This window comes from Paraburkholderia dinghuensis (genome assembly GCF_003837865.1).
In the GTDB taxonomy this organism is placed as follows: Bacteria; Pseudomonadota; Gammaproteobacteria; order Burkholderiales; family Burkholderiaceae; genus Paraburkholderia; species Paraburkholderia dinghuensis.
In genome coordinates, this window is sequence record NZ_RQIS01000004.1 from 173,015 (window position 1) to 350,380 (window position 177,366).

Here is a 177,366-nt window from a genome sequence, read left to right on the forward strand (position 1 = left end):
TCTGCTCGCGAAGAGCGAGCGTGCGATGCGAGGCCTGCGCGGCAGCGACATCGCGATGATCTTCCAGGAGCCGATGACGGCGCTTAATCCGCTCTACACGATCGGCGAGCAGATCGCAGAGACGATCGTGCTGCATGACGGCGTGTCGAAGAAGGAGGCCTACGAACGCGCCGTGGGGCTCCTCGAGCGCACGGGCATCCCGGAGCCGCGCCGGCGCATTCTGAACTATCCGCATCAACTGTCGGGCGGCCAGCGTCAGCGCGTGATGATCGCGATGGCGCTCGCGTGCCGGCCGCGCCTGTTGCTCGCCGATGAACCCACCACGGCGCTCGACGTGACGATCCGCGGCCAGATCGTCGAATTGCTGCTCGAACTGCAGCGCGACGAAGCCGCACGCGGCGGCATGTCGGTGCTGCTGATTACCCACGACCTCAATCTCGTGCGCCGCTTCGCGCAGCGCGTGGCGGTGATGGAGCAGGGCAAGCTCGTGGAGACGGGGAGCGTCGAGCAGATTTTCGCGTCGCCGCAACATCCGTACACGCAGCGGCTGATCGCGAGCCGCCCGGTGCGCAATGTGCTGCCGGTGCTGCCGCTTGCACCGGTGCTGCTCGAGGCGAAAGACGTCGTCGTCGATTTCCCGACGAAGCTGACCGGCTTCAGGGGTTGGTGGCACAAGGGGCATTTTCGGGCGGTCGATACCGCAAGCTTGTCGGTGCGGCAGGGCGAGACGCTTGGGATCGTCGGCGAATCGGGGTCGGGAAAGACGACGCTCGCGATGGCAATGTTGGGCCTGCAACGAACCGCCGCAGGCCAGGTCGAGTTTCAGGGCAAGCCGGTCAAGAGCTATCAGGGGCGCGAGAAGCTCTCGTTGCGCTCGCATCTGCAGGTGGTCTTTCAGGACCCGTTCAGTTCGCTTTCGCCGCGGCAGACTATCGAACGCATCGTCGGCGAAGGGCTTGCGCTGCATCGGCCGGATCTCGCCAGCGAGGAGCGCAGGAAGCGCATCGTTGCGACGTTGCGCGAAGTCGGACTCGACCGCACGGCATTGCAGCGTTACCCGCACGAGTTCTCGGGCGGGCAGCGCCAGCGTATCGCCATTGCGCGGACGCTCGTGCTGGAGCCGCGGGTGATCGTGCTTGACGAGCCGACCAGCGCGCTCGACGTGTCGATCCAGCAGCAGGTATTGCGTTTGCTCACAGATTTGCAGCGCAGGTACAACCTGGGCTACGTGTTCATCAGCCACGACCTCGAGGTGATCGGCGCGATGGCACACCGCGTGGCGGTGATGCAGAACGGTGCGATCGTCGAGGCGGGTGACGTAGGAAAAATCTTCGACGACCCGACCCATCCTTACACGCGCAAGCTATTGAAAGCGGCCTTGGCGCGATGACAGTAAAAAAACCTTCATCAATGGTGCTCGCATCGTGATTGTATTTTTCTATTTGTTTTGACACACAAATACTTACTGGCTAGTATCGACCAAACTTTTCACTAACCTCCTGATTCGTGGGCATTTTCTACCGAACGATGCGGCACCGATACTTGACCCAGGCATGCACGCGCGTCGTCGCCGGGATGTTCATCGGCGTACTGATGGCCGCTGCTCCCGGCGCGTTCGCCGACGAAGCGAGCAGCTTTAGCCAGAATGCCACCTATTCGCCGAACAACGCGGCGAATTCCCAAGGTTCACAACTCGCCAATGCGCAGTCCACCGACCAGGCGGCTCCGGCCCCGGCGGAAAGCAGCGCTAGATCGTTCCTGTCCGGCATGGCCGGCAAGGCAGGCGACGTGGTTGTGGGCGCTCTCAACATGATCGGCGTCCGTTATCGCTGGGGCGGCAACACCCCGGATTCGGGCCTCGACTGCAGCGGCTTCGTGCGCTACGTGTTCCGTGACACGCTCGGCATGTCGCTGCCGCGCAGTGCGGTGGAAATGAGCCGCGTCGGCGAAAAGGTCAGCATGAGCAACCTCAAGCCGGGCGACCTCGTGTTCTTCAACACGATGCGCCGCACGTTCTCGCACGTCGGCATCTATATCGGTGACAACAAATTCGTGCATTCGCCGTCTACCGGCAGCACGATTCGCGTCGACGATCTCGATGACGGCTACTGGGAAAAACGCTTCACCGGCGCGCGCCGCGTTGAAGCGTCGTTTACGCCGCAACAGCAGCAGGACCTGAGGCAGCGCGTGAGCGTTCAGCTCAACGGTACTTCCGGTAGCAACTGAGCCCCGCCTTCAGGCTTACCCCCCGCCTTCAGGCGATTCCAGGCAGTTTCGGGCCAATAAAATGCCTGCTTGATTCAAGCAGGCATTTTTCATTGGCGGGCCGCAGCGCGCATCACCTCACGCGGTCGCGACGCGGGCCGCAGCCAGCTTGCGCTCCAGCTCCGGCATCATTTTCGCCACGGCTTCTTCGCCCGCGAGAATGGCCGCGTTGCGCTGGCCGAAGTCGCTGCCCGCCATCGCGTTCAGGGCTGGCCGGATCACGACATCGGCATATTTGTCGAGCTCGTAGGTCTTGATCGACTGGCCCATGATCGTGAAAGTCTGCATCAGCACGCCGAACTGGCTATCCGTCGCGGCCGTTTCCGGGCGCGCCGAGATATCCACCGCGATCACGAAGTCGGCCCCCATCTTGCGCGCGAACGCAGCCGGGACCGGGCTCACGAGGCCGCCGTCGACGTATTCGCGTCCGCCGATCTTCACGGGGTCGAATATCGACGGCAGGCTGCACGACGCGCGCACCGCGACGCCAGTGTTGCCGCGCTGGAACAGGATCGGCTGACCGTTATGGAGGTCGGTGGCGACGATGCCGAGAGGTATCGTCATTTTCTCGATCGGACGGTCGCGCAGGGTGGTGTTCAGATAATTCTGCAGCGCGACGCCACGCAGGAAGCCGCGCGTGCTGAAGGGCATGGCCCAGTCGCTGATCGACGCTTCATCCATCGTCAGGGCGAGTTTGTTGATCGCGAAACCATTCATGCCCGAGGCGTAGAGCGCTGCGACCACCGAGCCCGCGCTCGTCCCCGCAACCAGATCGACTTTGATGTTGCGCGCTTCAAGTGCCTTGATCACGCCGATGTGCGCGAAGCCGCGCGCGGCGCCGCCTCCAAGCGCGAGGCCGACACGGATCGGGCGAACCGGTTTCGCGACGGGCGGTGGCGGGGTGGTCGTCGCGGCGACGGGCGGCGTGACCTTTGCGGTTTCAACGCGCGCTGTCGTGCAGGCGGCGAGGGCAGTGGACGCAGCCGCGAGCGTAAAGCTGCGACGGCTCAAAGAGGGCGATGACGACTTCAAACGGGTTCTCCAACCGGCGCGTGGCGGATCGTCGTTGCGACGCGCAATCTCAGGTCACGCGCTGCACACGGTCCGTGCGCCGCAGTCTGGTCGCGCGGGCGGCCTCTGGCGCTCCCGTGCGGCGCCGTGCGACGGATGCGGCGCGCCGACATCATACGGCAAAGCCGGGCGTGTTTTTGAGATGTGCGTGTAACGCGATGTGTCAGCGGGTTTCAGCGCGTTTCGCGGGCAGGTTGGCGGTTTCGATATGCGCACACGGTGCGGAGGCGAGGACGTCGTTGCCGGGCTTGCGAGGCGCCTGCGCGCGGCGAGCCCAAGGGCAATGCCCCTGCGGCGGGTATAATCCGGTCTCGAATTTTCCCGGTTTTTCGTCCGCCCGGGCGTTGTGCCCGGCGCTTTGCGCACGCGCCGCGCCGGCTGCGAACCCCTGCCGTCCGTCGCTGACCGAACTCGCGCGGCGGCACCGTCTTTCGAGTAATCGCCCATGACCACGACTCCCGTCCGTACCCGTTTTGCGCCGAGCCCGACCGGCTTCATCCACCTCGGCAACATCCGCTCCGCGCTTTATCCCTGGGCCTTCGCGCGCCACAACAAGGGCGTTTTCGTGCTGCGGATCGAGGACACCGATGTCGAGCGCTCCACGTCCGAATCGGTCGACGCGATCATCGAGGGCATGGCATGGCTTGGCCTCGATTTCGACGAGGGCCCCTTCTACCAGATGCAGCGCATGGACCGTTACCGCGAAGTGCTCAAGCAGATGACCGAGCAAGGCCTCGTGTACCCGTGCTACATGTCGACGGAAGAACTCGATGCGCTGCGCGAGCGTCAGCGTGCCGCGGGCGAGAAGCCGCGTTACGACGGTACGTGGCGCCCCGAGCCGGGCAAGGTCCTGCCGACGCCGCCCGAAGGCGTGCAGCCCGTGATGCGCTTTCGCAATCCGCTGACGGGCGTGGTGGCGTGGGACGACGCCGTGAAGGGCCGCGTCGAGATTTCGAACGAAGAACTCGATGATCTCGTGATCGCGCGCCCGGACGGCACGCCGACGTACAACTTCTGCGTCGTGGTCGACGACCTCGATATGAAGATCACCCACGTTATCCGCGGCGATGACCACGTGAACAACACGCCGCGCCAGATCAACATCCTGCGCGCGCTCGGTGGCGAGCCGCCCGTCTACGCGCATCTGCCGACCGTGCTAAACGAGCAGGGCGAGAAGATGAGCAAGCGCCACGGCGCGATGAGCGTGATGGGCTATCGCGATTCCGGCTATTTGCCCGAAGCGGTGCTGAACTATCTCGCGCGCCTCGGCTGGTCGCATGGCGATGCCGAAGTGTTCACGTGCGAGCAGTTCGTCGAGTGGTTCGACCTCGATCACCTCGGCAAGTCACCGGCGCAGTACGACCAGAACAAGCTCGACTGGCTCAATAACCACTACCTGAAAGAAGCCGACAGTGCGCGTCTCGCGGAACTCGCGAAGCCTTTCTTCACAGCGCTCGGTATCGATGACGCGACGCTCGCGAACGGGCCGTCGCTCGAAGGCGTGATTGTGCTTCTGAAGGACCGGGCGAACACGATCAAGGAGATCGCAGAGAGCGCACAAATGTTCTACTGCGAGCCGCAGCCCGAAGCCGATGCGCTCGCACAGCACGTCACCGACGCCGTGCGTCCGGCGCTCGTCGAACTCGCTGCTGCATTCAGGAATGTCGAGTGGACGAAGGCGGAAATCTCGGCGACGCTGAAGGCGACGCTTGCCGCGCACAAGCTGAAGATGCCGCAACTGGCGATGCCAGTGCGTCTCTTCGTGGCCGGCACGACGCACACGCCTGCGATTGACGCCGTGCTCGCACTGTTCGGTCGCGACGTGGTGGTGAGTCGCATCGAGCAGGGCCTCGCGAAGTCAGCGTGATTTTTTTAAAGATTTTTTGCCCCGGCCCTAGCGCTGGGGCATGAGTTCTTGTAGTATTCGGGCTCCGTTGAAAACGGAGCGTGAACAGGCAGCAACGTTCACTGCAGAGCGGCTGGAACGGGCAACGAAGTTTCAAATACGTTGCAGAAAACGATCCAAAGGCTCTTTACAAGAGCGAGTTTGCTGTTTATAATCTCGCTTCTGTTCTGCAAGGGGGTATAGCTCAGCTGGGAGAGCGCTTGCATGGCATGCAAGAGGTCAGCGGTTCGATCCCGCTTACCTCCACCAAAAAGTAGAACGGCGCAGAGTAGAAGTTTCTCCGCGAGAGCGGTTGTGAAGATAAAAAATCTTCACAAAATGCAGGAAAATAGTTATAATGTTGTTCTTCGCTGTTGATTGATTTTGATGGCGAGCGTGGCAAAAAGAGCAGTAACTGTAGCAAGGCATTATCTGAAAAGATTATGTCCCCTTCGTCTAGAGGCCTAGGACATCACCCTTTCACGGTGAGTACAGGGGTTCGAATCCCCTAGGGGACGCCAGACATGAGCGTCGTCGATTAGATCGTAATGATGTCGATGAGGCAGCAGGTGGGAATCAACCGACGCCCGGCTGTGTATGTCGAACTGGAGCGGTAGTTCAGTTGGTTAGAATACCGGCCTGTCACGCCGGGGGTCGCGGGTTCGAGTCCCGTCCGCTCCGCCAGATGAAGCCCGTTCAGGCTATAACTTGAGCGGGCTTTTTAGTTAAAGTTGTGTAGGCGTAAGCCTGTGTTGTCCCCTTCGTCTAGAGGCCTAGGACATCACCCTTTCACGGTGAGTACAGGGGTTCGAATCCCCTAGGGGACGCCAAAATTCGAGCGGCGCCATGCAGTACGGCGACGCAGCCAGCGGGAATCGACCGACGCCCGAAGGTAGAAGCAGGACTGGAGCGGTAGTTCAGTCGGTTAGAATACCGGCCTGTCACGCCGGGGGTCGCGGGTTCGAGTCCCGTCCGCTCCGCCAGACGAACGAAGCCCACTGAAATTATTCAGTGGGCTTTTTTCTTTTGTGCCGCCGTTGTCTTGCCGTTGCCCTGCTGTGCCCCTTCGCCCGGCAGTACGGACAAACGGCCATTGTCGGCGCGCGCGCGGTATCGTAGCGTAGTCGAGACTTTCCGATCCTCGCTGGCGCATTCCATGTTTGCTCCGAACGATATCCCTTCGCGTTTCCAGCTGCGCCACGCCACCATGGACGACTTCGAGTTCGCCGAGGCGCTAACGCGCAACAACATGGGGGGCTACTATCGGCGACATCATCTCATCTGGCGGGGCGATCTTTTTCTCGCGAGCTACCGCGAATCGGAGAATTTCATTCTCGAACTCGATCGCGAGGCGATTGGCGTTTTGCGCATCACCGAAGAGGGCGATTCGCTGCACATTCGCGACGTCCAGATTGCCGAGGGCTATCGCGGTCACGGCGCCGGGACTTTCCTGCTCGACATGTCGCATCGCTGGGCGCGTGAGCGCGGGCTGCGCGAATTGCAGTTGCGCGTGTTCGTCGACAATCCGGCTGCGCGACTCTATCTGCGTATGGGCTATCGCGTCGCGGGGCCGAGGCTGGCCAGGCTCGGCTCGATACGGCACATGACGCGGCCGGTCTGAGCGCGTTTCATGCGCACTTTACACGCGTTTTACGTTGCCTCGCCGATCTCGTCGGCTTTGTCGCGCGTGGTGTCCATCGAATCGCGCAGCACCGAATCTTCATTCGTTTCGTCGGCCCGATCGCCCGTGCCCCGCGCAATGAAGGCGCGTGGACTCTCACCCACCGCCCGCCGGAACATCGCCGAAAAAGCGCTCTGGCTTTGATAGCCGAGCTCGTGCGCCACGATCGCCATCGGCTTGCCCTGATTGAGCAGCGGAATCGCACGTGCGAGCAGTGCCTGCTGGCGCCACTGCGAAAAGCTCACACCCAGCTCCTGGCGAAACAGGCGCGCGATCGTACGCGTGCTCGCACCGACGTGCGCAGCCCAGTATTCGAGCGAGCCGGGCCCGGCGGGATCGGCGAGCAGCGCCTCGCACAGCGAGCGCAGGCGCTTTTCCTCCGGCATCGGCACGGAGAGCGGCAGCGGCGCGGAGCGCGTGATTTCGTCGAGCGCGAGCGCACCGAGTAACCGTTCGCGCACCGGAGCGATGTCGCGCTCGTCGAAGGATGCGATCGTCTCGCGCAGCAGGCCGGACACTTCGACCACACGACAAGCGTCGAGTCCAGGAGGCACCACGGTTTCGTCGACGTAGAGCGTGCGCAGGAACGCGTCCTCGACGATCTGCACTTCGTGCGTCACATAAGGCGGAACCCAGATCGCCCGTGAGGGCGGGACCATCCAGGAGGTGCCGGGCGTCGTCATGCGCAGCACGCCGCGCGACGCATACGCGAGCTGCGCCCACGCGTGCGTGTGCTGCGAGATTCGCACACCGGCGGCCATCGGGCGCGAGCGCACACGTACGGGATGCGCAGGCGTGGGCTCGAACTCCGGGGGAATATCGGCGAATTCCGCAGTGGGAACGACGGGCATCAGCGGTTGCAGGGACATGGGGCGGAACGCGAAGCGCGGCGAGTGACGTTGGCGGTTCGCGGACATTTTAGGCGCAATCGCTCGGGCAGCGTTGGCGCGCTGCGTTGACTTGCCGGGGGCGCGCAATGGTTTATCGACAGGCATAATGCATCCGGTTCGTCATATCGCAATGGAGACACCATGAATTTCGCCACCGCCGACCTCTGCGACGCGCACGAAGACCTGCTCGCAACCGGCACGCTGCGCGTGCTCGATCCCGTGTTCCGCTGGTTTGGCCGCTCGCAGGCCTTCAGCGGTCCGGCGCTGACGTTGAAAGTCTTCGAGGACAACTCGCTCGTGCGTGCGACGCTGGAGACACCGGGGGCGGGTCGTGTGCTCGTCGTCGATGGCGGCGGCAGCCTGCGTTGCGCGCTCGTCGGCGGCAAGCTCGGCGAACTGGTACAGAACAATGGCTGGGCGGGCGTCGTCGTCAACGGCTGCGTGCGCGACTCGCTCGAACTGAACGCGCTCGATGTGGGGATCGTGGCGCTCGCGACTCATCCGCAGCGTAGCTTCCGGCGCGGTGCCGGCGAGCGCGACGTGCCGGTGCGCATGCCGGGTGCGACCGTGCGGACGGGCGAATGGATTTACGCCGATACTGACGGCGTACTCGTGTCGCATGAGTCGCTCGGCGCGTCCTGACGTCGCTCCGAGGTCAAGAGGAGCGCAATGATGCGGTACGTGTTCGTCTACGGGACGCTGCGCGCGGGCGAGATCAACGACATCATTGTCGCGGCGGCGCGTAACGAGATCATGCAGCCGCGCCTCCTCGGACGGGCGGCGGTGGCGGGGCGTTTGTTCGATTTCGGATCGTATCCGGGCATGATCGCCGACGCGTACGCGGCGCCCGTACTCGGCGAAGTGTACGAGATTGATGACGCGCTCGTGCCGGTGCTCGACGACATCGAAAAGGTGTATCCGGGTGTGCCGGGGCTCTTCCTGTCGCAGCAGGTCGAAGTCGAGGTAGAGGGGCGGCAGATGGCATGCCTCTTTTATCCGGTCGCGCCGGAGCGGGCAGATGGACGTCCCGAGATTCATGGCGGTGACTGGGTGGCGCATCGGCTGGCTCGCTGAGATCGGCGCCTCGCGTCCATGGACGCCAGATGCACAAAAGCCCGGCGGATCGAAATCCGCCGGGCTTTTTTTGACGTCCGCGTGTTGCGATCAGCCGGTCGTCAGATCTCTTCGTAAAGCGGCAGCGTCAGGAACTCGACGAAGTCCTCCGACGTCGACATCTGTTCGAAGATCTGCGAAGCGCGCACGTAGGGCTTCGTGTCGCCTCCTACCACGGCCTTCACCTTGTCCAGCTCGTGCGCGATCAATTCGCGCACGAGGTCTGCCGTGACCTTGCGGCCGTCTTCGAGCTTGCCCTTCGGCGAGCGGATCCACTGCCACACCTGCGAGCGTGAGATTTCGGCGGTTGCGGCGTCTTCCATGAGGTTGTGGATCGGCACGCAGCCATTGCCCGCGAGCCACGAACCGAGGTAGTGGATCCCGACGTTGATGTTGTTGCGCAGTCCCGCTTCGGTGATCGGTGCCTCCGGGCGGAAGTCGAGCAGATCCTTGCCCGCCACGTTGACGTCCGGGCGCTGCTTGCCGATCTGGTTCGGCTTGTCGCCGAGCACCTTCACAAACTCTTCCATCGCGATCGGCACGAGGCCCGGGTGTGCGACCCAGCCGCCGTCGTAGCCGTCGGTCGCGTCGCGGGCCTTGTCCGAGCGCACACCGCCCATCGCCTTGTCGTTCGCCGCGGCGTCGTTCTTGATCGGGATGAGCGCGCTCATGCCGCCGATCGCCGGTGCGTTGCGGCGGTGGCAGGTCTTGAGCAGCTCCAGCGCGTAGGCGCGCATGAACGGCACGTTCATCGTGATCTGCGAGCGATCCGCGAGGCAGAAGTCCTTGTCGTTCTTGAACTTCTTGATCGCCGAGAAGATGTAGTCCCAGCGGCCCGCGTTCAGGCCCGAGCTGTGCTCGCGCAGTTCATAGAGGATCTCGTCCATCTCGAATGCGGCGAGGATCGTCTCGACGAGCACGGTCGCGCGGATCGTGCCGCGAGGAATGCCCACGGCTACCTGGGCGGCGACGAAGATGTCGTTCCACAGGCGCGCTTCGAGGTGGCTTTCCATCTTCGGCAGATAGAAGTACGGGCCGCTACCGCGCGCGATCAACTCCTTCGCGTTGTGCATCAGATAGAGCGCGAAATCGAAGATGCCGCCCGAGACGCGCTGACCGTCCACCGTGACGTGCTTCTCGTCGAGATGCCAGCCGCGCGGACGCACGATCAGCGTCGCGACCTTGTCGTTGAGCTTGTACGACTTGCCGTTCTGTTCCAGCGAGATCGTGCGGCGAATGGCGTCCTTGAGGTTGATCTGGCCGGTGATCTGGTTGTCCCAGTTCGGCGCGTTCGAATCCTCGAAGTCGGTCATGTAGGAATTGGCACCCGAGTTCAGCGCGTTGATGATCATCTTGCGCTCGACCGGACCCGTGATTTCCACACGGCGGCATTCGAGATCCTTCGGCAGTGCCGCGATTTTCCAGTCGCCTTCGCGGATCGACTTCGTCTCTTCGAGGAAGTTCGGGCGCTCGCCCGCGTCGAGGCGTCGGGTGCGCTCGACGCGCGCCTTGAGCAGTTCCTGACGACGCGGCTCGAATGCGCGATGCAGCTTCGCGACGAGGTCGAGCGCCTCGGGCGTGAGGATCGTTTCGAAGCCGGGCTTGATCTCGGCCGAGATCTGCATGCCCTGCGGCACTTGCAACGTGTTTGACATGATTGCTCCTTTGTCGGTCAGTTTAGGAATGCTTGCGTTAGGCGCGTTGCCTGATGGGGACGGGTTCGTCACGCACCGTGGTGGTGTCCGTTCAGGCAGCGCTGCGGTGTCGGGGAAGGCGGCGAGTTCTGCCATGCCGCCGCCAGTGCCGTGCGCTGCGACGCCGGGTTCTCCGACGGGCAGACGCTGGCGATTGATTCAGAGGTCGTGTAGTCGACCCAACCGGCACCCGTGGCGTCCCAGCCGTTCGACGAGATGGACGCGCTCTCGCTCGGTGGTGCGCCGAGGGCGTAGGCTGCGGCGGCGGGCTTGTAGGTGCGGACCGCGTCGCTCGACAGGAGTGATGTCTCGATGGCGAGGGACTCGCGTGGCGCTCGTTGCGGGAAGTCCGCGAGGAAGTGGCGGCGGGGCGGCTTGTCGCCGTGCTCGACGCATTCGCTGCTCCACTGATCGGCATTCATGCGGTGTTTCCGCAGCGCAAGCACTTGCCGGTTCGCGTGCGCCTCTTTTTCGATTTTTTCAAGCATACATACGGTCATCCGGAGTACTGGGGCCAGGACTGACGCCTTCGTCTTGCGCACACGTATGCGCGTTTCCGATATGCGTGGAGACCCGGATGCGCGCGCTGCGCCGGTTTTTCGCGCACTACAATCGTTTTGATGGCGTTCGGGCGCCGTTCGCCCGCATCGCCGGAATCACCGTGAATGGCCGCTGCCGACAACGGAGGGCGCCATGTTCAAGCACATCCTCGTTCCGACCGACGGCTCGGATCTGTCGAAGAAAGCGATCGACGGCGCGATCGACCTTGCGCGCACCGTTGGGGCGCGCGTCACGGCCTACGCCTGTCTTCCGCAATATCCGTACTCACCTTATTCGGATGTCGCGATCGAACCGCCCGGCGATTTCCAGACGCGCAGTGAAAGAGAGGCGCGCACGCATCTGCAGGAAATCGAGGACGCGGCGCGAAGCGCGGGCGTGATCTGCGAAAGCCGCACGAGCGTCCATCCGTCACCGTATCTCGGCATCATCGAAGCTGCCGAATCCGGTGGCTGCGATGTGATCTTCATGGCTTCGCATGGCCGACGCGGACTCGGCAGCCTTCTGATCGGCAGCGAGACGCAGCGTGTGCTGACACATACGAAAATTCCGGTGATCGTTTACCGCTGATGGCCCGACGTGGCCTGGCTGGGCAGGGTGAACCCCAGTCGGCGCATGGGTAAGCTGTTACGTACCCATGCGCCTTCCGTGGCTGCGTCCCCGTTGGGCTTCTTTTATTGCCCAGGTTTCGGGCCGTGGCTCCGGCGGATTGCCGGATCAAGAGGCTGGCCGGATTGTGTCCGGCCAAGCCGCGGCCTTACCCTGTCCTCCCGTTTTGTCCTGCCTGTCGCGGACATCTTTGATGCACGCCGGGCCGCGCCTGTGGCCGGTGAGCCCCCGCCAGGGTCACGCTTTCCGGCCACGGCGCCGCCTGACGGCACCGGTACTGCCAATAGCTTTACGCTACCTTCTTGTCGAAGAACTGCTCGTCTTCTGTCGAACCGTGCAGGGCGGTCGTCGAGGCCTCGCGCTCGACCGTCTGCGTCACGGCGTCGAAGTAGCCCGTGCCGACTTCGCGCTGGTGCTTGACGGCGGTGAAGCCCTTCTCGGCGGCCGCGAATTCGGCCTGCTGGAGTTCGACGAATGCGCTCATGTTCTGGCGCGCATAGCCGTGCGCGAGGTTGAACATCGAGTAGTTCAGCGAGTGGAAGCCCGCGAGCGTGATGAACTGGAACTTGTAGCCCATCGCGCCGAGCTCGCGCTGGAACTTCGCAATCGTTGCGTCGTCGAGGTTCTTCTTCCAGTTGAATGACGGCGAGCAGTTGTACGCGAGCAGTTTGTCCGGGAACTGCTTGTGGATCGCTTCCGCGAACTGCTTCGCAAACGCGAGATCCGGCTTGCCTGTCTCGCACCAGATCATGTCGGCATACGGCGCGTAGGCGAGACCGCGCGAGATCGACTGCTCGAGGCCGTTACGCGTGCGGAAAAAGCCTTCCACAGTGCGCTCGCCCGTGAGGAATGGTTTGTCGTTGTCGTCGATGTCGGATGTGACGAGGTCGGCGGCTTCCGCGTCGGTGCGGGCGAGCAGCACGGTCGGCACACCGCAGACGTCGGCGGCGAGACGCGCGGCGGTCAGCTTCGCGATGGCCTCGCGCGTCGGCACGAGCACCTTGCCGCCCATGTGGCCGCACTTCTTTACCGATGCGAGCTGGTCTTCGAAGTGCACACCCGCGGCGCCTGCTTCGATCATCGCCTTCATCAGTTCGAACGCATTCAGCACGCCGCCGAAGCCGGCTTCGGCGTCTGCGACGATCGGCTGGAAGAAGTCGACGTAGCCTTCATCGCCGGGGTTCTTGCCTTCCGACCACTGGATCTGGTCGGCGCGCGTGAGTGTGGCGTTGATGCGCTTGACGACCTGCGGCACCGAGTTGGCCGGGTAGAGCGACTGGTCCGGGTACATTTCGCCGGCGAGGTTGGCGTCGCCCGCGACCTGCCAGCCCGACAGGTAGATCGCCTTGAGGCCGGCCTTGACCTGCTGCATGGCCTGGTTGCCGGTCAGCGCGCCGAGCGAGTTGATGAACGGCTCAGTGTTCACGCCCTTCCAGAGCTTCTCAGCGCCAAGCTTCGCGAGCGTGTGCTCGGGTTGGATCGAGCCGCGCAGGCGCACCACGTCTTCGGCGGTGTAGTTGCGCGTGACACCCGTCCATCGCGAATCGGTTTCCCATTGCCGCTGCAGTTCCTTCGCCTGTTCCTGACGGTTCGACATGGTGTGCTCCTTCGTTTGCCCGATAAGTAAGACCAGTCTGACTCGTTGACTCGACGATGAGAGACGCTTCGGGTGGTTTTCGCGCGTTTCGTTTCGTCAAGTCTTATATAAGAGTCTAGGCAAATCGATCTGGACGCGACAGACCGTTGGAGGGATTTGATGATAATTTTTAAATCATTAAAATCAATTGTTTGCGCATGTTATTTCGCGATGAGAAATGCAATTTCCCATGCTGCAACAGCGCGCTTTGTGCCACGCAGCACGATTTTTTACGAAGCAAAAATTTTTTTCGTATCGTGAAATGCCGGCGGAGATAAAAAAAGACCGGTGACGAAGCACCGGCCTTTCAGGAGTCGCTGCGGGAGCAGGGCGCGAAATGCGCTGTCGTGCTCCCGGGCGTGGTCGCGATCAGCTGTCGCGACGTGCGCCGCGCGGGCCGTCGTTGCGGCGGGCGCTGAAGCCCTCGCGCGGGCGGCCGGCGCCTTCGCCGCGCGGTTGGCCGTAGCCGCGGCTGTTGCCGCCTTCACCGCGCGAAGCGCCGTAACCGGGGCGCGAGCCATTACCGCCGTCGCGTTGGCCATAGCCTCCATCACGCGACTGGCCGGCGTAACCGCCACGCGACGAGCCTTCGGACTTGCCTTGCCAGCCGCCGCCGTTGCCACCATTGCTGTTACCGCTGCGGTTGCCGTTGCTGTTGCTATAGCCACCCGGCTTGCCGCTGCCGCTGCCGAAGCGACGAGCGCCACCGCCATTGCCACCAGGACGGCCACGGCCGCCGAAGCCGCGATTCGCGGGCGGCGCCTTGCGCGGCTCGAAGCCTTCGACGGTGTTGACCGGCAGCGTCGAGCGCACGAAGCGCTCGATGCGCTTGAGCGCGCCTTGCTCGGCGTGATGCACGAGGCTCACTGCGGTGCCCGAGCGGCCTGCACGACCCGTGCGGCCGATACGGTGAACGTAGTCTTCCGCGAACTTCGGCAGGTCGTAGTTGAAGACGTGCGTGATGCCCGGGATGTCGATGCCGCGTGCCGCGACGTCAGTCGCGACCAGCACGCGCACGCGACGCTCGCGCAGTGCGCGGATCGTGCGATTACGCGCACCCTGCGGCAGATCGCCGTGCAGCGCCGCGCTTTCGAAGCCCGCGTCGGCGAGCTTGCCGGCCAACTGGTCGGCGTCCAGCTTGGTCGCCGTGAACACGATGGCCTGGTCGAGGCTCTCGTGGCGCAGCAGGTGATCGAGCAGGCGATCCTTGTGATCGCGGTCGTCGACGTAATGCACAGTCTGCGCAATGTTCGACTTCGATTCGATCTTGTGCGTGATCTCGATGCGCTCCGGGTCCTTCAGCAGACGGCCCGTGAGCGAGCCGATCTTGCCGTCGAGCGTGGCCGAGAACAGCATCGTCTGGCGCGATTCGGGCGTGGCGGCGACGATCGATTCGATATCTTCGATGAAGCCCATGTCGAGCATGCGATCGGCTTCGTCGAGGACGAGCATCTTGAGTTCCGACAGGTCAATGCGGCCGCGCTCGAGGTGGTCGAGCAGACGGCCCGGCGTCGCGACGAGGATCTCGGGGTTCTTCGCAAGCAGCATCAGCTGCTGGCTGTAGGCCACGCCGCCGAGGATGCTGACCGTGCGCAGGCGACGCAGATGCTTGCCGTAAGTCGTCGCGGCGGTGGTCACCTGCATGGCGAGTTCGCGCGTCGGCGTGAGGACGAGGAGGCCGGGGCGCGCAACGGGTTGCGGGCGGCGCTGGCGACGATCGCCCTGGCCACCCTGGGCGCCTTGCGGACGCGGCTCGCGCGGCTGTGCGGCCTGTGTCTTCTGGAGTTGCGCGAAACGCTCGATCGCGGGCAGCATGAACGCTGCGGTCTTGCCCGATCCGGTCGGGCTCGAGACCATCAGGTCGCGGCCGGCGATGGCGGCCGGGATGGCGCGTTGCTGCACGGGCGTCGGCGACTTGTAGCCCGCTGCGTCCAGCGCCGAGACGATCTCCGGCGACAGGCCGAGCGACGCAAACGTCGGGCCTTCGGGCGTGTCGGCGGCGGCAGGCGCGGGTGCGTCAGCGGCGGCATCGAGACCGAGGGCAACGTTGGCGATTGCGTCGAGGGGGCTTTGGGTAATGCTCGAAGTCATGAAAATCCTTGGTGAAACAGGAAATAGAACGTCGGCGCCAATCGGCATACCCAAGTCGTCTGATTTTGCAAACAAATCGAAAAACGGGGGCAACCCGCCACGTGGCGGATTTTCGTTAGAAGCTGTTTCGGATGCGGCGCACCGGAACTGGTTTGCCGCCAGCCTGAGACAAGACGGCCTCTACGTGGAATACGTGGAAGAGGCCAAGGCAGGAGGGGACAGGTTCTAAACTGGGATTGGAGCTTAACGCTACGAGGCGCCAGGCTGGCCCGCCCAGTCTGGACTGGGTGGCCGGAACGCGGCGCAGCGCAGATTATATCCGATTTTGTTGCGCTGCGCCAGACTGATGCGTTGGCAAGGGATTGCCTCGCGCCGCGGGCGGTGGCAAGCGCACGGGTCAGCCCTCGGATCAGAGACGCCGGTATGCGCGGTGGGCGACACGAAGCCACGACGAGGCAGCCGCCGCAGCCGTCGCGGTGCCGTTTGGCGTCCGGAGGCTTGCCACGTCGGCGGCTAGCCGTCGGACGCACGGGCGATCAGCTTGCGGCGCCGCTCTTGAGCGACTCGACCAGCTCGATGTACTGCTGTTTCGCCGAGTCCTGTTCCGTTCCCTTCAGCGCGGACCATGCCTCGTACTTGTACTTGCCGACGATGTCGGTGAAACCGGGCTTGTCGCCTTGGACATCGCCTTTCGTGGCCTGCTTGTAGAGCGCATAGAGGCGCAGCAGCGTCAGGTTGCCCGGACGCTCGGGCAGTTGCTGCACTTCCTCGTGGGCTTGCGCGAACAGGGCGTTGATATCGCTCATCGATGTTTCTCCACTCGTTTGATCGGAACCGCGGCGATAGTAGCAGCACGCCCCGCAGTTAGGCTGGAACGATTCCTCCAGAGCGGCCGGTCCGGCGTCGGGCAACGGACGAAGAACGCGCGAGCGCACGGACCATGCCAGGCCTGGGACCGCGAGTGGGCGCCGCATTACAATAGCGGTCATGACTGACACCGTGCTGCTTGCCCTCGATACGTCGACCGAATTCTGCTCGGTCGCGCTGCTTCGCGCCACCGCCTCTGCCGGCGGCGTTTCCGTTACCGAACCGTACGCCGAGGTGGCCGTGTGGGTGCGCCACGAGGCCACCGGCGCCGTGTCGAGCACGCGCCTGTTACCGGCCATCGGCGAACTGCTCGATGAAGCGGGGCTGTCGCTGGCGGACTGCGATGCCATTGCCTTCGGCGCCGGTCCGGGTTCGTTCACCGGACTGCGCACCGCGACGGGCGTGGCCCAGGGGCTCGCGTTCGGGCTCGACATTCCCGTGGTGCCGGTGGGCACGTTGCTCGTCTGTGCGGAGAGTGCCCGTTTGCGCGATCCGTCCGCGACGCGCGTGCTGGCGGCGCTCGATGCACGCATGGACGAGGCCTATTGGGCCGACTACGAATGGGATGCGGCGGCGAGCGACTGGCGCACGTTGCGTCCGGCGTCGCTCGACGCGCCCGGGCGAATCGTCGCGCCCGACGTTCCGTTCACGCTGGCAGGCAACGCCGCGGCGGCGTTCGGCGCGCGGCTCGAGGCTGCCGGTACGGCCCGTACGGTCGATACCGAGGCGCTGCCGCACGCATTGCCGCTGGCACACGCGGCGCTGCGGGCGTTCCGCGCTGGCCGCACACTGCGCGCCGACGAAGCCGCGCCCGAATACGTGCGCAACAAGGTCGCGCAGACTACGGCTGAGCGGCTTGCCGCCAAGGCGGCGGTTGCGAATGTGCCGCCCACCTCTGTCGACGAGGACCGACGATGAGCGGCGTGTTGATGACCGACCGCTATCTGTCGCAGATGACCGAGAGCGACCTCGACGAGGTTGCCTCCATCGAGCGGTCCGCCTACGAGTTTCCGTGGTCGCGCGGCAACTTCGAGGACTCGCTGCGCAACGGCTACTACGGCATCTGCATGCGCCACGTGACAGGCGCGCTGATTGGCTATTGCGTGCTGATGCCGGTGGTCGACGAAATGCATCTGTTGAACCTGTGCGTCGCGCCCGAGGCGCAGGGCGCGGGCGCCGGGCTCACGCTGTTGCGCGAGTCGGTGCGCATTGCGCTTGCTAATGGGCTGGAAGGGATGCTGCTGGAAGTGCGACCGTCGAACCACCGGGCGATCCGGCTATACGAACAGTTCGGCTTTATCACGATCGGCCGGCGCAAGAATTACTATCCCGCCCGGCATCACAGCCGCGAGGACGCAATCGTGATGCGTTTTTCTTTTGCTGAGGAGGGCGCAGATGGCGCTCGATGACTTCGCGCTCGAAGAACTCGGCCTCGCGCCGCGCTGGGTGAGCAAGGGTGCGCAGGCGGCACGTGTGGGGACGGCGGTGGACGAAGTGCCGGGTGAGGACGCGCAGTCCGGGCCGGTTTCGGCGCGTGCCGGGGAGCCTGAGGGCGCGTCGATGGTGGCGCGTGGGGCCGACGTTCCCGCCCTGCGAGCCGATGATGCGGACGCAGACCGGCCGACAGCGCGAACCGGCGATCTTCCGGCGCGGGCCACTCGAACCGCCGATGTCGTAACTGCCAAACGTACTGCGCCGGACATCCGTTCGGCCGAAACGTCTGCTGCTGGCGTCCCGTTCACATCGGACGAGTTGCCGCCGACCGAAGACGATTTCGCCTGGTTCGACGCCGCGCCTGCGCCGTCCCGACCCGTCGGCGACGAACCCCTTTCGCAGCCCGCCGCGCCCCGCAACGACGTCGCGACGCTGGACTGGGATTCGCTCGCCGAATGCGTGACATCCTGCACGCGCTGCCGTCTGTGCGAAAAGCGCACGAACACGGTGTTCGGCGTGGGTGACCGCGAAGCCGACTGGATGCTGATCGGAGAGGCGCCTGGCGAAAACGAAGACCGCCAGGGCGAGCCGTTCGTTGGCCAGGCGGGCAAGCTGCTCGACAACATGCTGCGTGCGCTGTCGCTTGCGCGCGGCGAGAACGTCTATATCGCGAATGTCATCAAGTGCCGCCCTCCGGCCAACCGGAATCCGGAGCCCGATGAAGTCGCGCGCTGCGAGCCCTATCTTCAGCGTCAGGTTGCGCTCGTCAAGCCGAAGATCATCGTCGCGCTGGGCCGATTCGCCGCGCAAAGCCTGCTCAGGACCGAAGGCAGTATCGCGTCGTTGCGCTCCCGCGTGCACGAGTACGAGGGCGTGCCTGTGATCGTCACCTATCACCCGGCGTATCTCCTGCGCAGCCTGCATGACAAATCCAAGGCGTGGGCCGATCTGTGCCTGGCGCGCGATACCTTGCGCGCCGGACGAGGCGACGGCGGCGGCGAAAAATGAATGCCGCCCGGCCCGCGGACGCGTCCGGCGTTGATGTTGCCGGCTGTCTCGATGGGCTGACCGATCCCGCAGTGCGCGATCTCGCGTGGCTGCTTTTCAGCGCGGACCTGCTGCGTGCGCAACCGCCGCGGGCGCCGCTTGCCGAACCGTGGGCCGATCGCGTCGGGGCTCGGGCAACTGCTCAATGGCTCGTGCGGCTCGACGGCGACCCGACGCCGCTCTGGGCGGTCCTGGAGGCGAGCCGGCCGACCCGTCTTGGCCGATACGCAGAGATCTTGCTCGGCTGGTTTCTCGAACACGGGCCGGCACCGAGGCTCATCGCGGCGAACGTGCCATTGCGGCGCGCGGGCCGCACGCTTGGCGAGTGCGATTTTCTTATCGAGACGCCCGACGGCCGGCGGCTGCACTGGGAGCTCGCCGTGAAGTGCTATTTGCACACCGGCGATTCCCGCGAGACGCTGGCGGACTTCGTCGGGCCCAATCTGCGCGATCGCTTCGACCGCAAGTTCACTCATCTGCTCGATCATCAGCTCCGGCTTAGCGAGCGCGAAGAATTCGTTTCGCTCGGGCTTCCCGGGCCGTGGCTCGCGCAGATGTTCGTGAAGGGCTTGCTGTTCTATCGGGCGGGGAGCCTCGCGCAGACGCTCGCAAACGATCCGCCCGCGCTCGCACCGGGGCATGCGCGCGGTTGGTGGGTCACCCGGTCCGAATGGCCCGCATTCGCGGCGCAGCAAGTGGCGGATGGCTGGAGCGTTTTGCCGCGACTGGCGTGGCTCGCGACGCGCCGTATCGCGGCAGGCACGCTCTCAAGGAAATCGGCGGGCGGGAGTGCCGAGGACAACGTCACGCACCTTGCGACGTCATCGCACACCGCAGATCGGCTTGACGTGCCGGATGCGGTTCGCACCAACGCGGCCGGTAGCGTATTCACAGCGGAGAATGCAGCGCCGGACGCGGGCGCAGAGCGCGCACAACGTTCGGGCAGCTTTGCCGACCGGATGGTGACTGCCGCGCCAGTCGATCCCGAAACCTTGCTGGCCCGTCTGCCGCGTCCCGGCGAGCCGGCGATGGTCGCCGCCTTTCTTGGCGATTGTGCGAACGGTTACGTCGAGTGCTCGCGGGGCTTCATCGTCCCCGACGACTGGCCCGCACAGGCATTGGCTTTCGCGCGCGAATAGCGCCGCGCGCGGCGTCTTACCACCAGCGATAGAAGTGATGGACCGGCCCGACACCGTGGCCGACATCGAGGCGCCCGCTCGCTTCGAGCGCGCCGGTGAGGTATTGCTTGGCGTCGCTGACGGCGTCAGCGAGACCTGCACGCTGAGGCCACAGCGCCGCGATCGAGGACGACAGCGTGCAACCCGTTCCGTGCGTATTCGTGACCGGCACGCGCACAGCGCCGAGGCGTAGCGTGCCGCCTTCCTCGACGAGCCAGTCCGGGCTGTCGCTGCCGCCGAGATGCCCGCCCTTCATCAACACGGCCCGTGCGCCGAGTGCGCGCAGCGCCTCGCCTTGCTCGACCATCGCGGCTTCGTCGGTGGCCGGTTCGACACCGAGCAGCGCCGCGGCTTCCGGCAGGTTCGGTGTGACCACGCCCGCGAGCGGCAGCAATTCCTCGCGCAGTGCCGCGACGGCCTCCGGTGCGAGCAGCGCATGGTTGCTCTTCGAAATCATCACGGTGTCGAGCACGACGCGCGGCGGCTTGTGACGGCGTAGCGCATCGGCGACGGCGCGCACGATCTGTGCGTTCGCGAGCATGCCGATTTTCACGGCATCGATGCGGATATCGTCGAACACCGCGTCCAGCTGCGCAGTGACGAACTCCGGATCGGGCGCGTGAATCGCAGTGACGCCGCGCGTGTTCTGCGCTGTGAGCGCGGTGATGACGCTCGCCCCGTAGGCGCCGAGCGCGGAGAACGCCTTCAGGTCGGCCTGGATACCGGCACCACCGCCTGAATCGGAGCCGGCGATCGTGAGGACGTTGGGAATCGATGAGGTCATGGCAGTGTGGAGAGCGGGCAGGGCGCGCGCATCGGATGCAACGCGGGACGCAAAAGCGCCGCGCTGACGCCGCGAACAGATCAATGCCGGTGATTTTCGCCGATCAGCGCAACGGAGTCGAACGCGCGCTGGTTGGCCTGATGACGGCGCATCACGAGCCACATCATGAGGCAGACGAAGGTACCGAACAGCACGATCACGATGGTCACGGGCACGTCGAGCCAGATGAGCACGGCGTAGAGGCACAGCATGACGAGAACCGAGAGGTTCTCGTTGAAGTTTTGCACGGCGATCGAATGGCCGGCGGAGAGCAGAACGTGGCCGCGGTGCTGCAGCAACGCGTTCATTGGCACAACGAAGAAACCGGAGAGTCCGCCAATGATGATCAGGAACAGGTAGGCGAAGAACATGTAGCCGCTCACGTGCAGATGGCCGATGCGCAGGCCCCAGTGCGGCGGAAAGAGATCGCGCGTGTAGAACGCCAGCAGCATGACGGCGATGCCCATGATGACGCCGACCGGCAGGACCGAGAGTGACCTCTTGAGCGGAATGCGCGCGGCGGCAATCATCGCGCCGGCCGCAACGCCCACGGCGACAAGGGCCTGCAGGATCGCGCCCTCCGAGAGCGACATGCCGAGCGAGACCTCGGCCCACTTGAGCACGATGAACTGCAGCGTCGCGCCTGCGCCCCAAAAAAGCGTCGTGACTGCGAGCGAGATCTGGCCGAGCTTGTCTCGCCACAGAATCTGGAAACAGTCGGCGAAATCGGAGATGAGGCGGATTGGGCCGTGTTGCTGGCGCGGGTAGCGGGCGCCGGTGTCGGGAATGCGCAGATTGAAGATGGCGGCGATGACGTAGATGCCCATGATGACGACCATTGCGGCCTGGGCGGGGCTGCTGATCCATGCCGGCGTATGGCGGATCACATGCGATGCAATGTGAGGGCTGATGAGCGCGCCGCCCATGACGGTACCGAGAATGATCGAGCCGACTGTCGTGCCCTCGATCCAGCCGTTCGCGGCGACCAGCCGTTCAGGTGGCAACAATTCTGTCAGAATGCCGTATTTCGCGGGTGAATACGCTGCGGCCCCGAAACCGACGACACCATAGGCGAATAGCGGATGCGTTCCCGCCAGCATCATGGCGCAGCCGAACACCTTGATCGTGTTCGTGATGAACATCACGCGGCCCTTGGGGCGCGAATCGGCAAAGGCGCCGACGAAAGCGGCGAGAACAACGTAGGAAAGGACGAAGAACAGCTTGAGAAGCGGCGTCATCCAGTTCGGGGCGTGGAGATCTTTCAGCAGTGCAATCGCAGCGATCAGGAGCGCATTGTCGGCCAACGACGAAAAAAACTGCGCGGCCATAATGGTGTAAAAGCCTTTTTTCATCTGATGCGATGCTTTCCTCGCTGCGGTCCGTCCGCCCCGGACGGGTGGGTGCATCCGGGCTTATTACGTTCGAAATAGGTTGTGCGCAGGGCTTTATATCACGAAAATAGCTTGTTTCGGACTAGCAGAATCCTTGAGCGCCAGACTGGTGGGCCTTTCAGGCGCTGAAGCCACCCTGTAAGCTCCTGATTCGAAAGCGTCTTTACGAAAACTTCCCCATGCCTCGCCCCCTCTCCGCCACGATTCACACCGCCGCACTCGCCAACAATCTCGCAGTCGCCCGCCGATACGCGCCGAAGTCGAAAATATGGGCCGTGGTCAAGGCCAACGCCTACGGGCACGGGCTTGCGCGCGCGTTCCCGGGGCTGCGCGCCACGGACGGCTTCGGGCTGCTCGATCTGGAAGAGGCAGTGAAGCTGCGCGAACTCGGGTGGGCCGGGCCGATCCTGCTGCTCGAAGGCTTCTTCCGTTCCACCGATATCGACGTGGTGGACCGCTACAGCCTCACCACGGTCGTGCACTCCGACGAGCAGATGCGCATGCTCGAAATGGCGCGTCTTTCGAAGCCGGTCAACATTCAGCTGAAAATGAACAGCGGCATGAACCGGCTCGGCTACACGCCTGAGAAATATCGCGCGGCATGGGAGCGTGCGCGCGCCTGCCCCGGTATCGGTCAGATCACACTGATGACGCACTTCTCGGACGCCGACACGCCGCGCGGCATCGGCGAGCAGATGGAGGCGTTCGAGCGCGGCGCGCAAGGCATCGCGGGCGCGCGCAGCCTCGCCAATTCGGCGGCGACGCTCTGGCATCCGTCCGCGCACTTCGACTGGGTGCGCCCCGGCATCATCCTCTACGGCGCGTCGCCCTCGGGCGTGGCGTCGGCAATCGACGGCGTTGGTCTGCAACCGGCCATGACGTTTACCTCCGAACTGATTGGCACGCAGAGCGTCGCGGAAGGCCAGACGATCGGTTACGGCTCGATCTTCAAGGCAAAGAAGCCGACGCGCATTGGCGTCGTCGCGTGCGGCTATGCGGACGGCTATCCGCGCAGCGCGCCCGAGGGCACGCCGGTAATCGTCGACGGCGTGCTCACGCGCGTCGTCGGGCGCGTGTCGATGGACATGTTCACCGTCGATCTCACGCCGGTGCCGCATGCCGGTACCGGTGCGCGCGTCGAGCTGTGGGGCTCGAACCTGCCGATTGACGATGTTGCACAGGCGTGCGGCACGATCGGCTATGAGCTGATGTGCGCCGTGGCGCCCCGCGTTCCGGTGCGGGCGGAATAAGCGGTGGCAAAGCTCAAGACGCTGTACATCTGCACCGAGTGCGGAGGGCAGGCGCCCAAATGGCAGGGGCAATGCCCCGCGTGTGGCGCGTGGAACACGTTAGTGGAGAGCGTCGCCGAAACGGCGGGTAACAACCGCTTCCAGTCGCTCGCGAAGAGCGCGCCTGTGCGACGTCTCGCCGATATCGAGGCGTCCGATGTGCCGCGCTTCACAACCGGCGTCGGCGAATTCGACCGCGTGCTGGGCGGCGGGCTCGTGGCCGGCGGCGTGGTGCTGATCGGTGGCGATCCGGGCATCGGGAAGTCGACGTTGCTGCTGCAATCGCTCGCAGAGATAGCGGCCGAACGCCGCGCGCTCTACGTGAGCGGCGAAGAGTCGGCGGCGCAGATCGCGTTGCGCGCGCAACGGCTCGCGCTGCTCGATCCCGGCTCGAAGGCGAGCGAGCTTCAGTTGCTCGCCGAAATCCAGCTCGAAAAGATTCAGGCGACCATCGAGGCCGAAAAACCCGACGTCGCGGTGATCGACTCGATTCAGACCATCTACTCGGAGGCGCTGACTTCCGCGCCTGGCTCTGTCGCGCAGGTGCGCGAATGCGCGGCGCAGCTCACGCGCATCGCGAAGCAGTCTGGCACGGCGATCATCATGGTCGGCCACGTCACGAAAGAGGGCAACCTCGCGGGGCCGCGTGTGCTGGAGCACATCGTCGATACGGTGCTCTACTTCGAAGGCGATACGCATTCGTCGTTCCGGCTCGTGCGCGCGTTCAAGAACCGCTTTGGCGCGGTCAACGAACTCGGCGTGTTCGCGATGACCGACAGGGGCTTGCGCGGCGTCGCCAATCCGTCGGCGCTATTTCTTTCGCAGCACGAGCAGAGCGTGCCGGGTTCGTGCGTGCTCGTGACCCAGGAGGGTTCGCGCCCGCTTCTCGTCGAGGTGCAGGCGCTCGTCGATACCGCGCAGGTGCCCAATCCGCGGCGCCTCGCCGTCGGCCTCGAGCAGAATCGGCTTGCTTTGCTGCTCGCGGTGCTGCACCGGCACGCGGGCGTCGCGTGCTTCGATCAGGACGTGTTCCTGAACGCCGTGGGCGGCGTCAAGATCACCGAACCGGCCGCGGACCTCGCTGTGTTGCTCGCCATTCACTCGTCGATGCGTAACAAGGCGTTGCCGAAGGGCCTGATCGTTTTTGGCGAAGTGGGCCTTGCGGGCGAGATCCGGCCCTCGCCACGCGGACAGGATCGCTTGAAGGAAGCGGCAAAGCTGGGCTTTTCATGTGCGCTGATTCCGCGCGCCAATGCGCCGAAACAGCCGATAGACGGTTTGCAGGTGATTGCCGTCGAGCGGATCGAAGAGGCCATCGACAAGGTCCGCACGTTCGAGTAAGCGCCCGGACGCGGGCGCTGTACTGTCGCGTAATCATTAGTAACAAGCCTCGTACAGACTGTAACCTGGCCTTTCTGCGATTTCCCTATCCTTTGCCGCATGTTCAACCCGCGTCCAGCGGAAAGGATAGCGTCTTGAAACAGACTGATATGTCCGTCGGCGATCGTTCGATCGTCGTACGCGGCTGCCGGGTATCCGAGCCGCTCATGCAGCCTTGGGGCAGCAGTTGCCGCATCGTCGAGTGGATCGACAACGACGGGCGCATCTCGCGCCGCGTGGTGGCCGGGAACGTGACGGCGGCGCAGGTGCGCAGCACCATCGCGCATCACGTGGAAGGCCGCAAGTACTTCCTCTATGACGATGAGCGCGTGCCACGGCAAACGCTCCCGCGTCGCTAGCCAGTGAAAAAATGGGCGCATCGTGCGCCCATTATCTTTTGTGCATTGCTTGTGCCGCGGTTGTGCGTGACTTGCGTCGCACGGCGGCGGTGCGAGCGATGGCTCAACCCCAAGGCCCGTACGTAAATGGCTTGTTGCCATCGCCACCAAACACGCCGGTTTGCGGCGCTGTTGCGCCCGTGGCTTGTGCTGGTGCGGTTGTCTGCGTCACGACCCCTTGCGCCGGCTGCTCGTCAGTCTGCGCTGCGTCGGATGCATCGAGCATCTGCTGCAGAACTTCCGGGTTGAAAAGCGGATGTCGTGCCGCCTCGCCGGGCGTGAGCACCGGCGTTGCGCAGCAGTCGATGGGCTCCAGCCGGTCAATCCAGGTTTGCAGCGGCTCGGAAGCGATGATCGCCGCGAGTTCGCGCGTTAGCGCGGCGGCATCCGCGCCGCCGATCGCCTGACCGAGGCTCCAGTGCCGCTCGGCCCAATCATCGCGATCGAGCGCCTTGCAGAGCGCCTGCCAGAACTTCAGCTCCAGCGCGCCGACGGCGAGCCAGCGGCCGTCCTGCGTGCGGTACAGGTTGTAGCAGGGCACGCCACCGTTGAGCAGGCCGCCGCCGGGCTGGTTGGCAGCCTCGTCGTCGTTGGCGAGTGCGACCTGTGCGACCACGTTGTGGGCGTAGGTGGCGTGCGCCATCGAAACGTCGATGAAGCGGCCACCGCCTCCGCGCGCGACGTACCAGAGCGCGGCGAGGATCTGCGTCACCGCGGAGAGCGCGCCGCCAAGCAGGTCGGCGATCTGGAAGTTTGGCAGCGCGGGCGTGCCGTCGCGTGTCGCGAGCTGGTCGAGGACGCCCGAATAACCGATGTAGTTCAGGTCGTGTCCGGCGCGATCCGCGAATGGTCCTTCCGCTCCGTAGCCGCTGATGGCGCAGTAGACGAGCCGGGGATTGATGGTGCGTAGCTTTTCGTAGCCCACGCCGAGCCGCGTCATCACACCGGGACGATAGCTCTCGACGATCACGTCGGCCTCGCGCGCGAGCGCAAGCAGGACATTGCGCCCGCTCTCCGACTTCAGGTCGATCCGCGTTTCGCGTTTGCCGCGATTGACGAGGCGGTAGAACGCGCCGGGCCGTGTGGCGACTTCATCGGCGGAACTCTGCATCATCACGCGGGTGGCGTCGCCTGTGCCGGGGGGCTCGATCTTCAGCACATCGGCGCCCATTTCCGCAAGGCGCAACGTGGCGACCGGCCCGGGTAGCAGCATGGTCAGATCAAGGACGCGTAGGCCTTGCAATGCAGCGGGTGACGACACTCGTATCTCCTTTGCTTCATGCAGCGCGCGTCGTGCGCGTCGTATGCGTTGCGCGGCTAGCCGATCTGTTCGAGTTCATCATGCGCGTCGAGCCAGTCGGCTTCGAGCGTTTCGAGCCGGGCCTGGACTTCGGCCTGGCGGCGGATCGCGTCGGTCAGGCGCGTCTTCTGCTCGGGCGCGTAGCTTGCGGCGTCGGCGACGAACGCGTCCAGCGTACCCTTTTCTGCATTGAGCGCGTCCATTTCCTTCTCGATCTTGCCGATTTTCGCCTGGAGCGGCTTTTTTAGCTGCGAAAGTTTCTGACGCGTTTCAGCTTCCTGACGGCGCTGTTCCTTGCGATTGACGCCCGCATCAGCCGTGCCGTCGCCGTCGGCCGCGGCATCCTGCTTGAGCGCTGCGCGTTGATCGGCAGCATGCTGGAGCAGCCAGTCGCGGTAGTCGTCGAGATCGCCGTCGAACGGTTGCAGGCGATGCTTCGCGACGAGCATGAACTGGTCGGTCGTCGCGCGCAGCAGATGGCGATCGTGGGAGACAACGATCAGCGTGCCTTCGAATTGCGCGAGCGCCATCGTGAGCGCGTGGCGCGTTTCGAGGTCGAGGTGGTTGGTCGGCTCGTCGAGCAGTAGCAGATTCGGCTTCTGCCAGATGATGAGCGCGAGCGCGAGACGCGCCTTTTCGCCGCCCGAGAACGGCGCGATGGGCGCGGTGGCCATCTCGCCGGGAAAATTGAAGCCGCCGAGAAAGTCGCGCAGTTCCTGCTCGCGGGTGTCGGGCGCGAGGCGCGCCAGATGCCGTAGCGGCGAGTCGTCCGGACGTAAGGTTTCCAGCTGATGCTGCGCGAAATAGCCGATCTGCAGCCCCTTGCCCGTGCGCAGATCGCCCGAGAGCGGCGCGAGCGTGCCAGCGAGCGTCTTGATCAGCGTGGACTTGCCCTGGCCGTTCGCACCGAGCAGGCCGATACGCTGGCCGTTCTGGATCGACAGCGTGACCTGCACGACGATGGGCGTCTCGCTGCCATCCTCGGCGCGGTAGCCGCAACGCACGTTTTCCATCACGAGCATGGGATTCGGTGCCGAATCGGGCGTGCGGAACTCGAACGTGAACGGCGAACTCGCGTGCGCGGGTGCGATCAGTTCCATCTTTTCGAGCGCCTTCACACGGCTCTGCGCCTGGCGCGCCTTCGTGGCCTTGGCCTTGAAGCGGTCGATGAAGCTTTGCAGGTGTGCGACGGTTCTCTGCTGTTTTTCGTAGGCGCTTTGCTGGAGCGCCAGTTGTTGCGCGCGCAGGATTTCGAATTGCGAGTAATTGCCGCCGTAACGTTTGACCTGCTGATTCTCCAGATGCAACGTGACGTTGCAGACCGAATCGAGGAATTCGCGATCGTGCGAAATGACGACGAGCGTCCCGGGATAGCGATGCAGCCAGTCTTCGAGCCAGACGATCGCGTCCAGGTCGAGGTGGTTCGTGGGTTCGTCGAGCAGCAGCAGGTCCGAGCGGCACATCAGCGCCTGCGCGAGGTTCAGGCGCATGCGCCAGCCGCCGGAAAAGCTCGCGACCGGCGCGCGAGTCTGTTCGAGCGTGAAGCCAAGGCCGAGCAGCAACGCTTCGCCGCGCGCGGGCGCGGTATAGCCGTCGGCGTCGGCGAAGGCGGCGTGCGCTTCGGCCTCGGCTGCGCCGTCGTGCGCCGCCGATGCCGCGGCGATGCGCGTTTCGATCTCGCGCAGCGCGGCATCGCCGTCGAGCGTGTAGTCGAGCGCGCTGCGGTCGACTGCAGGCGTTTCCTGCGCGACGTGCGCAATGCGCCACGACGGCGGGAGCGAGAAGTCGCCGGCGTCCGCGTGCAGCTCGCCACGCAGCACGGCGAACAGCGTCGATTTGCCCGCGCCGTTCGCGCCGATAAGCCCGACCTTTTCGCCGGGATTCAGCGTGAACGAGGTGTCATTGAAAAGCGGCTTGGTGCCGCGGGCAAGACTGAATTGATTGAAGCGGATCACAGCAGGGCCAGCGAGGGAAAAACGCTATTTTACCTGGGTGGCCTGCGCGCCGGCATTCGCCGTTCGGCCAGGGTGCGTCGCACAGCGTTTCTCACGTAGACTGACGCTTTCCACGGGGAGAGCACAGGTGACGAACTCCATCTATTCGTTTTCGGCTGAGCCGCTTGGCACGGGCAGTCCGGTGAGCCTCGAACGCTATGCCGGCAAGGTGCTCCTAGTCGTGAACACGGCGAGCGAGTGTGGGTTCACGCCACAGTACGCAGGATTGCAGAAGCTTTACGACGAGTACGCCCCGCGTGGACTCGCGGTGCTCGGCTTTCCATGCAACCAGTTCGGCAAGCAGGAACCGGGCGACGCGGCGCAGATCGGCGGCTTTTGCGAGAAGAATTATGGCGTCACGTTTCCGATGTTCAACAAGATCGACGTGAAGGGGGCGAACGCCCATCCGCTCTATCGCTGGCTTACTGACGAGGCGCCAGGCATCCTTGGGCTAGCGGCGATCAAGTGGAACTTCACGAAGTTTCTCGTCGACCGCGAGGGCAATGTGGTGAAACGCTACGCGCCAGCCACGAAGCCCGAAGCCATTGCGGCGGACATCGAAAAGTTGCTCTGATCAGTCGCGCTAGAGGATGGGGGCGAAGAGGCGGGCGACGCGCATCGCGACCTTGCGCCAGGCGTGCGAGTCGCGGTATTCGCTGCGGTCGATCTCGACTGATTGCGCGAAATCGCGCAGCAGCATCGATTCGACTTCGGCTGCGAAACCGCGGTGCACTGTGAGCACCATGATTTCGAAGTTCAGGCGGAACGAGCGGTTGTCGAGGTTGGCGCTGCCGACGGCAGCGGCTACGTCGTCGATCAGCACGACCTTCTGGTGCAGGAAGCCTGGCTGGTAGCGGAAGATGCGAATGCCTGCGCGGATTGCATCGAATGCGTACAGTGTCGAGGCCTCGAACACGACGTAGTGATCGCGGCGCGACGGAATCATGATGCGCACGTCCACGCCGCGCAGCACCGCGAGGCGCAGCGCCGAGAATACTGCTTCGTCGGGCACGAGATAGGGCGTCGTGATCCATAGGCGACGGCGCGCGGCGTTGATCGCCTCGACGAAGAAGAGCGAACACGTCTCCTGGCGGTCCGCGGGGCCGGTCGGCATCACGAGGCAGAACATGTTGTCGTCGCGTGGCGCGACGTGCGGTGGTTCGCAGCCGGGCAGTTCCTGGGTCGCCCAGTACCAGTCCTCGGTGAACGCGAACTGGATGTTCGCGACCACCGGGCCGCGCACTTCGATGTGCGTGTCCCGCCATGGCGAGAGCGGCGGTTTCGCGCCGAGATATTCGACGCCCACGTTGTGGCCGCCCACGAACGCGCACTCGCCATCGACGACGACGATCTTGCGGTGATTGCGAAAATTGAGCTGGAAGCGGTTGACGAAGCGGCGCGTCGTCGAGAACGGGTGCACCACTACGCCGCCTTCTCGCAGTTCTTCGACGTAGCTCGCGGGCAGATCGAAGGAGCCGATGCTGTCGTAGAGGAAAAACGCGCGCACGCCGCGCGCCACGCACTGGATGAGTGTGTCCTTCAGCAGGTCGCCGAGCGCGTCCGCGCGCACGATGAAAAATTGCACGATCACGTAGTCACGCGCTTGCTCGATGGCGTCGAATATCGCCGAGAACGTCGCCTCTCCGTTCACGAGCGTGCGCACCGAGTTGCCCGGCACGATTGGCATGCCGCCTAGTTGGGCCATGGTCCGGATGACGCGCACGCCGAGTTCGTCGGCGGGCCATTCGCCTGCGGTGACGAGTTTGTCCCACTCGGGCGCGTGTGCCCGCGTACGCAGGGTCTCGTTGCGTAACCGCCGGGCGTCCGCGTAGCCCTCGAACTTGCTGCGGCCGAGGAAGAGATAGGGGATCAGCGTGAGATAGGGCATCGTCGCGAGCGACACGGCCCAGGCGATCGCGCCCTGTGAGGTGCGGGTTTTGAGGATGGCATGACACGCCGCCGCGAGTCCAAGGACGTGGATGATCGCGAGCAGGGTGCCGAGATGTGACCAGTCGAATTGCATAGAGGCGCGGGACGCTTCTGATGTCCGAAGACGTCGTAGCGCGGTTGCCGGAAAGCAACCATCTTACCTAACCCTGCCGCCTCGCGGCTATTGGTCTGGCCCCGATGTGTGTCGGGCGTCACGTTCAGGCGTGACGGTATGAACTGTGGGTGGTTGTGAGGCGGTTGTGAAGCGCCAGTGCGGCTGATGTCTGGTGCGTGACCGATCAGCGTTGTCGTGCGGCCCCTGCGCAGTGCCGCGCAGGGGCCTCTCCGGCTGTGAAAGCCGCTTATGTGGGCAGGTCTGCCGCCTGGATCAGGAACACCTGGTCATCGCCGGCGCTCGTCGGGAGCCAGACGAGGTCCAGTCCGCCGAACGCTGCCTCGACGTTCGCGCGCTCATTGCCGATTTCCACGACGAGTACGCCCTCGTTGGTGAGCCAGTTGCGCGCTTCCGAAAGGATGCGGCGCACGATGTCCATCCCGTCCGCGCCGCCGGCGAGCGCCATCTCCGGCTCGTGGCGGTACTCGGGAGGCAGCGCCTGCATCGAACCGGCGTTCACGTACGGCGGATTCGTCAGGATGACGTCGTAACGGCGTTCGGGCAGCGGCGCGAACAGGTCACCTTCGAAGAGCGAGATACGTTCGTCGAGACCGTGTTCGTGGACGTTGCGGCGCGCCACTTCGAGTGCCGGCGCCGAGAGGTCCACTGCGTCGATATCGGCGTTCGGGAACGCATGTGCAGCGAGGATCGCGAGGCTGGCCGAGCCCGTGCACAGTTCGAGCACTGCTCCGACTTGTTCGGGGTCCTCGACATAGGGCTGCAGGCCGTCTTCGAGTAGTTCGCCGATGAACGAACGCGGCACGATCACGCGCTCGTCGACGTAGAAGCGCAGGCCGTGCATCCACGCCTCGTTCGTGATGTAGGCAGCGGGCACGCGGTCGTTCACGCGGCGCTCGATTACGCCAAGCACGGCATCGACCTCCTCGGTCGTGAGTCGCGCGTCGAGGAAGGGATCGAGCAGATCGAGCGGCAGATGCAGCGTGTGCAGGATCAAGTACGCGGCCTCGTCGTAGGCATTGGTTGTGCCGTGGCCGAACGCCAGTTGCGCGCCGGTGAAGCGCGTCACTGCGTAGCGCAGCAGGTCGCGCACGGTGGAAAAAGTGGTCGATAGCGGGTGCGTCATGTGTGGGGCTCCGGCGGGCGTGTTCAGGCGATCAGTTGCTCGAGCACGCGTCGATATACGTTCTTCAGAGGATCGATGTATTTCACTTCGATATGCTCGTCGATCTTGTGGATGCTGCCGTTCGGCGGACCGAATTCCACGACCTGCGGGCACATGCGCGCGATAAAGCGGCCATCGGATGTTCCGCCTGTTGTCGAGAGTTCGATCGTAATGCCGGTTTCGTCCTGGATCGCCTTTTCGAGTGCGTTCGACAGCGCGCCGCGCGGCGTCAGGAATGGCAGGCCGCTCACGCTCCAGTGCAGGTCGTATTCGAGACCGTGCTTGTCGAGGATCGCATGCACGCGCTGCTGCAGACCTTCGACCGTGCTGGCGGTCGAAAAGCGAAAATTGAACTGCACGTCGGCGTGGCCCGGAATCACGTTGCTCGCGCCAGTGCCGCTGTGAAGGTTGGACACCTGCCACGTCGTAGGCGGGAAGTACTCGTTGCCGTCGTCCCACTTTTCGGCCACGAGTTCCGCGAGCGCGGGCGCGAGCAGATGCACGGGATTCTTCGCGAGATGCGGATACGCGATGTGTCCCTGCACGCCTTTGACGATCAGCTTGCCAGACATCGAGCCGCGGCGGCCGTTCTTGACGCAGTCGCCGAGCGTGTTCGTCGAAGTCGGCTCGCCGACGATGCAGTAGTCCATTTTTTCGCCGCGCTGCTGCAGCGCTTCGACAACCTTCACCGTGCCGTCGGTCGCGGGACCTTCCTCGTCGCTCGTGATGAGGAAGGCGATTGCGCCCTGATGCTGCGGATGCGCGGCGACGAACTCTTCGGTGGCCACGACGAACGCGGCGAGCGAAGTCTTCATGTCAGCGGCGCCGCGGCCGTAGAGTTTGCCGTCGCGATGCGTCGGCTCGAAGGGCGGAGATTTCCACTGTTCGAGCGGGCCGGTCGGCACGACGTCGGTGTGGCCCGCGAATGCGAGCAACGGGCCATTGGCGCCAGCCGTGCCGCGCTTCACGGCCCACAGGTTGGTCACGCCGTGCGATTCAATCGATTCGCACGTGAAGCCGAGCGCGGCGAGCCGTTCGGTCATGATGCGCTGGCAGTGCTGGTCGTCGGGCGTCACGGACGCGCGGGCGATCAGGGCTTCGGTAAGGGCGAGGGTGCCGGACATGGTGTAGGCCAATTCCAATAAAAATGCCGGCGCCGCTGGTTCGGACGGGCGCCGGCAACTGCTTGTCATGACTGCGTGCGCCCGACGCGATGCAAATCGGACGCACGGCGCGCACGCGGCGCTTCAGGCGAGGCCTGGCGTACTCAAGCGAAAAGCTCCGCGTACTGCTCGGCGGAAAATCCGAGTGTCTTCACGCGGCCGTTCACGACGATCACCGGCCGTTTGATGATCGATGGCTTGTGGATCATCAGTGCGATCGCGCCGGCGGTCGTGTCGGCTTCAGCCTTGTGTACTTCGGACAGGCCGCGCCAGGTCGTGCCGCGCTTGTTGATGAGCAGATCCAGCGACACGTCCTTGAGCCAGTCCTGGACGAGCGCATTCGACACGCCCGCCTTCTTGAAGTCGTGGAATTCGAACTCGACGCCGTGCTCTTCGAGCCACACACGGGCTTTTTTCACGCTGTCGCAGTTCGGAATGCCGTAGACGACAGTCGTGGCAACGGAACCCCTGGACTTCGCCATCAGTCGCCTCGCAGCAGCTCGTTCAGGCCGACCTTGGCGCGCGTCTTCGCGTCGACCTTCTTGACGATCACGGCGCAGTAGAGGCTGTGCGAGCCGTCCTTCGAGGGCAGGTTGCCCGCGACGACCACCGAGCCAGCCGGAATGCGGCCATACGAAACCTGGCCGGTTTCGCGATCGTAGATCTTGGTGCTCTGGCCGAGGTACACGCCCATCGAGATGACCGAGTTTTCCTCGACGATCACGCCTTCCACGACTTCCGAACGCGCGCCGATGAAGCAGTTGTCTTCGATGATGACCGGGTTGGCCTGCAGCGGCTCCAGCACGCCGCCGATACCGACGCCGCCCGAAAGGTGCACGTTCTTGCCGATCTGGGCGCACGAGCCGACCGTTGCCCACGTGTCGACCATCGTGCCTTCGTCGACGTAGGCGCCGATGTTGGTGTACGACGGCATCAGCACGACATTCTTCGCGATGAACGAACCGCGGCGCGCGATGGCCGGCGGCACGACGCGGAAACCGCCCGCCGCGAAGTCTTCGGCGGTGTAGTTCGCGAACTTCGACGGGACCTTGTCGTAGAACTGGCTGTAGCCGCCGGCGGGCATCGGCACGTTGTCTTCGAGGCGGAACGACAGCAGCACGGCCTTCTTCACCCACTGGTTGACGACCCAGTCGCCATCCTTCTTCTCGGCGCAGCGCAGCGCGCCACGGTCCAGTTCCGCGATCACGTGGGCGACGGCTTCGCGTACGTCGTTCGGTGCGGACTTCGCCGAGAAGTCTGCACGGTTTTCCCAGGCGGCGTCGATGATCTGCTGAAGTTGTTGCGACATGGTGTTGGTTTCGTGTGAGTTCGGATAGGGAAAAGCGCTACGGTGCGCGGCGCTTTGCGTTCAGGCGAGCGAGCGGCAGAAATCGACGATGCGTTGTGCACCCTCGATACATTCCTCGACGTCGGCGACGAGCGCCATGCGGACGAAATTCTGGCCCGGATTCGCACCGTGCGCGGTGCGGGCCAGATAGGAGCCCGGCAGGACCGTCACATTATAGTCGGCGTAGAGGCGCTGGGCGAACGCGGTATCGGAGAGTCCGGTGCGCGAGACGTTCGCCCAGAGGTAGAACGCGGCGTCAGGCAGACGCACGTCCAGCACCTCGGCGAGCATCGGCGTAACCGTCGAAAACTTCTGCACGTACTTCGCGCGGTTCTCGCGCACGTGTTGCTCGTCACCCCACGCGGCGATGCTGGCGGCCTGCCAGACCGGTGACATCGCCGAACCGTGGTAGGTGCGGTAGAGGAGGAAGCGCTTGAGGATCGCGGCGTCGCCGGCGACGAAGCCCGATCGCATGCCTGGCACATTCGACCGCTTCGAGAGACTCGACAGCATCACGAGGCGCTCGAAACCGCGGCCAAGGCGGTGCGCCGCCTCGAGCCCGCCGAGCGGCGGCAACGCTTCGTCGAAGTAAATTTCGGAGTAGCACTCGTCGGAGGCGATAACGAAGCCGTAGCGGTCGGACAGCGCGAAGAGCTCGCGCCAGTCGTCGAGCGTGAGCACGGCGCCCGTCGGGTTGCCCGGCGAGCAGACGTAGAGCAACTGCGTGCGTGCCCAGACGTCTTCGGGCACCTGCGAATAATCGCAGGCGTAGTTGCGGGCCGGATCGCTGTTCACGAAGTACGGCTCGGCGCCCGCGAGCAGCGCCGCACCCTCGTAGATCTGGTAGAACGGGTTCGGGCAGAGTACGATCGCGCGTCTGGCCGGATCTTTCACACCCGCGGACGGATCCACGACCGCCTGCGCGAGCGCGAACAGCGCCTCGCGCGAGCCCGAGACCGGCAGCACTTCCGTGTTCGCATCGATGGCAGGCAGCGCATAGCGCGCCTTGACCCAGCTCGCGATGGATTCGCGCAGCGCGGGGGTGCCCGCCGTCGCGGGATAGACCGAAAGGCCGTCGAGCGAGGCCATCACGGCGTCGCGGATCAGTGCAGGCGTTGGATGTTTCGGTTCGCCGATTCCCAGGCTGATGGGCCGCAGGCCGGCTTTCGGCGTGACGTCCTTGAAGAGGGCGCGCAGCTTTTCGAAGGGATAGGTCTGAAGGGTGTCGAGTAGCGGATTCACTTGGGCGTCGGACGGGCGAGAGCGAAAGACGGGCAGCGGGCGCGCGGGGCTCGTATGCGGTGTGCCGCTGGCGGCGCTCTGCACGGGCAAAGCGCCGGCGCCAAACGGGCACGCAACGGGGCACGCAACGCGCATGCTCCGGGCACGCGCCAGGCGGCTGCGAGCGCACGATTATAGCGTGGTGGCGGAGGCGACGCGCCGCCGTACCGCGCGTTGGCGACACCTGCCTGGCCCGGAGTAGTGCGCTTCGCATCGTTGATGCGGGGGGTCTCCGCCAAGGAAAACGTTCAAGCGAGTTCGAAAGTTTAATGAGGGAGCAGTAATGCGGTTTTCGACGTATCAGGGGCGCATGAATTGCGACGCGAAGTGCGCGTCGCAGAGGGCCGGGCGATGAATCAGAGCCTGCGGGCCGGATGGCCGACGCTCGCGATCATGCTCGGCGCGTCAGTGTGGGGCGTCGTCTGGTACCCGCTGCGGATGCTCGCGGCGCTGGGTGTGACGGGCACGGTCGCGAGCGCGGCGACGAGTGCTGCCGGGTGCGCGTTCGTATTGTTGCTGCGTCGCCGCTCGATCGCGACGGTGCGCTGGCACGGCGTCCTCCCGCTGCTTGGACTGGCGGCGGGAGTGACCAATCTGGGCTTCGTCTGGGGTTCGATCCACGGCGAAGTGATGCGTGTGCTGCTGCTGTTCTATCTGACCCCTGCGTGGACCGCGCTCTTCGCGCATTTTATCCTCGGCGAGCGGTTGACCTGGTCGGGTGCGGCGCTGTCCGCGCTGTCGCTGGCCGGGGCGGTGCTAATGCTGTGGTCGCCGACGCTCGGCGTGCCGCTGCCCGGCAATGCCGCCGAATGGGCGGGCCTTGCCGGCGGCATGGGCTTTGCGATGAGCAACGTGCTCGTGGTCAAAACGAGCCGCGTGTTGCCGGATATGAAGCCGGAAATGCGCACGGCCGTGATATTTGGCGGTGCGGCGGTGTTCAGTGCATGCGCGGCGGGCTTTGAGCCGATGGCGGCCGCCCCCGCCGGGCACCTGCTCACGCGTGCGGCGCTGCTTGTCATGGCGCTCGGCCTCGTGCTCGCGTCGAACAATATGATCGTGCAGTACGGTCTCGCGCGCGTGCCGGCGAACCGCGCGTCGATCATCATGCTGTTCGAACTCGTTGTCACGGCGCTCACTTCGTGGCTTTTCGCGGGTGAGGTGCCGGGTCCGCGCGAATGGGCGGGCGGCGGCTGCATCGTGCTCGCGTCGCTTTTGTCGAGCTGGTTGCACCGTACGCGCACCGCGCCGGCCAGGCGCGACGACGACGACCTGGTCGCGGCCGACGATATTGAAGACATCGACGCCGACTACAGCGGCGCAGCAGGTTCGAGCCCTCGTGGCCACCGGAATGGCGCGCGTGCGATGGTATGATTGCCGCTAATTCTCGCCGCGCAGCGCACGTGGACGTGCACCGCAAGGTGAGCCGTGGCGGCTGCCCAGTGCGCGTTCCGTCGCCGGGCAATTGCGCCGGGGCGTGGCCTGCAGCACGGGCGGTCCCGTTCACTCTCCCTATTCAAACAGCGATATCGCCGTGCGTCTGACCTCGATTAAGCTCGCTGGCTTCAAATCATTCGTCGATCCCACGCATTTTCAGGTTCCGGGCCAGCTCGTTGGCGTGGTCGGGCCGAATGGCTGTGGGAAGTCCAACATCATCGACGCAGTGCGCTGGGTGCTCGGCGAATCCCGCGCATCCGAGCTGCGCGGCGAATCGATGCAGGACGTCATCTTCAACGGCTCGACTGCGCGCAAGCCAGGCAGCCGCGCGAGCGTCGAACTCGTGTTCGACAACGCGGACGGTCGCGCCGCCGGACAGTGGGGCCAGTATGCGGAGATCGCCGTCAAGCGCGTGCTGACGCGTGACGGGACGTCGAGTTACTACATCAACAACCTGCCCGCGCGCCGACGCGATATCCAGGACATCTTTCTCGGCACGGGCCTCGGGCCTCGGGCCTACGCGATCATCGGTCAGGGCATGATCGCGCGCATCATCGAAGCGAAGCCTGAAGAGCTGCGCGTGTTCCTCGAAGAAGCGGCGGGTGTGTCGAAGTACAAGGAACGCCGCCGCGAGACGGAGAACCGTCTGCATGACACGCGTGAGAACCTCACGCGTGTCGAGGACATCGTGCGCGAGCTTTCGACGAACCTCGAGAAGCTTGAAGGTCAGGCCATCGTCGCGACGAAGTTCCGCGAACTGCAGGCGGATGGGGAGGAAAAGCAGCGCCTCCTGTGGCTGTTGCGCAAGAACGAGGCGGGAAGCGAGCAGGAGCGCCAGCAGCGTGCCATCGAACAGGCGCAGATCGACCTTGAGCGCCAGATGGCGCAACTGCGCGAGGTCGAGGCGCAGCTCGAGACGCTGCGCGTCGCGCATTACGCCGCGAGCGACGCGACGCAGGGTGCGCAGGGCGCCCTCTACGAGGCGAATGCCGAGGTGAGCCGCCTCGAAGCCGAGATCAAGTTCATCGTCGAGTCGCGCAATCGTGTGCAGGCGCAGATCGCGGCGCTTACTGCGCAACGCGAGCAATGGCAGTCGCAGGCGCAGAAGTCGCAAGACGACATCGAGGAAGCCGAAGAACAGTTGGCGATCGCGGAAGAAAAGGCCGCGGTGGCAGAAGAAGATGCGGCCGCGAAGCAGGACGCGCTGCCCGCGCTCGAGGCCCGCTGGCGCGATGCGCAGGGCGGCCTTAACGACGAGCGCGGAGCAATTGCGCAAACCGAACAGGCGTTGAAGCTTGAGGCAGCGCATCAGCGCAACGCCGACCAGATGCTGCAGCAACTGCAGCAGCGTCACGAGCGACTGAAGGCTGAAGCAGGCGGACTCGACGCACCGGACGAAGCGCAACTGGAAGAGTTGCGTATGCAACTGGCCGAGCAGGAGGAAGTCCTGCGCGACGCGCAAGAGCGGTTGTCGGAGGCGCAGGACGCGCTGCCGCGTCTCGAAGACGAACGCCGCGCCGCGCATGAGCGCGTGCAGGCGGAGAGCGCGCAGATTCACCAGCTCGAAGCACGCCTTGCGGCGCTCAAGCAGTTGCAGGAGAACGTGCAGACCGAAGGCAAGATCCAGCCCTGGCTCGACCGTCACGAGCTGGGTGCGCTGCCGCGCCTGTGGAAGAAGCTGCATGTCGAGGCGGGCTGGGAAACCGCACTTGAAGCGGCGCTGCGCGAGCGTCTCGCGGCGCTCGAGGTGTCGAACCTCGACTGGGTGAAGGCATTCGCCAGCGACGCGCCGCCCGCCAAGCTCGCGTTCTACGCGCCGCCCGCCGCGGCTCAACCGGCGAGTGCGTCCGCGGGCCTCACATCGTTGCTGTCGCTCGTGCGAATCGACGATGCCGGTCTGCGCGCGGTGTTGTCCGAATGGCTTGGTTCGACATTCGTTGCGGCCGACCTTTCCGAAGCGCTGGCACAGCGTGCGCAGTTGCCGTCGGGCGGTACCTTCGTCGTGAAGGCTGGCCACATGGTGACGCGAGTGGGCGTACAGCTTTACGCGGCCGATTCCGAACAGGCCGGCATGCTCGCACGTCAGCAGGAAATCGAGAATCTGACGCGCCAGGTGCGCGCGCAGGCACTTCTCGCCGACGATGCGCGTGCGGCAGCGATCCGTGCCGACGCTGTCCACACACAGGCCGCGCAGGTGCTCACAGAAGTGCGCCAGCAGGCCGAGCGCGCAACACAGCGCGTGCACGCCCTGCAGATGGACGTGCTGAAGCTGACCCAGGCGCACGAACGCTACACCGCACGCAGCACGCAGATTCGCGAGGAGCAGGGCGAGATCGCGGCACAGATCGACGAGCAGCGCGCGTTGCGCGCGGAGTCGGAAGCAAACTTCGAGCGTCACGACGGCGAACTGGCTGAACTTCAGGCTCGTTTCGAGGACAACCAGCTGGCGTTCGAAGCGCTCGACGAAGAACTGGGCGCAGCGCGCAATGCGGCCCGTGATCTCGAACGTGCCGCGGGCGATGCGCGCTTTGCTGCGCGCAATATGGCGAACCGCATCGAGGAACTGCGACGCAACATCCAGGTGGCACACGACCAAAGCGAGCGTGTCGCTGCGTCGCTGGAAGATGCACGTGCCGAACTGGAAACGATCAACGAGCAGACCGCGCATACTGGCCTGCAGGATGCACTCGAGATCCGGACGCAGAAAGAGGCATTGCTGCGCGTGGCGCGTGCCGAGCTCGACGACCTCAGTGCGAAGCTGCGCCAGGCCGACGAGACACGCCTTACCGCAGAACGCGCGCTGCAGCCGTTGCGAGACCGCATCACGGAATTGCAGTTGAAGGAGCAAGCAGCCCGTCTGAACGGCGAGCAGTTCGTCGAACAACTTCAGGCGGCAGGCGTCGACGAAGCGGCACTGCAGGAGAAGCTCACGCCGGACATGAAGCCGTCGTATCTGCAGGGCGAAGTCACGCGCATCAACAATGCGATCACGGCGCTCGGCCCGGTGAACATGGCGGCCCTCGACGAGCTCGCGGCGGCGACGGAGCGCAAGACCTTCCTTGACGCACAGTCTGCCGACCTCACGAGCGCGATTGAAACCCTCGAGGACGCGATCCACAAGATCGATCAGGAAACGCGTACGCTGCTTCAAGGCACGTTCGACGAAGTGAACCACCATTTCGGCGAACTGTTCCCGCGTCTCTTCGGTGGCGGCCAGGCGAAGCTCATCATGACGGGCGACGAAATTCTCGATGCGGGCGTGCAGGTCATGGCGCAGCCGCCGGGTAAGAAGAACTCGACGATTCACCTGCTGTCCGGCGGCGAGAAGGCGCTCACGGCGACTGCCCTGGTGTTTGCGATGTTCCAGCTGAATCCGGCGCCGTTCTGTCTGCTGGACGAAGTGGACGCGCCGCTCGACGATGCGAACACCGAGCGTTTCGCGAACCTCGTGCGGGCGATGTCGGACAAGACGCAGTTCCTGTTCATCTCGCACAACAAGATTGCGATGGAAATGGCCCAGCAGCTTATCGGCGTGACGATGCAGGAGCAGGGCGTGTCCCGTATCGTCGCGGTCGACATGGAAACGGCGGCAGGTTTCGCACAAAATACGGTCTGAAGGTCGGTGTGCGACACACGAGGGACGGCGCCGGACGAAAGGCCGCCGCCTCGTGCGTCGTGAACGCAACGCATGCGGGTCGCGCTGGTGGCGCGCCGCTGGACAAGAATTGCTGATGGAGCATGCATGGACGAGTTGACTCTCGGGTTGATCGGCGCGGGTGCCGTGGTGGTCGGGGGCGTGGTGGTTTACAACGCGTGGCAGGGCGCCCGAGTGCGCCGGCGCATGCCGCGTCCAATGCCCGAGGAAGCCGCCGAAGCGCCGCTGCGCGACGATCTCGAAGAGCAGAGCCCATTCATTGAGCCGGCGCGTGCATCGTCGCGGCGCGAGCCGTCGCTCGGGGACGGCGTTACCGACGATCGCGTCGAACCCGGCTTCGGCACGGTAGCGCCACTCGATACGCCGGCCGACATCCAGGCCGAAAACACGTCGCCGAATGGTTTCCTCAGTGCCGAGTCCGAGTCCGGGTCGGCTGACACGGCGGGCGCCGCGCCGGTGGCCGAGCCCGAAGAGGCCGAACGTGTCGAGCCGGTTCTTCCGGCGGCAACCACGATTTCGTCGGCTCCGCCAGCGGTCGTCGATCGCCGGATCGATTGCATCGTGCCGATCCGCCTGACCGCACCGATGGCCGGTGAGCGCGTGATCCCGCTCGCCCAGCGCCTGCGTCGCGCGGGCAGCAAGCCGGTGCACATCGAAGGCAAGCCTGAAGGCGGTGACGGTTGGGAGCTGCTGCAAAACGGCGTGCGCTACGAAGAGCTGCGCGCTGCGGCCCAGCTCGCCAATCGCAACGGCCCGCTCAACGAACTGGAGTTTTCGGAATTCGTGACGGGCGTTCAGCAGTTCGCCGATGCGCTTGATGCTGCGCCTGAATTCCCAGACATGATCGAAACCGTTTCGATGGCGCGCGAACTTGACGGTTTCGCCGCGCAATGCGACGCACAACTTTCGATCAACGTGTTGTCGGACGGCGCGCCGTGGTCGGCGAACTACGTGCAGGCCGTGGCCGCGCAAGATGGCCTGCTGCTCTCGCGGGACGGCACGCGGTTCGTGAAGCTCGACGCGAAGCAGAGCCCGGTGTTTATGTTGCAGTTCGGCGACACCAACTTCCTGCGTGACGACCTCACGTATAAGGGCGGCCAGATGATCACCCTGATTCTCGACGTGCCGGTCGCCGACGAAGACATCCTGCCGTTTCGCCTCATGTGCGACTATGCCAGGTCGCTCGCTGAGCGAATCGGCGGCCGTGTGGTCGATGACCAGCGCAGGCCGTTGCCGGAATCGGTGCTTCAGTCCATCGACAAGCAACTCATGACGCTCTACGCAAAGCTCGAGCAGGCCGGCATTCCGGCGGGCTCGCCTGCTACGCGGCGACTCTTTAGCCAGTAACGCGACCGGAACCGGCGCGGCTGTGTCTGACCGCGCATCGCTCGACAGGCGGGCATGCGACGTGCGCGTGTCTGCGCCAGGTGCTGACGGACAAGCGCCAGACAAAGCAGTTGGGAAGTTCATGACGTTGACGCATCCTGCGGGTTGCGGATGCGCTCACGGTCGCATTCTCGTCAGGACGCTGTCAACGCGGCCGGGCGAACGTTGGCCGTTCGGCCAGGATCTGGCCGGGGGCGGTGCGACGGCGCACGAACATGGCCATTCGGCCGATGCCACGCGCTCTGCTTCCTGCGATAATCTGTCTCCGAAATCCACTCGCAACGTTGCACCAGCATGGCCCGAACGTCCACCCGACCTACCAATGAACTGTCTGCCTCGCAACGTGCGGCGTGGTTGCGCGCGGAGCTCGAGCGTGCGAATCACGCGTACTACGTCCTCGATCAGCCCGAGCTGCCCGACGCGGAATACGACCGTCTGTTCAAGGAACTGCAGCAGATCGAATCCGATCATCCTGAGCTAGTCACGCCAGACTCCCCCACGCAACGCGTCGGCGGCGAGGCGGCAGCCGGATTTGCGGCCGTCATCCACGACGTGCCGATGCTGTCGCTCAACAACGGCTTCGAGGATGAGGACATCGTCGCGTTCGACAAGCGAGTGGCTGACGCACTCGGCAAGACCGACGTCGAGTATGCGTGCGACCTCAAATTCGACGGGCTGGCCATTTCGCTGCGCTATGTCGACGGTGTGTTCGTGGAAGCCTCAACGCGCGGCGACGGCACGACTGGTGAGAATGTCACTGAGAACGTCCGGACCATCCGTTCCTTGCCGTTGCGACTCAAGGGCAAGCGCGTGCCGAAGGTGCTGGACGTACGCGGCGAAGTGCTGATGTTTCGTCGCGACTTCGCACGCATGAATGAGCGTCAGCGCGAAGATGGTCAGAAGGAGTTCGCCAATCCGCGCAACGCAGCGGCCGGCAGCCTGCGCCAGCTCGATTCGAAAATTACCGCGCAGCGGCCGCTGTCGTTCTTCGCTTACGGCATTGGCCTGCTGGAGGGCGAGCCGATGCCCGCCTCGCACAGCGAACTGCTCGACTGGTACGCGGAACTCGGTTTGCCGGTGAACAGTGAGCGCGCGGTCGTAACGGGGGCGCAGGGGCTACTCGCATTTTTTCGCGCAGTGGGCGTTAAACGTGACAGCCTTCCGTACGACATCGACGGTGTCGTCTACAAGGTCAATCACCGTGAGGAGCAGGACGCGCTCGGCTTCGTCTCGCGTGCGCCGCGCTTCGCGCTTGCCCACAAGTTCCCGGCTCAGGAAGCGCTTACGAAGCTGATTGCCATCGATGTCCAGGTGGGCCGCACGGGCGCTATCACGCCGGTCGCCCGGCTCGAACCTGTGTTCGTCGGTGGAGCGACGGTGACGAATGCTACGCTGCACAACGAGGACGAAGTGCGGCGCAAGGATATCCGCATCGGCGACACAGTGATCGTGCGCCGCGCGGGCGACGTGATTCCGGAGGTGGTTGGCGCACTGCTGGATCGCCGTCCAGCCGATGCCCGTGAATTTGTGATGCCCACGCAGTGTCCGGTCTGCGGTTCGCGCATTGAACGGCTTCCCGACGAGGCCATCGCGCGTTGCACCGGCGGCCTGTTTTGCCCGGCGCAGCGCAAGCAGGCGCTCTGGCACTTCGCGCAGCGGCGCGCGCTCGATATCGACGGGCTGGGCGAAAAGATCATCGATCAGCTCGTTGAGCAGAATCTCGTGCGCACGCCCGCAGACCTGTTCAATCTCGGCTTCGGAACGCTGGCCGCACTCGACCGCATGGCCGACAAATCGGCACAGAATCTGCTCGATTCGCTCGATAAGGCTAAGTCCACCACGCTCGCACGCTTCATTTACGCGCTCGGTATCCGCCATGTCGGCGAGTCTACGGCGAAGGACCTTGCGAAACACTTCGGTTCGCTCGATCCGCTGATGATTGCGCCCATCGAGGAACTGCTCGAAGTCAACGACGTGGGGCCCATCGTCGCCGAGTCGATCCAGCAGTTCTTTGCTGAAGAACATAACCGCACGGTGATCGAACAACTGCGCGCACCGGGCAAGGTTACATGGCCCGAAGGTCCGCCTGCGCCGCGGGCGCCGCAGGGCGTGCTGGCCGGCAAGACGGTGGTGTTGACGGGCACCTTGTCGACGCTCACGCGAGACGAGGCGAAGGAAATGCTGGAAGCGGCCGGCGCGAAAGTGGCCGGCTCGGTGTCGAAGAAAACAGACTACGTGGTGGCGGGTGCCGACGCGGGCAGCAAACTCGCAAAAGCCGAGGAGCTCGGCGTACCGGTACTCGACGAAGACGGCTTGCGCAAGCTCCTGGAGGGGCAAACGACATGATTCGCGAAATTCTCAGGATGGGTGATCCCCGGCTGCTCAGCATCGCAAAACCGGTCGATCATTTCGACACACCCGAGCTGCACGCGCTCATCGCCGACATGTTCGAGACGATGCACGCCGCGAACGGGGCAGGTTTGGCCGCGCCGCAGATCGGCGTCGATCTGCAGGTCGTGATCTTCGGCTTCGAGCAGAACGAGCGCTATCCCGAGGCGCCCGCGGTCCCGCAGACGGTGCTTCTCAATCCCGTCATTCACCCCCTGTCGCACGATATGGAAGAGGGCTGGGAGGGGTGTCTTTCAGTACCGGGAATGCGCGGTGTGGTGAGCCGGTATTCGATGATCCGCTACAACGGCTTCGACCAGTACGGCAAACCCATCGAGCGCATTGCCGAAGGCTTCCACGCCCGCGTGGTCCAGCACGAGTGCGACCACCTGATCGGCAAGCTTTACCCGATGCGGATCACCGACTTCTCGCAGTTCGGTTTCACCGACGTGCTGTTTCCCGATCTCGATCCGGTCAGCGACGACTAAGTAAAAACGGGAGCTTGGTGCTCCCGTTTTTACTTGTGCGATGCCTGCGTACCCGCTCACCGCGGGTGCGATTCAGAACGATTCGTCGGGTGTCAGATAGCGCCACTGGCCTTGCGGGAGTGCGCCCAGCAGCACCCGGCCCATCCGTACGCGCTTGAGGCCGACCACCTTCAGCCCCACCAGCTCGCACATGCGGCGGATCTGCCGCTTCTTGCCTTCGCGCAACACGAAACGCAGTTGCTCGCCGTTTTGCCAGCTCACCATCGCGGGCTTGAGCGGTACATCGTCCAGCGACAGGCCGTGACGCAGCTTCGCGAGAAGTTCGGCAGGGAACTGCTGGTCTATGTCGCTTTCGAGTTCGTTGTAGGTCACACGCACGAGGTATTCCTTGTCGATGTCCGACTGCTCGCCGATCAGCTGTTTCGCGACACGGCCGTCCTGGGTCAGCACGAGCAGGCCGGTCGAATCGATGTCAAGGCGTCCCGCTGGTGCAAGCGTGCGCAGATGCAGCGGCGAAAAACGGATGCCGGAACGATCGCCGTCCCACTGATTGCCCGCCGTGACGAGCGTGGCTGCGGGCGGATAGCCGTCCTCGGCCTGGCCCGAGACGTAGCCTACCGGCTTGTGCAGCAGGATCGTCACCTGGCGTGCCTGTGCGGCGCGGGCAGCTGGGTCGATCTCGATCTGTTGGTCGGGCGTCACTTTCGCGCCGAGCGTGTCGATACGCTCGCCGTCGACGAGAACCCAGCCCTTCTCGATCCACTCGTCTGCCTCGCGGCGCGAGCACAGACCCAGTTCCGACATCCGCTTCGACAGGCGCAGGGAACCGGTTGCGTCGGCGCCCGTGTGGGGCGTGCGGCGCGGTGCAGCGGCCTCAGTCGACTCAACGGGCGGACGGCGCCCAGCGTGCTCGTCCTGTTTCACCCGCGTCGCGATTTTGCGCACGGGGGCGTCATCGAAGCTGCGTCGCGCGCGCGGTCCTGCGCCTTCGCGGTTGGCGGTATCGCGACGGCGTGCCGGGGTATCGTTGCCGTCGCGCGGCGCGGCCTTTGCCGGCCGCGCGAAGCTGCGTTCTTCTCGGGCGGGGCGCTCGGAGCTCGTGCGTCGCGTGCCTTCGTCGCGGGGGCGGCGGTTTTCCGCTGTGCCGTATTCACGCCGTGGCGCGGAGCCGGGTGCTTTACGCTCGCCGAACGTGCGCTTGCCTTCATCGGAGCCTTCGGCGCGCGGACGCGCCGGACGACGTTCGCTACTGAAGCCGTCACTGCGCGCGCGCGTTGGGCGCCGTTCGTCGCTGTAGCTTCCGCTGTGTGGGCGTGCCGGACGTCGTTCATCGCCGACGCTTTCGCTGCGTGCGCGTGCCGGACGGCGTTCGTCGCCGAAGCCTTCGCTGCGCGGGCGTGCCGGACGGCGTTCGTCGCCGAAGCCTTCGCTGCGCGGGCGTGCCGGACGGCGTTCGTCGCCGAAGCCTTCGCTGCGTGCGCGTGGCGGACGGCGTTCGTCGCCGAAGCCTTCGCTGCGTGCGCGTGCCGGACGTCGTTCATCGCCGAAGCCTTCGCTGCGTGTGCGTGCTGGACGGCGTTCATCGCCGGAGTTTTCGCTGCGTGGGCGTGCCGGACGTCGCTCATCGCCGAAGCCTTCGCTGCGTGCACGCGCCGGACGGCGTTCGTCGCCGTCCCCACGCCGCGCCGGCCGTTCGTCGCGGTCCCACGACCGCGTAGCGCGCGGTGCGTCCGCATCACGTGCTGCGCCCGGCCGCCGGTGCTCGCCCGTATGTCCATCGCCTGTACGTGGTGCTCTCGCTCCCGCTGGTTTGCCGCCGAAGCCGCCCGCTTTGCCGCCGCGTGCCGTGCCGTCGGCGGGTTTGCCGTACGCAGAACCTGAAGTCCGCGCCGGGCGGCTCGTCGTATCGCGTTCGCGCGACACTCCTGACCTGGCACCGGCGCGTTCAGTCGCTCGATTCTCACCACGCGCGAGCGCGGGCTTTGTCGACGTCTTCGCCTCGGGCGCCGGGCTCGCGGCTTTGCGGACCGGCTTACGCGCGGTCGTACTGCCGGGGCGGACGGGGGCGCGCTCGGACGTGGTCGGGCGCGGGTGCTTCGCTGTGAGTCTGGCTCGGGTGGACATGGTCATTTCACACTGCTATCGCGCGCAGCAATTCGGTTTCGACGCGGATCTGCAAGCGGCTATTCGAGAGAACTGTGCCGTCGACGAGAAAAACGTCTTCGACGCGTTCGCCGAGTGTATTGATCCGCGCCGCATGGACGCCGACCCGGTGCTCGGCGAGCACGCGCGCGATGGAATAAAGAAGGCCCGGCCGGTCGTTTGCCGACACGGACAGGATGTAGTACTCGCCGCTTTCGTCGGCCCGCAGGTCGACGCGCGGCGTTACCGGGAACGTGCGCGACAGCCGCGACAGTCGGCCTTTTGCCGGTTCGGGCAGCGGGCTGTCAGTGGCGGTCAGCCGCGCTGCGAGTTCCTGTTCGACGAGGTTCGCGATATCACGGTACTGCACGTCGCCCTCGGTCAGGGCAACGATGAAATTGTCGAGCGCGTAGCCGTGGCGCGTCGTGCTCACGCGCGCGTCGAGTACGGACAGGCCGCGACGGTCGAAGTAGGCGCACATCGTCGCGAAGAGGTCGGGGCGATCCTTGGCGTAGACGAGCACCTGCAGCGCCTCGCCGATCGGCGAGGGTCGCGCGCGCACGACTGGCGTCGGCGCTTCCACGTGGCGGTAGAGCACGCGTGTTTGCCAGGCGATGTCGGCGGCATCGTGGCGCAGAAAGTAGCCGACGTCGAGCTGCTCCCAAAGTGCGCGGTGAGCGTTCTCCGGCACGGTTTCTAGGCGCAGCAGCGCGAGCGCCTCCTCCTGGCGCGTCTTCAGCGCGGAGTGCGCATCGGGGCGCGCGCCGCCCAGCACGGCAAGCGTCGAGCGGTAGAGGTCCTCGAGCAGCTTGCCTTTCCAGTTGTTCCACACCTTCGGGCTCGTGCCGCGGATATCGGCGACGGTCAGCAGATAGAGCGCCGTCAGGCGCCGTTCGGAGCCGACCAGGTCAGCGAAGCGCTTGATGACCTCGGGATCGCTCGTGTCCTGTTTCTGCGCGACCTGGCTCATCGTGAGGTGATGCTGGACGAGCCAGACGACCAGCGCCGTATCGTCGGCTTCGATTCCGTGGTTGCGGCAGAAGCGGCGCGCGTCGGCCATGCCGAGCGTCGAGTGATCCCCGCCGCGGCCCTTCGCGATGTCGTGAAAGAGCGCTGCGACGTAGAGCACCCAGGGGCGCTCGAAATTCGCAATCAGCTGGCTGCAGAACGGATATTCGTGCGCATGCTCGACCACAGCGAAACGGCGCATGTTGCGCAGCACCATCAGGATGTGCTGGTCGACCGTGTACATATGGTAGAGGTCGTGCTGCATCTGCCCGACGATGCGCCTGAAGTTCAGCAGATAGCGGCCCAGCACGCTCGTCTGGTTCATCAGCCGCATGGCGTGCGTGATGCCCGTCGGCTGCTTGAGGATCTCGATGAAGAGCCGGCGATTCTCGGGGTCGCGCCGCCAGTGCTGGTCCATCTTGTCGCGCGCGTTGTAGAGCGCGCGCAGCGTGCGTGCCGACAGGCCCTTCACGCCGGGCACCTGCTCGAACAGCAGGAACGCTTCGAGGATCGCGTGCGGCTCGCGCTCAAATACGTCGTCGCTCGCGATCTCGATCATGCCCTGCTTCTCGACGAAATTGTCCGAGAGCACGCGCGTGATGCCGCTCGTGCTCGGGAAGAGTTGCGCCTCGATGTTCTGGATCAGGATCGTCGCGAGCTGCGTAACGGCTTTCGCGGCCCAGTAGTAGCGCCGCATGAGCAATTCGCTCGCGCGCCGCGTCGTGCTCGCCTCGTAGCCGAAGCCTTGTGCGACGGCCGTCTGCAGGTCGAACACGAGAATATCCTGGCGGCGTCCCGCGATCACATGCAGACGCGCGCGCAGCGTTTTCAGGAACGCCTCGTTGCGGCGCAGCTCGCGCGCTTCGCGTCCGGTGATCAGTCCGCGCTGGTCGAGCTCGCGCCAGCTGCTGCCGAACGCGGCGGCTTCGGTGACCCAAAGAATGAGCTGCAGATCGCGCAGGCCGCCGGGGCTTTCCTTTACGTTCGGTTCGAGTGAGTAAGGCGTGTCCTGGAATTTGGCGTGCCGCTGGCGCATCTCCAGCACTTTCGCCTGGAAGAAAGCACGCGGGTCCAGTGCGTCGCGGTAGCGTTGCGCGAAATCGCCGAAGAGTGTCGCGCTGCCGGTGATGCGGCGGGCTTCGAGCAGCGACGTGCGCACGGTGATGTCGTTCGCGGATTCGTGAAGGCACTGCGACACACTGCGTACGCTGCTGCCGATCTCCAGCCCGAGGTCCCACGCGAGCCCGATGAAGCGCTCGATTCGCTCTTCGAGTGGCGCGAGCGGTGCATCGTCGGGCAGGAGCACGAGGATATCGACGTCCGAGTAGGGCGCCAGCTCGCCGCGCCCGAAACCGCCTACCGCGACGAGTGCGAGCGACGCGGGCAGCTCGCAGGCATTCCAGGCACGTCGCAGCGTGTCGTCGGTGGTGCGGGCGAGGGCGCGCATCAGCGTGTCGACGTTGCTCGCGGTGCGGAAACGCTCGAGCAATTGGGCCTTGGCGGCCTTGTAGTCGGACTTCAGCGACGACGTATCGGGGACGGCGACGGCGGGAACGCTCATGGGCTCGGTTTGTACGTGCGCGGGTTGGAGTTCGGCCGGCCGTGGGTCTTCCGCGGACGGATTCTGCCTGTGAGCCGCCCGGGACGGGCGGTGTTACGACTGCGCGCCCGGTCCGAAGCAAGGGACGGGCGCAATTGCCTGGCGCGCGGTGATGGCAGCGTAAGTCCTAAGCCGCGCCTGTCATACGGGATTGTCTCGCGACTGTCGATTTAGTGCCAGGCGGCACACCGCCGCCCGGAACGGCACTGGAGAGCGGATCTGCGGCTCGTGCCCCACGCAGCCGTGAATGCTGCAAGCCCGGCCCGCCCGGCTGTTCAGGCTGCCGTGCCAGCCGTCTGCGCGACGATGGCCGGTTTGGCCGGCGTGCCTGCCGAGACCGTCAGAACCTCGTAGCCAGTCTCGGTGACGAGCACAGTATGCTCCCACTGCGCAGAAGGTTTGCGATCCTTCGTCTTGACCGTCCACTGGTCGGGCATCGTGCGGATATCGCGGGTGCCGGCGTTGATCATGGGTTCGACCGTGAAGATCATGCCGGGTACGAGTTCGATGCCCGTACCGGGGCGACCGTAATGCAACACTTGTGGATCGTCGTGGAACACCGTGCCGATGCCGTGGCCGCAATATTCGCGAACCACACTGTAACCTTGCGCTTCGGCGTAACGCTGGATTGCGTGGCCGATGTCGCCGAGATGCGCGCCGGGGCGCACCTGATCGATTCCGAGCCACATGCATTCATAGGTGGTCTGGACGAGGCGCTTCACGAGGATCGAACCCTCGCCGACGATGAACATCCGGCTCGTGTCGCCGAAATAGCCTTCCTTGATGACGGTGATGTCGATATTGAGGGCGTCGCCGTTCTTGAGCGCCTTCTCACCCGGAATACCGTGACAGATCACGTCGTTGACCGAGATGCAGGTGGCTTTGGGATACGGCGGGTAGCCGGGCGGCTGGTAGTTCAGCGGTGCGGGCACTGTGCCCTGCACGGTGGTCATATATTCGTGGCACAGGCGGTCGAGTTCGCCGGTCGTGACGCCCGCGACGACGTACGGCGTGATGTAATCGAGTACCTCGCTAGCCAGGCGGCCGGCTACGCGCATCTGCGCAATGTCGTATTCGTTCTTGATCGATATGGCCATGATGGGCGCCTGAAAATGCTGTCGAATGTCAAATTATCGCACCTTATCCCCCTCGTTGCGGCGTCTTGAAAAGCGGGGTTGCAGGCGCGCACCCGGTGAGATCCGGCGTATTTCCGCGAGGTGATCGGGATGGGATCGGGAGGTGATTCCCGAGGGTAATAGCCGGCTTGAGTGAGGTGGAAGGCGCGTGCTATACTCACCGGCTAAGTCGCTCGCTCTATTCCTTTAAAGCCTTCAGGGCGTGACGGGGCATGGGAGAGCAACGGAAGAGTAGTAGCCCGCTAGCTGTCGCGGGCGCGATGCCGGAAGCGGGATGATTTCCGGTGACGACAGCGTATTCACGAGCCGGCGCATCCAGGGTGTCGGTTGCGTCCAGGCCCTTTCACGGCAAAGCAATGAAAGGGAGCGGCGCATCCGATGCGGCAGCCGGCTTCAGACCCAAACCCTAGCGGAGAATTTCTCATGGCAGTTACCATGCGCCAAATGCTGGAAGCCGGTGTCCACTTTGGCCACCAGACGCGCTTCTGGAACCCGAAGATGGCCCCCTTCATCTTCGGTCATCGCAACAAGATTCACATCATCAACCTCGAAAAGACGCTGCCGATGTACAACGACGCGCTGAAGTACGTGCGTCAACTGGCAGCGAACCGCGGCACGATCCTGTTCGTCGGCACGAAGCGTCAATCGCGTGACACGATCCAGATGGAAGCGCAGCGCGCTGGCATGCCGTTCGTGAACGCACGCTGGCTCGGCGGCATGCTGACCAACTTCAAGACGCTGAAGGTTTCGATCAAGCGCTTGAAGGACATGGAAGCGGCCGTGGAAGCGGGCGAGCTCGAGAAGATGAGCAAGAAGGAAGCGCTCCTGTTCGAACGCGAAATCGCCAAGCTGCAAAAGTCGATCGGCGGCGTGAAGGACATGGGCGGCATTCCGGACGCGATCTTCGTGGTCGACGTCGGCTACCACAAGATTGCCGTGACGGAAGCCAACAAGCTGGGCATCCCCGTCATCGCCGTGGTCGACACGAACCACTCGCCGGAAGGCATCGACTACGTGATCCCGGGCAACGACGACGCCAGCAAGGCCGTCGCGCTGTACGCCCAGGGCGTGGCTGACGCGATCCTCGAAGGCCGTGCGAACGCGGTCAACGAAGTTGTCGCAGCAACGCGCGGCAACGACGGCGACGACGAGTTCGTTGAGGTCAATTCGGAGGCGTAAGCTGCCCCGTGTCCGGCAAGAAAAGGGGGCTTTCAATAGGCCCCTTTTTTTTAAGCCGTGCCGTTCGACGCCGCGTCACACTTGCGGCACCGTGCGACTGTAAAAAAGCATGTCTCACGGAAACGAATTCCTGCCGGCCGTATCGAAAGGCGGTCGGCGTGTACCAGACAGACTCAAGGAGCGAATGATGGCGGCAATTACCGCAAGCATGGTGGCAGAACTGCGCGCGAAAACCGACGCGCCGATGATGGAATGCAAGAAAGCGCTGACGGAAGCCGACGGCGACCTCGCGCGTGCCGAAGAACTGCTGCGCGTGAAGCTCGGCAACAAGGCGAGCAAGGCAGCTTCGCGCGTTACGGCTGAAGGCGTGATCTCGTCGTTCATCGGCGGCAACGCTGGCGCCGTGGTCGAACTGAACTGCGAAACCGACTTCGTCGCGAAGAACGACGACTTCCTCGCGTTCGCGAAGACGGTGGCCGAGCTCGTCGCCACGAAGAACCCGGCTGACGTCGCAGCGCTGTCGGCGCTGCCGCTCGAAGGCTCGACCGTCGACGCCGTGCGTCTCGCGCTCGTCGGCAAGATTGGCGAAAACCTGTCGATCCGCCGTTTCGCGCGCTTCGAAACCGCTAACAAGATCGCCGCGTACCTGCACGGCACGCGCATCGGCGTGCTGGTCGAGTACACGGGCGCGGAAGAGCAAGTCGGCAAGGACGTTGCGATGCACATCGCCGCGATGAAGCCGGTCTCGCTGTCGTCGGACGACGTGCCGGCCGACCTGATCGCCAAGGAACGCAGCATCGCCGAGCAGAAGGCTGCCGAATCGGGCAAGCCGGCTGAGATCGTCGCGAAGATGGTCGACGGTTCGGTTCAGAAGTATCTGAAGGAAGTCTCGCTGCTGAACCAGCCGTTCGTGAAGAACGACAAGCAGACGATCGAGCAGATGCTGAAGGCCGCCAACACGACGGTCCAGAAGTTCGCGCTGTTCGTGGTCGGCGAAGGCATCGAAAAGCGTCAGGACGACTTTGCCGCCGAAGTGGCCGCGCAAGTGGCTGCTGCAAAGCAGCAATAAGGTCCGCGCGGGAGTGCAACTCCCGCAGCAGTACCGCAGTACCCGCGGCGGAGCAATCCGCCGCGGCGGGCAGCGTAGCGACGCCAGGCGCGACCCAGCCCCCGCAGCGCGAGGTGGCGCAGGTCACCGTCAGTTCTGGTGGCGCTTGCCCGAAGCCGTATTTCACCCCTACAGTTTCACGTTATTGCCTTTCCGCGCGATCTGGATACCCCATGCCCACACCCGCCTATAAACGCGTCCTGCTCAAACTCTCCGGCGAAGCCCTGATGGGCGACGATGCCTTTGGCATCAACCGCGCCACGATCGAACGAATGGTGGCGGACGTGGCCGAAGTGGTGCGCCTCGGCACGCAGCTCGCGGTGGTGATCGGCGGCGGCAACATCTTCCGCGGCGTCGCGGGCGGCGCGGCCGGCATGGACCGTGCAACTGCCGACTACATGGGTATGCTCGCCACCATGATGAACGCGCTCGCCCTGCAGGACGCCATGCGTCACGCGGGCATCGAGGCGCGCGTGCAGTCGGCGCTGCGCATGGACCAGGTGGTCGAGCCGTACATCCGCCCCCGTGCGATCCGTCAACTGGAAGAGGGCAAGGTTGTGATTTTCGCCGCCGGCACGGGTAACCCGTTCTTCACGACCGACACGGCCGCCGCGCTGCGCGGCTCGGAAGTGGGCGCGGAAGTCGTGCTGAAGGCAACGAAGGTGGACGGCGTCTATTCGGCAGACCCGAAAAAGGACTCGACGGCCACCCGCTATGCCACGATCAGCTTCGACGAGGCGATTGGCCGCAACCTGCAGGTCATGGACGCGACGGCGTTCGCGTTGTGCCGCGACCAGAAGCTGCCGATCCGCGTCTTTTCGATCAACAAGCCGGGCGCGCTCAAACGCATCGTTCAGGGCGAAGACGAGGGCACGCTCGTCCACGTGTAAACTCTCGGCATACGAGAGACTCGATTTCGGGTCGCGCCCCCTCAGGCAATGCCGGAGCGTCGGGCGACCCGCACCGTTCAAGGTTCGGAGGTTTCAAAATGGCTGTGGCTGACATCAAGAAGGGCGCGGAGCAGAAGATGCAGCGCTCGATCGAAGCGTTCAAGAGCGATCTTGCGAAGATCCGCACGGGGCGGGCGCATACCGGCCTGCTCGATCACATCCAGGTCGATTACTACGGCTCGCCGGTGCCGATCTCGCAGGTGGCGAACCTGACGCTGGTCGACGCACGTACGATCGGCGTGCAACCGTGGGAAAAGAAGATGGTTCAGGCCGTCGAAAAGGCGATCCGCGAGTCGGACCTGGGTCTGAACCCGGCCACCCACGGCGACCTGATTCGCGTACCGATGCCCGCGCTGACCGAAGAGCGTCGCAAGGAACTCACGAAGGTCGTCAAGAGCGAAGGCGAGACGGCGAAGGTCGCCGTGCGCAACCTGCGCCGCGATGCGAACGAGCAGCTGAAGAAGCTTGTGAAGGACAAGGAAATCTCGGAAGACGACGAGCGCCGCGCAAGTGACGATGTCCAGAAGCTGACGGACCGCTCCGTGGCCGAGATCGACAAGCTCGTCCAGACCAAGGAAGCCGAGATCATGACGGTCTGAGGCCGCAAGGCCTTCAGTCGCGCCAGGGTTTCCTTTCTTTATTGCAGTATTAGTTCCACGGCCATGACCTATACCAGCTCAACCGTTCGCGTGCCCGATGTGGCGGCCGTACCGCGCCACATCGCGATTATCATGGACGGCAATGGCCGTTGGGCAACAGAGCGCCGTCTGCCGCGCGTGGCGGGCCATACGCGTGGCGTCGACGCCGTGCGGTCGGTCGTCGAGGCGTGTGTCGACCGCGGCGTCGAATACCTGACGCTGTTCGCGTTCAGTTCCGAGAACTGGCGACGTCCGACCGACGAAGTGTCGTTCCTGATGCGTCTGTTCATCTCGGCGCTCGAACGCGAGGTCGGCCGTCTGCACGCGAACGGCATCCGCTTGCGCGTAGTCGGCGATCTGTCGATGTTCAACGAGCGCATCCAGGATCTGATCCGGCGCGCCGAGACCAAGACGGCGCGCAACACCCGTCTCACACTGACGATCGCGGCAAACTACGGCGGCCGCTGGGACATCATGCAGGCGACCCGTAAGCTGGTGGAAGAGAGTGCCAGCACGGGCGTACCGGCGCTGGTCACGGAGGATACGCTCGGCCAGCATCTGGCGATGGCCTACGCGCCGGAGCCTGACCTCTTCATCCGCACTGGCGGTGAGCAGCGCGTCAGCAATTTTCTGCTGTGGCAGCTTGCCTACACCGAATTATATTTCACCGACGCCTACTGGCCCGACTTCGATGCTGCGGCACTCGGCCGTGCAATCGCATCGTATGCCGAACGCGAACGCCGCTTTGGCCGCACGAGCGCCCAGGTCGAAACCCAATCACAAGACGCCGACTCGCTTTCATGCTAAAGACCCGTGTCATCACGGCGGTCGTACTGCTGGCCGTGCTCCTGCCGGTCACGCTGTTCGCGCCGGTGGCGGCGTTTGGCGTGCTGATCCGTGTGGTCGTTCTGTTCGCCGCGTGGGAGTGGGCGCGCCTCCTCAAGGTCGGTAGCCTCGGCTCGATCCTCTACGCGGCTGTCGCCTCCGCGGTCGTGGTGCTTAGCGCCGAGCTCGAAGCGCCGCGTGCGCTCTTCAAGGCGGCGGGCATCTTCTGGATCGTCGCCGCTCCTTTCGTGCTGCTGCGCAAACCCGTGCTCGCCGCCGGCGTCTGGCGCGTCTTCCTGCTCGCCGCCGGCCTCGTAATCTTCGCCGCCTGCTGGCACGCGCTCTTCGCGGCGCGCGTGGCGGGCGTGGCGTTTGTCCTGTCCCTGTTGCTTGTCGTATGGCTCGCCGATATCGGCGCATACTTTGCAGGTAAGGCGTTCGGCCGCCATAAACTGGCACCGGCCATCAGCCCCGGCAAGACCTGGGAAGGTGCAGTGGGCGGCTGGGTCGCCGTGATGGCGGTTTCGATCGCCGCTATTGCGCTGCACGCGTTCGAGCCGACGTTTTATTCCGCGCTGGCCACCCGGGTGGGTTTGGGCCGTGCGCTATTTGTGCTGACTGTGCTGGTCGTGTTCAGCGTGGTCGGCGATCTGTTCGAGTCGATGCTCAAGCGCCAGGCCGGCGTGAAGGATTCGAGTGGCCTCCTGCCGGGCCACGGCGGGGTGCTCGACCGCATCGACGCTCTGTTGCCGGTGCTGCCGCTGGCGATGTTGCTGCTCGGCTAGAGAATTGAAAATGCAAAAACGACTGACATTGCTCGGATCCACGGGCTCGATCGGAGACAGCACGCTCGACGTGGTCGCGCGTCATCCGGAACGCTTCTCGGTTTATGCGCTCACGGCGCACCGCAACGGCGGCAAGCTCGTCGAACAATGCCTGCGCTTCGCGCCCGAGGTGGCCGTCGTCGGTGATGCCGAAACCGCCGCGCAAGTGGAGAAGAAGCTGCGCGCGGCCGGTTCGAAAACCATCGTGACCTACGGGCCGCAGGCGCTCGTCGATGTTGCGACGAGCGATGCCTGCGACACGGTCGTGGCGGCGATCGTCGGCGCGGCGGGTCTTGTGCCCACGCTCGCGGCGGCGCAGGCCGGCAAGCGCATCCTGCTCGCGAACAAGGAAGCGCTCGTGATGTCGGGCGACATCTTCATGGACGCCGTGCGCGACAACGACGCGGTTCTGTTGCCCGTCGACAGCGAGCACAACGCGGTGTTCCAGTCTCTGCCGGCCGAGGGCACAAAGCATGGCGGCGTGTCGAAGATCATTCTCACGGCCTCGGGCGGCCCGTTTCGCACGCGCGAACCTGCCACGCTCGTCGATGTGACGCCGGACGAGGCGTGCAAGCATCCGAACTGGTCGATGGGTCGCAAGATCTCGGTCGACTCGGCAACGATGATGAACAAGGGTCTCGAAGTGATCGAGGCGCACTACCTGTTCAATCTGCCGGGCGAGCGTATCGATGTGCTGATTCACCCGCAGAGCGTGATCCATTCGATGGTCTCGTATGCGGACGGTTCGGTGCTTGCGCAACTGGGCAATCCCGACATGCGCACGCCGATTGCGCACGCGCTGGCTTTCCCGGATCGCGTCGATTCGGGCGTTGCGCAGCTCGATCTCGCGCAAGTCGCGACGCTCACGTTCGAAAAACCCGACTACCAGCGCTTCCCGTGTCTCGCGCTCGCCATGAAGGCGATGGCTGCCGGCGGCGTCGCGAGCGCGGCACTCAACGCGGCCAACGAAGTCGCTGTGGAGGCGTTCCTCAACCGCCGCATCGGTTTCATGGCGATCGCGCAGACGGTCGACGCCGTGCTTAACGCGCTCGAAAACAGAAGCGCGTCGAGTCTCGACGTCGTGCTCGAAGCGGATGCATCCGCCCGCCGTGCGGCGCACACCGTCATCGACAGCCTGCCGGTGCCGGCCTGAACCCGCTAAGGGCCGCGCCCGCATTGGCACTGCATTTGGCCCGTTTTGGCCCATTAGGCACAGGCTGGAGGCGCATATGAATCTGCTCACCGAACTGGTGGCGTTTGTCGTGGCGATCGGCGTGCTCGTCGTCGTCCACGAGTATGGGCATTACAGCATCGCACGCCTGTGCGGCGTGAAGGTTCTGCGCTTTTCGATCGGTTTCGGCAAGCCGCTCGTGCAGTGGGTCAGCAAGCACACTGGCACGGAGTGGACTATTTCGTGGCTGCCGCTCGGCGGCTACGTGAAGATGCTCGACGAGCGGGAAGCCACGGAACGCATTCCCGCTGGCGATCTTCCACACGCCTTCAACCGGCAGTCGGTCGGCAAGCGCATTGCAATTGTCGCCGCCGGACCCATTGCTAACTTCCTGCTGGCCATCGCGCTCTTTGCGCTCGTGTTCGCGTCCGGCGTGAATGAGCCGGCTGCGATCGTCGCCGCGCCGCCCGCGCATTCGGCCGCCGCGCAGGCGGGCTTCCAGGGCGGCGAGAAAATCGTTTCGGTGAGCGATGCGAACGGCGACGACACGCAGTCCGTGCGTTCGTGGTCGGACCTGCGCTGGAAACTGCTGTCGGCGGCGTTCGATCATGGCCGCGTCGTGCTAGCCGCTCATGACGGCGGCGGTACCTATGACTTCCCGCTCGATCTGTCCCAGCTTCGCAGCAAGGATCTCGATGACGACTTTATGTCGCGCCTCGGCCTCGAGGCCGGCGGCGGCACGCTGCAGGTCGCGGGCGTCGAGCCGGGTAGTGCGGCGGAGCGGGCCGGGCTGCAGAAGGGAGATCGTCTGCGCGCAGTTGACGGCCGTCCCGTCGATAGCGCAAGCACGTTCATCGCGCATGTGAAGGAGCATGCGGGCAAGCCGGTGCAACTGGATATACTGCGCGGCGCCGATCAGCCGCTCAAGCTGACGGTGGTCCCGGCCGCCCAGCGCGATGACGAAACGGGTGAGACGGTGGGGCGTATTGGCGCGGCGCTGGCGGCGCAGGCGCCAACGGTTGCCGTGCGTTACGGGCCGCTCGAGAGCGTGCAGCTCGGCGCGCATCGCACGTGGAGCATCGCCGTGTACTCGCTGCGGATGTTCGGCCGCATGATCACTGGCGAGGCGTCGCTGAAGAATCTCTCGGGTCCGGTGACGATAGCCGATTACGCGGGTAAGAGCGCGCGCCTTGGTTTGTCCGCATTTCTGTCGTTCCTTGCCCTCGTCAGCATTAGCCTGGGCGTACTCAACCTGCTCCCAATTCCGGTTTTGGACGGGGGGCATCTGTTATATTATCTGGTTGAAGCCGTAACGGGCAAAGCCGTATCGGATCGCTGGCAGCTCATACTGCAGCGAGCGGGGCTGGCCTGCATCGTCGCGCTGTCGGCGATTGCGTTGTTCAACGATCTGGCTAGGTTAATCCATTTTTAAAGTGTCTGGCGGCGTCCGCGTCTGTGTTTGTGACCCGGGCCGCCTGACCGAATGCAGCTATAAACACCTGGGGAAGCACGTTGTTTAGACCTCATCGCTTGGTTCCAAAGACCGTTGCGGCCGCCGCGCTGGCCGCGCATGGACTGGTTGCTCATTCGGCTACTGCAGCTTTCGTGGTTCAGGATATCCGGATCGAAGGCCTCCAACGCGTCGAGCCGGGCACCGTTTTTTCGTACCTGCCCATCAAGCAGGGCGACACGTTCACCGACGACAAAGCCTCTGAGGCGATCCGCGCGCTCTACGCCACGGGCTTCTTCAACGACGTGAAGATTGCCACCGAAGGCAACGTCGTCGTGGTGCAGGTTCAGGAGCGTCCCGCGATCGGAACGATCGACTTCGCGGGCATCCACGAATTCGACAAGGACAACCTGACGAAGGCGCTGCACGCGGTCGGCCTCTCGCAGGGGCGCTACTACGACCGTGCGCTCGTCGAAAAGGCCGAGCAGGAGCTCAAGCGCCAGTACCTTACGCGCGGCTTCTACGCCGCCGAAGTGACGACGACCGTCACGCCGATCGACCGCAACCGCGTCGGTCTTCTGTTCTCGGTGGTCGAAGGGCCGAGCGCGAAGATCCGCCAGATCAACTTCATCGGCAACAACACGTTCAGCACCGGCACGCTGCTCGCCGAGATGCAGCTCTCCACGCCGAACTGGTTCTCGTGGTACACGAAGAACGACCTGTACGCGAAGGAGAAGCTGACCGGCGACCTCGAGAATGTGCGCTCGTTCTACCTGAACCGCGGCTTCCTCGAGTTCAACATCGAGTCGACCCAGGTGTCGATCTCGCCGGACAAGAAGGACATGTACCTGACGATCACGGTGCATGAAGGCCAGCCGTACACGGTGTCCGGCGTCAAGCTCGCGGGCAATCTGCTCGACCGCGAAGCCGAACTGCAAAAGCTGATCAAGATTCGCCCCGGCGACAAGTTCTCGGCTGAGAAGCTCACGGCCACGACGAAGGCCATCGTCGACAAGCTCGGCGAATACGGCTATGCGTTCGCCACGGTCAACGCGCTGCCGCAGATCGACCAGGAACACCATACGGTCGACCTCACGTTGCAGGTCGATCCGAGCCGCCGCGTCTACGTGCGCCGCATCAACGTGGTTGGCAACACGCGCACGCGCGACGAAGTCGTGCGCCGCGAAATGCGCCAGCTCGAAAGCTCGTGGTTCGATTCGAACCGTCTCGCGCTCTCGAAGGACCGCATCAACCGTCTCGGCTACTTTACCGATGTCGATGTGACGACGGTGCCCGTTGAAGGCACGGCCGACCAGGTGGACGTGAACGTGAAGGTCGCCGAAAAGCCGACCGGCGCGATTACGCTGGGCGCGGGCTTCTCGTCGACGGACAAGGTGGTGCTCTCGGCGGGCGTGTCGCAGGACAACGTGTTCGGCTCGGGCACGTCGTTGTCGGTCAACGTGAACACGGCGCGGACGTATCGCACGCTGGCCGTCACGCAGGTGGACCCGTACTTCACGGTGGACGGCATCAAGCGCATTACCGACGTCTACTACCGCACGTACCAGCCGCTGTATTACTCGACGGATTCGAGCTTCCGCATCATCACCGCGGGCGGCGACCTGAAGTTCGGCATCCCGTTCTCGGAAGTCGATACGGTGTTCTTCGGCGCCGGCTTCGAGCAGGACCGCCTCGACATCGACGAGAACACGCCGCAGAGCTACAAAGACTACGTGAGCGAGTTCGGTCGCATCTCGAACAACGTGCCGCTCACGATGGGCTGGTCGCGCGACGCGCGTGACAGCGCGCTCGTGCCGAGCAAGGGCTATTTCACGCAGGCGAACGCCGAATACGGCACGCCGATCGGCGGGACGCAGTATTACAAGGCCGACATTCAGGCGCAGTACTATTACTCGTTTGCGCGCGGCTTCGTGCTTGGCCTGAACTTCCAGGGCGGTTACGGCAATGGCCTTTCCGGCAAGCCGTACCCGATCTTCAAGAACTACTACGCCGGCGGTATCGGTTCGGTGCGCGGCTACGAGCCGAGCTCGCTGGGTCCGCGCGACGCGACGACGAACGACCCGATCGGCGGTTCGAAGATGGTCGTGGGCAATATCGAGTTGACGTTCCCGTTGCCGGGTACGGGCTATGACCGCACACTGCGTGTCTTTACCTTCCTCGATGGTGGTAACGTCTGGGGAGATCAGGGCCACAGCGTCGGTGCGAACGGCCTGCGTTACGGCTACGGTGCGGGTCTCGCCTGGATTTCGCCGATTGGTCCGCTCAAGCTGAGCCTTGGTTTCCCGCTCCAGAAGCACGCGGGCGACCAGTACCAGAAGTTCCAGTTCCAGATCGGGACGGCGTTCTGACGAAGCGTACGGCGGGTTTTGCCGCCGTTTTACCGAGGGTTTTACCGATTTCGGAACCCGGAGATACGAGAGGATGACTTTGCAAACGGGTATGTTTTCAAGGCGGGTGATCGGGGCCGTGACGTTGTCGCTGGCGGTGTTTGCTTTCGGCGCGGGTGCGGTAGAGGCGCAGGAGGCGAGGATCGCGGCGGTCAACTCCGATCGCATCCTGCGCGAATCCGTCCCGGCGAAGGCCGCGCAGACCAAGCTGGAAGCCGAGTTCGCCAAGCGCGACAAGGATCTGCAGGATTTGGCGCAGCGCCTGAAGTCGATGTCCGATTCGCTCGACAAGAGCGGGGCGTCGTTGTCGGCCACCGACCGCGCGCAGAAGCAGCGCGATCTGTCGCAGCTCGATAGCGACTTCCAGCGCAAACAGCGCGAATTCCGCGAAGATCTTAACCAGCGCCGCAACGAGGAACTTGCGGCGGTGCTGGATCGGGCGAACAAGGTGATCAAGCAGATTGCCGAGCAGCAGCATTACGACCTGATCGTGCAGGAAGCCGTCTACGTGAGCCCGCGCATCGACATCACCGATCAGGTGCTGAAAGCCCTCGCGGGTTCGAGTAGCAGCAATTAAGCAGGAGCAGGACACGCATGGCTTTCACGCTTGAGGAACTCGCCGGGCGTTTCGGCGGCGACGTGGTCGGCAATTCCGCACAACGCGTCGTTTCGCTCGCCCCGCTCGACCAGGCCGGTCCGCAGCAACTGGCGTTCCTCGCCAATCCAAAGTATCTGGCTCAGGTCGAGACGACACGTGCCGGGGCGGTGCTCATCAGCCCGGACGATCTCACGAAGCTTGCGTCCAGCGACGGCCGCAACTTCATCGTCACACCCAATCCGTATGCTTACTTCGCGCGCGTAGCGCAGGCATTCATCGACCTGGCGACACCGAAGGTTGCACCCGGTGTTCACCCGAGCGCGAATGTGGACGCTTCCGCGAGCATCGCCGCGAGCGCCGTGATCGGCCCGAATGTGACGGTCGAGGCTGGCGCCGTGATCGGCGAACACGTGCGTCTTGACGCGAATGTGTTCATCGGGCGTGGCACGCAGATCGGTGCGGGTTCGCATCTGTATCCGGGCGTTGTCATCTATCACGGTTGCCGGATCGGTGAGCGCGCGATCGTGCACGCGGGCGCGGTGATCGGCTCGGACGGTTTTGGCTTCGCGCCGGATTTCACGGGCGAGGGCGATGCGCGCACGGGCGACTGGGTCAAGATTCCGCAGGTCGGCGGTGTGTCGATCGGGCCGGACGTCGAGATCGGTGCCAACACGACGATCGATCGCGGTGCGATGGCCGACACGATCATCGAAACCTGCGTGAAGATCGATAACCTCGTGCAGATCGGGCACAACTGCAAGATCGGCGCGTACACCGTGATCGCCGGTTGCGCAGGTATCGCGGGCAGCACGACGATCGGCAAGCATTGCATGATCGGCGGCGCGGTGGGTATCGCCGGACACGTGACGCTTGCCGACTATGTGATCGTTACGGCGAAGTCGGGTGTCTCGAAGTCGCTGACGAAGCGGGGTGTGTACACGAGTGCGTTCCCTGCGGTCGATCACGCCGACTGGAACAAGAGCGCCGCACTGCTGCGCAATATCGACAAGCTGCGCGACCGCATCCGGGCGCTCGAAGCGGCAGTCGCTGCGAAGCCGCAAGGCGACGCATAACAACAGTCAACCCGGAGGGAAGCGGGGCGCTACGGTGCGGCCGTTTCCTGCAATACAGTACCCCGGCGTCTTGCGCGGCGCCGGTTTTCGTATGCTGGACCGCGCTCCGGGCAGATCCGCATGCCCGATTCCGCGTGTCTCGCGCATACTGCGCGTCAGCACGGGGCCGTCGGCATCCGCATCCGAAGTCATCTTCGCGCAATTCCTGCGTGAGCAGAAACACCATGAACATCGAAAAACTCAACTTCGACATCCACAAGATTCTCACGCTGTTGCCGCATCGCTACCCGTTTCTGATGGTCGATCGGGTCATCGAGCTGGAGCCGCACAAGCGCATCAAGGCGTTGAAGAACGTGACGGTCAACGAGCCCTTCTTTACGGGCCATTTCCCCACGCGTCCCGTCATGCCTGGCGTGATGATTCTCGAAGCGCTCGCTCAAACCGCCGCGCTGCTGACGTTCTCGGAACAGCAGCAGGACTTCGCAAATACGCTGTATTACTTCGTCGGCATCGACGGCGCGCGCTTCAAGCGCGTGGTCGAGCCGGGTGATCAGCTGATCCTGAACGCCACGTTCGAGCGCTACATGCGCGGGATCTGGAAGTTCAAGGCACAGGCGGAAGTGGACGGCGTCGTCGCCTGCGAAGCAGAGCTGATGTGCACCGTGAAGAAAATGGACGCGGACGCGTAATTACGCCCGCCGCGAAATGCCGTCGCGCGTCGCATGACAGCGCAGGCAAGTAACAGAATCTGAAGCAGAATCTGAAGCGAGGACGAATGACCAGGATTCATCCCACCGCGATTGTCGAACCGGGTGCACAAGTCGACGAATCGGTCGAGATCGGACCGTACGCGGTTATCGGCGCGAACGTCAGCATCGGCGCGCGTACTATCGTTGGGTCGCACAGCGTGATCGAAGGCCATACGACGATCGGCGAGGACAACCGCATCGGCCACTACGCGTCGATCGGTGGCCGCCCGCAGGACATGAAGTACAAGGGCGAGCCGACCAGGCTCGTGATCGGCAGCCGCAATACGATCCGCGAGTTCACGACGCTGCATACGGGCACCGTGCAGGATACCGGGGTCACGATCATCGGCGACGACAACTGGATCATGGCCTATGTGCACGTCGGCCACGACTGCCGACTCGGCAGCAATGTGATCATGTCGAGTAACGCACAGCTCGCGGGTCACGTGATCGTGGACGACTACGCGATCGTCGGCGGTATGACCGGCGTGCACCAGTTCGTGCGCATCGGCGCGCACTCGATGGTGGGCGGTGCGTCGGCGCTCGTGCAGGACGTGCCGCCGTTCGTGGTCGCCGCGGGCAACAAGGCGGTGCCGCACGGCATCAACGTCGAAGGTCTGCGCCGCCGCGGCTTCTCTCCCGACGCGATCTCGGCGCTGCGCGCGGCGTACCGCACGCTCTACAAAAACGGACTCTCGCTGGAAGAAGCGAAGGTCCAGCTTGCCGAACTGGCGAGCGCAGGCGGCGACGGTGATATCCACGTCAAGGCGCTGATCGACTTCGTCGAGCAGTCGCAACGCGGCATCATCCGCTAGCCGATGGTCCTGCAAACCCGTCCCATGCGTCTCGCGATGGTCGCCGGCGAACCGTCCGGCGACCTGCTTGCGGCTTCGCTGCTCAACGGTCTCGCAGGCTGTTTGCCCGATACTACGCAGTACTATGGAATCGGTGGCCCGCGCATGACAGCCACGGGTTTCGACGCGCACTGGCCGATGGAAAAGCTCACCGTGCGCGGCTACGTCGAGGCGCTCAGGCACATTCCGGAAATCCTGCGCATTCGCGGCGAACTGAAAAACCAGCTGCTCGCGGATCCGCCCGATGTGTTCATCGGCGTCGATGCGCCCGATTTCAATTTCGGTCTCGAGCATTCGTTGCGTTCGGCGGGTATTCCCACCATCCACTTCGTCTGTCCGTCGATCTGGGCGTGGCGTGCCGGGCGCATCAAGAAGATCCAGAAGTCGGTGGATCACATGCTCTGCGTGTTCCCGTTCGAGACGGAGATCCTCGAGAAGGCGGGTGTCGCGGCGTCCTATGTGGGCCATCCGCTCGCGGACGAAATCCCGCTTGAACCGGACGTGCCGGGCGCGCGCCGCGCGCTTGGCCTGCCCGAGGGCGGTCCGGTGATCGCCGTTCTGCCGGGTAGCCGGCGCTCCGAGATCAACCTGATCGGCCCGACGTTCTTTGACGCGATTGCGCTCATGCAGCAGCGCGAGCCGGGCCTGCGCTTCGTGATGCCTGCGGCGACGCCGGCTATTCATGCGCAGTTGCAGGAGCTGGCGAGCGCGCGCGAAGGCCTCGCGTTGACGATCATCGACGGCCAGTCGCAACTCGCGATGACCGCGGCCGACGCGATCCTCGTGAAAAGCGGCACGGTGACGCTCGAAGCGGCGCTCCTGAAAAAGCCGATGGTGATCTCGTACAAGGTTCCCTGGCTCACTGGGCAGATCATGCGCCGTCAGGGCTATCTGCCCTACGTGGGGCTGCCGAACATTCTGGCGGGTCGCTTCGTCGTCCCCGAGATCCTGCAGCACTTCGCGACGCCCGAGGCGTTGGCCGACGCCACGCTCACGCAGTTGCACGATGAGTCGAACCGACGCACGCTGACGGAAGTCTTCACGCAGATGCATCTCGCGTTGCGACAGAACACGTCGCAGCGTGCAGCCGAGGTCGTGGCGCGGATCCTGGAAAGCCGTAGGGGCCGGGCATGACGGACGTCGCGAGCAAGCGCGCACGCGCGCCGGCGGCGAAGGCCAAGGCGGGTGCGGAAGTGACATCCAGGGCGGCGGCAAAGCGCGCGACGCGGCAGGCACGCGCCGAGCAGGCCGGGTTGCTGTTCGAATCGCCCGACGACATCGTCTGCGGCGTCGATGAGGCTGGGCGCGGTCCGCTCGCCGGGCCCGTGGTGGCAGCGGCGGTCATTCTCGACCCGGCTCGGCCAATCGCGGGACTAGACGATTCGAAGGCGCTTTCGGCGAAGGCCCGCGACGCCCTCTACGATCTTATCGTCGAGCGCTCGCTTGCGTGGTGTGTGGCTTCGGCCACCGTCGAGGAAATCGACACGCTCAACATCCTGCAGGCGACGATGCTCGCGATGCGGCGCGCGGTCGAGGGTCTGAGCGTGACGCCGACGCTCGCGAAGATCGACGGCAACCGCTGCCCGGTGGTGCCTGTGCGTTGCGAAGCCGTGATTGGCGGTGACGCGCTGGTGCCGAGCATCTCGGCTGCGTCCATCATTGCGAAGGTCACGCGAGACCGCATGCTGCTGGAACTGCACGAGACGTACCCGGTTTATGGCTTCGACGCACACGCTGGCTACGGTACCGCGCAGCATCTCGCCGCTCTGCGCGAGTACGGCCCCTGCCAGCATCATCGCCGCTCGTTCGCGCCGGTGCGCGAAGCTTATGCGCTGCATGGCACCGTGCGCGGCCCGAACGATCGCGAAGACGACGCTTTCTCGCCCGTCTGATGTCGCGCTTCGCGTGCTCTGAGCGCCGCTTCGCGCGGCGCGATGTATTTTTCCTGCATTCCTTTTCAAGTCAGGCCCGCCCGTGAAAGCCATTACCTCACGCGACAATCCGCTCTACAAACGCCTGAAGGCGCTGGCCGGCTCGACGCATCAACAGCGCAAGAGCGGTCAGGCCCTGCTCGAAGGTTTCCATCTGGCGAGCGCCTGGCTCGACGGCGGCAACCAGCCCGAGTACTGCATCGTCACCGATGGCGCGCTCACTCACGAAGAAGCGCAGGCGATCGTTGCGCGCGTCGACGAACGGCGCGTGGTGACGTTGCCCGATGCGCTGTTCGGCCAGCTTTCGAGCGTCGTGCACGGTGTGGGGATGCTGCTGCTGGTCGATACGCCCGAGGCAGTGCTGCCGCACCGTGTGCAGTCGACCTGCGTGGTGCTTGACGGCGTGCAGGATGCGGGCAACGTCGGCTCGATCCTGCGCAGCGCGGCGGCGGCGGGCATCGACAAGGTGTTCTGCACGCCGGGCACGGCGTATGTCTGGTCGTCGAAGGTGCTGCGTTCCGCGATGGGCGCGCATTTCCTGCTGGAAGTGTTTGAGAACGTCGAAGACGAGACGCTTACCGGGATGCTCGCCGTGCCCGTTGTGATCACGGATTCACATGGTGCGCAGGCGATCGACGAATGCGACCTGACGCGCGAGGTCGCGTGGGTGTTCGGCAACGAAGGGGCCGGCGTATCGCAGGTATGGCGCGATGCGGCCGCGCATCGCGTAACGATTCCGCAGCCGGGCGGCATGGAATCGTTGAACGTGGCGGCGGCAGCAGCGGTGTGCCTGTTCGAGCAATGCCGCCAGCGTCGCCGCGCGCGCTGAAAGCGCAGCGGCCGCGGGTCGCGCCAACGCTGCCCGCCGACCGCGATACATCAGTAATCAGTAAGACGGCTTGTCGATCCGGATTTCCTGCAGGACCGTCGTCGCGATTTCCTCGATCGACTTGTGCGTCGACGAGAGCCACTTGATCCCTTCACGCCGCATCATCGACTCGGCTTCGTTCACCTCGTAGCGGCAGTTTTCGAGTGCCGCGTACTTGCTGCCCGGACGCCGCTGGTTACGGATTTCCGCAAGACGCTGCGGATCGATCGAGAGCCCGAAAATCTTGTCGCGATGCGACAGCAGGGCGGTCGGCAGCTTGCCGCGTTCGAAGTCGTCCGGAATCAGCGGATAGTTCGCGGCCTTCACACCGTATTGCATGGCCAGATAGAGGCTGGTCGGCGTCTTGCCGCTGCGCGACACGCCCACGAGGATCACATCGGCGTCCGTGAGATTTCGGTTCGACTGGCCGTCGTCATGCGCAAGCGAGAAGTTGATCGCCTCGATGCGGTTCTTGTATTCGTCGGTGTCGGCGTTCTGGTGGCCGCGGCCCATCGCGTGGGACGACTTCAGCTCCAGTTCCTGCTCCAGCGGCTCGACGAACGTCTGGAACATGTCCAGCACGAGCGCGTTTGCGCGCTTGACGATCTCGTTCGAGTTGCTGTCCACGAGCGTCGTGAAGACGATCGGCCGGCGGCCCTCGTGAACCACAGCTTCGTTGATCTTTTGGGCGGCGGCGTAAGCCTTGTCGGTCGAGTCGACGAACGGAAGGCGGACGAGACGGAATTTCTGGTCGAACTGCGACAGGATCGAATGCGCGAAGGTCTCGGCAGTGATCCCGGTACCGTCGGAGACTATGAATACGGTGGGCGGCATCGATTGAAGCTGGGTAGGGACGTTTCAGGAAACGCGAAGCAGGCGGGCGAGAGCCCCAGGCGACGCCTCGCGGGCATGCCGCGGCGCTGTTCTTGTCGGCGGACACATTTTCTGGAGTCGGCACGGTAGAATAGCGGCAACCTGTTGGATAAGCAATTGCAGCACAATCGCGCCAACCCGCAGCCTGCCACGGCTCATTCTGGTGTCAATTTGCAGCGATTTCATCTAACTTCGTGTAATCGCGCGCATCTCCCTGCTTTTCCTTTTGCTGGGCCCCAGTTTCGACGCGCGAAGCGATTGTTTCTCCAACAGGTTGCGCAAGACGCGGATCCGCTTCCAATGAGCGTTTACGCGTTCGAGCCCACTTGCGCAATCGTGAATTTTTTTCACACTTAGGGGCTTGTATGACTAACACCGTTGCCAAGGATCAGGCGTATGTAGTGCCTTTCGAGCAGTTGCGGATGACCGATGTCGAGATCGTGGGCGGCAAGAACGCCTCGCTCGGCGAAATGATCAGCCAGTTGGCTGAAGCCGGCGTGCGTGTGCCTACGGGCTTCGCGACGACGGCGCTCGCCTTCCGCGATTTTCTGAAGCACAACAACCTGACCGAACGGATCGCCGCGCGGCTGGCTACGCTCGACGTCGACGATGTCAAGGCGCTGGCCGAAGCGGGCAAGGAGATCCGTCAATGGATCATCGACGCGCCGCTGCAGTCGCAGCTCGAAGCGGATATCCGCGCGGGTTTCGAGACGCTCCAGAACGGCTCGCCGGCTGAACTGTCGTTTGCCGTGCGTTCGTCGGCAACGGCGGAAGACCTGCCCGACGCCTCGTTCGCCGGTCAGCAGGAAAGCTACCTCAACGTGGTGGGCATCGAGGATGTGCTCGATCGCCTCAAGCACGTGTTCGCGTCGCTCTACAACGACCGCGCCATTTCCTATCGCGTCCACAAGGGCTTCACCCACGCCGAAGTCGCGCTCTCCGCTGGCGTGCAGCGCATGGTCCGCTCCGACGTCGGTGCCGCGGGCGTGATGTTCACGCTCGATACGGAATCGGGTTTCAAGGATGCCGTGTTCATCACGTCGAGTTACGGTCTCGGTGAGACCGTCGTGCAGGGCGCCGTGAATCCGGACGAGTTCTACGTCTTCAAGACCACGCTCGCGCAAGGCAAGGCCGCGATCATCCGCCGCTCGATCGGTTCGAAGCTCATCAAGATGGAATTCACGCAGCCGGGCGAGCCGGGCCGTGTGAAGACCGTCGATAACTCGCACGAAATGCGCAACCGCTTCTCGATCACCGACGAAGACGTGATCGAGCTGGCGAAGTACGCCGTCATCATCGAGAAGCACTATCAGCGTCCGATGGACATCGAGTGGGGCAAGGATGGCCGCGACGGCAAGATCTTCATTCTCCAGGCGCGTCCGGAGACGGTGAAGAGCCAGTCGCACGGTAAGGCCGAGCAGCGCTTCAAGCTGAAGGGCCAGTCGCAGGTTCTGGCAACGGGCCGTGCGATCGGCCAGAAGATCGGCGCGGGCCGCGTGAAGGTGATTCACGATCCGTCTGAAATGGAGCGCGTGCAGCCGGGCGACGTGCTGGTCGCGGACATGACCGACCCGAACTGGGAGCCGGTGATGAAGCGCGCAGCCGCGATCGTCACGAACCGCGGCGGCCGCACCTGTCACGCCGCGATCATCGCGCGTGAGCTTGGCGTACCGGCAGTCGTTGGCTGCGGCGACGCAACCGACGTGCTGAAGGACGGCGCGCTCGTGACCGTGTCGTGCGCGGAAGGCGACGAAGGCCGCATCTACGACGGCCTGCTCGAAACCGAAGTCAGCGAAGTGCAGCGCGGCGAGCTGCCGGCGATTCCCGTGAAGATCATGATGAACGTCGGCAATCCGCAGCTCGCGTTCGACTTCTCGCAGTTGCCGAACGCCGGCGTGGGCCTCGCGCGTCTCGAGTTCATCATCAACAACAACATCGGCGTCCACCCGAAGGCGATCCTCGAGTACCCGAACATCGATGCCGATCTGAAGAAGGCCGTGGAAAGCGTCGCCCGCGGTCACGCGTCGCCGCGTGCGTTCTACATCGACAAGCTGACCGAAGGCATCGCCACGATTGCCGCAGCGTTCTATCCGAAGCCCGTGATCGTGCGTCTCTCGGACTTCAAGTCGAACGAGTACAAGAAGCTGATCGGCGGTTCGCGCTACGAGCCGGACGAAGAGAACCCGATGCTCGGCTTCCGCGGTGCGTCGCGTTACATCGCCGAAGACTTCGCCGAGGCGTTCGAGATGGAATGCCGCGCGCTCAAGCGCGTGCGTGAAGAGATGGGCCTCTCGAACGTCGAGATCATGGTGCCGTTCGTGCGCACGCTCAAGCAGGCGGAGCGCGTGATCGGCCTGCTCGCGAAGTTCGGTCTGAAGCGCGGCGAAAACGGTCTGCGTCTCATTATGATGTGCGAAGTGCCGTCGAACGCGATCCTCGCCGAAGAGTTCCTGCAGTACTTCGACGGTTTTTCGATCGGCTCGAACGACCTCACGCAGCTCACGCTGGGTCTCGACCGCGACTCCGGGATGGAACTGCTCGCCGCCGACTTCGACGAGCGCGATCCGGCCGTCAAGTTCATGCTCAAGCGCGCGATCGAAACGTGCCTGCGCCTGAACAAGTACGTCGGCATCTGCGGCCAGGGTCCGTCCGATCACCCGGATTTCGCCCAGTGGCTCGCCGAGGAAGGCATCGCGTCGATGTCGCTGAACCCGGACACGATCATCGAGACGTGGCAGGCGCTCGCCCAGTCGCAAGCGAAGTAAACGTGGTGCGTCGCGTCCGGCGCGAGACTTGAGGTAACGCCTCGCCGGTCTCGTGCCGTACCAAAAAAAGTGCCAGCTTCGTGCTATAACACCCCGGTCAAGCCGGGGTGTTTTACTTTGGGAGACTGACGTGGGGCCACATGGTTTGTTCTGGTGGGTCGGCGCGGGCGTGCTGATCGTCGCCGAGCTGATGACGGGCACGTTCTACCTGCTGATGATCGCGCTCGGCTTCCTCGCGGGCGTGCTCGCGTATCTGCTCGGCGCGCCGCTCGATCTGCAACTCGGCATTGCTGCCGTCGTCGCGCTCGTTGCCGTGAGTGTGCTGCGGCGTTCTCGTTTCACGCGCCGCCGGCGCGTCATCGACGTGTCGCGCGATCCGGGCGTCAATCTCGACATCGGTGAATCGTTGACCGTCGCCGGCTGGCATGACCGCCGCGCACGTGCGATGTATCGCGGCGCCGAATGGGATGTTGAACTCGCGCCGGGTGAGCCCGAAGACGCGCGTCTTTATGAAATCAAGGCCGTGCGCGGCAGTTGCCTGATCGTCGCGGCGCGGCACGACGAGGCGCCCGGCCGCGCAAGGCACGCCTGAGCCGCGTCACCAGACGCTTGTCGCGTCGCGCATCGCATCGACCACATCGAAGAAAAGGAGTCCATCAATGCAAGTTCCAGTCGTCGGCCTGATTCTGCTTGTGATCGTCATCGTGCTGATCGCCCAGACCATCAAGATCGTGCCGCAACAGCACGCCTGGGTCGTCGAGCGGCTCGGCCGCTACCACGCGACGCTCACGCCGGGACTCTCGATCGTGCTGCCATTCGTCGATCGCGTGGCGTACAAGCATGTGCTCAAGGAAATCCCCCTCGACGTGCCGAGCCAGGTCTGCATTACGCGCGACAACACGCAGTTGCAGGTGGACGGCGTGCTGTACTTCCAGGTGACCGATCCGATGAAGGCGTCGTACGGATCGAGCAACTTCGTCTTCGCGATCACGCAGCTCTCGCAGACCATGCTGCGCTCGGTGATCGGCAAGCTCGAACTCGACAAGACGTTCGAGGAGCGCGACTTCATCAACCACAGCATCGTGTCGGCGCTGGACCAGGCCGCGTCCAACTGGGGCGTCAAGGTGCTTCGCTACGAAATCAAGGATCTCACGCCCCCGAAGGAAATCCTCCACGCGATGCAGGCGCAGATCACCGCCGAGCGCGAAAAGCGCGCGCTGATCGCTGCGTCGGAAGGTCGCAAGCAGGAGCAGATCAACCTTGCGTCGGGCGCGCGTGAGGCCGCGATCCAGAAGTCAGAGGGCGAGAGGCAGGCCGCGATCAATCAGGCGCAGGGCCAGGCGGCCGCGATTCTCGCGGTGGCCGAGGCGAACGCCCAGGCGATCCAGAAGATTGGCGCGTCGATCCAGGAGCACGGCGGCATGGACGCGGTCAACCTCAAGGTGGCCGAACAGTACGTCAATGCGTTCTCCAATCTCGCGAAGCAGGGCAACACGCTGATCGTGCCGGGGGACATGGGCGATCTGAGTTCGATGATCGCTTCGGCGCTCACGATCGTGAATCGCGCGGGTATCGGCGAGCAGAAGGTGAAGGGCGCCTGAGCAGCCCGAACGGCTTCAGTCTGGATGAACGAAAAACGGGCCGCGCGAGCGGCCCGTTTGCTTTGCAGGGATGATTTCGACGATCAGGTCGGCGAGCGCATCAGGCGCGCCTTTTCACGCTCCCAGTCGCGCTTCTTCTCGGTCTCGCGTTTGTCGTGCTGCTTCTTGCCCTTCGCGAGGCCGATCTCGCACTTCACGCGACCGCCCTTGTAATGGAAGTTCAGCGGCACGAGCGTGTAGCCGCGCTGCTCGACTTTGCCGATCAGCTTGTCGATCTGGTCACGGTGCAAGAGCAGCTTGCGCGTGCGGACCGGGTCGGGGTTGATGTGCGTGGACGCCTCGGGCAGCGGGCTGATATGCGTGCCGATCAGGAACAGCTCGCCGTCCTTGATGACGACGTAACCTTCCTTGATCTGGCCGCGCCCAGCACGCAGCGCTTTCACCTCCCACCCTTCGAGCACGAGTCCTGCCTCGTGGCGCTCCTCGATGAAGTAATCGAAGAACGCCTTTCTGTTGTCGATGATGCTCATGGGGAAATTGGGAACGGCCCAACTCGTTTAAAATCCCAATTTTAGCAAAGCGGGCCTTTGAAAGCCCGCGACGCCTTCTTCACCCTTGCGACACGTCGCGCAATATATGGCAGATGTCCAGAAAACCGTGCTGATTCGCCATTCGGCGGAGCGAATGTTCGACCTCGTCACCGACGTCGCCGACTACCCCAATTTCCTGCCGTGGTGCGGTGGCGTCGAGATCCGCCGTCAGGACGAGAGCGGCATGGAGGCGAAGATCCACATCAACTTCAAGGGTATCAAGCAGCATTTCGCGACGCGCAATACGCAGAAGCGCCCGGAGCGCATCGACATGGAATTCGCGGATGGACCGTTCCGCAAGTTCACGGGTTTCTGGCGCTTCACGCCGCTGCGCGCGGACGCCTGCAAAATCGAGTTTGCACTGCACTACGAGTTTGCAAATGTCATTCTGGAGAAGATCATCGGGCCGGTGTTTCACCACATCGCGAACACCTTTGTCGACTCCTTCGTGAAGCGCGCCGATCAGCGCTACGGCAAACCATGAGCGGGAAATGGTCGATCGACGTCTGCTATGCGCTGCCCGATGCGCAGACGCTCATTACGGTCGAACTTGCGCCGGGTGCGACTGTGCAGCAGGCCATCGACATGAGCGGCATCCTTGGGCGTCATCCGGAAATCGATCTCGCGAAGCTCAAGGTGGGGATCTTCGGCAAGATCAAGCCGCTCGACGCTGCGCTGGCCGATCACGACCGCGTGGAGATTTACCGTCCGCTGATCGTCGATCCGAAAGCCGCACGGCAGCGCCGCGTGGACAAAACCCGTAAGGCGGGTTCCGTGGAAGGGCGCAAGTGGCTGCACAAGGATTCGCGCTGAGGCGCCGAGCACACAAACTGGGCACGCAAAGACGACGGGCCGGAACGGCGTAGACGCTGTTCCGGCCCGTTTGCCATGGCGGATTCATGTTCTTGCTCGCGCGCGGCGCCGCGCGCTCAGGCCGTCATGCCGCGTTCCCGCGCCGCTCGCTGCCCCCTTCGTCGCCTATGCCGCCTACGCCGGGCACTTCGGCCGCCGGGACGATTCCGTCGCCATGCGCGGTGTCCTCCGGACCGCCCGAATGCTGACGCACCGACCAGCTCACGCCCGCCACGAGCAGCACGATCGCTGCGATTTCGAGTCCGCGCGGCAGGCGGTGGTCGTAGACGAAGCCGTAGACCAGGGCGAACAGCGTCTCGAAGACGATCATCTGCCCTGACAACGTGAGCGGCAGACGCTTGGCAGCGGCGTTCCAGAGGCCGTTGCCGAGCCACGACGCGCCGATCGCGAGCACGAGGTTCAGTTGCCAGAACATCGTCCAGCGTGACGCCGTGACGCTCTCCTGCACCGTGCCGGACGGCATCGCGAGAATGGCGAGCCAGAGCAGGGCGCCGAGTGCGCCCGTCACCACGCCCCACAGCACGGACCACTCGTTACCTGTGAAATGGGCGTTGCGATGCAGGTAACGGGCGTTTTCGACGGCAAACCAGGTCCAGCAGACGAGCGCGCCGACCGCGCAGCCGAGGCCCGCGATCTTCGTGAGCGTGCTTGCATGATCGCCGTGACTGGCGCCTGCCGTGAACACATCGATGTTGATGCAAACGATGCCGGCCGCAATCATCGCGAGCGGCCAGACGAGGCGCGCCAGCGGTACTGCGCCGTGATCGCTCCGTCCAAGCAGGGTCACCGTGACGGGCAACACGCCGACAATCAGCGACGCGGGCGCGATGCCGACCAGGTGGATGGCGGTCGCGAGAAAGAGGTAATAAAGCAGGTTGCCCATCAGCGCCAGCTTGACGAGCATGATGAGGTCCTGGCGCGTGAGGCGGGGCCAGACGCGGCGCAGCATCGGCACGAGGGCAGCAAGTGACACGAGGCCGTACATGACGTAGCGGCCCGCGCTCAGCAGCAGGGGCGAGAAATCCTGCAACTGGCGGGGCACGACGAACACGGTCCCCCACAACGCCCCGGCGAGCACGCCGTACAACACACCACGCTGCATCTTCGAAAGCTCCGGACAAATCAGACTGACTGTGAGCTTAAAGGGTGCTCGGGTGTGCGTCTTGTTCAATTCTGCAGCGAATTCAGGTGTGAATCCCACATCGGGACATACAAAGTACCTGATCACCGGGGCCGCACATACGGCTTTCACGCAGCTTCCCGGCGCCAGGAAATTCCCCAAAATCACCGCTAAGCTACTGTTGATACTGATGATTTCCAGGGCGCTATCCCGTATAATTTGCTTTTGCGCCTATAGGATTTGCCATGCGTCTGATCCAGAAAGCACTCACGTTCGATGACGTGCTCCTCGTTCCCGCGTTCTCCGACGTTCTTCCGCGCGACACCAGCCTCAAGACCAGGCTGACCCGCAATATCTCCCTGAATATTCCGCTTGTCTCGGCTGCGATGGATACGGTCACCGAAGGCCGTCTCGCGATCGCGATGGCGCAGCAGGGTGGCGTAGGCATCATCCACAAGAACCTCACGCCCGCGGAGCAGGCGCGCGAGGTCGCCAAGGTGAAGCGTTTCGAGTCGGGTGTCCTGCGCGATCCGATCACGATTCCGCCGCAAATGAAGGTGCGCGACGTGATCGCCCTGTCGCAGCAGCATGGCATCTCGGGCTTTCCGGTCGTCGAGGGTGCGCAACTGATCGGTATCGTCACGAACCGCGACCTGCGCTTCGAAACGCGCCTGGACGAGCCGGTGCGCTCGATCATGACGCCGCGCGAGCGCCTCGTCACCGTCAAGGAAGGCACGCCGCTCTACGAAGCCAAGGCGCTCATGCACAGCCACCGCCTCGAGCGCGTGCTGGTCGTCAACGATGCGTTCGAACTGCGCGGCCTGATGACCGTGAAGGACATCACCAAGCAGACCGAACACCCGGCCGCCTGCAAGGACGAGCACGGCAAGCTGCGCGCGGGCGCGGCAGTCGGCGTGGGTCCGGACAACGAAGAGCGCGTCGAGCTGCTCGTGCAGGCGGGCGTGGACGTGATCGTCGTCGATACGGCGCACGGCCACAGCAAAGGCGTGCTCGAGCGCGTCCGCTGGGTCAAGAAGAACTTCCCGCACGTTGAAGTGATCGGCGGCAACATCGCGACGGCTGACGCTGCGCGCGCACTTGTTGAGTACGGCGCGGACGGCGTCAAGGTCGGTATCGGTCCGGGTTCGATCTGCACGACGCGCATTGTTGCGGGCGTGGGCGTGCCGCAGATCAGCGCGATTGCGAACGTTTCGGACGCGCTTCGTGGCACGGGCGTTCCCGTCGTCGCCGATGGCGGCGTGCGTTACTCGGGCGACGTCTCCAAGGCACTCGCCGCCGGCGCGAACGCCGTGATGATGGGCAGCATGTTCGCGGGCACGGAAGAGTCGCCGGGCGACGTGTTCCTGTACCAGGGCCGCCAGTACAAGTCGTATCGCGGCATGGGTTCGGTGGGCGCCATGAAGGACGGTGCCGCGGACCGCTACTTCCAGGACAATTCTGCGAACATCGACAAACTCGTGCCCGAGGGCATCGAAGGCCGCGTCGCGTACAAGGGTTCGGTCAACGCGATCCTGTTCCAGTTGATCGGCGGCGTGCGCGCTTCGATGGGTTATTGCGGCTGCAGCACGATCGACGAACTGCACGAGAAGGCCGCCTTCGTCGAGATCACGTCGGCGGGCATGCGCGAGTCGCACGTTCACGACGTGCAGATCACGAAGGAAGCACCCAACTACCACGTGGACTAATCGCCAATGAAGGCATTGCTGCGCGTTGTACTGATCGTCGATGCGTTGATGCTGCTGGGCTTCGGAGTCCTGTTCCTGCTGACTCCGTGGGCCTCGTTGTACGACGCGCTGCAATTGGTGCAGCCGCAGCCGGCGCTTGTCGGGCTGGTGCTCGGCGTGGTGCTGATGGGCTTGTCGTGGCTCGCGGTGCGAGCCGCGTTCGACGGCGCGATGACGGTGCCAGTCGGCCGTGTGGCCGGGCATATCAACTGGATTTCGGGTGTGCTCATGCTGGTGTGGCTGATCGGGTTCCACAACCCGCAGCTCACCGGCTTCGGTCAATTGACTGCTGGCGGTATCGGCGCATGGCTGATCTTGATTGGCTTCGGTGGTGTACGGCTCGCAGGCGCGGTCCGGCGGCGCGACAAGGCGCAGGCAGCCGGATCGAAGGCAGCACGGCGCGATTCGCCGCTTGCCTCGCAGAGCGAGTTGCGCGCCGAGCCCGTAACTCGCTCGGTGCCGCTTTTCGCGGGCGCTACGTCGCCAGCGACACCGACGAGTGGTGCCGTGGATACGCCGATGTCGCCGCCGCAGCCGGAAGCGCCAGAACCGGCGGCGACACAGCGTACGACGAGCGCCGATGAAGCCCGCCTGAGCGCCCGCGACGAGACCGCCAACGCGCCGAGGCCTCCGCTGCATGGCTGAGTGGCGACACCCGGCCCCCGCCGCAGGCCTTGCCGCCTCGCACCCAGATTGCGACGCACGACCAGGCACCGCAACGCAACGCGACACACGCTTCCCGAATTCACGCTGCGCGCAGCGCGCGCGGCTTTCCGTATCCGTTCTTTTTTTAGGTCTCGTCCTGCCATGCACGACAAAATCCTGATTCTCGACTTCGGTTCGCAAGTCACCCAGCTCATTGCACGACGCGTGCGCGAGGCGCACGTCCTCTCGGAAGTCCACCCATATGACGTCGATGAGGCGTTCATCCGCGAGTTCGCGCCCAAGGGCATCATCCTCTCGGGTGGCCCGAACTCGGTGACGACGTCCGATACACCGCGCGCACCGCAAGCCGTATTCGATCTCGGCGTGCCGGTGTTCGGCATCTGCTACGGCATGCAGATGATGGCCGAGCAACTGGGTGGCAAGGTCGACATCGGCCACGTACGCGAATTCGGCTACGCCGAAGTGCGGGCGCGCAACCATACGAGCCTGCTGGAAGGCATCGAGGACTTCCAGACGTCGGAAGGCCACGGCATGCTCAAGGTCTGGATGAGCCACGGCGACAAGGTCACCGCCATGCCCGAAGGCTTCAAGCTGATGGCTTCGACCGAGTCGTGCCCGATCGCGGCGATGGCCGACGAGTCGCGTCACTTCTACGGCGTGCAATGGCACCCGGAAGTCACGCACACCGCGAAGGGTCGCGCGATGATCGAACGCTTTGTGCTCGACATCTGCGGCGCGAAGGCCGACTGGGAAATGGGCCACTACATCGATGAAGCCGTCGAGACGATCCGCAAGCAGGTCGGCGACGAGCACGTCATTCTTGGCCTCTCGGGCGGCGTGGATTCATCGGTGGCAGCGGCGCTGCTGCATCGCGCGATCGGCGACCAGCTGACCTGTGTGTTCGTCGATCATGGCCTCCTGCGTCTGAACGAAGCCGAACAGGTCATGTCGATGTTCGCGGACAACCTGGGCGTGAAGGTGATCCACGTCGATGCGAGCGAAGCGTTCATGTCGAAGCTCGCAGGCGTGACCGATCCGGAAGCGAAGCGCAAGATCATCGGCGCGGAATTCGTCGAGGTGTTCCAGGCCGAGGCGGGCAAGCTCACCGACGCGAAGTGGCTCGCACAAGGCACGATCTATCCGGACGTGATCGAATCGGCGGGCAAGGGCAAGAAGGCCGCGCACACGATCAAGAGCCACCACAATGTCGGCGGTTTGCCGGAGACGCTGAACCTGAAGCTGCTCGAGCCGCTACGCGAGCTGTTCAAGGACGAAGTGCGCGAACTCGGTGTGAAGCTCGGTCTGCCGCATTCGATGGTCTATCGCCATCCGTTCCCGGGCCCGGGCCTCGGCGTGCGGATTCTCGGCGCTGTGAAGCGCGAGTTCGCCGATCTGCTGCGCCGCGCCGACGCGATCTTCATCGAGACGCTGCGCAACACCATCGACAAGGAAACCGGCAAGTCGTGGTACGACCTCACGAGCCAGGCGTTCGCGGTGTTCCTGCCGGTGAAGAGCGTTGGCGTGATGGGCGATGGACGCACCTACGAATACGTCGTCGCGCTGCGTGCCGTGCAGACGCAGGACTTCATGACGGCGCACTGGGCACATCTGCCGCATGACTTGCTCGGTCACGTGTCGAATCGCATCATCAATGAAGTGCGCGGCATCAATCGCGTCGTGTACGACATTTCGGGCAAGCCGCCCGCGACGATCGAGTGGGAGTGATCTGAACTTTTCCGGCCGGTTCAGGAAGTCTGGCTTTTCGTGTTTTCTTTTTTTAAAACACGAATCCGCAATTGATGCGATCCGCGCCGGCCGTGTGGCCGGCGCGGCTTCGCCAGGGCGCAGAAACTTGAACGCGCGTTTTCGGCGCACACCGTAGCGCGCAGCCGACGTGCTGTGCGAAAGTATCGGCATCGTCGCTAGCCGAGCGCCTTCGAACGCGCCCCGATCGCTTCGCCGCGACGGCGATGATCGTTCTTGAAGCCCAACGGACATTCGCCGGTCCCGTTGCATTAATTCGCTCCACTAACTATTATTCGCGCGCGCCGGTGCCTGTCCTGACCCTCCTGTTTTCGGCGCGGCTACTTTCTCATTTGCAAACTTTGCCAAAATGCCGGAATCCTGGCGTTCTACTGTCACGTGACATAGATTAACTACACCGCAGTATGCAACTGCAAGTAGAACGCAAAGCATTTTCTTTAAGTGAGCAGAACAACCTGCCACTTCACTTATACGGAACGAGATACGAGACGCTACCAATGTATTCAGTACGCAGGTCACATACGCACGCAGTGTGTCATTTGCCGTTCATAGATATGTGAGTCCCACATCTTTGAATGATCCTGCCAGCTTACCGGAGACGGGAAATCAGACTTCAGGTCCGGGAGAGCAACCATGATGGAAACGAATTCGAGACTCGTCGTATGTGTAGCAGCGGCGGTGCTGCTGACGGCATGCGGCGGTAGCGGCAGCAGCAGCGGAAGCCAACCAGCGCCAGTAGTGAATGCCGATCCGCAAGGTTTCTGGCAAGGCACTGATACCAACGGCCGAGCCGTTGCGGCTCTGGTATTGGAGACGGGGCAGTACTTTGCGGTGTACTCAACCAACAGTTCGGTCGGCGGCATGGTTGAGGGAACACTAACAGTCAGCGGAAACGCCGTCTCCGACAACTCCGCAATCGATTTCGTAGTCGGGGCGCCAGCAGTAAACGCTACGGTCACGGGCACGGCTACAACCAAACAACTGCTCGCTGTAAAAGTTAGCGAACCCAGTCAATCCGTGTCCTTTACCGGAACATATAACGCCACGTACGATTCGTCGCCGTCGTCGACCGCAGCCGTTGGAACGTGGACCGGATCCGCAGCAGGCGGTGCCGCCGTTACCTCTATCACGGTCGCTGCTGATAACAGCTTCACGGGGACATCGGAAACGTGCACATTCAGCGGATCTGTTGCACCGCGCGCGAGTGGAAAGAACGTGTTCGATGGCAACGTGACGTTCAATAACGCCTCGTGTCAGCTGGGTGCCGGTACGAAGATTGGTTTCGAGGCGGTAATCGCCAACAACCAGATGGTCGCTGCGGGCGTTAATCCCTCGCGAACTGCTGGATTCGTGTTCCTCGGTACGAGGGGCTAAAAGCCAGCTAGCACAGGGTCCCGGCCCGGGTGTGTCGCGGGCCGGTGCCGCTTGCCTCGTTTGCGAAAGAGGGAATGTCTAGCTTTGCGAGTCAAGCTTGCCCCGGACCGTACGCGTCCCGTTTACGGATTAAGACCGGAGATCGATAGATAGCTGTCGTCGAGATTTTCGTCGAGGATAGTACGGGCCGCACGACAATACATTCCTCTACTGCATTTTGTGCGCACGCTCCTGTTCGCGGAGCCTGTATCAGCACCATGGTGCTTTTGCGCGGCAGCGAGAATATGTTCAATATCGTCATTTCTGACGACGTTCTGGTTTTCTTCGCGGGCGTTCTCGTTGTAATGTATCGGACGCCGGATCTGCGGATTTCCGCTTATCTGATTCCGGTGTGGCTTGCCGTGCCCGGCGCCGCGTCCCGTTTCTGGCAGCGAAGGCGGCGCCACGACGCGCGGACCCTATCCGGCCCGTATTTTGTCCTGAACAGCCTATTTCGCAAACACCATGTTCGAACACATCGACGCCTATCCCGGCGACCCGATTCTCACGCTCAACGAGAACTTCCAGAAGGACCCGCGACAGAACAAGGTCAATCTGAGCATCGGCATCTACTTCGACGACGACGGCCGACTGCCCGTCATGCAAGCCGTCCGTACCGCCGAAGCGGTGATTCTCGGAGACCCGGGTCCGAAACCCTATCTGCCGATGGCGGGCTTCGCCCAGTATCGCGATGCCGTACAAGCGCTCGTGTTCGGCGAATCGTGTCCGTCGCGCGCGGCAGGGCGTATCGCGACGGTGCAGACGCTCGGTGGCTCGGGTGCGTTGCGGGTCGGGGCGGACTTCATCAAGCGCTATTTCCCGGCGAGCCAGGTCTGGGTGAGCGACCCGACGTGGGAAAACCACCGCTTCATCTTCGAGCGCGCGGGCTTCACGGTGAACACCTACCCGTACTACGACGAGGCAACTGGCGGCCTGAAGTTCGAGGCGATGCTCGCCGCCATCGCCGCGCTGCCACCGAAAAGCATCGTGTTGCTGCACGCGTGCTGCCATAACCCGACGGGCGTCGATCTCGAGCGCGCGCAGTGGGAGCAGGTGATCGACGTGATGCAGCAGCGCGACCTGCTGCCGTTCGTCGACATGGCGTACCAGGGCTTCGGAGCGGGCCTCGACGATGACGCGTTCGCCGTGCGCGAGATTGCGCGTCGCGGGCTCCCGGCGTTGATCGCGAATTCGTTCTCGAAGAATTTCTCGCTCTACGGCGAGCGTTGCGGCGGCCTGCACGTAGTCTGCGAAGACGCGGCGAGTGCCGATCGCGTGCTGGGGCAACTGACCGCCTCGGTGCGTTCCAACTACAGCAATCCGCCTACGCATGGTGCAAAGATCGTTGCGCGCGTGCTGACCACGCCGGATCTGAAGCAGTCGTGGGAGAGCGAACTGGCGGCAATGTGCCAGCGTATTGCGCGTATGCGCGTGGCGATTCACGATGGCCTGCGCCAGCACGTGAGCGGCGAGGCGCTGTCGCGCTATATCCGCCAGCGGGGCATGTTCACATACACCGGGTTGTCGGCGGATCAGGTCGAGCGGCTGCGCGAGGAGCACGGTGTCTATATCCTGCGTTCGGGCCGGATGTGCGTCGCTGGACTCAACGAGCAGAACGTCGGGATCGTAGTCGACGCGATTGCCAAGGTACTCGCACACTAAGCCAACCTGTGCTTTGCGCGCCGCGCCGACCCATGTGCACGGGCGCGGCGTGCCGAGACCGCTTCGGACGGCGTGCGCCGGCACGCGGCTCACATGGCGGGCGACATGCCGGTGTCGCCCGTTTCAATCTATCTCTTCGGCCTGCCGGTCGGCGCTAACGCGCATTCGCGACATATCGTGGATCGACCACGCAACTCATACGCTGTAGCCGGTCGCTCCTGGTTACGCCAACGCGGCTACGTGGTCCAGTGCACTCAGAACCGCACGCCAGTTCCGCATACGCCGGCAACCCCGCCGCCGCTTCCGCCCGCAGCGCTGCAGAACACTCCGCAGCCCGATAGCGCCGCAGCAAGGAGAGCACATGCGCCAAGCCGGCTAGCACGCGCCAGGAGCATGGCTGCGCGGCTATGTAATGCGGCGTTGCCGGAGTGGAGTTGGAACTTCATGGTCGAGCGAACGGGGATTCAGGCGGGAGCACGGGACGTCGTGGAGACACGATAGGCGCACCTTACTCCAAACGCGCGATGTCTCTAATCAGACGAATCTGGATTTGCAGAACTCACGCAGATTCGATTGCTTGCCTGTCGAGTCGACGGAATTCGACGACAGCGGGGAAGGAGGCGCGCGGTCGTCAAGGTCATGCCCTGATAGAATGCGTGTGCCGCAACGTAATGAATTTCCGATGAAATTGCTTGATGCCCTCGTCGAACAACGGATCGCCGCCGCAGCCGCGCGCGGGGATTTCGACGATCTGCCGGGTGCCGGATCACCCCAGCAACTCGACGACGACCTGCTCGTACCCGAAGAGGTCCGCGTGGCGAACCGCATCCTCAAAAATGCCGGCTTCGTACCCCCGGCGGTTGAGCAGTTGCGCGCGTTGCGCGATCTTGAGGCGGAAATCGCCAGAGCGGGCGACAAGACGGCGCAATGCCGTCTGCGTGCTCGCGTGCTCGCGCTCGACATGGCACTCGAATCGCTTCGTGGCGGCCCGATGGTGGTGCCGCACGAGTACCGCCAGCGGATTTCCGAGCGGATTTCCGAACGCGTAGACGACCAGCGCGTCCGCCCGGCGGGGGCGCAGTGAACGCGCCGGCCAACACACCGGTCGAGCCTTCCGGTGCCGCCGATTGCCTGCCGGATGCCGTCGTCAAGAACGCTGGCGGTGCGCAGTCGGATGCTCAAACCATCGCGCCGCAGGCTGAACCCAATCCCATGAGCGAGCGCGACCAGCGTTTCATGCGGCTCGCCCTCGCCGCCGCTGAACAAGCGCGTGCGGTGGGCGAGGTGCCGGTCGGGGCGGTACTGGTGCGCGGCGACGAGGTCATCGCGACGGGTTTCAATCATCCGATCGGTGCGCACGATCCTTCCGCGCATGCCGAAATGGCGGCGCTGCGAGCGGCGGCGAGAACGGTGGGAAACTACCGCTTGCCCGGCTGCGAACTCTATGTGACCCTCGAACCGTGCCTGATGTGCTCCGGAGCCATCATGCACGCGCGGATTGCGCGTGTCGTGTACGGCGCCCATGACCCGAAAACGGGGGCGTGCGGTAGCGTCGTCGATGCGTTCGCCAACACGCAGTTGAACCATCACACGAGCGTGGTGGGCGGTGTGCTCGATACCGAATGCGGCGACGCGCTGCGCTCGTTCTTCGCGGAGCGCCGACGTGCCAGCCGCGAGGCGCGCCGGGCGGCGGCGGGCGAAATACTGTCGACGTCGTCCGGCGGCGAGAGTGAGACCGATACCCCATCCCGAACAACATGACCACCAAGCACCGCACCTTCGAACTGATTGCGCCGTCGGGCTATCCGCAGGATCTTGAGGCGGTGCATCGTGGCATCGCGCGCCTGCACGCTGAAGGCCATCGCGTCGACGGCATCCAGGCGACCGAGCGGCGCTACCAGCGCTTTGCCGGCACCGACGGCCAGCGCGCCGCCGACATCAACCGTCTCGCCGACTCGTCGCGCGCCTTGCCCGATATCGTGCTGGCGGTGCGCGGCGGTTACGGCGCTGTGCGCATCCTGCACGGACTCGACTACGAGGGCCTGCAGCGGCGGCTCGCCGGGCGGCCGATCGCGTTCTGCGGGCATAGCGACTTCACGGCGATCCAGCTCGCGCTGTTCGCGCGCGCGGGGCTCACGACCTTCGGCGGTCCGATGCTCGCGAGCGACTTCGGTGCCGAGGACTTGAGCGGCTTCACGATGCATCACTTCTGGAACGCGCTCTCGAAGCCAGGTTTCAAGCTCAAGGTGGACGCACCGCAGACCCAGACCACGGATGTATCGGGCACGCTCTGGGGCGGCAATCTCGCTGTACTGACGTCGCTGATCGGCACGCCGTTTCTGCCGCCGGTGGAGGGGGGCATCCTCTTCGTCGAAGACATTAACGAGCAGCCGTTTCGCATCGAGCGGATGCTCTACCAATTGCACCTCTCAGGCATCCTTGCACGTCAGCAGGCGCTCGTGCTGGGCGACTTCTCCGGCGGCAAGCAGTTCGACTACGACAACGGTTACGACCTGACGGAGACGATCGAGCAAGTGCGCTCGGTGGTGGGCATCCCGGTTATTACGGGCCTGCCGTTCGGGCATATTCCGGACATGGTGACGCTGCCGGTCGGGGCGTTGGCACGTTTGCAGGCTACGGCGAAGGGGTTCGAGCTGGCGGTGGAGGGATATCCGCATCTGGTGTGAAGTAAAACCGGAGGAAGCGCCTTAGGGCGCTTTTTTTTCGGGGTGGCTTCGCCGATTTCCCTGCGATGGATGACGCTCGCCGACACGTACGACGGCATTTGGCAACTCCGGAAACGGACATTGAAAAGCTTCGCATTTGCCCTCGGACTGTCAGCCGGCGTAGGCTGGGAGGATATGCAACTAACGGTCAATTCCATCGACAACCTTCATTTCACGCTCTCGGCGTGGCCAGCTTTGATCGACTGATCATTGACTGGCATCCCAACAAGCCGGCCGTCGTGTAGTTGATGATCCTCTTACCGTTGCGCCAGTTGCCCGAGCCGGGCGTCACAGCGGCGAGAACCGCTCGCGTTGGGCCGCTGCAGGAGCGCTGGAGAGAAATGTTCCTCTGTTTGCGGGGTCGTCGCGCCATCGTAGAAACATGCACCGCAGGCCCGCAATGCGGGGCGACCCTCATACACGCTGCCTGACCCGTACTATCTGAGTGCATGTATGGGCGCGCCGGGGCTAATTCGCTAAACTGGTCCGGTCCTGAAAGCAGTCGCCCAGCCGTCCCGCCGCATGGGTGTTTCGCGCAGACAGCACGTTCGATGCATCCGATCGCCGGGTTTTTCTTCTACGCACCGCCCGATGGAATCGTCCAGCATGGCACTCGACCCGCAATACCCTCGCGATCTGGTCGGTTATGGCCGGCATCCGGTGCAGGCCAACTGGCCGGGCCAGGCCCGCGTCGCGGTGCAGTTCGTGCTCAACTACGAAGAGGGCGGCGAGAACTGCGTGCTGCACGGCGATCGCGCGTCCGAGCAGTTTCTGTCCGAGATCATCGGCGCCACCGCGTATCCGGCACGCCACATGAGCATGGAGTCCATCTACGAATACGGCTCGCGCGTCGGCGTCTGGCGCATCCTGCGCGAGTTCGAGAAGCGCGGTCTGCCGCTTACGGTGTTCGGCGTCGGCATGGCGATCGAACGCAATCCGGAGATCGCGCGTGCATTCGTCGAACTCGGCCATGAAATCGCGTGCCACGGCTATCGCTGGATTCACTACCAGGACGCGACGCCCGAAATGGAGGCCGAGCACATGTCGCTCGGAATGGAGGCGATCGAGCGCGTGACGGGTGTGCGGCCTCTCGGCTGGTACACGGGCCGCGACAGTCCGAACACGCACCGTCTCGTAGCCGAATACGGCGGCTTTCTCTACGACTCCGACTACTACGGCGACGACCTGCCGTTCTGGATGGACGTGGAAGTGACGGGCGGCAAGAGGACACCGCAGTTGATCGTGCCGTACACGCTGGACACGAACGACATGCGCTTCGCGACGCAGCAGGGTTTCAACACAGCGGATCACTTTTTCACGTATCTGCGTGACGCGTTCGACGTACTGTACGAAGAGGGTGACGAAGCGCCGAAGATGCTGTCGGTTGGCATGCATTGCCGGCTGCTCGGCCGCCCGGGGCGATTCCGGGCGCTACAGCGCTTTCTCGATTACATCGAAAAACGCGATCGCGTCTGGGTGACTCGCCGCGTCGACATTGCACGCCACTGGAGCGAGCATCATCCGTGGCAATCGAAGCAGAACGATCACCGCGGGGCCGCCGCATGACGGGCTTGCACTGTACGCTCGAGCGGTTGAACTGTGCCTCTCGTGAGGACTTCGTAGCGGCGCTTGCGGGCGTCTTCGAGCACTCGCCCTGGGTAGCCGAGGCGGCCGCGGACCAGCGCCCGTTCGCGAGCATCGAGGCGCTGCACCGGGCGATGTCGCTCGCCGTTCAGACCGCTGGCGAGACGAAGCAACTCGCGCTCATCAACGCCCACCCGGAACTTGCGGGCAAGGCGGCGGTGCGCGGAGAACTGACCGTCGAATCGACCCGCGAGCAGAGCGGCGCCGGTCTGAACCATTGCACGCAGGAACAGTTCGACAGGCTGCAGGCCCTCAACCGCGCGTATCGCGAGAAGTTCGGTTTTCCGTTCATCCTGGCGGTGCGCGGCTACGACCGTGAAGGCATCATCGAAAACTTCGAATCGCGTGTGAACAACAGTCGTGCCGATGAGATACGCACTAGCCTCAACGAGATCTATCGCATTGTGCGATTCAGGCTCGTCGAACTGATCGACGCGTAAGACGGTGCGCGTTGACCGTCGTCGCGGTGGACGCGATGTTTCCGGATCGCTGAACAGACACGAACGAAGGAAGGAAGACTGAGATGGCACTCCCGACACTCGACCCAAACGCTCCTGATTTCACGCGTCGCTACGTGAACCTGGCCGATCCGCGTCTGGGCGCACAGGCACTCGCTGCCAGCGACGACTTCTTCGCGCCGAAAGAGCGCATGCTCAATCCGGAGCCGGCAGTCTTCATCCCGGGCAAGTACGACGACAACGGCAAGTGGATGGACGGCTGGGAAACGCGGCGCAAGCGCACGACGGGCTACGACTGGTGCGTCGTCAAGCTTGCGCGCGCGGGCGTGATCAGAGGACTCGACATCGATACGAGCTACTTCACGGGCAACTATCCGCCGGCGGCGTCGGTGGAGGGCGCATGCGTGCCGGAGGGCGATCCGTCGGCAGCGACGCAGTGGGTCGAGATCGTGCCGTCCACTTCGCTCAACGGCAATAGCCACCACTATGTCGATGTCGCGAACGAGACGGCATACACGCACCTGCGCGTGAACATTTATCCGGATGGCGGCATCGCACGTCTGCGTGTCTATGGCCAACCGCACGTGGACTGGAGCGGCGCGAGCCGCACGGAGCTATTCAACCTCGCGGCGACGGAGAACGGTGCATATGTCGTCGCGGCGAACAACCAGCACTACGGTGTCGCGTCGAACATCCTGATGCCGGGCCGCGGAGAGAACATGGGCGACGGATGGGAAACGCGCCGCCGTCGCGAGCCGGGCAACGACTGGGCGATCATCGCGCTCGCGCAGCCGGGTGTCATCAGGAAGATCGAGGTCGATACGGCGCACTTCAAGGGAAACTATCCGGACCGCTGTTCGATCCAGGCCGCGCGGGTGACCGGCGGCACGGACAGCTCGCTTGTCACCCAGGCGATGTTCTGGCCGATGCTGCTCGGCGAGCAGAAGCTTCAGATGGACAAGCAACATGTGTTCGAAAGCGAGCTGGCCGCGCCCGGCCCGGTCACGCATGTACGACTGAACATCATTCCGGACGGCGGCGTGTCGCGTCTGCGTTTGTGGGGCACGCTCGCATAGGCGGGCCGCGAGCGAGATCATGAGTGATCCGAAGCAATCCACCAGCGCGACGCTCGCCATCGAACGGCTGACGAGCGAAGCGTTCGCGTCATTCGGCGACGTGATCGAGCTCGAAGGCGCGACGCAGTTCCCCATCAACCTCGCAACGACGATCCGCTTTCACGATCTCGCGAATGTGGATGTGGCGGACGAAGGCGGTCGTCCGCTGGTCAATCTCTTTCGGGGCCAGCCACGCGTGCTGCCGTTCGAGGTGAAAATGCTGGAGCGTCATCCGCTCGGCAGCCAGGCGTTCGTGCCGCTCAGCGATCGACCTTATCTGATCGTCGTCGCGCCGGCGGGCGACCTCGACGTCACGAAGATTCGAGCGTTCGTCACGCGGGGCTGGCAGGGTGTGAACTATGCGAAGGGCGTGTGGCACCATCCGCTGATTGCGCTCGACGAGGTCAGCGATTTCGTCGTCGTCGATCGTGGCGGGGCAGGACTCAACCTCAACGAGCAGGATTTGCCCCAGCCGCTATGGCTGACCGAGGAGGCGATGCGCGTCGCGCAGCGTTGACGTTTAGCGCGCCGCACGGGTAACAAAAAAGCCACGGCACGAGCCGTGGCTTCTGCTTTCTGCGCGCCCAAGTTGAAGACACTGCGCACGCCGTTCGCGAACGAGGGGCGCCGTTGGCCAGCGCCCCGCAACGAGCGGGTTAGAACTCGTAGCCGATCTGTGCGCGCACGCCGGCGTCGCCATTGTTCGTGACGGCGACTGCACCGTTCATGAGCCAATGCGCGTTCGCCGAGCGATACGTCACACCCACCGCGCCGGCGCTGCCGCCCTTGTAGTAGCCGCCACCCGCTGCGACGACCGTCCGGCCCGGCGCCGAAGGCGTGAGGTTCGGCATCGCCATCGCCGCTGCGACGCCCGCATACGCGTTCTTCTCGACGGTGTTGATCGAGTTGCGCAGCCCCGAGATCTGCTGGTTGACCGCAGTGTTCTGCTGCGCAAGCGCGCTGTTCATCTGGTCCACGTTCACGGCGTCGGTGCCCGACGTACCGGCCTTCACGTTGACGATCTGGCGCTCCGCACCTTCCTGGCCGACCGAGACCGCATCTTCGCGATTCGCGATCGAGTTCGCGCCGATGGCCACCGAGTTCTTCGCAGAGGCGTTTGCCTTGTCGCCGATCGCGGTCGAGTTGTCGCCGGTCGCCGCCGCGCCGCCGCCAATCGCGATCGACTGCGCACCGGCTGCGGTCGCCGCACCGCTCGTGGTGCTGGTCGAGAGCGCCGTCGATCCGTTGTTGCTGACGTTCTGGATCGCCTGATCGAGGTTCGCGACTTGCTGATTCGTCGCAAAGAGCTGCTGGCCGGTCACGGCATCGGTGCTGCCGACGGCGAGCGTGGCGTCCTGCAGGCCCGTGATCTTGACGTTGCCGCCGCTCGTGCTGCTGAGCGTGATCGTATCGTGTGCCGACGAGTCGTACTGCACCGCATCCGCGCCGGTCGAGGCGGCGAGTTGTGACGCCCCTGAACTGGTGTCCGCCGCCGCGAGAATGCGCGCTGAATTTGCCGTCGCGCCGCCGCCCTGAAAGTAACTGTTGATCATGTCTTGCACCTGACCGACATTGGCCGCATCGGTGTCCTGAATGCCGTTCGCCACATTGCTGATAATCGTGCCTGCGGGCAGGAAATCAGCGTTACGGTCTCCATTACGGTGATACTGGCTAAAGCCGTCGCCGGTGGCGAGCGTGATCGAGGGGCTGCCCGCGGCGATCGAGCCCGCATCGTAGGTAACGGCCTTGTTCAGTACGCCGCCCACGTTGTCGAACTGGAAGCCCGCCGACTGCATCTGCGCGACGTTCACCGCGTCGCCCGCACCCGTGCCGGCCGCGAGGCCGGTGAGCTGGCGCACACCGGCCGTGCCGGTCAGGTCGACGATCGTCCCGTCGGTGTCCTTGCCGACCGTGATGTCGCGGGTCGCCTGATTTTGCTGGACGATGCCGATCTTGCCGTTCACGATGTTTTCGGTGAGGTTGTTGATGTACGTCGTGTTGTCGGCGACACCCTGACTGACCTCGTAGAGCTGGGAACCGTTGACCGCGTCGGTGCTCGAAGACGAGAGATCGCCAGCGGCGACGTTGCGAAGCGCGACCGGAACCTTTGCGTTCGTGCCGCCGAGCGTGAGCGTGTCGTGCGCGGGGGTGTCGTACATGACGGCGTCGGCGACCTGACCTTGCAAGGACGCAACGTTGACGTTGGTCGCATAAAGCTGCGAGCCGTTGACCGCGTCGGTGCTGGCAGGCGAGAGATCGCCAGCGGCGACGTTGCGAAGCGCGACCGGCACCTTCGCGTTCGTGCCGCCGAGCGTGAGCGTGTCGTGCGCGGGGGTGTCGTACATCACGGCGTCGGCGACCTGATCTTGCAGGTTCGCAACGTTGACGTTGGTCGCATAGAGCTGCGAACCGTTGACGGCGTCAGTGCTCGCAGGCGCGAGATCGCCGGCGGCGACGTTGCGAAGCGCGACCGGCACCTTCGCGTTCGTGCCGCCGAGCGTGAGCGTGTCGTGCGCGGGCGTGTCGTACATGACGGCGTCAGCGACGTAGTCCTGCAGGTTCGTGATGTTCTGGTTCGTCGCGTAGAGCTGCGAGCCATTGACCGCTTCGGTGCTGTTAGCCGCCACGAGGCCCGGTGCCATCTGGACGATCTTCTGGTTGCTCATCGTGACGATGCTGTCGAAGGTCGTCGGGCCGTAGACCATGATGCTCGCGCCCTTGATGTTGAGCGTGCCGTTCTGATAGCCCGCGACCTGGACCGTCGACGCGCCGAAGCCGTAGCCGCCCTTCGTATCGGCTGCATTGTTCAGCGTGAAGGCGAGGCCGTCGGTCGTGCCTTTTCCGTCCGTCGAGCAGTCGATCGACTGGCTGCCGCCCGACGAGCCCCACGAGTAGCCTTTGGCGCCCGAGCACAGTTCGAGGCCACCCTGGCCCACGGTGCCCGGTGTGGGCGCGGTGGTGGTCGTGGTGGCAAAGGCCGACGTGCCGCTCGCGGCGAGCCCAACCGCGCTCGTGACGAGGACGGCGAGCCGGCGCATGGACTTGCCGCGCGCCGCGGCGGTTTCGGGTGCGGCGACCCAGGTTTGGTCTGCTTCGTTCCAGATCGAGCGATACGTTTTGTTCATTGAGAAACACCCCATAGATGGCGAATGACGGTCGTTGTGCGTGCGCTTCAGCGCGGGATCCGGTGCTCCGTCATTACGTGCAGCCGGGCCGGAGCCGAAGGAGCGCAGCGTGACTGTATGGGGGGGTGTTTCCTGGTGAAATACGAATAGTCCTAAATATCCAGAATCGATACAGGATTTAATGTATTTCAAAGGATTCTGTTGTTTGCCTTTTACGAGCGGGTAGGGAGATCGTTGCTTCGCTTGTGAAGCCAGCGATCGCTGCACGTCCACTATGATCGTGAGGATCCTGAAATTCGAAAGTTCGTGGATTTTTGTGAATACTCGTTGAAAAATGTTAAGTCGCATTGAGTCATGCTGTTTAGCTAATTAACATGCACACGCCGTCACTGAGTGAAACGTGATGGCTAACTCAATCCGATAATTTTAAGGATCTCGAAATGCAGAAGATCGAACGCAACCAACTCGCTAATCTCAAAGTCGCCGGTGGCTGCTGCGGTACCGACAAGGCCTCTACCGATCAAACTCCGGTTCCGCGTTAATCACTCAGCCAGGTTGGCCTCTGGGTGAGAGAGTGGGGGCGTTATCGCCCCCTTTTTTTGCTTCTGGTTTCAGTGCTTGCCGACCGGCATCAAGTTCTTCACATGTCGCTTTCGCTTACGGCTGTCCTGCAGTCGCTTCACCGCCTCGTCCACCGTTTTGCCACCGCACGTTCGGCCTTGTGGCGCGCGGTGCTCTCGCGTTTGTCGTTCAGGGCCGTGGAGCGCGGCGCGCTGGTGAGCTGGCTCGTTCGTGGGGCTTACAGCGGGCGGGTCCGCGCGGTGGGTGTCGCGCGGTACGAAGCGGGACGTGCGGACGTGGCCCTGACGCGTCGCGACGCATTGCGTACGATGAGCGCCAACATACGCGAGGCCTGGATTGATCAGCGGTTCTACGCAGCGCACGAGCGCGGGCGTGACCCTTGCCCCGAACTGCGCGTGTTCGCCGCGCAGATTGTGGCGCGCATCCGCGAGATGCGGGCCCGCGAGCCGAAACGGCCCATCATCCTTTCGCCGTTTCACTATCTTTCGCAGTACGCGAACGTCTGTATCGTCGAGCATGTGCGCAGGGGGCTCGGGATCGATTCGATCTCGCTCGTATCCGGCGTGCCGCGCGATGTGTACGGCGACGACGCGGCCATGATCCCGTCCATACGCGTGCTCCACACCTACGCCGAAAGTCCCGAAGAGCGCAACTCGCTGGGTTTGCGTGTCGTGCGTGCATTGAGGCGGGAGGGGGTGGCCGTGCTGTTCGCGGACGTGCCGCCATTTACGCTCGCGAAATTTCCGATGGAGACCGTGGACGTACTGCTGCAGGGACGTCACGCGCGCGTGCATGCGGGCGTCTTCCGGCTTGGAGCGCCGCTTGATGCGTACTTGTTGTCGTTCTATCTGCGTTTCGAACGCGGACGTTTCGGCATGCGAATTTTTGAGCCGATCGCGCTAGCCGAAGTCGACGCGCCGCAGCGTCTAGCCGACGACATCGACATCGCCTGCAAAGAAAATTATCCGCACTGGCTGTACGCCGGCCATCCGTGCGTCTATCACTTTGCGCCGACCCGCTGATTTCAGGGCAGGGCGAGCGCACCACACACGTTATGTCGGCACGACCGGCAACGGGGACCGCATCACACCATGGAGCCGCAATATCTTCCCGAGTTCCGGGATTTCCGAGGGCGCTGGATTGCCTACGGTGCTTCGGCATTCGTGCTGGCAGGCATCGTTTTCGCATTCTTTCATCAGGTCGAGCTGAAGCAGGACGTGCGCTGCGAGATCGTCTCGCCTTCTGAAATCAAGGTTCAGGGCGAGAGTGGGTTGATCTCCGCAATCTACGTGCAGCCACCCGCGCACGTCGAAGCCGGTCAGCCGCTCTTCAGACTCGAGCGCGACATGACGCTTGCGAGCGATGGCGTTCGGCGCGGTGCCTTTAACGCACAAGTGCGCGACGAACAGCGCCGTGCCGTCGATGCGCTTTATACGCAGCGGCGCGTCGATCTCGAATCGCAGGTTGCCACCGCGCGCGCGGATGAAGCGAGCCGCCGCGCCGAACTCGCCGGAATCGACGAGCAGGGCGAGCAGAATCGACAGCTCGCCGACGAGACGCAGAAAAAACTCAATCGCCTCGAATCGGTGTCGGACTTCGTCGTCGCCGACCGCGTCGAGCAGGCGCGCGCGGAACTGCACCAGAGCCGCATCGCGCTCGCGCAGTCCGCAGGGCGGCGGCAGCAGACGCTGGCCGCAATCACCAATCTTCAGAACACGCAAACCGCGCTTGCCGCGCAGTTGAAGGAACTCGACGCAAGCCGCGCGCGCGATCTGCAGGACGCCGATGCGCGTTTCGAGCAGACCCGGCGTGACGCCACGGTATCGGCGCCGAAGGCGGGCACCGTGACGTTCTCGCGGCTCGTGCAGGGCAGCAAGCTGCAACCGGACGACATTGCGATGGTGCTGGTGACCGATACGTCGCTGCCATTGCGTGCCGAGTTGCGCATTTCATCGCGGCGGCGCGGTTTCGTGCACGAAGGGCAGACGGTGCGGCTCAAATTCGACGCTTTTCCTTACGCGAAATTCGGCACTTACGAGGCGCGCATCGATTCAATTTCGCGCACCACCGTTAGCGCCGCGCAGCCCACGGCAGTCGACATTGGCGAGGACGGTATGCCGCAAGCGCCCGGTGACGACTACATCGCGTGGGTCACTTTACGCGGGCATACGTTCAATTACGGCAAGCAACGTTTCGACATCCTGCCGGGTATGCAGGCGAGCGCGAGCATCGTGATCGAGCGGCGCACCATCGCCGAGTGGGTGCTCGAACCGTTGTTCAAGATCGTGCGAGGCTGACATGCGGGTGATCTATCAAAACGAAGTGGCCGAGTGCGGCTACGCGTGCCTCGCGATGGTGCTCACGCATCTGGGCCGAGCGACCGAGGTGCGGGAATTGTCGACGTACCGGCCGATATCGGCGAACGGCCTCTCGCTGATGGACCTGTACGACGTTGCAGCCGATTTCGGCCTCGACGTGCAGGCGTTCCGCTTCGATGCTTCGCACCTTCGGGAGATCAAGCGCGGATCGATCATTCATTTCGGCGGCGCGCATTTCGTCGTGTTCGAGCGCTGCACGCGCAACTACGTGTGGCTGATCGATCCGGCCATGGGCCGGCGCCGCATCGCGACGGCAACGTTTCTTGCCGGTGTGTCAGGCTATCTGCTCGAATGCGCACCCACGCCTTCGCTGCCTCGCATCGTCAAGCAAAAGCGCGTGCCGGCGGCGTTCGAACGCCTGCGCGCGCTCAATCCACAGATGAGCCGCCAGATCGCGAAGATCCTCTTCGTCGCGCTCGGCAGCCAGTTCGCGATCCTCGCGCTGCCGTATCTCGGCACTTTCGTGCTCGACAATGTCGTCGCGCAGGACAACTTCAATCTCCTGAATGTGCTTGTCATCACGTTCGCGGGCATCTTCGCCATCGGTGCGATCAGTCAGTACGTGCAGGGCACGCTCGTGGAACTGCTGTATGCGCGCGTGAGCGTACATTCGACTGAAGGCCTGATGGCCCATCTGCTGCGGGTGCCGATTGCGTACTTCGAAAAGCGCAACGTCGGCGACGTGTTCGCGCGCGTGAAGGCCCAGGACGAGATCACGGGCTTCGCCTCGCGTTCGGTCGTCACGTTTTACGTCGATGTGGCCGTCGGACTGCTGGCGACGCTGCTCATGTTCATCCAGAGCGCCATGCTTTCAACCGTTGCGCTGGCGATTTTTGCCCTGTACGTGCTGATTTCCGGGCTTATGTTCGCGGCGATGCTGGAGTCGCAGGGTCGCGTATTCCAGGAGGGTGCGCGCTGCGACGACGCGCTCATCGAAACCGTGCGCGCCGCGTCGCTGATCAAGCTCTCGCAAGGTGAAACACGCCGCGTCTCGAAGTTCATGGGACTGTTCCGGGTCTACACCGCCGCGAAATTGCGCAGCGGCCGGCTTGGCAAGACACGCGACTCGGTGCTGGGTCTCCTGAAGAACACGGAGACGCTTCTCATCACCTGGCTCGCAGCGCGGTACATGCTCGCCGGGCAGCTATCGGTCGGCGTGTTCTATTCGTTCATGATCTATAAGACGTTGTTGTCGGACCGCTTCGCCAGTGCGATCAACACGACCTTTTCGTATTTCATGCTGAGCGTGCCGGTCTCGCGCGTCGACGACATCACCGAGTGCGAGACCGAGCGCTACACGCCGATGGAAGACCTGCACAAGACCGTCGAGGCGCGGCGCTTCGAACGCATCAGTGTGCGTGACGTGACATTCGCGTATGGCGTTTCCGATCAGCCGGTGCTCAAAGGCGCAACACTCGAAATCGCGCGCGGCGACAAGATCGTGATTACGGGGCCTTCCGGTGCGGGCAAATCGACGCTATTCAAGCTGCTCGCCGCCTCCGAGCTTGCGCAGTCGGGCGAGATTCTGCTTAACGGCATCGCGTGGCCGAATCTCACGGTCGACGAAATCCGCCGGCACGCAGCGCACATGCGCCAGGGCGACATCATCCTCCACGGCACGATTGCCGATAACGTCTCGCTGTTCGAAGCGAATCCCGACGAAGCGCGCATCCATGCGATCCTCGGCGACGTGGGGTTGCTCGACGACGTGATGGGGCTGCCGATGCGCACGCGCACCGTCATCAGCGATTCGGCGGCGAACATCTCGGCAGGGCAGCGTCAGCGGCTGTTGCTTGCGCGCGCGCTTTACCAGCGGCGCGAAGTGCTGCTGCTCGACGAGCCTACCTCGAACCTCGACCCGGCCGCCGTGCAGCGCATCGCGGATCTGCTGCAGCGGCTCGACTGCACGGTGGTGGTCATCACGCACGACGCGTCGATGTCGAGCGGATTCGACCGGCACTATCACCTGGTCGATGGCGCGCTCGTGCGCGTCGACGCGAACGCAGAGACGAGCGCATGAAGGGGCGCTTCGCATTGACGGCGCTAGCGTGCGCGTTCGCGTGTGCCATGCAGGCGGGCGGCGCGCGGGCGGCCGATCTGCTGGACGTGGTCGAGGATACGCTCGATCACGATGCGACGCTCGCCGCGGCGCGCGACGCGTATCGCGCAGCGGCGCAGGCCAAGCCGAAGGCGCGGGCGGGGCTGCTTCCGCGCGTCGATGGCGGCTGGGGGCGGCAGTACAACCGCATCGCGATGGACGGGTTTCCGAACGTCGACTATTGGCAGAACGGCTGGACCGTCGTGCTCACGCAGCCAATTTTCGACTGGGCCCGGTGGAGTACCTGGCGGCAAGCCGACTACGTGGTCGCGCGCGGCGAACTGGAGAGTGCGAGTGCGGGCCAGGATGCGATCCTGCGTGCGGCTCAGGCCTATTTCGATGCGCTCGCCGCCACGGACGAGGTAGCGCGCGCGGACGACTATCTGCACGCGCTCGACGCGCACCTCGCGCTGCTCGCGCGAGCGAAAGCGGCCGGCGAGGCGACGCTCGTCGATTTGCGTGAGGCCGAGGCGAGCCGTGCGCAGGCGCAACTGCAACTGCTCGACGCCAGGGATCGCACGCTGCTCGCCCGCGCCGCGCTCGAACGCCTGACGGGCAAGCCTGCCGAAACGCTCGCGACGCTCCCCGATCATGCCGTGATGCCCGCACTCGAGCCAGCGGACGCAGACTCCTGGATCACGCAGGCGCAGGCACACGGCTATCCGGTGCAGATTCGCGAGCTTGCGCTGCAGATCGCGAAGCTCGACACGGAAAAGGCGCGCGCGAGCCACTATCCGCGCGTCGATCTGCAAATCACACACACGCCCGCGGGGGCCGGCGGCGGTTATTCACGGCCAACGACGACGACGACAGGGCTGCTCGCGCTGCAGATTCCGCTGTTCTCCGGCGGCGAGGCGACGGCTCAGGTCGATGAGGCGAAGGCGCTTGAGGACAAGGCGCGCAACGAACTGGAAGCGGCGACGCGCGGCGCGGCCGGGGCGGCGCGCGATGGCTGGCTGCGCACGACGTCAGGCAGGGCGCGGATCGTCGCGATGGAGACGCTCGTGCAGCGCGCGCAGGCGTCGCTCGATGCGACGATGATTGGTTTTCGCACGGGCAGTCGCGCGAGCACGGACGTGCTGCGTGCGACCGACAGCTTGTACGGTAGCCGGCGCGACCTGATTCGTGCGCGCTACGACACCGTGCTTGCGTTGCTGAGGCTGCTCGCCGATACGGCGAGCCTGAATCTCGACGAGGTCGGGCGCATCAACACGCAGCTGTACGCACAACGCGTGAGTGACCGGCGTACCGTGGACCCGGGTGTGGCGGTCGCGGTGCGGCAGGTGGCCGAGTCGAGCCCACCTGACGCCGCGTCCAGTGTGGTCGCGGATAAAAACATGGCGGTGCAGATCGCTTCACCTGTGGCGCTCCTGTCCGGTAGCGGTTCGCAAACCGCGGCTTCGTTTCCTGCGATGGCGCGTGGCACGGTCTCCATCGATAGCGTGCGTGGGAAACCGTCGGAGGGATTGGCGCGCCTCGTGGCTGTGCATGCGGGTCCGGCTGCCGTGCCGGTGTCCGATTCGACGCCGTTACCGGCGCCCATGGCGACGACTGTGCTCACGCCTGTACCTGAATCCGAAAACCCGTTAGCGCCAGCGCCGGATGTTGAGCGCATGCGCGAAAGCACGCCTCAGCCTCAATTTGTAGCCGCAAACCCGTCAGTGTCGGCGCCCGTCGTGACGCGCATGCCCGAGCGTGCGCTCCAGCCTGTGCTGTCATCGACGGCTCGCCGCCCCATCAATGCCGCCGAAATGGCGCCAGCGATCCCGGCGGTGTTCCCCACGATGGGGACGCCGTTGCGCTGATTTCCCGAGCGCGGGGCGGATCGCTCACGCAACGAAAAAGCGCTTTGCGCCTAGCGCTTTCTTTCTAGCATCGATGTGAACGCGCGCCGTGCTCGACCTCACTTCGCCGCACCGCCTTCGAACCAGGCGGCGATCTTCTGCCGCTCGCCGTCGGTCATGTGCGTGACGTTGCCAAGCGGCATCGACTTCATCTGCACGGCCTGCTGATAAAGACGCTGCGCGTTCTGCGAGATCTCGTCTGGCGTATCGAACATCACGCCAGCGGGTGCCGCGCCCATCATCGTCGGATGCGTCGAGTGGCACACCGCGCAGCGGGCCCGCAGGATCGGCTGGATGTCGGCGATCGTTAGTGCCGCCGCGTTCGCGGCATCGGCCTGCGGCACGACCGGGCGTGGCAGCGTCCATCCGAGCGCGCCGAACATCAGCGCGATACCGCCGAGCGGCAAGTACCAGAGCACCCGGCCGCGGTGACGCATCACGAAGAACTGGCGAATCAGCGCGCCGGCCAGCATGATCACCGCGAGCACGGCCCAGTTGTACGGGTGCGTGTAGGTCATCGCATAGTGGTTCGACAACATCGCGAATACCACCGGCAGCGTGAAATAGGTGTTGTGCACCGAACGTTGCTTGCCGCGCTTGCCGTAGATCGGGTCTGGCTCGTCACCCTTGAGCATCGCGTCGACCATCTTGCGCTGGCCCGGGATGATGACGAAGAACACGTTCGCCGACATGATCGTCGCGAGCATTGCGCCGACGATCAGGTATGCGGCCCGGCCCGAAAAAATGTGGCACGCGAGCCAGGCCGCGATCAGCACGTAGATGCCGACGCCAAGGCCAAGCAGCGTGTCCCGGCTACCGAGCAGGCGGCACAGCGCGTCATAGACGATCCAGCCAGCGGCGAGAAAGCCGAGCGCCGAGAAAATCGCGACGACCGGGCCTATGTCGAGCACGTTCTTGTCGATGAGGTACGTGTTCGGCGCGAAGAGGTACAGCACCGTGAAGAGCGCCGCGCCGGAAAGCCACGTCGTGTACGACGGCCACTTCGACCAGTGCAGGTCCTTCGGCATTTCGGGCGGGGCGAGGGTGTACTTCTGCATGTTGTAGAAGCCGCCACCGTGGACGTGCCACAGCTCGCCGGACACGCCGCGGTGGCGCTGGTTAGGGTCCGCGGGCGGTTTGAGACTGTTGTCGAGCGCGACGAAATAGAACGACTCGCCGATCCAGGCGATCGCGACGACGACGTGGAACCAGCGCAGTGTGAGGCTCAGCCAGTCGGTGATGAAGCCTTCCATGAAACGCCTCCACTCCTGATTGTTGTGTGCAGAGCGCGTGATGCGGCTTGCCGGATGTGAGGATTGCGTCGCCGTGCGGTGCCGATGAACGGACGCGGCGGCGCGAAGGACGTCGCGCATGCCGTGCCTCGCCGTCGCGCTGCCGGTCTTGTGTGCCCGGAAGCTGTCGACGGCTTCGTCGTGCGCGTTCAACTGCCGCGGTACGTGCTGTACGACCAGGGTGATACGAGCAGCGGTACGTGATAGTGACTACCTGCGTCCGCGATGCCAAAGCGCAGCACCACGCGATCGACGAAACGCGGCTGCGGCAGATTCGTTCCGAGTGACGCGAAGTAGTCGCCCGCATGAAACACGAGTTCGTATTCGCCCGCGATGAGCGCCGTGCCTTCGAGCAGCGGTTCGTCGCAGCGGCCGTCGTGGTTCGTCGTGACGGTTTTCAGCGCGCGGCGCGCATCGCCCGAGAGCGCAAAGAGTTCGACCTGAACGCCCGATCCGGGACGGCCGTTTGCGGTGTCGAGCACATGAGTGGTGAGCTTGCCCATTCGCAGTTTCCTTGTGTCGTGTCTGTAATGAATGCGCGAAGTTTCAGCGATGATCCGATCCCATGACCCTTGGCGGAGGATCGCGGTGCTACGTCAGCAGTGGCCACATCCTTGTCGAACGATCGAAGCGGGCGCTGTGAACGCATTTTATGAACGAACGTGGCCAAATCGCATGATCGATGAGCAAGATAACGTTTGCGGCATGAACCACGCGGCGCTTCGCACGGGTTCACCCTGGTCTCGGGCGACTCGATGCGTATCTCGGTTATCGCGAGGGTATCTGCACTGGTGCCAGAATTCGGCCTTTCTATCGGCGCTTTGAATCTCCGTATCGCGGTTATCAGAATTGTCGGCGCAATTTTGGCGGCCGATGGTACGGAATGTGAGCCACGTATGTCGCGCGATGCGAAGACTGAGCGGCCGTGCCGGGTCGCCTCGGGCCAATGGCGTCCATGACGCGCCCGTGCGATCAGGTCTTTTCGATCAGCGTTTTGGCCGCTTCAGTCACGAGGCCCCGCAGCCAGCGCACTTCCTCCGAGTAGTGACAACGTTCGTGCCACAACTGGTAATACTGCATCGGCGGAAAATCGAGCGGCGCGGGCACGACCGTGAGCGGCAGGAGTCGCGCGTAGTGATCGGCGAAGAGGCGTGTCGTCGTGAAGATCAGATCCGACTTGACGAGCACGTAGGGCGCGAGGTTGAAGTACGGCAACGTGACGACGACGCGCCGTTTGAGGCGTTCGCGTGCGAGATGCACGTCGATGGCGCCGCGCTGGCCGACGGAATAGGGCGTCGGCGCGAGATGCGGCGCGCTCAGGTACTGCTCGAGCGTGAGCGCGCCGCGCTTCGCGAACGGGTGCGTGTTGCTCATCAGGCAGACGATCTGGTCGACGAACAGGTTCGACAGATGCAACTGCTCGGGCGGCTCGGGCCAGTTCCCGATCACGATGTCGAGCTTGCCCTCTTCGAGCGCGAGTTCATAGTCGAACGCGGGGCCGAGCGAGTGGAATTCGAGCGTTGCGTCTGGCGCGGCCTGGCGCAGGCGCTCGACGACGGTCGGCACGAACAGGACGTTTAGATAGTCGGGGCAGCCGATCCGGTAGCAGCGGATCGACGTCGCGGGGTCGAAGTTGTGCTGCTGGAAACGGATGCGCTCGATTTCGCGCAGCGCGTTCTGTACGGGTTCGAGCAGACGCAGGCCGTATTCGGTCGGCACCATGCCGGACTTGCCGCGCACGAGAAGCGGATCGCCGGTGATATCGCGCAGACGCCGCAGCGCCGCGCTGATCGCGGGCTGCGACTGGTTGAGCTTGACGGCCGCACGGGTGACGCTGCGCTCCATCAGGAGGGTGTTCAGGACGCGCAATAAGTAGGTGTCGATCGCCTCGCGTTGCTGGCTCATGAAGTCTCCGGACTATATCGTTTCGCTGATCGATCGTCCTTGCCGGTATATGATTTTTGATATAGCTTGCGTGCTCCGTCAAGGGAGGCATCCCCAGAGTCCCCGCGCCATAGGGTCCGGCGGACTTTTTGCCCCTCGACGGACGCGCGGCTAACAGGTATCGTCACCCCCGCGCGGCGGCGCGTCCTGGGTACGCCGCGGCCGGCGCATCCAGGACGGTGCGCGGGCAACTATCGGGGCGGCATGCGCCAGCCCCGGAAAACGAATAGCAATAACGTACTACGTCGGAACCTTCATGGGCGATTCTTCTTCACGTCAGGCAGCGGGCACCGGACCGGAACCGGGTGCGAGCCGTGCCGCGCCGCGCCTCGCACTCTCCGGCATCACGAAGCAGTATCCGGCGGTGCGCGCGAACGATGACGTCACGCTGTCGGTTGCGCCCGGCGAGATTCACGCGCTGCTCGGCGAGAACGGGGCGGGCAAGAGCACGCTCATGAAGATTGTCTACGGCGCGGTGCGGCCCGACGCGGGCGAGATTCGCTGGGAAGGGCAGGTCGTCGAGATCGCGAGCCCGGCCGCCGCGCGCAAGCTCGGCATCGGCATGGTGTTCCAGCATTTTTCGCTCTTCGAGACGCTCACGGTGGGCGAGAACATCGCGCTCGCGCTCGACGAACCGTTCGACCTCAAGGCCCTCGGCAAGCGTATCAAGGAGGTGTCGGCGCAATACGGACTCGACGTCGATCCGCAGCGTCACGTGCACAGTCTCACGGTGGGCGAGCGTCAGCGTGTGGAAATCGTGCGCTGTCTGTTGCAGAATCCGCGTCTGCTCATCATGGACGAGCCGACCTCGGTGCTCACGCCGCAGGCCGTGCGCAAGCTTTTCGACACGCTGCGGCGGCTCGCCTCGGAAGGCTGCAGCATCCTTTACATCAGTCACAAGCTCGACGAAATCCAGGAACTCTGCGATACGGCTACGGTGCTGCGCGGCGGCAAGGTGACCGGCAACGTGATTCCACGCGAGGAAACCCATGCGTCGCTTGCGCGGCTGATGGTGGGCCGCGAATTGCCCGACTACACGCGCCGCCCGCACACACCGGGCGACGTGCTGCTCGACGTGAAGCACCTCTCGGTACCGAGCGAGGATCCGTTCGGCACGACGCTCACCGATGTCACGTTCGGTGTCCACGCGGGCGAGATATTCGGCATCGCGGGCGTATCGGGCAACGGTCAGGCGGAGCTGCTCGCCGCGCTCTCGGGCGAGGCCCACATGGGCCGCCACGTCCCGGCCGACACGGTGTCGATCTGCGGCAAGCCGGCCGCGCGGCTCGCAGCGGGCGCGCGGCGACGCCTCGGCTTCGCGTTCGTGCCCGAGGAACGGCTCGGGCGCGGTGCGGTGCCTGCAATGTCGCTTTCGGAAAACGCTTTGCTGACCGCACATCGCGAGGGCATGGTGCGCTCGGGCTGGCTCAGGACGGACGCCATGCGTGCGTTCGCCGAGCGCTGCATCGGCGCATTCGATGTGCGCTGCAGCGGTCCCGATGCGCTCGCCCAGAGCCTGTCGGGCGGGAATCTGCAGAAGTACATCGTCGGACGCGAGATCCTGCAGGCGCCGAAGGTGCTCGTGGTCGCCCAGCCGACGTGGGGCGTCGACGTCGGCGCGTCGGCGTTCATTCGCCAGCAATTGCTCGATCTATCGGCGCGCGGCGTGGCGATCCTCGTGATCTCCGAGGAACTCGACGAGCTGTTCGACATCTGCGACCGGATCGCCGTGCTCGCGGGCGGGCGCCTCTCGCCCGCGCGACTCACCGGCGAAACCAATGCCGAGGAAATCGGGCGCTGGATGGCGGGCCTGTTCGGCGAGCGCGCGGGGGGCGGCGAGCCACCCGCCGAGCCCGCGGCGCCAGGCGCTGGACCCGCGGCGCATGTCTGACGCGTGGGGCGCCTGGCGCTGCTGTGACTGCGCGCATGACCGCCGGATCCGGCGCCCGCACGACCCGCCACCAGGACCACACAGTCACGTAGAGCCGATCGACAACCCGGCTTGAAACCCCGCGGCTACAACCGAAAACCGACAACCGGACCGACCACCGACCAGACCACCATGATTCTTCCGTTTCGACTCGAAGCCCGCACGGCGCCGTCCCGCACGGTGCGCATTGCCGTGCCGCTGATCGCCGCGCTTCTTACGCTGGTGATCGGCTTCCTGATCTTTGGCGTCGTCGGGCGCGATCCCGTGCAGGCGATGCACGCGTTCTTCATCGAGCCGCTTTCGACCGTCAACGGCTGGTCGGAACTGGTGCTCAAGGCGTCGCCGCTGTGCCTGATTGCGCTCGGACTCGCGGCGGGATACCGCGCGAACATCTGGAACATCGGCGCAGAAGGGCAGATGGTCCTCGGCGGCATTGCGGCGAGCGGGGTTGCGATCTACTTCGACCAGTCGAGCGGCTGGTGGATCCTGTTTCTCATGATGATCGCGGGCGTCCTCGGTGGCATGGCCTGGGCGGCCATTCCCGCGTGGCTCAAAAGCCGCTTCAACACCAATGAGATTCTCACCAGTCTGATGCTCACCTATGTCGCGACACAGTTGCTGATGTGGCTCGTGAGCGGCCCGATGCGTGATCCGCAAGGCATGAACTTCCCGCTCTCCGAGATGTTCAGCGGCGACGCACTCTATCCGACCTTCGGCGGCGACTGGCGTATCCACTGGCTGCGCGGCACGCGCCTGAACGCGTCGATCTTCCTCACGCTCGCGGCGATTCCGCTCGTCTGGCTCTTCATGCGCCGCAGCTTTGCGGGCTACCGTCTGAGCGTGGGCGGGCTGGCGCCGCTCGCCGCGCGCTATGCGGGTTTCTCGGAGAAGCGGACGATCTGGACGTCGCTCCTGCTCTCAGGCGGCCTTGCCGGCCTCGCGGGGATGGGCGAGATCGCGGGCCCGATCGGCCAGTTGCAGGCGACGTGGTCGCCGGGCTATGGCTTCACGGCGATCATCGTCGCGTTCGTCGGGCGGCTGCATCCGTTCGGCGTCGTGCTCGCGAGTCTCCTGATGGCGCTGCTTTACCTCGGCGGCGAAAACGTGCAGACGTCGCTGCAATTGCCGCAGGCGCTCTCCGGTGTGTTCCAGGGCCTTCTTCTGTTCTGCCTGCTCGGCGCCGATCTTTTCGTGAATTACCGTGTGCGCCGCCGTCAACCGGTCGCGGCTGGCCACTGACTTCAAGCTAATCGACATGGATATCCAGCAAGCCAGTTCGCTCACATCGAGCGCCGTCACGGCCGCTATCCCGCTCATGTTCGCGGGCGTCGGTGAACTCGTCACCGAAAAGTCCGGGGTGCTCAATCTCGGCGTCGAAGGAATGATGCTGATGGGGGCCGTCACCGGCTACGCCGCCACGATCGTTACCGGCAATCCGTGGCTCGGCCTCGTCGCGGCCATCGCGGCGGGCATGGCGATGGCGCTGCTCTTCGGCTTCCTCACGCTCACGATGCTCGCCAACCAGGTGGCCACGGGGCTGTCGCTCACGATCTTCGGCGTCGGCCTTTCGGCGTATGTCGGCAAGCCGTTCACGTCCGCGGCCACCGCGGCAACCATCGCCGCCTGGCCGATTCCGGGGCTCTCGCATCTGCCCGTGCTCGGACCGGCGATCTTCAGCAATACCCCGATCGACTATCTCGCGTTCCTGATGTTCGCCGTGGTCGGCTGGTTCCTCTACCGCACGCGCGCCGGGCTCGTGCTGCGCTCGGTCGGCGAATCGCCGCAGGTCGCGCATTCGGTGGGCTTTCCCGTGATCGGCGTGCGCTACGGTGCGACGCTCTTCGGCGGCGCGATGGCGGGCCTCGCCGGTGGCTACTACTCGGTCGTCCAGTTGCACCTGTGGCAGGAGCAGGTCACCGCGGGCCGCGGCTGGATCGCGCTCGCGCTGGTCGTTTTCGCCACCTGGCGGCCGGGGCGTCTGTTGATCGGCGCGCTGCTGTTTGGCGCCGTCACGGGCCTGCAGTTTTACGCGCAGGCCGTGGGCGTGGCAGTCCCGCCGCAGTTCCTCGCGATGCTGCCGTATGTCGCGACGATCGTCGTACTGGCCGTCATTTCGCGCAACCCGAATACGATTCGGCTGAACGCGCCGGCCTCGCTCGGCAAGCCGTTTCTGGGGGCCGCCTAGCGCCAGCTTGCGGCCGCCTGGCAGCGCAATCCGGAATCCGGAAGTCAGATGAAACACCGTTGAAAGACCGCAGTATTCCCATCCACGACAGGAGATCCATGTTGAAAAAAACCATCCTGACCGCCTTCGCCGTCGCCGCCACGTGCGGCACGGCGGCGCTCGCGCCGTCGGCGCAGGCCGCCGACGCGCCGGGCGTTGCGTTCGTCTACCTCGCCAATCCGGGCGATGCCGGCTGGACCTTCGCCCACGATCAAGGTTCGCGGGCCGCCGAGGCGAAGTTCGGCAACCGGATCAAGATCACGCGCGTCGAGAACGTGCCTGAATCGGCCGACTCGGAACGTGTGTTCCGCGATCTCGCGAACAAGGGCAACAAGATCATCATCGCGACGAGCTTCGGCTACCAGGATTTCGCGTTGAAGGTTGCGAAGGATTTCCCGGACACCGTGTTCCTGCACGCGACGGGCTACAAGAAGGCCCCGAACTTCGGCACCTATGACGTGCGCATGTACCAGGGGGCGTATCTGGCGGGCGTCGCGGCGGGTTACGCGACGAAGACGAACACGCTCGGCTTCGTGGCATCGGTGCCGATCCCCGAGGTGGTCCGCAACATCAACGCCTACACGCTCGGCGCGCGCTCGGTGAATCCGAAGGTTCACACGAAGGTTATCTGGATCAACAGCTGGTTCGATCCGGGCAAGGAAAAGCAGGCTGCGGAAACCCTGATCGGCCAGGGCGCCGACGTGCTGATCCAGAACACCGACTCGACCGCGACGCTCGCGACGGCCGAAGCGAAGAAGGTTCACGCATTCGGCTGGGATTCGAACATGCAGAAGTTCGGCCCGCACGCGCATCTCGGCTCCGTCGAGGCGAACTGGGGCGTGTACTACACCGCCGCGATCCAGCAGGTTCTCGATGGCAAGTGGAAGAATGAACCGGTGTGGTGGGGCATCCCGCAGAAGGCGGTCGATCTCGGCGACGTGAATGCGTCCGCGCTGCCCGCCGAGGCCGTGAAGGCCGTTGCCGCGAAGCGCGAGTCGATCGCGAGCGGCAAGTGGGACGTCTTCACGGGTCCGATCAAGGACCAGACGGGCGCTGTGAAGGTGCCGGACGGCAAGGTGCTGACCGATCCGGAACTGCAGCGTCTGAACTGGTACGTCGAGGGCGTGGACGGCGCTCTGCCGAAGTAACCACGCGAAGCGCCCAACTTGCGCCGCTCGTCGCGGCGGCGTCGGGCAGCGCGCAATACCCTCAGTACCCAGTGTGCGGCCGCGCGTAGCCTTCGGGCTCGCGCGGCCGTTGTGTTTTTGCGGACGATGCGCTGTAGTGGTTCGGGAGGCGCGGGCGGTACTTCAATCGTCGATGCGCAGCCCGACCTTGATCGTCACCTGCCAGCGCGTGATCTTGTCGTCTTCGACGAGGCCGCGCGTTTCGGTCACCTCGAACCAGTGCAGATGTCGCAGTGTCTTCGCCGCCCGGGCGATCGCGCAACGGATGGCGTCGTCGCTCGATTCGATCGACGAGCCGGTGAGTTCGATCTGCTTGTAGACGTGATCGTTCATGATGGCGTCTCCTCATGGTCCACGGTGGATCAATCGAGTATAGGCAATCGCGGCCCGGTATCATGTCGCTCCGCGCCGCACAGGGTGCGGCGGATGAGCGACGCAGCTTTGCATGGGACAGGACTGAGCGCGCAAGCGCCAGGTCCTGTCGACAGCTCGGCATGGGACGGGAGACACCAAACGATGGACACGCAGGAACTGGGATTTTGCGGACCGGGGCTCATGGGCGGGCCGATGATCCGTCATCTGCTGCGCGCCGGCCACGCGGTGCGCGTGTGGAACCGAACACCCGAAAAAGCCGAAGCGCTTGTGCCCGACGGGGCGCGCGTCGCTGCGACGCCGCGCGAACTGGCGCTGAACGCCGACGTGGTGCTGCTGTGCGTCGCCGACGCGGCGGCGGTCGAAGCGGTTGTGTTCGGCGCGAACGGGCTGCTCGACGAGCATGCCGATCAGGCCAGTCGTCCGCGTATGCGACTGATCGTCGATCATTCGAGCATCCCGCCCGACGTCACGCGTGCGCTTGCCGCACGGGCTGCGGCACTGGGCGTCGGCTGGATCGATGCGCCGGTCTCGGGCGGCGTGGGTGGCGCGCAGGCGGGCACGCTCGCGATCATGGCGGGGGGCGTCGACGCTCACGTCGAGTCGGTTGCGCCGATCCTTGCCGCGTATGCCTCGCGCGTCACGCACATGGGCGCGGTGGGCGCGGGCCAGACGACCAAGCTGTGCAATCAGGCGATCGTCACGGCGACGGTGGCCGCCATCGCCGAGGCCGTGAGCCTCGCGCGGCGCAGCGGCATCGACGCCGCGAAGCTGCCGGAGGCGCTCGCAGGCGGCTGGGCCGACTCGACGCTCCTGCGCACGTTCGTGCCCCGGATGACGCAGGACGGCCTCGATCCGATCGGCGCGCTGAAGACGTTTCAGAAGGACGTCGACACGGTTGCTGCCGCCGCGCAGCAGACCGGCACGCCGATGCCGGTCTCGGGCACGGTTCAGCAGTTGCTGCGCCTTGGCGCGGCGATGGGGCTGGCGCAGGCGGATCTGTCGGGTTTCATCGACGTGTTGCAGACGGCACGTAGCATGCCGCAGTGACGGAAATTCAGCCGCCATGTGGTCTGCAGCCGGGTGTGATCTAGCCCCATCATGGTTTCGCGATCATCCGGGCCGATGGTGCTGCCGCAGGGGGCGTCTCGTCCCCGCGCAGGCTTCCGGGCCACTTAGCACTCGCCCGCGAACTGACATAACCTGATAAAATTACAGGTTTTTCTTCGATCCACTTTCAGGGACGCGCTGTGCTCTCTACCGCCAATATCACCATGCAATTCGGGCCGAAGCCCTTGTTCGAGAACATCTCGGTCAAATTCGGCGAAGGCAACCGCTATGGCCTGATCGGCGCGAACGGTTGCGGCAAGTCCACCTTCATGAAGATCCTCGGCGGCGACCTCGAGCAGAGCTCGGGCAACGTCGTTCTGGAGCCGAACGTGCGTCTGGGCAAGCTGCGCCAGGACCAGTTCGCGTATGAGGACGTGCGCGTGCTGGACGTCGTCATGATGGGTCACACGGAAATGTGGGCCGCGATGACCGAGCGCGACGCGATCTACGCGAACCCGGACGCCACCGACGACGACTACATGCACGCCGCCGAACTCGAAGCGAAGTTCGCCGAATACGACGGCTACACGGCCGAAGCGCGTGCGGGCGAACTGTTGCTTGGCATTGGCATCGGCACGGAATTCCACAGCGGCCCGATGAGCGCTGTGGCGCCGGGCTGGAAACTGCGCGTGCTGCTCGCGCAGGCCCTGTTCTCGAAGCCTGACGTGCTGCTGCTCGACGAGCCGACGAACAACCTCGACATCAACTCGATTCGCTGGCTGGAAGATGTTCTGAACGAGTACAACTCGACGATGATCATCATTTCCCACGATCGTCACTTCCTGAACCAGGTCTGCACGCACATGGCGGACATGGACTACGGCACGCTGAAGGTTTATCCGGGCAACTACGACGACTACATGCTCGCGTCCACCCAGGCGCGCGAGCGTCAGGCCGCCGCGAACGCGAAGGCGAAGGAGCGTGTGGCCGACCTGCAGGACTTCGTCCGCCGCTTCTCGGCGAACAAGTCGAAGGCGCGCCAGGCCACGAGCCGCCTGAAGATGATCGACAAGATCAAGATCGAGGAATTCAAGCCGTCGTCGCGCCAGAACCCGTTCATCCGTTTCGAGTTCGAGAAGAAGCTGCATAACGTCGCCGTGGTCGCGGAAGAGATCACGAAGCAGTACGATCGCCGGATTTTCAGCAAATTCAGCATCAGCGTGCAACCGGGCGAGCGCATTGCGATCATCGGCGAGAACGGCGCGGGCAAGACCACGCTGCTGCGCTCGCTGCTCGGCAAGCTGGCGCTCGACGGCGGCTCGGTGAAGTGGGCCGAGCATGCGAACGTCGGCTACATGCCGCAGGACACGTACGAAGAGTTTCCGGACGACGTCACGCTGATGGAGTGGATCGACCAGTACCGCCAGGAAGGCGATGACGAGCAGTCGGTGCGCGGTACGCTCGGCCGTCTGCTGTTCAATGCGGACGATATCCGCAAGTCGGTGAAGGTGCTGTCGGGCGGCGAGAAGGGCCGCATGATCTGGGGCAAGCTGATGCTCGGCCGCCACAACGTGCTGCTCATGGACGAGCCGACCAACCACATGGACATGGAGTCGATCGAATCGCTGCAGATTTCGCTCGAGAAGTTCGAAGGCACGCTGATCTTCGTGTCGCACGACCGTGAGTTCGTGAACGGTCTCGCCAACCGGATCATCGAAGTCAAGACCGACGGCAAGATCAACGACTACAGCGGCAATTACGAGGACTTCCTCGCGAGCCAGGGGCTGCAGTAAGCGGTGGCTGACGGGTAGGGTCAACGCCCGACGGGCGACGCGAAAGCGTCGCCCGTTTTGTTTTGCGGGTCGCCCTGGTCCGCGTTGCCTTCCGCTTGCGTCAACCACGCTAGAATGCCCGATCATCGCGAACGAACCGCACGCCATACCGAGCAACACGGAGACAGGAGTACCCGCATGAAACACTACGAGCAACTCTACATCGGCGGCCAGTGGGTCGCGCCTGCCGGCAAGGGCACGATCGACGTCATCGACTCGGGCACCGAGGCCGTGATGGGTCGCATCCCCGAGGGCATCGAGGCCGACGCTGAAGCGGCTGTCGCGGCCGCGCGCGCGGCCTTCGACGCCTGGGCTTCGACGTCGGCCGCCGAACGCGGCGCCTACCTGCAGAAGATCGCCCACAACCTCAAGGCGCGCACCGACGAACTCGCTGAAATCATCGCAGGTGAAGTCGGCATGCCGCTCAAGCTCGCACGCGCGATCCAGGTGGGCAGCCCCGTCTACAACTGGAGCCTGTACGCGAAACTCGCGAGCGAATTCCAGTACGAGGAGCGACTCGGCAACTCGCTGGTGGTGCGCGAGCCAGTGGGTGTCGTCGCGGCGATCACGCCCTGGAACTATCCGCTCAATCAGATCACGCTGAAGGTCGCCGCGGCGCTCGCGGCGGGCTGCACGGTCGTCCTCAAGCCGTCCGAGGTCGCGCCGCTCAACGCGTTCGTGCTCGCCGAGGCCATCCATGACGCGGGCCTGCCCGCGGGCGTGTTCAATCTCGTGACGGGCTTCGGGCCGGTGGTCGGTGAACTGATCGCACGTCATCCGGACGTCGATATGGTTTCGTTCACCGGGTCGACGCGCGCGGGCAAGCGCGTGTCGGAGGTTGCGTCGGCAACGGTCAAGCGCGTCGCGCTCGAACTGGGCGGCAAGTCGGCGTCCGTGATCCTCGACGATGCCGATTTCCCGGCAGCCGTGAAGGGCACCGTGAGCGCGTGCTTCCTGAATTCCGGCCAGACCTGCGTGGCACACACGCGCATGATCGTGCCGGAGTCGCGCTACGAAGAAGCGCGTGCGCTCGCCAAAGAGGCCGCCGAAGGCTTCACGGTGGGTGATCCGCGCGAGGAGAAGGTCAAGCTTGGGCCGCTCGCGTCGGCGGCGCAGCAGGCGCGGGTGTTGCAGTACATCGAGCGCGGTATCGCCGATGGTGCCGAACTCGTCACCGGCGGCCCAGGCCTGCCTGCGGGCGTGACGAAGGGATTTTTCGTGAAGCCGACCGTGTTCGGCCGCGTGCCGCGCGACGCCGCGATTGCACAGGAGGAAATTTTCGGTCCGGTGCTCACGATCCTGACGGCGAAGGACGAGGACGATGCCGTGGCGATCGCCAACGACTCGCTCTATGGGCTAGGCGGCGCGGTCTGGGCGGGCAGCGATGAGCGTGCGATGCGCGTGGCGCGTCGAATTCGAACGGGTCAGATCGACATTAACGGTGGCACATGGAACATGGTCGCGCCGTTTGGCGGTTACAAGCAGTCGGGCCATGGCCGCGAGAACGGCAAGTACGGTCTGGAAGAGTATCTGGTGTACAAATCGATGCAGTTCAAAGCCCCTAAAATCTGACCGCAAGGGGCTTTCGCAGCTATGCCAATATTTTTGTGCCCTGTGTTGATTTAGATCATGAATGCGTGCGTCTTCGTGGATGTCCGCATCTTTTGTTGATTTAAAACAAAATCATATGTTGGTGGCGCGCGACCATTGTCATTTTGATACAGATACCGCGGGCCACCATGTTTCCTACTCATTCGTTTGCGCCTCTCCAGATTCGAGGCCGTCGTCTCCTGCCCGTCGTACAGGGCGGCATGGGCGTCGGCATTTCGGCGCACCGCCTCGCGGGCAGCGTTGCCCGCGAAGGCGCCGTCGGCACCATCGCGAGTATCGACCTGCGGCACCACCACGCCGATCTGATCGACCTCTGCCGTGCGGACCCGTCCCATGAAACACTCGCCGGCGCGAACTTGACGGCGCTCGCGCGCGAGATCGCAGCGGCCCGCAAACTCAGCGGCGGTAACGGCATGATCGCCGTCAACGTGATGAAGGCGGTCAGCGCCCACGCAGACTATGTGCGTGCCGCCTGCGAAAACGGCGCCGACGCGATCGTGATGGGTGCGGGCCTGCCGCTCGACCTGCCGGACCTCACGCAGGGCGTCGATATCGCGCTGATCCCCATTTTGTCGGACGCGCGCGGCGTTGCGCTCATTCTCAAGAAGTGGATGAAGAAAGGCCGGCTGCCGGACGCCATCGTGATCGAGCACCCGGCCCACGCGGGTGGTCACCTGGGCGTCACCGACATCGACGACATGGGCAATGAACGCTTCGCCTTCGATCGTATCTTCAAGGAACTCGAAGAGGTTTACACCTCGCTGGGCATCACGCGCAAGGACGTGCCGTTGATCGTCGCCGGTGGTGTCAACAGCCACGAGGCCGTGCGCAAGTGGCTCGAAGCGGGCGCGGACGGCGTTCAGGTCGGCACGCCCTTCGCCGTAACTGAAGAGGGCGATGCGCATCCCGACTTCAAGCGCGTGCTCGCGGACGCGAAGCCCGAAGACATCGTCGAGTTCGTGAGCGTGACGGGGTTGCCCGCGCGCGCAGTCAAGACGCCCTGGCTCGAACGCTATCTGCGCAACGAAGCGCGCGTGCGCGCGAAGATCGGCTCGCTCAAGCTCGCTTGTCCCACTGGTCTCGAATGCCTTTCGGTGTGCGGCTTGCGCGACGGCATCGAAAAATTTGGTCACTTCTGTATCGACACGCGGCTTGCCGCTGCGCTGCGCGGTGACGTGCAGAACGGGCTCTTCTTCCGTGGCCGCGAATCGTTGCCTTTTGGCAACGCGATCCGCAGCGTGCGCGACCTTCTGGAGCTGCTTCTGACCGGTGCAGCGCGACCCGCAGTCGCATGCAGGGCGGCCTTTGCGCTGACTTGACGGTTCGCAAGGTTTCAATGAGGTCTGCCCCCGACAATTGACAATGTCTTACAGACAAGACCATACCAACGGGGCAAACCTTAAATGAAACAGCAACTGAAGTCTGTCGCGGCAGCCGCCGCAATCGTCCTCGGCGCCGCTTTCGCAGCGGCTCCTGTCAGTGCAGCCGATGCGTCCACGGATACACCCGGCACCGGCATCCACGCTGGTGACATCCTCGTGCGTCTGCGGGCGATCGCCATCATGCCGCAGTCCAGCACGAGTTCGGGCAGCACGCTCAACGCAATCAACGCCCAAGCCAACAACGCCATCGTTCCGGAACTGGACTTCACGTACATGTTCACGAACAGCATCGGTGCGGAGTTGATCCTCGGTACGTCGCGCAATCAGGTCACATCGAACATCGGCCCGCTCGGCGGCGTCGGCGTGCTGCCGCCTACGCTGCTGCTGCAGTACCACTTCAATCACGCGGGCAAGGTGCGCCCGTACGTCGGCGCTGGTATCAACTACACAATTTTCTACAACAACGGCCTGCACGCGGGCTCCACGCCGGTTTCGATCGATAACCACAGCTTCGGTCCGGCGCTGCAGATGGGTATCGACATTGACGTCGCCAAGAACGTGTTCATCAACGCAGACATCAAGAAAATCTGGATGCGCACGGGCGCTTCGGCCGGTGGCACGTCGCTCGGCACGCTCTACATCGATCCGCTCATCGTGGGCGTTGGTGTCGGCTACCGATTCTGAGGCTCACCCCAGATGAAAAAAAGCGCCGGTTTCACCGGCGCTTTTTTCTTTTGGGCGTGCCGGCAGATCAGGTGCGGCGTTTCTGGAAGCGCATTGCCGTGCCTTCCCGCTCGATACGCACCCAGACTGCGCGCTTTTCCTCGTCGGTCATGAAGACCCAGTTGGAAACCTCCAGCGCGGTGCGCCCGCAGCCTTTGCAGATTTCGTCGAAAAGCGTCGAACAGACGCCTATGCACGGACTGTCGGGGAGGTCGTGGAGGTTGGATGCCATCGGAAAGGGGTCTCGGGCGGAAGGTCGGGCGCTGCGGCACGGCCGTACAGATAAAATCCCCGCTATGTTAGCCGATGCCAGCGCGGGACCGGCTGATTTATCGAGCCTGGGACCTGGGCTGGCTCGCTTGCCGGCGTGGTGGGTACACCGCCTTTGCACGCGCGTTCAGGTTTTGCGGGTTGGCGGTCGCCGACATCCCGTTCAAGTGCGGGCGCGGGGGCGAGCAGGCTGCCGCTGCCTGTCCTCCCGCCGCCGGGCCTCCGGACGGCTTGCCGTGAAATAACCGGTAACGCTCGCCGGTGCACGGCCGGACCACGCCAGGTCTGGCGTCGCACGAAAACAGCACGTGCGTTTTTTTGGTGGACACGCGCGCAGAACCGGCTAAAATTGCGCGCGATTTACCTACGGAACGGGCGCAGACACAGGTCTGTCCTGTCCGCGCGACGGAGCAGCGGTCTTTGTCGTCCGGCACTTTTGATGGTAGGTTGCGTAAGTCAGAGGGGGGCCGCGCCGGGCGCGGCATGATGCGAGGCAGATGGCCGCTACGGATCGGCCGGGATGGGAGAACGGAATGAAAAAGCAGGTTGTGGCTCGACTGGCCGCGCTGGTGCTCTGTGCGGCGCCGTGGGTGGCGTCAGTGGCGAAGGACACGCAACTGAACGTGTACAACTGGTCCGATTACATCGCCCCGGACACGATTCCGAACTTCACCAAGCAGGCGGGCGTCAAGGTCAAGTACGACAACTACGACAGCGACGACACGCTGCAGGCCAAGCTGCTCGCAGGCAATTCGGGCTACGACATCGTCGTGCCGACCAGCAACTACGCGGGCAAGCAGATTGCCGCCGGCATTTTCGCGCCGCTCGACAAGTCGAAGATCCCCAATCTGAAATACCTCGATCCGCAGCTGATGGCGCTCGTCGCCGGGGCGGATCCAGGTAACAAGTTCGCGGTGCCCTGGGCGTACGGCACGACCGGGCTCGCGTTCAATGTGACGAAGGTCCAGTCAATCCTCGGCAAGGACGTGCCGCTCGACAACTGGGACATCCTGTTCAAGCCCGAGTACATCTCGAAGCTGAAGACGTGCGGCGTATCGGTCCTCGACGCGCCTGACCAGATGTTCGCAGCCGCGCTTCACTATATGGGCAAGGATCCGATGTCGACGAACCCGGCCGACTATAAGGCCGCGCTCGAGATGATGAAGAAGATCCGGCCGTACATCACGCAGTTCAACTCGTCGGGCTACATCAACGATCTGGTCGGCGGCGACATCTGCTTTGCCTTCGGATGGTCCGGCGACGTCGTGATCGCCAAGCACCGCGCGATCGAGGCGAAGAAGCCGTACAAGGTCGAGTACTACATCCCGAAGGGCGGCGCGCCGATCTGGTTCGACGTGATGGTGATTCCGAAGGACGCCCAGCACATGGAAGCCGCGCACGAGTGGATCAATTACATCGAAACGCCGCAGGTTCACGCCGCGATTACGAATGCCGTCTTCTATCCGAGCGCGAACGCGGAAGCACGCAAGTACGTGAAGAAGGACATTGCGGACGACCCGGCCGTCTATCCGCCGCCCGAGGTTCTGAAAACGCTGTTCCTGCTCAAGCCGCTGCCGCCCGAGATCCAGCGTCTGCAGACCCGCCTGTGGACCGAGTTCAAGTCGGGCCGCTAAGAAGAGGCACCGACGCGTTACCCCGAGCCCCCGGCAGACCCGCCGGGGGCTTTGTTCGTCAACACCCGTCCAGCGCAATTCCGTACAAGGCAGGGCAGAGAGAATCATGAGTGACCAGTCGAGCGCACCGGCCGCGGCCGGCGTGCTGCCTTCGGGCGCATCCACCGCAGGGACCGCTGCGGACAATTTCGTGCAGGTCGTCGACGTCGTGAAGAAGTTCGGCGAGACGACGGCCGTGAAAAACGTCAATCTCGCGGTCAGGAAGGGCGAGCTGTTTGCGCTGCTCGGCAGTTCGGGCTGCGGCAAGTCCACGCTCCTGCGCATGCTCGCGGGCCTCGAGTCGATCACGTCGGGCAAGATCCTGATCGACGGTGAGGACCTCGCCACGCTGCCGCCGTATCGCCGGCCGGTCAACATGATGTTCCAGTCTTACGCGCTCTTCCCGCACATGACGGTCGAGTCGAACGTCGGGTTCGGGCTGCGCCAGGAAGGCGTGAAGAAGGGCGAACTGCAGGACCGCGTCGCGGCGGCGCTCGAACTCGTGCAGATGTCACGGTACGCGAAGCGCAAGCCGCACCAGCTTTCAGGCGGCCAACAGCAGCGCGTCGCGCTCGCGCGCTCGCTCGTAAAGCGCCCGAAGCTGCTGCTGCTCGACGAGCCGATGTCGGCGCTCGACAAGCAGATCCGGCAGCGCACGCAGATCGAACTCGTCAACATCCTCGAGAAGGTCGGCGTCACGTGCATCATGGTCACGCACGACCAGGAAGAGGCAATGACGATGGCTGGACGTCTCGCCGTGATGAGCGAAGGCGAGATCGTTCAGCTCGGCACGCCGAACCAGGTCTACGAGTACCCGAACAGCCGCTTTTCCGCGGAGTTCATCGGCTCGACGAATCTGTTCGCCGGCAACGTCGTCGAGGATGAACCCGATCACGTCTACGTCGAGTCGCCGGAACTGCCCGTGCGCCTGTATGTGAACCACGGCATCACGGGCCCGCTCGGCATGCCCGTGACGATCTCGGTGCGCCCCGAGCGCATCGCGCTTACGCGCAAGCCGCCCGAGGGGACCTACAACTGGGGCCGTGGTGTCGTCATGAACGTCGCGTACATGGGCGGCTACTCGCTCTATCACGTCAAGCTCGATTCCGGCAAGACCGTGGTCGCGAACGTGTCGAGCCTCGCGATCTCCGAGATCGAATCGCCCGCCTTTGGCGACGAAGTCTACGTTCGCTGGAGCGCGTCTGCCGGCGTGGTGCTGACGTCATGACCGCGACGCTGAAGAAAATTGCGAACTGGCCAGTCAAGCGCTTTAACCTGACCGGCAGCACGGCTGTCGTGGCGGGGCCGTTCTTCTGGCTGTTGCTGTTTTTCCTCGTACCGTTCGTCCTGGTCGTCAAGATCAGCTTCGCGGACCAGCAGCTCGGTATTCCGCCGTACACGCGACTCGTGTCGTTCGCCGACGGCGTCCTGCATATTGCGCTCGATCTGTCGCACTACGCGTTCCTGTTCCAGGACAGCCTTTACTTCGCGACGTACGTGAATTCGGTGGTCGTGGCCGGGATCTCCACGCTCCTGTGCCTCCTGATCGGCTATCCGATGGCGTATTACATCGCGCGCTCGAAGCCGGGTACGCGCAACGTCCTCATGATGGCGGTGATGCTCCCGTTCTGGACGTCGTTCCTGATTCGTGTGTACGCGTGGATCGGCATCCTCAAGAACAACGGACTACTGAACAATTTCCTGATGTCGACCGGCTTGATCCACACGCCGCTCGAGCTGTATCACACGAATACGGCCGTCTACATCGGCATGGTGTATTCATACCTGCCGTTCCTCGTCATGCCGCTTTACGCGCACCTCGTGAAGATGGACCTGACGTTGCTCGAAGCCGCCTACGATCTAGGCGCGAAGCCGTGGCGGGCGTTCGTCGAGATCACGCTGCCGCTTTCGAAGAACGGTGTCATAGCGGGCTGCCTGCTGGTGTTCATTCCGGCCGTGGGCGAGTACGTGATTCCTGAGCTGCTCGGCGGTGCGAATACGCTGATGATCGGTCGCGTCATGTGGAACGAGTTCTTTGACAACGCCGACTGGCCGATGGCCTCCGCGGTGACGTGCGCGATGGTGCTGCTGCTGCTCGTGCCGATGGCGCTGTTCCAGCACTATCAGGCGAAGGAACTGGAGGGGCGCGGACGATGAAACCCAATCGTGTTCTGCAGTTCATCGCGCTCGGTCTTGGCTTCGCGTTCCTTTACATCCCCATCGCCAGCCTGATCGTCTATTCGTTCAACGAGTCGAAGCTCGTGACGGTATGGACGGGCTTTTCGACGCGCTGGTACCAGGCGCTCCTGACCGACGACGAACTCATCACTGCCGCGTGGCTGTCGCTGCGTATCGGCTTGTTGACGGCGTTCGCGTCGGTTGTGATCGGGACGTGGGCCGGGTTCGTGCTCGCGCGCATGGGCCGGTTCCGCGGCTTCACGCTCTACACGGGCATGATCAACGCGCCGCTCGTGATTCCTGAGGTCATTCAGGGCATTTCGCTGCTGCTGCTTTTCGTGGAGATGGGCAAGCTGTTCGGCTGGCCCGCGGGGCGCGGCGTGTTCACGATCTGGATCGGTCACGTGATGCTCTGTATCTCGTACGTCGCGATCATCGTGCAGTCGCGCGTGCGCGAACTGAACCCGTCGCTCGAAGAGGCCGCGCTCGACCTGGGCGCAACGCCGTTCAAGGTTTTCTTCACGATCACGCTGCCGCTCATCTCGCAGGCGCTCGCCGCGGGCTGGCTGCTGTCGTTCACGCTCTCGATCGACGACCTGGTGCTTTCCGCGTTTCTGTCGGGTCCCGGCTCGACAACATTGCCACTCGTCGTGTTCTCGCGCGTGCGTCTGGGGCTGAACCCGGAGATGAACGCGCTCGCGACGCTCTTCATCCTCGTCGTAACGATAGGCGTGGTGCTCGGCAACTACTTCATGCAGCGCGCCGAGCGCAAGCGCATGGCGATGGCCGTCTGAACGAAACGACGTCCTCAATACGCAAAACGGCGCGCGGGCAGTTCTGGCCGCGCGCCGTTTTTCATGGTGCAAAGCGTTACGGGGCGAGCCGGTAGCCCATGCGGAAGCCGCCCCAATGTCGCCCGTTCACCATGATCGGCGCCGAAGCATCCTTCATCATCACGAAGTTGCCACCACCCATGTCGCGCCGATAAGTCTGCAACAGGAACGGTTTCGTGTGCGAGCCCGCGGCGCGGCCGGCACGGTCGTTGAAAATGCGGTGATTTCGGCAGTTCGCGGCATTCCAGACGGGATCGTCGCGCTGCGGCTGCGAGAACTTGCGATTGTGCGTCGGGATATAACCGCGCGGATCGATCGCGACGCAGAACGCCACGCGCGGATCGAAGGTGAGGAGCGGCTCGAGTATCGGGGGCAGCACGCGATCGGTGAACGCCGTGAAGCGTGTGATGTGCTGCTGCGGATTCGTGTTGGGCTCCGGCACATAGACGTTGTCGAAGAGGTCCGCGTCACTGATGTCGCCGCGCGCGAGCGCCGCCTCGAACAGCTTGCCGACCTGCGCCGCCGCGCGCTGCACGGCGTCGACGAAGCGTGTGTCCTCGGTTTCGACGCCGGTGGCTGCGCTCAGTTCGATCAGCGTTTCGGAGACGTCGAGGAGCCGCCCGAGCTGATCCTTCGCCTGCGCGAAATTGCGGCTCGAATCTTCGACGCCGTTCGCCATTTCCGCCACCTGCGTTTCAAGCCCGTCGCATTTCGCTTCGATTTCACCGGTCAACTGTGCGATCTGGCCGGCGTGCTCGTCGAGCTGCGTAATCGCATCGCCGGTGCTCTGCATGGCCGAGCCAATCGTGCGCGTGCCTTCGCGTACACGATGCGCTCGATCGGTGTTGGCGTTGCCTTCGACGATGAGCTGCTCGGTTTGCTGTGTCAGTTGCGCGAGCGTTTGTTCGATCTGGCCCGTGGCAAGGGCGGTTTTCGCCGAGAGGTTCTTCACCTCCGACGCCACGACGGCGAAGCTTTTCCCCGATTCGCCGGCGCGCGCGGCCTCGATGGCGGCGTTCAGCGCGAGCAACTGAGTTTGCCGCGCGATTAGCGAAATTTCCTCGGATACCTTCGAGACATGCGCGAGTGCGCTGCGCAGCGCGCCGATCTGGCTTGCGATGACGGTCACGCCTTCGACGAGCCCGTGGATATCCGCGAGCGAGTCGTCGATGGTCCGCTGTGAACTCTGCACCGTGGCCGCCGTCTCGCTGCTGACCTCGCGCATCGCGCGCGCCGCAGCGGCAATCTGGTGATTTCCCGCAAGTGTGTGCGCTGCTGATTCGCGCAGGGCATGGCAGACGCCGGCCTGATTCTGCACACGCACGGCCACTTCGTCGACGTGGCCGGACACGTCGCAGATTTCAATGCCGAGGCGGCCTGCCTGTGCGGCGATGTCGCCGATGATGGCAGCCGATTTGCCCGAGCGGCGGGGGCCGCGCAGGCGCAAACGCGAAAGTGACATCCAGTGTCTCCTTGCCCGTAAGGGTCGGTGGGCGGGAGCCCTGTCACTTATGCGAATGACCGGCTCTCTGAACCAATTAACGGCGTGAAACGTGGAAGACTTGAGCGTGCAGAGTGCCGCAGGGCTATGATCGTGGTCGCGGGCGGAAACGGGCCCGCTGTGGGAGCGCGATGATCGAGGCAATGCTGTACGGGGGCGCCATCGGGGCGCTCTGGCAGCAACTGGTCCAGCTATGGGAGCTGATCGTGATGGTCCTTCGCTTCTTGTGGGGACTGCTGCGGCTTCTGGGCGGCGCTTGACGCCGCTGGCAGGGCGGTTGCATGGTGCCGGTGCGTATCGGATAGAAGCGCGGATAAAAGCGCGGATAAATGCGAGGGTAAACGTGCGGTTAGGTCCGCCGAGGCAAGAGCGGTGAATCCACGAGACGCGACCGGATTCGATAGACGTTGCACGTGCAAGCGCGTGTGACATCCTGGAAGGGCAGACGATGAACCACGATTCCACCCGGCGTTTCACCGACCGGGTAGCCGATTACGTCAAGTACCGGCCGACCTGGCCGCGCGAGCTGACGACCTTCGTGCATGCCGAATGCGGCGTCGCACCGGGCGCGCGCGTGGCCGATATTGGCGCGGGTACGGGCATTTCCTCCAAGCTCTTTCTCGACGCGGGACATCCGGTCGTGGCGGTCGAGCCGAACGCCGCGATGCGCGACGCCGCAGACCGTCTGCTTGGCGGCTACGAGCACTATCTCAGCGTGGCGGGCACGGCGGAGGCCACGACGCTCGACGACGCCAGTGTCGATCTGGTGACGGCGGCACAGGCTTTCCACTGGTTCGACAAGGCGCTCGCGCACCGCGAGTTCGCGCGCATCCTCAAGCCGCGCGGACAAATCGTACTGTTCTGGAACAGCCGCCTCGTGGACGGCTCACCGTTTCTCGCGGGCTACGAGGCGCTGCTGCGGCGCTTCAGCCCCGACTATGCGGGTGTTGCCGCGACGTATCCGGGCGACGCCCCCGGCGACACGTCAATGGCCGACTGGTTCGGCGACGGCTTCGAGCGCAAGACCGTCTTTCCCAACGCGCAGATGCTCGATTTCGACGGGTTGCGGGGGCGGTTGATGTCGTCGTCGTACGCACCGAAGCCCGGCGATCCTCGCCACGAGCCGATGCTGGACGCGCTCCGCACGCTGTTCGATGAAACGCAGCAGGACGGCCTTGTGAATTTCGCCTACGAGACGCGTGTCTACGCAGGGCGGCCGCAGCGCTAGCGTCCGAACTCGTAGTCGCTCTCGCGCACGCGGCGCGTCCTGTGCCGGAACGCGAACGTGAAGCCCGGCCATAGCGCGGTGTTCTTGCCGTGTTGCGTCTGGTACCAGCTATGGCAGCCCGATTGCCAGACCGTGCGGGCGAACGTCTGCTGCAGACGTTCGTTGAATGCGCGCTGGACCTCGGGGCGTACGCTCATCGTGCGTGCGCCAGAGCGTTGCAGCACACGGATGCAGTCGGCGATATAGCGCACCTGCGACTCGATCATGAACACCATCGAGTTGTGTCCAAGCCCCGTGTTGGGGCCGACGATCAGGAACAGGTTCGGATAGCCCGCCACGCTCACGCCGAGAAAAGCCTCGGGGCCGTCGCGGCGCCACGCCTCGCCCAGGTCCGCGCCGCCTGCGCCCGTCACGTGAAACGGCGCGTCGACGTCGTTCACCTGGAAGCCCGTTCCGCAGATGATTGCGTCGAGCACACGGTGCGTGCCGTCGGCCGTGACGATGCCATCGGCCACGACTTCGCGTATCGGATCGTTCACGAGCTCGGCGTTCGGTGCAGAGATCGCCGGATAGTAGTCGGACGAGAGCAGCACGCGCTTGCACCCGAGCAGATAGTCCGGCGTGAGCTTTGCGCGCAGCGCGGGGTCTTCGACCTTGCGCCCGAGGTAATCACGCGCGAATCGGGTTGGCCGCTTGAGCAGCCGCAGATCGACGACGAAACCGAGCGCGCGCGATTCGTGTTGCCAGTAAGCTGCCGCGCGTGCGATGCGTTGCGCCAGCGGTACGCGCCGATAGAGCGTGCGCATGCGCTCGCTGATCGCGTGGTCACCGCGCGGCATGATCCACGGCGGGGTGCGCTGGAACACGGTCAGTCGTGCGACGCGCGGCTGGATGTGCGGCACGAACTGGATCGAACTTGCGCCCGTCCCGATCACGCCTACGCGCTTGCCGTCGAGCGCGTAGCGATGGTCCCAGCGCGCCGAGTGAAAGAGCGCGCCTTCGAAGCGATCGAGACCGGCCAGATCGGGCAGTGCAGGGCGCGAGAGCGGCCCATTCGCAGCGATGAGCAGATCGGCGATGATCTCGAGCGTCGCGCCGTCACGTTCGATTTCGATACGCCAGATGCGCTGCGCTTCGTCGAAACGTGCGGCGAGTACGCGCGAGCGGTACGAGATAAATCGCTCGACATCGTACTTGCGTGCGCAATGCCGCAAATAATCCAGGATTTCGTGTTGCGGCGCGAATGCGCGTGTCCAGTGCGGATTGGGTTCGAACGAAAATGAATAGAGGTGCGAAGGAATATCGCAGGCGGCGCCTGGATAGGCGTTGTCGCGCCAGGTGCCTCCGAGGTCGGCAGCGGCCTCGTAGACCGTAAACGATTCGATACCCATGCGTCGCAGGCGGATCGCCATGCCGATGCCTGCGAAGCCGCTGCCTACGATTGCGATACGCGGCGTTTCGCCGGGTCGAAAAGCCATGAGCGGTTCCCCTGGAACGGTTTCGCGATCGTTGCCGCGCGTCGATGAAAAACGGGCTCCGCGAGGGAGCCCGTTGTGCGGATTATCGTCCTGTCTCGTGGACGCTTGAGAAGCTTACGAGTTGCCCCAGTCGTCGGAGCTGTCGTTACTTCCGAGGTCGACGCCGCCGCCCGAGCCATCGTTCCAGTCGTTGGAACCCTGGCCGAAGTCGACGCCGCCGCCATCGTTGCCGCGCTGGATACGTCGGCCGTCTTCGTCGACCAAAACGTCGCGTTCGATCACGCGGTCACGGCCGTGGCCGAGCGCTTCGCAGAGCAGCACCCCGGTCAGCAGTCCGCCCATACCGCCCATGCCACCACCACCTTGCTGCACGATGACCTGCTGCGGTTGCTGTGGCGGATACGGCGTCTGTGGCTGGCGACCAAACGCGGCATCGGCTTCGCGCGAGTAGGCCGAATCACTTCCGTAAGCCGGGGCCGCGGCGGGCTGGGCATTCGGATCGGGACGGCCTTCGGCGCGCGCCTTGAGGCTGGCGAACTGACGCTCCAGGTCCTCGACCTGGTATGGCGGCACGGGGTTCGCACTGTTGGAAAGCGTCTCGACGAGGCTGCGCAACTGGGCTTCCAGACCTTCGACTTCTTTTTCGAGCGCCTCATGGCCCGGCAGGGTCGACAACTTCACGTCGAGCTTGAGCGAGCGCACCGAGTTGAGCAGGTCGGTAGCGCGCTTGAGTTGCTCGCGGCGGTCGTCGCCGGCTTTAGCGTCTTCATTCGATTTCGCGCGGCGCAGCGTCCAGCGCAGCACGAGCGCAACGCCGAGCAGCACGATCGCAATGCCAATCCAGGCGCCCATGCCCGGACCGTGGCGCTGCGGCACCGAGACCGTCTCGACCTGCTGCGCAAACGGGTTATCGGCGCGGTTCGTGGTCACGGCGCCGGCACGCCCTGCATTGGCGCGGATCATCGCTTCGACCTGGGCGAAGCGTTGCGGCGTCGTGAAGCTCAGTTGCGGATCGAGTGATCTGGCCTGCTCGACCTGCGCCAGCGCGTCGCTGTACTGGCCTTCGCGGTAGAGCACCTGCGCGTAGAGGTAGTGAGCATGCGCGTTGTTCGGGTGCGCCTGCAGGACCTCTACGAGGCCGGAATCGGCACGTTGCCAGTCGCCTTGCGACATGGCGGATTCGATCTGCTGCGCGGTGGGCACCGCGAACGCTGCGACGCTTACGAATGCAAGCGAGGCGAGGGCGGCGGCGAGATACTTTTTCATGTTGCAGCCGGGCGGCTTGACGCCCGTCTCCATGACAATCGGGTTGGGGAGGCGACATGCATCGAGTGCGGCGCCGCCTCCAGACACCCCGGCGCGTTATTGCGCCGGCGTGTTCAACTGCTTCTTGAGCGCTTCGAGACGCTCGTCCACGGACGGGCCCTTGTTCAGCGCGGCGAGTTTGTCGTCGAGCGCCTTGCCGCTCGACGTGTCGGCGCTATTCAGGCGTGCGTCCGAGCGTGCGTTCGACAGATCGACCTTGTCCTCGAGTTTCTGGAAATCGGCCGAGAGATTCTTTCCGCCGATGCCGCCGAGCGCCGTCGCCGCGACGTCCTTCGCCTGCGCGATCTGCTGCTTCGCCTGCAGGATATTCGAGCGTGCGTTGAGGTCGTTGCGGCGCGAGCGCATATCGTCGATTTGCTGCTTCAGTTGATCGACCGACGGTTCGAGCTTCGCGAGTTCCGCGGCGAGCGCATCGCGCTCGGCTTCGGCCGTGGACTGTGCGCCGAGCGCTTCGCGCGCGAGCGTTTCATCGCCCGACTGCAGCGCGCGCTTTGCGCCTTCTTCGTATTTCTTCGCCTTGTCGGCGGCCACATCGCGCTTGCTTTGCTGGGTCGCGACCTGCGCCTGGATCTCGACGAGTGCGTTCTCCGCCTTCCCGATGCTGTCGTCGAGTTCGCGCACGATCTGGCGTGCGTCGCGCGACGGGTCCTGCACCGAATCGGCGGCGTCGTTCAGCAGGCCCTTGAGCGTGCGTGAGATGGAGTCAAAAAGCGACATGAATTTCTCCGTGAATTGAATCGGCCGCGATGCGCGGTTCGCCTCGTGCGGCGTCGTGCCCGCTGTCGCCAGCTTACGCCGCCCGGCACGAGTCGCGCATGCGCCGCGAAATTGGGGACGCGGCCCGTCGATTGCAAGAGCGCATTCGATCGTACGCTGAATGGTTCGGCGAGCCACGAGGCGCAACCCGGCCGGCATCGATCGCGGATATTACACCACGCGCCCTCTTAAAAGGGACTTAAAGGAACGGCCGCCTGGATGGCTATGCGAACGTGCGCGTTCACGCAAATTTGCCGTTCTCGGGCGCGCCGCCGCGCTCATCATGGTACGCGTCCGCGTCGCGGCGCGAGCGCCTGGCCCGCGTGGCGGGCGCAACGCTTGGCGACCGGAACGGTTCTTCGCCGATAGCATGCGCAGCATCGGGGGGCGTTGGGGTGTTCAGCCGTGCAGCCACCTGGGCGACTTCATCTGCGGTGCTGCTGACGTCGTGGCCGGCGGCTACGACCGAAGGCGCCGTCGAGGCTTGTGTTTCGGCGGGTGTCGTTGCGGTGTTGCGCTCTGCCGTCGCTTCGGTCAGCGCAACCTCGTCTTGCGTCTCGACCGGTGAGGCCACGAGCCCGGCTTCCTCGCGGGGAACCACGGTAACGGCAGGCCGCAATGGACTCGCGCGCCGCTCGCGCAATGGCTTGGCGGCTTTGCGCAGTACCTGCGCGAGTGCATCGGGTTCACGCGGTGCGTTCAAGCGGTCGACAATGCTTGCGGCTTTCACCTGGTCACTCGTCGCGCCGAACGCGAGTACGGCGCGGCGCATCAGCTCGCTGATGCTGATGCCGAGCTCGTCGGCCGAGGCCGATATCGCGCGCTTTTGCGCGGGTGTGACGAAGACGACGATGCGTTCGCTAGGCTTGTTCATGATCGGCTGTCAGGTCGGCCTCGGGTCCCGGAACGGCTACGGCTCGATTGCATCGGGTCGCTCGCGGGTCGCGTGCTTGATCGATGACAGTCGCATATCGGCCGGGCGGGATGTGCCGCAGTTGTCGAGACGGAAACCATAATACGGCCTGACGCGCGATGCGCAACGCTCAGGTGTATGGGTCTCGGGGCGCATGACGCAAGAATATGCTGGCGATCTGGGCGAGCGATGCATTTTCTGGTGGTGAACCGGGACCAGTCTGAAAACCTTTTGCGAAGAACGCCCCGGATGGCGCAAAGAGCCGCCTTTCGCGCCGAAAATGCGGGCGGGACGACACTCGCGCCAGTCGACACATCAGGCGCATGAGGATTTTTTTACAAAAAATCCCGTTCTGTCCCCCGCGAATTATTTAGAATGCGCTGTTACATTGCACGATGGCGCGCCACATTGTGTGCGGCGCGGCCGGACGGGGGCGTTGCCGGTCGCATTGCGGCCACCGGCACAAGCAGGCACAAGCGTGCACAAAGCCGGCGCTACCGCCAGCCGCATCGACGCCGTGACGCCATGACCACGATCTGTGTGTGCGAAACGCGCAGCGCGGCGCACGCCGGACGGGCCAAACTTTCCAGCCATGCCAATTATCAAACGACCGCCTTCTCCGCAGTACCCGAACGACGATCGGGAGCCTTCCTTCCACAACGGATCCCCTGGGCTACAGCAGCCGGAGCGCCACACGACCTCACGTGACGGCGCCGGACGCGCTCGCTCGCTTGGCGGGTCGGTCGCACTCTGGTTCGTCGGGTTGATCGTGACGCTGCTCGCGGTCGGCGCGTTGATCCTCGGCTATGGGCTTGTCGTGATGGGGCCGCAGTTGCCTTCTCTCGATGCGCTCACCGCGTATCACCCGAAGGTGCCGTTGCGCGTCTATACCGCCGATCACGTGCTGATCGGCGAGTTCGGCGAGGAGCGCCGGCAAATCGTGCGTTTCAAGGACATTCCCGACGTGCAGAAGAAGGCGGTGCTCGCGATCGAGGACTACCGCTTCTACGAGCACGGCGGCGTCGACTTCGTCGGCATTCTGCGTGCGGGCGTGTCCGACGTGATGCACGGCGGCGCGTCGCAGGGGGCAAGTACGATCACGATGCAGGTCGCGCGCAACTTCTTCCTGTCGAGCGAGAAAACCTATACGCGCAAGATCTACGAGATGCTGCTCGCCTACAAGATCGAGCGCGCGCTCACGAAGGACCAGATTCTCGAGCTGTACATGAACCAGATCTATCTGGGGCAGCGCGCCTATGGCTTTTCGGCGGCGGCGCGCGTGTACTTCGGCAAGGACCTGAAGGACATCACGCTTGCGCAGGCCGCGATGCTCGCGGGTCTGCCGAAGGCACCGTCTGCGTATAACCCGATCGTCAATCCGCGCCGCGCGAAGATCCGCCAGGAGTACATCCTCAAGCGCATGCTCGATCTCGGCTACATCACCCCGGCACAGTATGATGAGGCGATCAAGGAGCCGATCGTCACGAAGAACTCGGGCAACGAGTACAGCGTTCACGCCGAGTACATCGCCGAAATGGTGCGGCAGATGATGTACGCGCAGTACAAGGACGAGACCTACACGCGCGGCCTGACGGTCACGACGACGATCGATTCCGCCGATCAGGAAGCCGCCTACAAGGCGGTGCGCAAGGGCGTGATGGATTACGAGCGCCGCCACGGCTATCGCGGTCCCGAGGGCTTCGTGCAATTGCCCGCCGACGGTGGCGACCGCGACCAGGCCATCGACGATGCGCTCACCGATCACCCGGACAACGGCGAGATCGTCGCGGCCGTCGTCACCGACGCGAATCCGCGCGCGCTCAAGGCGCAACTGCTCGACGGCACGACGATCACCGTGAGCGGCGACGGCCTGCGCTTCGCAGCGAACGCGCTTTCGCCGCGCGCAACGGACGCCCAGCGCATCCGGGTGGGTTCGATCGTGCGCGTGCTCCCCGACGACAAGGGCAACTGGCAGATCACGCAACTGCCGCAGGTGGAGGGCGCGCTTGTGTCGCTGACACCGCAGGACGGTGCTATCCGCGCGCTCGTCGGCGGCTTCGACTTCAACAAGAACAAGTTCAACCACGTCACGCAGGCCTGGCGCCAGCCGGGCTCGAGCTTCAAGCCGTTCATCTATTCGGCGTCGCTCGAAAAGGGCCTTGGACCGGCGACGATCATCAACGACGCGCCGCTGTACTTTCCGCCGAGCACGCCGGGCGGCGACGCGTGGGAGCCGAAGGACGACGACGATCCGCAAGGCCCGATGCCGATGCGCCTCGCGCTCCAGAAGTCGAAGAACCTCGTGTCGATCCGCATCCTTTCATACATCGGCGCGAAGTACGCGCAGGACTATGTGACGCAACGCTTCGGCTTCGACGTCGACAAGACGCCGCCGTATCTGCCGATGGCGCTGGGTGCCGGGCTCGTCACGCCGCTGCAGTCGGCGGGTGCGTATTCCGTGTTCGCGAATGGCGGTTATCGCATCAATCCGTATCTGATCGCCGAAGTCGACGATGCGAATGGCCAGCCGGTGCTGCGCGCCCAGCCGCTCGTCGCGGGCCAGAACGCACCGCAGACGATCACGCCGCGCAATGCGTACGTCATGAACAGCCTGCTGCACTCGGTGGCGACGGCCGGCACGGGCGCTGGCACGAACGTGCTGCATCGCGACGATCTGCAGGGCAAGACCGGCACGACCAACGATGCAAAGGACGGCTGGTTCGCCGGCTATCAGCGCACGCTCGTGGCGGTCGCGTGGATGGGCTACGACCAGCCGAAGAGCCTTGGCAGCCGCGAATTCGGTGCGCAGCTCGCGTTGCCGATCTGGGTCGAGTACATGCAGCGCGCGCTGCGCGGCGTGCCGCAGCAGCAACAGCCGATGCCGGACGGTGTGGCGTCGATCGGCGGTGAGCTGTACTTCTCGGACATGACGCCGGGTAGCGGCTTTATCGCAAGCATCGGTCTCGATGCGGCGAATCCGGCGGGGGGCGTGACCGATGCCGTTGGCAGCACGGGGCCGGGCGGATTGGCAACGCCGAGCGTCACGTCGACAGAAAAGAAGCAGATCATGGATCTGTTCGAGTCGAACAAGCCCTGAGGGGTGGGGACTTCGCTAGCAGCTGCAAAAGCGGCGCGTCGGCAACGGCGCGCCGCTTTTGTTTGGTGGTGACGGTGTCTGCCGTGAGACCAAAGCAACAGCTATTCGCCGGCCGGATCAATTAATCTGCACTGCGAATTGTTAAGAGGGCGCCGTAACGAGCTCAGAAACTATCGTGATAGCCCAGACCAACCATCGTCCCACGCTTGTCGCGGTTATACGCGACGGCCCAATGCATGGCCCATGCGTCGGTCAGGGCGCCGACGGCATCGGCAAACAGATCCTTGTAAGAGAACCCATTGCCGCGGCAGGTGCCATCGTAGATTTCTTTCGCCAGTCCTGGCACGGTGCCAATCATCGTGCCATAGACGACCGGATGGTCGGTGTCGCGCGTGATCCAGCCGCCAAACGCGCCGAATGGCAGCGATACGGCAAAGTGCTCCAGCTTGTCGGTGCCGGTCCAGCTATCCGACGTTGTGGTACGGAAGCCGCCGTGCGAGGTGTTGCAGTCGTAACTGGCGTGGGCGGTGGAACTCAATGCCAGCGCGAGTGCGAGGCCGAGACTCTGTTTGAGGAGGCGGGGCATGAGCGTGAGGTTGTGCTATAGCGACGCCGCCGCCAATGCCCGACACGAGCCGGTGGACGGTAGCGCTCTCCGATTAAACTGTTTGTATGAATGAGTAGTAATGCGAACTAATTTGCCGAATCAAACGTGTTCGGCGGTCGCAGTGTAGCAGCGTTGTCTCGAAAATAGTCTTACGAAATTTCTGTCGGAAACACGCGCGGGTGGCAGAGTCGCGGTTCAGGGGCGCTCAGCCATTGCGATCGCCTGGCTGAGCGTTCGACGTACTGCACGTCTGGGCGGGGTGGGAGATCTGTGCGAGGCGATGCCGCTATCGAGGCGCGCGGGCACACGCCGCTTCCAATGCGTCCTCCAGCCGGTCGTTGCCCCAGAACATCTCGTTGTCGACGAAGAAGGTCGGCGCGCCAAATATGCCACGCTCGCGCGCCTCACGAGTCGCGTCGCGCAGCCGCTGGCGATTGGGTTCGGCGAGCGCGTCTTCGACGATACGTTGCGCGGGCAGACCAAGCTGCTCGAGTACCTCGATCACGGCATCGGGCGTATCGACTTCCCGATCCTCGCCGTAATTGCGGGTCATGATTGCGCGGCACCAGGCGGGCATCCACGGTTCGTCGGCGCCCAGCACGGCGATGCGCGTCGGCAGAACGGCGCGGCGCGGGAACACCGTGGGCTGCTGCCACGGAATGCCGTACTTGCGGCACTGACGCAACATGTCCCGCCAGACGTAAGCGCCTTTTTCCTTCTGCACGACAAACGGCGGTCCTTCCCAGCCGAGCGCTTCGAAGACCGGGCCGATCAGGAACGGCCGCCACTGCACGCTCACGTCTGCGTGCTGTGCGGCAGCCTCGATGCGCATCACGCTAAGGTAGCTGTAGTTACTGGCGAGGTCGAACCAGAATTCGAGGTCGGGCGAGGGCATGGCGGCATCTCCATTTCGATGGCCGCGCCTGCGTGGCTAAGCGGCGATTTCGATCATACTGCGCGCGACCGCTCGCGACTACTCGGTTGCCACGGCTGCCTTGCTGGACGCATCGCTTGACGAACTCGCGGCGTTTGCTGCCACGGGCGGGCTGCCCATCGCCTGGAAGAGCGCGGCTGTATCGGAGAGCCGCGAGCCGCGATAGCGGATCTCGTCGAGTTGTGCGTTGCGCCATTGCTGCTCGCTCTGCCGAACAGCGTAGTACGGTACCGCGCCCAACCGGTAGCGCGCGTTCGTCTCTTCGTAAACGCCCGCGGACGAGCGCGCGGAAAGGCTGGCCGAATCGAGTGCCTGCGCGTCGTGTTCGAGCGCGGCGAGCTGGTCGGCGACGTTCTGGAATGCCGCGAGCACCGTTTGCTTGTACGACGCGTTCGCCGCGTCGTACGACTGCAGCGCCGCGCGCCGCTGCGCGAGCAGCGCGCCGCCATGAAAAATCGGTTGCGTGAGCGATGCGCCGATGACCCACAGTGCACCCGCGCCGGACGTTACCGCGGGCCACGAGAAACCAGCCTGTCCGAGTGCGCCCGACAACGTGATACTCGGGAACATCTGCGCAGTGGCCGCCCCGACGTCGGCCGCTGCGGCCGTGAGCGCCGCGGCGGCGGCTTCGACGTCAGGCCGCGACTTCAGCAGCTCCGACGGCACCACCACAGGCACTTGCGCCGGCAGCGTGAGGGTTGCGAGATCGAGGTCGGGCGGCGCCGCGTCGGGCGTGCGGCCGAGCAATACGGCGAGCGAGTGGCGCGTCGCGCTCAGTTGCTGGCGCAGGACAGGCAGCGTTGTCGCGATCGACGCCGCGCTTTGCTGCGCGCTGAGCATGTCCGTGTGCGAGGCGGCGCCCAGCGCGTAGCGCTTCGCCAGATCGTCGGCCTGTGCGTTCGCGAGCGCGACGAGCCGCTCGGTCGTGTCGATTTGCGCGTGCAGCACGGCCGCGCCGATCGCCGCCGCCACGATGTTGCCCGCGAGCGAGCGCCGCGCGGAGTCGAACTGGTAGGCCTGCAGATCGACTCGCGACGCCAGCGCAGCGTTATTCAACCGCGTCGCGCCGAAGAGATCGAACGTGTAGCGGACCTGGACCAGCCCCGCGAAGAGGTCGGTTTCCAGCCCGTTGAAACCCAGTTGCGGCACGCCCGGCACGCGCTGATGCTGCGCGATACCGAGTGCATCGACGGTCGGCAGCAGCGAACTGCCGATCTGGCCGCGCAGTTGCTCGCGCGCCGCCTGCAGGTTGTGCTCGGTCGCGGCGAGGTTCGGGCTGTTGCGCAAGCCTTCGTCGACGAGCGAGTCAAGTGCGTCGGAACCGTACAGCGTCCACCATTGCGGCACTGGCTTCGCACCCACCACGAACTGCTGCGCGACGCCCTGCGCGGCGACGGTTTGCGCGGGCTGTGGCTCTACGCCATAGTGGGCGGGCTCAGGCATTTCAGGCGCCTTGCCGCCCGGGCCCCACGCGCAGCCTGCGACGTTGAGCGTGACGAGGGTGACAAGCGTGACGAGCGGGACAAGCGCCGCCGCTCGGGCGCACGTCGAGCGCACGGGCGATCCGCGCGTGCGTTTCATCGTGATCGTCGCGGACCGTTTCATGTTGCATTCTCCGCGTTGGGGCGGGGTTCGTCGGTTTCGCTGCTACGTACGCGGAACGCCGCGGCGTAGAGCGCCGGCAAATAGAAGAGCGTGAGCACGGTGGCGGTCGTGATGCCGCCCATCAGCGCGGTCGCCATCGGTCCGAAGAAGTTCGAGCGCAAAAGCGGAATCAGCGCGAGCACGGCCGCTGCCGCGGTCAGCGTGATAGGCCGGAAGCGCCGCACGGTTGCGCCGACGATGGCGTCGATGCGCTTGTGCCCGTCGCGGATGTCGTGCTCGATCTGGTCGACGAGAATCACCGAGTTGCGCATGATGATGCCGAACATCGCGATCACGCCGAGCATCGCGACGAAGCCGAACGGCTCGCGGAACAGCAGTAGCGCGAGCACCACGCCGATCAGGCCGAGCGGCGCGGTCAGCACCACCATCATCACGCGCGCGAAGCTCTGCAACTGGATCATGAGCAGCGTGAGCACGGCGATCACGAGTATCGGCATCTGCGCGAAGATCGAGGCCTGGCCCTTCGCGCTTTCCTCAACGGAGCCGCCCACCTCGATGCGATAACCCGTCGGCAACGTAGCGCGGACGGTCTGCAGTTTTCTCCCCACGGCGTTCGTCACGTCGATGCCCTGCGCGCCGGCCTTCACGTCCGCCTGAACGGTGATGGTGGGCTGCCGGTCGCGCGACCAGATCACGCCGTATTCGAGGTCGTTGACGAGGTGGCCGAGCGAGCCGAGCGGCACGGGGCCGTTGGGCGTCGGCATCGCAATGCTCAGGAGGTGCGCGGGATCGACGCGCTCCGCAGCCGGCGCGCGCAGGTCGACGCTGATGAGCTTGTCGCGCTCGCGATACTGCGTGACCGTGTAGCCCGAGAGCGTCATCTGCAGGAAGTTCGCGACGTCCTCCGACGATACGTTCAACTGACGCGCCCGCTGCTGGTCGATCTCGAAGTGCAGCGATCGTTCGGCGGGTTCGTCCCAGTCGAAATTGACGTTGTCCGTGCGCGGGTCGTCGCGCATGGTTGCGGCGACGCGTTCCGCGATGCCGCGCACGACGGCGATATCGTTGCCGCTCACGCGGAACTGCACCGGATAGCCAACGGGCGGCCCGTTTTCCAGACGCGAGAGACGCGTGCGAACGGCGGGGAACTCGTTGCGCAGCTTCCCGGTGAGCCACGTTGCGAGCTTTTCGCGATCCTCCACAGACTTCGCCGTGATCACGAATTGCGCGAAATTCGGCTGTTGCAGTTGCTGGTCGAGCGGCAGATAGAAGCGCGGCGCGCCAGTGCCGACGAAGTTGATCGAATGGTCGATCTCGGGGCGGCCCTTCAGGGCGGCTTCGAGCCGCTTCGCCTCGCGCAGCGTGGCGTCGAACGAGGCGCCTTCGGGCAGGCGCACATCGACGAGCAGTTCCGGCCGGTCGGAACTCGGGAAGAACTGCTGCGGCACCAGCGTGAAGCCCGCGAGCGCGATTACGAAGAGCAAGACGGTGATGCCGAGCACGATCCAGCGACGCTCGATACACCAGCCGATCAGGCGCCGGAACCGGCGATAGAAGCGGGTATCGTAGATGTCGTGTTCGTGGCCGTCGGGTTCATGCGCGGCGCGTTTGCGCTCGGGCAGGAGCCGGTAGCCAAGGAGCGGAATCAGCACCACGGCCGCGAACCAGGAGGCGATCAGCGCGATCGCCGAGACCTGAAAGATCGAGCGCGTGTACTCGCCCGTGCTCGATTTCGCGAGCACGATCGGCAGGAAACCCGCGACGGTGACGAGCGTGCCGGTGAGCATCGGAAAGGCGGTGCTCGTGTAGGCGAACGCGGCTGCGCGCGTGCGGTCCCAGCCCTGTTCCAGCTTCACGGCCATCATTTCGACGGCGATGATGGCGTCGTCCACGAGCAGGCCGAGCGCGAGCACGAGCGTGCCGAGCGAAACCTTGTGCAAGCCGATGTCGAACAGATACATGACGAGCGAGGTCACGGCGAGCACGACGGGGATCGAGATGACGACGACCATGCCCGTACGCACGCCGAGCGAAACGAGGCTCACGAGCAGCACGATGCCGATGGCTTCGGCCACGGCCTGAACGAAATCGTCGACCGAACGCGACACCGCTTTCGGCATGCTCGACACTTCGACGAGCCGAAGACCCTCAGGCAACCCGTCGCGCAGTTGTGCTACGCGTGCATCGAGCGCCTTGCCGAGACGGATCACGTCGCCGCCGGACTGCATCGTGATGCCGATGCCGAGCACGGATTTTCCTTCGAAGCGCATCTGCGTGGCGAGCGGTTCGTCGTAGCCGCGCCTGATCGTGGCGATGTCCCCGAGACGGAAGCTGCGCCCGTTCACGCGGATCAGTGTGTCGGCGAGCGCCTTCAGGTCGGTGAACTGGCCGCTCGGGCGCACGAACACGCGGTCGTCGGCCGTGGTCAGCGTGCCGGCGGGCGAGACGCTGTTCTGTGCACCGATGATCTGCCCGATCTGCGTGGGCGAGATGCCGAGCCTGGTCAGTTGCGTGTTCGGGATCTCGATGAAGATGCGCTGGTTCGGATCGCCGAAGTAATCGACCTTGCCGACGTCGGGTACGCGCAGCAGTTCTTCGCGCAGGGTGTCGGCGTAATCATGCAGTTGGGCCGGCGAAAACCCGTCGCCTTCGAGTGTGTAGATGTTCGTGTAGACGTCGCCGAATTCGTCGTTGAAGAACGGCCCCTGTACGCCCGGCGGCAGGGTTGCCGCGATGTCGCCCGTTTTTTTGCGCACCTGGTACCAGGTTTCCTTCACCTGGCTCACGGGCGCGGAGTCCTTCATCGTGAAGAACACGAGCGACTCGCCGGGGCGCGAGTAACTGCGCAGGAAGTCGATGTGCGGCGTCTCCTGAAGCTTGCGGCCGATCCGGGTCGTCACCTGATCCTCGACCTGGCGGGCCGTCGCGCCGGGCCAGAAGGTCTGGATCACCATCACGCGGAACGTGAAGGGTGGATCTTCGGACTGCGAAAGACGTGTGTAGGAGAGGGCGCCGAAAAGCGTCGCGAGCACGATCACGAAGACCACGAGCGCCTGATGCCGCAGCGCCCACGCCGACAGGTTAAAGCGCCCCTCTTCGTGGGGCGTGCTCATGACGCGAAGTCCTCAGGGTGGAGCGGCGGGACCGGGCGCACTTTCTGGCCCGCAGTGACGGTGTGGACGCCCTGGACCACGATCTGATCGTTGTCGGCAATACCGCTCGTGACGGTGATCGTGCGTGCGTCGTAGCGCGCGACCGTGACGCGGCGCAATTGGAGCACGTTGTCGGGCTTGCGCACGACCCAGATCGCGGGCGCGTTGCCGTCATGGAAGAGGGCCGTGGCGGGGATCGTAAAGGCCGCCTGCGCACCGCCGCGATTCGCCGCGAGCACGACGTTGGCACTCATGCCGAGCCGCACGGCTGCGTCCGGCTGTTCGAGCGTGAATCTCACGCGCCAGGTGCGGCTTGCGGGATCGGCGGCGGTCGCGACCTCGCGCACCTGCGCCCGGTAACGCTTGCCCGGAAGCGCGGGCAGGCTCACCTGTGCCGTTTCTCCAATGTTGATGCCGTGGATGGCATTTTCGGGCAGGTCGCAAAGTACGTCGACGCTGCCTGACCACGCCAGCTGATAGACGGGCTGACCCGACTGCACGTTCTGGCCGGTATCGGCGTTTTCGGCGGTGATGGTGCCTGCGTGATCGGAGACGAGTTCCGTATAGCGGCGCTGGTTCTCGGCAAGCGCGAGCTGTTGCTCGGCCTGGTCGCGTTGTGCTGCCGCGGACGCGAAAGCGTCCTGCGTCTGCTCGAGCTGCGCCCTGGCGATCAGGTTGGCCTCGGCCTGCGCCGTGTCGCGCTCGAGCTGCTGTTTCGCGAATACAAGGCGATGGCGCGCGGCGTCGACTTGCGCGGCGGCGCTTGCGGCGTTCTTGTCGTAGTCGACCGGATCGAGACGCGCGAGCACCTGGCCTGGCTTGACCGTATCGCCGAGGCGCACAGTGCGGTCGATAATCTTACCGTTGACGCGGAACGAGAGCGGCGTCGAATAGCGTGCATCGACTTCACCGGGGTAGGTTGCCGATGCGGCGCTCTCGTCGGGGTGCACGGCCATCGAGACGACGGGGCGCGGTTCGGGCGGCGCGGAAGCCCGCTTTTCGCACGCGGCGAGTGCGAGCACGCCACACAAGGGCAGGAGACCGGCAAAACGGCGCCACCGCGAAAACCACTGCACGCCACTCGATGACCCACTGGATTGCCCGCGCATCCGGTTCGATGCGTCACGACTGCGATGATTCACATGAACCTCGACTTGCATGGTGCGCACGCCCGCGCTTCGTATGAGCGTGGACGCGGCGCCGCTGGTATCCGCTGGACCCGAAAAGCACGGGCGAACGGGCATTGACTACAGATGACGCTTCGAATTCTAATACACAGTTGTATCCGAATGCAAAATCGTATTGTCAAATTGTTTCAGTGCTAGACTGTCGCGATGAACCGTATACGACTCACCCGCGAGCAAAGCCGTGACCAGACGCGCGAGCGCCTGCTCGATGCGGCGCACGCCATCTTCATGAAAAAAGGATTCGTGGGAGCGAGCGTCGAAGATATCGCGTTTGCTGCGGGCTACACGCGAGGCGCGTTCTATTCGAACTTCTCTAGCAAGGCGGAACTGCTCGTCGAACTGTTACGGCGCGATCACGAGGCGATGCAGGCCGATTTGCGCGCGATTTTCGAGACAGAAGCGACGCGCGAGGACATGGAATCGCGCGTGATTGCGTACTACAGCCGCATGGCGCAGGACAACAAGGGGTTTCTGCTGTGGGTGGAAGCGAAACTGCTGGCTGCGCGCGACGCTCGCTTTCGCACGCGTTTTAATGCGTTCATGAAGGAAAAACGCGACCAGCTTGCCGCCTACATCGAGGAATTTTCGGCGCGTGTCGGCACGCCCATGCCGCTTGCGGCCGATCTGCTCGTCATCGGCCTGATCGGCCTGTGCGACGGCGTGCAGTTTCTCGCGATGGCCGATCCGCAGCAGATTACGCCGCCTGTCGTCGAAGAAGTGCTGGGCCGGTTTTTCGCGCGTGTGGTGTTCGGCCGCGACGCCTGAGCCGGGTGTTCAGCTGCCCTTACGAGCCGACGCCGGGGCTGTAGTTGCTGCCGATCAGCTGCGTGACGGACGCAACGTCCTGATAGTCCTGCTCAGGCATGCCGTCCAGTATCGCCAGCACTTCGTTGCTCGCGCCAGCGCTACGCGCGGCGTCGATGAGGCCTTCTTTGTTGGCCGGCCAGCGCACCTCGCGCAACACGTCGGCGAATTGCAGGTCGATGGGTTCGTCGGGGATGCGGGATGCGGACATGCAGGGGTTCCTTGGCCCGGCGGGCGCGGGGTATGAGTTCTCAATCGGATCGTGTCACACCGGGAGCATACACAATCCGTTTCGGGTGCCGCCGCGCTACGTCGCTCATGTCTGCTGGTGCAGTACCGGGGTGAGCGCGCGGTCGAGGCGCCTCGACTTTGGCAGGGTCACGTATTCCCAGTGTTCGGGGCCGATCGTCCTCGCGACTGGCACGTCGGGCGCGGGCGGGGCAACCGGGACGTCTTCGGCACGGAACGGCAGAGGCGCACTCCCGTGATAGACCGGAACTTCCTGTGCTGTGCGTACCGGCGCAGCGAAGCATGATGCCGACAGCAGCACGCTGGTCATCAGTGTCGAGGCTTTCATCGCTCGACCTCCTTTCCATGCAGCCCTAGGGCTGCAGCAAACGCCGTGCCGCTCCCGGGCGGGCGCCACGCGGCTTCCGCGCCGACCGCGTCCGGCTGGCGCGCGGCATCGCTCCTGCACGCGGGCGGGGTGTTTGCCCCGCATTGACGTACCGGAAGATGCAACACTTACATCATGGCAGCAAATCGACCAGTGCGTCGCGAACATGCGTGCTTTTTGGCGGAATGCGGACGAGAGGCGCGGCTGTGCGGAACTCAGGGGCTCAGGTGCCCGAACGCAGAACGTCGAAGCGCGTCCAGGGCCAGGACGGCCGGTCGCGCATGTAGCCGTTCAGCCAGTTCCATTGCGGATGGCGCAGCATGAACGCCTGCGCGTCGAACGGACGGCCGCACGGATGGCCCCAACGCGCCCAGAACGCCAGGTCGCGCGCCATTTCGCTGTCCACGACTTTGCCGTCGTTGGCCCCCCACGGGTTGAACGGTCCGTGATCAGAGCCGGGAAAGCGCGCGTCATCGAGTTCGAGGTGGCCGCAGATCGTGCGCGAGCACGGGTTGTCGTCGCGGTCCAGATAGACGTCGTGGTGGTCGGCGATCATCTCCTTGGCCAGTTCGACGTCGATTTTGCCGTGGTGCCGCTCGGCGAGCTGCATGAAGCGCAGGCGCCGCGCACCGTTGTGGCGCACATCGGTGAAGTCGTCGCCTTCACCGGCACATTCCTGATTGCGGATCTTGAGGTCCGTCGCCGCGTTAAAACCACTGAAAAAACCGTCCTTCGTGATTTCGAAGCCCGTGTGCTGCAGTCCCAGTTCGTAGCGTGCGATTTCGCCCGTCTTCACGTCACCGAGCAGCCAACTGTTCGCATAGCCGCCGTTGTTTGCGACCGCGAACATTTCGCACCATTGTCCAATGCTCGACGCATACTGCGTCGCGTGCCGCGAGCGGTAGAACTCAGGCGCACCGCTCGTGCGGTAGCCGATGAAGTTCGAGATGGTCGTCTCCGTGATCATCAGGCCAGCGGACGTGATCCAGAAATCGGTGAGGCTCGAGATGCAGCCGGGCAGGCCCTGCATGAGAATGCGGTGGCCCGAATCGGGGACGATGTCGAACACCACGTTGAAGGCGTCGCCGGCCGCGTAACGGTCCCACGAGTTGTGCGCCATGACGATGCGGCCGTCGCGCGTGGCGCTGCCGGTCGCAATGAAGGCGCTGCAGTGGTGGCCGCGCCGGCCGCGCCACGGCCTCGCTGCCCCCTGTTGCGGATCTCGCGCGGCCGTATGTGTCGGCCACCAGCCCTGCAGCAGATCCATATAGCCGTTCCAGGCGAGCACCTCGGCGAATGACAGCTTCGCACCATCGGCGATGCCCTGGATCTCGTCGGCGAATTCGTTATCGAGCCGCGGCGCGAATTGCGCGACGGCGGCATTCACGAATGTGTCGAAGTCCTCGCCCGTGTCCCATTTCGCGAGATAGCGCGCCGTGCGGATCGCATTGCGGATCTCGTTGCCGAGCAACTGGCCGTGCTGCTCGCCACGATCGTACGGTTCGCCTTCGAGGTGCACGAAGATCCAGCCCGCATGATCGCGGCGCACGGCATCGAGGGACGGTTCGCTCATCTTCGCTCCGCGGATTGGACCCTTTGCACCGCTTCTGCCTGGCGGCGCCTGCCGGGTTCCCGAGTCCCGCAAATACGCGGGGACCGGACGCGCGGCTGGTTTCCATTGTAGAAAATCCGCTGCGCTTTGACACGTGGCGCGTTGCGCGGCGAGCGAGCGAAGACGCACGAGGCATGCGGCTTTCGGGGCTATTGCGTTGCGTGGGGTTGCGTGGCCACAGGCGCGTCACGCACCCTGTGCGGCGGATTTACCGATCGGGATTCAGTCGCTGATAAGCATCGAGGAGGGAGGTCTTGTAGACGACGCCAGCGAGCGTCGGCTGCAGCGCGCTTTCGATGACAGGCAGCCGTTCGCCGCGGAATGCCATGAAATGCTGAAGGCCCGTCGCGAGCGACATGTCCGGCGTGAGCACGTCGAACGGCATCTGCACGTAGTCGGCAGCGCGCTTTTGCGACGTATCGCGCTTTTGCAGCAGATCCGAGGTGATGTCGGCGAGCGCGACTGCTCCGAGGAAGTGGCCCGAAGCATCGGTGACGTAGAGATACTTCACCGGATATTCGAGGAATACGCGTGTCATGTCGGGCACGGTGGCGTCGGCATGCACGACGGTGTCGGCCGGGCGGATCAGCGCGCGCATCTGCGTCGAGCGCAGGCGCACGCGCTCTTCTTCCTCGCGGTTGCGGTGGAGCGTGATCTCGTACATCGACGCCTTGCCCGTCGCTCGCGCCACGAAATACGCGACGACGCACGAAAGCATGAGCGGCAGCACGACCTGATAGCTGAGCGTCATCTCGAAGATCATGAGAATCGCCATCAGCGGCGCCTGGGTGGCGCCCGCGAGGAACGCGCCCATGCCGACTATCGCATACGCATAGGGCGCGGACGTGCCATCCGGCAAGAGTCCATGCACCGCCTGGCCGAACAGGCAGCCAGCCACGGCGCCCATGAAGAGCGTTGGCGTGAAGATGCCGCCGACGGCACCCGAGCCGACCGTCGCAGCCGTCGCAATAAGCTTGAATACGAGCACGGTGGCGAGGGCGGTCCAGGTCCACGGCGAATGAAGGATCGAGTTGACGACGCTGTAGCCGTTGCCCCAGACCTCCGGCGTCCACACCGAGAGCATGCCGACCACGAGTCCGCCCAGCCCGAGTTTCACGGGTAGCGGTATCTGCAGACGCGTGACGCGCGATTTCGTGGCGTCGAGCAGACTCAGGAACTGCGGCGCGAGCGCTCCGCACAGGAGACCGAGCACGACGAAAAGCACGACCTCGATGCCTGTGATCGTCGGGAACTCGGGCATCTGGTACGGAGGCTTGTATCCCGCGAACTCGCGCATCGTAATGTTCGCGACGACGGACGACACCACGAGCGGCCCGAAGCTTTCCATCGCGATCGAGCCGATCACGATCTCGGTGACGAAGAAAGCTCCGGCGATGGGCGCGTTATACGCCGACGTAATGCCGGCTGCCGCGCCGCACGCGACGAGCAGGCGCAGGCGCTGCGGGTCGAAGTGGATCCAGCGGCCGAGAAGCGATGCGGCGAGCGCGGCGAGTTGCACCATCGGGCCCTCGCGGCCGATCGATCCGCCGCTCGCGATCGTGAAGAGCGACGACGCGCTGCGCCAGAGACTCGCGCCGACCGGCATCACCCCGTCACCGATCGCGACGGCTTCGACGTAATCGGAGTGAATGGTGCGCGCGGTTTCGGCGGACGTCTTGCGCTTCGCGAAGATCAGCAGGCAGCCCGCGATGATGCCGCCTGCCGTGGGCACCGCGATGCGCATGTACCACGGGAGATGTTCCGCGATTTCGACGAGGCTGCCCGACGTGCCCGCGTAAAGGTGCTCGAGGAGCGCGATGCCTTGGCGAAAGAGCACCGTCACGAAGGCGCCGGCGAGACCGACGATGACCGACCAGATGAGCATCGTATGCGCGTCCGAGAGCCGGAAAAACTCGCGGGCACGGGTGCGCAGTTTCAGCAGGAATGACAGCACGATGGACAGGTCAGGAATGTGGGTAAGCGGCGCCGAGCGCAAGCATAGCATTGCGCCCCGCATGGCACGGGTGTTGCGAGGCGCGGCGCCCGGGTGGGCGGCACGGGGCGAGGTGCGCGGGGGCCGCTAGCGCGCGGACCGGTCGAGTTCCGGGTAGTGCCGGAAGATGCCGGTCTCGTTGAACGGCAGGCGGCGCGGCGACGCGAGATACGCGGCGATGTTCGGGCGCGCGGCCACGGCGTCGCGCAGCGCGACGATGTGAGGGTAGTGATCGGCGAGATGCTTCGTCGCCTTCGGGAAGGCGTAGCGCAAACCCTCGACGATCTGGAAGATCGACAGGTCGACGTAGGTGAGCGTGTCGCCAGCCATGTGTTGCGGTCCGGATGGGTTCTGCACGAGCACACGCTCGAAGTAACCGAGGAATTTCGGCATGCGATGCGCGAGGAAGTCGGCGGAACGCGCCTTCGCCTCGCCCTTCTGGTCCTCGTAATAGAGGCCGCTCGCGATCGGATGATGCGTGTCGTGGACTTCGGTCACGAGATCGGCGATCGTCAGTTGGAGGCCGTTCGCCACGTAGCGCAGACCTTCGTCGCGCGGCGCGAGCGACAGCTTTGGACCGAGATAGAAGAGGATGTTTGCGGTCTGCGGGATCAGCAGGTCGCCATCCTTGAGAAACGGCGGCGCAAAGGGTGGGTACGCGTCCGAACGGCTGTCGAGTTTCGCCATCATTGCGCCAATCCCGAGACTGTCCGTTTTTTCGCCGCGCGCCACGTCGACATACGCCGCCTGTGCCTCCTCCAGTGCAAGCCGCACGAATTCGCCGCGGCCCTGCAGGCCGTCCCAGTAATAGAGTTCGTATGCCATCGGTTGCTCCGGTCGACCAGCGTTGGCGCTTTAGCGCCTGACTCCGGTCCCATCTGGTCCCATGCAAAGCTGTCGTGACCCCACCCGCGATGCAGACAGCACGGCACAGTATCGCGCGCAACGGGCACGTATGGGCGGTGCGTGTCGCGTTACCGCGATGCGTCCGGAGCCTTGCGCGGGCCCTGGCCAAAACGCAAAAAGCCCCGCACGAAGCGGGGCTTTCTGCCAGCGAGGCCGGCACTGCGGCGCTCACGCGCCTGTCGTGTGCACGGTCAGCCGAACAGGCGCTCGACGGCCCAGGTGATCGCGAGACCACCACCGATCAGCCACACGTAGACGATAAGGCCGGTGGTCAGTGCACGCGGGCCGGCCTCGCGGATCTGGGAAATGCGCGTCTCCATACCGAGAGCGGTCATCGCCATGGTGAGGGCGAAAGTGTCGAGTGCGTTGATGGACTGCGTGGCAGGGGCCGGCAGCACATGCAGCGAGTTCACGATCACGAGGGCGAGGAAGCCAAGCGCGAACCAAGGTACCGCGATCTTGCGTGCGCCGTGCGCCGCGTGGTCGGCGCCGTTTCCGCGTGCCTGGCGATTGAGCCACACGCCGAGCACGAGCAGCACCGGCACGAGCAACATCACGCGCGTCATCTTGACGATGGTGGCAATGTGCGTGGCTTCGGGGCTCACATTGGACGCCGCGCCGACGACCTGCGCCACTTCGTGGATCGTGCCGCCGAAGAAGAGACCGGCGCCGAGGGTGTCGAGATGGAGCCAGCCCGCGCGATAGAGCACGGGGTAGAGGAACATCGAGAGCGTGCCGAAAAGCACGACGCTGCCGACGGCCATCGCGCTCTTGTGGGGCTTCGACTGGAGCGTGGATTCGAAGGCCAGCACGGCGGCCGCGCCGCAGATCGCGCTGCCGGCGGCGGTGAGGATGGCGGTGTCGCGATCGAGCTTCATGAGCTTCATGCCTGCCCAGGTGCCGATCAGGAGCGTGCTCACGACGATCGTGACCGATTCGACGAGCCCCGGCACACCCACCTGGGCGATCTCCTGAAGGCTCACGCGCAAGCCGAAAAACGCGACGGCGATGCGCAGCAGCTTGCGCGCGGAGAAGTTGACGCCGGCAGCCCAGCTCGCGGGCATCCCGTCGCGCAGGGCGTTGCCGTAGACTGCCCCGGCGGCGATACCGATGATGAGCGGGCTCATGCCCAGCCCGGCAATCGCGGGCAGCGCGGCGAGTCGGGTGACAGCGGCGGCGAACAGCGCGACGAACAGAACACCGTTGATCTTGCCGCGGGTGGCGGAGGGTTGAAGCGCGACGGTCGTTGACGGCGAGGCGGACATGGTGAACCCGGAATCAGCTAAAGCATTGATGGAATTTATGCGCTTATCCTAGTTTGGATATATCGATATGAAAAATCGTGATTTGTGACGTAATATATAAGCTAATCCGATAGTTCTAGCTCATGACCCCGGAACAACTGATAACTTTTGCCGCCGTCGCCGAGCACCGCAACATCAGCCGGGCCGCGCAGGCGCTCCATCTCTCGCAGCCCGCGGTGTCGGGCCAGTTGCGGCTTTTGCAGGAGGAGTTCGGCGAGCCGCTTTATCTGCGCGACGGCCGCGGCGTGCGCCTCACGCCCACCGGCGAGCAACTGGCCGCCTACGCGGCGCGGCTGCGCGATAGCTGGCGTGACGCCTTCGCCTTCCGCGACGCGCTGCGCGGGCTGGAGCAAGGGACGCTGCGCATCGGCGCGAGCACGACGCCCGCGAGCTATCTGCTGCCGTATCTGGTGGCGGCGTTCCACCGGCGTTTTCCAGGCGTGAAGCTCGAAACGACGAGCGGCAACACGTCCGACGTGGTCGGCATGCTCGGCGCACTCGATATCGCGATGATCGAAGGCGCAGCCGACACGCCGTTGCCGGCCGATACCGTCGTATATCCGTGGCGCGACGACGAGATCGTTGCCATCGTGCCGCGCGCCCATCCGCTCGCTGCGCGCGCGCTGGCGCCGGACACGGGTGTCCCGCTTGCTGCGATCGGCGACTACCCGCTCGTGCTGCGCGAGGCCGGTTCGGGTGTGCGCCAGATCGTCGAGCGTGCGTTCACAAGCGCCGACGTGCCGATGCGTATCGCCCTGGAAATTGCCGGTGTGGAGGGCGTGAAAGAGGCGGTGCGCGCGGGCATGGGGATCGGCTTCGTATCGGCCATGTCGATGCGCCACGAAGATGACGCGCTGTGCAAGATCGGGATTGGGCCGGACCCGCTCGTACGGCGATTCTCGATTCTCGTCCCGCACGGGGCCGCGGCCTCGCGGGTCGCGCAGCGATTTCTCGACCTGTGTCTCGCCCAGGCGGTCGGCGATGGCGCGACCCCGGGCGAGGGGACGTAGCTGCGCCGTTTCGGACAGGGCGTCCTGGTGCGAGGCTCTCGACTGCGGCATCCTAGGCGTTCATGAGCGCGGCGCTCGCCGATCCGGTCGGGTTCGCGCTCGCGGTAAAGCCGCGGTGCGATGGCTCGCAGAGCTACGTCGCGACGCGGCCCGGGAATGAATGGACATGACTCAGAAAATCGTTGTTTACAAGACCTTGCCCGACGACGTAGCTGCCTGGCTACGTGAACACGCGGAACTCGTCGTCGTCGATCCGCAGACGCCAGGCGCGCTGGCTGCCGCGCTACGCGATGCCGACGGCGCGATCGGCGCAAGCGTGACGATCACACCTGCGATGCTCGAAGGCTCGCGCGTGAGGGCGCTCTCCACGATCTCGGTTGGCTACGACCAGTTCGACATCGCCGATCTCACGAGACGCGGCATCGTCCTCGCACACACGCCCGACGTGCTAACCGAATCGACAGCCGATACCGTGTTCGCGCTCATTCTCGCGAGCGCGCGCCGCGTCGTCGAACTGGCCGATTGGGTCAAGGCCGGCAAGTGGATGGTGAGTGTCGGCTCGGCGCAATTCGGTGTCGAGGTGCAGGGCAAGACGCTCGGCATCATCGGGCTCGGGCGCATTGGAGGTGCGGTGGCGCGGCGTGCGGCGCTCGGCTTCAATATGAAGGTGCAGTACACGAACCGCAGCGCGAACGCGATAGCGGAACGCGACTATGGCGCCCGCCGCGTCGCACTCGACGAACTGCTCGCCACATCGGACTTCGTGTGCCTGCAGGTGCCCCTCACACCCGAGACGCATCATCTGATCGGCGCTGACGAACTGCGCACGATGAAGCGCAGCGCGATTCTGATCAACGCGTCGCGCGGCGCGACCGTCGACGAAGCAGCGCTTGTCGCGGCGCTCGAAGCAGGCACGATCCGCGGTGCCGGGCTCGACGTGTTCGAACGCGAGCCGCTCGAACCCACGTCGCCGCTTCTCGCGATGCCCAACGTCGTGGCGCTGCCGCACATCGGCTCGGCCACGTACGAAACGCGGCACGCGATGGCACGCTGTGCCGCCGAAAATCTCGTTGCGGCGCTCGCGGGCAAGCTCGATCGCAACATCGTGAACCGCGAGGTGCTCGCACGATGAGCGGTGGCGAGGTTATGCCGGCGCACCGCGCGACCATCAGCGACGTCGTCCGCGAAGCGGGCATCGGCAAGACCAGTTTTATCTGAATAGTGCGCTATCCGTGCTTTAGCCGGTTCGGCGCGGGCGCATGGAAAGCGCGCGATGGTCCGACCACGCAGCGCAGCGAATGCGAACGCATGGCGCGCGACCCGACGCGCGTATCGCAGGGGCCGTTTCTCCAGGACGCGTCGGCCGGGGCTGCGCGTCGGCCCGGATATCTGCGATGATTCGGGCTTCGGCCCGCACCCGCGCCTGCCGATCGTCACAAGGACCCTCATGACCGTAGCCCCGATCACGCTGCTCAGCCTCTCGCTCGCGACGCTCTTTGTCGCTGCTTTGCCCGTGTTGCTGTATCGGCGGCTGCGTCGTCCCTTCGCGCTCGACTGGCGCGATACGATTGCAGGTATCGCCGTGTTTGCATTGTTCGCGACCGTGATCGAACGAGCACTTAACGGCTTCGTGCTTCACGGCAATCCTGTGACCGCCAGCTGGCTCGACCACCCGCTTGCGTTCGTCGCGTATGGGGCGCTCGCAGCCGGCGTGTGCGAAGAGGTGGGCCGTTACATCGCCATGCGCCTGCTGGCTCGACGCGCGCACGGCGAGGCATCCGTGCGACTCGACTCAGACAAAACGGGCATCGGCTACGGCATTGGCCACGGCGGGGCGGAGGCGTGGCTCGTCGGCGTGCTCGTGCAACTGCAGTGGATCGTGTTCGCCGTACTCGCCAATCGCGGTGAACTCGACGAACATCTCGCCAATCTTTCGATGGACGCCGTGTTGCGCGTGCATATGATTCTCGCGAACCTGTCGCCGTTGATGGCGCTCGTGTTCGCCGCCGAGCGCGCGGCGGCGTTCGTGTTCCAGATCGGCTTTTCCGTGCTGATGTGGCGTGGCGTGCGCGCAGGAAGGAAGGGCATCCTGCCGCTCATGATCGTCCTCCATGCGCTGACCGATGTGCCTGCCGCGATGTATCAGGCGCGCGTGCTGCCGCTCCTCATGGTGGAGGGTGCGTATGTCCTCGCGGCGATCGTGGTCGCGGTCGTTCTGATTCGCGTGTGCCGGCTGCAAGGGCGTGCCGCACGTGCAGCGTGAGCCGGCCTCAATCCGGCGCGTCTCTTCACCTTTTCGTTGGCGCTGATGGAAACCTATCTGTTTGAATGCACGAGTCCCGACTTCGAGGAACTGGCCCACGTGATCGCGGACCTCTTTCCTGAGCAGACGCGTTTTGCCGAACTGCCCGCCGAAAACGGCGCGCCGCTCCTGACCGTGCAATGGGTGGCGATGCGCTTCGGATCAGCGGCGCGACGCATGACGTTGACGATCGCGATCGCACCTGCCGCGCTTGCCCGCTATCGCGCGCTGCCTGCGCGGTTGCGCGGCCGCAGCTTCGCCGTGCTGCGGGCCTACGTGGAAGCGCTGATCGGTTCGCTCGAAGAGCAGCACGCGAAAGGCGAGAGCGTGCCGCGCGAGGTGACGCTGGAACTGGACGAGGAGTTTGCGTGAAGCGGTGAGGGTGGGTGAGGTGGGTGTGGCCGGTCAGTCGGCGAGACGATAGACCTTGGCGAAACGCTCGGCTTTAACCACACCGTAGTCGCCGGGCGCGTACTGCATGACCCAGTCGCCTGCCGCACCGGTGAGGTGGTCGCCGCCTGCGGACCGGGTGATGGCGAACGGTTCGGTCATGCGCTTCGCCAGCACGACGGCAGGCAGGTTGCGATACGCACCGGATTCACCATGCGTAAGTGCGGTATCGGCGGGCAGGTACTTTGCATCGAAACGCTCGCGCGAGACGACCCAGCGCTCGCCCGTCGAGCCGGTGATGATCGCGTCGCCTTGTGCGTAACGGTTCGGGCCTTCGAGGCTCATCAGTTCGCCGGGAGCGGCAGCAAACGTGACGGCAACGGTTTCGTCCTTGACGACACGCTGGGCGGCGGCGTCGGTGCGCAGGTCGAGTTGGGTGAGTTCAATCATGATGGGGCAAGCGGACCTGCATCGAAAAAGCGTGTTCCGGATGAGGCGACGGCCGGGCAATTCTGGCAATTGAGCCCGGCCGTCGCGCGGCCCGCAAGCGTACCTCGAATCGGCCCGCCACGCACGTCGTTTTGTGCGTCACGGCGGCCAGGTCTTCCCGTGTGACTGCGCGGGTAACGCATTGGGATACTGCGGCATTGGGATACTGCGCGAGGGTGATCGCCTGGATTACTGCGCTGCCGGGTCGCTCGCCGCAGGCGCTGCGTCGGCCGGCTTCGCCTGCGAGTTGTGCTTGTTCTTCGGCCGTTTGCCACCATTACCGCCGCGTTCCGGCGCGCCATGGCGGAAGGTCTTGTCCGCAATCGCCTTCTGATCGGCGGAGAAGCTGTTGTACAGCGGCTCAAATGCCGTAACGAGCTTTTGCATCTCGTCGGCGTGAACCTGGGTGATCTTCGCGTATTCCTTCATGTCGTCGAGCGCGTTACGCGTGCTCTGGCCTTCCGCGCGCTGCTTGAACAGCTCGCCCATGGACTGGCCGTTGGTGCGCATCTGGTCCGCGAAAGTCTTCCAGAGCGCCTCCTGGTCGGGCGTGATCTTCAGCGTCGAGTGCAGGAAGGCGATGCGTTCCTCAACGCGCTGCTGATGTTCGGCGACGCCCGCTTCGACGGCTGCCGACGACGGCGCGGCCGGCGTCGCAGCGTTCTGCGCGAAGGCGCCGCTTATCGACAGTGTGGTCGCAAGGACGACGAAAGCTTTCTTCATGGCTACTCCTTAGTTCGTTTCGTAGCGAGTTGGGCGTAATGCCGCATCGATTGAAGCGAATATTAGTACCACGATAACGGCGCATCGCGGTCTGGACGCGACAACTCCTTACATGTGAAACCGGTCGAAACCTCCGGATTTGCGCTCGCGCAAACGGTGCCGGACGCCGATGGCGCGCCCGCCGCGTTTTCCCGATGCCGCCTGCGCCGCACTGCGCGCGATAATGGCGCCATTTCAACTCGACCTGTCAGACGACCCATCAATGAGACCGCCGCGCCTCGACCAACTCGACGACCTCGACCGCAACCTCGTCGCGCTGCTGCAGGAGAATGCGCGAGAGAGCGTCGCGAACCTCGCGCGCCGGCTCGGCGTTGCACGCACCACGGTGCTCGCGCGCATCGCCCGGCTGGAACGATCGCAAGTGATCGCGGGCTATGGCGCGCGGCTCGGACAGGACGTGCTCGACGCGAGCCTTCAGGCGTGGGTGGGTCTGATCATCGCGCCAAAGCATGGCGCGGATTTGCTCAAACGCCTCGGCAAGATGCCCGAGGTGCAGTTGCTGTGCGCGGTCAGTGGCGAATACGACTATGTCGCGTGGCTGCGTGCCGAAACGCCGGATCGCCTCAATGACCTGCTCGACCAGATCGGTACCATGCCGGGTGTCGAGCGCACCACGACCTCGATCGTGCTCGCACGCAAAATCGACCGCGGGACGATCGCGGGCTGAAGCCGTTCATTCGCTTGTTTCGACGAATCGTCGAACTCTATCGTCGAAATGTCGAAAAACTCGGTCGAAACGCATCATTTTGCGCCTATGAACCGTTTTTGCACCTCCCTAGACTGTCCGTAGCGGGAACGGCCCGCCCCGGAACATAGAACAAAGGAGATGCAAGATGAAAGTCGCGATTGCCGGTGCCGGCCTGATCGGCCATACCATTGCTCACATGTTGCGCGAGACCGGGGACTACGAGGTGACCGCCCTCGACCGCGACGGGAGTGCACTCGATAAGCTCGCTGCCCAGGGCATTCCCGTCGAGCGTGTCGACTCCGCCGACGCCGCCGCCATGCGCCGCGCGCTGGCCGGATACGATGTGCTCGTGAATGCGCTGCCGTATTACCTGGCGGTGAGCGTGGCGTCGGCGGCGAAGCACGCAGGCGTCCATTATTTCGATCTCACCGAGGACGTGCGTGCGACCCACGCAATCCGCGCGCTCGCCGATGGCGCCGATCGCGTCTTCATGCCGCAATGCGGACTCGCGCCGGGCTTCATCGGTATTGCAGCGCACGCGCTTGCGAGCCGTTTCACCGAGATACGCGACGTGAAGATGCGCGTCGGCGCTTTGCCGCAGTTTCCCACCAACGCGTTCAAGTACAACCTGACCTGGAGCGTGGACGGTCTCATCAACGAGTATTGCCAGCCGTGCGAGGCGATTCGCGACAGCCGCGTTCAATCGTTGCAGCCGCTGGAGGGCCTCGAACACTTCTCGCTGGATGGTGTGGAGTACGAGGCGTTCAACACCTCGGGTGGCCTCGGCACGTTGTGCGAGACGCTGGCAGGTCGCGTCGAATCGCTCGACTACAAGTCGGTGCGCTATCCGGGCCATCGTGCGCTGATGCAATTCCTGCTCGAAGATCTGCGCCTTGCCACCGACCGCGAGACGCTCAAGTCGATCCTGCGCCGTGCGGTGCCTGCAACCGGGCAGGACGTCGTGCTGATCTTCATGACGGTCACGGGCATGCGCGACGGTCAGCTCATCCAGGAAGTGTTCACGCGCAAGATCTTCGCGAAGACGGTATGCGGCATGCCGATGAGCGCAATCCAGATCACCACCGCAGGCGCGATGTGCGCCGTGCTCGATCTGTTCCGGGAGAGGGTGCTGCCGCAAAAGGGCTTCGTGCGCCAGGAACAGGTGTCGCTGGACGCGTTCCTCGCAAACCGGTTTGGTCAGGTGTACGAAGGCTCGACGCTCGATGTCAGGGCGTCGGCGCTGGTTGCCTAGACTCGTCGCCTGGTTCGTTGCCTGATACGCAAGCGGACGTCGGCAGGCGGTCCTCAGCCTGCCGGCGGTTGTTGGCCCGTCTGAACGATGCGCTGAAGCAGCGCGTCGTATTCAGCCACGCCTGGCGCCGTGTTGTCGAAGACGATGAGCCCGTCGCACTGCGCGCCCGACGGCACGAATCGGCGCTGCCGGTATTCGTCCCAGTGGGCGAGCTTGTAGGCGTCGTTCGGATTGCCGCGCGCGATGATGCGACTGTGCGCCGTGTCTTCCGATGTCTGCACCCAGACCACCGCGATCTCCACCGATGGCGCGACGCCGAGCCATGCACGGTCGAAGAGCCGACGGTCGCGAATTTCGCGCGAAAGCGGCCCCACGACGATCGCGCTGACGCCGAGTTCGATGTTTTCGCGGGCAGTGTCGAGGAGCCCCTGGTATTCGGGGTCCCGCAGATGCTGGAGGAAGAGGGGGCTGTCGCGGTCGTTTGGATCGTGCGTGAGCGCGGCCATGGCGGCGGCGCTGTAGCGGCCGTAGAGCGTGTCCTTGTCGAGCAGGCAGAACGCCTCGCCCGTGGCGCGGCCGAGCGGGCCTATCAGGCGCTTCGCGAGCGTTGTCTTGCCGGTGCCCGCGTGGCCGCACATAAATACGAGTCGTGTCACGAACGGCGCTTCCCTGCGTTGCCCTGCGGTGTGCCCTTACCGTGGCCGCTCGCTTCGAGCCACATCGCGTTAATGACGCCGAAGCCGGGTGCAACCCCGATGCCCGCTATCCACGTGAAGTACCCCATCGTTTCTTTCTCCTTGCCTTGAGTTGCCTTGAGTTGCCTTGAATTGCCTTGAAGCGCGGCGCAGCGCCGCCGCTTGCCGCGCGAATGTTGTACCGACGATGATGGCCGGTATGCGTGCGCTGCGCAAGCGCGTGGCGGGGCAGACACGTGCGCCGGGACGCCGCGCCGTCCGCGCGTATGATGAGCGCACAGCGGGGCTGCGGCCCTGGAAGGCGACCAGGCAGACCGACATAGACAGGGGTAGCGTCCATGGCTTCGCGCGTGTTCCGTGCCTTGCTCGAACCCGCTGCTAATGTGCACCGTGGTTATCGCGCCGCGTCACGCGTTCTGGCGCTCGCCATGCTCGGCGTGCTGACAGTCGCCGGCTGCGGCGAAACACCCGCGACGCCGGTGCCGTTCAAGCCCGTGCCTGCCGAACGCGTTTTGCTACCCGTTTATGTGCAACCGGGCGAAGGGCTCGTCGCGGTGGACGTGCGGCGCGAACGAACTGGCAATGTGATCGTCAAATTCCGCGATGCGCCGCTCTACGTCGACGGCAAGCAGGTCACCGACCTGATGAACGGCGAGCACGTCGTGCTGTATCTGGTTCCGGGCGTGCACCGGATCGGCGTGACGACGCAGTTCGATCCGTTGGTTGAGATCCGCTTCGTGGTCGACCCGCGCTACACGAACCGCGCAAGCGTCACTTTCGACACCGATCACCGCGTCCTGATCCGGCGCGTTGGGCAGTAACGCCTGTAGCGATTCGCGTGCTCGCGGGGAGGTGTCCGGCGCAGCGCGGGTCGCCGTGAAGCGCCCTATACTGGCGAACCGGAGCCACGCCAGGATCAATCTCAGCACGGGCTGCGCCCGTCGCCGGAACGAAAAACACATGCTGATCAATTGCGCCGCGTATCAGAACGGCAAAAAACTGGGCGATGTTGCGATCAAGGACATCAGCGACTACCTCGCCCAATCCGAGTGCTTCGTCTGGGTCGCGCTCAAGGACCCCGACGACGCCGAGATGGCCGCCATGAAGGAGGAGTTCGACCTGCATGCGCTTGCGATCGAAGACGTCATGCGAGGCGGGCAGCGGCCGAAGATCGAGGATTACGGCGACACGCTCTTCACGGTCCTGCACACCATCGAGACCGGCGACGACGGCGAACTGATCATCGGCCAGGTGAACATCTTCGCGGGGCCGAACTTCGTGGTTTCGGTGCGCCATCGCGCGCAGCAGGGTTTTCAGGACGTGCGTGCGCGCTGCGAACGCGAACCGGAGCTGCTCAAGGAAGGCGCGGGCTTCGTGCTTTACGCGCTCGTCGACAGCGTCGTCGACCGGTACACGCCGGTGGTGGAAGTGCTTTCGGAAGAAATCGAGGAACTCGAGGATCGCATCTTCGAGAAGCACAGCCTCGCGGCCTCGCGCGCGATCATCCAGGACCTCTATTCGCTCAAGCGCCGCCTCGTGATCCTCCAGCATCACATCACGCCGCTTGTGGATGCGGTGGGCAAGCTCGTCGGCGGGCGCGTTCCGTCGATCTGCTCGGGTATGCAGGCGTACTACCGCGATGTCTACGACCACCTCGTGCGCGTGTCGAACATGATCGACGCACGCCGCGACATGATCGTTACGGCGGTTCAGGTGAACCTCGGCATGATTTCGGTCGCCGAGGGCGAGGTGACCAAGCGGCTTGGCGCGTTCGCGGCGCTTTTCGCCGTGCCCACCCTGATCGCGGGTATCTACGGGATGAATTTCCAGTCGATTCCCGCATTGCAGTCCCGCTTCGGCTTCCAGATCTGCCTCGCCGCCATGGCGACCATCGACGGAATCCTGTACTTCCTGTTCCGCCGCGGCGGGTGGCTCTGAATCCGGGACACACCGCGGCGTACGGCCGGCTGCGCGGCCAGGCCGGCCGCGTCCGGAATAGAGGCAAGCTTCGGGACCATCGAGAAATAGAAGAAAAATCCCGGGGTGCTGCGCGTGCTCGAAGCGCCGGCCGTGGTCGCGGCGTCGTGACGCCAGCCCCGAGGTGCGCGGTCTGCAACGCCTGCTGAAAATAGGGCTCAAGAAATACGCCTGTAAGCCGTTATGTGTTACGTGATGGCGACGATATCGGCGCGGCCGGCTGGATGGAGGCCGGGCGCGCCGCGCTTTGCATGCCACCGCCCAAATGCCATGCGTAGCGTGAGTACCCGTAGAGCGGATCCCTCGGGTGCGAGTGCTACGCGTACCTGGCGAGCGATCGCTCGGGGCGTGGTCCGCGCGACACGTGCGGCGTGTCGGGGGGCAATTTCCGTATCGCGGCGCTCGCAGTGACGGGCGCGCTGAGCAACGCGACGCGGCCGCAACAGGCAGCAAACGAGGCAGGAGCAATAAGAAAATGGCGACGATCAAGGATGTGGCCGCCGTGGCGGGGGTGTCGTTCACCACGGTGTCTCACGTGGTGAATAACTCGCGACCGGTGTCGGCAGACGTTCGGACCAAGGTCGAGCGCGCGATCCGCGAGCTGAACTACGTGCCTTCGGCGGTAGCGCGTTCGCTCAAGGCGCGCTCGACCGCGACGATTGGGTTGCTGGTGCCGAACGGCACGAATCCGTACTTCGCGGAACTGGCCCGCGGCGTCGAGGACGGCTGCGCGCAGAAGGGCTACTGCGTCTTCTTCTGCAATTCCGACGACGATCCGCTCAAGCAGCGCAACTATTTGCGCGTGCTGCAGGAGAAGCGCATCGATGGTCTGATCGTGGCGTCGGCCGGGGAGGACGCGGTGCTCGCGGCAACCCTCGCCGACGCGCGCGAGCCGCTCGTCGTGGTGGACCGCAACATCGAAGGCCTCAGCGCCGATCTCGTGCAGATCGACCACGAGCGCGGCGCATGGCTCGCGACGCGGCACCTGATCGAACTGGGCCACTCGCGCATCGGCTGCATTACGGGGCCGGTCTCGATGGCCGTGAGCGCGATGCGCGTGCATGGCTTCCTGCGTGCGATGGCCGCGCGCGGTATCGAGATCGCGCCGGGCGCGATCGTCGAGAGCGATTTCTCGGCACCGGGCGGCTATCGTGCGGCGGCACAACTGTTCGACACCGTGCGTCCTACCGCGATCTTCGCCTGTAGCGACATGATGGGTATCGGCGCGCTGCGCGCCGCGGCTGAGTGCGGCGTTTCCGTGCCGGACGATTGCTCGATCATCGGCTTCGACGATATCGAGTTTGGCCGTTTCACCTGGCCCGCGCTGTCGACTGTCGGGCACTCGGTGCGGGCGCTCGGCGAAATGGCCGCGCTCAAGCTGATCGAGCGCATCTCGGGCGGGGCCGAGGCCTCACCGCCCGGAGTCCGGCACGTGGCGGCGCCGCGGCTCATCGTGCGAGAATCGACTGGGGCGGTTTCCGGCGCGGTCGAGCCGGAGCCGGTCGCGGCCTCGGGCGCCGTGCTGGAAGGGGCCGCCTGAGGGAGGCGCTTGCAGGAGCCGGTTCGAGCGACCGATTCAAGTGGTCGTTTGAAGCGGCCGTTTGAAGCGATTTGCGAAAAACGGGCGCAGCGCCACTCGACACCATCCCTCGACGCAGGAGAACCCGTGGCGACTGAGACGCTCACCCGACCCGCACGCGGAAGCGTCGCGGTGGTCGGCAGCCTGAACATGGACCTCGTCGTGCGTGCGCCGCGCCTGCCTCATCCCGGGGAGACGCTCGCGGGAAGCGCGTTTGCGCAGGTCGCCGGCGGCAAGGGCGGCAACCAGGCCGTCGCCGCCGCTCGCCTCGGCGCGCAGGTCGCGATGATCGGCTGCACCGGCGCCGATGCCAACGGTACGGTGCTCCGCGCGGGACTTGCTGCGGAGGACGTCGACTGCAGTGCGCTGGAAACGTCGCCGCAGGCGCCAACCGGTGTGGCGCTGATTGTCGTCGACGAAGCGAGCCAGAATGCGATTGTCATCGTCGCGGGCAGCAATGGCGAAGTGACTCCCGACACGATTGCCCGGCACGAAGCCGTGCTTGCCCAGGCCGACGTGGTGGTCTGCCAGCTCGAAACGCCCTATGACGCCGTGCATGCGGCGCTCACCGTTGCGAAACGGCTCGGGAAAACAACGATCCTCAACCCCGCACCCGCCACAGGCCCGCTGCCGGCGGAGTGGCTGCCGCTCGCCGATTACCTCGTACCGAACGAACTCGAAGCCGCGGCGCTCACGGGCCTGCCGGCAAGCACGCCCGAGGACGCCGGGCGCGCTGCCACGGCGCTCCGTAGCCGGGGCGCGTGCAACGTGATAGTCACGCTCGGCGCACAGGGCGTTTGCGCGTTGCTCGGGGACTCGCCGCCCGCGCTGTGGCCGGCGCCGCGTGTCGCTGCGATCGATACGACTGCTGCTGGCGACACGTTCATCGGCGCCCTGGCTGCAAGGCTGGCCGCTGGCGTCGCGGCACCCGAAGCCGTGCACTTCGCATTGCGCGCGGCATCGATCTCGGTGACGCGCGCGGGCGCGCAACCTTCCATTCCGCGCTTCCACGAAGTGCCGGTCTAACCCGCCTGGCTGCTGCAGCGCGACGCGCCGCAGCACCGTCGCCCGGCGATTCTCACGGTTTGTCACTATTTTGCGCACCGGGCCGCGCGTCGTACCGCCACGTCGTGCAAGCGTTCTCGCGTGCCGCCCTCGGTCGCGCCGCTGTGTTGCAGTGGCATTTCTTTTCATTCCGCTCCGTGGGAGCCCGCACGCTGCGGCGTCACAGTTACGGTAAATTGAGGGACGCTGTCATGACCGTGGTCCGGCGGCGCGGTACACTGCGCGCGTCGGCATTCGGGCGCCGCTCCGTGGCGCTCCGGGCGCTCATGTCTTGCCGGGGGCATCCCCGACGGAAGCGCCCCTGACGCAACGACACCCGAGTTCGCCGGCGCCTGGTGCCGGTCGTGTGTGACAGAACAAAAGGACCCAGACATGACGCATGACCATCTCGCGCAGCTCCTCGTGAATGCGCGCCGCCGGCATCAACCGATCGTCACGGTGGCGCCCGAGCACCTGCCGCCCGATGCGGCCACGGCCTATGCCGTCCAGCAGGCGGTGCTAGCGGGCCTTGGTACGACCACGGGGGCGTGGAAGGTCGGCGCGCGCACACCGGGTGGCCCGGCGTCGGGTGCGCCGATACCGGCGCCGCTCGTCCATGCCTCGCCCGCGCGCCTCGAGCAGCAAGCGTTCTTTCGCGTGCTGGTGGAACTGGAGGTTGCATTTCGCTTCGCTGAGCCTATCGCTCCGCGCGCCGATGCCTATGCGCGCGACGAGGTGCTCGCGCGGGTTGGACAGATCCTGCCGGCCATCGAGATCGTGGACAGTCGCTTCGCCGAATGGCCGAACGTTGCGCCGCTCGCGCAACTCGCTGACGCGCAGAACAACGGCGCGCTCGTGACCGGCCACGCGGTGCCATATAGTGCGCTTGCACGCTCGTTTGATTTCGTCGCGCCGAAACTTGAACTGACGTTCAATGGCACGTCGCTCGTGTCCGAGGCTTCCGGCAATCCTGCGGGCGATCCGCGCGAATTGCTGGTCTGGTTCGTCAACCACTGCGCGGCCATGGGCATCACGATCGAATCCGAGTGGACTGTGACAACGGGTACATACGTCGGCGCGCATCGCCTCGATGTGCCGGGGCTGCTGCATGGCCATATCGACGGACTCGGCGAGGTGGAAATCGAGTTCGTTTGAAGCGGGCGGCGCCACCGCACCCCGGCATCGAACAAGTAAAAAGCCGTCGGCACAGGGTGCGACGGCTTTCTTTTTTGCCCCGTGTTCATTGCCCGCACAAGCTGTCGAGCGTGCCAGTTTCGTCCGCGGCAAAAGCATTACTGACTTCAGGGACAGGAATCCGACCCAGGGCGAATCCCACATAGGCATGCGAGCTTCACGAAACATGCGGCAGTTGCACGTAAAGCGGGAAAAAAATAAACGGTGACGTGTAGCGACAACAGCGCGCAAAGGCACAGTGATGCCACAAGAAAAGGGTGAGACTGCGGGAAGGCTCGATGACGAAACGCCCTGCGCACCAGGGCATTGACGCATAGAGTGGATCAGGCCTTCCGGATGCCGCGCGGCCCGAATATTGCGCGACCGGGGAAGATAATTGTACGGCGTGATCGGCAGCCGTCCAAGCGCTCTTTCCATCAGGGCATCAGGCGCGATTTATGTGTGAAAAAAAATTCAAAAGGGTTTAGGATGAATTCGGGCGATGTCGTTTCCCTGTGGGCGCGCCGCGCACGACATCCGTCGCAGATCTAGCGAGGAGGTAGCATGGATATCTACAGCAGCTTCGCGAACCGCTTCGAAAAAACGCGAGAGGAAGAGTTCTCGCTTGAGGAGTATCTCGCGCTCTGCAAAGAAGATCCCAGTGCGTACGCCACAGCCGGCGAGCGCATGCTCACTGCAATCGGCGAACCCGAACAGATAGACACTCGTCACGATCCACGCCTGTCGCGCATCTTCGCGAACAAGGTCATCAAGGTTTATCCCGCGTTCCGCGAGTTCTATGGCATGGAGGACGTGATCGAGCAGGTGGTCGCGTATTTCCGCCACGCGGCCCAGGGCCTCGAAGAAAAGAAACAGATTCTCTATCTGCTCGGTCCGGTGGGCGGTGGCAAATCGTCGATTGCCGAGCGCCTCAAGCAGCTCATGGAGCGTGTGCCGTTCTATGCGATCAAGGGATCGCCCGTGAACGAATCGCCGCTCGGTCTGTTCGATTACGACGAAGACGGACCCATTCTCGAAGAGCAATACGGCATTCCGCGCCGCTATCTCAAGAGCGTTCTCAGCCCTTGGGCCGTCAAGCGTCTGCACGAGTACAACGGCGATATTCGTCGCTTCCGCGTAGTGCGCCGCTATCCATCGATCCTGCGGCAGGTCGGTATTGCGAAGACGGAGCCAGGCGACGAGAACAATCAGGACATCTCGTCGCTCGTCGGCAAGGTCGATATCCGCAAGCTCGAACAATACGCGCAGGATGATGCCGATGCGTACAGCTATTCCGGCGGCCTGTGCCTCGCGAATCAGGGTTTGCTCGAATTCGTCGAAATGTTCAAGGCACCGATCAAGGTGCTGCACCCGCTGCTCACCGCGACGCAGGAAGGCAATTTCAAGGGTACCGAAGGATTCGGCGCGATTCCGTTCAACGGCATCATCCTTGCGCACTCGAACGAGTCCGAGTGGAAGGCGTTCCGCAACAACCGGAATAACGAAGCGCTGCTCGACCGGATTTTTGTCGTGAAGGTGCCGTACTGCCTGCGCTACTCGGAAGAGATGAAGATCTACGAGAAGCTGCTGCGCAATTCGTCGCTGGCCGATGCTGTGTGCGCGCCTGGCACGCTCAAGATGATGGCCCAGTTTTCGGTGCTCACGCGTCTCCAGGAGCCCGAGAATTCCAGCCTCTTTTCGAAGATGCAGGTCTACGACGGTGAAAACCTCAAGGACACCGATCCGAAGGCAAAGTCGTATCAGGAGTATCGCGACTTCGCTGGCGTGGATGAAGGCATGAACGGCGTCTCCACGCGCTTCGCATTCAAGATTCTCTCTCGCGTGTTCAACTTCGATTCGACCGAAGTTGCCGCAAATCCGGTGCATCTGATGTACGTGCTCGAACAGCAGATCGAGCGCGAGCAGTTCCCGCCGGAAACGGAGCAGAAGTTTTTGTCGTTCGTGAAGGACGTATTGGCATCGCGCTACGCCGAGTTCATCGGGAAGGAGATCCAGACGGCTTACCTCGAATCGTATTCGGAATACGGGCAGAACATATTCGACCGCTACGTCACGTATGCGGACTTCTGGATTCAGGATCAGGAGTTCCGCGACCACGACACGGGCGAAAGTTTCGACCGCGCGGCGCTCAACGCCGAACTGGAGAAGATCGAGAAGCCTGCGGGCATCAGCAATCCCAAGGACTTCCGCAACGAGATCGTCAACTTCGTGCTGCGCGCGCGCGCAGGCAACGCCGGAAAGAATCCGGCCTGGATCAGCTACGAGAAATTGCGCGTGGTGATCGAGAAGAAGATGTTCTCCAATACGGAAGAACTTTTGCCGGTTATCTCGTTCAATGCGAAAGGTTCGGCAGAAGAGCAGCGCAAGCATGAAGACTTCGTCAACCGCATGGTGACGAAGGGCTATACGCCGAAGCAGGTACGGTTGCTCTGTGACTGGTATCTGCGGGTGCGCAAGTCGTCATGAGCAACGTGGCTTTACTGTCCGGTCGGGGCGCAGCCTGTGCTGCATACAGGCTGCCCGCCCGGACTTCCGGTGTGGCACGCAGCGCATGGCCGTAAGCGCGAAGTAGACGGCCTGCGCCGCTAGCGCCAATCGCGCAGCGCCTCGCCATTCGAAACTCGAGCGGGAGACTGGATGTGCTTCATCAAATCATCGACCGCAGGCTGGCCGGCAAGAACAAGAGCATTGCAAACCGCGAGCGCTTTTTGCGCCGCGTGAAAAACTATATTCGTCACGCCGTCTCGGAAGCGGTGCGCGACCGAAGCATCAAGGAAATACAAAAGAACCAGAGCATTACGATTCCGCGTAAGGACATCGCCGAACCGTCTTTCCGCCACGGTCCCGGCGGCCGGCGTGAGATGGTCCATCCGGGCAACGAGGACTACGTGCGCGGCGACCGCATTCCGCGTCCGCAGGGCGGTGCGGGCGGTGGCGGGAGCCAGGCGAGCAACGAGGGCGAAGGGCAGGACGATTTCGTTTTCGAGCTTTCACGCGAAGAGTTCATGCAGTACTTCTTCGACGACCTCGAACTGCCGCGTCTCGTCAAAACCCATCTGATGGCCGTGCCTACGTGGAAGAGCATCCGCGTGGGCTGGGCGGCCGAGGGCACACCCAACAATATCGACGTCGTGCGCTCCCTGCGCAGTGCGCTCGGGCGCCGCATTGCGCTTGGCGCGCCACTTGTCAACGAACTTCACGAACTCGAAGAGCAGCTTGAGGTGCTCAAGGCCGATCCTGCCGACCGGCGCGAAGAAATCCGCCTGCTCGACGAGCGGATTCACCATTTGCGCGGACGCATCTGGCGCATCCCGTTTATCGACCCTTTCGACCTGCGTTACATCAACCGCATAAAACAGCCGCAGCCGTCGAGCCAGGCGGTCATGTTTTGTCTGATGGATGTATCGGGTTCGATGGACGAGCAGCGCAAGGATCTGTCCAAGCGCTTTTTCATCCTGCTTTACCTGTTCCTCAAGCGCAATTACGAGCGCATCGAGGTGGTCTTCATCCGCCACCATACGCGTGCCGAAGAGGTCGACGAAGATACCTTCTTCCATTCGACCGAGAGCGGGGGCACGGTCGTTTCCAGCGCGCTGGAACTGATGAGGGAGGTGATCGAGGACCGTTATTCGCCGACCGACTGGAACATCTACGGAGCGCAGGCGTCGGACGGCGATAACTGGACGGACGATTCGCCCAAGTGCAAGAAGATCCTCGCGGATGACATCCTGCCAAAGGTGCGGTATTTTGCGTATATTCAGGTGACGCCGGAAGAGCAAAATCTCTGGCTCGAATACGCACAGCTGGCGCTCACCGAACCGCATCTGGCGATGAAAAAAGTGGACACCGCGGCGGATATCTACCCGGTTTTCCGGGAGCTTTTCGAAAAGCAGGTGGAGACATCATGACGACGCGCCACTTGCATAACGAAGCGCGCGGCTATCAGCCAGAGCGCCAGAAAACTGGCGGCCACGAAAAAGGGCAGCATGGCGTGCAGGAGGACGCCACTGCGTCCGCCGCCGGGGAGCGCGGGCATGCCGCCGAGCCCGCCCGTGAGACGGAGCGCGCGCAAAGCCAGCAAAAGGAAGTGCAGATGAACGTAGCCGATAGAAGGCCGTTGCCTTGCCCATCCGACTGGACCTTCGAGTTGATCGAAGAGTACGACACGCACATCTCGCACGTTGCGGAGCAATATGAACTGGACGTCTATCCGATCCAGCTCGAACTGATCAGCGCCGAGCAGATGATGGACGCCTACGCATCGGTGGGCATGCCGGTGAACTATCGCCACTGGTCGTTCGGCAAGCACTTTCTTTCTACCGAAAAGAGCTACCGGCGCGGCCAGATGGGGCTCGCGTACGAGATCGTCATCAACTCGAATCCATGCATTGCGTATCTCATGGAAGAGAACACGATGACGATGCAGGCGCTCGTCATCGCGCACGCGGCTTACGGCCACAATTCGTTCTTCAAGGGCAATTACCTGTTCCGTCTCTGGACAGACGCTCACGCCATCATCGACTACCTCGTCTACGCGAAGAACTACATCGCGGAATGTGAAGAGCGCTATGGCCTCGATCGCATCGAGGAACTACTCGACTCCTGCCACGCGCTGATGAACTATGGCGTGGACCGCTACAAGCGCCCGCAGAAACTCTCGCTCGAACGCGAGGCGGCCATGCGTCGCGAACGCGAGGTCTATCTGCAGTCGCAGGTTAACGATTTGTGGCGCACGCTCCCCGCGAGACATCAACCGGTCGCCGAAGAAGTGGAGGAGCGGTTTCCGCCGGAACCTCAGGAAAATCTGCTGTATTTCGCCGAAAAGAACGCGCCGCTACTCGAACCATGGGAGCGCGAGGTGATCCGCATCGTGCGGAAAATCGGTCAGTACTTCTATCCTCAGCGGCAAACACAGGTCATGAACGAGGGATGGGCCACGTTCTGGCATTACACGCTGCTCAATACGCTCTATGCGCAAGGCAAGCTCGAAGACGGCTTCATGATGGAGTTCCTGCATTCGCACAGCAACGTCGTGTATCAGCCGCCGGTCACGAAACCCTATTACAGCGGCATCAATCCATATGCACTGGGGTTCTCGATGATGAGCGACATTCGCCGCATCTGCGAAAACCCCACCGACGAAGACCGCAAATGGTTTCCCGAACTCGCGGGTAGCCCGTGGCTCAAGTCTTTGCACTACGCCATGCGGAATTTCAAGGATGAGAGCTTCATCGCGCAATACCTCTCGCCGCATCTGATCCGCGAAATGCGGCTCTTCTCCGTGCTCGACGACGACATGCGCGACGCGCTGGAAGTCTCGGCGATTCACGACGAAAGCGGCTACCAGTATGTGCGTCAGGCGCTCTCTCGGCAGTACGACATGCATCACCGCGAGCCGAACATTCAGGTGTGGTCGGTCAACACGCGCGGCGACCGCAGTCTCACGCTGCGCCACTTCATGAGCGACAACCGCCATCTCTCCGGCGACACGGATGAGGTGCTGCGCCACATGGCAAGGCTGTGGCAGTTCGACGTGTTTCTCGAAAGCGTCGACGAGAACGGCACCGTGCGCAAACGCTACGAGTGTCGCTACATGCCGCCGCCGGTGAGGGCGTAGTCGCGCCGGGCGTCGCTCGCGCTTCGCCAATCTCGTCAATCACGTTGAAGGCCAGCCTGCGGGCTGGCCTTTTTCGTTTCGTCCGTGCATGTCGGCTAACGCGAAGCAAAGTGCGCGGCCGCGCTACCATACGCGCTCATCGAAACCGATTGAAGGGGCGTGCGCGGATGCAGAGATCGAAAGGATGGCGCCATGGCATTTGAACCATTCAAGGGCGTGCGGCCTTTGAGCCGCGCGTCGGCATTGCGTGACTCGCGCGCGGGCGTGATGCTCGCGTTCATGAACATCCCGCAGTTACTCGGTTATGCACGCATAGCGGGCATGCCTGGCGTTACCGGCCTGTATACGGGCTTTTTGCCTGTGATTGCGTTCGCGATCTTTGGCGCGTCGCGACATCTCGTCGTGGCCGCCGATTCCGCGACAGCCACGATTTTCGCAAGCCGTCTCTCGACGATGGCCACGCCGTCCAGCGCGGAGTACGTTGCGCTCGCAGGCATGACCGCGCTGCTCACTGCCGTGTTGCTATTGATCGCGCGTGTTTTTCGCCTCGGTTTTCTAGCCGATTTCCTCTCGCGGACCGTGCTCGTCGGATTCCTGACCGGCGTCGGCGTGCAGGTGGGCATCGCGATGCTTGGCGACATGTTTGGCATTGCAGTCACTTCGCGCCGCACCGTTGTGCAGGTTCGTGAGATCGTGACGCAACTGCCACACATCAATGGGGCGACGTTGGGCATTGCTGCGTTTGTCGTCGTGGCAATCCTGTTCTTCAAACACTACCGTCCTCGCTGGCCGGTGCCGCTTATCGCCGTGGTGGGCGGCATAGTCGCGAGCGCGACCCTGAACTTCGCCGCACACGGCATCGCCGTGATCGGCCCTGTGGCGGGTGGCTTGCCACCCGTCACCTTTCCAGCACTCGACTTGTTTCAGGTGATCGACCTGTTGCAGGTGTCCGCGGCGTGCGTCGTCGTCATCGTCGCGCAGAGCGCAGCGACGAGCCGTGCCTTCGCAGAGCGCTATGGCGAACGCGTCGACGAGGACGTTAACCTGCTCGGTCTGGCCGCAGCGAATGCCGTCGCGGGCTTGAGCGGCGCTTTTGTCGTGAACGGCAGCCTCACGCAGACCGCCATGGCCGACGAGGCCGGCGCCCGCAGCCAGTTCGCGCAACTCGTATTCGCAGGCGTCGTGCTCGTCGTGTTGCTGTTCCTCGGCCACTGGCTGCAATACCTGCCTCACTGCGTGCTCGCCGCGATCGTGTTCACGATCGCCGTGGGGCTGGTCCATGTCCGGCAGATGTACGCCATTCGCCGCGAAAGTCCTGGCGAATTCCTGCTCGCATTGACGACGGCGCTGGCAGTGGTGGTGATGGGTGTGGAGAACGGCATTCTGATCGCAATCGGGCTGTCTCTGCTTCGTCATGTGCGCCATAGCTACCGGCCGCACACAATGGTGCTCGTGCCGGGCGAGCAGGGCCGCTGGCAGCCCGAACCGACGCAGCCCGGCATGCAGACCGCACCCGGATTGATCGTCTACCGCTTCGGTTCCGATCTGTTCTACGCGAACGACCATCTTTTCGTCGATGAGGTCCGGCACCTGGTCGATCGTGCGCCGACGACGGTGCGCTGCTTCGTCATCGACGCGGCAGCGATCACCGTTCTGGATTATTCGGCTGGACGTTCGGTTGGCGACTTGTGCGAATCGCTTTCGAGCCGGGGTGTGAAGGTGATTTTCGGCCGCGTGAACCGCTATTTGCGTTCAGACATGGACCGGCATGGCATCACGCGCGTGGTAGGCGCAGAAAATCTCTACACGACGCTGCACGAGGCGCTGGCCGCCGTGCGGCCCGGCCTCCAGATTCATACCGAAGAGTGACCGCGGCGCCGCGATCGGCACCATAAAGTGATCCTGAATAATTGTGCATAGCTTGCGAATGGCTTGCATTGGCGTGTCCAGACAAACCCCGATTGTCCCGGCGAATTTGCCGCTGCAATCTTGCGCCACGAGCGTGTGGAAGCGCTTCCACTCATCCCCGTTGCGGGTGCTGCTCGCGCCCGGCCGACGGTTTAGCGAAGGAGCTTTCGTGATACAAGATCCAGCCGCTTCGCCGAATTCCGCCCACACCACCACGCCAGACGACGCGTTCACGCCACCCGCCGGGTCGTCGCTATGGCGCCGCGATTTTCTGCTCGGCGCAGCGACGGCGTCGTACCAGATCGAGGGCGCCGTCGCCGAGGACGGCCGTCTTCCGTCGATCTGGGATACGTTCAGCGCGACGCCCGGAAAAGTGCTCGCGGGCGACACGGGTGCTGTGGCCTGCGATCACTATCACCGATGGGAAGCGGATCTCGATCTCATCGACAACCTGAATTTCGAGGCCTATCGCTTCTCGATTGCGTGGCCGCGCGTGATGGACGCGGCGGGTCGCCCGAACGCGAAGGGCATCGACTTCTACAAGCGCCTGCTTGGACGCCTGAAAGAGAAGGGCATACGAGCGTTCGCGACGCTTTACCACTGGGACCTGCCACAGCATCTGGAAGACCGCGGTGGCTGGCTCAACCGTGACACGGCCTGGCGCTTCGCCGACTATGCCGACCTCATGAGCCGTGAACTCGCGGGCCAGGTCGATGGCTGGATGACGCTCAACGAGCCATGGTGCTCGGCGTATCTCGGCTACGGTAGTGGCCATCACGCACCCGGTCTCGCGAATGTTCGCTATGCGACACAGGCGTTGCACCATCTGCTGCTCGGGCACGGGCTCGCGATTCCCGCGCTGCGTGCTAACGATCCGGGCTCGGCGAAAGGCATCGTCGCGAACGTGGGACGAGGTACGCCCGATTCGCCGTCCGCCGCCGACGTGCGCGCCGCGCATCTGTTCGAGGTGCAGCACAACGCGTGGATTCTCGACCCGCTGCTCTGTGGCACGTATCCGCAGGATCTGTTCGAGTTGTGGCCCGGCGCTGAGCCGCTGGTGCTCAACGGGGATATGCGAACGATCTCGGCGCCACTCGACTTTCTCGGCATCAACTACTATTTCCGCACCAACGTAAAGAGCGATGGCGCGCATGGTTTCGTCGAAGTGCCGCTGGATGGCGTGGAGCGCACGCAGATGGGTTGGGAAGTCTACCCGGACGGTCTGCGCGATCTGCTCACGGGCTTTCGTGATGCCTACGACAACCTGCCGCCCATCTACATCACCGAGAATGGCATGGCGTCGAACGATCGCGTGATCGACGGCCGGGTGGACGACCCACAGCGGATTGCGTTCCTCAAGCGCCATCTGGCCGCGGTCGATGCTGCAATCAAGGCGGGCGTGGACGTGCGAGGCTATTTCGTGTGGTCGCTGCTCGACAACTTCGAATGGGCGTTTGGCTATGAGCGGCGCTTTGGCGTCGTCCATGTCGATTACGACACGCAAAAGCGCACCATCAAGCGCAGCGCCGAATTGCTCGCGCGTTTCATCGCGGAACGCCGCACGCGCGGTACGGCATAACGCGTGCGCGTGAGACCGGCTTGCGGTAACCACGTAGTGACCGTTCATGCACGGCAACCCGGAACAACCGGAGGAGACACAATGAAACATAACGTACCTGTCCTGCGCGGCGTGGCAGCCGCGTTGATGCTGGCCAGCGCGTTCGCGGCGCATGCCGCAGCGCCGCTCAAGGCTAACGTGATCCACTGGTGGACCTCGGGCGGCGAGTCCGCCGCCATCAAACAGTTCGCGCTCGCTTACGACCAGGCGGGCGGACAGTGGGTCGACAACGCCATCGCGGGCGCGGATCAGGCGCGCTCAACGGCGATCAACCGGATCGTGGGCGGCGAGCCGCCCACCGCCGCGCAATTCAACACGTCGAAGCAGTTTCACGATCTCATCGACCAGGGACTCCTGAATAATATCGATGCAGTCGCAGCGAAGGAAAAGTGGGATGCAATCTTTCCCGATTCGATCCTCACTGCGATCAAGGTGAAGGGCCATTACTACGCGGTTCCGGTCAACATCCACATGCAGGACTGGTTCTTCTACTCGAAGCCGGCGTTCACGAAGGCTGGCATCGCGGGTGAGCCGAAAAGCTTCGACGAACTTTTCGCCGATCTCGACAAGCTCAAGGCTGCCGGGGTCATCCCGCTCGCGCTGGGTGGCCAGGCATGGCAGGAGAAAATCACCTTTGACGCGGTCTTCGCCGACATGGACCGCGACCTGTACATGAAGGTCTATCGCGATCGCGATGCGAATGCCGTGAATTCACCGGCCTTCCGGAACGTGCTGACGACTTTCAAACGCCTGCACAATTATGTGGACCCTGGCTCGCCGGGACGCAACTGGAACGACGCAACAGCGCTCGTGATCACGGGTAAGGCCGGCATGCAGATCATGGGCGACTGGGCGAAGGGCGAGTTCTCGGCCGCGAACCAGGTAGCGGGCAAGGACTTCGGCTGTTTTCCGGGTTTCGGGCCGAAGCCGCCGTACATGATCGCCGGCGACGTATTCGTGTTCCCGAAGACCGACAACGCCGAGCAGGTCAAGGCACAGCAGTTGCTTGCGACCGTGATGACATCGCCTGCGGCGCAGGAGGCGTTCAACCAGCGCAAGGGCTCGATTCCGATCCGGCCGGACGTCGACACATCGGGCTTCGACATCTGCGCGAAGGAGGGCATGGCGATCATGAAGGACAAGTCGCGGCAGCTGCCGAACCCGGAAATGCTGATTCCGCCTGACGTGCAGGGCGCGCTGCAGGACGTCATTACGAACTTCTGGAACAAGAACCAGTCGGTCGAGGATGCGCAGAAGGCCTTTGCTACGGCGATCAGGAGCTAAGCCTTTTCATGTACGCGCTCAAGCTGCATCACGCGAGACGGCAGGCGCGGCCGCGGGGGTCCACGCGGCGGCGTCTGTCGCTCGCCGCGTGGATCGCACTTGCACCGATGGCTGCGACCGTGGTGTTCGCTTATCTGGGCACGATGCTATGGACGGCGCACGTTTCGCTGACCTTTTCGCGCTCGCTGCCCTCGAATACTTTCGCGGGTGTGACCCAGTACGTCCGGCTCTTCCAGAATGACCGCTGGATCGGTTCGCTGCAGAACATCGTGATCTACGGTGTGTGCTTCATTGCGGCCTGCCTCGTGCTGGGGATACTGCTCGCGATCTTTATCGATCAGCACGTCGTGGCCGAAGGTGCACTGCGCACGGTATTCCTTTACCCGTATGCGATGTCCTTCGTCGCCACGGGGCTCGTGTGGCAGTGGATCCTCAACCCCGAACTCGGCGTGCAGTCCGTACTGCATCACCTCGGCTTTACGAATGCGCGTTTCGACTGGATCGTCTCGCAGCGTTTCGCGATCTACACGCTCGTGATCGCGACGGTGTGGCAGGCGTCCGGTCTCGTGATGGCGCTGATGCTGGCCGGCCTGCGCGGCATCGACGACGAAATCTGGAAGGCCGCGCGGCTCGACGGTATTCCGCGCTGGCGCGTCTACGCGAGCATTGTCGTGCCGATGCTGAGGACATCGCTATCCACGGCATTCGTGCTGCTCTTCGTGATGGTGGTGAAGCTTTACGACGCCGTTGTGGCGATGACCCAGGGCGGCCCCGGCACGGCCAGCGAAGTGCCCGCGAAGTTCATCATGGACTATCTGTTCAATCGCGCGAACATCGGACTTGCGTCTGCGGCGTCGATCGTGCTGCTCGCAACCGTGCTCGCGATCCTCGCCCCGTTCTTCTACGCACGCAGCCGCGCGGCCCTCAAAGGAGCGCGACAATGAGCGCACCGCTCGTCGATTTGCCGGACGCCGCATCGCGCCTGCGAGCGAAGCCCGCACACGCTGGTCCGAAACGGCGTTCGCGCCTCACACCCGCGCGCGTGGGCGTCTATGCCTTTCTTTTCACTGCTGCGCTCTTTTCCCTGCTGCCGCTTTACGTGATGCTCGTGACGTCGGTGAAACCGATGGAAGAGATCCGGCTCGGCAATCTGCTCGCGCTGCCCGTGCATCTCACCCTTGCGCCGTGGCGTGACGCGTGGGCATCGGCGTGTACGGGGCTCGATTGTGGCGGCATTCGCGTAGGCTTCTGGAACTCGGTGCGCATCGTGGTGCCGAGCACCTTCTTCTCGATTGCCGTGGGCGCCGTGAACGGCTACGCGCTCTCGCTCTGGCGGCCGCGGGGAGCAGGCGTGCTGTTCGGCATCCTGCTCGCGGGCGCATTCATCCCCGTTCAGGTGATGGTCTATCCGCTCGTGCGCGTGCTTGCGACCGTGCATCTGTTCAGCTCGCTGCCCGGCATCGTCGTGATTCATACGATCTTCGGCATGCCCGTCATGACGCTTCTGTTCCGCAACTACTATGCGTCGCTGCCGCAGGAGCTATTCAAGGCCGCGCGCATAGACGGCGGGGGATTCTGGCGCATCTTCACCCAGCTGATGCTGCCGATGTCGGTGCCAATCATCGTCGTCGCGATCATCATGCAGGTCACGGGTATCTGGAACGACTTCATTCTCGGCCTCGTATTCGCGGGCACGAAGAATCTGCCCATGACCGTTCAGCTGAACAACATCATCAACACCACAACGGGCGAGCGGCTCTACAACGTCAACATGGCCGCGACGATACTCACGTCGCTCGTGCCGCTCGCGATCTATTTCATCTCGGGACGCTGGTTCGTGCGTGGCATCGCGTCGGGTGCCGTGAAGGGGTAAGGAGCAGGGAATGGCGAATCTGGCGAACGTAGCGGTGCGCAATCTGCGCATCGAACTTGGCACAAACACAATAATCGAGAACCTCGATCTCGACGTGCGAGGCGGCGAGTTCGTCGTGCTGCTCGGGCCGTCGGGCTGCGGCAAGTCCACGCTGCTGCACAGTATCGCGGGGTTGATCGACGTGACCGACGGGAGCATCGAGATCGGTGGCGAAGACATGACGTGGGCCGACCCTAAGGATCGAGGCATCGCGCTCGTTTTCCAGTCGTACGCACTCTATCCGACCATGAATGTCGAGCGAAATCTTTCGTTCGCATTGCGTATTAATGGCACGCCAAAGCCCGAAATCGAGCGGCGCGTGAAGCGCGCGGCCGACATGCTCCAACTTGAACCGCTGCTCAAGCGCAAGCCCGCACAACTGTCGGGCGGGCAGCGGCAGCGCGTCGCGATCGGACGCGCGATCGTGCGCGAGGCGGACGTGTTTCTCTTCGACGAGCCGCTGTCGAACCTCGACGCGAAGCTGCGTACCGAATTGCGTCGCGAGTTGAAGCAACTGCATCAGCAACTCGGCGCGACGATGATCTATGTGACGCACGATCAGGTCGAGGCGATGACGCTCGCCACGCGCATGGCGGTCATGAAGGGCGGTGTGATCCAGCAGTTCGGCACACCGGCCGAGGTCTACGCGCGCCCGGACAATCTGTTCGTTGCCACGTTCCTCGGTGCACCGCCGATGAACCTGTTGCAAGGCACGCTCGCGGGTGGCGAGGGCAAGCTGTGGTTTCGCACGCCGCACATCGAGGTGGACGTCACACGCTATGCGTTCAGGGGCACGCCCGATTTCACGCGACCATGTGTGCTCGGAATTCGCCCCGAGGACGTGCGCGTGGCGGGAGCGGTGCGTACCGGCGACACGGCGTGGCAAGGCCGTGTGACGCTCGTCGAACCAATGGGCAATCATCGGGTGGTGTGGCTCGAGTACCATGGTGTGCAGATCGCGTCGATCGATCAGGACAAGACGCCGCTTGTGACCGACGCGGCGGTGCCGTTCGGCCTCGATAGCGCACATGCCTCGCTATTCGACGAAGCAACGGGCAACCGCCTTTGAACGGCGACGGCGCACGAACGACAGCGGCAAAGGGGAGAACAGGACGTGGCAACCCTGAAAGATGTTGCGGCGCTGGCAGGGGTGGGGCTTTCCACGGCTTCGCGGGCACTATCGGGCAACGGACCGGTATCGGCCGAGGCGGCCGCACGCGTGCAGGCTGCCATCGATCAGCTCAAGTTTCGCCCTTCGTCGATCGGGCGAGCCATGGCGACGCAGTCGCTCGGGATCATCGGCCTTTTCGTACCGACGTTCTTTGGCTCTTACTACGGCACGATCCTGAAGGAAATCGACACGGAACTGCGTGCAATACGCCGCCACGTAGTGGTGGCGACCGGTTGCGGAGAGGGGGCGCCGCGCGAACAGGCCATCGAGGCAGTGCGCTTTTTGATCGGGCGCGATTGTGACGGCGTGGTGGTCATCGGTCACGAACTGCACGACGACGATCTCGAGATGCTAACTGGCATGCACCCGCGCATGGCGTTTCTGAATCGCGCCTTCAGCCAGTCACCGGCGTCCTCCTTCTGCGCCAATCATTTCCACGGCGGCGAACTCGCAGCGCGCACACTCATCGAGCACGGACATCGGGAGATTGCAGTGATCGGCGGGCCGGCGTCTTCATCGGACAATATCGCGCGTCTGAACGGCTTTTTCTCAGAACTCGCGCGCCACGGTATCGCGCGCGACGCTGTACAGCACGTAGAGTCCGATTTTTCGCCGGAAGGCGGCTATGCCGCCGCGCAGGCGCTGCTCGACGCGAGACGGCACTTCACCGGGCTTTTCTGCGCGAACGATACGATGGCAATGAGCGCGCTGGCACGGTTGCAGCAGGCTGGTTTATCCATCCCGCACGACGTGTCGGTGATCGGTTACGACGACGATTATTCAGCGGCCTATATGGCGCCCGCGCTGACGTCGGTGCATATTCCAACCGCGGAACTCACGCGAAATGCGGTGCGCTGGCTCATCAATCAATGCTACGGCGCCCACTGGCCAATCGAGCGCGCCTTTCCCGTGAATGTGACCATGCGCGCGTCGGTGGCGAGGGTGTCCACCGAACGCGCGCAATGATCCTGGTGCCGCGTTTGCGCCGTTAGCGCGCGGGGGTGTACGTTCCCGTGAGCGACTTTAGGAACGCCACGATGGCCTTTTCGTCGGCCTCGGAGAGCGTCGTGCCCAACTGGTATTTCGCCATGTCGCGCACTGCCTCATCCAGCCCTGTCACGCTGCCGTCATGGAAGTACGGGGCCGTCAGTTCGACGTTGCGCAGTCCCGGCACCTTGAAGGCGCGGGCATCGAGCGGGTCTTTCGTGACGTTGGCGCGGCCATTGTCGGCCTCGGTCGGCTCGGTGCCGCGTGCGGCGAACCAGTCGGCTGCGCGGCCCATGTGCTCGAACGATTGCCCGCCCAGGTTCTTGCCGACGTGGCAGCTTGCACAACCTTTTTCCTTGAAGAGGGCGTAGCCCCGCGCTTCTTCGGTATTCAGGGCGTGCAGGTTTCCTCGCAAATAGGCGTCGAAGCGGCTCGGCGTCAGCAGCGTCTTTTCAAATTCGGCGATGGCGTCCGTGATGTTCTTGCCCGACCATCCATTCGGGTACACCGCGACGAAGTCGCTCGTGAACGCCGAATCCTGCTTGAGTTTGCCGACAATCTGATCCCACGATGTGGACGCCATTTCGACGGGATTGAGCGGCGGGCCGCCAGCCTGGTCTTGGAGCGTGGCTGCGCGGCCGTCCCAGAACTGCTTGTGATTGAGCGCCGCGTTAAACACCGTGGGCGCATTGACTCCGCCCAGCCCCCCATTCACGCCCAGCGAGTACTTGCGTCCGTCCACGCCACCCTTCCCGAGTGAGTGACAGCTTGCGCACGAGATCGTGTTGTCGGATGAGAGCCGGGTATCGTGGAAAAGCCGCATGCCGAGCGCGACCTTGCGCTTGTCGACGGGCAAGGAGTCAGGCAAAGGCTGCACGGGGTCGTTCGCGAATGCTTCGGCGACACCTTGTGTCACGTACCACTGGCGGCGCGACTTAGCGACCCAGTCGAGCAGGATTTGCCGGTCGTTTTCGGTCAGTCCGGTGCTCCAGTGCACCGAGCGGAACAACGGCGGCGGCATCGTCCCGCTCTTCGTGACGGCTTCGATTTTCGCGAGATCGGCCTCCGGTGGCGGCGTGCCATCGCGCAGGGCGTCGAAGATCGCATCCATGCGGAAATAGCGCAGGCCGGTCTGAACGTCGCGCTCCGAAAGTTGCCGGATACCGGGCAGCGCGGCGTAGCCCGGCAGCACCGTCTTGGTGGAGTGGCAGTAATAACACGCGTTGCGATCGAGCACGCTGCGAACGCGGCTTGCTTCGGGCGACGCAGCGGGCTGCGCGACAGAAGCCTCTGCGTAGGCGGTGTCGTGGTACCACGCATAGACGGAGATGCCGAGATAGCCGGCGAGAAATGCAGAGGCGATAACAACTAACAGCTTTTTCATGCGTGTATCGTTGTGGATATATAAAAGGATGCCTTATTGATCCAGTTAAACACGCGTGCAGACTATGTGCGTTGCATGGATTACTGGGGTAACGTTCCATGCTACGCACGCGCGGCGTTTTGTCGTTGTTCTCGGTCAAGTAGTTTGTACCCCGTCAGGCAGAGTGCGGCTGGCGCGTAGTTCGATATTGGATGTCGCGTAGGACATCAGGTTGGGTGTGCGAAGGATATATGCGCGCCGTTGTGCGAGATTCAGGATTGGCCTTCCGCTATCAAGCGCTCGATGCGTTCGCGGTAAATCCCGTCGGTGAAGAGGACGTGGCAGCTGTTATCGACAGCGCCTGCGCAATTCTGTTTGCCTGTCTGCCGGAAGACGCGACGCACGTGCGTGGCAAACTCGCGGGGCTCACTGATCGGCCTGGTTGCGAAACAGAGGGTGTCCTGCGGAGGCGTATGCGCGAACGCGCGCATGCGAAGGAGGAAGAGGTGTCGTTTTACGTAAGGAACAACGCGGTGCGGGTTCCCGGCTATGCGATCTTAATTCGAATGAGTCGAATGACCGATCGCACAGCTTGCGAGCCTCGGCTCAATCAATGACGCTTACTTCAGCCGCCCGGCCAGAAATTGTTGTAGCCGCTCGCTGCGAGGCGCATTCAGGACCTCCCGGGGATCGCCTTGTTCCTCGATTTTCCCCTTGTGCAGGAAAACTACGTGATTCGACACATTGCGTGCGAAGCCCATTTCGTGCGTGACGACGATCATCGTGCGGCCTTCTTCCGCGAGCGCCTGCATGACTTTCAGCACTTCGCCGACGAGTTCAGGGTCGAGCGCGGAAGTCGGCTCGTCGAACAGCATGACTTCAGGTTCCATCGCCAGCGCACGGGCGATCGCCACGCGCTGTTGCTGACCGCCCGAGAGGTGTGACGGATATTTGTGCTCGACAGCGGCCGTAAGACCGACCTTGGTGAGGTATTTTCGCGCGCGGGCCTCGGCTTCGGCCCGGCTCAATCCGAGGACGCTCACGGGCGCTTCGATGATGTTTTCGAGCACGGTCATATGTGCCCACAGGTTGAAGTGCTGGAAGACCATCGAAAGGCGCGTGCGCATCGTCTGCAACTGCTTCGGATCGCTCACGCGCAGGGCGCCGCTACGGTCGGCGGTCGTGCGGATTTCCTCGCCGTTTAGCGTGATGCGTCCGGAGCAGGGCGATTCGAGGAAGTTGATGCACCGCAGAAACGTGCTTTTTCCCGAGCCGCTGGATCCGATCAGGCTGATCACATCGCCGGCTTTCGCCTTGAGCGACACACCCCTCAATACCTCGTTCTCGCCGAATTTTTTGTGCAGGTCGTCGACAGTCAGCTTGTACATTGCTCAATACACTCCATCGGGGCAGCGCGGGGTTCAGTGCCCTTGCGGTTTCAGGTAAGCCAGCATGCGTGTTTCCATGCGGCGGAAAGCCCAGATCAGGGCGAAGACGATGGCCGCATAGATCGCGGCGGCGATACCGTAAGCCTGGAAAGTCATGTAGGTCGCGGAGTTCGCGTCGCGTGCCACTTTCAGAATGTCCGGTACGGTCGCGGTGAAGGCGAGCGTCGTGGCGTGCAGCATCAGGATCACTTCGTTGCTGTACGAGGGCAGCGCACGTCGCAATGCAGAGGGCAGGATGATGCGCGTGTAGAGCTTGTACTTCGACATGCCATATGCGAGGGCCGCTTCGATTTCGCCGTAAGCGGTTTCCTTGATCGATCCGGCAAAGATCTCCGTAGCGTAGGCGCACTCGTTGAGGGTGAACGCCAGTAGCGTGCAGTTCATGGCGCTGCGAAAGAAGGTGCCCAGCAGTTCGTGTGAGTGGACGAAGTGCAGGCTGTAGATGCCCGTGTAAGCGATCAGCAGCTGGACATAGAGCGGCGTGCCGCGAAATACATACGTATAAAACCAGACGGGGCGCGAAATCCAGACATTACGCGAGGCGCGCGCGATGGCCAGCGGCACGGCGAGCAGGAAGCCCAGTGCGATCGAGACCACCAGCAACCAGAGCGTAATGACGAGGCCGGTATAGTTGAAGCCGTCGCTGTACAGAAAATTCCGCCAGTATTCCTGAATAAGCCCGATCACAGCGCAGCCCTCCGGACGCCGATCGAATAGCGCTTTTCGAGGCGATGCAATGCGAAGTTGGAAACGGTGGTGATCGCGAGATAGATGGCGCCTGTGACCACCGTGAAAAAGAAGAACGCCTGGGTAGCCTTCCCGGCGTCCTGCGAGGCCTTCACCACGTCGGCGAGTCCGATGATCGAGACGAGCGCGGTTGCCTTCACGAGTACCTGCCAGTTATTGCCGATGCCTGGTAGCGCGAAGCGCATCATCTGCGGGAACAGGATGCGCGTGAAGACTTTCCGGGCACTCATGCCATACGAAAAGCCGGCCTCGATCTGTCCGCGGGGCACGGCGAGAAATGCGCCGCGGAAGGTCTCGGTAAAGTACGCGCCGTAGATGAAGCCGAGCGTGATTACGCCCGCAACGAAGGGGTCAATGTCGATCTGGTCCATGCTCAGCGCGTCGGTCAGATTGTTGAGCCAGATCTGGATGCCGTAGAACAACAACAGCATCAGAACGAGATCGGGCACCGCTCGGATCAGCGTCGTGTACAGCGTGCCGACGCGGGAAAGCAGGCGGTTCGGCGAAAGCTTCGCCGCGGCGCCGGCGAGCCCAAGCACAAACGCCGCAGCAAGCGACAGCATCGCAAGCTTGATGGTTTCCCACGTGCCCGCGAGGAGTAGTGGGCCGAAGCCGTGAAAATGCATGGATGGATTTCCTCGATAGCAGGGCGCGCGACGCGCATTGGCGCGGCCCGCGCTCCCTTGTTGAAGCGCGTGGAGACGGACGGATTCAGCTGCCGTAGACGTCGAAGTCGAAATACTTCGACGCGATCTTCCTGTACGTTCCGTCCTTGACCATGTCGGCAATAGCTTTGTCGATCTTCGACTTGAGGTCGGTATCGTCCTTGCGCATGCCGATGGCGGCGGCGCCAGTCGGGATCTGCGGACCGGCGAACGCGAAGCCGGCACCGCGCGGGGTTTTCAGGAAGCCCAGGTCAGCCTGTATTTCGTCCTGAAGTGCCGCGTCGAGACGGCCCGATTGCAGGTCCAGATAGACCTGATCCTGGTTCTGATAGGTGACGACGTTGACACCCTTCGACGCCCAGTTCTCCTTCGCGTAGGTTTCCTGGGTCGAGCCTTGCTCGACGCCGACTGTCTTGCCCTTGAGCGACTCGATGGTCGGAAGCACGGTGGAACCCTTCTTCGCGACGAGGCGCGTCGGCGTGTTGTACATCCTGGCGGAGAAGGCGATCTGCTGTTCGCGCTGCGGTGTCATCGTCAAAGCGGAGAGCGCGCCGTCGAATTTCCGCGACTTCAGGCCAGGAATCATGCCGTCGAAATCCTGCTCGACCCACACGCATTTCGCATTGAGGCGTCGGCAGATCTCATTGCCGAGATCGATGTCGAAGCCGACGAGCTTGCCATCAGGCGCCTTCGATTCGAACGGCGCGTAACTGGCGTCCGTGCCGAAGCGGATCGTGGACCAATCCTTCGCATAAGCACCACCGGCAGCAAGAGCGAGCGCGACGCACAAAGCAAGTTTCTTCATGAAGTCTCCTAAAGCGATTGTCGACATTGCACTTCGGACCAGGGCCGGCTCGTCCTGCAAGCCTCAATACCCGGAAGTCCGCTTGGATTGGCCTGACTAGTTGTCTATACAAATTAAACCGTCGGGCGGACGATCAACAATCAGTGTTACTACTGACGAGGTTGATCATGCCGTGAATTGGACGGTGAAAAACCTGCGAGTAACATGGGTATTTGCGGGTATACGTGGAGATAAATTGACTTGTATAGACAAGATGGCTTGTGTAACCTGCATTTACCTTGTCCAGACAACTTTACTGTGATGATTAAACTGACGCCCGGCCACCTGACTCTCCCGCAACTGCGCCAGATCGCGCGCGAAACGGTGAAACTCGAACTCGATCCGGCCAGCTTTGCCGGGA

At 64.0% G+C, this 177,366-nt stretch carries 150 protein-coding genes, 5 tRNA genes and 1 pseudogene (1 of these 156 running past the window's edge); 102 read left to right on the plus strand and 54 right to left on the minus strand.

Features of this window, described 5'->3' with window-relative positions; translation table 11 throughout:
• Positions 1–1,390, plus strand: the 3' portion of a protein-coding gene (locus D1Y85_RS07150; protein WP_124150357.1) for an ABC transporter ATP-binding protein. It extends 230 nt beyond the left edge of the window; only the last 1,390 of its 1,620 coding nucleotides appear in the window; its start codon lies beyond the left edge, outside the window; the stop codon is at positions 1,388–1,390.
• A 137-nt stretch (positions 1,391–1,527) separates the two neighbouring features.
• Positions 1,528–2,226, plus strand: a complete 699-nt coding sequence (locus D1Y85_RS07155) for a C40 family peptidase (protein ID WP_124150358.1) — start codon at positions 1,528–1,530, stop codon at positions 2,224–2,226.
• A gap of 117 nt (positions 2,227–2,343) precedes the next feature.
• On the opposite strand, the gene D1Y85_RS07160 is transcribed toward D1Y85_RS07155, so the two are convergent.
• Entirely contained in the window at positions 2,344–3,297 is a 954-nt protein-coding gene (locus tag D1Y85_RS07160) for a patatin-like phospholipase family protein (protein WP_124150359.1), read from the minus strand.
• 484 nt (positions 3,298–3,781) lie between these two features.
• Between D1Y85_RS07160 and gltX the strand changes: the two genes are divergently transcribed.
• The 7 genes from gltX to D1Y85_RS07195 all read left to right on the plus strand — a co-directional run bounded on the left by gltX (position 3,782) and on the right by D1Y85_RS07195 (position 6,842).
• Positions 3,782–5,203 (plus strand): glutamate--tRNA ligase, encoded by a 1,422-nt coding sequence (gltX, locus tag D1Y85_RS07165; RefSeq protein WP_124150360.1) that lies wholly within the window; start codon positions 3,782–3,784, stop codon positions 5,201–5,203.
• A 212-nt stretch (positions 5,204–5,415) separates the two neighbouring features.
• Positions 5,416–5,491 (plus strand) — tRNA-Ala (locus tag D1Y85_RS07170).
• A 175-nt stretch (positions 5,492–5,666) separates the two neighbouring features.
• Positions 5,667–5,742 (plus strand) — tRNA-Glu (locus D1Y85_RS07175).
• An 86-nt stretch (positions 5,743–5,828) separates the two neighbouring features.
• Positions 5,829–5,905, plus strand: a tRNA-Asp gene (locus tag D1Y85_RS07180).
• A gap of 70 nt (positions 5,906–5,975) precedes the next feature.
• Positions 5,976–6,051: transfer RNA gene (locus tag D1Y85_RS07185), tRNA-Glu, on the plus strand.
• Between the two features lie 76 nt (positions 6,052–6,127).
• Positions 6,128–6,204 (plus strand) — tRNA-Asp (locus tag D1Y85_RS07190).
• 173 nt (positions 6,205–6,377) lie between these two features.
• Positions 6,378–6,842, plus strand: a complete 465-nt coding sequence (locus D1Y85_RS07195; RefSeq protein ID WP_124150361.1) for a GNAT family N-acetyltransferase — start codon at positions 6,378–6,380, stop codon at positions 6,840–6,842.
• Positions 6,843–6,871: 29 nt separating this feature from the next.
• On the opposite strand, the gene D1Y85_RS07200 is transcribed toward D1Y85_RS07195, so the two are convergent.
• A complete protein-coding gene (locus D1Y85_RS07200) occupies positions 6,872–7,771 on the minus strand; it encodes an AraC family transcriptional regulator (RefSeq protein ID WP_185218920.1) in 900 nt (299 codons plus the stop codon).
• A 162-nt stretch (positions 7,772–7,933) separates the two neighbouring features.
• Here D1Y85_RS07200 and rraA point away from each other — a divergent pair, with 162 nt between their 5' ends.
• Together rraA and D1Y85_RS07210 are read left to right on the plus strand one after the other, a co-directional pair.
• Positions 7,934–8,434, plus strand: coding sequence for a ribonuclease E activity regulator RraA (gene rraA / locus D1Y85_RS07205; protein WP_124150362.1), 501 nt, complete (start codon positions 7,934–7,936; stop codon positions 8,432–8,434).
• A 30-nt stretch (positions 8,435–8,464) separates the two neighbouring features.
• A complete protein-coding gene (locus D1Y85_RS07210) occupies positions 8,465–8,866 on the plus strand; it encodes a gamma-glutamylcyclotransferase family protein (protein WP_124150363.1) in 402 nt (133 codons plus the stop codon).
• Positions 8,867–8,967: 101 nt separating this feature from the next.
• Here D1Y85_RS07210 and aceB read toward each other — a convergent pair whose 3' ends face one another.
• Positions 8,968–10,560, minus strand: coding sequence for a malate synthase A (gene aceB, locus D1Y85_RS07215; protein ID WP_124150364.1), 1,593 nt, complete (start codon positions 10,558–10,560; stop codon positions 8,968–8,970).
• Positions 10,561–10,904: 344 nt separating this feature from the next.
• Here aceB and D1Y85_RS07220 point away from each other — a divergent pair.
• Positions 10,905–11,123 (plus strand): annotated as a pseudogene (locus D1Y85_RS07220) (LysR substrate-binding domain-containing protein); the annotation flags it as partial.
• Positions 11,124–11,292: 169 nt separating this feature from the next.
• Positions 11,293–11,727: a universal stress protein gene (locus D1Y85_RS07225; RefSeq protein WP_124150366.1), complete on the plus strand. Its 435-nt coding sequence runs from the start codon at positions 11,293–11,295 to the stop codon at positions 11,725–11,727.
• Between the two features lie 328 nt (positions 11,728–12,055).
• Here D1Y85_RS07225 and aceA read toward each other — a convergent pair whose 3' ends face one another.
• Positions 12,056–13,363 carry an isocitrate lyase gene (aceA, locus tag D1Y85_RS07230; protein ID WP_124150367.1) on the minus strand — a complete coding sequence of 436 codons (1,308 nt, stop codon included), beginning with the start codon at positions 13,361–13,363 and terminating at the stop codon, positions 12,056–12,058.
• 408 nt (positions 13,364–13,771) lie between these two features.
• Positions 13,772–15,493 carry a DEAD/DEAH box helicase gene (locus D1Y85_RS07235; RefSeq protein WP_124150368.1) on the minus strand — a complete coding sequence of 574 codons (1,722 nt, stop codon included), beginning with the start codon at positions 15,491–15,493 and terminating at the stop codon, positions 13,772–13,774.
• Here D1Y85_RS07235 and D1Y85_RS07240 point away from each other — a divergent pair.
• Positions 15,480–15,722 carry a hypothetical protein gene (locus tag D1Y85_RS07240; protein WP_124150369.1) on the plus strand — a complete coding sequence of 81 codons (243 nt, stop codon included), beginning with the start codon at positions 15,480–15,482 and terminating at the stop codon, positions 15,720–15,722. The genes D1Y85_RS07235 and D1Y85_RS07240 overlap by 14 nt on opposite strands.
• Before the next feature lie 307 nt (positions 15,723–16,029).
• On the opposite strand, the gene D1Y85_RS07245 is transcribed toward D1Y85_RS07240, so the two are convergent.
• On the minus strand, positions 16,030–16,299 hold the full coding sequence (locus D1Y85_RS07245) for an acyl-CoA-binding protein (RefSeq protein WP_124150370.1): 270 nt from the start codon (positions 16,297–16,299) through the stop codon (positions 16,030–16,032).
• 181 nt (positions 16,300–16,480) lie between these two features.
• Between D1Y85_RS07245 and tsaB the strand changes: the two genes are divergently transcribed.
• From tsaB to D1Y85_RS07265, 4 genes are read left to right on the plus strand one after another with little or no spacing between them, the layout of a single operon-like run.
• On the plus strand, positions 16,481–17,278 hold the full coding sequence (gene tsaB, locus D1Y85_RS07250; protein WP_124150371.1) for a tRNA (adenosine(37)-N6)-threonylcarbamoyltransferase complex dimerization subunit type 1 TsaB: 798 nt from the start codon (positions 16,481–16,483) through the stop codon (positions 17,276–17,278).
• Positions 17,275–17,769, plus strand: a complete 495-nt coding sequence (gene rimI, locus D1Y85_RS07255) for a ribosomal protein S18-alanine N-acetyltransferase (protein WP_124150372.1) — start codon at positions 17,275–17,277, stop codon at positions 17,767–17,769. Before tsaB ends, rimI begins: the two co-directional genes overlap by 4 nt.
• A complete protein-coding gene (locus D1Y85_RS07260) occupies positions 17,756–18,802 on the plus strand; it encodes a uracil-DNA glycosylase (RefSeq protein WP_124150373.1) in 1,047 nt (348 codons plus the stop codon). Before rimI ends, D1Y85_RS07260 begins: the two co-directional genes overlap by 14 nt.
• Complete coding sequence (locus D1Y85_RS07265; RefSeq protein WP_124150374.1) at positions 18,799–19,980, plus strand: DUF1853 family protein; 1,182 nt, start codon at positions 18,799–18,801, stop codon at positions 19,978–19,980. Before D1Y85_RS07260 ends, D1Y85_RS07265 begins: the two co-directional genes overlap by 4 nt.
• A gap of 16 nt (positions 19,981–19,996) precedes the next feature.
• Here D1Y85_RS07265 and thiD read toward each other — a convergent pair whose 3' ends face one another.
• Both thiD and lplT read right to left on the minus strand, forming a co-directional pair.
• Positions 19,997–20,803: a bifunctional hydroxymethylpyrimidine kinase/phosphomethylpyrimidine kinase gene (gene thiD, locus D1Y85_RS07270; protein ID WP_124150375.1), complete on the minus strand. Its 807-nt coding sequence runs from the start codon at positions 20,801–20,803 to the stop codon at positions 19,997–19,999.
• Between the two features lie 80 nt (positions 20,804–20,883).
• A complete protein-coding gene (gene lplT, locus D1Y85_RS07275) occupies positions 20,884–22,194 on the minus strand; it encodes a lysophospholipid transporter LplT (RefSeq protein WP_124150376.1) in 1,311 nt (436 codons plus the stop codon).
• Positions 22,195–22,412: 218 nt separating this feature from the next.
• On the opposite strand from lplT, the gene alr reads away from it, so the two are divergent.
• The 3 genes from alr (at position 22,413) to D1Y85_RS07290 (ending at position 25,261) form a co-directional block, all read left to right on the plus strand.
• Positions 22,413–23,483: an alanine racemase gene (alr, locus tag D1Y85_RS07280; RefSeq protein ID WP_124150377.1), complete on the plus strand. Its 1,071-nt coding sequence runs from the start codon at positions 22,413–22,415 to the stop codon at positions 23,481–23,483.
• Positions 23,484–23,486: 3 nt separating this feature from the next.
• Positions 23,487–24,863, plus strand: a complete 1,377-nt coding sequence (radA, locus tag D1Y85_RS07285; RefSeq protein ID WP_124150378.1) for a DNA repair protein RadA — start codon at positions 23,487–23,489, stop codon at positions 24,861–24,863.
• Positions 24,864–25,012: 149 nt separating this feature from the next.
• Positions 25,013–25,261 (plus strand): DUF2866 domain-containing protein, encoded by a 249-nt coding sequence (locus D1Y85_RS07290; protein ID WP_425466890.1) that lies wholly within the window; start codon positions 25,013–25,015, stop codon positions 25,259–25,261.
• 103 nt (positions 25,262–25,364) lie between these two features.
• On the opposite strand, the gene D1Y85_RS07295 is transcribed toward D1Y85_RS07290, so the two are convergent.
• Together D1Y85_RS07295 and D1Y85_RS07300 are read right to left on the minus strand one after the other, a co-directional pair.
• A complete protein-coding gene (locus D1Y85_RS07295) occupies positions 25,365–26,513 on the minus strand; it encodes a CaiB/BaiF CoA transferase family protein (RefSeq protein ID WP_246024814.1) in 1,149 nt (382 codons plus the stop codon).
• Between the two features lie 104 nt (positions 26,514–26,617).
• Positions 26,618–28,555, minus strand: coding sequence for an ATP-binding cassette domain-containing protein (locus D1Y85_RS07300; protein WP_124150381.1), 1,938 nt, complete (start codon positions 28,553–28,555; stop codon positions 26,618–26,620).
• A 127-nt stretch (positions 28,556–28,682) separates the two neighbouring features.
• On the opposite strand from D1Y85_RS07300, the gene D1Y85_RS07305 reads away from it, so the two are divergent.
• On the plus strand, positions 28,683–29,168 hold the full coding sequence (locus tag D1Y85_RS07305; RefSeq protein WP_124150382.1) for a glutathione peroxidase: 486 nt from the start codon (positions 28,683–28,685) through the stop codon (positions 29,166–29,168).
• Positions 29,169–29,177: 9 nt separating this feature from the next.
• Here D1Y85_RS07305 and cls read toward each other — a convergent pair whose 3' ends face one another.
• The 6 genes from cls to dapC all read right to left on the minus strand — a co-directional run bounded on the left by cls (position 29,178) and on the right by dapC (position 35,574).
• Positions 29,178–30,617: a cardiolipin synthase gene (gene cls, locus D1Y85_RS07310; protein ID WP_124150383.1), complete on the minus strand. Its 1,440-nt coding sequence runs from the start codon at positions 30,615–30,617 to the stop codon at positions 29,178–29,180.
• Between the two features lie 268 nt (positions 30,618–30,885).
• The gene (gene prmB, locus D1Y85_RS07315) at positions 30,886–31,782 is read right to left on the minus strand and encodes a 50S ribosomal protein L3 N(5)-glutamine methyltransferase (RefSeq protein WP_124150384.1); all 897 of its coding nucleotides are present in this window, start codon (positions 31,780–31,782) and stop codon (positions 30,886–30,888) included.
• Positions 31,783–31,805: 23 nt separating this feature from the next.
• Positions 31,806–32,945, minus strand: a complete 1,140-nt coding sequence (gene dapE / locus D1Y85_RS07320) for a succinyl-diaminopimelate desuccinylase (RefSeq protein ID WP_124150385.1) — start codon at positions 32,943–32,945, stop codon at positions 31,806–31,808.
• Between the two features lie 143 nt (positions 32,946–33,088).
• A complete protein-coding gene (locus D1Y85_RS07325; protein WP_124150386.1) occupies positions 33,089–33,466 on the minus strand; it encodes an ArsC family reductase in 378 nt (125 codons plus the stop codon).
• The gene (gene dapD, locus D1Y85_RS07330; RefSeq protein WP_124150387.1) at positions 33,466–34,293 is read right to left on the minus strand and encodes a 2,3,4,5-tetrahydropyridine-2,6-dicarboxylate N-succinyltransferase; all 828 of its coding nucleotides are present in this window, start codon (positions 34,291–34,293) and stop codon (positions 33,466–33,468) included. Before dapD ends, D1Y85_RS07325 begins: the two co-directional genes overlap by 1 nt.
• 60 nt (positions 34,294–34,353) lie before the next feature.
• Entirely contained in the window at positions 34,354–35,574 is a 1,221-nt protein-coding gene (gene dapC, locus D1Y85_RS07335; protein WP_246024820.1) for a succinyldiaminopimelate transaminase, read from the minus strand.
• 390 nt (positions 35,575–35,964) lie between these two features.
• On the opposite strand from dapC, the gene D1Y85_RS07340 reads away from it, so the two are divergent.
• From D1Y85_RS07340 to def, 5 genes are all read left to right on the plus strand, one after another.
• Positions 35,965–36,984 (plus strand): DMT family transporter, encoded by a 1,020-nt coding sequence (locus D1Y85_RS07340; protein ID WP_124150389.1) that lies wholly within the window; start codon positions 35,965–35,967, stop codon positions 36,982–36,984.
• 160 nt (positions 36,985–37,144) lie between these two features.
• Complete coding sequence (gene smc / locus D1Y85_RS07345) at positions 37,145–40,663, plus strand: chromosome segregation protein SMC (RefSeq protein ID WP_124150390.1); 3,519 nt, start codon at positions 37,145–37,147, stop codon at positions 40,661–40,663.
• Between the two features lie 126 nt (positions 40,664–40,789).
• Positions 40,790–42,049 (plus strand): cell division protein ZipA C-terminal FtsZ-binding domain-containing protein, encoded by a 1,260-nt coding sequence (locus D1Y85_RS07350; RefSeq protein WP_124150391.1) that lies wholly within the window; start codon positions 40,790–40,792, stop codon positions 42,047–42,049.
• 333 nt (positions 42,050–42,382) lie between these two features.
• Entirely contained in the window at positions 42,383–44,434 is a 2,052-nt protein-coding gene (gene ligA, locus D1Y85_RS07355) for an NAD-dependent DNA ligase LigA (protein ID WP_124150392.1), read from the plus strand.
• Positions 44,431–44,964, plus strand: coding sequence for a peptide deformylase (gene def, locus D1Y85_RS07360; RefSeq protein WP_124150393.1), 534 nt, complete (start codon positions 44,431–44,433; stop codon positions 44,962–44,964). The genes ligA and def overlap by 4 nt, the downstream gene beginning before the upstream one ends.
• Before the next feature lie 72 nt (positions 44,965–45,036).
• On the opposite strand, the gene D1Y85_RS07365 is transcribed toward def, so the two are convergent.
• The 3 genes from D1Y85_RS07365 to map all read right to left on the minus strand — a co-directional run bounded on the left by D1Y85_RS07365 (position 45,037) and on the right by map (position 50,811).
• The gene (locus D1Y85_RS07365; protein ID WP_246024815.1) at positions 45,037–47,094 is read right to left on the minus strand and encodes a pseudouridine synthase; all 2,058 of its coding nucleotides are present in this window, start codon (positions 47,092–47,094) and stop codon (positions 45,037–45,039) included.
• A 1-nt stretch (position 47,095) separates the two neighbouring features.
• Positions 47,096–49,675 carry a [protein-PII] uridylyltransferase gene (locus tag D1Y85_RS07370; protein ID WP_124150394.1) on the minus strand — a complete coding sequence of 860 codons (2,580 nt, stop codon included), beginning with the start codon at positions 49,673–49,675 and terminating at the stop codon, positions 47,096–47,098.
• A gap of 314 nt (positions 49,676–49,989) precedes the next feature.
• Positions 49,990–50,811, minus strand: a complete 822-nt coding sequence (gene map / locus D1Y85_RS07375) for a type I methionyl aminopeptidase (RefSeq protein ID WP_124150395.1) — start codon at positions 50,809–50,811, stop codon at positions 49,990–49,992.
• Between the two features lie 462 nt (positions 50,812–51,273).
• Here map and rpsB point away from each other — a divergent pair, with 462 nt between their 5' ends.
• The 16 genes from rpsB (at position 51,274) to D1Y85_RS07455 (ending at position 67,437) form a co-directional block, all read left to right on the plus strand.
• A complete protein-coding gene (gene rpsB, locus D1Y85_RS07380; protein WP_124150396.1) occupies positions 51,274–52,029 on the plus strand; it encodes a 30S ribosomal protein S2 in 756 nt (251 codons plus the stop codon).
• A 187-nt stretch (positions 52,030–52,216) separates the two neighbouring features.
• Entirely contained in the window at positions 52,217–53,098 is an 882-nt protein-coding gene (gene tsf, locus D1Y85_RS07385) for a translation elongation factor Ts (protein WP_124150397.1), read from the plus strand.
• Positions 53,099–53,310: 212 nt separating this feature from the next.
• Positions 53,311–54,027 (plus strand): UMP kinase, encoded by a 717-nt coding sequence (pyrH, locus tag D1Y85_RS07390; protein WP_124150398.1) that lies wholly within the window; start codon positions 53,311–53,313, stop codon positions 54,025–54,027.
• Between the two features lie 98 nt (positions 54,028–54,125).
• Positions 54,126–54,686, plus strand: a complete 561-nt coding sequence (gene frr, locus D1Y85_RS07395) for a ribosome recycling factor (protein ID WP_124150399.1) — start codon at positions 54,126–54,128, stop codon at positions 54,684–54,686.
• Between the two features lie 63 nt (positions 54,687–54,749).
• A complete protein-coding gene (gene uppS / locus D1Y85_RS07400) occupies positions 54,750–55,532 on the plus strand; it encodes a polyprenyl diphosphate synthase (RefSeq protein WP_124150400.1) in 783 nt (260 codons plus the stop codon).
• Positions 55,526–56,335 carry a phosphatidate cytidylyltransferase gene (locus D1Y85_RS07405; RefSeq protein WP_124150401.1) on the plus strand — a complete coding sequence of 270 codons (810 nt, stop codon included), beginning with the start codon at positions 55,526–55,528 and terminating at the stop codon, positions 56,333–56,335. Before uppS ends, D1Y85_RS07405 begins: the two co-directional genes overlap by 7 nt.
• Before the next feature lie 10 nt (positions 56,336–56,345).
• A complete protein-coding gene (locus D1Y85_RS07410; RefSeq protein WP_124150402.1) occupies positions 56,346–57,527 on the plus strand; it encodes a 1-deoxy-D-xylulose-5-phosphate reductoisomerase in 1,182 nt (393 codons plus the stop codon).
• A 76-nt stretch (positions 57,528–57,603) separates the two neighbouring features.
• On the plus strand, positions 57,604–58,977 hold the full coding sequence (gene rseP / locus D1Y85_RS07415; RefSeq protein ID WP_124150403.1) for an RIP metalloprotease RseP: 1,374 nt from the start codon (positions 57,604–57,606) through the stop codon (positions 58,975–58,977).
• An 80-nt stretch (positions 58,978–59,057) separates the two neighbouring features.
• Positions 59,058–61,364, plus strand: coding sequence for an outer membrane protein assembly factor BamA (bamA, locus tag D1Y85_RS07420; RefSeq protein WP_124150404.1), 2,307 nt, complete (start codon positions 59,058–59,060; stop codon positions 61,362–61,364).
• Between the two features lie 91 nt (positions 61,365–61,455).
• A complete protein-coding gene (locus D1Y85_RS07425) occupies positions 61,456–61,980 on the plus strand; it encodes an OmpH/Skp family outer membrane protein (RefSeq protein ID WP_425466892.1) in 525 nt (174 codons plus the stop codon).
• Positions 61,981–61,997: 17 nt separating this feature from the next.
• The gene (gene lpxD / locus D1Y85_RS07430; protein WP_124150405.1) at positions 61,998–63,074 is read left to right on the plus strand and encodes a UDP-3-O-(3-hydroxymyristoyl)glucosamine N-acyltransferase; all 1,077 of its coding nucleotides are present in this window, start codon (positions 61,998–62,000) and stop codon (positions 63,072–63,074) included.
• 224 nt (positions 63,075–63,298) lie between these two features.
• A complete protein-coding gene (fabZ, locus tag D1Y85_RS07435) occupies positions 63,299–63,763 on the plus strand; it encodes a 3-hydroxyacyl-ACP dehydratase FabZ (protein ID WP_124150406.1) in 465 nt (154 codons plus the stop codon).
• An 86-nt stretch (positions 63,764–63,849) separates the two neighbouring features.
• On the plus strand, positions 63,850–64,638 hold the full coding sequence (gene lpxA / locus D1Y85_RS07440) for an acyl-ACP--UDP-N-acetylglucosamine O-acyltransferase (protein WP_124150407.1): 789 nt from the start codon (positions 63,850–63,852) through the stop codon (positions 64,636–64,638).
• A gap of 3 nt (positions 64,639–64,641) precedes the next feature.
• The gene (lpxB, locus tag D1Y85_RS07445; protein ID WP_124150408.1) at positions 64,642–65,811 is read left to right on the plus strand and encodes a lipid-A-disaccharide synthase; all 1,170 of its coding nucleotides are present in this window, start codon (positions 64,642–64,644) and stop codon (positions 65,809–65,811) included.
• A complete protein-coding gene (gene rnhB, locus D1Y85_RS07450; protein ID WP_124150409.1) occupies positions 65,808–66,569 on the plus strand; it encodes a ribonuclease HII in 762 nt (253 codons plus the stop codon). Before lpxB ends, rnhB begins: the two co-directional genes overlap by 4 nt.
• Positions 66,570–66,651: 82 nt before the next feature.
• Positions 66,652–67,437, plus strand: coding sequence for a TrmH family RNA methyltransferase (locus D1Y85_RS07455; protein ID WP_124150410.1), 786 nt, complete (start codon positions 66,652–66,654; stop codon positions 67,435–67,437).
• Between the two features lie 57 nt (positions 67,438–67,494).
• On the opposite strand, the gene ppsR is transcribed toward D1Y85_RS07455, so the two are convergent.
• Positions 67,495–68,310, minus strand: a complete 816-nt coding sequence (gene ppsR, locus D1Y85_RS07460) for a posphoenolpyruvate synthetase regulatory kinase/phosphorylase PpsR (RefSeq protein ID WP_124150411.1) — start codon at positions 68,308–68,310, stop codon at positions 67,495–67,497.
• A gap of 404 nt (positions 68,311–68,714) precedes the next feature.
• Here ppsR and ppsA point away from each other — a divergent pair, with 404 nt between their 5' ends.
• The 3 genes from ppsA (at position 68,715) to D1Y85_RS07475 (ending at position 72,715) form a co-directional block, all read left to right on the plus strand.
• A complete protein-coding gene (gene ppsA, locus D1Y85_RS07465; protein ID WP_124150412.1) occupies positions 68,715–71,114 on the plus strand; it encodes a phosphoenolpyruvate synthase in 2,400 nt (799 codons plus the stop codon).
• Between the two features lie 130 nt (positions 71,115–71,244).
• A complete protein-coding gene (locus tag D1Y85_RS07470) occupies positions 71,245–71,706 on the plus strand; it encodes an NfeD family protein (protein WP_124150413.1) in 462 nt (153 codons plus the stop codon).
• Positions 71,707–71,773: 67 nt separating this feature from the next.
• Complete coding sequence (locus D1Y85_RS07475; protein WP_124150414.1) at positions 71,774–72,715, plus strand: SPFH domain-containing protein; 942 nt, start codon at positions 71,774–71,776, stop codon at positions 72,713–72,715.
• 83 nt (positions 72,716–72,798) lie between these two features.
• Here D1Y85_RS07475 and smpB read toward each other — a convergent pair whose 3' ends face one another.
• The gene (gene smpB, locus D1Y85_RS07480) at positions 72,799–73,245 is read right to left on the minus strand and encodes an SsrA-binding protein SmpB (RefSeq protein WP_124150415.1); all 447 of its coding nucleotides are present in this window, start codon (positions 73,243–73,245) and stop codon (positions 72,799–72,801) included.
• A gap of 106 nt (positions 73,246–73,351) precedes the next feature.
• Between smpB and D1Y85_RS07485 the strand changes: the two genes are divergently transcribed.
• Entirely contained in the window at positions 73,352–73,789 is a 438-nt protein-coding gene (locus D1Y85_RS07485) for a type II toxin-antitoxin system RatA family toxin (protein WP_124150416.1), read from the plus strand.
• A complete protein-coding gene (locus tag D1Y85_RS07490; RefSeq protein ID WP_124150417.1) occupies positions 73,786–74,118 on the plus strand; it encodes an RnfH family protein in 333 nt (110 codons plus the stop codon). The genes D1Y85_RS07485 and D1Y85_RS07490 overlap by 4 nt, the downstream gene beginning before the upstream one ends.
• 124 nt (positions 74,119–74,242) lie before the next feature.
• Here D1Y85_RS07490 and D1Y85_RS07495 read toward each other — a convergent pair whose 3' ends face one another.
• Complete coding sequence (locus D1Y85_RS07495) at positions 74,243–75,280, minus strand: DMT family transporter (protein ID WP_124150418.1); 1,038 nt, start codon at positions 75,278–75,280, stop codon at positions 74,243–74,245.
• A 263-nt stretch (positions 75,281–75,543) separates the two neighbouring features.
• On the opposite strand from D1Y85_RS07495, the gene guaB reads away from it, so the two are divergent.
• The 4 genes from guaB (at position 75,544) to D1Y85_RS07515 (ending at position 80,847) form a co-directional block, all read left to right on the plus strand.
• Positions 75,544–77,004 carry an IMP dehydrogenase gene (guaB, locus tag D1Y85_RS07500; RefSeq protein ID WP_124150419.1) on the plus strand — a complete coding sequence of 487 codons (1,461 nt, stop codon included), beginning with the start codon at positions 75,544–75,546 and terminating at the stop codon, positions 77,002–77,004.
• Positions 77,005–77,010: 6 nt separating this feature from the next.
• Positions 77,011–77,688 (plus strand): hypothetical protein, encoded by a 678-nt coding sequence (locus D1Y85_RS07505; RefSeq protein WP_124150420.1) that lies wholly within the window; start codon positions 77,011–77,013, stop codon positions 77,686–77,688.
• Between the two features lie 162 nt (positions 77,689–77,850).
• Complete coding sequence (guaA, locus tag D1Y85_RS07510) at positions 77,851–79,434, plus strand: glutamine-hydrolyzing GMP synthase (protein ID WP_124150421.1); 1,584 nt, start codon at positions 77,851–77,853, stop codon at positions 79,432–79,434.
• 672 nt (positions 79,435–80,106) lie between these two features.
• Positions 80,107–80,847: a hypothetical protein gene (locus D1Y85_RS07515; RefSeq protein WP_124150422.1), complete on the plus strand. Its 741-nt coding sequence runs from the start codon at positions 80,107–80,109 to the stop codon at positions 80,845–80,847.
• A 122-nt stretch (positions 80,848–80,969) separates the two neighbouring features.
• On the opposite strand, the gene D1Y85_RS07520 is transcribed toward D1Y85_RS07515, so the two are convergent.
• A complete protein-coding gene (locus D1Y85_RS07520) occupies positions 80,970–81,293 on the minus strand; it encodes a hypothetical protein (RefSeq protein ID WP_124150423.1) in 324 nt (107 codons plus the stop codon).
• Between the two features lie 58 nt (positions 81,294–81,351).
• Between D1Y85_RS07520 and D1Y85_RS07525 the strand changes: the two genes are divergently transcribed.
• From D1Y85_RS07525 to D1Y85_RS07560, 8 genes are all read left to right on the plus strand, one after another.
• Positions 81,352–82,548 carry an amino acid aminotransferase gene (locus D1Y85_RS07525; protein ID WP_124150424.1) on the plus strand — a complete coding sequence of 399 codons (1,197 nt, stop codon included), beginning with the start codon at positions 81,352–81,354 and terminating at the stop codon, positions 82,546–82,548.
• A gap of 682 nt (positions 82,549–83,230) precedes the next feature.
• Entirely contained in the window at positions 83,231–83,632 is a 402-nt protein-coding gene (locus D1Y85_RS07530; RefSeq protein ID WP_124150425.1) for a DnaJ family domain-containing protein, read from the plus strand.
• Entirely contained in the window at positions 83,629–84,309 is a 681-nt protein-coding gene (tadA, locus tag D1Y85_RS07535) for a tRNA adenosine(34) deaminase TadA (RefSeq protein ID WP_425466889.1), read from the plus strand. Before D1Y85_RS07530 ends, tadA begins: the two co-directional genes overlap by 4 nt.
• Positions 84,306–85,235 (plus strand): muramoyltetrapeptide carboxypeptidase, encoded by a 930-nt coding sequence (gene ldcA, locus D1Y85_RS07540; RefSeq protein WP_124150426.1) that lies wholly within the window; start codon positions 84,306–84,308, stop codon positions 85,233–85,235. Before tadA ends, ldcA begins: the two co-directional genes overlap by 4 nt.
• A gap of 645 nt (positions 85,236–85,880) precedes the next feature.
• Positions 85,881–86,840 carry an allantoinase PuuE gene (gene puuE / locus D1Y85_RS07545; protein ID WP_124150427.1) on the plus strand — a complete coding sequence of 320 codons (960 nt, stop codon included), beginning with the start codon at positions 85,881–85,883 and terminating at the stop codon, positions 86,838–86,840.
• Positions 86,837–87,358 carry a 2-oxo-4-hydroxy-4-carboxy-5-ureidoimidazoline decarboxylase gene (gene uraD, locus D1Y85_RS07550; RefSeq protein WP_124150428.1) on the plus strand — a complete coding sequence of 174 codons (522 nt, stop codon included), beginning with the start codon at positions 86,837–86,839 and terminating at the stop codon, positions 87,356–87,358. Before puuE ends, uraD begins: the two co-directional genes overlap by 4 nt.
• A gap of 83 nt (positions 87,359–87,441) precedes the next feature.
• On the plus strand, positions 87,442–88,452 hold the full coding sequence (gene alc / locus D1Y85_RS07555) for an allantoicase (RefSeq protein WP_124150429.1): 1,011 nt from the start codon (positions 87,442–87,444) through the stop codon (positions 88,450–88,452).
• A gap of 19 nt (positions 88,453–88,471) precedes the next feature.
• Positions 88,472–89,008, plus strand: a complete 537-nt coding sequence (locus D1Y85_RS07560) for an ureidoglycolate lyase (protein WP_124150430.1) — start codon at positions 88,472–88,474, stop codon at positions 89,006–89,008.
• A gap of 139 nt (positions 89,009–89,147) precedes the next feature.
• On the opposite strand, the gene D1Y85_RS07565 is transcribed toward D1Y85_RS07560, so the two are convergent.
• A complete protein-coding gene (locus tag D1Y85_RS07565) occupies positions 89,148–91,616 on the minus strand; it encodes an ESPR-type extended signal peptide-containing protein (protein ID WP_185218922.1) in 2,469 nt (822 codons plus the stop codon).
• Positions 91,617–92,260: 644 nt separating this feature from the next.
• Between D1Y85_RS07565 and D1Y85_RS07570 the strand changes: the two genes are divergently transcribed.
• The 4 genes from D1Y85_RS07570 (at position 92,261) to D1Y85_RS07585 (ending at position 98,479) form a co-directional block, all read left to right on the plus strand.
• The gene (locus D1Y85_RS07570) at positions 92,261–93,220 is read left to right on the plus strand and encodes a hypothetical protein (RefSeq protein ID WP_246024816.1); all 960 of its coding nucleotides are present in this window, start codon (positions 92,261–92,263) and stop codon (positions 93,218–93,220) included.
• A 69-nt stretch (positions 93,221–93,289) separates the two neighbouring features.
• Positions 93,290–94,495: a beta-barrel domain-containing protein gene (locus tag D1Y85_RS07575; protein WP_124150432.1), complete on the plus strand. Its 1,206-nt coding sequence runs from the start codon at positions 93,290–93,292 to the stop codon at positions 94,493–94,495.
• A 1-nt stretch (position 94,496) separates the two neighbouring features.
• A complete protein-coding gene (locus tag D1Y85_RS07580; protein ID WP_124150433.1) occupies positions 94,497–96,596 on the plus strand; it encodes a peptidase domain-containing ABC transporter in 2,100 nt (699 codons plus the stop codon).
• A complete protein-coding gene (locus D1Y85_RS07585) occupies positions 96,593–98,479 on the plus strand; it encodes a TolC family outer membrane protein (RefSeq protein WP_124150434.1) in 1,887 nt (628 codons plus the stop codon). Before D1Y85_RS07580 ends, D1Y85_RS07585 begins: the two co-directional genes overlap by 4 nt.
• A 98-nt stretch (positions 98,480–98,577) precedes the next feature.
• Here the strand turns inward: D1Y85_RS07585 and D1Y85_RS07590 are convergent, their stop codons facing one another.
• The 3 genes from D1Y85_RS07590 to D1Y85_RS07600 all read right to left on the minus strand — a co-directional run bounded on the left by D1Y85_RS07590 (position 98,578) and on the right by D1Y85_RS07600 (position 101,715).
• A complete protein-coding gene (locus D1Y85_RS07590; RefSeq protein WP_124150435.1) occupies positions 98,578–99,771 on the minus strand; it encodes a urate hydroxylase PuuD in 1,194 nt (397 codons plus the stop codon).
• Between the two features lie 188 nt (positions 99,772–99,959).
• Positions 99,960–100,313, minus strand: a complete 354-nt coding sequence (gene uraH, locus D1Y85_RS07595) for a hydroxyisourate hydrolase (protein WP_124150436.1) — start codon at positions 100,311–100,313, stop codon at positions 99,960–99,962.
• Between the two features lie 469 nt (positions 100,314–100,782).
• Positions 100,783–101,715, minus strand: coding sequence for a LysR substrate-binding domain-containing protein (locus tag D1Y85_RS07600; RefSeq protein ID WP_124150437.1), 933 nt, complete (start codon positions 101,713–101,715; stop codon positions 100,783–100,785).
• Positions 101,716–102,010: 295 nt separating this feature from the next.
• Between D1Y85_RS07600 and D1Y85_RS07605 the strand changes: the two genes are divergently transcribed.
• The 4 genes from D1Y85_RS07605 to D1Y85_RS07620 all read left to right on the plus strand — a co-directional run bounded on the left by D1Y85_RS07605 (position 102,011) and on the right by D1Y85_RS07620 (position 107,056).
• Positions 102,011–103,645: an ABC transporter ATP-binding protein gene (locus D1Y85_RS07605; protein ID WP_124150438.1), complete on the plus strand. Its 1,635-nt coding sequence runs from the start codon at positions 102,011–102,013 to the stop codon at positions 103,643–103,645.
• A gap of 171 nt (positions 103,646–103,816) precedes the next feature.
• A complete protein-coding gene (locus D1Y85_RS07610) occupies positions 103,817–104,923 on the plus strand; it encodes an ABC transporter permease (RefSeq protein WP_124150439.1) in 1,107 nt (368 codons plus the stop codon).
• Between the two features lie 16 nt (positions 104,924–104,939).
• Positions 104,940–105,869, plus strand: a complete 930-nt coding sequence (locus D1Y85_RS07615; RefSeq protein WP_124150440.1) for an ABC transporter permease — start codon at positions 104,940–104,942, stop codon at positions 105,867–105,869.
• A gap of 98 nt (positions 105,870–105,967) precedes the next feature.
• Positions 105,968–107,056 (plus strand): BMP family ABC transporter substrate-binding protein, encoded by a 1,089-nt coding sequence (locus D1Y85_RS07620; RefSeq protein ID WP_124150441.1) that lies wholly within the window; start codon positions 105,968–105,970, stop codon positions 107,054–107,056.
• Between the two features lie 162 nt (positions 107,057–107,218).
• Here D1Y85_RS07620 and D1Y85_RS07625 read toward each other — a convergent pair whose 3' ends face one another.
• Complete coding sequence (locus tag D1Y85_RS07625) at positions 107,219–107,428, minus strand: dodecin (protein WP_124150442.1); 210 nt, start codon at positions 107,426–107,428, stop codon at positions 107,219–107,221.
• A 183-nt stretch (positions 107,429–107,611) separates the two neighbouring features.
• On the opposite strand from D1Y85_RS07625, the gene D1Y85_RS07630 reads away from it, so the two are divergent.
• The 5 genes from D1Y85_RS07630 to D1Y85_RS07650 all read left to right on the plus strand — a co-directional run bounded on the left by D1Y85_RS07630 (position 107,612) and on the right by D1Y85_RS07650 (position 114,026).
• Positions 107,612–108,517, plus strand: a complete 906-nt coding sequence (locus tag D1Y85_RS07630) for an NAD(P)-dependent oxidoreductase (RefSeq protein ID WP_124150443.1) — start codon at positions 107,612–107,614, stop codon at positions 108,515–108,517.
• Between the two features lie 200 nt (positions 108,518–108,717).
• Positions 108,718–110,310, plus strand: a complete 1,593-nt coding sequence (locus D1Y85_RS07635) for an ABC-F family ATPase (RefSeq protein ID WP_124150444.1) — start codon at positions 108,718–108,720, stop codon at positions 110,308–110,310.
• 177 nt (positions 110,311–110,487) lie between these two features.
• Positions 110,488–111,921 carry an aldehyde dehydrogenase family protein gene (locus D1Y85_RS07640; RefSeq protein WP_124150445.1) on the plus strand — a complete coding sequence of 478 codons (1,434 nt, stop codon included), beginning with the start codon at positions 110,488–110,490 and terminating at the stop codon, positions 111,919–111,921.
• Between the two features lie 167 nt (positions 111,922–112,088).
• Positions 112,089–113,279, plus strand: coding sequence for an NAD(P)H-dependent flavin oxidoreductase (locus D1Y85_RS07645; RefSeq protein ID WP_124150446.1), 1,191 nt, complete (start codon positions 112,089–112,091; stop codon positions 113,277–113,279).
• An 84-nt stretch (positions 113,280–113,363) separates the two neighbouring features.
• Complete coding sequence (locus D1Y85_RS07650) at positions 113,364–114,026, plus strand: OmpW/AlkL family protein (RefSeq protein ID WP_124150447.1); 663 nt, start codon at positions 113,364–113,366, stop codon at positions 114,024–114,026.
• A gap of 67 nt (positions 114,027–114,093) precedes the next feature.
• Here D1Y85_RS07650 and D1Y85_RS07655 read toward each other — a convergent pair whose 3' ends face one another.
• Positions 114,094–114,297: a DUF1289 domain-containing protein gene (locus tag D1Y85_RS07655; RefSeq protein WP_124150448.1), complete on the minus strand. Its 204-nt coding sequence runs from the start codon at positions 114,295–114,297 to the stop codon at positions 114,094–114,096.
• A gap of 571 nt (positions 114,298–114,868) precedes the next feature.
• Between D1Y85_RS07655 and D1Y85_RS07660 the strand changes: the two genes are divergently transcribed.
• The 4 genes from D1Y85_RS07660 (at position 114,869) to D1Y85_RS07675 (ending at position 118,980) form a co-directional block, all read left to right on the plus strand.
• Positions 114,869–115,969 (plus strand): polyamine ABC transporter substrate-binding protein, encoded by a 1,101-nt coding sequence (locus D1Y85_RS07660; RefSeq protein WP_124150449.1) that lies wholly within the window; start codon positions 114,869–114,871, stop codon positions 115,967–115,969.
• 106 nt (positions 115,970–116,075) lie between these two features.
• Positions 116,076–117,236, plus strand: coding sequence for an ABC transporter ATP-binding protein (locus tag D1Y85_RS07665; RefSeq protein ID WP_124150450.1), 1,161 nt, complete (start codon positions 116,076–116,078; stop codon positions 117,234–117,236).
• Positions 117,233–118,165 (plus strand): ABC transporter permease subunit, encoded by a 933-nt coding sequence (locus tag D1Y85_RS07670; RefSeq protein ID WP_124150451.1) that lies wholly within the window; start codon positions 117,233–117,235, stop codon positions 118,163–118,165. Before D1Y85_RS07665 ends, D1Y85_RS07670 begins: the two co-directional genes overlap by 4 nt.
• Positions 118,162–118,980, plus strand: coding sequence for an ABC transporter permease subunit (locus tag D1Y85_RS07675; protein WP_124150452.1), 819 nt, complete (start codon positions 118,162–118,164; stop codon positions 118,978–118,980). Before D1Y85_RS07670 ends, D1Y85_RS07675 begins: the two co-directional genes overlap by 4 nt.
• Positions 118,981–119,056: 76 nt before the next feature.
• On the opposite strand, the gene D1Y85_RS07680 is transcribed toward D1Y85_RS07675, so the two are convergent.
• Positions 119,057–120,481 (minus strand): methyl-accepting chemotaxis protein, encoded by a 1,425-nt coding sequence (locus D1Y85_RS07680; protein WP_124150453.1) that lies wholly within the window; start codon positions 120,479–120,481, stop codon positions 119,057–119,059.
• A 487-nt stretch (positions 120,482–120,968) separates the two neighbouring features.
• Between D1Y85_RS07680 and D1Y85_RS07685 the strand changes: the two genes are divergently transcribed.
• Entirely contained in the window at positions 120,969–121,748 is a 780-nt protein-coding gene (locus D1Y85_RS07685; protein WP_124150454.1) for a class I SAM-dependent methyltransferase, read from the plus strand.
• Here the strand turns inward: D1Y85_RS07685 and D1Y85_RS07690 are convergent.
• The 4 genes from D1Y85_RS07690 to D1Y85_RS07705 all read right to left on the minus strand — a co-directional run bounded on the left by D1Y85_RS07690 (position 121,745) and on the right by D1Y85_RS07705 (position 126,182).
• Positions 121,745–123,226 carry a flavin-containing monooxygenase gene (locus D1Y85_RS07690; protein WP_124150455.1) on the minus strand — a complete coding sequence of 494 codons (1,482 nt, stop codon included), beginning with the start codon at positions 123,224–123,226 and terminating at the stop codon, positions 121,745–121,747. The genes D1Y85_RS07685 and D1Y85_RS07690 overlap by 4 nt on opposite strands.
• Before the next feature lie 114 nt (positions 123,227–123,340).
• Positions 123,341–124,492, minus strand: coding sequence for a tetratricopeptide repeat protein (locus D1Y85_RS07695; protein ID WP_124150456.1), 1,152 nt, complete (start codon positions 124,490–124,492; stop codon positions 123,341–123,343).
• 96 nt (positions 124,493–124,588) lie between these two features.
• Entirely contained in the window at positions 124,589–125,269 is a 681-nt protein-coding gene (locus D1Y85_RS07700; protein ID WP_124150457.1) for a PspA/IM30 family protein, read from the minus strand.
• 280 nt (positions 125,270–125,549) lie between these two features.
• Positions 125,550–126,182, minus strand: a complete 633-nt coding sequence (locus D1Y85_RS07705) for a plasmid mobilization protein (RefSeq protein WP_124150458.1) — start codon at positions 126,180–126,182, stop codon at positions 125,550–125,552.
• A 631-nt stretch (positions 126,183–126,813) separates the two neighbouring features.
• On the opposite strand from D1Y85_RS07705, the gene D1Y85_RS07710 reads away from it, so the two are divergent.
• A complete protein-coding gene (locus D1Y85_RS07710) occupies positions 126,814–129,318 on the plus strand; it encodes a penicillin-binding protein 1A (RefSeq protein WP_124150459.1) in 2,505 nt (834 codons plus the stop codon).
• A 163-nt stretch (positions 129,319–129,481) separates the two neighbouring features.
• On the opposite strand, the gene D1Y85_RS07715 is transcribed toward D1Y85_RS07710, so the two are convergent.
• From D1Y85_RS07715 to D1Y85_RS07735, 5 genes are all read right to left on the minus strand, one after another.
• Positions 129,482–129,904 (minus strand): YfiM family lipoprotein, encoded by a 423-nt coding sequence (locus D1Y85_RS07715; protein WP_124150460.1) that lies wholly within the window; start codon positions 129,902–129,904, stop codon positions 129,482–129,484.
• 307 nt (positions 129,905–130,211) lie between these two features.
• Entirely contained in the window at positions 130,212–130,820 is a 609-nt protein-coding gene (locus D1Y85_RS07720; RefSeq protein ID WP_124150461.1) for a 2-hydroxychromene-2-carboxylate isomerase, read from the minus strand.
• Between the two features lie 78 nt (positions 130,821–130,898).
• On the minus strand, positions 130,899–132,464 hold the full coding sequence (locus D1Y85_RS07725) for an efflux transporter outer membrane subunit (protein ID WP_246024817.1): 1,566 nt from the start codon (positions 132,462–132,464) through the stop codon (positions 130,899–130,901).
• On the minus strand, positions 132,461–135,577 hold the full coding sequence (locus tag D1Y85_RS07730; RefSeq protein WP_124150462.1) for an efflux RND transporter permease subunit: 3,117 nt from the start codon (positions 135,575–135,577) through the stop codon (positions 132,461–132,463). Before D1Y85_RS07730 ends, D1Y85_RS07725 begins: the two co-directional genes overlap by 4 nt.
• Positions 135,574–136,725, minus strand: a complete 1,152-nt coding sequence (locus tag D1Y85_RS07735; protein WP_124150511.1) for an efflux RND transporter periplasmic adaptor subunit — start codon at positions 136,723–136,725, stop codon at positions 135,574–135,576. The genes D1Y85_RS07730 and D1Y85_RS07735 overlap by 4 nt, the downstream gene beginning before the upstream one ends.
• A 225-nt stretch (positions 136,726–136,950) precedes the next feature.
• Between D1Y85_RS07735 and D1Y85_RS07740 the strand changes: the two genes are divergently transcribed.
• A complete protein-coding gene (locus D1Y85_RS07740; protein ID WP_124150463.1) occupies positions 136,951–137,568 on the plus strand; it encodes a TetR/AcrR family transcriptional regulator in 618 nt (205 codons plus the stop codon).
• 19 nt (positions 137,569–137,587) lie between these two features.
• Here D1Y85_RS07740 and D1Y85_RS07745 read toward each other — a convergent pair whose 3' ends face one another.
• The 6 genes from D1Y85_RS07745 to D1Y85_RS07770 form a co-directional block, all read right to left on the minus strand.
• On the minus strand, positions 137,588–137,818 hold the full coding sequence (locus D1Y85_RS07745) for a DUF2795 domain-containing protein (RefSeq protein WP_124150464.1): 231 nt from the start codon (positions 137,816–137,818) through the stop codon (positions 137,588–137,590).
• A 105-nt stretch (positions 137,819–137,923) separates the two neighbouring features.
• A complete protein-coding gene (locus D1Y85_RS07750) occupies positions 137,924–138,184 on the minus strand; it encodes a hypothetical protein (protein WP_124150465.1) in 261 nt (86 codons plus the stop codon).
• Between the two features lie 262 nt (positions 138,185–138,446).
• A complete protein-coding gene (locus D1Y85_RS07755) occupies positions 138,447–139,796 on the minus strand; it encodes a C45 family autoproteolytic acyltransferase/hydrolase (protein WP_124150466.1) in 1,350 nt (449 codons plus the stop codon).
• A 247-nt stretch (positions 139,797–140,043) separates the two neighbouring features.
• Complete coding sequence (locus D1Y85_RS07760; RefSeq protein ID WP_124150512.1) at positions 140,044–141,789, minus strand: ClcB-like voltage-gated chloride channel protein; 1,746 nt, start codon at positions 141,787–141,789, stop codon at positions 140,044–140,046.
• A gap of 126 nt (positions 141,790–141,915) precedes the next feature.
• On the minus strand, positions 141,916–142,653 hold the full coding sequence (locus D1Y85_RS07765) for a glutathione S-transferase (protein ID WP_124150467.1): 738 nt from the start codon (positions 142,651–142,653) through the stop codon (positions 141,916–141,918).
• 272 nt (positions 142,654–142,925) lie between these two features.
• Positions 142,926–143,999, minus strand: coding sequence for a YeiH family protein (locus tag D1Y85_RS07770; protein WP_124150468.1), 1,074 nt, complete (start codon positions 143,997–143,999; stop codon positions 142,926–142,928).
• 122 nt (positions 144,000–144,121) lie between these two features.
• Here D1Y85_RS07770 and D1Y85_RS07775 point away from each other — a divergent pair, with 122 nt between their 5' ends.
• The 4 genes from D1Y85_RS07775 (at position 144,122) to D1Y85_RS07790 (ending at position 147,722) form a co-directional block, all read left to right on the plus strand.
• Positions 144,122–145,048 carry a LysR family transcriptional regulator gene (locus D1Y85_RS07775; protein ID WP_124150469.1) on the plus strand — a complete coding sequence of 309 codons (927 nt, stop codon included), beginning with the start codon at positions 144,122–144,124 and terminating at the stop codon, positions 145,046–145,048.
• Between the two features lie 166 nt (positions 145,049–145,214).
• A complete protein-coding gene (locus tag D1Y85_RS07780; RefSeq protein ID WP_124150470.1) occupies positions 145,215–146,180 on the plus strand; it encodes an NAD(P)-dependent oxidoreductase in 966 nt (321 codons plus the stop codon).
• 315 nt (positions 146,181–146,495) lie between these two features.
• A complete protein-coding gene (locus D1Y85_RS07785; RefSeq protein WP_124150471.1) occupies positions 146,496–147,311 on the plus strand; it encodes a YhfC family intramembrane metalloprotease in 816 nt (271 codons plus the stop codon).
• A gap of 45 nt (positions 147,312–147,356) precedes the next feature.
• Complete coding sequence (locus D1Y85_RS07790; protein WP_124150472.1) at positions 147,357–147,722, plus strand: DUF3022 domain-containing protein; 366 nt, start codon at positions 147,357–147,359, stop codon at positions 147,720–147,722.
• Between the two features lie 33 nt (positions 147,723–147,755).
• On the opposite strand, the gene D1Y85_RS07795 is transcribed toward D1Y85_RS07790, so the two are convergent.
• Together D1Y85_RS07795 and D1Y85_RS07800 are read right to left on the minus strand one after the other, a co-directional pair.
• Complete coding sequence (locus D1Y85_RS07795; RefSeq protein ID WP_124150473.1) at positions 147,756–148,190, minus strand: PGDYG domain-containing protein; 435 nt, start codon at positions 148,188–148,190, stop codon at positions 147,756–147,758.
• Between the two features lie 228 nt (positions 148,191–148,418).
• On the minus strand, positions 148,419–148,952 hold the full coding sequence (locus D1Y85_RS07800) for a Spy/CpxP family protein refolding chaperone (protein ID WP_124150474.1): 534 nt from the start codon (positions 148,950–148,952) through the stop codon (positions 148,419–148,421).
• Positions 148,953–149,214: 262 nt separating this feature from the next.
• Between D1Y85_RS07800 and D1Y85_RS07805 the strand changes: the two genes are divergently transcribed.
• The gene (locus tag D1Y85_RS07805; protein WP_124150475.1) at positions 149,215–149,679 is read left to right on the plus strand and encodes an Lrp/AsnC family transcriptional regulator; all 465 of its coding nucleotides are present in this window, start codon (positions 149,215–149,217) and stop codon (positions 149,677–149,679) included.
• 166 nt (positions 149,680–149,845) lie between these two features.
• Positions 149,846–150,952: a saccharopine dehydrogenase family protein gene (locus D1Y85_RS07810; RefSeq protein ID WP_124150476.1), complete on the plus strand. Its 1,107-nt coding sequence runs from the start codon at positions 149,846–149,848 to the stop codon at positions 150,950–150,952.
• A 53-nt stretch (positions 150,953–151,005) separates the two neighbouring features.
• Here the strand turns inward: D1Y85_RS07810 and D1Y85_RS07815 are convergent, their stop codons facing one another.
• Together D1Y85_RS07815 and cydX are read right to left on the minus strand one after the other, a co-directional pair.
• Positions 151,006–151,608 (minus strand): P-loop nucleotide/nucleoside kinase family protein, encoded by a 603-nt coding sequence (locus D1Y85_RS07815; protein WP_124150477.1) that lies wholly within the window; start codon positions 151,606–151,608, stop codon positions 151,006–151,008.
• Positions 151,605–151,736: a cytochrome bd-I oxidase subunit CydX gene (gene cydX, locus D1Y85_RS07820; protein WP_124150478.1), complete on the minus strand. Its 132-nt coding sequence runs from the start codon at positions 151,734–151,736 to the stop codon at positions 151,605–151,607. Before cydX ends, D1Y85_RS07815 begins: the two co-directional genes overlap by 4 nt.
• A 249-nt stretch (positions 151,737–151,985) precedes the next feature.
• Here cydX and D1Y85_RS07825 point away from each other — a divergent pair, with 249 nt between their 5' ends.
• The 15 genes from D1Y85_RS07825 to D1Y85_RS07895 all read left to right on the plus strand — a co-directional run bounded on the left by D1Y85_RS07825 (position 151,986) and on the right by D1Y85_RS07895 (position 171,917).
• On the plus strand, positions 151,986–152,468 hold the full coding sequence (locus D1Y85_RS07825) for a hypothetical protein (RefSeq protein WP_124150479.1): 483 nt from the start codon (positions 151,986–151,988) through the stop codon (positions 152,466–152,468).
• A gap of 139 nt (positions 152,469–152,607) precedes the next feature.
• A complete protein-coding gene (gene corA / locus D1Y85_RS07830) occupies positions 152,608–153,585 on the plus strand; it encodes a magnesium/cobalt transporter CorA (RefSeq protein ID WP_124150480.1) in 978 nt (325 codons plus the stop codon).
• A gap of 514 nt (positions 153,586–154,099) precedes the next feature.
• Positions 154,100–155,164, plus strand: a complete 1,065-nt coding sequence (locus D1Y85_RS07835) for a LacI family DNA-binding transcriptional regulator (protein ID WP_124150481.1) — start codon at positions 154,100–154,102, stop codon at positions 155,162–155,164.
• A gap of 126 nt (positions 155,165–155,290) precedes the next feature.
• On the plus strand, positions 155,291–156,229 hold the full coding sequence (rbsK, locus tag D1Y85_RS07840) for a ribokinase (protein ID WP_281278269.1): 939 nt from the start codon (positions 155,291–155,293) through the stop codon (positions 156,227–156,229).
• 411 nt (positions 156,230–156,640) lie between these two features.
• Entirely contained in the window at positions 156,641–157,402 is a 762-nt protein-coding gene (locus tag D1Y85_RS07845; RefSeq protein WP_124150482.1) for a 2-keto-4-pentenoate hydratase, read from the plus strand.
• 582 nt (positions 157,403–157,984) lie between these two features.
• A complete protein-coding gene (locus tag D1Y85_RS07850; RefSeq protein WP_124150483.1) occupies positions 157,985–159,907 on the plus strand; it encodes a PrkA family serine protein kinase in 1,923 nt (640 codons plus the stop codon).
• 173 nt (positions 159,908–160,080) lie between these two features.
• Positions 160,081–161,349: a YeaH/YhbH family protein gene (locus D1Y85_RS07855; protein ID WP_124150484.1), complete on the plus strand. Its 1,269-nt coding sequence runs from the start codon at positions 160,081–160,083 to the stop codon at positions 161,347–161,349.
• Positions 161,346–163,058 (plus strand): SpoVR family protein, encoded by a 1,713-nt coding sequence (locus D1Y85_RS07860; RefSeq protein WP_124150485.1) that lies wholly within the window; start codon positions 161,346–161,348, stop codon positions 163,056–163,058. Before D1Y85_RS07855 ends, D1Y85_RS07860 begins: the two co-directional genes overlap by 4 nt.
• Before the next feature lie 192 nt (positions 163,059–163,250).
• Positions 163,251–164,927, plus strand: a complete 1,677-nt coding sequence (locus D1Y85_RS07865; RefSeq protein ID WP_124150486.1) for a SulP family inorganic anion transporter — start codon at positions 163,251–163,253, stop codon at positions 164,925–164,927.
• A 208-nt stretch (positions 164,928–165,135) separates the two neighbouring features.
• On the plus strand, positions 165,136–166,545 hold the full coding sequence (locus tag D1Y85_RS07870; protein WP_124150487.1) for a GH1 family beta-glucosidase: 1,410 nt from the start codon (positions 165,136–165,138) through the stop codon (positions 166,543–166,545).
• A gap of 81 nt (positions 166,546–166,626) precedes the next feature.
• Entirely contained in the window at positions 166,627–167,868 is a 1,242-nt protein-coding gene (locus D1Y85_RS07875; protein WP_124150488.1) for an ABC transporter substrate-binding protein, read from the plus strand.
• Between the two features lie 8 nt (positions 167,869–167,876).
• The gene (locus D1Y85_RS07880) at positions 167,877–168,812 is read left to right on the plus strand and encodes a carbohydrate ABC transporter permease (RefSeq protein WP_124150489.1); all 936 of its coding nucleotides are present in this window, start codon (positions 167,877–167,879) and stop codon (positions 168,810–168,812) included.
• On the plus strand, positions 168,809–169,741 hold the full coding sequence (locus D1Y85_RS07885) for a carbohydrate ABC transporter permease (protein ID WP_246024818.1): 933 nt from the start codon (positions 168,809–168,811) through the stop codon (positions 169,739–169,741). The genes D1Y85_RS07880 and D1Y85_RS07885 overlap by 4 nt, the downstream gene beginning before the upstream one ends.
• Positions 169,742–169,751: 10 nt before the next feature.
• Positions 169,752–170,849: an ABC transporter ATP-binding protein gene (locus D1Y85_RS07890; RefSeq protein WP_124150490.1), complete on the plus strand. Its 1,098-nt coding sequence runs from the start codon at positions 169,752–169,754 to the stop codon at positions 170,847–170,849.
• 45 nt (positions 170,850–170,894) lie between these two features.
• The gene (locus D1Y85_RS07895; protein WP_124150491.1) at positions 170,895–171,917 is read left to right on the plus strand and encodes a substrate-binding domain-containing protein; all 1,023 of its coding nucleotides are present in this window, start codon (positions 170,895–170,897) and stop codon (positions 171,915–171,917) included.
• Between the two features lie 22 nt (positions 171,918–171,939).
• On the opposite strand, the gene D1Y85_RS07900 is transcribed toward D1Y85_RS07895, so the two are convergent.
• Complete coding sequence (locus D1Y85_RS07900; protein ID WP_124150492.1) at positions 171,940–173,322, minus strand: cytochrome c peroxidase; 1,383 nt, start codon at positions 173,320–173,322, stop codon at positions 171,940–171,942.
• A gap of 257 nt (positions 173,323–173,579) precedes the next feature.
• Here D1Y85_RS07900 and D1Y85_RS07905 point away from each other — a divergent pair, with 257 nt between their 5' ends.
• Positions 173,580–173,918: a hypothetical protein gene (locus tag D1Y85_RS07905; protein WP_124150493.1), complete on the plus strand. Its 339-nt coding sequence runs from the start codon at positions 173,580–173,582 to the stop codon at positions 173,916–173,918.
• Positions 173,919–173,921: 3 nt separating this feature from the next.
• Here the strand turns inward: D1Y85_RS07905 and D1Y85_RS07910 are convergent, their stop codons facing one another.
• The 4 genes from D1Y85_RS07910 to D1Y85_RS07925 all read right to left on the minus strand — a co-directional run bounded on the left by D1Y85_RS07910 (position 173,922) and on the right by D1Y85_RS07925 (position 176,966).
• Complete coding sequence (locus D1Y85_RS07910) at positions 173,922–174,689, minus strand: ABC transporter ATP-binding protein (protein ID WP_124150494.1); 768 nt, start codon at positions 174,687–174,689, stop codon at positions 173,922–173,924.
• A gap of 33 nt (positions 174,690–174,722) precedes the next feature.
• Positions 174,723–175,436: an ABC transporter permease gene (locus D1Y85_RS07915; protein WP_124150495.1), complete on the minus strand. Its 714-nt coding sequence runs from the start codon at positions 175,434–175,436 to the stop codon at positions 174,723–174,725.
• On the minus strand, positions 175,433–176,122 hold the full coding sequence (locus tag D1Y85_RS07920) for an ABC transporter permease (protein ID WP_124150496.1): 690 nt from the start codon (positions 176,120–176,122) through the stop codon (positions 175,433–175,435). The genes D1Y85_RS07915 and D1Y85_RS07920 overlap by 4 nt, the downstream gene beginning before the upstream one ends.
• A gap of 85 nt (positions 176,123–176,207) precedes the next feature.
• Positions 176,208–176,966: an ABC transporter substrate-binding protein gene (locus tag D1Y85_RS07925; RefSeq protein WP_124150497.1), complete on the minus strand. Its 759-nt coding sequence runs from the start codon at positions 176,964–176,966 to the stop codon at positions 176,208–176,210.
• Positions 176,967–177,366: the final 400 nt, after the last annotated feature.

Excerpts from the sequence above, each read along its gene's own strand:
- D1Y85_RS07155 (WP_124150358.1), top strand. The coding sequence starts at position 1,528 with ATGCGGCACCGATACTTGACCCAGGCATGCACGCGCGTCGTCGCCGGG.
- gltX (WP_124150360.1), top strand. The coding sequence starts at position 3,782 with ATGACCACGACTCCCGTCCGTACCCGTTTTGCGCCGAGCCCGACCGGC.
- D1Y85_RS07195 (WP_124150361.1), top strand. The coding sequence starts at position 6,378 with ATGTTTGCTCCGAACGATATCCCTTCGCGTTTCCAGCTGCGCCACGCC.
- D1Y85_RS07200 (WP_185218920.1), bottom strand. The coding sequence starts at position 7,771 with ATGTCCCTGCAACCGCTGATGCCCGTCGTTCCCACTGCGGAATTCGCC.
- rraA (WP_124150362.1), top strand. The coding sequence starts at position 7,934 with ATGAATTTCGCCACCGCCGACCTCTGCGACGCGCACGAAGACCTGCTC.
- D1Y85_RS07210 (WP_124150363.1), top strand. The coding sequence starts at position 8,465 with ATGCGGTACGTGTTCGTCTACGGGACGCTGCGCGCGGGCGAGATCAAC.
- aceB (WP_124150364.1), bottom strand. The coding sequence starts at position 10,560 with ATGTCAAACACGTTGCAAGTGCCGCAGGGCATGCAGATCTCGGCCGAG.
- D1Y85_RS07225 (WP_124150366.1), top strand. The coding sequence starts at position 11,293 with ATGTTCAAGCACATCCTCGTTCCGACCGACGGCTCGGATCTGTCGAAG.
- aceA (WP_124150367.1), bottom strand. The coding sequence starts at position 13,363 with ATGTCGAACCGTCAGGAACAGGCGAAGGAACTGCAGCGGCAATGGGAA.
- D1Y85_RS07240 (WP_124150369.1), top strand. The coding sequence starts at position 15,480 with ATGCTCGAAGTCATGAAAATCCTTGGTGAAACAGGAAATAGAACGTCG.
- D1Y85_RS07235 (WP_124150368.1), bottom strand. The coding sequence starts at position 15,493 with ATGACTTCGAGCATTACCCAAAGCCCCCTCGACGCAATCGCCAACGTT.
- D1Y85_RS07245 (WP_124150370.1), bottom strand. The coding sequence starts at position 16,299 with ATGAGCGATATCAACGCCCTGTTCGCGCAAGCCCACGAGGAAGTGCAG.
- tsaB (WP_124150371.1), top strand. The coding sequence starts at position 16,481 with ATGACTGACACCGTGCTGCTTGCCCTCGATACGTCGACCGAATTCTGC.
- rimI (WP_124150372.1), top strand. The coding sequence starts at position 17,275 with ATGAGCGGCGTGTTGATGACCGACCGCTATCTGTCGCAGATGACCGAG.
- D1Y85_RS07260 (WP_124150373.1), top strand. The coding sequence starts at position 17,756 with ATGGCGCTCGATGACTTCGCGCTCGAAGAACTCGGCCTCGCGCCGCGC.
- D1Y85_RS07265 (WP_124150374.1), top strand. The coding sequence starts at position 18,799 with ATGAATGCCGCCCGGCCCGCGGACGCGTCCGGCGTTGATGTTGCCGGC.
- thiD (WP_124150375.1), bottom strand. The coding sequence starts at position 20,803 with ATGACCTCATCGATTCCCAACGTCCTCACGATCGCCGGCTCCGATTCA.
- lplT (WP_124150376.1), bottom strand. The coding sequence starts at position 22,194 with ATGAAAAAAGGCTTTTACACCATTATGGCCGCGCAGTTTTTTTCGTCG.
- alr (WP_124150377.1), top strand. The coding sequence starts at position 22,413 with ATGCCTCGCCCCCTCTCCGCCACGATTCACACCGCCGCACTCGCCAAC.
- D1Y85_RS07290 (WP_425466890.1), top strand. The coding sequence starts at position 25,013 with ATGTCCGTCGGCGATCGTTCGATCGTCGTACGCGGCTGCCGGGTATCC.
- D1Y85_RS07295 (WP_246024814.1), bottom strand. The coding sequence starts at position 26,513 with ATGCTGCTACCCGGGCCGGTCGCCACGTTGCGCCTTGCGGAAATGGGC.
- cls (WP_124150383.1), bottom strand. The coding sequence starts at position 30,617 with ATGCAATTCGACTGGTCACATCTCGGCACCCTGCTCGCGATCATCCAC.
- prmB (WP_124150384.1), bottom strand. The coding sequence starts at position 31,782 with ATGACGCACCCGCTATCGACCACTTTTTCCACCGTGCGCGACCTGCTG.
- dapE (WP_124150385.1), bottom strand. The coding sequence starts at position 32,945 with ATGTCCGGCACCCTCGCCCTTACCGAAGCCCTGATCGCCCGCGCGTCC.
- D1Y85_RS07325 (WP_124150386.1), bottom strand. The coding sequence starts at position 33,466 with ATGGCGAAGTCCAGGGGTTCCGTTGCCACGACTGTCGTCTACGGCATT.
- dapD (WP_124150387.1), bottom strand. The coding sequence starts at position 34,293 with ATGTCGCAACAACTTCAGCAGATCATCGACGCCGCCTGGGAAAACCGT.
- D1Y85_RS07340 (WP_124150389.1), top strand. The coding sequence starts at position 35,965 with ATGAATCAGAGCCTGCGGGCCGGATGGCCGACGCTCGCGATCATGCTC.
- D1Y85_RS07350 (WP_124150391.1), top strand. The coding sequence starts at position 40,790 with ATGGACGAGTTGACTCTCGGGTTGATCGGCGCGGGTGCCGTGGTGGTC.
- ligA (WP_124150392.1), top strand. The coding sequence starts at position 42,383 with ATGGCCCGAACGTCCACCCGACCTACCAATGAACTGTCTGCCTCGCAA.
- def (WP_124150393.1), top strand. The coding sequence starts at position 44,431 with ATGATTCGCGAAATTCTCAGGATGGGTGATCCCCGGCTGCTCAGCATC.
- D1Y85_RS07365 (WP_246024815.1), bottom strand. The coding sequence starts at position 47,094 with ATGACCATGTCCACCCGAGCCAGACTCACAGCGAAGCACCCGCGCCCG.
- D1Y85_RS07370 (WP_124150394.1), bottom strand. The coding sequence starts at position 49,675 with ATGAGCGTTCCCGCCGTCGCCGTCCCCGATACGTCGTCGCTGAAGTCC.
- map (WP_124150395.1), bottom strand. The coding sequence starts at position 50,811 with ATGGCCATATCGATCAAGAACGAATACGACATTGCGCAGATGCGCGTA.
- rpsB (WP_124150396.1), top strand. The coding sequence starts at position 51,274 with ATGGCAGTTACCATGCGCCAAATGCTGGAAGCCGGTGTCCACTTTGGC.
- tsf (WP_124150397.1), top strand. The coding sequence starts at position 52,217 with ATGGCGGCAATTACCGCAAGCATGGTGGCAGAACTGCGCGCGAAAACC.
- pyrH (WP_124150398.1), top strand. The coding sequence starts at position 53,311 with ATGCCCACACCCGCCTATAAACGCGTCCTGCTCAAACTCTCCGGCGAA.
- frr (WP_124150399.1), top strand. The coding sequence starts at position 54,126 with ATGGCTGTGGCTGACATCAAGAAGGGCGCGGAGCAGAAGATGCAGCGC.
- uppS (WP_124150400.1), top strand. The coding sequence starts at position 54,750 with ATGACCTATACCAGCTCAACCGTTCGCGTGCCCGATGTGGCGGCCGTA.
- D1Y85_RS07405 (WP_124150401.1), top strand. The coding sequence starts at position 55,526 with ATGCTAAAGACCCGTGTCATCACGGCGGTCGTACTGCTGGCCGTGCTC.
- D1Y85_RS07410 (WP_124150402.1), top strand. The coding sequence starts at position 56,346 with ATGCAAAAACGACTGACATTGCTCGGATCCACGGGCTCGATCGGAGAC.
- rseP (WP_124150403.1), top strand. The coding sequence starts at position 57,604 with ATGAATCTGCTCACCGAACTGGTGGCGTTTGTCGTGGCGATCGGCGTG.
- D1Y85_RS07425 (WP_425466892.1), top strand. The coding sequence starts at position 61,456 with ATGTTTTCAAGGCGGGTGATCGGGGCCGTGACGTTGTCGCTGGCGGTG.
- lpxD (WP_124150405.1), top strand. The coding sequence starts at position 61,998 with ATGGCTTTCACGCTTGAGGAACTCGCCGGGCGTTTCGGCGGCGACGTG.
- fabZ (WP_124150406.1), top strand. The coding sequence starts at position 63,299 with ATGAACATCGAAAAACTCAACTTCGACATCCACAAGATTCTCACGCTG.
- lpxA (WP_124150407.1), top strand. The coding sequence starts at position 63,850 with ATGACCAGGATTCATCCCACCGCGATTGTCGAACCGGGTGCACAAGTC.
- lpxB (WP_124150408.1), top strand. The coding sequence starts at position 64,642 with ATGGTCCTGCAAACCCGTCCCATGCGTCTCGCGATGGTCGCCGGCGAA.
- rnhB (WP_124150409.1), top strand. The coding sequence starts at position 65,808 with ATGACGGACGTCGCGAGCAAGCGCGCACGCGCGCCGGCGGCGAAGGCC.
- ppsR (WP_124150411.1), bottom strand. The coding sequence starts at position 68,310 with ATGCCGCCCACCGTATTCATAGTCTCCGACGGTACCGGGATCACTGCC.
- ppsA (WP_124150412.1), top strand. The coding sequence starts at position 68,715 with ATGACTAACACCGTTGCCAAGGATCAGGCGTATGTAGTGCCTTTCGAG.
- D1Y85_RS07475 (WP_124150414.1), top strand. The coding sequence starts at position 71,774 with ATGCAAGTTCCAGTCGTCGGCCTGATTCTGCTTGTGATCGTCATCGTG.
- smpB (WP_124150415.1), bottom strand. The coding sequence starts at position 73,245 with ATGAGCATCATCGACAACAGAAAGGCGTTCTTCGATTACTTCATCGAG.
- D1Y85_RS07485 (WP_124150416.1), top strand. The coding sequence starts at position 73,352 with ATGGCAGATGTCCAGAAAACCGTGCTGATTCGCCATTCGGCGGAGCGA.
- D1Y85_RS07490 (WP_124150417.1), top strand. The coding sequence starts at position 73,786 with ATGAGCGGGAAATGGTCGATCGACGTCTGCTATGCGCTGCCCGATGCG.
- D1Y85_RS07495 (WP_124150418.1), bottom strand. The coding sequence starts at position 75,280 with ATGCAGCGTGGTGTGTTGTACGGCGTGCTCGCCGGGGCGTTGTGGGGG.
- guaB (WP_124150419.1), top strand. The coding sequence starts at position 75,544 with ATGCGTCTGATCCAGAAAGCACTCACGTTCGATGACGTGCTCCTCGTT.
- D1Y85_RS07505 (WP_124150420.1), top strand. The coding sequence starts at position 77,011 with ATGAAGGCATTGCTGCGCGTTGTACTGATCGTCGATGCGTTGATGCTG.
- guaA (WP_124150421.1), top strand. The coding sequence starts at position 77,851 with ATGCACGACAAAATCCTGATTCTCGACTTCGGTTCGCAAGTCACCCAG.
- D1Y85_RS07515 (WP_124150422.1), top strand. The coding sequence starts at position 80,107 with ATGATGGAAACGAATTCGAGACTCGTCGTATGTGTAGCAGCGGCGGTG.
- D1Y85_RS07525 (WP_124150424.1), top strand. The coding sequence starts at position 81,352 with ATGTTCGAACACATCGACGCCTATCCCGGCGACCCGATTCTCACGCTC.
- D1Y85_RS07530 (WP_124150425.1), top strand. The coding sequence starts at position 83,231 with ATGAAATTGCTTGATGCCCTCGTCGAACAACGGATCGCCGCCGCAGCC.
- ldcA (WP_124150426.1), top strand. The coding sequence starts at position 84,306 with ATGACCACCAAGCACCGCACCTTCGAACTGATTGCGCCGTCGGGCTAT.
- puuE (WP_124150427.1), top strand. The coding sequence starts at position 85,881 with ATGGCACTCGACCCGCAATACCCTCGCGATCTGGTCGGTTATGGCCGG.
- uraD (WP_124150428.1), top strand. The coding sequence starts at position 86,837 with ATGACGGGCTTGCACTGTACGCTCGAGCGGTTGAACTGTGCCTCTCGT.
- alc (WP_124150429.1), top strand. The coding sequence starts at position 87,442 with ATGGCACTCCCGACACTCGACCCAAACGCTCCTGATTTCACGCGTCGC.
- D1Y85_RS07560 (WP_124150430.1), top strand. The coding sequence starts at position 88,472 with ATGAGTGATCCGAAGCAATCCACCAGCGCGACGCTCGCCATCGAACGG.
- D1Y85_RS07565 (WP_185218922.1), bottom strand. The coding sequence starts at position 91,616 with ATGAACAAAACGTATCGCTCGATCTGGAACGAAGCAGACCAAACCTGG.
- D1Y85_RS07570 (WP_246024816.1), top strand. The coding sequence starts at position 92,261 with ATGTCGCTTTCGCTTACGGCTGTCCTGCAGTCGCTTCACCGCCTCGTC.
- D1Y85_RS07575 (WP_124150432.1), top strand. The coding sequence starts at position 93,290 with ATGGAGCCGCAATATCTTCCCGAGTTCCGGGATTTCCGAGGGCGCTGG.
- D1Y85_RS07580 (WP_124150433.1), top strand. The coding sequence starts at position 94,497 with ATGCGGGTGATCTATCAAAACGAAGTGGCCGAGTGCGGCTACGCGTGC.
- D1Y85_RS07585 (WP_124150434.1), top strand. The coding sequence starts at position 96,593 with ATGAAGGGGCGCTTCGCATTGACGGCGCTAGCGTGCGCGTTCGCGTGT.
- D1Y85_RS07590 (WP_124150435.1), bottom strand. The coding sequence starts at position 99,771 with ATGGAAGGCTTCATCACCGACTGGCTGAGCCTCACACTGCGCTGGTTC.
- uraH (WP_124150436.1), bottom strand. The coding sequence starts at position 100,313 with ATGGGCAAGCTCACCACTCATGTGCTCGACACCGCAAACGGCCGTCCC.
- D1Y85_RS07600 (WP_124150437.1), bottom strand. The coding sequence starts at position 101,715 with ATGAGCCAGCAACGCGAGGCGATCGACACCTACTTATTGCGCGTCCTG.
- D1Y85_RS07605 (WP_124150438.1), top strand. The coding sequence starts at position 102,011 with ATGGGCGATTCTTCTTCACGTCAGGCAGCGGGCACCGGACCGGAACCG.
- D1Y85_RS07610 (WP_124150439.1), top strand. The coding sequence starts at position 103,817 with ATGATTCTTCCGTTTCGACTCGAAGCCCGCACGGCGCCGTCCCGCACG.
- D1Y85_RS07615 (WP_124150440.1), top strand. The coding sequence starts at position 104,940 with ATGGATATCCAGCAAGCCAGTTCGCTCACATCGAGCGCCGTCACGGCC.
- D1Y85_RS07620 (WP_124150441.1), top strand. The coding sequence starts at position 105,968 with ATGTTGAAAAAAACCATCCTGACCGCCTTCGCCGTCGCCGCCACGTGC.
- D1Y85_RS07625 (WP_124150442.1), bottom strand. The coding sequence starts at position 107,428 with ATGAACGATCACGTCTACAAGCAGATCGAACTCACCGGCTCGTCGATC.
- D1Y85_RS07630 (WP_124150443.1), top strand. The coding sequence starts at position 107,612 with ATGGACACGCAGGAACTGGGATTTTGCGGACCGGGGCTCATGGGCGGG.
- D1Y85_RS07640 (WP_124150445.1), top strand. The coding sequence starts at position 110,488 with ATGAAACACTACGAGCAACTCTACATCGGCGGCCAGTGGGTCGCGCCT.
- D1Y85_RS07645 (WP_124150446.1), top strand. The coding sequence starts at position 112,089 with ATGTTTCCTACTCATTCGTTTGCGCCTCTCCAGATTCGAGGCCGTCGT.
- D1Y85_RS07650 (WP_124150447.1), top strand. The coding sequence starts at position 113,364 with ATGAAACAGCAACTGAAGTCTGTCGCGGCAGCCGCCGCAATCGTCCTC.
- D1Y85_RS07655 (WP_124150448.1), bottom strand. The coding sequence starts at position 114,297 with ATGGCATCCAACCTCCACGACCTCCCCGACAGTCCGTGCATAGGCGTC.
- D1Y85_RS07660 (WP_124150449.1), top strand. The coding sequence starts at position 114,869 with ATGAAAAAGCAGGTTGTGGCTCGACTGGCCGCGCTGGTGCTCTGTGCG.
- D1Y85_RS07665 (WP_124150450.1), top strand. The coding sequence starts at position 116,076 with ATGAGTGACCAGTCGAGCGCACCGGCCGCGGCCGGCGTGCTGCCTTCG.
- D1Y85_RS07670 (WP_124150451.1), top strand. The coding sequence starts at position 117,233 with ATGACCGCGACGCTGAAGAAAATTGCGAACTGGCCAGTCAAGCGCTTT.
- D1Y85_RS07675 (WP_124150452.1), top strand. The coding sequence starts at position 118,162 with ATGAAACCCAATCGTGTTCTGCAGTTCATCGCGCTCGGTCTTGGCTTC.
- D1Y85_RS07680 (WP_124150453.1), bottom strand. The coding sequence starts at position 120,481 with ATGTCACTTTCGCGTTTGCGCCTGCGCGGCCCCCGCCGCTCGGGCAAA.
- D1Y85_RS07685 (WP_124150454.1), top strand. The coding sequence starts at position 120,969 with ATGAACCACGATTCCACCCGGCGTTTCACCGACCGGGTAGCCGATTAC.
- D1Y85_RS07690 (WP_124150455.1), bottom strand. The coding sequence starts at position 123,226 with ATGGCTTTTCGACCCGGCGAAACGCCGCGTATCGCAATCGTAGGCAGC.
- D1Y85_RS07695 (WP_124150456.1), bottom strand. The coding sequence starts at position 124,492 with ATGAAAAAGTATCTCGCCGCCGCCCTCGCCTCGCTTGCATTCGTAAGC.
- D1Y85_RS07700 (WP_124150457.1), bottom strand. The coding sequence starts at position 125,269 with ATGTCGCTTTTTGACTCCATCTCACGCACGCTCAAGGGCCTGCTGAAC.
- D1Y85_RS07705 (WP_124150458.1), bottom strand. The coding sequence starts at position 126,182 with ATGAACAAGCCTAGCGAACGCATCGTCGTCTTCGTCACACCCGCGCAA.
- D1Y85_RS07710 (WP_124150459.1), top strand. The coding sequence starts at position 126,814 with ATGCCAATTATCAAACGACCGCCTTCTCCGCAGTACCCGAACGACGAT.
- D1Y85_RS07715 (WP_124150460.1), bottom strand. The coding sequence starts at position 129,904 with ATGCCCCGCCTCCTCAAACAGAGTCTCGGCCTCGCACTCGCGCTGGCA.
- D1Y85_RS07720 (WP_124150461.1), bottom strand. The coding sequence starts at position 130,820 with ATGCCCTCGCCCGACCTCGAATTCTGGTTCGACCTCGCCAGTAACTAC.
- D1Y85_RS07725 (WP_246024817.1), bottom strand. The coding sequence starts at position 132,464 with ATGAAACGGTCCGCGACGATCACGATGAAACGCACGCGCGGATCGCCC.
- D1Y85_RS07730 (WP_124150462.1), bottom strand. The coding sequence starts at position 135,577 with ATGAGCACGCCCCACGAAGAGGGGCGCTTTAACCTGTCGGCGTGGGCG.
- D1Y85_RS07735 (WP_124150511.1), bottom strand. The coding sequence starts at position 136,725 with ATGCGCGGGCAATCCAGTGGGTCATCGAGTGGCGTGCAGTGGTTTTCG.
- D1Y85_RS07740 (WP_124150463.1), top strand. The coding sequence starts at position 136,951 with ATGAACCGTATACGACTCACCCGCGAGCAAAGCCGTGACCAGACGCGC.
- D1Y85_RS07745 (WP_124150464.1), bottom strand. The coding sequence starts at position 137,818 with ATGTCCGCATCCCGCATCCCCGACGAACCCATCGACCTGCAATTCGCC.
- D1Y85_RS07750 (WP_124150465.1), bottom strand. The coding sequence starts at position 138,184 with ATGAAAGCCTCGACACTGATGACCAGCGTGCTGCTGTCGGCATCATGC.
- D1Y85_RS07755 (WP_124150466.1), bottom strand. The coding sequence starts at position 139,796 with ATGAGCGAACCGTCCCTCGATGCCGTGCGCCGCGATCATGCGGGCTGG.
- D1Y85_RS07765 (WP_124150467.1), bottom strand. The coding sequence starts at position 142,653 with ATGGCATACGAACTCTATTACTGGGACGGCCTGCAGGGCCGCGGCGAA.
- D1Y85_RS07770 (WP_124150468.1), bottom strand. The coding sequence starts at position 143,999 with ATGTCCGCCTCGCCGTCAACGACCGTCGCGCTTCAACCCTCCGCCACC.
- D1Y85_RS07775 (WP_124150469.1), top strand. The coding sequence starts at position 144,122 with ATGACCCCGGAACAACTGATAACTTTTGCCGCCGTCGCCGAGCACCGC.
- D1Y85_RS07780 (WP_124150470.1), top strand. The coding sequence starts at position 145,215 with ATGACTCAGAAAATCGTTGTTTACAAGACCTTGCCCGACGACGTAGCT.
- D1Y85_RS07785 (WP_124150471.1), top strand. The coding sequence starts at position 146,496 with ATGACCGTAGCCCCGATCACGCTGCTCAGCCTCTCGCTCGCGACGCTC.
- D1Y85_RS07790 (WP_124150472.1), top strand. The coding sequence starts at position 147,357 with ATGGAAACCTATCTGTTTGAATGCACGAGTCCCGACTTCGAGGAACTG.
- D1Y85_RS07795 (WP_124150473.1), bottom strand. The coding sequence starts at position 148,190 with ATGATTGAACTCACCCAACTCGACCTGCGCACCGACGCCGCCGCCCAG.
- D1Y85_RS07800 (WP_124150474.1), bottom strand. The coding sequence starts at position 148,952 with ATGAAGAAAGCTTTCGTCGTCCTTGCGACCACACTGTCGATAAGCGGC.
- D1Y85_RS07805 (WP_124150475.1), top strand. The coding sequence starts at position 149,215 with ATGAGACCGCCGCGCCTCGACCAACTCGACGACCTCGACCGCAACCTC.
- D1Y85_RS07810 (WP_124150476.1), top strand. The coding sequence starts at position 149,846 with ATGAAAGTCGCGATTGCCGGTGCCGGCCTGATCGGCCATACCATTGCT.
- cydX (WP_124150478.1), bottom strand. The coding sequence starts at position 151,736 with ATGGGGTACTTCACGTGGATAGCGGGCATCGGGGTTGCACCCGGCTTC.
- D1Y85_RS07825 (WP_124150479.1), top strand. The coding sequence starts at position 151,986 with ATGGCTTCGCGCGTGTTCCGTGCCTTGCTCGAACCCGCTGCTAATGTG.
- corA (WP_124150480.1), top strand. The coding sequence starts at position 152,608 with ATGCTGATCAATTGCGCCGCGTATCAGAACGGCAAAAAACTGGGCGAT.
- D1Y85_RS07835 (WP_124150481.1), top strand. The coding sequence starts at position 154,100 with ATGGCGACGATCAAGGATGTGGCCGCCGTGGCGGGGGTGTCGTTCACC.
- D1Y85_RS07845 (WP_124150482.1), top strand. The coding sequence starts at position 156,641 with ATGACGCATGACCATCTCGCGCAGCTCCTCGTGAATGCGCGCCGCCGG.
- D1Y85_RS07850 (WP_124150483.1), top strand. The coding sequence starts at position 157,985 with ATGGATATCTACAGCAGCTTCGCGAACCGCTTCGAAAAAACGCGAGAG.
- D1Y85_RS07860 (WP_124150485.1), top strand. The coding sequence starts at position 161,346 with ATGACGACGCGCCACTTGCATAACGAAGCGCGCGGCTATCAGCCAGAG.
- D1Y85_RS07865 (WP_124150486.1), top strand. The coding sequence starts at position 163,251 with ATGGCATTTGAACCATTCAAGGGCGTGCGGCCTTTGAGCCGCGCGTCG.
- D1Y85_RS07875 (WP_124150488.1), top strand. The coding sequence starts at position 166,627 with ATGAAACATAACGTACCTGTCCTGCGCGGCGTGGCAGCCGCGTTGATG.
- D1Y85_RS07880 (WP_124150489.1), top strand. The coding sequence starts at position 167,877 with ATGTACGCGCTCAAGCTGCATCACGCGAGACGGCAGGCGCGGCCGCGG.
- D1Y85_RS07885 (WP_246024818.1), top strand. The coding sequence starts at position 168,809 with ATGAGCGCACCGCTCGTCGATTTGCCGGACGCCGCATCGCGCCTGCGA.
- D1Y85_RS07890 (WP_124150490.1), top strand. The coding sequence starts at position 169,752 with ATGGCGAATCTGGCGAACGTAGCGGTGCGCAATCTGCGCATCGAACTT.
- D1Y85_RS07900 (WP_124150492.1), bottom strand. The coding sequence starts at position 173,322 with ATGAAAAAGCTGTTAGTTGTTATCGCCTCTGCATTTCTCGCCGGCTAT.
- D1Y85_RS07910 (WP_124150494.1), bottom strand. The coding sequence starts at position 174,689 with ATGTACAAGCTGACTGTCGACGACCTGCACAAAAAATTCGGCGAGAAC.
- D1Y85_RS07920 (WP_124150496.1), bottom strand. The coding sequence starts at position 176,122 with ATGCATTTTCACGGCTTCGGCCCACTACTCCTCGCGGGCACGTGGGAA.
- D1Y85_RS07925 (WP_124150497.1), bottom strand. The coding sequence starts at position 176,966 with ATGAAGAAACTTGCTTTGTGCGTCGCGCTCGCTCTTGCTGCCGGTGGT.